Source organism: Pseudomonas sp. ICMP 8385 (genome assembly GCF_002699915.1).
In the GTDB taxonomy this organism is placed as follows: Bacteria; Pseudomonadota; Gammaproteobacteria; order Pseudomonadales; family Pseudomonadaceae; genus Aquipseudomonas; species Aquipseudomonas gessardii.
The window spans coordinates 113,657-344,342 of sequence record NZ_LKBY01000001.1 but is presented as its reverse complement, the minus strand read 5'-3'; the positions used below and the strand labels follow the sequence as shown (position 1 = coordinate 344,342).

General features: G+C 61.7%; 201 protein-coding genes, 1 other RNA gene, 2 pseudogenes and 1 riboswitch (2 of these 205 cut by a window edge). Of the genes and pseudogenes, 92 read left to right on the top strand and 112 right to left on the bottom strand.

Annotated elements, in window-relative coordinates:
* On the top strand, positions 1-5,442 hold the 3' portion of the coding sequence (locus AO268_RS01570) for an NEL-type E3 ubiquitin ligase domain-containing protein (RefSeq protein WP_099167708.1). The gene continues 1,044 nt to the left of window position 1, outside the view; only the last 5,442 of its 6,486 coding nucleotides appear in the window; its start codon lies off the left edge, out of view; it ends in the stop codon at positions 5,440-5,442.
* Between the two features lie 50 nt (positions 5,443-5,492).
* Here the strand turns inward: AO268_RS01570 and AO268_RS01565 are convergent, their stop codons facing one another.
* A complete protein-coding gene (locus AO268_RS01565; protein WP_076962396.1) occupies positions 5,493-6,911 on the bottom strand; it encodes an amino acid permease in 1,419 nt (472 codons plus the stop codon).
* A gap of 489 nt (positions 6,912-7,400) precedes the next feature.
* Here AO268_RS01565 and AO268_RS01560 point away from each other — a divergent pair, with 489 nt between their 5' ends.
* Positions 7,401-10,493, top strand: a complete 3,093-nt coding sequence (locus AO268_RS01560) for a transglycosylase domain-containing protein (RefSeq protein WP_099167707.1) — start codon at positions 7,401-7,403, stop codon at positions 10,491-10,493.
* 39 nt (positions 10,494-10,532) lie between these two features.
* Here AO268_RS01560 and AO268_RS01555 read toward each other — a convergent pair whose 3' ends face one another.
* The 7 genes from AO268_RS01555 to AO268_RS01525 form a co-directional block, all read right to left on the bottom strand.
* Positions 10,533-11,273 (bottom strand): pilus assembly protein, encoded by a 741-nt coding sequence (locus tag AO268_RS01555; protein ID WP_099167706.1) that lies wholly within the window; start codon positions 11,271-11,273, stop codon positions 10,533-10,535.
* 14 nt (positions 11,274-11,287) lie between these two features.
* Positions 11,288-11,815, bottom strand: a complete 528-nt coding sequence (locus tag AO268_RS01550) for a CS1 type fimbrial major subunit (protein ID WP_141562764.1) — start codon at positions 11,813-11,815, stop codon at positions 11,288-11,290.
* The gene (locus AO268_RS01545; RefSeq protein ID WP_099167705.1) at positions 11,815-12,555 is read right to left on the bottom strand and encodes a pilus assembly protein; all 741 of its coding nucleotides are present in this window, start codon (positions 12,553-12,555) and stop codon (positions 11,815-11,817) included. The genes AO268_RS01550 and AO268_RS01545 overlap by 1 nt, the downstream gene beginning before the upstream one ends.
* 15 nt (positions 12,556-12,570) lie before the next feature.
* On the bottom strand, positions 12,571-13,218 hold the full coding sequence (locus AO268_RS32990; RefSeq protein WP_236309383.1) for a hypothetical protein: 648 nt from the start codon (positions 13,216-13,218) through the stop codon (positions 12,571-12,573).
* 637 nt (positions 13,219-13,855) lie between these two features.
* Complete coding sequence (locus tag AO268_RS01535; RefSeq protein ID WP_099167703.1) at positions 13,856-15,094, bottom strand: hypothetical protein; 1,239 nt, start codon at positions 15,092-15,094, stop codon at positions 13,856-13,858.
* Positions 15,095-15,120: 26 nt separating this feature from the next.
* Complete coding sequence (locus AO268_RS01530) at positions 15,121-17,646, bottom strand: CS1-pili formation C-terminal domain-containing protein (RefSeq protein WP_099167702.1); 2,526 nt, start codon at positions 17,644-17,646, stop codon at positions 15,121-15,123.
* Between the two features lie 118 nt (positions 17,647-17,764).
* Positions 17,765-18,256, bottom strand: a complete 492-nt coding sequence (locus AO268_RS01525) for a CS1 type fimbrial major subunit (protein WP_099167701.1) — start codon at positions 18,254-18,256, stop codon at positions 17,765-17,767.
* A gap of 481 nt (positions 18,257-18,737) precedes the next feature.
* Between AO268_RS01525 and AO268_RS01520 the strand changes: the two genes are divergently transcribed.
* Positions 18,738-19,310, top strand: a complete 573-nt coding sequence (locus AO268_RS01520) for a PadR family transcriptional regulator (RefSeq protein ID WP_099167700.1) — start codon at positions 18,738-18,740, stop codon at positions 19,308-19,310.
* A complete protein-coding gene (locus AO268_RS01515) occupies positions 19,307-20,074 on the top strand; it encodes a siderophore-interacting protein (RefSeq protein WP_099167699.1) in 768 nt (255 codons plus the stop codon). The genes AO268_RS01520 and AO268_RS01515 overlap by 4 nt, the downstream gene beginning before the upstream one ends.
* A gap of 106 nt (positions 20,075-20,180) precedes the next feature.
* On the opposite strand, the gene AO268_RS01510 is transcribed toward AO268_RS01515, so the two are convergent.
* Positions 20,181-20,807: a Pr6Pr family membrane protein gene (locus AO268_RS01510; RefSeq protein ID WP_099167698.1), complete on the bottom strand. Its 627-nt coding sequence runs from the start codon at positions 20,805-20,807 to the stop codon at positions 20,181-20,183.
* 4 nt (positions 20,808-20,811) lie between these two features.
* Positions 20,812-21,045, bottom strand: coding sequence for a VF530 family DNA-binding protein (locus AO268_RS01505; RefSeq protein ID WP_057438302.1), 234 nt, complete (start codon positions 21,043-21,045; stop codon positions 20,812-20,814).
* Positions 21,046-21,221: 176 nt separating this feature from the next.
* On the opposite strand from AO268_RS01505, the gene AO268_RS01500 reads away from it, so the two are divergent.
* From AO268_RS01500 to AO268_RS01490, 3 genes are all read left to right on the top strand, one after another.
* Positions 21,222-23,240 carry a TonB-dependent receptor gene (locus AO268_RS01500; RefSeq protein ID WP_099167697.1) on the top strand — a complete coding sequence of 673 codons (2,019 nt, stop codon included), beginning with the start codon at positions 21,222-21,224 and terminating at the stop codon, positions 23,238-23,240.
* A 312-nt stretch (positions 23,241-23,552) separates the two neighbouring features.
* A complete protein-coding gene (locus tag AO268_RS01495) occupies positions 23,553-24,890 on the top strand; it encodes a carbohydrate porin (protein WP_099167696.1) in 1,338 nt (445 codons plus the stop codon).
* A gap of 100 nt (positions 24,891-24,990) precedes the next feature.
* Positions 24,991-27,402: a glucose/quinate/shikimate family membrane-bound PQQ-dependent dehydrogenase gene (locus AO268_RS01490; protein ID WP_099167695.1), complete on the top strand. Its 2,412-nt coding sequence runs from the start codon at positions 24,991-24,993 to the stop codon at positions 27,400-27,402.
* Between the two features lie 186 nt (positions 27,403-27,588).
* On the opposite strand, the gene AO268_RS01485 is transcribed toward AO268_RS01490, so the two are convergent.
* From AO268_RS01485 to AO268_RS01450, 8 genes are all read right to left on the bottom strand, one after another.
* Positions 27,589-29,925: a putative bifunctional diguanylate cyclase/phosphodiesterase gene (locus AO268_RS01485; protein ID WP_099167694.1), complete on the bottom strand. Its 2,337-nt coding sequence runs from the start codon at positions 29,923-29,925 to the stop codon at positions 27,589-27,591.
* 202 nt (positions 29,926-30,127) lie between these two features.
* On the bottom strand, positions 30,128-31,303 hold the full coding sequence (locus AO268_RS01480; RefSeq protein ID WP_099167693.1) for an ABC transporter substrate-binding protein: 1,176 nt from the start codon (positions 31,301-31,303) through the stop codon (positions 30,128-30,130).
* On the bottom strand, positions 31,300-32,280 hold the full coding sequence (locus tag AO268_RS01475) for a CobW family GTP-binding protein (RefSeq protein ID WP_076962380.1): 981 nt from the start codon (positions 32,278-32,280) through the stop codon (positions 31,300-31,302). Before AO268_RS01475 ends, AO268_RS01480 begins: the two co-directional genes overlap by 4 nt.
* Before the next feature lie 150 nt (positions 32,281-32,430).
* Complete coding sequence (locus AO268_RS01470) at positions 32,431-32,739, bottom strand: hypothetical protein (protein ID WP_076962379.1); 309 nt, start codon at positions 32,737-32,739, stop codon at positions 32,431-32,433.
* A gap of 13 nt (positions 32,740-32,752) precedes the next feature.
* Entirely contained in the window at positions 32,753-33,502 is a 750-nt protein-coding gene (locus AO268_RS01465; protein ID WP_076962378.1) for an SDR family NAD(P)-dependent oxidoreductase, read from the bottom strand.
* A gap of 152 nt (positions 33,503-33,654) precedes the next feature.
* Positions 33,655-34,416 carry an SDR family NAD(P)-dependent oxidoreductase gene (locus AO268_RS01460; RefSeq protein ID WP_099167692.1) on the bottom strand — a complete coding sequence of 254 codons (762 nt, stop codon included), beginning with the start codon at positions 34,414-34,416 and terminating at the stop codon, positions 33,655-33,657.
* Between the two features lie 10 nt (positions 34,417-34,426).
* On the bottom strand, positions 34,427-35,767 hold the full coding sequence (locus AO268_RS01455; RefSeq protein WP_099167691.1) for an MFS transporter: 1,341 nt from the start codon (positions 35,765-35,767) through the stop codon (positions 34,427-34,429).
* A gap of 27 nt (positions 35,768-35,794) precedes the next feature.
* Entirely contained in the window at positions 35,795-36,673 is an 879-nt protein-coding gene (locus AO268_RS01450) for a polysaccharide deacetylase family protein (protein ID WP_099167690.1), read from the bottom strand.
* Between the two features lie 407 nt (positions 36,674-37,080).
* Here AO268_RS01450 and AO268_RS01445 point away from each other — a divergent pair, with 407 nt between their 5' ends.
* The 6 genes from AO268_RS01445 to cmoB all read left to right on the top strand — a co-directional run bounded on the left by AO268_RS01445 (position 37,081) and on the right by cmoB (position 43,689).
* On the top strand, positions 37,081-38,070 hold the full coding sequence (locus AO268_RS01445; protein ID WP_076962374.1) for a GntR family transcriptional regulator: 990 nt from the start codon (positions 37,081-37,083) through the stop codon (positions 38,068-38,070).
* Positions 38,071-38,293: 223 nt separating this feature from the next.
* Complete coding sequence (gene lon, locus AO268_RS01440) at positions 38,294-40,714, top strand: endopeptidase La (protein WP_076962373.1); 2,421 nt, start codon at positions 38,294-38,296, stop codon at positions 40,712-40,714.
* Positions 40,715-40,905: 191 nt separating this feature from the next.
* Complete coding sequence (locus AO268_RS01435; RefSeq protein WP_076962372.1) at positions 40,906-41,298, top strand: protease inhibitor I42 family protein; 393 nt, start codon at positions 40,906-40,908, stop codon at positions 41,296-41,298.
* A 1-nt stretch (position 41,299) separates the two neighbouring features.
* On the top strand, positions 41,300-41,956 hold the full coding sequence (locus AO268_RS01430; protein WP_099167689.1) for a lysoplasmalogenase: 657 nt from the start codon (positions 41,300-41,302) through the stop codon (positions 41,954-41,956).
* A 36-nt stretch (positions 41,957-41,992) separates the two neighbouring features.
* Positions 41,993-42,736 (top strand): carboxy-S-adenosyl-L-methionine synthase CmoA, encoded by a 744-nt coding sequence (cmoA, locus tag AO268_RS01425; RefSeq protein ID WP_076962370.1) that lies wholly within the window; start codon positions 41,993-41,995, stop codon positions 42,734-42,736.
* Positions 42,733-43,689, top strand: coding sequence for a tRNA 5-methoxyuridine(34)/uridine 5-oxyacetic acid(34) synthase CmoB (gene cmoB / locus AO268_RS01420; RefSeq protein WP_099167688.1), 957 nt, complete (start codon positions 42,733-42,735; stop codon positions 43,687-43,689). The genes cmoA and cmoB overlap by 4 nt, the downstream gene beginning before the upstream one ends.
* 85 nt (positions 43,690-43,774) lie before the next feature.
* Here cmoB and tadA read toward each other — a convergent pair whose 3' ends face one another.
* From tadA to lptF, 10 genes are all read right to left on the bottom strand, one after another.
* Positions 43,775-44,272, bottom strand: a complete 498-nt coding sequence (gene tadA / locus AO268_RS01415) for a tRNA adenosine(34) deaminase TadA (RefSeq protein WP_099167687.1) — start codon at positions 44,270-44,272, stop codon at positions 43,775-43,777.
* A complete protein-coding gene (locus AO268_RS01410; RefSeq protein WP_099167686.1) occupies positions 44,272-45,654 on the bottom strand; it encodes a multicopper oxidase family protein in 1,383 nt (460 codons plus the stop codon). Before AO268_RS01410 ends, tadA begins: the two co-directional genes overlap by 1 nt.
* A gap of 150 nt (positions 45,655-45,804) precedes the next feature.
* Positions 45,805-46,548, bottom strand: a complete 744-nt coding sequence (pdxJ, locus tag AO268_RS01405; protein ID WP_076962367.1) for a pyridoxine 5'-phosphate synthase — start codon at positions 46,546-46,548, stop codon at positions 45,805-45,807.
* A 51-nt stretch (positions 46,549-46,599) separates the two neighbouring features.
* On the bottom strand, positions 46,600-47,289 hold the full coding sequence (gene recO / locus AO268_RS01400) for a DNA repair protein RecO (RefSeq protein ID WP_099167685.1): 690 nt from the start codon (positions 47,287-47,289) through the stop codon (positions 46,600-46,602).
* Between the two features lie 191 nt (positions 47,290-47,480).
* Entirely contained in the window at positions 47,481-48,383 is a 903-nt protein-coding gene (gene era / locus AO268_RS01395; protein WP_099167684.1) for a GTPase Era, read from the bottom strand.
* Positions 48,376-49,065: a ribonuclease III gene (gene rnc / locus AO268_RS01390; RefSeq protein ID WP_029297476.1), complete on the bottom strand. Its 690-nt coding sequence runs from the start codon at positions 49,063-49,065 to the stop codon at positions 48,376-48,378. Before rnc ends, era begins: the two co-directional genes overlap by 8 nt.
* Before the next feature lie 154 nt (positions 49,066-49,219).
* Positions 49,220-50,074 (bottom strand): signal peptidase I, encoded by an 855-nt coding sequence (gene lepB, locus AO268_RS01385; protein ID WP_076962364.1) that lies wholly within the window; start codon positions 50,072-50,074, stop codon positions 49,220-49,222.
* Positions 50,075-50,079: 5 nt separating this feature from the next.
* Entirely contained in the window at positions 50,080-51,879 is a 1,800-nt protein-coding gene (gene lepA, locus AO268_RS01380; protein ID WP_029297480.1) for a translation elongation factor 4, read from the bottom strand.
* 152 nt (positions 51,880-52,031) lie between these two features.
* Entirely contained in the window at positions 52,032-53,111 is a 1,080-nt protein-coding gene (gene lptG, locus AO268_RS01375) for an LPS export ABC transporter permease LptG (protein WP_076962363.1), read from the bottom strand.
* Entirely contained in the window at positions 53,104-54,222 is a 1,119-nt protein-coding gene (gene lptF / locus AO268_RS01370; protein ID WP_076962362.1) for an LPS export ABC transporter permease LptF, read from the bottom strand. Before lptF ends, lptG begins: the two co-directional genes overlap by 8 nt.
* Before the next feature lie 281 nt (positions 54,223-54,503).
* Here lptF and AO268_RS01365 point away from each other — a divergent pair, with 281 nt between their 5' ends.
* The 5 genes from AO268_RS01365 (at position 54,504) to rlmF (ending at position 61,214) form a co-directional block, all read left to right on the top strand.
* Positions 54,504-55,994, top strand: coding sequence for a leucyl aminopeptidase (locus AO268_RS01365; protein WP_076962361.1), 1,491 nt, complete (start codon positions 54,504-54,506; stop codon positions 55,992-55,994).
* 65 nt (positions 55,995-56,059) lie between these two features.
* Complete coding sequence (locus tag AO268_RS01360) at positions 56,060-56,488, top strand: DNA polymerase III subunit chi (protein ID WP_076962360.1); 429 nt, start codon at positions 56,060-56,062, stop codon at positions 56,486-56,488.
* A gap of 7 nt (positions 56,489-56,495) precedes the next feature.
* Complete coding sequence (locus AO268_RS01355; RefSeq protein ID WP_076962433.1) at positions 56,496-56,882, top strand: DNA polymerase III subunit chi; 387 nt, start codon at positions 56,496-56,498, stop codon at positions 56,880-56,882.
* 229 nt (positions 56,883-57,111) lie between these two features.
* Complete coding sequence (locus AO268_RS01350; RefSeq protein ID WP_076962359.1) at positions 57,112-59,958, top strand: valine--tRNA ligase; 2,847 nt, start codon at positions 57,112-57,114, stop codon at positions 59,956-59,958.
* Positions 59,959-60,197: 239 nt separating this feature from the next.
* Complete coding sequence (gene rlmF / locus AO268_RS01345; RefSeq protein WP_099167683.1) at positions 60,198-61,214, top strand: 23S rRNA (adenine(1618)-N(6))-methyltransferase RlmF; 1,017 nt, start codon at positions 60,198-60,200, stop codon at positions 61,212-61,214.
* A 67-nt stretch (positions 61,215-61,281) separates the two neighbouring features.
* On the opposite strand, the gene AO268_RS01340 is transcribed toward rlmF, so the two are convergent.
* Positions 61,282-61,563 carry an HU family DNA-binding protein gene (locus tag AO268_RS01340; protein WP_038443110.1) on the bottom strand — a complete coding sequence of 94 codons (282 nt, stop codon included), beginning with the start codon at positions 61,561-61,563 and terminating at the stop codon, positions 61,282-61,284.
* Between the two features lie 396 nt (positions 61,564-61,959).
* On the opposite strand from AO268_RS01340, the gene yejK reads away from it, so the two are divergent.
* Positions 61,960-62,964 (top strand): nucleoid-associated protein YejK, encoded by a 1,005-nt coding sequence (yejK, locus tag AO268_RS01335; protein ID WP_038443112.1) that lies wholly within the window; start codon positions 61,960-61,962, stop codon positions 62,962-62,964.
* Positions 62,964-63,317 carry a glutaredoxin family protein gene (locus tag AO268_RS01330; protein WP_099167682.1) on the top strand — a complete coding sequence of 118 codons (354 nt, stop codon included), beginning with the start codon at positions 62,964-62,966 and terminating at the stop codon, positions 63,315-63,317. Before yejK ends, AO268_RS01330 begins: the two co-directional genes overlap by 1 nt.
* Positions 63,318-63,482: 165 nt before the next feature.
* On the opposite strand, the gene AO268_RS01325 is transcribed toward AO268_RS01330, so the two are convergent.
* From AO268_RS01325 to AO268_RS01305, 5 genes are all read right to left on the bottom strand, one after another.
* On the bottom strand, positions 63,483-64,412 hold the full coding sequence (locus tag AO268_RS01325) for a glutathione S-transferase family protein (RefSeq protein WP_099167681.1): 930 nt from the start codon (positions 64,410-64,412) through the stop codon (positions 63,483-63,485).
* 81 nt (positions 64,413-64,493) lie between these two features.
* Entirely contained in the window at positions 64,494-64,778 is a 285-nt protein-coding gene (locus tag AO268_RS01320) for a GIY-YIG nuclease family protein (protein WP_076962354.1), read from the bottom strand.
* Positions 64,779-64,814: 36 nt separating this feature from the next.
* Positions 64,815-65,285: a nuclear transport factor 2 family protein gene (locus AO268_RS01315; RefSeq protein WP_076962353.1), complete on the bottom strand. Its 471-nt coding sequence runs from the start codon at positions 65,283-65,285 to the stop codon at positions 64,815-64,817.
* 87 nt (positions 65,286-65,372) lie between these two features.
* Complete coding sequence (locus AO268_RS01310; RefSeq protein WP_076962352.1) at positions 65,373-66,008, bottom strand: response regulator transcription factor; 636 nt, start codon at positions 66,006-66,008, stop codon at positions 65,373-65,375.
* Positions 66,009-66,201: 193 nt separating this feature from the next.
* Positions 66,202-67,011, bottom strand: coding sequence for a response regulator (locus tag AO268_RS01305; protein WP_099167680.1), 810 nt, complete (start codon positions 67,009-67,011; stop codon positions 66,202-66,204).
* A 397-nt stretch (positions 67,012-67,408) separates the two neighbouring features.
* Between AO268_RS01305 and AO268_RS01300 the strand changes: the two genes are divergently transcribed.
* The 8 genes from AO268_RS01300 to AO268_RS01265 all read left to right on the top strand — a co-directional run bounded on the left by AO268_RS01300 (position 67,409) and on the right by AO268_RS01265 (position 75,133).
* Positions 67,409-68,029, top strand: a complete 621-nt coding sequence (locus AO268_RS01300) for a DUF1120 domain-containing protein (RefSeq protein WP_099167679.1) — start codon at positions 67,409-67,411, stop codon at positions 68,027-68,029.
* 32 nt (positions 68,030-68,061) lie between these two features.
* Positions 68,062-68,682, top strand: coding sequence for a DUF1120 domain-containing protein (locus AO268_RS01295; protein WP_099167678.1), 621 nt, complete (start codon positions 68,062-68,064; stop codon positions 68,680-68,682).
* 38 nt (positions 68,683-68,720) lie between these two features.
* Positions 68,721-69,341 carry a DUF1120 domain-containing protein gene (locus AO268_RS01290; protein WP_099167677.1) on the top strand — a complete coding sequence of 207 codons (621 nt, stop codon included), beginning with the start codon at positions 68,721-68,723 and terminating at the stop codon, positions 69,339-69,341.
* An 89-nt stretch (positions 69,342-69,430) separates the two neighbouring features.
* A complete protein-coding gene (locus AO268_RS01285) occupies positions 69,431-70,057 on the top strand; it encodes a DUF1120 domain-containing protein (protein WP_099167676.1) in 627 nt (208 codons plus the stop codon).
* A gap of 33 nt (positions 70,058-70,090) precedes the next feature.
* A complete protein-coding gene (locus AO268_RS01280; protein WP_099167675.1) occupies positions 70,091-70,792 on the top strand; it encodes a fimbria/pilus chaperone family protein in 702 nt (233 codons plus the stop codon).
* Between the two features lie 101 nt (positions 70,793-70,893).
* On the top strand, positions 70,894-73,314 hold the full coding sequence (locus tag AO268_RS01275; RefSeq protein ID WP_099167674.1) for a fimbria/pilus outer membrane usher protein: 2,421 nt from the start codon (positions 70,894-70,896) through the stop codon (positions 73,312-73,314).
* Positions 73,315-73,325: 11 nt separating this feature from the next.
* Positions 73,326-74,468, top strand: coding sequence for a DUF1120 domain-containing protein (locus AO268_RS01270; RefSeq protein WP_076962345.1), 1,143 nt, complete (start codon positions 73,326-73,328; stop codon positions 74,466-74,468).
* Between the two features lie 17 nt (positions 74,469-74,485).
* Positions 74,486-75,133 (top strand): DUF1120 domain-containing protein, encoded by a 648-nt coding sequence (locus AO268_RS01265; protein ID WP_076962344.1) that lies wholly within the window; start codon positions 74,486-74,488, stop codon positions 75,131-75,133.
* Here the strand turns inward: AO268_RS01265 and AO268_RS01260 are convergent.
* The gene (locus AO268_RS01260) at positions 75,130-76,410 is read right to left on the bottom strand and encodes a CynX/NimT family MFS transporter (RefSeq protein ID WP_099167673.1); all 1,281 of its coding nucleotides are present in this window, start codon (positions 76,408-76,410) and stop codon (positions 75,130-75,132) included. The genes AO268_RS01265 and AO268_RS01260 overlap by 4 nt on opposite strands.
* Complete coding sequence (locus tag AO268_RS01255; RefSeq protein ID WP_076962342.1) at positions 76,400-77,059, bottom strand: FadR/GntR family transcriptional regulator; 660 nt, start codon at positions 77,057-77,059, stop codon at positions 76,400-76,402. Before AO268_RS01255 ends, AO268_RS01260 begins: the two co-directional genes overlap by 11 nt.
* Positions 77,060-77,316: 257 nt before the next feature.
* Here AO268_RS01255 and AO268_RS01250 point away from each other — a divergent pair, with 257 nt between their 5' ends.
* The 3 genes from AO268_RS01250 (at position 77,317) to AO268_RS01240 (ending at position 80,921) form a co-directional block, all read left to right on the top strand.
* Positions 77,317-77,991 carry an alpha/beta hydrolase gene (locus tag AO268_RS01250; protein ID WP_099167672.1) on the top strand — a complete coding sequence of 225 codons (675 nt, stop codon included), beginning with the start codon at positions 77,317-77,319 and terminating at the stop codon, positions 77,989-77,991.
* A 78-nt stretch (positions 77,992-78,069) separates the two neighbouring features.
* Positions 78,070-79,542 carry an ATP-dependent RNA helicase RhlB gene (gene rhlB, locus AO268_RS01245; RefSeq protein WP_099167671.1) on the top strand — a complete coding sequence of 491 codons (1,473 nt, stop codon included), beginning with the start codon at positions 78,070-78,072 and terminating at the stop codon, positions 79,540-79,542.
* A 251-nt stretch (positions 79,543-79,793) separates the two neighbouring features.
* Complete coding sequence (locus tag AO268_RS01240) at positions 79,794-80,921, top strand: NAD(P)/FAD-dependent oxidoreductase (protein WP_099167670.1); 1,128 nt, start codon at positions 79,794-79,796, stop codon at positions 80,919-80,921.
* Positions 80,922-80,938: 17 nt separating this feature from the next.
* Here the strand turns inward: AO268_RS01240 and AO268_RS01235 are convergent, their stop codons facing one another.
* The 7 genes from AO268_RS01235 to AO268_RS01205 all read right to left on the bottom strand — a co-directional run bounded on the left by AO268_RS01235 (position 80,939) and on the right by AO268_RS01205 (position 92,220).
* A complete protein-coding gene (locus AO268_RS01235; protein ID WP_083743050.1) occupies positions 80,939-85,813 on the bottom strand; it encodes an RHS repeat domain-containing protein in 4,875 nt (1,624 codons plus the stop codon).
* A gap of 57 nt (positions 85,814-85,870) precedes the next feature.
* Positions 85,871-87,829 carry a hypothetical protein gene (locus AO268_RS32295; protein ID WP_141562763.1) on the bottom strand — a complete coding sequence of 653 codons (1,959 nt, stop codon included), beginning with the start codon at positions 87,827-87,829 and terminating at the stop codon, positions 85,871-85,873.
* A 223-nt stretch (positions 87,830-88,052) separates the two neighbouring features.
* Positions 88,053-88,499 (bottom strand): molybdopterin synthase catalytic subunit MoaE, encoded by a 447-nt coding sequence (gene moaE / locus AO268_RS01225; RefSeq protein ID WP_076962336.1) that lies wholly within the window; start codon positions 88,497-88,499, stop codon positions 88,053-88,055.
* Between the two features lie 2 nt (positions 88,500-88,501).
* Entirely contained in the window at positions 88,502-88,744 is a 243-nt protein-coding gene (gene moaD, locus AO268_RS01220; RefSeq protein ID WP_076962335.1) for a molybdopterin converting factor subunit 1, read from the bottom strand.
* Positions 88,741-89,214 (bottom strand): cyclic pyranopterin monophosphate synthase MoaC, encoded by a 474-nt coding sequence (gene moaC, locus AO268_RS01215; RefSeq protein WP_076962334.1) that lies wholly within the window; start codon positions 89,212-89,214, stop codon positions 88,741-88,743. The genes moaD and moaC overlap by 4 nt, the downstream gene beginning before the upstream one ends.
* A 163-nt stretch (positions 89,215-89,377) precedes the next feature.
* Positions 89,378-90,772 (bottom strand): PhoH family protein, encoded by a 1,395-nt coding sequence (locus tag AO268_RS01210; protein ID WP_076962333.1) that lies wholly within the window; start codon positions 90,770-90,772, stop codon positions 89,378-89,380.
* Between the two features lie 323 nt (positions 90,773-91,095).
* Positions 91,096-92,220, bottom strand: a complete 1,125-nt coding sequence (locus tag AO268_RS01205; protein WP_099167669.1) for a polysaccharide deacetylase family protein — start codon at positions 92,218-92,220, stop codon at positions 91,096-91,098.
* Between the two features lie 194 nt (positions 92,221-92,414).
* Between AO268_RS01205 and yaaA the strand changes: the two genes are divergently transcribed.
* The 13 genes from yaaA (at position 92,415) to AO268_RS01140 (ending at position 110,509) form a co-directional block, all read left to right on the top strand.
* Positions 92,415-93,194: a peroxide stress protein YaaA gene (gene yaaA / locus AO268_RS01200; protein WP_099167668.1), complete on the top strand. Its 780-nt coding sequence runs from the start codon at positions 92,415-92,417 to the stop codon at positions 93,192-93,194.
* 851 nt (positions 93,195-94,045) lie between these two features.
* Positions 94,046-95,362: a nucleotide sugar dehydrogenase gene (locus tag AO268_RS01195; RefSeq protein ID WP_099167667.1), complete on the top strand. Its 1,317-nt coding sequence runs from the start codon at positions 94,046-94,048 to the stop codon at positions 95,360-95,362.
* Between the two features lie 74 nt (positions 95,363-95,436).
* Positions 95,437-96,927, top strand: coding sequence for a mannuronan synthase (gene alg8 / locus AO268_RS01190; protein ID WP_099167666.1), 1,491 nt, complete (start codon positions 95,437-95,439; stop codon positions 96,925-96,927).
* Between the two features lie 37 nt (positions 96,928-96,964).
* Positions 96,965-98,134: an alginate biosynthesis protein Alg44 gene (locus AO268_RS01185; protein WP_099167665.1), complete on the top strand. Its 1,170-nt coding sequence runs from the start codon at positions 96,965-96,967 to the stop codon at positions 98,132-98,134.
* A 149-nt stretch (positions 98,135-98,283) separates the two neighbouring features.
* On the top strand, positions 98,284-99,660 hold the full coding sequence (algK, locus tag AO268_RS01180; RefSeq protein WP_099167664.1) for an alginate biosynthesis TPR repeat lipoprotein AlgK: 1,377 nt from the start codon (positions 98,284-98,286) through the stop codon (positions 99,658-99,660).
* On the top strand, positions 99,657-101,144 hold the full coding sequence (locus AO268_RS01175; protein ID WP_099167663.1) for an alginate export family protein: 1,488 nt from the start codon (positions 99,657-99,659) through the stop codon (positions 101,142-101,144). The genes algK and AO268_RS01175 overlap by 4 nt, the downstream gene beginning before the upstream one ends.
* Positions 101,144-102,733, top strand: a complete 1,590-nt coding sequence (gene algG / locus AO268_RS01170) for a mannuronan 5-epimerase AlgG (RefSeq protein ID WP_099167662.1) — start codon at positions 101,144-101,146, stop codon at positions 102,731-102,733. Before AO268_RS01175 ends, algG begins: the two co-directional genes overlap by 1 nt.
* Before the next feature lie 11 nt (positions 102,734-102,744).
* A complete protein-coding gene (locus AO268_RS01165) occupies positions 102,745-104,193 on the top strand; it encodes an alginate O-acetyltransferase (RefSeq protein ID WP_099167845.1) in 1,449 nt (482 codons plus the stop codon).
* An 8-nt stretch (positions 104,194-104,201) separates the two neighbouring features.
* On the top strand, positions 104,202-105,296 hold the full coding sequence (locus AO268_RS01160; protein WP_076965132.1) for a mannuronate-specific alginate lyase: 1,095 nt from the start codon (positions 104,202-104,204) through the stop codon (positions 105,294-105,296).
* Positions 105,297-105,477: 181 nt separating this feature from the next.
* Positions 105,478-107,010: an MBOAT family O-acyltransferase gene (locus AO268_RS01155; protein ID WP_099167661.1), complete on the top strand. Its 1,533-nt coding sequence runs from the start codon at positions 105,478-105,480 to the stop codon at positions 107,008-107,010.
* A gap of 11 nt (positions 107,011-107,021) precedes the next feature.
* Entirely contained in the window at positions 107,022-108,200 is a 1,179-nt protein-coding gene (locus AO268_RS01150; RefSeq protein WP_099167660.1) for an alginate O-acetyltransferase, read from the top strand.
* 16 nt (positions 108,201-108,216) lie between these two features.
* Positions 108,217-108,870 carry an alginate O-acetyltransferase AlgF gene (locus tag AO268_RS01145; RefSeq protein ID WP_099167659.1) on the top strand — a complete coding sequence of 218 codons (654 nt, stop codon included), beginning with the start codon at positions 108,217-108,219 and terminating at the stop codon, positions 108,868-108,870.
* 187 nt (positions 108,871-109,057) lie between these two features.
* The gene (locus AO268_RS01140) at positions 109,058-110,509 is read left to right on the top strand and encodes a mannose-1-phosphate guanylyltransferase/mannose-6-phosphate isomerase (protein WP_076965128.1); all 1,452 of its coding nucleotides are present in this window, start codon (positions 109,058-109,060) and stop codon (positions 110,507-110,509) included.
* 125 nt (positions 110,510-110,634) lie between these two features.
* On the opposite strand, the gene AO268_RS01135 is transcribed toward AO268_RS01140, so the two are convergent.
* Positions 110,635-113,418, bottom strand: a complete 2,784-nt coding sequence (locus tag AO268_RS01135) for a dermonecrotic toxin domain-containing protein (RefSeq protein WP_141562762.1) — start codon at positions 113,416-113,418, stop codon at positions 110,635-110,637.
* A 202-nt stretch (positions 113,419-113,620) separates the two neighbouring features.
* Between AO268_RS01135 and AO268_RS01130 the strand changes: the two genes are divergently transcribed.
* Complete coding sequence (locus AO268_RS01130; protein ID WP_076965126.1) at positions 113,621-114,085, top strand: multidrug transporter; 465 nt, start codon at positions 113,621-113,623, stop codon at positions 114,083-114,085.
* Positions 114,086-114,105: 20 nt separating this feature from the next.
* Positions 114,106-114,918: an SDR family oxidoreductase gene (locus AO268_RS01125; RefSeq protein ID WP_076965125.1), complete on the top strand. Its 813-nt coding sequence runs from the start codon at positions 114,106-114,108 to the stop codon at positions 114,916-114,918.
* Positions 114,919-114,957: 39 nt separating this feature from the next.
* On the opposite strand, the gene AO268_RS01120 is transcribed toward AO268_RS01125, so the two are convergent.
* Complete coding sequence (locus tag AO268_RS01120; RefSeq protein WP_099167657.1) at positions 114,958-115,812, bottom strand: LysR family transcriptional regulator; 855 nt, start codon at positions 115,810-115,812, stop codon at positions 114,958-114,960.
* 110 nt (positions 115,813-115,922) lie between these two features.
* Here AO268_RS01120 and AO268_RS01115 point away from each other — a divergent pair, with 110 nt between their 5' ends.
* The 4 genes from AO268_RS01115 to AO268_RS01100 all read left to right on the top strand — a co-directional run bounded on the left by AO268_RS01115 (position 115,923) and on the right by AO268_RS01100 (position 118,997).
* Positions 115,923-117,113 carry an MFS transporter gene (locus AO268_RS01115; protein WP_099167656.1) on the top strand — a complete coding sequence of 397 codons (1,191 nt, stop codon included), beginning with the start codon at positions 115,923-115,925 and terminating at the stop codon, positions 117,111-117,113.
* A complete protein-coding gene (locus AO268_RS01110; RefSeq protein WP_099167655.1) occupies positions 117,110-117,514 on the top strand; it encodes a DUF4440 domain-containing protein in 405 nt (134 codons plus the stop codon). The genes AO268_RS01115 and AO268_RS01110 overlap by 4 nt, the downstream gene beginning before the upstream one ends.
* Positions 117,515-117,622: 108 nt before the next feature.
* Complete coding sequence (locus AO268_RS01105) at positions 117,623-118,546, top strand: NAD synthetase (protein WP_099167654.1); 924 nt, start codon at positions 117,623-117,625, stop codon at positions 118,544-118,546.
* Positions 118,536-118,997 (top strand): hypothetical protein, encoded by a 462-nt coding sequence (locus AO268_RS01100; RefSeq protein ID WP_232243826.1) that lies wholly within the window; start codon positions 118,536-118,538, stop codon positions 118,995-118,997. The genes AO268_RS01105 and AO268_RS01100 overlap by 11 nt, the downstream gene beginning before the upstream one ends.
* On the opposite strand, the gene AO268_RS01095 is transcribed toward AO268_RS01100, so the two are convergent.
* From AO268_RS01095 to AO268_RS01080, 4 genes are read right to left on the bottom strand one after another with little or no spacing between them, the layout of a single operon-like run.
* Positions 118,994-119,854, bottom strand: a complete 861-nt coding sequence (locus tag AO268_RS01095; RefSeq protein ID WP_099167653.1) for an efflux RND transporter periplasmic adaptor subunit — start codon at positions 119,852-119,854, stop codon at positions 118,994-118,996. The genes AO268_RS01100 and AO268_RS01095 overlap by 4 nt on opposite strands.
* A gap of 10 nt (positions 119,855-119,864) precedes the next feature.
* Positions 119,865-120,065 carry a DUF1656 domain-containing protein gene (locus AO268_RS01090; RefSeq protein WP_099167652.1) on the bottom strand — a complete coding sequence of 67 codons (201 nt, stop codon included), beginning with the start codon at positions 120,063-120,065 and terminating at the stop codon, positions 119,865-119,867.
* A complete protein-coding gene (locus tag AO268_RS01085) occupies positions 120,055-122,238 on the bottom strand; it encodes an FUSC family protein (RefSeq protein ID WP_099167651.1) in 2,184 nt (727 codons plus the stop codon). The genes AO268_RS01090 and AO268_RS01085 overlap by 11 nt, the downstream gene beginning before the upstream one ends.
* Positions 122,239-122,249: 11 nt before the next feature.
* Positions 122,250-123,761 (bottom strand): efflux transporter outer membrane subunit, encoded by a 1,512-nt coding sequence (locus tag AO268_RS01080; protein ID WP_099167650.1) that lies wholly within the window; start codon positions 123,759-123,761, stop codon positions 122,250-122,252.
* A gap of 181 nt (positions 123,762-123,942) precedes the next feature.
* Between AO268_RS01080 and AO268_RS01075 the strand changes: the two genes are divergently transcribed.
* The 5 genes from AO268_RS01075 (at position 123,943) to AO268_RS01055 (ending at position 128,341) form a co-directional block, all read left to right on the top strand.
* Entirely contained in the window at positions 123,943-124,911 is a 969-nt protein-coding gene (locus tag AO268_RS01075; protein WP_076963484.1) for a LysR family transcriptional regulator, read from the top strand.
* Between the two features lie 115 nt (positions 124,912-125,026).
* The gene (locus AO268_RS01070) at positions 125,027-126,001 is read left to right on the top strand and encodes a 2-hydroxyacid dehydrogenase (protein WP_076963485.1); all 975 of its coding nucleotides are present in this window, start codon (positions 125,027-125,029) and stop codon (positions 125,999-126,001) included.
* Between the two features lie 96 nt (positions 126,002-126,097).
* On the top strand, positions 126,098-127,000 hold the full coding sequence (locus AO268_RS01065; RefSeq protein WP_076963486.1) for a chemotaxis protein CheV: 903 nt from the start codon (positions 126,098-126,100) through the stop codon (positions 126,998-127,000).
* Positions 127,001-127,006: 6 nt separating this feature from the next.
* Complete coding sequence (locus AO268_RS01060; protein ID WP_076963487.1) at positions 127,007-127,489, top strand: GNAT family N-acetyltransferase; 483 nt, start codon at positions 127,007-127,009, stop codon at positions 127,487-127,489.
* A gap of 108 nt (positions 127,490-127,597) precedes the next feature.
* Positions 127,598-128,341 carry a YkgJ family cysteine cluster protein gene (locus AO268_RS01055; RefSeq protein ID WP_099167649.1) on the top strand — a complete coding sequence of 248 codons (744 nt, stop codon included), beginning with the start codon at positions 127,598-127,600 and terminating at the stop codon, positions 128,339-128,341.
* On the opposite strand, the gene AO268_RS01050 is transcribed toward AO268_RS01055, so the two are convergent.
* The 4 genes and pseudogenes from AO268_RS01050 to AO268_RS01040 all read right to left on the bottom strand — a co-directional run bounded on the left by AO268_RS01050 (position 128,338) and on the right by AO268_RS01040 (position 131,603).
* Positions 128,338-129,477 carry a methyl-accepting chemotaxis protein gene (locus AO268_RS01050; protein WP_373562106.1) on the bottom strand — a complete coding sequence of 380 codons (1,140 nt, stop codon included), beginning with the start codon at positions 129,475-129,477 and terminating at the stop codon, positions 128,338-128,340. The genes AO268_RS01055 and AO268_RS01050 overlap by 4 nt on opposite strands.
* Before the next feature lie 153 nt (positions 129,478-129,630).
* Positions 129,631-129,912: pseudogene (locus AO268_RS33620) on the bottom strand (PAS domain-containing protein); the annotation flags it as partial.
* A gap of 96 nt (positions 129,913-130,008) precedes the next feature.
* The gene (locus AO268_RS01045; RefSeq protein ID WP_076963490.1) at positions 130,009-131,223 is read right to left on the bottom strand and encodes a transporter substrate-binding domain-containing protein; all 1,215 of its coding nucleotides are present in this window, start codon (positions 131,221-131,223) and stop codon (positions 130,009-130,011) included.
* A 146-nt stretch (positions 131,224-131,369) separates the two neighbouring features.
* Entirely contained in the window at positions 131,370-131,603 is a 234-nt protein-coding gene (locus AO268_RS01040) for a hypothetical protein (protein ID WP_076963491.1), read from the bottom strand.
* A gap of 215 nt (positions 131,604-131,818) precedes the next feature.
* On the opposite strand from AO268_RS01040, the gene AO268_RS01035 reads away from it, so the two are divergent.
* The 5 genes from AO268_RS01035 to AO268_RS01015 all read left to right on the top strand — a co-directional run bounded on the left by AO268_RS01035 (position 131,819) and on the right by AO268_RS01015 (position 139,773).
* Positions 131,819-132,982, top strand: a complete 1,164-nt coding sequence (locus AO268_RS01035) for an efflux RND transporter periplasmic adaptor subunit (RefSeq protein WP_099167645.1) — start codon at positions 131,819-131,821, stop codon at positions 132,980-132,982.
* Positions 132,979-136,071: a multidrug efflux RND transporter permease subunit gene (locus AO268_RS01030; RefSeq protein ID WP_099167643.1), complete on the top strand. Its 3,093-nt coding sequence runs from the start codon at positions 132,979-132,981 to the stop codon at positions 136,069-136,071. Before AO268_RS01035 ends, AO268_RS01030 begins: the two co-directional genes overlap by 4 nt.
* A 9-nt stretch (positions 136,072-136,080) precedes the next feature.
* A complete protein-coding gene (locus AO268_RS01025; RefSeq protein WP_099167641.1) occupies positions 136,081-136,758 on the top strand; it encodes a heavy metal response regulator transcription factor in 678 nt (225 codons plus the stop codon).
* Positions 136,748-138,112 carry a heavy metal sensor histidine kinase gene (locus AO268_RS01020; protein WP_076963495.1) on the top strand — a complete coding sequence of 455 codons (1,365 nt, stop codon included), beginning with the start codon at positions 136,748-136,750 and terminating at the stop codon, positions 138,110-138,112. The genes AO268_RS01025 and AO268_RS01020 overlap by 11 nt, the downstream gene beginning before the upstream one ends.
* Positions 138,113-138,450: 338 nt before the next feature.
* Positions 138,451-139,773, top strand: a complete 1,323-nt coding sequence (locus AO268_RS01015) for an OprD family porin (protein WP_099167639.1) — start codon at positions 138,451-138,453, stop codon at positions 139,771-139,773.
* Between the two features lie 216 nt (positions 139,774-139,989).
* Here the strand turns inward: AO268_RS01015 and lpxC are convergent, their stop codons facing one another.
* The 18 genes from lpxC to rsmI all read right to left on the bottom strand — a co-directional run bounded on the left by lpxC (position 139,990) and on the right by rsmI (position 159,463).
* A complete protein-coding gene (gene lpxC / locus AO268_RS01010) occupies positions 139,990-140,901 on the bottom strand; it encodes a UDP-3-O-acyl-N-acetylglucosamine deacetylase (protein WP_029297841.1) in 912 nt (303 codons plus the stop codon).
* Between the two features lie 112 nt (positions 140,902-141,013).
* Positions 141,014-142,204, bottom strand: coding sequence for a cell division protein FtsZ (ftsZ, locus tag AO268_RS01005; protein WP_057444456.1), 1,191 nt, complete (start codon positions 142,202-142,204; stop codon positions 141,014-141,016).
* A gap of 64 nt (positions 142,205-142,268) precedes the next feature.
* Positions 142,269-143,528 carry a cell division protein FtsA gene (gene ftsA, locus AO268_RS01000; protein WP_029297837.1) on the bottom strand — a complete coding sequence of 420 codons (1,260 nt, stop codon included), beginning with the start codon at positions 143,526-143,528 and terminating at the stop codon, positions 142,269-142,271.
* A 15-nt stretch (positions 143,529-143,543) separates the two neighbouring features.
* Positions 143,544-144,410, bottom strand: a complete 867-nt coding sequence (locus AO268_RS00995; protein ID WP_076963497.1) for a cell division protein FtsQ/DivIB — start codon at positions 144,408-144,410, stop codon at positions 143,544-143,546.
* A 4-nt stretch (positions 144,411-144,414) separates the two neighbouring features.
* Positions 144,415-145,374 (bottom strand): D-alanine--D-alanine ligase, encoded by a 960-nt coding sequence (locus AO268_RS00990; protein WP_099167637.1) that lies wholly within the window; start codon positions 145,372-145,374, stop codon positions 144,415-144,417.
* Positions 145,371-146,822 (bottom strand): UDP-N-acetylmuramate--L-alanine ligase, encoded by a 1,452-nt coding sequence (gene murC, locus AO268_RS00985; RefSeq protein ID WP_099167635.1) that lies wholly within the window; start codon positions 146,820-146,822, stop codon positions 145,371-145,373. Before murC ends, AO268_RS00990 begins: the two co-directional genes overlap by 4 nt.
* Complete coding sequence (gene murG / locus AO268_RS00980) at positions 146,815-147,885, bottom strand: undecaprenyldiphospho-muramoylpentapeptide beta-N-acetylglucosaminyltransferase (protein WP_076963500.1); 1,071 nt, start codon at positions 147,883-147,885, stop codon at positions 146,815-146,817. The genes murC and murG overlap by 8 nt, the downstream gene beginning before the upstream one ends.
* The gene (gene ftsW / locus AO268_RS00975) at positions 147,875-149,098 is read right to left on the bottom strand and encodes a putative lipid II flippase FtsW (protein ID WP_057958504.1); all 1,224 of its coding nucleotides are present in this window, start codon (positions 149,096-149,098) and stop codon (positions 147,875-147,877) included. The genes murG and ftsW overlap by 11 nt, the downstream gene beginning before the upstream one ends.
* Positions 149,095-150,441, bottom strand: a complete 1,347-nt coding sequence (gene murD / locus AO268_RS00970; protein WP_099167633.1) for a UDP-N-acetylmuramoyl-L-alanine--D-glutamate ligase — start codon at positions 150,439-150,441, stop codon at positions 149,095-149,097. The genes ftsW and murD overlap by 4 nt, the downstream gene beginning before the upstream one ends.
* Before the next feature lie 6 nt (positions 150,442-150,447).
* Positions 150,448-151,530: a phospho-N-acetylmuramoyl-pentapeptide-transferase gene (gene mraY / locus AO268_RS00965; protein ID WP_029297824.1), complete on the bottom strand. Its 1,083-nt coding sequence runs from the start codon at positions 151,528-151,530 to the stop codon at positions 150,448-150,450.
* On the bottom strand, positions 151,530-152,900 hold the full coding sequence (locus AO268_RS00960) for a UDP-N-acetylmuramoyl-tripeptide--D-alanyl-D-alanine ligase (RefSeq protein WP_099167631.1): 1,371 nt from the start codon (positions 152,898-152,900) through the stop codon (positions 151,530-151,532). Before AO268_RS00960 ends, mraY begins: the two co-directional genes overlap by 1 nt.
* Positions 152,893-154,356, bottom strand: coding sequence for a UDP-N-acetylmuramoyl-L-alanyl-D-glutamate--2,6-diaminopimelate ligase (locus tag AO268_RS00955; protein ID WP_099167629.1), 1,464 nt, complete (start codon positions 154,354-154,356; stop codon positions 152,893-152,895). The genes AO268_RS00960 and AO268_RS00955 overlap by 8 nt, the downstream gene beginning before the upstream one ends.
* Positions 154,356-156,098, bottom strand: a complete 1,743-nt coding sequence (locus AO268_RS00950) for a peptidoglycan D,D-transpeptidase FtsI family protein (RefSeq protein ID WP_162843722.1) — start codon at positions 156,096-156,098, stop codon at positions 154,356-154,358. The genes AO268_RS00955 and AO268_RS00950 overlap by 1 nt, the downstream gene beginning before the upstream one ends.
* The gene (gene ftsL / locus AO268_RS00945; protein WP_076963506.1) at positions 156,098-156,391 is read right to left on the bottom strand and encodes a cell division protein FtsL; all 294 of its coding nucleotides are present in this window, start codon (positions 156,389-156,391) and stop codon (positions 156,098-156,100) included. Before ftsL ends, AO268_RS00950 begins: the two co-directional genes overlap by 1 nt.
* A complete protein-coding gene (rsmH, locus tag AO268_RS00940; RefSeq protein WP_076963507.1) occupies positions 156,388-157,335 on the bottom strand; it encodes a 16S rRNA (cytosine(1402)-N(4))-methyltransferase RsmH in 948 nt (315 codons plus the stop codon). Before rsmH ends, ftsL begins: the two co-directional genes overlap by 4 nt.
* Positions 157,332-157,787, bottom strand: a complete 456-nt coding sequence (gene mraZ / locus AO268_RS00935; RefSeq protein ID WP_003171868.1) for a division/cell wall cluster transcriptional repressor MraZ — start codon at positions 157,785-157,787, stop codon at positions 157,332-157,334. Before mraZ ends, rsmH begins: the two co-directional genes overlap by 4 nt.
* 354 nt (positions 157,788-158,141) lie before the next feature.
* Positions 158,142-158,495, bottom strand: an RNA gene (gene rnpB / locus AO268_RS00930) — RNase P RNA component class A.
* Between the two features lie 95 nt (positions 158,496-158,590).
* A complete protein-coding gene (gene rsmI / locus AO268_RS00925; protein WP_076963508.1) occupies positions 158,591-159,463 on the bottom strand; it encodes a 16S rRNA (cytidine(1402)-2'-O)-methyltransferase in 873 nt (290 codons plus the stop codon).
* A 219-nt stretch (positions 159,464-159,682) separates the two neighbouring features.
* On the opposite strand from rsmI, the gene AO268_RS00920 reads away from it, so the two are divergent.
* The 4 genes from AO268_RS00920 (at position 159,683) to AO268_RS00905 (ending at position 163,141) form a co-directional block, all read left to right on the top strand.
* Positions 159,683-161,494: a penicillin-binding protein activator gene (locus AO268_RS00920; RefSeq protein ID WP_099167627.1), complete on the top strand. Its 1,812-nt coding sequence runs from the start codon at positions 159,683-159,685 to the stop codon at positions 161,492-161,494.
* A complete protein-coding gene (locus AO268_RS00915) occupies positions 161,494-161,865 on the top strand; it encodes a YraN family protein (protein ID WP_099167625.1) in 372 nt (123 codons plus the stop codon). Before AO268_RS00920 ends, AO268_RS00915 begins: the two co-directional genes overlap by 1 nt.
* 104 nt (positions 161,866-161,969) lie before the next feature.
* Positions 161,970-162,563, top strand: a complete 594-nt coding sequence (locus AO268_RS00910; protein WP_003171862.1) for a phosphoheptose isomerase — start codon at positions 161,970-161,972, stop codon at positions 162,561-162,563.
* Positions 162,560-163,141, top strand: coding sequence for a BON domain-containing protein (locus tag AO268_RS00905; RefSeq protein ID WP_099167623.1), 582 nt, complete (start codon positions 162,560-162,562; stop codon positions 163,139-163,141). The genes AO268_RS00910 and AO268_RS00905 overlap by 4 nt, the downstream gene beginning before the upstream one ends.
* A gap of 68 nt (positions 163,142-163,209) precedes the next feature.
* On the opposite strand, the gene AO268_RS00900 is transcribed toward AO268_RS00905, so the two are convergent.
* From AO268_RS00900 to AO268_RS00865, 8 genes are all read right to left on the bottom strand, one after another.
* A complete protein-coding gene (locus AO268_RS00900; protein WP_076963512.1) occupies positions 163,210-163,971 on the bottom strand; it encodes an OmpA family protein in 762 nt (253 codons plus the stop codon).
* Between the two features lie 166 nt (positions 163,972-164,137).
* The gene (locus AO268_RS00895; RefSeq protein ID WP_076963513.1) at positions 164,138-164,782 is read right to left on the bottom strand and encodes an MBL fold metallo-hydrolase; all 645 of its coding nucleotides are present in this window, start codon (positions 164,780-164,782) and stop codon (positions 164,138-164,140) included.
* 12 nt (positions 164,783-164,794) lie between these two features.
* Positions 164,795-166,984, bottom strand: a complete 2,190-nt coding sequence (locus AO268_RS00890; RefSeq protein ID WP_076963514.1) for an OsmC domain/YcaO domain-containing protein — start codon at positions 166,982-166,984, stop codon at positions 164,795-164,797.
* Positions 166,985-167,056: 72 nt separating this feature from the next.
* On the bottom strand, positions 167,057-169,795 hold the full coding sequence (locus AO268_RS00885; RefSeq protein ID WP_099167621.1) for a LuxR C-terminal-related transcriptional regulator: 2,739 nt from the start codon (positions 169,793-169,795) through the stop codon (positions 167,057-167,059).
* A 274-nt stretch (positions 169,796-170,069) separates the two neighbouring features.
* On the bottom strand, positions 170,070-171,434 hold the full coding sequence (locus AO268_RS00880) for a DUF1329 domain-containing protein (RefSeq protein ID WP_099167619.1): 1,365 nt from the start codon (positions 171,432-171,434) through the stop codon (positions 170,070-170,072).
* 42 nt (positions 171,435-171,476) lie between these two features.
* A complete protein-coding gene (locus tag AO268_RS00875) occupies positions 171,477-173,348 on the bottom strand; it encodes a DUF1302 domain-containing protein (protein WP_099167617.1) in 1,872 nt (623 codons plus the stop codon).
* A gap of 335 nt (positions 173,349-173,683) precedes the next feature.
* The gene (locus tag AO268_RS00870) at positions 173,684-175,366 is read right to left on the bottom strand and encodes a fatty acid--CoA ligase (protein ID WP_076963518.1); all 1,683 of its coding nucleotides are present in this window, start codon (positions 175,364-175,366) and stop codon (positions 173,684-173,686) included.
* 146 nt (positions 175,367-175,512) lie between these two features.
* A complete protein-coding gene (locus AO268_RS00865; RefSeq protein ID WP_076963519.1) occupies positions 175,513-176,142 on the bottom strand; it encodes a LysE family translocator in 630 nt (209 codons plus the stop codon).
* Positions 176,143-176,226: 84 nt separating this feature from the next.
* On the opposite strand from AO268_RS00865, the gene AO268_RS00860 reads away from it, so the two are divergent.
* The 3 genes from AO268_RS00860 to AO268_RS00850 all read left to right on the top strand — a co-directional run bounded on the left by AO268_RS00860 (position 176,227) and on the right by AO268_RS00850 (position 179,066).
* The gene (locus tag AO268_RS00860; RefSeq protein WP_099167615.1) at positions 176,227-177,192 is read left to right on the top strand and encodes a 2-hydroxyacid dehydrogenase; all 966 of its coding nucleotides are present in this window, start codon (positions 176,227-176,229) and stop codon (positions 177,190-177,192) included.
* A 30-nt stretch (positions 177,193-177,222) separates the two neighbouring features.
* A complete protein-coding gene (locus AO268_RS00855) occupies positions 177,223-178,221 on the top strand; it encodes a class I SAM-dependent methyltransferase (protein WP_099167613.1) in 999 nt (332 codons plus the stop codon).
* 50 nt (positions 178,222-178,271) lie between these two features.
* Positions 178,272-178,393, top strand: a riboswitch (yybP-ykoY riboswitch).
* Positions 178,394-178,481: 88 nt separating this feature from the next.
* Complete coding sequence (locus tag AO268_RS00850) at positions 178,482-179,066, top strand: TMEM165/GDT1 family protein (RefSeq protein ID WP_038443301.1); 585 nt, start codon at positions 178,482-178,484, stop codon at positions 179,064-179,066.
* A 122-nt stretch (positions 179,067-179,188) separates the two neighbouring features.
* On the opposite strand, the gene AO268_RS00845 is transcribed toward AO268_RS00850, so the two are convergent.
* Entirely contained in the window at positions 179,189-180,007 is an 819-nt protein-coding gene (locus AO268_RS00845; RefSeq protein ID WP_076963522.1) for a M48 family metallopeptidase, read from the bottom strand.
* A 192-nt stretch (positions 180,008-180,199) separates the two neighbouring features.
* On the opposite strand from AO268_RS00845, the pseudogene AO268_RS33615 reads away from it, so the two are divergent.
* A pseudogene (locus AO268_RS33615) lies at positions 180,200-181,507 on the top strand (HAMP domain-containing protein); the annotation flags it as partial.
* A gap of 15 nt (positions 181,508-181,522) precedes the next feature.
* Entirely contained in the window at positions 181,523-182,365 is an 843-nt protein-coding gene (locus tag AO268_RS33610) for a methyl-accepting chemotaxis protein (RefSeq protein ID WP_373562105.1), read from the top strand.
* Positions 182,366-182,491: 126 nt separating this feature from the next.
* On the opposite strand, the gene AO268_RS00835 is transcribed toward AO268_RS33610, so the two are convergent.
* The 3 genes from AO268_RS00835 to AO268_RS00825 are packed head-to-tail and all read right to left on the bottom strand — an operon-like array spanning position 182,492 to position 183,604.
* A complete protein-coding gene (locus tag AO268_RS00835) occupies positions 182,492-183,112 on the bottom strand; it encodes an SOS response-associated peptidase (protein ID WP_099167609.1) in 621 nt (206 codons plus the stop codon).
* A gap of 36 nt (positions 183,113-183,148) precedes the next feature.
* Complete coding sequence (locus AO268_RS00830; protein WP_099167607.1) at positions 183,149-183,409, bottom strand: putative signal transducing protein; 261 nt, start codon at positions 183,407-183,409, stop codon at positions 183,149-183,151.
* 12 nt (positions 183,410-183,421) lie between these two features.
* Entirely contained in the window at positions 183,422-183,604 is a 183-nt protein-coding gene (locus AO268_RS00825) for a CPXCG motif-containing cysteine-rich protein (RefSeq protein WP_076963526.1), read from the bottom strand.
* Between the two features lie 143 nt (positions 183,605-183,747).
* On the opposite strand from AO268_RS00825, the gene AO268_RS00820 reads away from it, so the two are divergent.
* Positions 183,748-184,914 (top strand): 1-acyl-sn-glycerol-3-phosphate acyltransferase, encoded by a 1,167-nt coding sequence (locus tag AO268_RS00820; RefSeq protein ID WP_076963527.1) that lies wholly within the window; start codon positions 183,748-183,750, stop codon positions 184,912-184,914.
* Positions 184,915-185,047: 133 nt separating this feature from the next.
* Here the strand turns inward: AO268_RS00820 and AO268_RS00815 are convergent, their stop codons facing one another.
* Positions 185,048-185,305, bottom strand: a complete 258-nt coding sequence (locus tag AO268_RS00815) for a hypothetical protein (protein WP_076963528.1) — start codon at positions 185,303-185,305, stop codon at positions 185,048-185,050.
* A 183-nt stretch (positions 185,306-185,488) separates the two neighbouring features.
* Between AO268_RS00815 and AO268_RS00810 the strand changes: the two genes are divergently transcribed.
* The gene (locus AO268_RS00810; protein WP_032860067.1) at positions 185,489-185,698 is read left to right on the top strand and encodes a hypothetical protein; all 210 of its coding nucleotides are present in this window, start codon (positions 185,489-185,491) and stop codon (positions 185,696-185,698) included.
* Between the two features lie 57 nt (positions 185,699-185,755).
* On the opposite strand, the gene AO268_RS00805 is transcribed toward AO268_RS00810, so the two are convergent.
* Positions 185,756-186,343, bottom strand: a complete 588-nt coding sequence (locus AO268_RS00805; RefSeq protein WP_029291738.1) for a YajG family lipoprotein — start codon at positions 186,341-186,343, stop codon at positions 185,756-185,758.
* Positions 186,344-186,513: 170 nt separating this feature from the next.
* Here AO268_RS00805 and AO268_RS00800 point away from each other — a divergent pair, with 170 nt between their 5' ends.
* Positions 186,514-186,750 (top strand): hypothetical protein, encoded by a 237-nt coding sequence (locus tag AO268_RS00800; RefSeq protein ID WP_076963530.1) that lies wholly within the window; start codon positions 186,514-186,516, stop codon positions 186,748-186,750.
* Positions 186,751-187,482: 732 nt separating this feature from the next.
* Positions 187,483-188,991: a malate dehydrogenase (quinone) gene (gene mqo, locus AO268_RS00795; RefSeq protein WP_076963531.1), complete on the top strand. Its 1,509-nt coding sequence runs from the start codon at positions 187,483-187,485 to the stop codon at positions 188,989-188,991.
* 108 nt (positions 188,992-189,099) lie between these two features.
* Here mqo and AO268_RS00790 read toward each other — a convergent pair whose 3' ends face one another.
* The 3 genes from AO268_RS00790 to AO268_RS00780 form a co-directional block, all read right to left on the bottom strand.
* Complete coding sequence (locus AO268_RS00790; protein WP_076963532.1) at positions 189,100-189,387, bottom strand: PA4642 family protein; 288 nt, start codon at positions 189,385-189,387, stop codon at positions 189,100-189,102.
* 115 nt (positions 189,388-189,502) lie between these two features.
* Entirely contained in the window at positions 189,503-189,970 is a 468-nt protein-coding gene (locus AO268_RS00785) for a WbuC family cupin fold metalloprotein (RefSeq protein ID WP_076963533.1), read from the bottom strand.
* 3 nt (positions 189,971-189,973) lie between these two features.
* Positions 189,974-190,531 carry a hypoxanthine-guanine phosphoribosyltransferase gene (locus AO268_RS00780; RefSeq protein ID WP_076963534.1) on the bottom strand — a complete coding sequence of 186 codons (558 nt, stop codon included), beginning with the start codon at positions 190,529-190,531 and terminating at the stop codon, positions 189,974-189,976.
* A gap of 163 nt (positions 190,532-190,694) precedes the next feature.
* Between AO268_RS00780 and upp the strand changes: the two genes are divergently transcribed.
* Together upp and AO268_RS00770 are read left to right on the top strand one after the other, a co-directional pair.
* On the top strand, positions 190,695-191,333 hold the full coding sequence (upp, locus tag AO268_RS00775) for a uracil phosphoribosyltransferase (protein WP_029291751.1): 639 nt from the start codon (positions 190,695-190,697) through the stop codon (positions 191,331-191,333).
* Between the two features lie 2 nt (positions 191,334-191,335).
* Complete coding sequence (locus AO268_RS00770; protein ID WP_099167605.1) at positions 191,336-192,610, top strand: uracil-xanthine permease family protein; 1,275 nt, start codon at positions 191,336-191,338, stop codon at positions 192,608-192,610.
* 129 nt (positions 192,611-192,739) lie between these two features.
* On the opposite strand, the gene hisC is transcribed toward AO268_RS00770, so the two are convergent.
* The 10 genes from hisC to AO268_RS00720 form a co-directional block, all read right to left on the bottom strand.
* Complete coding sequence (gene hisC / locus AO268_RS00765) at positions 192,740-193,792, bottom strand: histidinol-phosphate transaminase (RefSeq protein WP_099167603.1); 1,053 nt, start codon at positions 193,790-193,792, stop codon at positions 192,740-192,742.
* A gap of 3 nt (positions 193,793-193,795) precedes the next feature.
* Positions 193,796-195,112 (bottom strand): histidinol dehydrogenase, encoded by a 1,317-nt coding sequence (hisD, locus tag AO268_RS00760; protein WP_099167601.1) that lies wholly within the window; start codon positions 195,110-195,112, stop codon positions 193,796-193,798.
* Between the two features lie 127 nt (positions 195,113-195,239).
* On the bottom strand, positions 195,240-195,875 hold the full coding sequence (gene hisG, locus AO268_RS00755; protein ID WP_003188599.1) for an ATP phosphoribosyltransferase: 636 nt from the start codon (positions 195,873-195,875) through the stop codon (positions 195,240-195,242).
* A gap of 156 nt (positions 195,876-196,031) precedes the next feature.
* Positions 196,032-197,297: a UDP-N-acetylglucosamine 1-carboxyvinyltransferase gene (gene murA, locus AO268_RS00750; protein WP_076963538.1), complete on the bottom strand. Its 1,266-nt coding sequence runs from the start codon at positions 197,295-197,297 to the stop codon at positions 196,032-196,034.
* 23 nt (positions 197,298-197,320) lie between these two features.
* Positions 197,321-197,560 carry a BolA family protein gene (locus AO268_RS00745; protein ID WP_010567702.1) on the bottom strand — a complete coding sequence of 80 codons (240 nt, stop codon included), beginning with the start codon at positions 197,558-197,560 and terminating at the stop codon, positions 197,321-197,323.
* A gap of 114 nt (positions 197,561-197,674) precedes the next feature.
* Positions 197,675-197,980, bottom strand: a complete 306-nt coding sequence (locus AO268_RS00740) for an STAS domain-containing protein (protein WP_076963539.1) — start codon at positions 197,978-197,980, stop codon at positions 197,675-197,677.
* A complete protein-coding gene (locus tag AO268_RS00735) occupies positions 197,977-198,630 on the bottom strand; it encodes an MlaC/ttg2D family ABC transporter substrate-binding protein (protein ID WP_099167599.1) in 654 nt (217 codons plus the stop codon). Before AO268_RS00735 ends, AO268_RS00740 begins: the two co-directional genes overlap by 4 nt.
* An 11-nt stretch (positions 198,631-198,641) precedes the next feature.
* Positions 198,642-199,109, bottom strand: coding sequence for an outer membrane lipid asymmetry maintenance protein MlaD (gene mlaD, locus AO268_RS00730; protein ID WP_076963541.1), 468 nt, complete (start codon positions 199,107-199,109; stop codon positions 198,642-198,644).
* Positions 199,109-199,906 carry a lipid asymmetry maintenance ABC transporter permease subunit MlaE gene (gene mlaE / locus AO268_RS00725; protein ID WP_076963542.1) on the bottom strand — a complete coding sequence of 266 codons (798 nt, stop codon included), beginning with the start codon at positions 199,904-199,906 and terminating at the stop codon, positions 199,109-199,111. The genes mlaD and mlaE overlap by 1 nt, the downstream gene beginning before the upstream one ends.
* Positions 199,906-200,715 (bottom strand): ATP-binding cassette domain-containing protein, encoded by an 810-nt coding sequence (locus AO268_RS00720; protein ID WP_038443322.1) that lies wholly within the window; start codon positions 200,713-200,715, stop codon positions 199,906-199,908. Before AO268_RS00720 ends, mlaE begins: the two co-directional genes overlap by 1 nt.
* 286 nt (positions 200,716-201,001) lie before the next feature.
* Here AO268_RS00720 and AO268_RS00715 point away from each other — a divergent pair, with 286 nt between their 5' ends.
* The 10 genes from AO268_RS00715 to AO268_RS00670 all read left to right on the top strand — a co-directional run bounded on the left by AO268_RS00715 (position 201,002) and on the right by AO268_RS00670 (position 208,012).
* The gene (locus AO268_RS00715; protein WP_099167597.1) at positions 201,002-201,976 is read left to right on the top strand and encodes a KpsF/GutQ family sugar-phosphate isomerase; all 975 of its coding nucleotides are present in this window, start codon (positions 201,002-201,004) and stop codon (positions 201,974-201,976) included.
* Complete coding sequence (locus AO268_RS00710; protein WP_099167595.1) at positions 201,977-202,501, top strand: KdsC family phosphatase; 525 nt, start codon at positions 201,977-201,979, stop codon at positions 202,499-202,501.
* A gap of 8 nt (positions 202,502-202,509) precedes the next feature.
* The gene (gene lptC / locus AO268_RS00705) at positions 202,510-203,082 is read left to right on the top strand and encodes an LPS export ABC transporter periplasmic protein LptC (RefSeq protein WP_099167593.1); all 573 of its coding nucleotides are present in this window, start codon (positions 202,510-202,512) and stop codon (positions 203,080-203,082) included.
* Complete coding sequence (lptA, locus tag AO268_RS00700; protein WP_076963546.1) at positions 203,069-203,602, top strand: lipopolysaccharide transport periplasmic protein LptA; 534 nt, start codon at positions 203,069-203,071, stop codon at positions 203,600-203,602. The genes lptC and lptA overlap by 14 nt, the downstream gene beginning before the upstream one ends.
* A complete protein-coding gene (gene lptB / locus AO268_RS00695) occupies positions 203,602-204,327 on the top strand; it encodes an LPS export ABC transporter ATP-binding protein (protein ID WP_029291791.1) in 726 nt (241 codons plus the stop codon). Before lptA ends, lptB begins: the two co-directional genes overlap by 1 nt.
* A gap of 184 nt (positions 204,328-204,511) precedes the next feature.
* On the top strand, positions 204,512-206,005 hold the full coding sequence (locus tag AO268_RS00690) for an RNA polymerase factor sigma-54 (protein WP_076963547.1): 1,494 nt from the start codon (positions 204,512-204,514) through the stop codon (positions 206,003-206,005).
* A 75-nt stretch (positions 206,006-206,080) separates the two neighbouring features.
* On the top strand, positions 206,081-206,386 hold the full coding sequence (gene hpf, locus AO268_RS00685; protein WP_032860085.1) for a ribosome hibernation-promoting factor, HPF/YfiA family: 306 nt from the start codon (positions 206,081-206,083) through the stop codon (positions 206,384-206,386).
* A 12-nt stretch (positions 206,387-206,398) separates the two neighbouring features.
* Positions 206,399-206,863, top strand: coding sequence for a PTS IIA-like nitrogen regulatory protein PtsN (gene ptsN / locus AO268_RS00680; protein WP_076963548.1), 465 nt, complete (start codon positions 206,399-206,401; stop codon positions 206,861-206,863).
* Between the two features lie 2 nt (positions 206,864-206,865).
* Complete coding sequence (gene rapZ / locus AO268_RS00675) at positions 206,866-207,723, top strand: RNase adapter RapZ (RefSeq protein ID WP_076963549.1); 858 nt, start codon at positions 206,866-206,868, stop codon at positions 207,721-207,723.
* 16 nt (positions 207,724-207,739) lie between these two features.
* Positions 207,740-208,012 (top strand): HPr family phosphocarrier protein, encoded by a 273-nt coding sequence (locus AO268_RS00670; protein WP_099167591.1) that lies wholly within the window; start codon positions 207,740-207,742, stop codon positions 208,010-208,012.
* 152 nt (positions 208,013-208,164) lie between these two features.
* Here the strand turns inward: AO268_RS00670 and AO268_RS00665 are convergent, their stop codons facing one another.
* The 6 genes from AO268_RS00665 to pmbA form a co-directional block, all read right to left on the bottom strand.
* The gene (locus AO268_RS00665; protein ID WP_099167589.1) at positions 208,165-209,058 is read right to left on the bottom strand and encodes a ZIP family metal transporter; all 894 of its coding nucleotides are present in this window, start codon (positions 209,056-209,058) and stop codon (positions 208,165-208,167) included.
* Positions 209,059-209,089: 31 nt separating this feature from the next.
* The gene (locus tag AO268_RS00660; protein ID WP_076963552.1) at positions 209,090-209,701 is read right to left on the bottom strand and encodes a superoxide dismutase; all 612 of its coding nucleotides are present in this window, start codon (positions 209,699-209,701) and stop codon (positions 209,090-209,092) included.
* A gap of 1 nt (position 209,702) precedes the next feature.
* The gene (locus AO268_RS00655) at positions 209,703-210,146 is read right to left on the bottom strand and encodes a hypothetical protein (protein WP_099167587.1); all 444 of its coding nucleotides are present in this window, start codon (positions 210,144-210,146) and stop codon (positions 209,703-209,705) included.
* A gap of 27 nt (positions 210,147-210,173) precedes the next feature.
* Positions 210,174-211,550, bottom strand: coding sequence for a class II fumarate hydratase (locus tag AO268_RS00650; protein WP_099167585.1), 1,377 nt, complete (start codon positions 211,548-211,550; stop codon positions 210,174-210,176).
* Complete coding sequence (locus tag AO268_RS00645; protein ID WP_076963555.1) at positions 211,543-211,938, bottom strand: FagA protein; 396 nt, start codon at positions 211,936-211,938, stop codon at positions 211,543-211,545. The genes AO268_RS00650 and AO268_RS00645 overlap by 8 nt, the downstream gene beginning before the upstream one ends.
* 152 nt (positions 211,939-212,090) lie before the next feature.
* Positions 212,091-213,437 carry a metalloprotease PmbA gene (pmbA, locus tag AO268_RS00640; RefSeq protein WP_099167583.1) on the bottom strand — a complete coding sequence of 449 codons (1,347 nt, stop codon included), beginning with the start codon at positions 213,435-213,437 and terminating at the stop codon, positions 212,091-212,093.
* 108 nt (positions 213,438-213,545) lie between these two features.
* Between pmbA and yjgA the strand changes: the two genes are divergently transcribed.
* Positions 213,546-214,067: a ribosome biogenesis factor YjgA gene (yjgA, locus tag AO268_RS00635; RefSeq protein ID WP_029291815.1), complete on the top strand. Its 522-nt coding sequence runs from the start codon at positions 213,546-213,548 to the stop codon at positions 214,065-214,067.
* Between the two features lie 45 nt (positions 214,068-214,112).
* Here yjgA and tldD read toward each other — a convergent pair whose 3' ends face one another.
* The 8 genes from tldD to mreB all read right to left on the bottom strand — a co-directional run bounded on the left by tldD (position 214,113) and on the right by mreB (position 225,272).
* Positions 214,113-215,555, bottom strand: a complete 1,443-nt coding sequence (tldD, locus tag AO268_RS00630; RefSeq protein WP_076964012.1) for a metalloprotease TldD — start codon at positions 215,553-215,555, stop codon at positions 214,113-214,115.
* 16 nt (positions 215,556-215,571) lie between these two features.
* On the bottom strand, positions 215,572-216,420 hold the full coding sequence (locus AO268_RS00625) for a carbon-nitrogen hydrolase family protein (protein WP_099167581.1): 849 nt from the start codon (positions 216,418-216,420) through the stop codon (positions 215,572-215,574).
* Between the two features lie 48 nt (positions 216,421-216,468).
* Positions 216,469-220,284, bottom strand: a complete 3,816-nt coding sequence (locus AO268_RS00620) for a YhdP family protein (protein WP_099167579.1) — start codon at positions 220,282-220,284, stop codon at positions 216,469-216,471.
* Positions 220,285-220,359: 75 nt separating this feature from the next.
* Positions 220,360-221,817, bottom strand: a complete 1,458-nt coding sequence (gene rng, locus AO268_RS00615; RefSeq protein WP_076964015.1) for a ribonuclease G — start codon at positions 221,815-221,817, stop codon at positions 220,360-220,362.
* Positions 221,818-221,886: 69 nt separating this feature from the next.
* Positions 221,887-222,483, bottom strand: coding sequence for a Maf family protein (locus AO268_RS00610; protein WP_076964016.1), 597 nt, complete (start codon positions 222,481-222,483; stop codon positions 221,887-221,889).
* Between the two features lie 50 nt (positions 222,484-222,533).
* Complete coding sequence (gene mreD / locus AO268_RS00605) at positions 222,534-223,022, bottom strand: rod shape-determining protein MreD (protein WP_029291827.1); 489 nt, start codon at positions 223,020-223,022, stop codon at positions 222,534-222,536.
* Entirely contained in the window at positions 223,022-224,095 is a 1,074-nt protein-coding gene (gene mreC, locus AO268_RS00600) for a rod shape-determining protein MreC (protein WP_099167577.1), read from the bottom strand. Before mreC ends, mreD begins: the two co-directional genes overlap by 1 nt.
* A 139-nt stretch (positions 224,096-224,234) precedes the next feature.
* Positions 224,235-225,272: a rod shape-determining protein MreB gene (gene mreB / locus AO268_RS00595; RefSeq protein WP_002555108.1), complete on the bottom strand. Its 1,038-nt coding sequence runs from the start codon at positions 225,270-225,272 to the stop codon at positions 224,235-224,237.
* A gap of 210 nt (positions 225,273-225,482) precedes the next feature.
* On the opposite strand from mreB, the gene gatC reads away from it, so the two are divergent.
* From gatC to AO268_RS00565, 6 genes are all read left to right on the top strand, one after another.
* Positions 225,483-225,770 (top strand): Asp-tRNA(Asn)/Glu-tRNA(Gln) amidotransferase subunit GatC, encoded by a 288-nt coding sequence (gene gatC / locus AO268_RS00590; RefSeq protein ID WP_003216077.1) that lies wholly within the window; start codon positions 225,483-225,485, stop codon positions 225,768-225,770.
* 16 nt (positions 225,771-225,786) lie between these two features.
* Positions 225,787-227,238 (top strand): Asp-tRNA(Asn)/Glu-tRNA(Gln) amidotransferase subunit GatA, encoded by a 1,452-nt coding sequence (gene gatA, locus AO268_RS00585; RefSeq protein WP_099167575.1) that lies wholly within the window; start codon positions 225,787-225,789, stop codon positions 227,236-227,238.
* A 10-nt stretch (positions 227,239-227,248) separates the two neighbouring features.
* Positions 227,249-228,694, top strand: coding sequence for an Asp-tRNA(Asn)/Glu-tRNA(Gln) amidotransferase subunit GatB (gene gatB, locus AO268_RS00580; RefSeq protein ID WP_076964019.1), 1,446 nt, complete (start codon positions 227,249-227,251; stop codon positions 228,692-228,694).
* Between the two features lie 160 nt (positions 228,695-228,854).
* Entirely contained in the window at positions 228,855-229,226 is a 372-nt protein-coding gene (locus AO268_RS00575) for a septal ring lytic transglycosylase RlpA family protein (RefSeq protein ID WP_076964020.1), read from the top strand.
* A 59-nt stretch (positions 229,227-229,285) separates the two neighbouring features.
* Positions 229,286-230,335 carry a calcium/sodium antiporter gene (locus AO268_RS00570; RefSeq protein WP_169900988.1) on the top strand — a complete coding sequence of 350 codons (1,050 nt, stop codon included), beginning with the start codon at positions 229,286-229,288 and terminating at the stop codon, positions 230,333-230,335.
* Positions 230,332-230,686: the 5' portion of a carboxymuconolactone decarboxylase family protein gene (locus tag AO268_RS00565; protein ID WP_076964022.1), read on the top strand. 29 nt of this gene lie beyond the right edge of the window; 355 of the gene's 384 nt are visible here — the first part of the coding sequence; it begins with the start codon at positions 230,332-230,334; the stop codon falls past the right edge of the window. Before AO268_RS00570 ends, AO268_RS00565 begins: the two co-directional genes overlap by 4 nt.

Below are 230,686 nucleotides of genomic sequence, written 5' to 3'. Positions count from 1 at the left end.
TCCTTACTGACCCAGGAACCACGTCCCGAGGGCATGAGCTGGCTGGGCGGGCTCCTGTATGACGGCTTTCACAAAGCCTTCCCGGAACAGACGCTCAACGATATTCGCTTCGCCACCGACCCACCCTCCGGCCCTGCCAAAACCATCCTGCAAGTCCTGACCTATCGCCAGATCCAACGCTGCCAGGCCGATATGGACACCCTGGCCAACACCCGCTCCGAGGCCGACTGGCAAGCCGTCAAGGACGCCACCGCCGCCATCGCCTCCGAAATCCTGCAACTGCTGCTCACCCCGCTGCCCGGCGGGGTCACGGGGATGAACCGGGGCATGCAACTGGCGGTGCTGGGCAGCATGACCTACAGCGTCAGCGTGGGCCTGAATGAAGCCGTCAAGGGCGACGCCAGCAGCTTCGCCCAGACCCTGACGGATGTCGCCGACCTGGCCATCAGCGGGCGCTTGATCAGCGTCGCCGGCAGCGCCCATCGCCAGCGCATGCTGGAGCACCTGCGGCGGCTGGGCAACCCACGCAAAGTCACGCGCCCCGACGGCGTGGATGAATTGTGGAAACCCGACGCCCGCCCCTACGCCCACGACCAGCAATACCTGCTTGAAGGGCAAAACCCCGATGCCCTGTGCGTGTTCACGGTGCAAGGCAAGCAATACGTCAAGCTGCACCACGAACACCAGACCCTGGTAGCAGAGGTCACCCACGACCAACACCATCAGCGCTACGTGCTCAAGAACAGTCGCAGCCCCTACAAGCCCCCGATTGTGCTGGATCCGGCACTGCAGGCCTGGACCTTCGACCTGCATGACGCCCGGGCCCTGTCAGATACCCAGTTGCTGCAACGGATGCTGCCCAATGGTTCGTCGATCATCCCCGTGCTCGACCTGGAGCGCATGCTGCGCAGCACCGCCACCTCCCGCATCGCCCTGGAAAATGTCTGGCGCGGCGAACCGGCCCCCCTGAACCTGATCGAAGGCGTGCGGCGCCTGCAGGCCGACCAGATGATCCAACAGATCATCGAGCACTTTGATCAAGCCGGCTACTTGCCGCCCTATGGCGACAGTGTGGTGCTCTGCCTGCTCACCCAGTTGCCCGAATGGCCCGCCGCGACCCTGCTGAGCATCAGCGACCCACAACACAGCGTGATCGAAACCTTCGGCAAGACCGTACCGCCGATGCCCGAGACCACGACCCTTACGATCATCCGTAACGAAGACGGCAGCTACCAGGCCGAACAGGATCGCAGCCCACCGCCCTATCGCGCCGACCCCTTGTTGGGCCTGGTCATCAGCCTGCAACCCGATACCTCGCAACTGGGTCTGGCGACCCAAGCCGATGCCACGCCCACACAGCGGATCATGGCGGTACGCCGTGCCATCGTAGACTTGGCGCGGCGTGAACGCCTGGCCCTGTTCGCCGCGCTGGTGAGTTACGCCGGTTATGAAAAAAGCGAGCAACTGCCACCGCCCAGCGTCAGGCGCTTCCTACCGGTCAAGGCATCGGAGTCGCCGGTTGCCGTCACGCCTTTTCTGAAAAAGCTGCGTGACCTCAACAGCCCACTGTCACCGGCCCTGCTGGTGCGGCTGCTGGAACAGCATCCGCTGACCCCGCGCCAACAGCAGGCCTACCTGCAAGAAGGGGTATTGCCGGTGGCCTTTTTTGAACGCTTGGATAACCACCGCACCGCCCTGCGCATCGACGCCGCCATCGACGCGCTGTATCACCCCCGACAGTTCAACAACGATGCCGATCAATGGGGCCGGGAGTTCGCCTCGGCGTTGATCCGCCGCCGCCTCAAGCGCCACTTCGTCATCACCGAAGTGCTCGCGGGGGCCATTGCCAAGCCCTATCGCTCCAGTGGCCCGGATGACCTCACCGTGGAGTTGCGCCACTTCGGCGAGGGCGTCTATGAGGCCTATGACATGCGCAATGCCGGCACGATTGCCGTATCACCAGCAGTGGACAGTTTCTACCTGGCCATCGGTTCGGTCCTGCAACCCCATGAGCGACAACGCTTGGGCATGGCCAGCGCAACCGACGCCATGGGCCTGCGCACCACCCTGGGCGACTACATGAGCCACCAGCGCGGCCCGGAAGGCTTTGTCAGGCTGGCCAGCGGCTCACTGGCACAATACGAGCACACCCTGGCCCTACCACAAAAGCTGCAGCCCGACGCCCTCGGCCTGTTCCCCCTTGAAGGCGACCATTACCTGCCCCTGTTCGGCTCCTGGTACCGGATTGTCTATGACAACCGGGCTTTCAAATGGCGGCTCAAGCACCCGCAAAAAATCGGCGTCGACACCCCGACCCTGGAGCACAACGGTCATGGGGCGTGGCGCCTGTCCAGCGAAAATCCCATGGGGTGGGACGATCACAGCCTGCTCTATCGCCTCGGGGGCGACCACTATGCGCTCCCCAAGAACACCGCCAAAACCATTCTGGCCCTGACCGACACCCCGCCCCATGTGTTGCGCCAGATACACCGAAGCGGCCGGCCGTCGCCGCCACTACTGGCCGATACCTGCAAGCGTTTGCGCCTCGACCAGGAAATCAACCGGTTTATCGAGGCGATGTATGAGCTGTCCACCCATGCCCCCTTCGCCCACCCGAACCTGCTGTTGCTGGTGATCTCCAGCCTGCCCGGTTGGCCCGACAGCCACGTTCTGGAAGTTGCCGGCCGGGACACGCCCCTCAGATACCCCGCCCGGCATCGGCCCGACGCCCAGGTGGTGAGTGCCACCGACCAGGACCTGGAGAGCTCCGGGCTCCTGGACAAACTCGTCAGCGATGACGACCTGGCCCAGGCTCTGCTCGGTGAGCTGCCCAAGACCCAGGAACAGCGCCTGTTCCAGTTGATTACCCGGATCGTTGAATACACCGACCGGGAGCGCACGCAAATCCTGCAATCCTTGTACCTGCGCAGCGAGTCCGACGGCACCGCGCAAGAACGCCGTTTCAAGGCCAAGCACCCGGAGTTGCCCAACAGTACGGTCAAGGCGATTCTCGGCCACGCCACGTCGCGCGAGCTCAAACAGTTGCATGAGAAAGACCAGTTGAGCCTGCGCCTTCATGAACAGGCGCGCCTGAGTGCCCACGACTTGCGCCTCAATCGTGCCTTTGAAGGCCTGTTTGTAGACGCCTGCGCCAATGCCGACAGCGACCGGATTACTCTGTACCTGCTCCGCTCCCTACCCGCATGGCCAAGCAACCTGCGTATCGATATCCGTGAACGGGACAACCAGGGGCGCTTGCTGGAAACGGCGGGGTCGTTGGTCGGTTCATCACGCAAGACCGTGGCCCGGACCAATCGCGGTTATCAAGCCTACGACCAGCAGGGTGCGCGCCTGGGCCAACCCTCGATCAGGTTGCTGCGGGTCATTCTCAGTACCTTGTCTACCGCCGAGCAGGTCAGCCTTGAGGTGGACACTGAAGCCGGCATCATCGATTTACACCACCAGCTCGCCGAACTGGCCTTCGCCCGCCGCGTAGAAATCAAGGGCCTGCTGGATATCCCGCATCTGCAACCCTGGATGCAACCGGCCATGGGCCTGGACCGCTCGTTCCTGGTGTATCCGCTCTGGCAGCGCATCTGGCCGTTTCGTGGGCCCCGGCCACCGGACCTGGTGGCCAAGACCCAGGAGCTCTACCCCCATTTCAATAATGATGACGCCCGGCGTTTCTTGCAGTCATTGAACATGACTGACCCGGAAAAACTGCTCGAGCTGGAACGCCGCCAGGCCGAGTATCAGGCCATGGATGTGGAGCTGTCGCGCTGGAGCGAAACTCTGACCCCGGCCGACAACGAACTCAACGACCCCCTGGGCATCAACCGCGGCAGGCGCCGGCATATCGCCTACCAACTGCGCAGTGCATGGCGCCGCGAAAACGCCACGTTCTACATTGCCGGGCTGTTCAACGTGCCGTCCCTGGAGCTGCAACTGGACGACGAGGGCTTGCCGCCGGCCTCCTTCCTGGCGGGCACCAGCGGCTTCAATCACATTCAATACCTGCGTATTTCCGGTAATGCTTTCCCCGACTCGGGGCCGCAGTTCCTGGCCAAATTCACCCAGCTCAAGGCCCTGCGCCTCGATTGTCGCCTGGCCGAACTGCCCAGTGCGATCACCGAGATGACCAGCCTCACCCACCTTGACCTGAACGACAACGACCTGCGGTTGACCGCAGAGTCCGTGCAACGCCTGGCAGGCATGGTCAACCTGCAGAAACTGGACCTGAACGACAACCCGGACCTGAGCCTCGTGCCGGATGTCAGCCGGATGGTGCACTTGGATACGCTACGTCTGGCCAATACCGGCATCACGCAATGGCCCATCGGCGCCAGCGCACTGCCGCGCCTGGTGGAACTGCACTTGCAGGCCAATGCGATCACCACCATTCCCGACGAGGTCTTCACCAACCCCTGGTTGCAAACGGCCAATCGCAATACCCTGCTGCACGAAAACCCACTGTCCGCCGAGACCCTGGCCAGCATCGACGCCTACCGCCTCAGCACCGGTATTCGCCTGGGCGGGCAGTTGCAGACACCCGCCCACGCCCCGGCAATGGCCAATGATCTCGACACTTGGCTGACAGGCGTTGCGGCTGACGACGTGGCGGCACGTCGACAACTGTGGGAGCAGTTGAAAGCCAATGAAACAGCAAGTGCCGATGATGTGTTCCGGGTGCTGCGTGATTTGAAGAGGACCCATGCCTACCGCAACACCGCCTCCAGAATACGCCTGACCGAGCGGGTCTGGACCCTGCTGATCGCCATGGGCGAGTCAACGCAGTTGCGCAACACGGTCTGCCTCAACACCTACGGTTCCGGCAACTGTGGCGACAGTGTGCTGCTGGCCTTTACCAATATGGAGCTGCATCACCGTATCCATCAGGCCAAGCTACAGCCCAGGAGCTACCTGGCCGACCGCACCTTGCTGGAGCTGGCCAAGAGCTGCTTCTACCTCAATCAGCTGGATCACTTTGCCGACCAGTTCGTGCTTGCACGCGAGCGGGCCGGGCTGGAAGTCGATCCGGCCGAGGTCACCGTGTACCTGCGCAGCAAACTGGCCGGTGAATTCAACTTGCCGTTTTACCCACTGGATCTGCTGTACACCGTTGATGACTATGTCACCGACGAGGTGGTCGGTGACGCACGCAGAACCCTGCAGCGCCTCGGTCGATCAGCGGCCCTACAGGAGGCGATCCTGATGACTGAGTTCTGGATCGAGTATCTGGCCAGCAGCGAGCCGGAGGCCTTTTTCACCGTCAAGGGCACCATCACCTACAAGGTCAATGTGCTGGATCAGGAAGTGTCAGACCACCGTTCGCAGGAGTATCTAGAGCGGCGCCAGTTGCTGGCCGATGAGGAAACGAACGAACACAACCGGCTGGTGCGCCAGTTGACCGAGGGCACGCAACGGACGTTGCTGCATGTCTGAGCCGGTGTTGGCCTGCCTGTCGCAAAACAGGCAGGCCAGGCGTCAAGAGGTTATGCCGAACGCTGGGAACCCTGGCCGGCCTGGGTCGGTTGCAGCTTGAACACGTAGAACAGCACGGTCAGGAACAGCAGGAACACCGGCCCGACATACAGCGCCACGCGGGTATCCGGGAAGTACGCCATCAGGCCCACCACCAGTACCAGGAATGCCAGGGCCAGGTACGAACTGACCGGATACAGCCACATGCGATACTTCAGGGCTTTCTGCTCGGCGGGGCTCAGGCTTTTGCGGAACTTGAGCTGGGCCAGCAGGATCATCACCCAGGTCCAGATCGCGCCGAAGGTGGCGATGGACGTGACCCACACAAAGACTTTGTCCGGCACCAGGTAGTTGAGCAGCACGCCCAACAGCAAGGCGAAGATCGACAACAGCAGCGCATTGCGCGGTACGCCATTGCTGGAGGTGGTGCCGAAGGTCGCCGGGGCCTGGCCGTTCTGCGCCAGGCTGTAGAGCATGCGCCCGGTGCTGAAGATCCCGCCGTTGCACGACGACAACGCAGCGGTGATCACCACGAAGTTGATGATACCGGCGGCGGTCTTGATGCCCAGGCGCTCGAAGGTCATCACAAACGGGCTGCCCTGGGTGCCGATCTCATTCCACGGGTAGATCGACAGGATCACGAACAACGCACCGACGTAGAACAGCAGGATGCGCCAGAACACCGAGCCAATGGCATTGGGGATGGTCTTCTGTGGGTTCTTCGCTTCACCGGCGGTCAGGCCGATCATTTCCACGCCCAGGTAGGCGAACATCACCATTTGCAGGGACATCAACACCCCCTGCACACCATTGGGCATAAAGCCGCCATGGGTCCACAGGTTGGAAATCCCCAGCGCCACGCCGTCGTTGCCAAAGCCAAAGGCAATGATGCCGACGCCGCCAATGACCATGGCAATGATGGTGACGATCTTGATCAGGGCGAACCAGAACTCGAACTCACCAAAGGCCTTCACGGCGATCAGGTTGATGGTGCCCATGCTGAGCAGGGCGGCCAGGGCCCAGATCCAGCGTGGCGTATCGGGGAACCAGACGCCCATGTACACGGCCACCGCCGTGATTTCCGCCACACAGGTCACCAGCCACAGGAACCAGTAGTTCCAGCCGGTCAGAAAGCCCGCCAACGGGCCGAGGTAGTCCTGGGCGTAGCGGCTGAAGGAGCCGGCCACCGGGTTATGCACAGCCATCTCGCCAAGGGCGCGCATGATCACCAGGATCGCCAGGCCGCCGATGATGTACGACAGCATGATTGCCGGGCCGGCCATTTCGATGGCCTTGGCCGAGCCAAGGAACAGGCCGACACCGATACAGGCGCCGAGCGCCATCAAGCGAATATGCCGTTCGCCGAGTTCGCGTTTGAGCGGGCCGCCTGAAGCGGTCTCGCCGTGGGGCAGGTGGTTGCCAGCAGGCATAGGGGTACAACCTCATTTTGTTATTGGATTGAACCACCGAGTATCAGGCGTACCAGCGGGTGGGCTCGTACGCCTCGGTAACCGGACCTGCCTTATGGGCAGATCCGTCTGACAGGAAAAACCGGCCAGATCAGCGGGTATGCAGTATAAAAAGCCCGCTACAGAGCTTTTCACTCAATAAACGGCAATATTCAGCGAGAACTCTCGGCAAAAGCCGATATGACGGCGGCGCAATATCTGCCCGGATCGCCATTCTCCGCGGAAAACGGCGGCGAGTATTGCACAGCCATGGTGCAGCGTCATGCCCCTACCCTAGTCGCATTTACCAATTGCAAGGGCTCTAGAACGGTACTTCGCCGTCAACCCAGGCCGCAGTGGTCGTCGGTTATGGGCTGCGTGGTCCGTGCGCAGACAAATTCCTTGCGGGCGCCAATCAGCGGCTAAGCTTCAGGCAAGTGCGATCAATCTGCGTGAATGGATCAATCGACTATGGGCGCTCTCTGGCAAACCGATTCGACCCAGGCTGCGGTGCCAACCGACAGCACGGATGAACCGCCATTGCCCCAAAACCCCCGCAAGCCGCGCTTTGCCTGGCGCCTGTTGTGGCTGTTGCTGCTGATGGGCGTGCTGGCACTGGCTTATGCCGCCTCTCGAGAAATGCGTACATCCACATGGCAGGCCCGTGAACTCAGCCGGTTCGCGGCCACCTTGACCTATCAGGTGCGGCCCGGCCCCAGCGACGCCATTGTCTACCCCGGCAACGGCCCCTTCGACAAACGCCTGGGCTACAGCGCGCTGGGGGAGTTCCTGCCGCGCTTGCTCAAGCGCAATTACCGGGTCGAGCAGCAGGCGCAGTTCTCTACGGCCCTGCTCGACTACACCGGCCATGGCCTGTTCGTGCCCTATCGCGAGAAGATCCAGGCCGGCCTGTCGATCACCGATTGCCGCGCCCAGGCACTGTACCAATACCGTTACCCGCAACAGTTTTATCCAAGCTTTGCCGCCATCCCACCCGTGGTGGTCGACAGCCTGCTGTTTATCGAAAACCGCGACCTGCTGGACCCGGCCCAGCCCCAGGCCAACCCCGCCGTGGACTGGCCGCGTTTTGCCAAGGCGGCCTGGTCGCAACTGGCGCGCTGGCTGCACCTGCCGGGCCAGACAGCGGGCGGCAGTACCCTGGCCACCCAGCTGGAGAAGTATCGTCACTCCCCCGAGGGGCTGACGCTGTCCGGCGGCGAGAAAATCCGCCAGATGATTTCCGCCAGTGTGCGCACCTACCAGGGCGGCCCGCAGACGCTGGCGGCCCGGCAAGACATCGTGCGCGACTACCTCAATAGCGTGCCGCTGTCCGCCGTGCCCGGCCACGGCGAGGTGCACGGCATGGCCGAGGGCCTGCGCGTGTGGTACGGCGCCGACTTCAACCAGACCAATACCTTGCTCAACGACCACACCGCCAACAACCTCGCGCTCAAAGGCTTGGCCCTGCGTGAGGTGTTGTCCCTGATGATTGCCCAGCGCCGGCCTTCCCACTATCTGTCCAAGGGCCGGGATGAACTGGCGAGCCTGACCGACAGCCATATCCGCCTGCTGGCGCAAAACACGGTAATCGACCCGGCGCTGGCCAAGGCTGCACTGGCCAGCACGGTGAGCTACCGCGATTGGCAGCAGCAACCAACGCTGCAGCCGATCGAGACCAACAAGGGCATCAGCGTTGCCCGCAGCCGCCTGGCCGCCCTGCTCGATCGCCCGCTGTACGACCTCGACCGCCTCGACCTGGCCGCCACCAGCACCCTGCAAAGCGACCTGCAAACCCAGGCCACCGCGTACCTCAAGCACCTGGCCGACCCGGCCTTCGCCGGCCAGCTCGGGCTGCTCGGCCCACGCCTGTTGACCCCCGCCAGCACCGCGCAAGTACGCTACAGCTTCACCCTGTACGAGATGACCGCAGACGGCGCCCGGGTCCGGGTGCAGACCGACAACACTGACCAGCCATTCGACCTCAACGAGAGCAGCAAGCTGGAGCTGGGCTCCACCGCCAAGTTGCGGGTGCTGACCACTTACCTGCAAATCATCAGTGAACTGCACGGCCGCTACGCCGGGCAAACCCCCGCCGCCCTGCAAAAAACCCACATCGACGAGCAGGACCGCCTGTCACGCTGGGCCCTGGATTACCTGGCGCAAAACCGCGACCAGGGCCTGCCCAAAATGCTCGATGCCGCCCTGGACCGGCATTACTCCGCCAGCCCCGGCGAAAGCTTCTTCACCGGCGGCGGCCTGCATCATTTCCATAATTTCCGCAATGAAGACAATGGCCGCAACCCGACCCTGCGCGAAGCCTTGCGCGAGTCGATCAACCTGCCGTTCATTCGCCTGATGCGCGACCTGGTGCGCTACAGCACCTACCAGGGCCCGCACAACAGCGCCGAGTTGCTCAAGGACGACAGCGACCCGCGCCGCCAGGAATACCTGGCCCGGTTCGCCGACCGCGAGGGCACCACGTTTCTCCTGCGTTTCTGGAAAAAATACCGCAACAAGAACACCCAGGCGCGGCTCGACACCTTCCTCGACAGCCTGCACCCCACTGCCATCCGCCTGGCCGCCGTGCACCGTTACCTGCTGCCCCAGGCCAGCCAGCAGAGCTTCAACCGCTTTGTGCGGGCCCACTTAGGTGGCGCCCAGACCCGCGAAAAACTCACTGACGAACGCCTCGCCACGCTGTACCAGGCCTATGGCCCCGGGGCCTATGACTTGCCGGACCAGGGCTATATCGCCAAGGTCCACCCCCTGGATTTATGGCTGCTCGGCTACCTGCTCCAGCACCCCGATGCCACCTTCACCCAGGCGGTCGCGGCCAGCCGGCACGAGCGCCAGGAAGTCTACAGTTGGCTGTTCAAGAGCCGGCACAAGAGCGCCCGGGACAGTCGCATCCGCACCATGCTAGAGGTCGAGGCCTTCCTCGATATCCATCAGCGCTGGCAGCAGGTCGGCTACCCCTTCGACCATCTGGTGCCGTCCCTCGCCACGGCCATCGGCAGCTCGGGCGATCGCCCGGCCGCGCTTGCAGAACTGGTGGGGATTATTCTCAACGACGGCATCCGTCAGCCGACGCTGCGGATCGACAGCCTGCATTTTGCCGCCGGCACGCCGTATGAAACCCGCCTGGTCAACGACCCCGCTCGCGGCAAGCGGGTGATGCCCAGCGCAGTCGCCCAGGCCCTGCGCGAGGCACTGTCCCAGGTGGTGGATGCCGGGACCGCCAAGCGCGTGGCCGGCAGTTTCAAGCTGGCCGACGGCACGCCACTGGCCATGGGCGGCAAGACCGGCACCGGTGATAACCGCCTCGAAGCCATCGGTGCCGGTGGCCGGGTCCTCAGTTCCAAGGCCATCAACCGCACTGCGACCTTTGTGTTCTACATCGGCGAGCGCCACTTTGGCACCCTGACCGCCTTCGTCCCCGGCAGCTCGGCGCAGAACTTCACCTTTACCTCGGCCCTGCCGGTGCAGGTCCTCAAGGGCATGGCGCCGGTACTCACGCCCTTCCTGCAACCGGGCAGCCAGACCTTGTGCCGCGTGCAACGATAACGCGGGAAGCTTCGTGAGCACGCTCGCGCCGACATGGGTTTAGCCGTTGATCTCGATCACTTTCTCGCTAGTGCCTTCCACCAGGAAGAACCGATAGATGCGCCCGGCCTGTTTATCGAAAGAAAACACCCGGCCCGGGAAGATGTGGTTCTTGGTGATCGGCGCACAATCGCTGCGGTCGCCCACGGCACAATCCTGGAACTCATCCACCACCACCACGGTGTTGCCAGCATTGCGCAAGGTGTAGCGCCGGCCGCCGTTTTCGACGCGGGTGTCGAAACGGCTTTCGGTAGGCCGCACGAAGAACACCGTGCCGTAGCCGGACATCACCCGCACGCCCGCCGCCAGGGAGGCTTCATAGGCGGCGCGGTCTTCCTCGTTGATGCCGAAGTCATCGTCCTTCTCCGGCGCCACCGGCAGGTAACGCACGCGGAAGTAGCGTTCACGGTCGCGCTCGCCCATAAACAGGAAGCGCGTGCTCTGCATGGCATTGGCCGGCACGATCAGGCGCGCCGGGCTGGCCATCAGGCCATCGCGCACCACGCCATTGGCCTGGTCCTTGAGCGGCACCTCGTCATAGCTGCCATCGGGTTTGTAGAGCATTTCGGTGATATTGACCTTGACGAAGGCGGTGCTGGTCCCGCCATTGAACACGCGCTTGAGGTAGGTGTTTTTATCGGCGTTCATGTAGTCGTAGAAATCGCCGACATTGATGGCCGGGCCCGCCTGGACATTCAGGGACCACAGGCACAGGCCCAGTGCTGCATACAGGTATTTCATAAGCACCTCGTTGTTTACGGTAGCAACGCGTCGAAGATCAGATGCACGCTGCCAAAATAGTCACCCGGGACATAGCCGTCCGGGGGCTCTACGGCGGCAATTTCCAACAGCACCCGCTTGCCGGCCCGCGCTTCATCGGCGGGCACCACCAGGCTGTCCGCTAGGTCCAGCCATTGGCCGTTGAACGAGACATTCAGCAGGATCTGGCGCCGGCCGTTGGACAAGGTGGGCAGTTGGCCCAGGCGGGCGACAATCCCGCCGGCGCTGTTCTTCACGTCGAAGTGTTCGCGCAGGGGCTTGAGGGTCCTGGTCACCAGGTTCCAGGCCATTTCCTGCTCGCGCTCCAGAAACTGCGAGTTGATCGGCACTACATAAAAGTCGGCGGTCGGGATGGTGACCGACACGTCGAACACCTGCTCTTCACGGATCGCCAGGGCCTGGGCGCTGAGCAAGGCCGCACCGAGCAGCAACAACGTCCCCAGGATGAATTTGGACAACTTGCCCGACCGATAACGGGCAGCATGGGCCTTCTCACGGTTCATCAGCCTTTGACCTCATAGGGTTGTTTCTCGCGGCCCTCGACCAGGGTGAAGCGATAGGTTCGCCCGGCCTGCTTGGAAAAGCTGAAAGCACGCCCCGGCAGGATGTGGTTCTTGGTCACCGGCAGGCAGTCCTGGGCATCGCCGCTGGCGCAGTCCTTGAACTGATCCACCACCACCACGCTGTTACCGTCGTTGCGCAGCCCATATTCACCGGCGCGCTCCTCTACCCGCGTGGCAAAGCGCGTGTCCTTGGGCCGCACGAAGAACACCGTGCCAAACCCCGCCAATACCGTGACCCCGGCCGACAGGCTGTTTTTGTAGGCTTCGCGCTCCTCACTGGAAACCACAAACTCATCCTCGGCCTCGGGCATCACCGGTACGAAACGCAGGCGGAAATAGCGCTCTTTGTCCCGCGCCCCCAGGTACAACAACCGCGTGCCCTGCATGCCATTGGCCGGGACAATCATCCGCGCCGGCGTGGCCATCAGGCCATCGCGGGCGGTGTTCTCGGGGTTGCTCTTGAGCTCGACTTCTTCGGAGCTGCCATCGGCGTTGTAGAGGATTTCCATCACCGAGACCTTGATAAAGGCGGTGCTGTCACCGCCATTGAAGACCCGCTTGAGGTAGGTCGTCTTGTCGCCATCCAGATAGTCATAGAACACCCCCACATTGATATTGGGAGCGGCCGGGGCCGACAGCGGCAACCAGCACAGCGCACACAGCGCCAACAGATGTTTCATTGCCATAAACCTCATTTAGAGTTCCGAATCCCAGACCACCGTGACCTGGCCCGAATAGGTGGTGCCGCCACGACTGAGCATCTGGTCGGCGTAGTCTTTCTTGACCTCGAAATGCAAGGTGCCGGGCCGGCGGTTGATGTAGAAGCCTGGCTGGAACAGTTCAGTACCGGCACCGCTGAGCAGCAGCGGCTGGCGGCTCACGCCGGCGCCATCCGCCCGGGTCAGGCCGTGGGGCAGGCTGACGCTGACATCCAGCGGCACTTCGTGGCCGTCGGTGGTGTTTTTCAAGGCACAGGTGTCACCGATGATCCGCTCGCAGCTCATTTGCATCTTGAAACGCGACGAGGCCGAGACGTTGAAGGTCTGGTCACGGAACAGCCGTGCAGGCTTGCGTCCCTGGTTCAGCCAGGCCTGCCAGCCGCCCTGGGGCACCAGTTCGATACGGTTTGCCCCGGGCGGGACTTCGACTTTGAGCTCATGCTGTACAGACAGGGTGAAGTTCAGGGTCAGCGTCGGGCTGCTGGGCATCATCAGGTTGCCCAAATCAAAATCCTGCCCGGGGCCCACGGTGTATTGATGACTACCGGTGTACTCCCCTGAAGACATGCCTAAAGGGTTAGGCGTGCTGAGTTCGTAGGCAAACTCCAGGTAGTTGTAGCGCATGCTGGGAATATCGAACCTGGCCTGTTTGGCACAGAGCGAGTCAAGCGGGGTTCTCCAGAAAAATGTATACGAAATCGACCCATACGCACTGATCCCGGTGCCCAGGCAAGACCTCGGTGGGTACACCCAGCTGGAACCGGTCCATAACAGCCCATGCGCCTGCAACGGGGTCACGCCCCCGCCGACCAGGCTGACCAGGTTCGGTACCCCATACGTTGATCCAACCCCCATTATCCGGACCCTGACCGTTTCCACTTCTTGGGTCTGTCGATGGATGACGGTCAGGTCCTGCCACTGCGTCGGCACTTTAAACATTGCGCCTTGCCGTGGATCCGTATGAAAAGCGGCAATCGGCCCAGTGGAATTAGCCGAGATGCTGGCCCTGAGACTGAATAGATTCAAGGCGGCACATTGCGCGGGAAACCCCAGGCAGTAACCAACGCTCGGGGTTTTATTCTCGAACTTATTCAAATGCGGGTTTGCAGGGTCCGGCCGAAACTCAGCCTGGATGTTCATTTGTACCGCCATGACGGGCATGGCCAGCAATGCTAATAGCGTATAGGCGGCAACGCACCGTCCTATCCGTGTTAATACGTTCATCTCTCGACCCCAACAGCTTTGCACCACGGACAGCACCTCATACTTGCGAATCCCAGACCACCGTGACCTGGCCCGAGTAGGTACTGCCGCCCCGCTCCAGCATCTGGTCGGCGTAGTCTTTCTTGACCTCGAAATGCAGGGTGCCGGGCCGGCGGTTGACGTAGAACCCCGGTTGAAACAACTCGGTGCCCACACCGCTCAACAGCAATGGCTGGCGACTCACTGCCCCTCCGTCGTCACGACTCAGGCCATGGGGCAGGCTGACGCTGACATCCACCGGCACTTCGTGACCGTCGGTGGTGTTTCTCAAGGCACAGGTGTCGCCGATGACCCGTTCGCAGGCCATCTGCATCTTGAAACGCGACGACGCGGAGATATTGAAGGTCTGGTCACGGAACAACCGCGCCGGCTTGCGGCCCCGGTTCAACCAGGCTTGCCAGCCGCCCTGGGGCACCAGCTCGACACGATTGCCGCCGGGGGGGACTTCCACCTGGAGTTGGTGTTGCACCTCCAGGGCGAAGTTGAAGGTCAGTTGGTTGTCCGACGGAATCAGCACATCGCCGAAGTCATAATCCCCCCCAGGCCCCATGGTGTAGGTGAGGCTGCCAGAGTATTCGCCACTGGACATGCCTAGCGGATTGGGGGTTTTAAGCTCATAGGCATACTCGAGTTGGAACAGGCGCAACCTGGGGATATCCAGCGAGGGCTTGCGACCACAGGCGCCTGCTCCTTCAGGGACCAGCCAGAAATACGTGGCAGAGGAACTAGTAAACCTAAGGTGACCTGTGCTTCGGCACGGGCTCGGGGCGTTTACCCATTGAGCCTGCCAGCCACCTCCAGGTTGCGCCCAAGCCACGCTCCCCGGCGGATTGGCCGCAGTCCAAACGCCACCGAGCCCGGCAATACGCATCTGTACGGTCTCGACTTCCCCGGTTCTGCTATGCGTCACCAGCACATCCCGCCACTCGGACGGCACTTTTACGTAATAGCCCTGGCGGTCATTCTCATGGTTGGCCAGGATCGGCCCGTTGGATAACGCCTCAAAGTTCCACTCCCGCAGGCTGAAGATATTCAACGCCTTGCACTGGTTTGGAATATGAGACTCGCAAATAGAACTGATGGGCGTTGTATTACGAAACTGGTTCACAAACGGGTTGCTGGGGTCCGGCGTGAACACTGCGCTAATGTTCTGTGTCAGGCCAGCCGCAGTCGAACTGAACAACAGCGCAGCACCTATTCCTCCCAACTGGCTGATCACAGTTCTGATACGTTTCATAGTGATCTCAAATCTCGTCATGGCACTCAACCTGCGGTCTGAGTGGTGAAGGTGGAATCGGCCAGGGTGTCCGGCGTACAACGCAGGTCGCCGATCATCAGCACATCGTTTTCATTGCGCGCCTGGGTGGTATCGAGGCGGAACTGGCACAGCAACTGGTTGTTGCGCCGCACTTCCAAGGTCGGCGAGCTGGCGTTCATTTCCAGGGAGAAGAACCCATCGACCTCGCTCACCCCACGGCTGGCGTGGTTGATGATGTGATGGCCCTTGAGCGGTTTACCCTGGGGGTCCACCAGGCGACCGAGCACGGTGACGCTGCGCATCACGCTGATCTTGCGGTAGTCCACACCGCCCTTGTTCAGGTGGTAGGCGGTACGCGGTGGCTGGATATTCGCCGCCGGGGCGTGGTTGCCGTCAAAGTCGAAGCTCACCGAACTGCCCTTGTAGGCGGTGATCGGGATAAAGTTGCGCCCGGCCCGCAGCAGGGTGCTGCCGCCGCTCAAGTCATCGGCGCGCAGGACGATGTCCTCTACATCGCTTTCAACATCGACAATCATCCCCGAGCCGCTGCCGGCGTACTGGCTGGTCAGCACCATCCGTTGCCCGCCGAGGGCGAAGGTGCTGTCCAGGTTCAGGCCACCGGTCAGGTCGTTGTTGAACGAGGAGCGCTGCACAAAGCCGTCGCCATTGACCGCATCGGTCTGGAAGCTGGCCATGCCGGACAGGCCCACGCCATAGGTGTCGGCCAGCACCGTGCCGGAGACGCTTTGCAGCACATGGTCTTGCAGGTCGCGGCGGTAGGTCAGCGAGCCGTTGTTGTCACGCGTGCCTTCGCGGGAGGTGCGGGTGCCGATGCTGGCGGACCACTGCTCACCGGGGCTGCCGAGGGCCAGGCTGACACTCAGGTCGACCCCGCGGTTGCGCTTGTCGCCGGTGCTGGAGCTGGCCGGACGGTCGAACAGCGACAAGCGCCAGTTGGCATCGCTGCCGAACAGGTGGGTGCGTTCGGTCCAGCCCAGGTCCAGGCCAGTGCCTTGGGTATTGCCTTCGCTGTAGGACAGCCGTGCGCTGATGGAGCGCAGGTTGCTCAAGCGGTGGTTGACGGACAGCGCTGAGAGGCTGGTCTGGCCGACAAACACATCGCGCTGGCGAATGCGGGTGCCGTCGGGCAGGACTTCGTAGGTGTTGCGGTTGTCCAGCCAGCTGCGGGTGTGGTTCAGCACCACGCTGCCCAGGCCGTAATTGTAGAGGCTGTTGAAGTCGACGCCGGTGCCGTAGTTATCGGTCTGGTAGACGTTGGCATAGAGGCTGGCATTGTTGGCCAGGGTCCAGTCGATGGACGTGCCGTACTGCATGTTGTCCTTGACCTGGCGCCCGGACAGCCCCAGTACCACCCGTGGGTGGGCCAGGTAGTTGACGGACGCGCCGGCGGTCAGGTCGCCACTGGGCTGTTCATCCCAGTTGCTCAGCAGCTTGCTTTCCTGCCCGGCAAACACGTTGTAGCGCCAACGGTTGTCGAGGTTGCGCCAGTTGTTGGGCTTGTACACCAATTCCTGGGTGGTGCTGGTGGTCTGGCCATCTTCCACCAGGCGCACTTCCACCTCATAAATGCCGCCCGGCAGGGGGCGCGTGTCCAGGCTTTGCAGGCCAGTGGCGACCGCCTGGGTGTTGATCAGCAGGCCATTGCGGTAGATCTCCACCGAACCCTGGCGGTTGGCGGTGACATAAATGGGGTAGATGCTCGGCTTGGGGTTGGCGATCATCAGGCTGTCGGAACTGCCGTACATCACGCCCACGGCGGTGTCCGGGCTGGCGCCGAAGGTGCGCAACTGGCGGGTCAGGCCTTCGGCATTGGGGGTGAAGTAGCCCAGGCGCAGGAACTCGCCGTGCATTTCACGCTGGCCATACAGGGAGTACACCGCATGGTTGAGGGCATCGTCGTCCGGCCCGCCCAGGCGCGAGAACTGCATGTTCAACACCTGGCTCCAGTTGCCCAGGCTGGCGTTGGCATCCAGCCCCAGGCGCCCGCCCAGGTCCTGGCCCTGGCCGCCGCTGATATTGAGTTGGTTACGCACGATCAGGCCGGTGCTGCCGCCGGTGGGCAGGGAGTAATACTGCGGCTCGAACCCTTCGCGCTCGGCGTTCTCGGTCAACAGGGTGACCAGGGACTTTTCCAGGTTGTAGTGGACCGCCAGCAGTTGCTCCGGGCAGCTGCTTTGGCAAGCGCCCAACGGCACGCCCTGCTTGAGGTAGTCACCCCAGCGGTCACGTTCGATATCCTTGATCACACTGCCTTCGTGATCGGTGAAATCCAGCAAGGTCAGGCGGTCGTCACGGGTCAGGACAATCATCGCCTCAGAGACGAACTCCTGGTCCAGTTCAACCCGCACCGCCAGCGGCACATCAAAAAAATGTTCTTCAAAATCCGCCGGTAAACCCTTGGCCTGGGACAGCAAACTTCTGGGGGTTGTGCCAGTTGCCGCGTCAGCTGCAAACGCTCCCGTACAAAACAACAAGGCAAGCGCTGCCGCGATGAAAATCATCGGGAACATGAACGGATACTCTGAATACGCACAGGAAATACTTGAATACCGATCAACCGACAGCGGCTGCCTGTCGATCGGTAGGCGCTAAGCAATAAGCCGATGCTTATTGGTCAACAGGTCATCTTCACGGGGTTACGCGCGGCTCATGGTCGAACACCACGGTGTAGTTGGTGGTGAACAGGCCCGCATCGGTGTCGGCCGGCTTGGCCGCCACCACCACCATGTCGGCCTGGGTGCCAGGGGTGGAGCTGGCGTCATCCACGACTTCCAGCGGCGAACCGGTCAGGGTCACGCCGTTGAAGGTGGTGGTCAGGGGAATGGAAGAAGTGCCGTTGGTCAGGGAAGCCGGACCGCCTTCGATGTAGGCCTTGATCGAACCGTCGGTATTTTTGACCGCGTAGGTCGCACGGATGGGGTTCAACAGGCCGGTAACAGTGTTGTAGGCCATGGTTTCATCCTTACCGAACTCTGGATCCAACGGCTGGGCATGGAACTGTTTGGTAGGAATCGTCGCCTTGATGTTGATGACGCTGGTGGCTTCACCAGCTGCAAACACGCTGGAAGAACCGATGGCCAACATCACCAGAGGCAGGACGAAAGCAGTCTTTTTCAGCATCATTAAATACCTGTTGTCACTAATTAAGTTAAAGGTTCGAGTTGATCGAAACTTCATTCCACGCCAAATACCCAACTATCACTTTATGAGTTGAGTCTTAAGACGCGAGTAAATGATCAACCGAATTTAACTTCAGGTAAGCCAGCCAATTCCTTGTAACTCGTAGCTTCAAGTCCTTATGTTGCATGGAAAAAAACCTGAAACCCGAAAAAACCAATTACTGGCTGTAATACCTGGAGGACAACTATTACCAACTTAACCCACACCCAACGAACAATGTTCCGTAAGAAAAGTAGCACACGGCCATCCACCACTAAGTATCGCTGCAATTAGAGCAAAGACTCCAGAGTTCATTTAAACCGACAATCTATTAATTGCCAGTGGATAAGCGCAGCGGCACCCTACCGTTCGTCGGCAAGCGTTGCTCCGGCATTAAGATATATCTTACGTTATGTCTTAGAAATCCACAGAGAGCATCCCAATGAGAGACCCTCATTCCCACCGTGAACCCGGTGACAGCCGCGACGGCTTCGAGAAACGCCCAGGCCGCGAGCGCGGTGGCCGAGGCCCGCGGGTCTTCGCCCCGGGCGACCTGAAAATCCTCCTGCCGGCGCTGATCGCCCAGCAGCCGTGCCATGGCTACGACCTGATCCGCCAGATCGAGGCCTTGTTCGACGGCGCCTACAGCCCCAGCCCCGGGGTGATCTACCCCACCCTGACCTTTCTGGAAGAGAGCGAATTGATCAGCGGCGACGCCGAGGGCGGGAAAAAACGCTACACAATCACCGACGCCGGACGTCTCTTCTTGAGCGAACAGAGCATTGCCCTGGACGGTGTGCGCATGCGCATCGACGTGAGCAAGCGTTCGCTGCGCGGCCATGACCGGCCACCGGAGATCCACGAGGCGGTGCATAACCTGCGCCATGCCTTGCAGCTGCATCACGGCCGCTGGAGCCCGGAAGAAATCACGCGTGTCGCGGGGCTGCTCAACAGCACCGCCCAAGCCATTGTGGATGGCCCGCCCGTCCAACCTGTACAGGGGAAAAGTGCATGAACAAGCCCGTCATCCACCGTGTTACCCACGAAATTAAACGCCGCTGCCTGGAGGTACTGCGGGTGGTCGATATCACCCCGCGCATGCGCCGCATCACCCTGGGTGGCGAGCAACTGGCCGGGTTTGTCAGCCTGGGCAGCGACGACCATATCAAGCTGCTGTTCCCGCAGAACGCCGCCGAACTGGCCGCGCTGCAAAGCCCGACCTTCGCCATCAAGGGCGAAGGCCCACAACCGGCGATGCGCGACTACACGCCACGGCGCTTCGACCTGGCCATTGGCGAGTTGGATATCGACTTTGTGCTGCATGGCGATGGCCCGGCATCGACCTGGGCCGAGCAGGCGGCCGTCGGCCAACACCTGTACATCGGCGGGCCCCGGGGCTCGATGATCGTGCCGGATATCTTCGACAGCTACCTGCTGGTGGGCGACGAAACCGCGATCCCGGCCATTGCCCGGCGCCTGGAAGAACTGCCGGCCGGGCGCACGGTGCTGGCGGTGATTGAAATTGCCGATGTGCATGAAAAGCAGGCACTTGGCAGTGCGGCGGATGTCGAGGTGATCTGGGTGGTGCGCGGGGTCGATGACCTGCTGGCCACGGTGACGAACCTACAGCTACCGGCTGGGGCGCTGTATGCCTGGGTCGCCACCGAGACCAGGCTGTCGCGCCAGGTGCGGCGGGTGCTGCTGGATAAGCACCGGCTTGACGATGAGTTCGTCAAGGCGGTGGGCTACTGGCGGGCCGAGGGCAGTAGCGAAGAATAGGACTTACTCGGTCAAAATGTGGGAGCGGGCTTGCCCGCGATTGCGCTGTATCAGTCGGCACATTTGCTACTGATCCACTGCAATCGCGAGCAAGCCCGCTCCCACATTAGTTCTTCGTTGCCTTGGGGAGCTTGTCCAGCCCCACTATCGCCAGCGCCACCAGCACAAACCCGAGCAATATCCCCCCGGCATTCATAAACACCTGTGGATAACCCAAGGTCCCCACATCAATAAACGGGTACTGATACTGCCCCAGCACATGCCCGCGCAGCAGCACATAAATGAAATACACCAACGGGTAAATCACCCAATACCCAATGTGCCGCAGGCGCAGCGTGCCCCTGGGGACGCACCACCACCAATAGCCGAGGAACAGCAGCGGCATCACATCGTGGAGTAATTCGTCGGCGATAAACTGCCAGCCCTCGGGGCTCCACAAATGCCGCAGCAGCAGGCTATAGGCCAGCCCTACGACCACGATGCTCACGGCGATCCCGCTGCTGACCGCAGGCTGTAGGAAAAAGCGACGCCCAGCCGAAGGGCGATTCACCAGTGCATAACTCAGCACCACCGCCGCCAGGGTGTTGGTCAGCACCGTGAAAAAGCTGAAAAAATTCACCAACCCACCCAACAGGCTGGCATCGGCCAGCCAGCGTGACGAGAGGATCAGGTATTGCTGGATCGCCAGGCCTGCCCAACCGGCCAGTGCCGCTGCCGCGACAAAGCGCTTCATGGGATCAGTCCAGCGGGCGTTTGGTGCGCATCAGCTTGACGTACAGGCCTTCGACCTTCTCCCGCGCCCACGGGGTCTTGCGCAGGAACGTGAGGCTGGACTTGATGCTCGGGTCGTTCTTGAAGCAGCGGATATCGATGCGCTCGGCCAGGCCTTCCCATTCGTAGTGCGCCACCAGTGCAGTGAGCACCTGTTCCAGGGTAACGCCGTGCAGGGGGTTGTTGTTCGATGCGGTCATGCCGGGCCTTTGCCAAGTAAATAAAGAGGAAGCCGCGCACCTTAGCCGAGAGGCCAGGCAGGCGGAAGCACCGCGTTCACTATAGCCGCTGAAAAAGTTCCGCTTCCCGGAGCAAAAAGAGATGTTATATTGTAACTATTCATATCCAACCTCTCTGCTTTGCCAAGGAACCCCCGATGTCCCTCTCCCCTCTCTGGCGCCTGACCCCGCTGGCCGCTGCCCTGCTGATCGGCACCCAGGCCCACGCCCTGGAACTGCAACCCCAAGTCATCACCGGCAACCCGCTGGGCAGCCAACAACTGGCCTCGCCAAGCACCGTGCTGGAAGGCGATGACCTGACCCTGCAACAAAAAGGCAGCCTGGGCGAAACCCTGAATAAGCAGCCTGGGGTGTCGTCGTCGTACTTCGGCCCTGGCGCCAGCCGCCCGATCATCCGCGGCCAGGATGGCGACCGCATTCGCATCCTGCGCAATGGCGTCGGCGCGCTGGATGCCTCGTCGCTGTCCTATGACCATGCGGTGCCGCTGGACCCGGTCAACGTCGAGCGCATCGAAATCGTCCGGGGCCCGGCCGCCCTGCTCTACGGCGGCAGCGCCATCGGCGGGGTGGTCAATACCTTCGACAACCGCATCCCCACCGAAGCCATCGAAGGCATCCACGGCGCGGGCGAGTTGCGCTACGGCGGCGCCGACACCACCCGCAGCAGCGCCGGCAAACTGGAAGCCGGCAACGGCAGCTTCGCCCTGCACCTGGATGCCAGCGCACGGCAATTCAACGACCTGAAAATCCCAGGTTACGCCCGCAGCCGCCACGCTGCGGAAAGCGAAAACGGCCCCGGCAAAAACGGCCGCCTGGGCAACAGCGACGGGCGTCAGGACAGTGGTGCAGTGGGCGGTTCCTACACGTGGGACGACGGTTACGCCGGGCTGTCCTACAGCAACTCCGACAGCAACTACGGCTCACCCGCCGAACAGGACGTGCGCATCCGCATGCAACAGGAGCACTACGCCTTCGCCTCCGAGATCCGCAACCTGCAAGGCCCGTTTACCTCGGTCAAACTCGACGCCGGCTACACCGATTACGAACACCGGGAAATCGAAGGCGGCGAAACCGGCACCACCTTCAAGAACAAGGGCTATGAGGCGCGTATCGAAGCGCGGCACCAGGCGATGGGGCCTTTTGATGGCATCGTCGGTGCCCAGGTCAGCCGTAGCGAATTTTCCGCCTTGGGCGAGGAAGCCTTTGTACCGCAGACCGATACCAATGCCGGCGCGCTGTTTATCCTCGAAGAAATGCAGGCCACCGAGCGCCTGAAGCTGAGCCTGGGCGGGCGCCTGGAACACACCACCGTCGACCCGGATGGCAAAGGCAACGAGCGGTTTGCCAATGCCAACCGCTCCAGTAGCTTCACCGCTGGCAGCCTGTCGTCGGGCGCGGTCTACACCCTGACCCCCATCTGGTCGCTGGCCGCGACCCTGGGCTACACCGAACGCGCCCCGACCTTCTACGAGCTGTATGCCAACGGCGCCCATGTCGCCACCGGTACTTATGAAGTGGGCGATGCCAAGCTGTCCAAGGAAAAAGCCGTGGCCAGCGACCTGGCGCTGCGTTTTGACAATGGTACGCACAAGGGCAGTGTTGGCGTGTTCTACAGCCACTTCTCCAACTACATCGGCCTGCTGAACAGCGGTCGCACCTTGAATGACGAAGGCGAAGAAGACGCCAGCGGCATCCCGGAATACACCTACTCAGGTGTGCGCGCACGTTTCGTCGGCTTTGAAGCCCAGGATCACTGGAAACTGGGTGAAAGTGCCTACGGCAAATTTGCCCTGGAACTGTCGGGCGACTACACCCGCGCCACCAACCTGGACACCGGCGAAGCCCTGCCCCGTATTGCCCCGCTGCGCCTGAACAGTGGCTTGCTGTGGGAACTGGACCGCTGGCAGGCGCGGATCGACGTCCAGCATGCTGCTGGCCAAGGCCGCGTCCCGGCCAATGAAAGCGGCACCGATGGCTACACCACGTTGGGCGCCAGTGCCGGCTATCGCTTCAACCTGGGTGGTAGCCAGTGGCTGGCGTTTGTTGATGGCGAGAACCTGACCAACCAGACCGTACGCTATGCCAGCTCAATCCTGCGCGATATCGCGCCGGCGCCGGGGCGCAGTGTGCAGGTGGGCTTGCGCACGACCTTCTAACAGACACTGATATTCACCTGTGGGAGCTGGCTTGCCTGCGATAGCGGTGGGTCAGTCACTGAAAATAGTGGCTGACCCACCGCTATCGCAGGCAAGCCAGCTCCCACACTGGTTTTGCGGTGCTTGCACGCACTGTTACCAAATCCGAAAGAATCCATCTTGCGATTAGCCCTTTCTCTCCCCGAGCCGGCGCTTTATCCTTGTCCGTAACAAACTGAAACGTTTCATCTTTCAGCCAGACCTGACGCGCGTCCACCCCCCGGCCGCCGTTTGCGTACCAAAAACCAAAACTATTAAGACCTGCCCTTGCCTATGCCTGCTTTCCCAACACTGCGCCAGTGCGCTGCGCTGCTGCCTTTGTGCCTGATCCCCTGTGCCCAGGCCGCGCCGGCCTTTGACCGTGAGTCGCCGTGGATGCTGGGTGATTTCGGCGGTTCCCGGACAGCGCTGTCTGAACAAGGTTACGACTTCAAGATCGACTACACCGGCGAGATGGGCAGCAACCTGCACGGAGGCTCGGACCATGACCGCACGGCGCGCTACAGCGACCAATGGGCCTTCGGCAGTCACCTGGACCTGCAGAAGATCCTTGGCTGGCACAACGCCGAGTTCCAACTGACGATCACCGAGCGCAGTGGCAATAACATCACTAACGATCGCATCAACGACCCACGGGTCGGCGGTTTTACTTCGTCCCAGGAAGTCTGGGGCCGGGGCCAGACCTGGCGCCTGACGCAGATGTGGTACCAGCAGCAATTCTTCGACCAGACGCTCGACATCAAGGCCGGGCGCTTTGGCGAAGGCGAAGACTTCAACAGCTTCCCCTGCGACTTCCAGAACCTGGCGTTCTGCGGCTCCCAGGTGGGCAACTGGGTCGGTGGCATCTGGTACAACTGGCCGGTGAGCCAATGGGCGCTGCGGGTCAAATACCACCTGACGCCCGAGTTGTACGCGCAAATCGGCGCCTATGAGCAGAACCCGTCCAACCTCGATCGCGGCAATGGCTTCAAGCTCAGCGGCAGCGGCACCCAGGGCGCCCTGCTGCCGGTGGAGCTGGTGTGGACGCCAAAGGTCCACGGCCTGCCGGGCGAATACCGCGCCGGTTACTACTACAGCAGCGCCAAGGCCAGCGACGTGTACAAGGACCGCAATGACCAGCCCGCCGCCGTCAGTGGCGAGGCCTATCGCAGCGCCTCCAGCAAGCACGGCGTGTGGCTGGGCGTGCAGCAGCAGGTCACCAGCCTGGCCAGTGACCACTCCCGTGGCTTGAGTGTGTTCGCCAACGCGACGATGCACGATAAGAAAACCAACGCTGTGGATAACTATGTGCAGGCCGGGGTGGTCTACAAAGGCCCCTTCGATGCCCGCGCCCGCGACGATATCGGCTTTGCCGTGGCCCGCGTGCACGTCAACCCGGCCTATCGCAAGAACGCCCAGGCCAGCAACCAGGCCCGTGCGGTCTACGACTTTGACGACGCCGCCTACCTGCCGGTGCAAGACACCGAATACAGCGCCGAGCTCTATTACGGCGTGCATGTCAGCAACTGGCTGACGGTGCGCCCGAACCTGCAATACATCCGTCATCCGGGGGCCGTCGCCCAGGTGGATGACGCGCTGGTCGGCGGGATCAAGCTGCAAGCGTCCTTCTGAATCTGAATAAACGCAATGAGACCTGAACCAAGCCTGCGCACAAACGTCATCTACAGTGAACAAGCGCGGGACTACCTTAAACGTCACGGAGAATCACACTATGAGCACTGATGGTGCTTCAAGTCCAAGCCGCCTGCTGCCCAGGTTGCTGGGGATCTTGCTGCTGATCATGGGCCTGGCCTTGTTGGCCGGGGGCATCAAGCTGAGCATGCTCGGCGGGTCGCTGTACTACCTGCTGGCGGGTATTGGCCTCACCTTGACCGGCATCCTGCTGCTGGCCACGCGCCGCGCGGCGCTGGGCTTGTACGCTGTGGTGCTGTTCGCCAGCACGGTGTGGGCCCTGTGGGAAGTCGGCCTGGACTGGTGGCAGTTGGTGCCGCGCCTGGCCCTGCTGTTCGGCCTGGGCATTGTCATGCTGCTGCCGTGGTTCCGCCGCCCCCTGCTGCGTGGCCAACCGGCCCCGCTGGGCACCGGCGCACTGAGCGTGGCCGTGGTGCTGGCCGGCGCCACCGCCGTGGCCAGCCAGTTCACCAACCCCGGTGAAATCAAAGGCCAACTGGACCGCGACGCGGTGCCGGGCATGACCAACGCCGCCCCGGCCCAGGCCGATGGCGACTGGAATTCCTATGGCCGCTCGGCCTTCGGTGACCGTTACTCGCCGCTGGCGCAGATCACCCCTGAGAACGCGCACAAGCTGGTGCCGGCCTGGACCTATCGCACCGGCGACCTGCCTGGCCCGGGCGATCCCGGTGAAACCACCGCGGAAAACACCCCGCTGAAAGTCAACGGCATGCTCTACGTGTGTACGCCGCACAGCCAGGTAATCGCCCTTGACCCGGACACCGGCAAGGAAATCTGGCGTTTCGACCCCAAGCTCTCGACGCAAAAAGCCGCGAACTTCAAGGGTTGGGCGCACATGACCTGCCGTGGCGTGACCTATCACGATGACGCCGCCTACGCCGCCACCGCGCAAAGCCCGGCCACCGGTGCCGCTGCGCCAGTGGCCAATGCCTGCCCGCGTCGCATCTTCCTGCCGACCGCCGACACCCGTCTGATCGCCCTGAACGCCGACACCGGCAAGATGTGCGAAGACTTCGGCGACAAAGGCCAGGTCGACCTGGGTGCCAATATCGGCACCTTCGCCCCCGGTGGCTACTACTCCACCTCGCCGCCGGCCGTGACCCAGAACCTGGTGGTGATTGGCGGTCACGTCACCGATAACGTCTCCACCGACGAGCCCAGCGGCGTGATCCGCGCGTTCGACGTGCACACCGGCAAGCTGGTGTGGAACTGGGACAGCGGCAACCCGGACGACACCACGCCGATTGCCGAAGGCAAGACCTATACCCGCAACTCGCCCAACATGTGGTCGATGTTCGCCGTCGATGAAAAACTCGGCATGCTCTACCTGCCCATGGGCAACCAGACCCCGGACCAGTTCGGTGGCTACCGCACACCGGCTTCCGAGCTGCATGCTGCCGGCCTGACGGCCCTGGATATCAACACCGGTAAAGTGCGCTGGCACTACCAGTTCACCCACCATGACCTGTGGGACATGGACGTGGGCGGCCAGCCAAGCCTGATCGACATCAAGACCGCCGCCGGCGTGAAGCAAGCCGTGATGGCCTCGACCAAACAAGGCAGCATCTATGTGCTAGACCGTGCAACGGGCGAGCCGGTGGTGCCGATCAACGAAATCCCGGTGCCGCAAGGCGCTGTGGCCGGTGATCACACCTCGCCCACCCAACCCAAGTCCGACCTCAACTTCATGCCACCGCCCCTCAAGGAGCGTGACATGTGGGGCGTGACCCCGTTCGACCAACTGCTGTGCCGGATCGACTTCAAGTCCCTGCGCTACGACGGCCCGTTCACCCCGCCATCGCTGCAAGGCTCGATCGTCTACCCGGGCAACTTCGGCGTGTTCGACTGGGGCGGCATTTCGGTTGACCCGGTGCGCCAGATCGCCTTCGTCAACCCAAGCTACATGGCGTTCAAGTCGACCATGATCCCGGCGGAAAAAATCGCCGCCATGGGCCCGCGGGTCAGCGAGACCGAAGGCGTGCAGCCGAACAAAGGCACGCCGTATGGCGTGGTCCTGGAAGCGATGCTCTCGCCCATGGGCCTGCCGTGCCAGGCGCCGGCCTGGGGTTATGTGGCCGCTGTGGACTTGACCAACAACAAGACCATCTGGATGCACAAGAACGGCACCGTGCGTGACAGCTCGCCAGTGCCCATCCCTCTGAGCATGGGCGTGCCCAGCCTGGGCGGGACCTTCACCACGGCCGGTGGCGTGTCCTTCCTCAGCGGCACCCTCGACCAGTACCTGCGTGCCTATGACGTGAAAAACGGCAAGCAACTGTGGGAAGGCCGCCTGCCTGCAGGCGCGCAAACCACCCCAATGACCTACACCGGCAAGGACGGCAAGCAGTACGTGCTGGTCGTGGCGGGCGGTCACGGTTCCCTGGGGACCCGGCAGGGTGACTATGTGATGGCGTTCAAGCTGGCGGATTAAGCCAGGTAGACGCAAAAAAGCCCCGGAACCCCGGGGCTTTTTATTTGAAATACAACTCAAATGTGGGAGCTGGCTTGCCTGCGATAGCGGTGGATCCGTTGGCATATGTTGCACTGACCCACCGCTATCGCAGGCAAGCCAGCTCCCACACAAGCCCTCTCCCATATTTTGACCGCGCAGGCCCCGTCACACCGTACTGCGATCCCGGCGCATCCACATCTCGAAGGCCCTGGCATTCAACGGCCGGCTGATCAGGTAGCCCTGGGCGGTGTCGCAATTCCATTGTTTGAGCAGTGCCAGGCTGGGCTCGAACTCCACCCCTTCGGCCACCACCTTGAGCCCCAGGTTGTGGCTCATCTCGATGGTCGAACGCACGATCACCGCGTCGCCGCTGGTGCTGTCGAGGTTGCGCACAAAGGACTGGTCGATCTTCAATTCCTGCACCGGCAGGCGCTGCAACTGGGCCAGGGACGAGTAGCCGGTGCCGAAGTCGTCCACCGACAGGCTGATGCCACAGCCGCGCAGTTGCTCAAGGATGCGCAAGGCCTGTTCCGGGTTGTGCATGATCGCGCTTTCGGTGATCTCGAAAATCAACTGCCCGGCCTGCACCCCATGCCGCTCCAGCAATTCGGTCACCCGTGGCGCCAGCCCTTCGTCGCCCAGGTCGTCCACCGAGATATTCAGCGACAGCTGCACCTCCAGCCCGCGCACGCTCCACTCTGCCAACTGGCGGATCGCCTCTTCGATCACCCAATGGGTCAGGCTGGCCATGCTGCCGGAGCGCTCGGCCAGGGGGATGAATTCGGCGGGCGACACCAGGCCCAGGGTCGGGTGCTGCCAGCGCAACAGCGCCTCGGCCTGGCGCACATAGCCATGGCGCAGGTCGAGCTTGGGCTGATAGCACAGGAACAGTTCGTCTTCGATGGCGGCGCGGCGCAGGTCGCGGATCAGGCTGATCTGGCGTTGATGGGCGAGGTCGCGGTCCTGTTGATAGATCTGCAAGTAGCCAGGCAACGCGGCCGCATCGTGGCGGGCAATGGCGGCGCGGCTGATCAGTTCTTCGACCTGCTGGCCATCTTCGGGGTAGGCGGCAATGCCCATGCTCACTTCGTGGCGCAGCTCGTCGCCACCGACCCGCTGCGGTTCGGTCAACAGGCTGTACAGGCGGTCGGCGCGGGCCACGGCGCTGTCGAGCTTGGTGTTTTCCAGCAACACGAGGAATTCACTGCCGGTAATGCGCGCCGCCGAATCCCCCGCCGCCAGGCTCGACAGCAGGCAGCGGCTGGCCTCACGCAGCATTTCCTCGACGCCCTGGGGGCCGAAGCCTTCGTTGATCACCCGGTAGTTTTCGATCCCCAGGTACAGCAACACCACCGGTCGCCGCGCACTGATCGCACTGCCCAGGCGCTCCATGGCCAGGGCGCGGTTGGGCAGGCCGGTCAATGCATCGTGCAGGGCGTTGTGTGCCAGTTGCCGTTCGCGCACGGCGATGCCGCTCTGCATCGCGTTGAAGGCCCGGGCCAACAGGCCGAACTCATCCTTGCCGCGCACCGCCACCGGCGTGCGGTAGTCACCGGCGCCGATGCGCTCGGCCGCCTGCACCAGGGCATCGAGCGGGCGCGACACCCGGCGCGCCATCAACAGTGCGCCCACCAGCGAGACCAGCAAGGCCGCCAGGGCAATGCCGAGAAATTGCCGGTCCAGCGGCGCGAAGGATTGCAGGGCCTGGTCCAGCGGGCTTTGCAGCAAGGCCATGACGTGCCCGCCATCCCCGGTGTTGGCCAGGGGCAGCACCTGGCTGAGAAAGCGCTGGCCGTGCAGTTGGCTCATCTGCGCCAGTTCGCTGGGGTTGGGGTCATACAGCGCCTGGATAATGGCCGGGCGGTCGGCCAGGGGCTGGGTGCTGAACAAGGTGCCTGGCTGGCCCTGGTCCACGCTCATGAACGACACTTCCAGGTTGCTCAACGAGCGCAACTCGGCGGCAAACGCCTCATCCATGGAAAAACCCATGACCACCCGGGCAATGGGCAGTGGATCCAGCACCTCTTCCTGCACCAGCAGGAACGGCTGGCCGGCCAGGGCCACAATCAGCATTTGCAGGGAGTTGCGCCGGGCGTGGCGCAGCGCCTGGGCATAGGGAAAGACTTGCTGCGCAGGCACGCCGGCCAGGGTGCTGACGATGACCTGCCCATCGAGCCCCAGCACAAACACCTCGCTGGCACGGATCCCGCTGCCATGATGGCGCAGGGCGGCAAGGATCTGTGCCGGCTCGCCCGCAGCGACTGCCCGGCGAAACTGCGCATCCACCGTCAGCCAGTCCAGGCCGTATTGCAGGCGCCGCCCGCGCAAGTCCAGCAACCGCTCGAACACTCGGCTGCCGGTCTCCAGTTGCACCTGGGCCTGGTTCTCCACGGCATGGGTAGTGGCCACTTTCACAGCAAAGTACACCGCGCCTACCACCACCAGCAGCAATAACGCCAACACCCCGGCCAGCCGCGCCTGGAAGGCGTGGCGCCATTTCATCCGCTTGCCTCCTGGTAACGTGCCCGCGCCCCAGCTCAAGCGTCCTTTTGTCATACGCATCCCTCGCGACTGCAGGCCCGGCGTCAAATAAATGCCCGTTCATTCAGAACATTTGGAAAACCCAGATTAGCCGTCGCAGGGCAGAAGTAAACCTAATAAATACGGGCGGTGGGCTGACATTATTTTGACGACAAATCACCGGCTACACGGCGCGAGCCCGCATAAAATCGCCCCAGCGGCGCACCAGGTAGTTGTGCTCGTCCATCACCGAGTTCCACACGGCGATATGTCCCATGCGCTGCTCATAGGAGCCGCCATCGCGCACCTCGCCGACCTCGATCAGCGGCAGGCCATCGCTGCCCGGCAGCTCTTCGCGGGCGGGCAGGCCGGCGTACCAGTAGTCCCACTCGGCACGGCTCAGGTGGTCACGGCTGCGTGCCGGGTTGCCGATGTAGTAACCCTGGCGGGCCATCACCGCGCCGGGCCAACCCGACAGCCACCAGTTGAGGTAGGCGTAGGCGGCGTCCAGCACCGGACCTTTAGCGTGACGCGACAGCGACAGGCCGCCGAACCAGGCGCGGTAGCCTTCGCGGGGCACCGCCAGGCGGTATTTGACCCCGGCCCGATGCAGGCGCATCAAGGTCGGCGACCACAGGCTTTGGATATCGATGCTGGGGCTGAGCATCAAGTGCGCCGCTTCTTCATCGTCGGACCAGAACGCGGCGAAATGCCCTTCCTTCTGCTTGCGCACCAGGATCTCAGCCAGCACATCGATCTCTTCGATGCTCATATTGCCGATGTCGTTGAAGTGGGCCAGCCCCGCCCCCTGCACCGCCAACGCGGCATCCAGGGCGCCGATGGCCGCATCGCTTTGCAACGCGGTGCGTGCACGCCAGGCCGGGTCCAGCAGCCAGCCCCAGCTTTCGTTGCGGCGGCAAAAGCCGTCGGGCAAACGCTCGGGGCGGTAGGCAAAGCTGTCGGCGTTGTGGGTCAGGGGCAGCATGCTGATGCGCTCGGTAACGGCGCTGCCGAGGCTGCCGTCGTGCTGCACGAACAGGCGCTCGCTGGGCACGCTGCCGCTGCCCAGGCGGTCATTGGCACTCAGGCGCCCGCGCTTGGGCAGGTCGTTGATCTCGTGCCACAGGGCAATGCGTCGGGTGTCGATGGGCTGGATCGCCCGCGCCGGCCATACAAAATCGACGTTGTGAAACCACTGGTCGTAGAGGTCGTAGCTGTCGGGCTGCATCACCGCAATGCGCTGCGCCTGTGCTACATCGTGCACCTGGTACACCAGGCGGATGCCCAGCTCCTGTTCGGCGCGCACGCGCAACGCTTCGAGCAGGGTCACTGAAGTACCGAGGACACGTAGGGTAATCATGCTGCCAACCGCCGTGAGAACACCTCAAAGGAACGGCGCAACAACGCCGGGTCCAGGCCGCGCAGGATAAACACCAGGCGCGACTGGCGCTCCGTGCCCGGCCATGCAGGCAAATGAACCGGGGCATGCAGGCAATGCTGCACGCCATGAATGACGATGGGGGCCGAGCTTGCGTTCACGTTGAGCAGTCCTTTGACGCGAAGAATGCGTTCGCCATGGCATCTTAACAGCATCGACAACCAGACCCCGAAGCCCACCCAGTCCAGGGGTTGGTCGAAGGTCAGGCAACACACCTGCGCCGCACCGTGGGTAGAGGGCGTGGAAGACGCCTGATGCAGCCGCCAGCGCCCGACTTCCACGGCCGGCGTCGCGCTGCGCAGGCCCTCGCCCAGCAGCAGTTGATCGCCGCTATGCACCTCGCAGGCATTCAGGATCGGCGTGCCGGCGTTCAGCGCGGCCAGGTGCTGGCGCAGGCCATCGCAGTTATCCACCCGATCGATCTTGCTCAGCAGCAGGCGATCGGCCGCCGCCACCTGGGCCAGCCATTCCGGGTGCAGGCGCTCTTGCAGGGCGGCGTGGCTAGCATCGACCAGGGTCACCACCAGGCCGATATGAAAGCGCCCGCGCAGTTGCACGTCGTTGTTCAAGGTGGCTAGGATCGGCGCCGGGTCGGCGAGGCCGGTGGTTTCCAGGATCACCCGTTTGAACGCCGGGATTTCCCCGCGCTCGCGGCGTTGCAGCAGGCCCAGCAGCGCGTCTTTCAACTCGCCGCGAATGGAACAGCAGATACAGCCGCTGGGCAGCAGCACGGTGTCGGGCGCGACGGCTTCGACCAGCAGGTGATCGATGCCGACATCGCCGAACTCATTGATCAGCAGCGCAGTCTCGCCGAGGCTTTCGCCTTGTAGCAGGCGCTTGAGCAAGGTGGTCTTGCCACTGCCGAGGAAGCCGGTGATGACATTCAGTGCGATGCTCATATTTATACCTCCCGCTCCAAATGTGGGAGCGGGCTTGCCCGCGATGGCATCACTACGGTTTGCCTGATACACCGAGGCGCCAGCATCGCGGGCAAGCCCACTCCCACATTTGATCTTCGCTGCTTTGAGTATTCTGAACGGCACCCAGATTTAAAGGCGTTGCGGGGTAGCTTCCAGGTGATCGAGCAGTTTGGGATCGAGGGGGTCCAGCGGGCGGCCGAGCATGCCTTCTGCCGCGCGCCACAACGCGTCCAGACCACTGGCCAATTCCTGCTTGCCGGTGGCGCCAAGCAGCAGGTAGGACGCGCCCTGGAAGTCTTCGACCTTGAGCCGGAACACCGCCAGCACCTGGTTGATCGCGGCAATCCGGCGCAGGCGTTCGCGGCGCCGGGGCAGTTCGTCGCCCAAAGGATCGCTCCAGTGCAGGTCTTCGCCCAGCAGTCCGCAGAGTCCGCACATGGTCAGGCCCCGGTCATGGCATGACATCGCCAGCGTTCGGCCCCAGCGTCTGGCCGACAAACAGGTTGCCGCCCGGTTCGCTGGCCAGCAGCACCGCCGTGGGCGCCACTTCAGCGGCCAGGCCGAACCGCCCCAGGGGCAGCTCGGCGGCCTTGGCGCGCTTCCAGGTGTCGCTGATGCCGCTCACCAGGGGCGTCTCGATGGGGCCGGGGGCGATGGCGTTGACCAGCACATTGTCCTTGGCCACTTCCAGGGCCAGGGACTTGGTAAAACCCATCACCCCGGCCTTGGCCGCCGCGTAATGGGTGAGTTCGGCGCCGCCCTTGATCCCCAGTTGCGAGGCGATATTGATAATCCGCCCCCAGCGCTGGGCGAGCATATGGGGCAAGGCGCGCTGGCTGGCGATAAACACACTGGTCAGATCCACGCGCAGCATGTCGTTCCACTGCTCGATGGACAGGTCGACACAGCGCGCCTGGGTCAGCATGCCGGCGTTGTTGACCAGGATATCGATGCCGCCCCAATGCGCGACGCAGGCATCGACACTGGCCTGGGCACCGTCGACGCTGCCGACATCGGCCAGGCATTCAAATACCTCGGCGCCGAGGTTGCGGCAGGTGATGGCGGTTTCGGCCAGGCTCGCGGCATCGCGGTCGGCCAGCAGCAGGCGGGCGCCTTCGACGGCATAGGCGCGGGCGATGGCAGCGCCTATGCCGCTGCCGGCGCCGGTGATCACGGCGCGGCGGTTGCTGAGTTGCGGCATGCGGATTCTCCTGTTGCTGAGACGGGTGAGCTTCCCTGTGGGAGCGGGCTTGCCCGCGATAGCGGCGTGTCAGCCAGCAAATCTGTCACTGACATACCGCTATCGCGGGCAAGCCCGCTCCCACATTTGGACTGCTTAGGGTTCAAGGGGGGTCAGTCGGGCCAGCGCACGGTCAGGCCACCATCAATCACGATGCTCTGCCCGGTCAGGTAGCTGGACGCCTCACTGGTCAAGAACTGCACCAGCGACGCCACTTCATCCGCCCGCCCGACCCGGCCCAACGGGATCGCCCGTGCGGCTTTTGCCAGGCCTTCGGGGCCGAGGGAGTTCTTGGCGTCCAGCGACTGCGGTGTCTCGATCAACCCCGGGATCACCGCGTTGCAACGGATCCCCAACGGCGCCAGTTCCACCGCCAGCGAGCGGCACAAACCCGGTACGCCAGCCTTGGCCGCGGCGTAATGGGCGTGCTCCTGCCACCCGTACACGCCACCGGCAATCGACGAGATCGCCACCAGCGCCCCGCCCTCTTTCATCTGCCCGGTTGCCGCGCGGAAGGTGCGCATCACCCCGGTCAGGTCGACGTTGAGCATCTCGTCCCACAGCGCGTCGGTCATCTCCAGCAAGGGCGCGCGGCGCAACAGGCCGGCGTTGGCCACGGCGTAGTCGAGGCGGCCAAAATGCTGGGTGGCCTGCGCCGCCAGGTTATCCACCGAGGCGCTATCCCCCACGTCCAGCGGCAACATCAGGCATTCGCCAGCGGCCGCTTGCACCAGGCCCACGGTGGCTTGCGGGTCATGGGGATCGGCCGGATAGTACCCGCCCACCACCGCCACGCCGGCGCGGGCATAGACCACGGCGAGGGCTTGGCCGATGCCGCTGGCGGCACCGGTAATCAAGGCGACTTTACGGTTCATCAAACACTCCTTACTGGACGGTTTCCGGGCGCACATGGCGGGCGGCAAACATCAGCGCGCCAGAGAGCAAGCACGGCAGCGCGCCGAAATACAGGGCGGCGGTCTGCCAATCGCTGCCTGAGGACAGCACCTGGGTCGCGCCAAAGCCGGCGACTACCGCGCCCAGCGGGCCCATGGCATGGATGATCGCGCCGCCGGTGGCGCGGATGCTGGTGGGGAAACTTTCACTGATAAAAAACAGCGCCGCCGAGTACGGGCCGATCAAAAAGAACAGGCCCAGGCTGTACAGCCCGACCACCATGGGCATCGTGCTCGGGCCGTAGAGCATGCCGGCAAACGCCAGGCCGCCGAGCATCCAGCCCAGGCCGATGACATTGCGCCGGCCGATCTTGTCGCCCATCCAGCCGTGGCACAGGTAGCCGCAGTAGCCCACCAGGTTGGACAGCACCAGGATGATCAGCGAGTTCTCGAACGAGATCTGGTGCACGCTGATGATCACCGAGGTGCCCAGCACGCTGAACACCTGGATCGCCGCCCAGTTGAGCAGGATCGCCGCGCCGATCACCAGGGTCGCCCGGCGTGCCGGACCACGGAAGGCCGCCTTGAGGCCGGCCTTGCTGTGTTCGTCGTAGTCCACGCCGTAGGTCAGCGCGACGTTCTGCGCCTCGCTCACCGCGCCGCGCTTGCGCAATTGGGTGATGCGCTGGTGGATCTGGAACTGCGGGCTCTCCTTGAGCTTGCGCGCCATGACCGCAATGACGATGGCCGGGATTGCAGCGAAGATAAAGCAGCCCTGCCAGCCGATGATCGGCAACAGCAGCGCCGTCAGGCCCGCCGCGATCAGCGCGCCGACCGGCCAGCCGCCCTGTACCAGGCTGTAGATAAAGCCGCGACGCTTGGCCAGTTTCGGGTCGTCGGAGGCCGCATACAGCTCGCTCAGGTAGGTGGCGTTGACCGTTTCCTCGGCATAGCCCAGGCCACCCAGGGAGCGGATCAGAATCAGTGGCGACTTGCCCCACGCGCCGCCGATGGCAGTCAGCGCCGAGCACACGGCAGAGCCGGCGACGGTGAAGATAATCCCGGTGCGCCGCCCCAGCCTGTCCACCAGCGGGCCGATGGCCAGGGCGACGACCGCCGTCCCCACCGCGACCCAGGTCGCGATCTCGGCTTGCTCCACTTCACCCCAGCCAAAGTGCCGGCCGATTTCCGGCAACAGCGTGCCGAACAGGATGAAGTCATACACCGCGAACACCCAGGCAAAAAATGCAATCCAGGTGGCAAAGCGTACCTCCTTGGCCGTCAGTTGCCGGGGTTTCCAGCCAGTCAGGTCGAGCTTGTTGTAGATAGACATGGATCGCGCCTCGATGGGGGCAAAGGGTCAGGTACGGGGTTGGCGGCGGATAAAGTCGTCGGCGATTTCGTCGAAGGTGACAAAGCGCACGCCGGCATGGCCCTGGATGTGTTCGATCAAGCGTTCCAGCATCAACAGCACTTGCGGACGGCCCGACACATCGGGGTGGATAGTCATGGTGAACACGGCGTGTTCGTGTTCGCGGTAGACCCAGTCGAACTGGTCGCGCCACATTTCTTCAAGGTGCCGCGGGTTGACGAAGCCGTGGCTGTTGGGCGCCTTCTTGATAAACATCATGGGCGGCAGGTCGTCGAGGTACCAGTTGGCAGGGATCTCCACCAGGTCGGTTTCTGCGCCGCGCACCAGGGGTTTCATCCAGGTGTCGGGGTGCTGGCTGTAGTCGATCTTGGTCCAGCTGTCGCCCTTGCGTACGTAATAGGGGTGGAAGTCGTTGTGCATCAGGCTGTGGTCATACTTGATGCCCTTTTTCAGCAGCAGCTCGTTGGTCACCTTGCTAAATTCCCACCAGGGCGCGACGTAGCCGGTGGGGCGCTTGCCAGTGACCTGGGTGATCAGTTCGATGGACTTGTCGAGGACGATTTCTTCCTGCTCGGCCGTCATCGCGATGGGGTTTTCATGGCTGTAGCCATGCACGCCGATTTCGTGGCCGGCATCGGCCACAGCCTTCATCTGCTCGGGGAAGGTTTCCATCGAATGCCCGGGGATAAACCAGGTGGTGCGCAGGCCGTAGCGCTCGAACAACTTGAGCAGGCGTGGCGCGCCGATTTCACCGGCGAACAGGCCACGGGAAATGTCATCGGGTGAGTCTTCACCACCGTAGGAACCGAGCCAGCCGGCGACGGCGTCAACGTCGACGCCAAATGCACAGAGAATGTCTTTAGCCATGGTGTGTCTCCTTGAAGCGTGAGTGCTCGTCGCGGCCGCTGGCAAAATCCCCGGCCATTGCAGGGGCCTTTGACATCCAGCTCACCTAAAACGTACATATTAATAAAATGTACATTTTATAAAGGCAGGTTTCGTGCCAGCCGTTCAGCACACGGCAGCCTGGGCTCTGGCGATATCGCCAAAACCTACGGGCTAGGGGGTGTCGAGTCCGGGAAAAAATCGTGCAAGGCTTCAGGGATGGGTCTTCAATGAAATAATGTATCTTTTATAAAGAAATACATTTTAGTGCAGAAAAGTAACAGCCCTAGATTCCAGGCCCCAAAAAAGCGCCGCCGATGTGGCGCAGAGTGACAGGCGCATCTATGAGAGAATCCCCGGCCACCGTCCTACATGCCCCAGAGAAAGCAATGAAAGCAGTGTCCGCCTCGGCCTCCCGTTACGCGATGATTCACCAGTTGTTGCGGGATGCGATCGTCAGCGGCACCGCGCGCCACGGGTTGGTCCTGCTGGAGGCGCCGCTGGCCGAACTGTTCGGCACCAGCCGCGTGCCGGTGCGCAAGGCCCTGGACCTGCTGCATACAGAAGGCCTGATCTGCCGTTTCGATGGCCGGGGCTACCTGATCAACCCCGAAGGCCTGGCGCTGGAGCCGCTGCGCCTGCCCCTGAGCCCTGCACACCTGGGCCTGAACGGCGACGATGAGCTGGTAGACACCCGGCCCCTGGGCGAGCGGATCGTCGAGGAAATCGGCGCGGCGCTGTCCACTTGTGTCGCCTTCGGCCACTACCGCCTCGATGAACAGGCCGCCGCCGATCACTATGGCGTCAGCCGCGCGGTGGTGCGTGAAGCCTTGATGCGCCTGCGCGACCGTGGCCTGGTGGAAAAGGAGCCGTACTCGCAATGGCTGGCCGGGCCGCTGACCGCCCGGGAAGTCACCGAAGACTACGAACTGCGCGCCTGCCTGGAGCCCGAAGCCCTGCGCCAGAGCGCCCCAGGCCTGGCGCGCGAGGTGCTCGAAGCCATGTTGCAACGGGTGATCGACGCGCAAGACCGCGCCCATTGCAGCCTGGAAGATATCGAACAGCTGGAAGCCGACCTGCACCAGCACTGCCTGGCAGGCCTGCAGAACCGCAAGATCGCCGCCCTGATCCGCCAAGGCCAGAGCCCGATGATCATCAGCCGGATTTTCTATCGCCTGCTGGGCATCGGCGCCGATCCTGCGATGCTCGCCGAACACCGGTTGATCCTGGAATTGCTGCTGCATGGGGCGTTCGATGCGGCGGCGCTGAACCTACGCGAGCATTTGCAGCGGGCACGGCAACGCATGTTGCAGCGCTTGAAGGTGTTGTCGGTCTTACCGGAGCAGCCGTTGCCGGGCTACCTCAAGAAGCTCAGCTGACCTGCTCGTTCCCACGCTCCGCGTGGGAATGCCGCCTTGGACGCTCTGCGTCCGCTCTTGGGACGCGGAGCGTCCTGGGGATGCATTCCCACGCAGAGCGTGGGAACGAGCAGGCGAGCAGCTGGGGTTAATATCATGCAATTTGTTGCTAAGCACCCCGCGCCATTGAAACCACCGCCGACCCGCCCCATCTAACCTCCATACTTCCCTATGCAGGTGCCCCATGAGCGACCAGCAAGAATTCCCCGATATCGACCTCAACGACTACGCCGACCCCGAAAACGCCCAAACCCCGTCGTCCAACACCGGCCTGGCCCTGCCTGGGCAAAACCTGCCGGACAAGGTCTATATCATCCCGATCCACAACCGCCCGTTCTTCCCGGCGCAAGTGTTGCCGGTGATCGTCAATGAAGAGCCCTGGGCCGAGACCCTGGAGCTGGTGAGCAAATCCGACCATCACTCCCTGGCGCTGTTCTTCATGGACACCCCACCCGAAGACCCGCGGCATTTCGATACCTCCGCCCTGCCGCTGTACGGCACCCTGGTCAAGGTGCATCACGCCAGCCGCGAAAACGGCAAGCTGCAATTCGTCGCCCAGGGCCTGACCCGCGTGCGCATCAAGACCTGGCTCAAGCACCATCGCCCACCGTACCTGGTGGAAGTCGAATACCCGCACCAGCCCAGCGAGCCGACCGACGAGGTCAAGGCCTACGGCATGGCGCTGATCAATGCGATCAAGGAGCTGCTGCCGCTCAACCCGCTGTACAGCGAAGAGTTGAAGAACTACCTCAACCGCTTCAGCCCCAACGACCCGTCGCCCCTGACCGACTTCGCCGCCGCGCTGACCTCGGCCACCGGTAACGAGTTGCAGGAAGTGCTGGACTGCGTGCCGATGCTCAAGCGCATGGAAAAAGTGTTGCCGATGCTGCGCAAAGAGGTGGAAGTTGCGCGCCTGCAAAAGGAAATCTCCGCCGAGGTGAACCGCAAGATCGGTGAGCACCAACGCGAATTCTTCCTCAAGGAACAGCTCAAGGTGATCCAGCAGGAGCTGGGGCTGACCAAGGACGACCGCAGCGCCGACGTCGAGCAGTTCGAGCAACGCCTGGAAGGCAAGGTGCTGCCGGCCCAGGCGCGCAAGCGCATCGATGAAGAACTCAACAAGCTGTCGATCCTGGAAACCGGCTCGCCGGAATACGCGGTGACACGCAACTACCTGGACTGGGCCACCTCGGTGCCGTGGGGCGTGTATGGCGAGGACAAGCTCGACCTCAAGCACGCGCGCAAAGTCCTGGATAAACACCATGCGGGGCTGGACGACATCAAGAGTCGCATCCTCGAATTCCTCGCCGTGGGCGCCTATAAAGGCGAAGTCGCCGGTTCCATCGTGCTGCTGGTGGGCCCGCCGGGCGTGGGCAAGACCAGTGTCGGCAAATCGATTGCCGAGTCCCTGGGCCGGCCGTTCTACCGCTTCAGCGTCGGCGGCATGCGCGACGAGGCCGAGATCAAGGGCCATCGCCGTACCTACATCGGCGCCCTGCCGGGCAAGCTGGTGCAGGCACTCAAAGATGTGGAAGTGATGAACCCGGTGATCATGCTCGACGAGATCGACAAGATGGGCCAGAGCTTCCAGGGCGACCCGGCGTCGGCCCTGCTGGAAACCCTCGACCCGGAACAGAACGTCGAATTCCTCGACCACTACCTGGACCTGCGCCTGGACCTGTCCAAAGTGCTGTTCGTGTGCACCGCCAACACCCTGGACTCGATCCCCGGCCCGTTGCTGGACCGCATGGAAGTGATTCGCCTGTCGGGCTATATCACCGAAGAAAAAGTCGCCATCGCCAAGCGCCACCTGTGGCCCAAGCAGTTGGAAAAAGCCGGCGTGGCAAAAACCAGCCTGAGCATCACCGACGGCGCCCTGCGCGCCCTGATCGACGGCTATGCCCGCGAAGCCGGGGTGCGCCAGCTGGAGAAGCAACTGGGCAAGCTGGTGCGCAAGGCGGTGGTCAAGTTGCTGGACGAGCCGGACTCGGTGATCAAGATCGGCAACAAGGACCTGGAAAGCTCCCTGGGCATGCCGGTGTTCCGCAACGAGCAAGTGCTGTCGGGCACCGGGGTGATTACCGGCCTGGCCTGGACCAGCATGGGCGGCGCGACCTTGCCGATCGAGGCGACGCGCATCCACACGCTCAATCGCGGCTTCAAGCTCACCGGGCAGTTGGGTGACGTGATGAAGGAATCCGCCGAAATCGCCTACAGCTACATCAGCTCCAACCTGAAGTCGTTTGGCGGTGACCCGAAGTTCTTCGATGAAGCCTTCGTGCACCTGCATGTGCCGGAAGGCGCTACGCCCAAAGACGGCCCGAGTGCCGGGGTGACCATGGCCAGTGCGTTGCTGTCGCTGGCGCGCAACCAGCCGCCGAAAAAAGGCGTGGCCATGACCGGCGAACTGACCCTGACCGGGCATGTACTGCCGATTGGCGGCGTGCGCGAGAAGGTGATTGCGGCGCGGCGCCAGAAGATCCATGAACTGATCCTGCCCGAGCCCAACCGGGGCAGCTTTGAAGAGTTGCCGGAATACCTCAAGGACGGCATGACAGTGCACTTTGCCAAGCGGTTTGCGGATGTGGCCAAGGTGTTGTTCTGATAGATCTGTAGCGTCGGCACTGGCCTCATCGCGGGCAAGCCCGCTCCCACATTTTGATGTGTGAACACATTCAAGTGTGGGAGCGGGCTTGCCCGCGATGAGGCCGGCACAGCCAACATAAATACCACCCTGTAACACCTTGTCTCATCTTCGGTTATGCTCGCCCTTCGTCGCCAATAAACGGAGCCTTCATGACCGCTGCCCGCCTGCTTCTTGCCCTAAGCCTCGCCCTGCTCGCGGCTTGCGCCAGTGCACCGAAGCAAAACGTCACCGTGGAAAAACAAAGCGCCTGCCCGCTCAAGCTCAAGGCCGGGCAAAACCTGACCCTGACCTTGCCGAGCAACCCCACCACCGGTTATCGCTGGGCGATCCAGGATTCGGCCGGCGGCGTGCTGCGCAGCCTCGGCCCCGAGGTCTACAGCAACCCCGAGGACGCCGGCGTGGTCGGTGCTGCCGGGCAATCCACCTGGCGCTTCCAGGCCTTTACCGCCGGTAGCGGCCGCCTGCGCCTGACCTCCCAACAACCCTGGGCCCCGGAAGTGAATCCGGTGGACACCTTTGACTGCGCCATTACGGTGAACTGATATGCCATGGATGATTCTTGCGTTGATGGGTGCGGCTACCTTTATCTACGGTCTGAGCACGCACGCCACCTTGCTGTGCCTGTTGGTCAAGCCGCTGCCGGTCTTGGCGCTGTTGGGTTGGCTGCATGATGCGCCGCCCAGCGACTATCGACGCTGGATCAGCCTGGGGCTGATTTTCTCCCTGGTGGGCGATGTGTTGCTGGCCTGGCCCGGCGACCTGTTTATCTTTGGCCTGGGCGCGTTTTTGTTCGCGCACCTGGCGTACCTCAAGGCCTACTTCAGCGACTGCCGCCGTGCAGCGCTGCCTGCCTTGATACTGGCGCTGGTGGTTGGCGCAATCTTGCTGAGCATCCTGATTTCCCACGGTCTGGGCGACTTGCTGATTCCGGTGGTGGTGTATGCGCTGGTGATCAGCGCCATGCTCTGGCGTGCGTTGGCCCGATTGGGCAGCGATGTGCCCAAGCGCTCGGCACAACTGGCGGCGGCCGGGGCGGCGTCGTTTGTGTTTTCCGACACGCTGATCGGCATCAACCGCTTTGTGGTGACCTTCGATGCCGCGCCGTATCTGTTGATCATTACCTATTGGTTGGGGCAATGGGGCATCACCGCATCGGCTTTCCATCAGACAACCCGCGCATCGCCTCGCCAACCTGGCTAAAATGCCGGCCTTTTCCACTTCGTCGCCGGAACAGCCGTGAGCAAAGAACCCGATCGCCTATTCGCCCAGCCCTTGCCCCAGGTGCCGGACTTCGCCTTTAACGAGGACGTGGTACGGGTGTTCCCGGACATGATCAAGCGTTCGGTGCCCGGTTACCCGACCATTGTCGAGAACCTCGGCGTGCTGGCGGCGCAGTTCGCCCAGCCGGGCAGCGTGCTGTATGACCTGGGTTCGTCCCTGGGCGCGGTGACCCAGGCCCTGCGGCGCCATGTGCGCACCGACGGCTGCCGGGTGATCGCGGTGGATAACTCGGCGGCGATGGTCGAGCGCTGCCGCGAATACCTCAACGGCCAGGACTCGATGTTCCAGGAGCTGTTGCCGGTGCAGGTGATCGAAGGCGATATCCTCGCCCTGCAGTTTCAGCCGGCCTCGGTGGTGGCGCTGAACTTCACCCTGCAATTCATTGCCCCCGAGGAGCGCCTGGCGCTGCTTGGGCGGATTCGCCAGGCGCTGCTGCCCGGTGGCGCGCTGATTCTCTCGGAAAAACTGCGCTTCAATGATGCCGAGGAACACGCGCTGCTCACCGACCTGCATGTGGCGTTCAAGCGCGCCAACGGCTACAGCGAACTGGAAATCGCCCAGAAGCGTAGCGCCATCGAAAACGTCATGAAGCCCGACAGCCTCGAAGAACACCGCGAACGCCTGCTGGCGGCCGGGTTCTCGAAAGTCGTGCCGTGGTTCCAGTGTCTTAACTTTGCCTCGTTGATTGCCTTGCCATGATTGATCTGTCTCCCCTCGCCCGCCATCTGGTCGGCACTCCCCTGGCCGTATGGGCCCAGGGCCTGCAAGCACAACTCGATGCAAAAATGGAAAAGGGCCATGGCGACCTGGCGCGCTGGCAAAGTGCGCTGGACGCATTGCCCAAGATTCTGCCTAGCGAAGTCGACCTGCTGAACGGCCTGACCCTCGACACCGCTTGCGATGACGCCACCCGTGAGCAGATGCATGCCGCGCTGATGGGCCTGAGCCCGTGGCGCAAAGGCCCGTTCAACCTGTTCGGGGTGCATGTGGACACCGAATGGCGCTCGGACTGGAAATGGTCGCGGGTCGCGCCGCACCTGAACCTTGCAGGCAAGCGCATCCTCGATGTGGGCTGTGGCAACGGCTATTACATGTGGCGCATGCTCGGCGCCGGGGCCGACAGCGTGATTGGCGTCGACCCCAACTGGCTGTTCTTTTGCCAGTTCCAGGCGGTGCAGCGCTACCTGTCGGCCCCTAACGCCTGGCACCTGCCGTTCCCCTTCGAGGACCTGCCGCCGAACATGGAAGGTTTCGACACGGTGTTCTCCATGGGCGTGTTCTACCACCGCCGCTCGCCCATCGAGCATTTGCTGGCGCTCAAGGACTGCCTGGTCAAGGGCGGCGAACTGGTGCTGGAAACATTGGTGATCGAGGGTGATCAACAACAGGTACTGGTGCCAGAAGACCGTTACGCACAGATGCGTAATGTGTGGTTCCTGCCTTCGGTGCCGGCGCTGATGCTATGGCTGCGGCGTGCCGGGTTCAGTGAGGTGCGTTGCGTGGATGTGAGCGTGACCACGGTCGAGGAACAGCGTGGCACCGAGTGGATGAAGTATCAGTCCTTGAGTGACTTCCTCGATCCTGAGGACCACAGCAAGACGATTGAAGGGCTGCCGGCGCCGATGCGGGCGGTGATCATCGCCAAGAAGTAACTCCCAATCTCCCTGAGAAAATGCAGATCAAAAATGTGGGAGCAGGCAAGCCAGCTCCCACATTGATTGGGTTTTCACCTTGAGATCAGGTGCTGGGCTTGGCCCTTCTGGCCTTGAAGAACTCACTCAACACCGCCCCGCACTCTTCAGCCAACACCCCACCTTCAAACAACACCCGGTGATTGAGAAAGCCCTGGGTAAAGAACTGCCCCTGGCTCTGCACAATCCCAGCCTTGGGCTCCAGCGCGCCGTACACCACCCGGGCGATGCGCGAGTGGACGATCAGCCCGGCGCACATGCTGCACGGTTCCAGGGTCACATACAGGGTGCTGCCCGGCAGGCGGTAGTTGCTGACGGCCTGGGCCGCCGCGCGGATGGCGACCATCTCGGCATGGGCGCTCGGGTCGCTGCCGCTGATCGGGCAATTGAAGCCGCGGCCGATGATTGCGCCGTCCTGCACCAGCACCGCGCCCACCGGTACTTCGCCGAGGGCCGCGCCCTGGGCGGCGAGGGCCAGGGCTTGGCGCATAAAGTCCTGGTCGCGGCTGCGGTCGATGATGGCCGTGGGGCGAACCTGGCGCATCACGCCACCTCGATGGCGGCCATCAGGCCGGTTTCCATATGGTCGATCACATGGCAATGGAACATCCACACCCCGGGGTTATCCGCCACCAACGCCACGCGGGCGCGCTCGTTCTTGCCCAGCAGGTAGGTGTCGGTGAAGTACGGCGTGACCTTGTGGCGGTTTGACGCGATGACCTTGAAGCTCATGCCATGCAAGTGGATCGGGTGCTGGTACTGGGTCATGTTCTTCAATTCAAAAATATAGCTCTTGCCCAATTGCAGCTTGGCAATCGGGCGGTCGGCGCAGGTCTTGTCGGTGATGTCCCAGGCCTGGCCGTTGATCTGCCACAGGCTCGGCGGTTTACCGTTCTCGACATTGACCGAGACCTGGCCGACCCATTCAAAATTGAAGTTGAGTTTCTCGGCATTGGCCAGGTCCGGCTCGGCAATCGGGTTGGCCGGCAACGCAGGTGGCCACTCGCCGGGCGCCTCGGTGTTGGCCACCGAGCGGAAGGTGCCCAGGCGTACCGGGCCATTGCGGATCGACAGTTCTTCGCCGGCCGGCGGGGCCTTGATCGCCAGGCAGATGCGCATGCCCGGGCCCAGCCAGTATTCCTTGCCCAGGGGCCGGGGCTCGATGGGGTTGCCATCCAGGGCGTAGATCTGCGCCTCGGCGTTGGGGATATTCAGGCGATAGGTCAGGGTGTTGTCGAGGTTGAGCAGGCGCACCCGGGTGATTTGCCCGGCCGGCAGGTCAATGACCGCCTGCGGCACACCGTTGATGGTCGACAGGCGCCCGGCCGTACCGCCACGGGCGGCTTCGCGGGGGATGCTGAATTCGACAAATTCGCCCTGTTCGTCGATATGCCAGTTTTTCAGGCTCAGGGTGCGCTCATGCTGGAAGCCGGTGGGCTCGCGCTCTTCGACAATCAACGGCCCGACCAGGCCACGGCCCAGCTCTTCGCTGCTGCTGACATGGGGGTGATACCAGTAGCTGCCGGCATCCGGCACGCGGAACTGGTAGTCGAAATACTCGCCGGGCAATACCGGCAGTTGCGAGACATAGGGCACGCCGTCCATTTCCAGGGGCAGGCGGATACCGTGCCAGTGGATGGTGGTGGCAACCGGCAGGTGGTTGATAAAGCGCACCCGCAGCCATTCACCCTGGCGTACGCGCAACTCGGTGCCCGGCGCCGAGGGACCGAACGCCCAGGCCTGGGTGGTGTGCCCCGGCACCAGTTCCACGTCCAGGGGCGCGGCGATCAGCTCGTAATCACGCCCGGCGCTGGCGTCCGCGACTTTCCCCAGCCAATAGCGATAGGCGCCACCGGCACCGACGCCCACCACTGCCAGGCCGGCGAGGCCACCAAGGATTTGTCGACGGGAAAAGGATCGGGACACAACAACCTCACGGATCTGCGCGGGCGCAAGGCCTGCAAAGGGCAAATACGATACACCCCTGCCGGCTAAACAGTAAGGCTTCGCATTGCCGCATGTGGGAGCAAGCCCGCTCCCACACAAGCGCGCCCCACCCTGGATTTTCAGCGTTGGTCAGTGTTTGGCGGCAGCCAGGATCAGCGCTTTCATCTCGGCGACCGCGCCCTTGAAACCGACGAACAGCGCGTGCGCCACCAGCGCATGGCCGATGTTCAGTTCGTTGATGCCCTTGATCGCCGCCACGGCTTCGACGTTGTGGTAATGCAGGCCATGGCCGGCGTTGACGATCAGGCCCTCGCGCAGGCCGCAGGCCACGCCGTCGATGATGCGCTGCAGTTCGTCAGCGACTTCGCTCGGGGTGGTGGCATCGGCGTAGCGACCGGTGTGCAACTCGATGGCCGGTGCGCCCACGCGGTGCGAGGCTTCGATCTGCCGTTCGTCGGCGTCGATAAACAGCGAGACTTCACTGCCGATCTGCGACAGACGCTCGACTGCAGCCTTGATCCGCGCTTCCTGGCCGGCCACATCCAGGCCGCCTTCGGTGGTCAGTTCCTGGCGGGTTTCCGGGACCAGGCAGATATGCGCCGGACGGATGCGCTCGGCGAAGGCCATCATTTCTTCGGTGATGCCCATCTCGAAATTCATGCGGGTTTGCAGCACGTCCTTGAGCACCAGCACGTCACGCTCCTGGATGTGCCGGCGGTCTTCGCGCAGGTGCACGGTGATCCCGTCGGCGCCTGCTTCTTCAGCATCCAGCGCGGCCTTGACCGGATCAGGGTAGCGGGTGCCCCGGGCCTGGCGCAGGGTGGCAACGTGGTCGATATTGACGCCAAGAAGAATGCGATTGCTGGTGGTCACGGAAGCGCTCCTGAAAAGGGAAAGAATCGGCGTACAGCATACACGGGGATGTCAGGGCTTCCGAAACAACTCGCGACTGACCAGGGGCCGACCGCCCAGATGCACAGCCAGGGCCTGGCGCATCAGGCGCTTGGCCGCAGACAAGGCACCGGGCGCGCTCCACTCGGCCTCGGCCATGGCCAGCAACTCGGTGCCCTGGAACAGGCCGGGTTGCAGCAGGTAGACACGCTCCAGCCCGGCGTCCACTTGCAGGCGGTACATGCCGTCGCTGGCGATGGGCTCGCCGTGCAGGTCGTTGTGCAGGTCGAAGCCGTAGCCCAGGTCGTCGAGCAGGCGCCACTCGAAAGCGCGCAGCAGCGGCTCCAGGGGACGGCCTTCAGCCAGGGCCAGCAGGGTCGCGGCATAGTGATCGAACACTGCGGGGTGCGGGTCTTCGGCGGGCAGCAGGCGGATCAGCAGCTCATTGAGGTACAGGCCGCTGAACAGCGCCTCGCCATTGAGCCAGGCCGAGGTGCCGATGCTTTCCAGGCGGCCGACGTTTTTCAGCTCGCCCTTGCCACGAAACTCCACGTCCAGGGCCACAAATGGCCGCGCCAGCGTCCCCGCCTTGCCCCGCGCGCTGCGCAATACCGCACGCAGCCGACCCTGGGGCGTGAGGAAGTCCACCAGGGCGCTGGTCTCGCGGTAGGCGCGGCTGTGCAGGACGTAGGCGGGTTGGCTGGGGGGTGGGGATTGGGACATGAATGTCTCTTCGCGGAACTTAAGAACAGCGATAAACCAATGTGGGAGCTGGCTTGTGTGGGAGCTGGCTTGCCTGCGATGCAGACGCCTCGATGTATCAAGTAGACCGAGGCGATGCTATCGCAGGCAAGCCAGCTCCCACATAAGCCAGCTCCCACACAAGCCGGTTCCCACAGAGGTACTACGGTGTTTTACAGGTCGCCGTAGCCCAGGGAACGCAACGCGCGCTCGTCATCGGACCAGCCACCCTTAACCTTCACCCACAGGTTAAGCATGATCTTGGAATCGAACAGCACTTCCATGTCCTTGCGCGCTTCGGTGCCGATGCGCTTGATGCGCTCGCCCTTGTCGCCAATGATGATTTTCTTCTGGCCGTCACGTTCGACGAGGATCAGCGCATGGATATGCAGGGTCTTGCCCTGCTGCTTGAACTCTTCGATTTCCACGGTGATCTGGTACGGCAGCTCGGCGCCCATCTGGCGCATGATTTTCTCGCGTACCAGCTCGGCAGCGAGGAAACGGCTGCTGCGGTCGGTGATCTGGTCTTCCGGGAAGAAGTGCTCGTTCTCCGGCAGGTAGCCGGCGATCACCCGCTCCAGGGCTTCGAGGTTGTGCCCGTGCTGGGCCGAGATCGGCATGATCTGGGCGTTCGGCAGTTGTTCCTGCAACCAGCTCAGGTGCGGCATCAGCTCGGCTTTGTCTTCGATGCGGTCGGTCTTGTTCAGCGCGACGATCAATGGGCCGGTAACGTACTGCACACGTTCCAGGACCATCTGGTCTTCATCGGTCCACTTGGTGCGGTCGACCACGAAGATCACCACGTCGACGTCTTTCAACGCCGCCGAAGCGGTCTTGTTCATATAGCGGTTCAGGGCTTTCTCGCCGCCTTTGTGCATGCCCGGGGTATCGACATAGACCGCTTGCACGTGGCCTTCGGTCTTGATGCCCAGCATGTTGTGGCGGGTGGTCTGCGGCTTGCGCGAGGTGATCGCCAGCTTCTGCCCCAGGATATGGTTGAGCAGCGTGGACTTGCCCACGTTGGGACGGCCGACGATGGCAACATAGCCACAGCGTGTTGCGGTTGAATCAGTCATGGCCATTCTCCACGCCCAGGGCAATCAGTGCTGCAGCGGCCGCTACCTGTTCGGCAATACGACGGCTCACACCCTGACCTCGGCTTTTTTCGTTCAATAAGGTGACTTCGCATTCGACGAAGAACACACGGCAGTGCGGCTCACCCTGGATATCCACCACTTCGTAGCGTGGCAGTTCGCAGCCACGCGACTGCAAGAATTCCTGCAGGCGGGTCTTGGGATCCTTGTTGGTATCCACCAGGGTCAGGCTGTCGATTTCCGACGCCAGCCAGGCCATGACCCGCTCCTTGGCCACTTCCATCCCGGCATCGAGATAGATCGCACCGATCAGGGCTTCCAGGGCATCGGCCAGGATCGACTCGCGACGGAAACCGCCGCTCTTCAACTCGCCGGACCCCAGGCGCAGGTACTCGCCCAGGTCAAAACCACGGGCCAGTACGGCCAGGGTCTCGCCTTTCACCAGGCGTGCGCGCAAGCGCGACAGCTGGCCTTCACGGGCCAGGGGGAAGCGGTTGAACAGGGCTTCGCCCGCGGCGAAGTTAAGGATGGCATCACCGAGGAACTCCAGGCGTTCATTGTTGCGCCCGGCAAAACTGCGGTGTGTAAGGGCAAGGACCATCAATTCCTGGTCCTTGAAGGTGTAGCCGAGCTGACGCTCAAGACGACTCAAAGAAACGCTCACGGTTTACCTACTGTCAGTACGTGGCGGCAAAGGCCATCGACGATTAACGCTGTGTTCAAATTCAAATCCTGGCAATGCTGCGTATTGCTCGAAGCCGGACCAATGTCCAAGCCCCAGAAAAGCATTCGGCGCTGTGTTCACAGCGCCGCATGGATTACTTGATCAGCCCTACCCGCGAGAAGTTCGGCAGGTGGCTGAGCTTGGGTTCCGGCCAGCTCATCCAGACCGCAAAGGCCTTGCCGACGATATTCTGGTCGGGAACCATGCCCAACAGCGCCTTGGGAATGCTTGGGTCATCCCAGTAGCGGCTGTCGTTGGAGTTGTCGCGGTTGTCGCCCATCATGAAATAGTGCCCGGCAGGCACGGTCCACTGGTTGTCGGGCGGCGAACGGTAGCGGCTCATTTCCTTGCGGATCTGGTGCTCTACCGCTCCGAGTTTTTCCTCGTACAGCTCGGCGCTGCCCAGGGTGTTCGGCTCGGAACCGATGAGTTTCTCGGCCACCGACTCGCCATTGACGAACAGGCGCTTGTCGCTGGTGTAGCGGATCACGTCACCCGGCAGGCCGACCACACGCTTGATGTAGTTGACGTTCGGGTCGCTTGGGTAGCGGAACACCATCACATCGCCGCGCTGCGGATCACCCACCTCGATGATTTTCTTGTCGATCACCGGCAAGCGGATCCCGTACGAAAATTTATTCACCAGGATGAAGTCGCCCACATCCAGGGTCGGTTTCATCGAGCCCGAAGGAATCTGGAACGGCTCTACCAGAAACGAGCGCAACACCAGCACGATGAACAACACCGGGAAGAACGACTTGCCGTATTCAACCAGCAAGGGCTCTTTGTTGAGCTTCTCGATCACTACGCCATCGGGCTGGCTGACGCTGCCCTGATAGGACGCGATGGCCGCCCGACGACGCGGGGCGAAGAACAGCAGATCGAGCAGCGCCAGGAGACCACAGACGGCAACGGCGATGACCAGCAACAGCGGGAAATTTAGTGACATAGGACCTAACTATCCAACCTGAGCACCGCAAGGAAGGCTTCTTGTGGAATTTCCACGTTGCCCACTTGCTTCATGCGTTTTTTACCGGCCTTTTGCTTCTCAAGCAGCTTGCGCTTACGGCTGACGTCGCCGCCATAGCATTTGGCCAGTACGTTCTTTCTGAGAGCCTTGACGGAGGTCCGCGCAATGATCTGCCCGCCAATGGCGGCCTGGATCGCGACGTCGAACATCTGGCGCGGAATCAGTTCCTTCATCTTCTCGGTCAACTGACGACCTTTGTAGTGCGCATTATCCTTGTGCACGATCAGCGCCAGGGCATCGACCTTGTCGCCGTTGATCAGCACATCGAGCTTCACCAGATTGGCCGATTGGTAACGGTCGAAATGGTAATCCAGCGAAGCATAGCCGCGACTGGTGGATTTGAGGCGGTCAAAGAAGTCCAGGACCACTTCGTTCATCGGCAAATCATAGGTCACTTGGACCTGGGTGCCGAGGAACAGCATGTCGTGCTGCACGCCACGTTTTTCGATACACAGGGTAATGACGTTACCCAGGTGCTCCTGCGGCACAAGAATATTGGCCCGCACGATCGGTTCGCGCATGTCTTCGATGGACGACAGGTCCGGCAGCTTGGACGGGTTGTCGACGTAAATCGTTTCACCGGTTTTCAGCGCCAGCTCAAAAATAACGGTTGGCGCTGTGGTGATCAGGTCCAGGTCGTACTCGCGCTCCAGGCGCTCCTGGATGATCTCCATGTGCAGCATGCCCAGGAACCCGCAGCGGAAGCCGAAGCCCAGGGCGTCGGAGCTTTCCGGGGTGTACTGCAACGACGAGTCGTTGAGGGTCAGCTTCTGCAGGGCTTCGCGGAAATCCTCGAAGTCGTCGGAGCTGACCGGGAACAGGCCGGCGTAGACCTGTGGCTGGATGCGCTTGAAGCCTGGCAGCACGTCGACATCAGGCGTCGAGCTCAAGGTCAGGGTGTCACCGACCGGTGCACCGTGGATGTCCTTGATACCGGCGATGATGAAGCCTACTTCACCGGCTTTCAGGTCAACGGTGGCGGTGTGTTTCGGGTTGAAGACACCGACGCTGTCCACCAGGTGGATCTTGCCGGTGGACTTGACCAGGATCTTGTCGCCCTTCTTCACCCGGCCGTGGCGCACACGGACCAGGGACACAACGCCCAGGTAGTTGTCGAACCAGGAGTCGATGATCAACGCTTGCAGCGGATCTTCGATATTGCCGGTAGGAGCGGGAATGGTCTTGACCAGGCGTTCGAGCACTTCGTCGACGCCCAGGCCGGTCTTGGCGCTGCACTCGACGGCGTCGGTGGCGTCAATGCCGATGATTTTTTCGATTTCTTCCTTCACGCGGTCCGGGTCGGCCTGCGGCAGGTCGATCTTGTTCAGCACCGGCATGACTTCCAGGCCCTGCTCGATGGCGGTGTAGCAGTTGGCCACGGACTGGGCTTCAACGCCCTGCCCTGCGTCCACCACCAGCAGCGCGCCTTCGCAGGCGGCCAGGGAACGGCTGACTTCGTAGGTGAAGTCGACGTGGCCCGGGGTATCAATGAAGTTCAACTGGTACTTGATACCGTCTTTGGCGGTGTAGTACAGGGTAACGCTGTGGGCCTTGATGGTGATCCCGCGCTCGCGTTCGAGGTCCATGGAGTCCAGAACCTGGGCTTCCATTTCACGCTCGGCAAGGCCGCCGCACATCTGGATGAATCGATCGGCCAGCGTCGACTTACCATGGTCAATGTGGGCGATGATGGAGAAATTGCGGATATGACTCAAATCACTCACGGATCAACACTCAAAAAGGCTGCAGGCAGATTGCCCGCTGAAAAATAGCCGGGAATTGTACCTGATGCTCAGGCCAGGCGTCATCTTTGACGACCAATAACAAAAATGCCCCGTTCTTGCGAATGGGGCATTTTTTGTTCAACACGCGCGGATCAAGCGGCCCGGCGCAACAGCCAGAAGCCGGCCAGGGCACAGATAGTGGTCGGCACCAGCACCGCAAACAGCGGCGAGAAACCGAATACCAGGCTCGACGGCCCCAGCAAGTCCTGGGCAATACGGAAGGTGAACCCCACCAAGACCCCGGTAAACACACGCTGGCCCAGGGTTACCGAGCGCAACGGGCCGAAAATAAACGAGATCGCCATCAATACCAAAGCGGCGGTCACCAGCGGCTGCAACACCTTGACCCAAAATGCCAGCCAGTAGCGGCCGTTGTTCAGGCCCTGCTCCTTGAGGTAGTGGATATAGCTCCACAAACCGGAGATCGGCAGGCTTTCCGGGATCATCACCACGGTATTGAGCAGTTCTGGCTTGAGCGCAATGTCCCAGGCCTGTGTCGGCTCATTGATCACCTCGGTGCTGGCCTCGGTGCCTTTGCCGGGATTGCGGAAATGGGTGGTGGTGACATCGCTCAACACCCACTGGTTGTCACTGAACTGGGCGCGCTTGGCAAAGCTCGACGACAGCATGTGGCGCTCATCGTCAAAGCGATAACGGGTCACACCCACCAGCAGGCCGCCGGGTTGCACCGCGTTGATGTGGATGAATTCATCACCCTGGCGGTGCCACAGGCCGCGCTTGGAACTCTGGGCATCGCCCGAGCCCAGGGCCAGCGCACGGTTGGCCTGGGCGGTGGTTTCCGCCGGTGGCGCCACGTATTCGCCGATCAGCACGCTGGCGGCCATCAGCAGCAGCATGGGTTTCATCACCGCCCAGACGATACGGGAAACAGACACCCCCGCCGCGCGCATGATGGTCAGTTCGCTGTTGCTGGCCAGGCTGCCCAGGCCGATCAGGCAGCCGATCAGCGCGGCCATCGGCATCATGTCGTAGAGGCGGCGCGGCGCGGTCAGTGCCACGTAGCTCAGGACGTCCGTGACCGTATAGGTCTCGGTGACGTTGCCCACTTCATCAATAAAGGCAAACAACGACGCCAGGCCGAGGATGATGCCCAATACCGCCAGGATGGCGACCAGTACGCTGCTACCGATGTAGCGATCCAGCTTACCCACGAGCCATCTCCTTCATGCCGCGACGGCTCTGCATTTTCAAGCGAATCGGTTCCCAATAGAGCAGGCCCAGGCCAATCATCAGGAAGATACCGTGAACCCACCACAACCCCAGGAGCGGCGACAGCTTGCCCTTCTCCAGGGCGCCGCGGGCGGAAATCAGGATGGTCAGGTAGGCCATGTACAGCAGAATCGCCGGCAGCAGCTTGAGGAAGCGGCCCTGGCGCGGGTTGACCCGGGACAGTGGCACCGCCATCAGGGTGACGATAAACACCAGCAGCGGCAGGGAGAGGCGCCATTGCAGCTCGGCGATCGCCCGCAACTCCTTGCTACCGATCAGGGCACTTGTCGGGAGGGCATCGCGGTCGGTGACCTCGTTGCTGACTTCCGGCCGGGCCAGCATGACGCCGTAGGTGTCGTACTTGATGGCGCGGTAGTCGGCCTGGCCGGGGCTGCCGTCGTAGCGATAGCCGTTTTCCAGGATCAGGTAGCGGCTGCCGTCCGGGCGTACTTCCTGGCGCCCGCTATCGGCCACCAGTACGGAAATGCCACGGTCTTTCTTGTCCTGGCCCAGGCGCTTCTCGGAAATGAACACACCGCCGAGGTTGGTCCGATCATCGGTCATGCGCTCGGTGTAGGTCACACGGGTGCCATCGTTGAGTGCCTGGAAGCGGCCCGGCTCAAGGGTGTCGAACTCGGTCATCGCGTCCTGTTTGTTGAGCACCAGCTGGAACTGCATAAGGCCCTGAGGCGCCAGGCTCAGACTCAGCCAGGCCACCACCAGCGCCACGCCGGTGGCCGGGACCATGGTCATGGCCAGCAAGCGCTGCTGGCTCATGCCGGTGGCCGAGAGCACGGTCATTTCGCTTTCGAGGTAGAGCCGGCCATAGGCCAGCAGGATCCCGAGAAACAGGCCCAGGGGCAGGATCAGTTGCAGGAACCCTGGCATGCGAAAGCCCATGATCAGGAACAATGAACCGGGATCCAGGGCCCCCGAGGCAGCCTGGGCCAGGTATTTGACGAAACGACCACTCATGATGATGACCAGCAACACCGCACTCACGGCACTCAGGGTCAGCAGAACTTCGCGGGACAGATAACGGAAGACAATCAAACCAGACACTCCAGGGTTGTCAGGCTAAGGCGGCCAAACAAGCAAGCATATCAAGTCGCCCCGTTGACACGGGCCGGCGAAAAAGATGGCGCATTATCCTGTGATTGTCGGCGCCTGTCACGGAGCTTGCTCACACCCGTGCACAAAGCTGGCCTCAAGGGTTGTCAGGCTGAGGCGGCGCGGTACAAACTGCTGGCTTTGTCGCGCTCGCTCAGGCGAGCCCAGCCTACAGGCCGGAGTACAGACTCCAGGCTCTTTGACCTTATATAAGGGACCCGAACATGGAATTGGTTGTAAAAAGCGTTAGCCCCGAAACGTTGAAGACCGCCACCCTCGTGGTCGCCATCGGCGAAGGCCGCAAGCTCGGCGCGGCCGCCAGGCAAGTCGACGAACTGAGCGGTGGCGCCATCAGCGCCGTGCTCAAGCGTGGCGACCTGGCCGGCAAGGTCGGCCAAAGCCTGCTGCTGCAAAGCCTGCCCAACCTCAAGGCCGACCGCGTATTGCTGGTAGGCGTGGGCAAGGATGCCGAACTGGGCGACCGCCCGTTCCGCAAAATCATCAGCGCCATCTTCGGCACCCTCAAGGGCCTGGGCGGCAGCGATGCGGCACTGGCGCTGGACGAAATCGTGGTCAAGGGCCGCGACAGCTATGGCAAGACCCGCCTGCTGGCCGAAACCCTGCTGGACGGTGGCTACACATTCGATCAGTTCAAGAGCCAGAAAGCCGAACCCCGCGCCCTGAAGAAAATCACCCTGCTGACCATCAAGGCCGCCCAGGCTGAAGTGCAGCGCGCCACCACCCACGCCCAGGCTATCGCGACCGGCATGGCGTTCACCCGCGATCTGGGCAATATGCCACCTAACATCTGCCACCCGACCTACCTCGGCGAGCAGGCCAAGGCCTTGGGCAAAGCGTTCAAGGGCCTGAAAGTCGAAGTCCTGGACGAGAAAAAGATCAAGGAACTGGGCATGGGCTCGTTCTATGCCGTGGGCCAGGGCAGCGACCAGCCGCCACGCCTGATCGTCATGCAATACAACGGTGGCAAGAAAGCCGACAAGCCGTTCGCCCTGGTCGGTAAAGGCATCACCTTCGACACCGGCGGCATCAGCCTCAAGCCGGGCGCCGGCATGGACGAGATGAAGTACGACATGGGCGGCGCCGCCAGTGTCTTTGGCACCCTGCGCGCCGTGCTGGAGCTCAAGCTGCCGATCAACCTGGTGTGCATCCTGGCCTGCGCCGAGAACATGCCGAGCGGCGGTGCTTCCCGCCCTGGCGATATCGTGACGACCCTGAGCGGCCAGACCGTGGAAATCCTCAACACCGACGCCGAAGGCCGCCTGGTGCTGTGCGATGCCCTGACCTACGCCGAGCGCTTCAAGCCGCAAGCGGTAATCGATATCGCCACCCTGACCGGGGCCTGCATCGTCGCCCTGGGCTCCCACACCTCAGGCCTTTTGGGCAACAACGACGAGCTGGTCGAGCAACTGCTCAGCGCCGGCAAGGCCGCCGACGACCGCGCCTGGCAACTGCCGCTGTTCGATGAGTACCAGGAGCAACTGGACAGCCCGTTCGCCGACATCGCCAACATTGGCGGGCCAAAGGCCGGCACCATCACCGCCGCGTGCTTCCTGTCGCGGTTTGCCAAGAACTTCAACTGGGCCCACCTGGACATCGCCGGCACCGCCTGGACCAGCGGTGGCAAGGACAAGGGCGCTACCGGCCGTCCGGTGCCGCTGCTGACCCAGTACCTGCTGGATCGCGCCAAAGCCTAAACGCAACCCTGTAGGAGCCGATTTACAGGCTCCTACAGGGTTTTGCGTGCCTGCCTGGAAATGTAATGACCCAAGTCGACTTCTATATATTACCCAGCGCCGATCCTTCGGCTCGCCTGGACTTTGCCTGCAAACTCACGGAAAAGGCCTGGCGCATGGGCCACCGCATCTATCTGCATTGCAGCGATGCCGCCCAGCGCGAAGACCTCGATGCCCGCCTGTGGCGCTTCAAGGGCGAGAGCTTCGTGCCCCACGGCCCCGCAGAATCGGAGCCAGGGGGGCTGGTGGTGCTGGGTGTAGGCGACAGTTGTGGTGATCACCATGACCTGTTGGTCAACCTGGACCTGAAAGTGCCGGCCTTTGCCAAGGGGTTCGCCCGGGTGGCGGAAGTGGTGGTGGAAGATCCGGCTATTCGTCAGGCCGCGCGGGAGAGTTTCCGTTTCTACCGCGAACAGGGCTATTCTCTGCAAGATCACCGATTACAGCGACTCTGAGCACATGATGGACACTTCAAACCCGCTAAAACCCTCCGACCACCTGCTGGACGACCTTGAGTCGATCCGCCAGTTGCTGGGTGATGACAACCTGCAACCGCCGCTGCTGACCGAGACCGTCGCCACCGGCGAAGTACAGATCCCCCTGCTGTTCGATCTGGTCGGCGCCAAGCCTGCCGCCGCCGAGCCGGTCGAACCGCCCCTCGTGCAAGCAGAACCGGCCGCCGAAAAAGCCCCCGACGCCCTGCTGCTGCACCTGGACAACGAACTGCGCGCCGCGGCGCAATTGATCATGCAGGACGTGATCGACGATTTTGCCCCGCATATCGAAACCGAGATCAAGCGCCGGATGGATGCGCGAATGGAGCGGCTGCTCAGCCAGTACCAGTCCTGACCCACACAGATACCCCCTGTGGGAGCGGGCTTGCCCGCGATGGCAGTAGGTCAGTTGAAAGATACTTGGCTGATACACCGCTATCGCGAGCAAGCCCGCTCCCACACAAGCCCATTGCCACATTTGATCCGCGTAAGCCTTAGCCCCTCTCTTCATCTCGCCCTCTCCCCTATCCCCCGTTATACTTGTCGGCTTTCCTGAATAAATGCCAACTAGGGTCCCGCCGCGCATGGATAAGACCTACCAGCCGCACGCTATTGAAACTTCCTGGTACAACACCTGGGAGTCCGAGAACTATTTCGCCCCGCAAGGCGCGGGTGATTCCTACACCATCATGATCCCGCCGCCGAACGTCACCGGCAGCCTGCACATGGGTCACGGCTTCAACAACGCGATCATGGACGCCCTGATCCGTTTCCGTCGCATGCAGGGGCGCAATACCCTGTGGCAGCCGGGCACCGACCATGCCGGTATCGCCACCCAGATGCTGGTGGAACGCCAACTGGAAGCCAGCGGCCAGAACCGTCACGACCTGGGCCGCGAGAAATTCCTGGAAAAGATCTGGGAATGGAAGGACCAGTCCGGCGGCAATATCAGCCGTCAGATCCGTCGCCTGGGCTCGTCCGTAGACTGGAGCCGCGAACGTTTCACCATGGACGACGGCCTGTCGGAAGCGGTCAAGGAAGCCTTCGTGCGCCTGCATGAAGATGGCCTGATCTACCGCGGCAAGCGCCTGGTCAACTGGGACACCAAGCTACACACGGCGATTTCCGACCTTGAAGTGGAAAACCACGACGAGAAAGGTTTCCTGTGGAACCTCAAGTACCCGCTGGCCGACGGCGCCAAGACTGCCGAAGGCCACGACTACCTGATCGTCGCCACCACCCGCCCGGAAACCATGCTCGGCGACTCCGCCGTGGCCGTTAACCCGAACGATGAGCGCTACCAGGCCCTGATCGGCCAATTCGTCGAGCTGCCATTGGTCGGCCGGCGTATCCCGATCATCGCCGATGATTACTGCGACCCCGAATTCGGCACCGGCTGCGTGAAAATCACCCCGGCCCACGATTTCAACGACTATGAAGTCGGCAAGCGCCACAACCTGCCGCTGCTGAATATCTTCGACAAGAACGCCGCCGTCCTGCCGGCCTGTCAGGTGTTCAACCTCGACGGCACGCTGAACGACAGCATCGACGGCAAGATCCCGGCCGAATACGCCGGTCTCGACCGTTTTGAAGCGCGTAAGCAGATTGTGGCTGCGTTCGATGCCGCCGGCCTGCTGGTCAGCGTGGACGACCACGCCCTGAAAGTGCCCAAAGGCGACCGCTCCGGCACCGTGATCGAGCCGTGGCTGACCGACCAGTGGTACGTCTCCACCAAGCCATTGGCAGAACCGGCGATTGCTGCCGTGGAAGATGGCCGCATCCAGTTCGTGCCCAAACAGTACGAAAACATGTACTTCTCGTGGATGCGCGACATCCAGGATTGGTGCATCAGCCGTCAGTTGTGGTGGGGCCACCGCATTCCGGCCTGGTACGACGAGTCGGGCAAAGTCTATGTCGGCCGCGATGAAGCCGAAGTGCGCGCCAAGCACAACCTCGGCCCGGACGTGGCGCTGCAGCAGGACAACGACGTACTGGACACCTGGTTCAGTTCGGGCCTGTGGACCTTCTCGACCCTGGGCTGGCCACAGCAGACCGAGTTCCTGAAGAAATTCCACTCCACCGACGTGCTGGTCACCGGCTTCGATATCATTTTCTTCTGGGTTGCCCGGATGATCATGCTCACCATGCATTTGGTGAAGAACGAGGACGGCACTCCCCAGGTGCCGTTCAAGACCGTGTACGTCCACGGCCTGGTGCGTGATGGCCAGGGCCAGAAGATGTCCAAGTCCAAGGGCAACGTGCTGGACCCGCTGGACATCATCGACGGCATCGACCTGGAAACCCTGGTGCAAAAACGCACCTCGGGCCTGATGCAGCCGAAACTGGCGAAGAAGATCGAGAAGCAGACCCGCGACGAGTTCGCCGACGGCATCGCCAGCTACGGCACCGACGCCCTGCGCTTTACCTTCTGCTCGCTGGCGTCCACCGGTCGCGACATCAAGTTCGACATGGGCCGCGTCGAAGGCTATCGCAACTTCTGTAACAAGATCTGGAACGCCGCGCGCTATGTGCTGGACAAGGGCGAAGACTGCGGCCAGAACGGCGAAGCCTATGAACTGTCCCTGGCTGATCGCTGGATCATCTCGCAGTTGCAGCGCACCGAAGCCGAAGTGACTCGCCAACTCGACCAGTTCCGTTTCGACCTGGCCGCACAAGCGCTGTACGAGTTTATCTGGAACCAGTATTGCGACTGGTACCTGGAACTGTCCAAGCCGGTGCTGTGGGACGAGAACGCACCGATCGAGCGCCAGCGCGGCACCCGTCGCACCCTGGTGCGCGTGCTGGAAGTGGCGTTGCGCCTGGCGCATCCGTTCATGCCGTTCATCACCGAAGAAATCTGGCAGCGCCTGGCGCCGCTGGCCGGTATCGAAGGCAAGACCATCATGCTGCAACCTTGGCCGGTGGCCAATGAAGCCCGCATCGACGAGGCTGCCGAAAGCGATATCGAATGGCTCAAGGCCCTGATGCTCGGCACGCGCAATATCCGCGCCGAGATGAACATCGGCCCGGGCAAGCCATTGGCGGTGTTCGTGAAGAACGCCAGTGCCGAAGACCAGCGCCGTCTCACCGAGAACGACGCCCTGCTCAAGAAGCTGGCCAAGCTGGAGTCGATCACTGTATTGGCTGATGGCGCCGAAGCACCGCTGTCTGCCACCGCACTGGTTGGCGAGATGGAAGTGCTGGTGCCGATGGCCGGGCTGATCGACAAAGGCGCCGAACTGGCGCGCCTGGACAAGGAAATCCTGCGTTTGCAAGGCGAAGTGCAGCGCGTGGGCGGCAAGCTGTCCAATGCCGCCTTCGTCGACAAGGCCCCGGCCGAAGTCATCGACAAGGAACGCGCCAAGCTGGCCGAAGCCGAACAGGCCTTGGGCAAGCTGGCGGAGCAACATGCGCGGATTTCCAGCCTGTAAGGGCCGGCCTGCGTAAAAAAGAGACCTTCGGGTCTCTTTTTTTTGGCTCTGGAAAACACCCCCACTGCCCATTGAAAACCCGATCAATGTGGGAGCTGGCTTGCCTGCGATAGCCTCACCTCGGTCTACCTGATAGACCGAGTCGCTTGCATCGCAGGCAAGCCAGCTCCCACATTTGCCCGGGTCGGGCTCAGGATGTGTGACAATGGCCGCCACTTTGAGCCAACACCAGAATCATCATGACCGCCCCCAGCACACCCAAACCGCCCCGCAAGAAGCCGAAAACCGCCGCCCCGGCCAAGCCCGTCGCGCCACGTAAAGAGGCCACTCTGCACCCGCGCAACCGCCACCAGGGCCGCTACGACTTCCCGGCGCTGATCAAGACCACGCCGGAACTGGCCCAGTTCGTGATCCTCAACCCCTACGGCAAGGAAAGCATCGACTTCGCCAACCCCGACGCAGTGCGGGTGTTCAACCGGGCGTTGCTCAAGGCGTTCTATGGCGTGCAGCACTGGGATATCCCGACTGACTACCTGTGCCCACCGGTGCCAGGGCGTGCCGATTACGTGCACTTTCTCGCCGACCTGCTGGCCAGCGTCAACGACGGCAAGATTCCCCGGGGCTCAATCGTCAAGGTGCTGGACATCGGCATGGGCGCCAACTGCGTCTACCCGCTGATCGGCTACATGGACTACCGCTGGAATTTCCTCGGCTCCGAGATCGACCCGACCGCCGTGGCGGCCGCCAAGGCCATCGTGCAGTCCAATGACCTGAGCAAGGTCATCCAGTTGCGCCTGCAAAGCAATCCCAAGCATATTCTGCTGGGGCTGCTGGAGCCGGGTGAGCGTTTTGACCTGACCATGTGCAACCCGCCGTTCCATGCCTCCATGGACGAAGCGACCAAAGGCAGCGAGCGTAAATGGCGCGCCCTGGGCAAGGCCGACCCCAAGCGCAAGTTGCCGGTACTGAACTTCGGCGGCCAATCGGCAGAGCTGTGGTGTGAGGGCGGTGAAGCGCGGTTTGTCACGCAATTGATCGCCGAAAGCGCGCACTTTGCCCATAAAGTGCTGTGGTTCAGCACCCTGGTGTCAAAAGCGTCCAACCTGCCCGCCATCCAGACCGCGCTGAAAAAGGCCGGCGCCCTGGAAAGCCAGGTGGTGGAGATGTCCCAGGGCCAGAAACAGAGCCGTTTTGTGGCCTGGACCTTCCAGACCAAGAACGAGCAGCAGATCTGGCGCCAGCGCTGGGTGCGCTAGGGGCAAATCGCAGGCAACAAAAAACCGTGCCCGGATCGCTCCGGTGCACGGTTTTTTTTACTGCGTCTTACTTGTTGATCGAGTCGGTCAGGCCTTTGGCCACAACCAGCTTGATCACTTTCTTCGCAGCGATTTCGATGGCAGCGCCAGTCGAAGGGTTACGGCCGGTACGGGCTGGACGCTCGGTCACTTTCAGTTTGCCAACACCTGGCAGAGTGATTTCGCCACCGTTGTCCAGCTGGTCACCAACGATCTGAGCCAGCTGCTCCAGTACGGCACGTACTTGAACCTTGGTGGTGTCAGTGGATTCGGCGATATCAGCGATCAGTTGGTCTTTAGTCAAAGCCATTATGGTGTTCCTTCCCTATCAAATTCATTTGGATTGCAGAGTGCAGTGTCAGCCATCGAGCCCGACCGTCATGGCCTGGCACCCCTGGCCATAACCGCGAGAGATCGGGGTTATAGATGCCTGAAACGGGGTTTGGTTCGACCTGACAAATGCTGAATGCACGCTTAACGCCGATACATCGCGTAAGACCGGGCAAAACTAGCACAGAGACGGGGAAATATCCGCTTCTACCGACCCATTTGGTCAGCTTTATCGCTCTAAACCGTGAAAAAAAGGCATATGAGCTGTCAGAGGGCTGCCAAAACCGCTGCAAACGACGCTGCGACCAACGGGTGCGGTACACTGGCGACTTTTTCCGGGAGGCCAACCGCTCCCGCCCAACCAGCCGAGAAGCCCATGCCGATCCGTCACTGCATCGTCCACCTGATCGACAAAAAACCCGACGGCACACCCGCAGTTCTCCACGCCCGTGACTCCGAATTGGCCGAGTCCGCCGCCATCGAGAACATGCTCGCCGACCTCAACGAGAGCTATAACGCCAAACAAGGCAAGGCCTGGGGTTTCTTCCATGCCGAGTCCGGCGCGCACCCGTTCAGCGGCTGGTTGAAGGAATATTTCGAGGGTGGCAAGGATTTCACTGCCTTCAGCCGGATTGCCGTGGAGCATCTGCAAAAGCTGATGGAGGAGTCCAACCTCTCCGTCGGCGGCCACGTGCTGTTTGCCCACTATCAACAGGGCATGACCGACTACCTGGCCATCGCCCTGCTGCACCACAGCGAAGGCGTGGCGGTGACCGACGAGCTGGACGTGACGCCCTCGCGCCACCTGGACCTGGGCCAGTTGCACCTGGCGGCACGCATCAACGTGTCCGAATGGCAGAACAACAAGCAGTCCAAACAGTACATCTCGTTTATCAAGGGCAAGAACGGCAAGAAGGTCTCGGAGTACTTCCGCGACTTTATCGGCTGCCAGGAAGGCGTCGACGGCCCGGGCGAGACCCGCACCCTGCTCAAGGCCTTCAGCGACTTCGTCGAAAGCGAAGACCTGCCGGACGAATCCGCCCGCGAAAAAACCAAGACCCTGGTGGACTACGCCAGCAGCCAGGCCAAGCTCGGCGAGCCCATGGGCCTGGAAGAGCTGTCGGGGCTGATCGATGAAGATCGACCAAAAGCGTTCTACGATCATATCCGCAACAAGGATTACGGCCTGTCGCCGGAAATTCCCGCCGATAAGCGCACCCTCAACCAGTTCCGCCGCTTCACCGGGCGCGCCGAAGGCTTGTCCATCAGCTTTGAAGCGCACCTGCTGGGCGACAAGATCGAGTATGACGAGGCCGCCGGCACCCTGATCATCAAGGGGCTGCCGACCCAACTGACCGACCAGCTCAAGCGCCGCAACTGATGCTCGGCGGGGTCCTGAAGAAGGTCCTGCTGGTGTTGCTGGTGGTGGTGGCGATCCAGAACTGGGGCAAGGTCGAGCGGCTGTTCAATCCGTCGCAGGTCGTCCCGGAGCAGGTACGCGCCACTGCCCGGGTGACGTTGTACACCACCGACTGGTGCGGGTACTGCAAGCAGACCCAGCGCTTCCTCGATCAGAAGGGCATTCCCTACACCCGCGTGGATATCGAGAAGGATGCCCAGGGACGCAAGGCCTATGAAGCCCTGGGCGGCGGAGGGATTCCGTTTGTAGACGTCAATGGCACGCAGATCCGCGACTACAACCCGCAGGCCATCCTGTCTGCCCTGAACCTGTAGGCGCGAGCAAACCCTAATACCGATCAGTTAAGCGCAGATCCCCTGTGGGAGCGGGCTTGCCCGCGATAGCGGTGTGTCAGTCAGAGTTGCATTAACTGACCCACCGCCATCGCGGGCAAGCCCGCTCCCACAGTTAAGAGCAAGCCTGCGCCTACAGCTGTTTGATTAACGGATCAAGAAGCCCAGGCGCGGGAAGTGCACATGCACGGTGCCGCCGCGCTCATCCTCGCGGCGCAGGATCAACTCCTCGCGACCGGCAAACAGCAACTCGCCCACCACCGGATCGACGCCATAGTCAGTCGCGGCGACGCTCACTTGCTGGCCCACCTTGAACCCGCTGGGCTCTGCAAACACTTCATCCGGCAACGCCGCAGGCGTGCTATTGCGGGCGATTTCCAGGGCCTGCCCGGCACTCATCTCGCTGGAAGTGCCATGCCCGAAGCCCAGCACCCGCCCAAGCCAGGCGCTGACGGCAGGATAATCATCCACCAGCGGCGAGGTCACCGACGAGCCTTTGATAAACCACAACGTATGGGCCATGGCGAAGTCGGCAATCGACGGTTCGCCAAACAGGAAGTCCCCCGATTGACGCTGCAACTGTTGCTCAAGCCGCGCAATGATTGCCGGCCACTGGTGCCGCGCCACATCCAGTGGCAGCCGGGTGGCGCTACCGTCGCCGAACATCTTGCTGCGGTCGGCAACCAGCACCTGCAGCATCTGCGGCGGCACCTTGGCAAATTTCACCGCCAGGGATTCGGGCTGGAATACCAGGGCCACGGCATGGGAAAACACCACCGAATCGGCCCAGGCGGCAAAGCTCTGGCTGACCAGTTCCTGGCCTTCGGGAAACAGCGGCGGCGCGGCCTTTTCCTGTTCCAGGCGGCGGGCGATCAGCGCGGTATCACAATAAATATCCGCGCCCACCTGCAGCACCGGGGTTTTTCGGTAGCCGCCGGTCAGGGCCGTCAGGTCGGGCTTGGGCATCACCGGGGGAATGGTCACCGAATGCCAGGACAGCCCCTTGAAACCCAGGAGCAGGCGAACCTTTTCGGCGAACGGGGATTGCGGGTAGTGATGCAGAATTAACTCAGACATTCCAGACTCCGCTAAAAGAAGGAGCCGCCAGCTTATCGTGCAAAACCACTGCGGCCTACCCATTGGCCTGACGGGAACTGATCAGTCAGGTTGATAAGCCCGGGCCAGACACTCCTTGGCGCTTTTCTTGAGCTTTTTTATCAGGCGTTCCTGGCGCAGCGCCTCGCTCTTGCTGGCGCAGGCCTCGGTATACACCAGCGCCACCGCCGGGCTGGACAGGAAAAACCGCGCGCCCTTGCCGCTCTGGTGCATCGCAAAGCGGCGCTGCGGGTCGTTGCTGATCCCGCAATAGAGCGCGCCATTGGCCGCCCGCACCAGGTAGACAAACCAGGGCTTGGGCGCGATGGGTTCAGGTGGATTGTTCACAAAAGGTTCTGGCAAACGAAAAGAGCGCCAATCTTATCAACGACTGGCCTGGAACGCCTGCAACCCTTTCAAGGCCTGGGCACGCACCGCGTTGCGCACCAGCGGCGTCCAGCCCAGCAGCAGGCCCTGGGTGCCCAGGGCCTGGCGCGACCAACGCCACAGGTCGAAGTGGTCGTGGTGCTCGCAGATCTTGCCATCGCGAAACACAAAGCGCGCCTGGATATGGTTGACCACGGTGCGGCCGGTCTGGCTGAACAGGTAGGTGGCCACCCAATGGGCGCTGCCAGTGCTTTCGTCACTGTGTACCTGGTCGAAGGTCAGGGAAAAGTCCCTGGCCCGGGTGGTGAGCATGCGCCACATGTCGCCGGCATCGCGCCCGCGCAGTTCGCCGAACGCCGGGTCGCTGAACAGCACATCCTCGGTATAGCAGGCGCTCATGGCCTCGGCATCCAGGCGCTGGAACGCGCTGTAGAACTCGGTGATCAGGGCGTTGTGCATCGGCAGTATCCGGCAACAAGGGGAAGTGCGTCACGATAGTGCGCAAGGGCCTGGAGCGCCATCGGCATCGATGCCGGGAATGCCAGGGGTGAGCCCCTAAGGCACCATGCCGCAGCTGCGAGCATAGGCGAACAGATCCACGTCGGTGGAAATACACAACCGGCTCATGGCCGTGCTTTTCTGCTTGCTGATGGTGGAGATGCTGCGATTGACCCGGGCGGCGATCTGGCTGACCGTCATGCCGCTGGCGAGCATGCGCACCACCTCCCGCTCCTTGCCGGACAACTGCGGCTGTTGCGACTGATCGCCCGTGCCCGCCTCCACCAGTTGCACCCGCAGGCATTCGCTGACAAAGGTCTGGCCGGCGCTCACCGCCCTGATCGCCAGCGGCAACTCCTTGGCCGAGGCACTTTTGGCGACGATGGCCCGGGCGCCATGGGCAAAGGAGGCGCGCAAGGTGGCGACGTTGGCAAACATGGTCACCAGAATCACGGGCAACTCCGGGTACTGACGATGCAGCAGACTGAGCAGGCCATAGCCGTCGGCCTGCTGGCCACCCGGCATGGCGAAGTCAGTCACCAGCACATCGCAGGAAGTGATTTCCAGCAACCGCAACAGGTCATCGGGGCCTTCGGCCTCGCCGACCACTTTGCACTTGCCATTCGCCTCGATCACCACTCTCTGCCCGATTCGTACGATGGGGTGATCGTCAGCAATAATTACGCGAAGCATAAATACCCACAGATGATGGCGACTGAGCCCGCAAAATACCCTCGCCGGCGGACCTCAACAACCGTCCAGGACGTGGGCTTTGCGTCACGTTCAATGTTTTGTAGTGATTTTTTTATGGCCTACAAAATTAAAAGAAACCACCTACATCCATAACCTGCAACACAGACCGATATCGCCCTACATACAACCCATTTCACAACGCACCCAAGTATTTGAGGTAGGCCCGCAAGTCCGCCTGGAAGGCTTCCAGATGGGATTTGTTCAGCAACATGCCCTGGGCGCGGACGCGTTCGATCAGGCTCATGCCACGCAGTTCCAACTCCGCGCCGCCGAGGAAGGCCAGGCTGCCCACCAGGCGATGCAGGCGTTCAGCGGTCAACGGTCCATCCAGGGCCAGGCGCGCGCGCTCCAGGGCGGCGCTGTCTTCCCGGGCTTCGCAGAGCAGGCTGGTGAGCATCTGGTCCACCACGTGGGCGTCGCCAAAGGTCTCGACCAGGCTGGCACGGGTCGGCCAGGGTGCCGAAACCAGGGTGTTCGATGCGGCACTGGCCGGGCCGGGCAGCCACAGCGCCAGCACCCCTTGCAGTTGATCAAGGGTCAGCGGCTTGAGCAGCCAGGCATCCATGCCAGCATCGCGGCAACGTTGGGGGTCGTCGTGCACCAGGTTGCCGGTCAAGGCAATGATCGGCACCCGGCGTTGCGCGTTGGCCTGTTCGCGCAGGCGGATTGCCCGGCTCATGGTGTAGCCATCCATCAGAGGCATCTGGCAATCGCTGATCACCAGGTCGAATGGGCGTTCGGCCAGGGCCGTCAGCCCATGTTGGCCGTCGCCGACCAATTGATGGCCCAGCCCGAGCTTCTCCAGAAACCAGCCCATCAATACGCGATAGGCGGAGTGGTCCTCCACCACCAACACGGTCAGGTGCTGCCAATGCAGCGGGGGAGTAATCGAGGGGGCCAATTCACGGGAAAGCACTGCGCTCAACGATACGCCAGTCTCCATGTTCACCTCATTGCGGCGATCCGTCCTGCAGCGCCCGGCGGCGCTGACGCAACAGCCAAACGCAAATGGCTGCCATCGCCGCCTGAAAATATCCTTATGAGTGACAGCATGACGATGCAACAACTACGAAAAAACCAACTTTCCTACATGAGCGACAACCTATTCCGACACAAGCGAAACTGATTTCCCCCTCCCCCTCATTGTCGTAATAGTTGTATTTCCCCTGCCCCCTCCCGTCGATAAATTGCGCCCACCCCAATCAGAGGGAACGGGCACGCCGCACTGCGGCGCCCGAAACAGACACGCCAGCCGCCTTGCAACCCGCCCGCCCCTTACAAGGGCCTGGCATTGCCGGCTGCACGCGTGAATCGCCGACCTTGCACTGGAACAACCTGAAATGAACAAGTCGTTAAACCTGGTGGGCGTTGCCCTGTTGCTCGCCAGCTCCACGTCCGCCTGGGCTGCCAGCACTGTGGACCTGACGGTCAAGGGCCTGATCACGCCGAATGCCTGCACCCCGGCCGTTTCGGCTGGCGGCATGGTGGATCATGGAAAAATCTCCGCCAAGGATCTGGTCCAGAACAACCCCACGACATTGCCCAAGGCAGTGCTGCGCTTGACCATCGATTGCGATGCCAGCATTCCCTTCGCCCTCTGGCCTATCGACAACCGCAGTGGCACCGCCACCAGTAGCAGCGACTTCGGCCTGGGCCTGGTCAATGGCAACAAAAAACTGGGCCGGTATTACCTGACCCCGCAAAACCTGGTCGCCGACGGCACCCCGGCTCAACCCATCGCTTCCGCTGACGGTGGCCGCACCTGGTACAGCGAGCGCAACTGGGAACTGCAAACCCTGTGGGGCGCAGGCACCCAGGATGACGCAAGTACATTGCTGCCGATCAAGAGCCTGGTGATGGACCTGGAGGTGAGCACCCAAATCGCCCCGGCGAACCAGTTCGACTTCAGTGACGAGGCGCCCATCGACGGTTCCGCGACCCTGGAAGTGGTGTACCTGTAACCCCCACCCCGTCCACACGGAAGGTTCTGACCATGCACATCTGCAACGCAATCCCATTGGCCGTGCTGTTGCTCGCAGCCTCGCCACTGGCACTGGCCGCCAGCACCACCGACCTCAGCGTCAAAGGCACCATTACCCCCAGCGCCTGTGCGCCGCTGATCTCCGGCGGTGGCACGATCGACTTCGGGAAAATGGCCGCCAAGGATCTCCAGGCCGAGCAATACACCTCGTTGCCCGGCCAATCCCTGCAATTGAGCGTGCGTTGTGAAGCGCCGACGTTCTTCACCCTGACCACCGTCGACAACCGAGCCGGCTCGTCTGCCAACCACGCCTTCTGGCACGGCCTGGGCTTGACGGCAGAAGGGGAAAAACTCGGCGGTGCCGCGTTCCATCTTTACGCCCCCGTGGCCGATGGCGTCGCGGTACGCACCATTACGTCAGTGGACGGCGGCATGACGTGGCTGCCCACCAGCCTGCTCACCCACACCATGCTGACCGCCATCGCCAGGGGTAACCAATTGGTGCCGATTGCAGTGCGGGACTTCGACGCACAGATACGCCTGTACACCCACATCGCCCCCGCCGATAGCCTGACCCTGACCGACGAAGTCCCCGTCGACGGGCACGCCACGGTTCAAGTCACCTATCTGTAATGCCACACACAGCCCCCATCGAAAGGAGTTCATCCCCCATGAAGCCCCTGTTTACCACCCTCGCCACCGGCCTGATGCTGCTCGGTTGCACCGCCACTTACGCCGCTTCGACCGTCGACCTCACCGTCAAGGGCCTGATCGTGCCCAGCGCCTGTACCCCCAGCCTGTCTGGCGGCGGGGTGATCGACCACGGCAAGATTTCCGCCAAGGACCTGAATACAAACAACCCGACGCCCATCGGGACCCACACCTTGAGCATGGTCGTAAGCTGCGACAGCGCGATCACTTTTGCACTGCACTCGGTCGACAACCGGGCCGGTTCGTCCATGTTCTCCAGCGACTATGGCCTGGGCCTGATCAACGGTAACCAGAAGCTCGGCTGGTTTCATCTGATGCTAAACAACCTGATCGCCGATGGTGTCGCAGTGCAGTCGATTGCGTCCGTCAACGGCCAAGACAATTGGTACAGCGAAAAATTCTGGGACGCGGGCCTGTACATGTCGGTGGCCAGCATGGCTGACGACACTCAACCGGTGCCGGCCAAGGACTTGTCGCTGGAACTGGTGATTCAAACCTCCATCGCCCGCACCGATGGCCTGGACCTGAGCAACGAGGTCACCCTCGACGGTTCCGCCACCCTTGAAGTCAAGTACCTGTAACCCTTGGACGCCCATGCCTGGCTGACGCTTGCAGGCATGGGTATTTTTCCCGTATCAGCCGTTTTTACCCCGGCCAGTGGCGCCCCTCGATGAACACCTACCCTCGCCTCCTGGCGCTCCTGCTGTTGCTGACGAACATTGGCCCGGCCATTGCTGCTTCTTTTGTCGATATCACGGTGACGGGGCGAGTGACACCCGATGCCTGCCATGTGACGTTATCTGACGAGGGCACGGTCGATCACGGAAAAATCCCCTCACATACCCTCAGTTCCACTGAGTTCACTGTGCTGCCCAGTCGGCTGCTGGAACTGAACGTGCAATGCAGCCGCCCCATGTTATTCGCCCTGGTAGGGCTTGATAACCGAGCGGAGTCCTCGCTGGCGCCCGGATTTTTCTACGGCCTGGGCAGAAATATCCATGTTCCGGCAGAGCGCCTGGGCTCAGTAGCGCTGTCCTATCGCAACCCGATGGGCGACGCACAAACCCTGCAGGTGTTGGCGTCCACCGACAGTGGCGAAACCTGGTCCCCCGAGCCCAACGCCTATCCAAAATCCTACATCGGCTTTGCCCCACCGGGTGATCGCCAGCCCGACTTCATCGGTCAGTTGACGACCCAACTGCGCATCGACACGTCCATCAACTTCACCCAATACCTGACCCTGGACCAGGAGGTGCCGCTGGATGGTTCGATCGTTCTGGATTTGCGCTACCTCTGACCTTTTCACGCGGCCCCAATGGACCCCCCCGGAATGACGACGACACTCTTGAAAAACGCGACCTGCATTCTTGCCCTGACGTTGCTGCTGGGCCCCCAGGCCCAGGCCGACGGCATGGTCCCGGACACCTCCGTGGTCATCGTCTACGAAGCCGAAGGTGAAGCGGCCGTTTCGGTCACCAACACCGACAGCCAACTGGCCCTGCTGCACGTCACCCTAAAAGACATTGCCGAAGACACCGAGCCCTTGCTGGTGGTGACACCGCCGCTGTCGCGGGTGGAGCCGGGCAAATCGCAACTGGTGCGTTTCATCCTGCAACGCCAGCAGCCACTGCTTACCCAGCGCCTCAAGCGGGCGATCTTTGAAGGCATGCCCCAGGGCCGCCCCGCCACCGAAGCCGGGCACGCACGGGTCGGCGTGACGGTGCGCCAGAACTTGCCGGTGATCATTCACCCCAAGGGCCTGGCCCCCAACCGCACGCCCTGGACCGGCCTGACCTGGTCGCAACACGGCAGCACCCTGCAGGTGCGCAACGACAGCCCCTATGTGGTGCGCCTGGCCCAGGAGCTGCGCCTGCTGCCCGGTGACGGCAAGGCCATGCTGCCCCGCACCTACGTATTGCCGGGGGAAACCCTGAGTGTGCCGGCCACCGGCGGTCCCGCCAGCAAGGTCCGGCTGCAACCGGCGACGGTGTATGGCTTTGCCGTGGCCGCCTATGAAGCGCCTATCACCTGACAAACCACACGAAGTCCCCGGCCAGACACTGACCTGTGGTGAGGGGACGAGCCCCCTCACCACAGATGCCCATCATTCGAGTGCCTTGCGTGAAAACAGTATTGAATGACCGTGACGGCGAAGCCGTACCCGATACACCCACCCGCTGCGCCTTGCTCGCGATACTGCTGGCGTGCGCCCTGCTGCCGGCCAAGACCTGGGCCGAAGAGCGGCCCGGCTTCGACGCCACCACCCTGCAGCAGCGTGGCATCGACCCGCAGTTGGCCAGCTTGCTGCTGGACGCCCCGCGCTATGCCGCCGGACGGCACGCGGTGAGCCTGCGGGTCAATGGTCAACGCCGGGGGCGGCTGGAGGTGGGGTTCGACCCACAAGGCCACCTGTGTTTTGACCAGGCATTACTGGACGCCGCCAACCTGGTGAGGCCCGATGACAGCGGCCCCTGCCATGACTTTCTCGCGCAATACCCACAAAGCCTGGTGGAGCCGGACCCGGCCAGCCTCACCGTGTCGCTGGTGGTGCCGACCGAGGCGTTACGCCCGTTGCCACAGGACATCTCGGGCTACGAGACCGGTGGGGTTGCCGGCCTGCTCAATTACGACCTCACCGGTTTCTACAACCGCTTCGGCGACGATAACAGCCGGTTCGGTTCGGCCAACACCGAGGTGGGGTTCAACGCCGGTGACTGGATCGTGCGCAGCCGCCAGGTACAGACCTGGCAGGATGGCCTGTCGCGCAGCACCCATCTGGAAGCCTACGCCCAACGCACCTTTGCCCGGCATCAGGCGGTGCTGCAGGCCGGGCAGATCAACCTCTATAACCCGGTGTTGTCCGGCGCGCAGATCACCGGGGTGCAGGTCCTGACCGAACAGGCCCTTCAAGAACAAGGCCAGGGCGCTACCATCGACGGTATCGCCAACAGCCCGGCCCAGGTCGAGGTGCGGCAGAACGGTGCGTTGATTCATTCCACCGTGGTGCCGGCCGGGCCGTTCTCCCTGACGGATGTGCGGCGCCTGAGCTCACGCTCGGACGTCGAAGTCACGGTCAAGGAAAGCAGCGGCGGCGAGCGCCGTTTCACCGTTCCCGCCGCCATGCTTGGCCTGGGGCTGGCGGCGCCGGGGTACTCGGTGGCGGCGGGCCGCGTGCGCAATATCGGCGATGCCCAGGGCGACGATCCGTGGGTGGTCAGCGCCGGTTGGACCGGTGCCGTGCACCCGCAACTGTCCCTGGGCAGCGGTGTGCTGGCGTCCAGTGAATACCGGGCGGCAGGGGTGAGCCTGGGTTGGCTGCCGTGGCTCGATAGCCAGGTGCAACTGGCCACCCAGGTCGCCGACACCCAGGCACGGGACAAGGTGCGTGGGGTGCAGACCGACCTGTCATGGTCCCAGCGCCTGAATGAGCAATGGTCGTTCAGCGTGGCCAACTCCTGGCGCACCCCAGGCTATCGGGAGCTGGAAGAAGCCACCTACGAACCCGAGACCACCCAGCAACGGCGCTCCCGCTATCGCGAGCAACAAAGCGCTACGGTGGGCTGGTCCCACCCATGGCTGGGGGCGTTCAGCGCCGGGGTGTCGCGCTCCAGCAGCTTTGATGGCGACAGCAGCAGCCGCGGCCTGGCGTCCTGGGGCACCAGCGTCGCAGGCGTGTCGTTGTCGGCCAGCGCCGAGTGGCAAATGGGCGGGCGCCAGCAACAGGACAACGCGGTGTACCTGAATGTCAGCCTGCCCCTGGGTGAGAGCCGGCGCATGCGCGCCTGGGTACGCAACTCGGGCGGGGAACATCGCACGGGGCTGGGGCTGAACGAACAGCTCGACGATCAACTGAGCTATCGCGTGAATGCCGAACATGACACCCGCGACCAACAAGTAGAGACCACCCTCGGCCTATCGGCCCTGCCACGCTACAGCCAACTCGATGTCAGCTATAGCCGCTCCGATGCCGAGCGCTCGAGCTATCAGGGCAGCGCCCGGGGTGGGGTGGTGGTGCATGGCGACGGTGTCACCTTCTCGCCCTACCCGGTGCGCGACACTTTTGCCCTGGTCTCGGTGGGTGATATGGGCGGCATCAAGCTGAGCACCCCCAGCGGCCCGGTGTGGACCGACTGGCAAGGCCAGGCCGTGGTGCCCCAGGTGAGTGCCTATGGCCGCAGCCCGGTGGAAGTGCAGACCCGTTCGCTGCCGCGCAATGCCGATATCAACAACGGCCTGGCGATGATCTCGGCCGGACGCGGGGCGGTGGATCGGGTCGAGTTCGGAGTGACGTTGACGCGCCGGGTCTTGCTCACCGCACGTACCGAACAAGGCGCACTGCTGCCCCGTGGCGCCTCCGTCAGCACCGCCGACGGCGAGTTCGTGACCCTGGTGCAGGACGGCGGCCAGGTGTTTCTGCCCAATGTGCTGGAGCAGTCCGGGTTGTGGGTCAGCGCGCCAGGCCTGACCCGCTGCCGGCTGCAGTTCGAGCTGCCGGCCAAGGGCGATCCCCAGGTGTATTTCGAAACCACGCCCGCGCGCTGCAACCCCTTATGAGGAAAATCACCATGCCCCTTCTGCGCGCCCTGCGGTGCCTGATCGCTGGATTGCTTAGCCTCGGCCTTGCCGGCAACGCCCTGGCCAATGACGAGTGCCAGTTGAATATCAGTGAGTCGTTGCTGGACTTCGGCCTGATGAGCCGCCTTGCACAAAACGACAGCGCCCCCCAGCGCCTGCTTGGCGAGCGCCGCTTGAGCCTGAACCTCAATTGCCCGCACCCGGCGGACATGAGCGTGTTCTACAGTGCCCTGGCGGCGAACGCGCATCGCCTGCAATTTACCGAGCACGGCAGCTATGCCCTGCACGTCAGCGATGGCGTGCTGGATGGCCAGGCCGTGGAGCTGGGGTTGTTGCCCGGCGCCGGCCAGCCACCCGCCAGCATCGGTACGACATTGAGTTGGCGTCCAGGCCATGGCGTCGCGCCGGTGCAAGGTGGCAGCGTGGTACAGGGCCGCCAGCTTTCCCTGCAACTGAGCCTCAGTGCCTGGGCCGACGTGGCCGCCACCCATGTGCGCGAGGCAACCACCTGGGAAGTATCCGGGTTATTCGACGCACGCCAGAGCGGCCGCTACCGGGAACTGACCCTGCGCGCGCACTTCGCCCCCGCCGCCTGCACGCCGCAGTTGTCCAACGGCGGCCTGGTGGACTACGGCACCTTGCTGGCCAAGGACCTGAGCGCCACCCACGAAACGCCACTGCCCACCCGCACCTTGCAGTTCTCCGTGAGCTGCGATGCACCCGCGCACTTTGCCTTGCTGATGCATGACAACCGTTTCGGCTCGGCCACCGGCGGCACCGATGAAACCGCCTACGGCCTGGACCTGGACGCCAGCCGCAACAAGATCGGGCGCTACTACCTGAACCTCGACCCGGCGGACTTCAGCGCCGACAGTTTCGGCACGCTTTATCGCACCGACTCCACCAGCAACGGCCGGGCGTGGAGCAGCTCCAGTGCCCGGCAGATCCCCATCGCCGCCAACAGCCTGATGGGCTTCACCAACAGCCTCGGCAACACCCAGGGCCCGATTGCCATCCAGCACCTGGCCGGCACCGTGCGCATCAAGGCCTACCTGGCCCCCACCCAGTCCCTGGACCTGCGCAATGTAGTGCAGATCAATGGTTCCGGCACCCTCGAAATCATCTACCTCTGACCTCAGGAACCCGTCTTATGAATAAGTACTGCCTGGCTTTTTCTGCCCTGCTGCTGTGCTCGGCCCTGCCGGCACTGGCGGCCTCGACCGTGGACCTGAGCGTCAGGGGCAAGATCACCCCCACGGCCTGCACCCCGCTGCTGTCCAGTGGCGGGCTGATCGACTACGGCAAGATTTCCCAACAGGACCTCAACCTTGACCGTGGCACGCGCCTGCCGGTCAAGCAGCTGCAAGTCAGTATCGACTGCAATGCCCCCAGCCGCTTCGCCCTGCGCATGCGCGACAATCGCGATGGCACGGCCACGGTCAACAGTGAGATCTACTACGGGCTGGGGCTGGACAACAGCGGCAATCGCCTGGGCCTCTACTCCATGACTTTCGACCCCCGCCACACCCTGGTGGACAGCACGGCCACGGTCTATGGCACCGAATCCACCACCGGCGGCACGGCCTGGCGCACGGCCAACCTCAACCCCATTGATATCGGCGCCAACAGTTACCTGGGGTTCACCGACACCCAAGGCAGCGTTGCCGGGCCGTCGGCGATCCAGGAGTTGATCAGCACGGTCAAGGTCGAGGCGGTGATCAATGCCCGGCAGAACCTGGACCTGAGCAGCGACACCCTGCTCGACGGCTCGGCGACCCTGGAGGTGCTGTATCTCTAGAGTTTTTCGCTGGTGACCTGCACATACCGCGCACGCCCCGCGCCCAGCCCGGCGACGATTGCCCCGAGGCCAAGCAGCGCGAAAATCCAGCCGATGGCCGTCCAGCCTCCGGTCCAGTCATGCACCAGGCCGACCGCAAGCGGGCCGAGGGACGCCAGGGTGTAGCCGATGCCCTGGGCCATGCCCGACAGGTTGGCGGCCACGTGGGCGTCGCGCGAGCGCAGCACGATCAGGGTCAGCGCCAGGCTGAACGTACCGCCCTGCCCCAGGCCCAGCAGGATCGCCCAGCCCCACAAACCGTCCAGCGGTGCATACAGGCACCCGAACAGGCCGCCGAGGGTCAACAGCATCACCACCACAATGGCCAGGCGCTGGTCCTTGCCACGGGTGGCCAACCAGGGGGCGGCCAGGGAACTGGCCAACTGCACGATGATCGAGCCGGACAGGACCAGCCCGGCTTGCGTGGCACTCAGGCCACGGCCGATAAGGATCGACGGCAACCAGCCGAACACAATGTAGGCCAGGGACGATTGCAGGCCCATGTACAGGGTCACCTGCCAGGCCAGCGGATCACGCAGCAGCCCCTTGACCCGATAAGCGACCTGGTGCGCACCGTGCCGCTGCCCGACTTGCGGCAACCAGCACAGCGCCGCCACCAGCGCCGGCAACATCCAGAAGCCCAGGCCGATGTTCCAGCTGTGGGCAAAGGAGTGACTCAACGGCACAGTGGCGCCCGCCGCCAACGCCGCCCCCAGGCACAGGGCCATGGTGTAGACGCCGGTCATGGTCCCGGCCTGTTTGGCAAAGTCACGCTTGACGATACCCGGCAACAACACCCCGATAATGCCGATACTGGCCCCGGCCAGCAGGCTGCCGGCGAACAGGCCGACCTCACCCAGCAAGCTGCGCAGCATGATCCCGGCCGCCAGGGTCAGCAGGATGCCCAGCACCACCCGTTCAGCGCCAAAACGCCGGGCCAGGATCGGTGCCATGGGCGCAAACAGGCCCAGGCACAGCACCGGCAAGGTGGTCAGCAGGCCGGCCCGGGCCGCCGACAACCCCAGGCTGGCGGACACGTCGCCGAGCAGCGGCGCCATGCTCGCCAGCGCCGGGCGCAGGTTCAACGCCACCAGGACCAGGCCCAGCAGCAACAACCACGGGCGATGCACCACGGGGGGGCTGTGCTGGACCACCTCGTCATCGGCCTCGGCGTCGATCAGCAATTCTTCAAGGGCGTTTTCAGGGCGGGGCATGCTGTTCTCAGGTTCAAGGTTCATTGATCAACTGCCGGCACAGGGCTTTGGCGCGCTGCGGGTCCTGCTGTTCCACGGCAGCGAGCAGTGCGACATGCAGGTCGAATACCGCCTGGCGGCGTGGCTTGAGATTCAGGGCCAGGCGTAACTGGGCGCCGACGATGCTGGAAAAGTATTGGTACAGCTCGCTCAAGGCCGGATTGTGGGCGGCGTCCACCAGGCGTTTGTGGAACACCAGGTCGCACTGGATGTAGTGCTCCAGGTCGCCATGGTAGTGCTCGCCGCTGGCCTGCAACGCTTGGTGCAGGCGCTGCAGATCCTCAGGGGTGCGGCGCAAGGCCGCCAGGCCAATGGCCTCGACTTCGAGAATCTGCCGCGTCTCCTGCGCCTGCTCCAGGGTGCACTGGGACATAGCGTTCATCACCCCCAGCGGATCGGTCATCGAACGCAGGTAGCTGCCGTCGCCCTGGCGGATCTCGATCAACCCGGAAAACGCCAGCACCCGCATGGCCTCGCGCACGGTATTGCGGCTGATGCCCAGCTCGGCAGACAACTCCGGCTCGGTGGGCAGGCGTTCGCCAATCGCCCATTTGCCCTGGGCGATGCGTTGGCGCAGTTGGTCCAGGGCCTGGTCAACCAGGGAGCGTTTGATCAGTGGGGCGATGTCTGGCATGGGCTTGGTACTTTCGTCCAATCATAGGATGAATTTTCGTACAGCCTATTCGGAGTTGCCTACAGAAGCAACGCACGAGGGTATTCCAGCGGCTATCCCACAGGCGGTGCTCACTGATAGTGTTACCGCCCAGATAGTTCTGACATCGACCGACATAGCAAGACAGTCAGCCTTGCGACATCTTGTCAACTGAGCCACCTTGCACACACCGCCCCCGAAGCCTTCCCTCGGCGTGCACGCACATTTATGGAGCAAACATGAGCGACCCCTTGATTCTTCAGCCCGCCAAGCCCGCAGATGCCTGCGTAATCTGGTTGCATGGCCTGGGTGCCGATCGCTACGACTTCTTGCCCGTGGCCGAAGCCCTGCAGGAAACCTTGCTGTCCACCCGCTTTGTATTACCCCAGGCGCCGACCCGTGCGGTGAGCATCAATGGCGGCTACGAGATGCCAAGCTGGTACGACATATTGGCCATGACCCCGGCACGGGCCATCAGCCGCGAACAGCTGGATGAATCAGCAAAACGGGTCACTGATTTGATCGAGCAACAAAAAGCCAACGGAATAGACGCCTCGCGCATTTTCCTCGCCGGCTTTTCCCAGGGGGGCGCCGTGGTCCTGCACGCCGCGTTTGTGAAATGGCAGGGCGCCCTGGGTGGCGTGCTTGCCCTCTCCACCTATGCGCCAACGTTCAGCGATGAACTGGAACTGTCCGCCAGCCAGCAGCGCATTCCGGCCCTGTGCCTGCATGGCCAGTACGATGAAGTGGTGCAGAACGCCATGGGCCGTAGCGCCTATGAGTATTTAAAGCAGCGCGGTGTCACCGTGGCATGGCAGGAATACCCAATGGGTCACGAAGTGTTGCCCGAAGAGATCCGCGACATCGGCGCTTGGTTGAGCGGCCGCCTGGGCGGAAAACCAGCCATTGTGTAGCCGCATGTCCAACGCACTACGCCGCGCCCGATTCTTGCATTACACTGGCCGGCGTACATTCCTTAACCAATTGATGAGATGACCGTGCTCAAAGCACTCAAGAAGATGTTCGGTAAAAGCGAGGCTGAACCACTCGCCCCTGTTCCCAGCGCCCCTGTCCACGCTTCCGGCAGCCGCAATGACGGTAAACAGCCTGGCCGAACCACGCCTGTTGCCTCGCCAAAACCGTCGCCCGCAACGCCTGCCTCCCCGGCTCCAGCCGCCCAGCCCGCAGAAGAACCACCGCGCGTGGAAAAACCGCGCCGCGAACGCGCGCCAAAACCTGTGGTAAAGCCGTGGAAACTGGAAGACTTCGTGGTCGAGCCCCAAGAGGGCAAGACCCGCTTTCACGACTTCAAGCTGGCCCCGGAACTGATGCACGCCATCCAGGACCTGGGCTTTCCGTACTGCACGCCGATCCAGGCCCAGGTCCTGGGCTTTACCCTGGCCGGCAAAGACGCCATCGGCCGCGCCCAGACCGGCACCGGCAAGACCGCTGCGTTCCTGATCTCGATCATTACCCAACTGTTGCAGACCCCGCCGCCCAAAGAGCGCTACATGGGCGAGCCACGGGCCCTGATCATCGCCCCAACCCGGGAACTGGTGGTGCAGATCGCCAAGGACGCCGCCGACCTGACCAAGTACACCGGCCTCAACGTCATGACGTTTGTGGGCGGCATGGACTTCGACAAACAGCTCAAGCACCTGGAAGCGCGGCACTGCGACATCCTGGTCGCCACGCCGGGCCGTTTGCTGGACTTCAACCAGCGCGGCGACGTGCACCTGGACATGGTTGAAGTGATGGTGCTGGACGAAGCCGACCGGATGCTCGACATGGGTTTTATCCCACAAGTGCGCCAGATCATTCGCCAGACCCCACCGAAAAACGAACGCCAGACCCTGCTGTTCTCCGCGACCTTTACCGAAGACGTGATGAACCTTGCCAAGCAGTGGACCACCGACCCGTCCATCGTCGAGATCGAGGCGCTGAACGTCGCCAGCGAAAACGTCGAACAGCATATCTATGCGGTGGCCGGGGCCGACAAATACAAGCTGCTCTACAACCTGGTCAACGACAATGGCTGGGAGCGGGTCATGGTGTTTGCCAACCGCAAGGACGAAGTGCGGCGCATTGAAGAACGCCTGGTACGCGATGGCGTCAACGCCGCGCAACTGTCGGGCGATGTGCCGCAGCACAAGCGCATCAAGACCCTGGAAGGCTTTCGCGAAGGCAAGATCCGCGTGCTGGTGGCCACCGATGTGGCAGGCCGCGGGATTCATATCGACGGTATCAGCCACGTGATCAACTTCACCCTGCCGGAAGTGCCGGACGATTACGTACACCGCATCGGCCGTACCGGCCGGGCGGGCGCTGCCGGTGTGTCGATCAGCTTTGCCGGGGAAGACGATTCGTACCAGTTGCCGTCGATCGAAACCCTGCTGGGCCGCAAGATCAGCTGTGAAACGCCGCCGACGCACTTGCTGCGCCCCGTAGAGCGTAAACGCCCTTAAGCTGGAATGCGGTAAAACCTGTGGGTGCCCGCTTGTGTGGGGCTTGTGTGGGAGCGAGCTTGCTCGCGAAAGCAGTGGGTCAGTCAACATCAATGTTTGCTGGGCCGACGTCATCGCGAGCAAGCCCGCTCCCACATTTGATCTTCGCTGCTTTGAGCATTGCGTTCGCTTAACTGAACGGCATTAGGGCAAGCCCGCTCCCACACAAGCCCACATTGGCTTTCAGCGCTTGCACATTCAAGGAGGAGCCCATGAACCAGGCCGACTACCTTATCATCGGCGGCGGCATTGCCGGGGCCTCCACCGGTTACTGGCTGTCCCGACACGCCCGCGTCATCGTGCTGGAGCGTGAATCCATGCCCGGTTATCACTCCACCGGCCGCTCCGCCGCCCTGTATATCGCCGCCTATGGCACGCCACAAGTGCGCGCCCTGACCCTGGGCAGCCGCGACTTCTTCGATCACCCGCCCGCAGGCTTTACCGAACACCCCTTGCTCACGCCCCGTGGCGAATTGCTGGTGGACCTGGTGGGCGACCCTGACGAGTTGCAGCGCCAATACCTGAGCGCCAAGGCGCTGGTGCCCGAGACGCAGTTGCTGAGTGCCGAGGAGGCGCTGCACAGGCTGCCAATCCTGCGCCCGGAAAAAGTCCACGGGGCGATCTACGATCCGACCGTCTGCGATATCGATACCGACGCGCTGTACCAGGGCTACTTGCGCGGCATTCGGCGCAATGGCGGGGTAATCCACACCGACCATGAGGTGCAGAAACTGACCCGTGACGATCAGGGCCAATGGCAGGTTCGCACCGCGCAACAACGCTTCAGCGCCCCGGTGCTTATCAACGCCGCCGGAGCCTGGGCCGATGCCGTCGCGCAACTGGCCGGCGCAGAAAAAATCGGCCTGCAACCCAAGCGCCGCAGTGCCTTTATCTTCGCCCCGCCCGCCGATATGAATATCCACGCCTGGCCGGAACTGGCCGCCCTCGACGGCTCGTTCTATATGAAGCCCGACGCCGGTATGTTCCTCGGTTCACCGGCCAATGCCGACCCGGTGGAGCCCCACGATGTACAGCCCGAAGAGCTGGATATTGCCACGGGTATCTATCACATCGAACAGGCCACCACCCTGACCATCCGCCGCCCTACGCGCACCTGGGCCGGGCTGCGCAGCTTTGTCAGCGATGGCGACCTGGTGTGTGGCTTCGATCCCCAGGTAGAGGGCTTGTTCTGGGTTGCGGCCCAGGGTGGCTACGGCATCCAGACCTCACCCGCCATGGGTCAGGCCAGCGCGGCGCTGGTGCGCGGGCTGGCGTTACCCGAGGCGTTGGTGGGTGCGGGCTTGACCGAGGCGATGTTGTCGCCCCGGCGCCTGGGTTGATGCGGCATATGCCAAGGCTACCCTCGATACAATTCCCCCTGGATGGGTTGGCGAATGCGCGAGGCTTCGTCTCTGAATGACTGGTAGTAGCCGACGCTGCTGCTGGGCATATCAACCACTCGGCTGACAGTGGGTTGCAATTGGGGTTGGGCTGGAGCAGAGCGGCCACCGCCTCCTTCAGGTTGGGGTGTGGCTGATGATTTGCTTCTGGCTTCGATTGACCGACCAAAGTTGGTAAACCTCAATATAGTCCGCGTCCCCCCAAAAATTATGCTGAGTGGTGTAACACCCGCTTTGTCGCTGAACTTATAGCTCAAGCCCAACATGCGCTGGCGCGCAGAGAATAGAGCACTACCAAGGGGCGTGTCAGTCAGTTTGCCGATACCGGTAAACTTTGAGGCGGCAGTGTTGTAGGCCATATGCGCCGAGGTATAAGCCCCCCCAATACTCACTACCAACGAGGCAATTGAAAACCCGAGGGATGCCCACCCCAGACGATTGATGATGTGCGAACGGTCCCAGCCCATTGCTTTATCAACCTCGGCAATAGCCAGCCCCGCGACACTCAACGTCCCGCCGACAACACCGAGCCCCGCTCCGACGGTGAGCGCAGTCTTGGAGGCGATGCCCCACGCTGCGCCGGCAGCGGCAGTTACAGCCGCAGTCGCAGCCACAGAGACTGCCGTAGCCGTCAAAGCTCCCGCAGCGGCTGGTGCCGCCACCGCTGTCGCCGTCGCTACTGTCGCGGCTAGCCCCGCAGCAATTGACTTTGTCGTATATGCCCCTACTGCTGCTGAAAGAGCGACGCCCCCAAACCCAACGGCTACCACCGCCAGCACCAATGCTGCCCCGGTCAACACCCACTTCAACCAGTTCGCCCACATCCCACTGGGGTCCGTCAGGTTGACCGGATTACCGGCACAGTAGGCATAGCTGTTGATCCCCCCCTCATCAAATGGGCTCAACGGATCAGCCTGCAAGAACATCCTCAGGTAAGGACTGTAGGCCCGCAGACCGTTACCAAGAAAGTACAGATTGCTCGCCACATCCAAGTGCTGCCCCTTGAACGCCGGCAGTTGCAGGTCGGCCATACTGCGGACCTTGCCATCATCCAGGGGGATATGGGCATCGCCATAGGGTGTGTAGTGCCGGCGGACATGGGGCTGCCCGGGCGCCGATACGCCACGCACACTGCCGCTGGCATCGTTCATATGCAGTTGCGGGCCGTCCACCCCCCCACTGCGGGCCATCACCTCATCCCCGCCGTCGGCGAAGCGGATCTTTTTATTGCCTTCAACCAGTAGCTCAAGACGCTCGCCAGTGTACGCCAGCATCACCGGCGGCTCATTGCCCCGGGCTGCCAGGGCCTGGCGCGCCTCGGCGTCGTACTGGTAGCTGTACTTGAAGGGGCCGGCCTGCACCGCCGTCAGTTGCTCAAAGCCATTGTATGTATAGGCGTGGCCTTCCGGGCTCGCCTGCAGATTGCCCGCCGCATCATAGGTAAGGGTGAAATCCTGCGCCGGGCGGGTGTGGGTCAGGCGAGTCAACCGGGTCGGGTCGGTGCCGGTAAAATAGCGCTTGCAGGTATCCTGGGAGTTATCGGCAAAGGTGGTGATGACCTGGGTAATATTATTGAGGCTGTCAAAGGTGAAATCCTCCCCGACAATGCCCCGGCCCAGATGATCCTTGGGATGTTCAAGCCCGGTACAGCGGTAGGTCTTGAGCCGCAGGTAGGCGTCGTAGGTGAAGGTCTCGCTGATCACCACCCGTGAGCTCGCATCTGTAAGCACCCGTGTCGCCAGCATACTGTTGGCCAGATAGGTACTGGTCATCACCTGCAGCAGTGCCCCGTTTTGCTCAAAGCGACGCTCGGCTTCCCGCCCCAGGGAGTCGTAGGACACCTTGGTAATGACCCGCGTATTGTCATAGGCAGTGGTCAAGTTCTGCGGCCGGCCCAAGGTGTCGTAAGTCTGCTCGATAACCATGGCGCCGGTGGTCATCCTGGAAAACCGCCCGTGGGTGTCGTAGGCAAGCTCACTGCGCAGGCCATCGGCTGAGGTCTGATGCAGCAGGCGCCCTGCTGGGGAGTAGCCATACTGCGTGGTCAACGAAGTACCGCTGGCAGTTTGAACGTCCTTTATGGGGTGGCCGTTGGCATCCCGGAAAAACTCATGAACCAGGCCATTGGTCTCCGAGCGCGTCAATGCGCCGCCCAACGGGTCATGCCGATAGGTGCTCACCGGGAGCCCTGTCATCTCAATTCGGGTCGGTACATCGAGTTGTTTGTCATAGGTCATGACCTGGCGACCACCACTTGGGGAAACCATGGCAACCGGTTCCGCCCATCCTGCCTCGTACTCCCAGGTCGTGGCCGGCCCCGTCCCGCGCGCCTGGCTGGTCATCCGGCCCAGGCTGTCGTAAGTACGTGCCCCCAACAGCTTGCTGTCGACCGTGATAGCACGGACCGACTCACTAGCGGTGCCAGGGGCATAGTCCGTTTTACTCAGCCGTTGTGGGGTACCGTCAACCGGTTTTTGAAGGGTCGTCAGCAGCCGGTCAAACGCGTCGTAGGTAAACTCGGTGACGGTCTTATTGATATCCACTGCCGTCAGGCATCGGCCCAGACCATCGTACGTACGTGATTCCAGCTCAACCTTATTGTTGTTGGCGTCCAGGCGCTCTATCTTGATCGGCTGGTTATGCGCATTGAAATAGGTGATCAGCCGCTCCCCACCTACAACGCCTTCCTCCGTCAGATTGAGCAGCGGGTCGTATTCATTGATCTCGACGCGACCATCGCCGTAGGTGACACGGCTGGGATTGCCCCAGCGGCTGTAGGTATGGGTGCTTTTCAATAAGCGTTGCCCGTCGCTCACGTAGTCCATATTGACCACTTCCACGGTTTGCCCAAGCGCGTCATAACGCCAGGTACAGGTGGCTCGCTCCTGATCGGGGCCCAGACACTGTGCTTCGGACACCTGGCGTCCAGCGCCATCGTAGTAGGTAATGGCCTGGTTACCTTGCGCATCGGTAGTGATCAGATGGGCGCGCTTGCCCTGCTCCGCAAAATGGTAGGCATATTGCCGCGTGGCTTTCTGCGGCGTGCCGGGGGCAGCCGTTTCCATGATCAACCGGCCACTGACGTCAAATGCCAGGTCCAGAGTGCTGCCACCATCTCGCGTCATCGACAACAGGCGCCGATTGACCAGCGAAAGCGTGCGCTTGGCCTCAAGCCATTGCTTTCCTTGCTCTTCGCGCCCTTTCAACCGCCGGGTTTCGATAAGGTTATCGCCCTGAATGACATAGCTGAAATCACTGGTCAACGCCTGCCCACCAACCGTACTGGTGGTGCTCTTCAACCGTCCAGCCAGTTCGATAGGGGTTTCGTAGTAGGTCTGCTGCATGGCCAGCACACCAGCCTGGCTGCTCGATTGCTGTAGCACAAAATAACTGCTGCCCGTTTGCGGCACGCGGGTATGGGTATATTCCGTGAGTCGCGCGGCAGGCGTGCCTCCTGTGGGCACCAGTCGCTCTTGTTTGAGGTAGCGCGGGAACAACCCATGGGGGTCGGCCGGGCATTTGCCGCTTTCGCCGGCAATCGGGTAATAGCTGTATTCGGTACGGATACCGGAAGGCTGGGTGCGGCTGAGTTCGTTGCCGTAGTCGTCAGTTTCTATCTGCTGGATCTCTTCCCTCGGGGTACCACCAGCCACTAGCTCATAGCGTTTGGTGATGGTTTTGGCAAGGTGGAGATTGGCTGGCTGGACGGGAAACAGGCCGGGGACCGTGTTGTACGTGATGTTCATTTGGGTCCGCGTCCCCTCGCGCGTAACCCGTTCTTCGATCAACAGGTGAAACTTGTTATAGGTGGTGCGGCTGACGCTCAGCACCGTATTATTAGCACTGCGGCTGGTCTCTTCGGTCCAGTAGTCATAAGCGCTGCCTACCAAGTACAGGTTGTCTTCGCCTTCGCGAAAACCGCCGGAGAACGGGTAACCGGTAAAATTTTTGCCCTGACTGTAGGCATAGGTCCGGATCATGTCCGGCTGACTGGCCCCTGGTGTCTGCACCCAACGGACGACCCGTGGAATGTATTGGTTGTTGGCATATTGGTGCCCGTTCTCCTCATAACTAATCAGTTCCTCCCCACCCATCGGCGAATAAATTCGCTTAAGAGGGACCAGGCCGTTGCGAAACTCCGGCCAGTATTCAAACGCATAAGCCGCAGCGCCGGGCGGTTCACTACGATCATAGGGGGCCGTCACTCTCGTCAAAAGATTATTGATCTGTGTAAATTGAATGCGGGCATAACGCCCCCCTTCGACCCGAGCATCTACGTACGACAAACGCCCGGTGGAGTAGGTCAGAATAAGTAGATCTTCTTGCTTATGGTTGAGGATCCGCTCCAAAAAACCTGTAGTGCCGTACCGGAAAGTCAAGCGCTCACCATTCTCGAACAATATAGCGTCTATCCGGTACGGCACAGTACTGCTTGTGCGACGTAAAACTTCTACAGATCCATCTTTGTAAATTACATGCAGCGTATTGGTATCCGGCCGTTTGACGACTAGATCTTTTAACTTGTAATCCTTGAATATCATCGTGCCGCCAACCGAAGGCAAACCACTGGTTTGATATCTTCCGCCCTTGAGCAAGGTAAAATTCAGGCTGACCAAATCAAATGAAGTATTACTGAGCTGCCATCCGATACCGTAAGGGCTATTAATGGAATTAAGCATAGAAAACGACAGAATAATATCCCGACTCACCTCTTGTGGGCCTTCAGGATACAAAGTGGCCAAGCGAATTTGCCCACCATACTGCCCCGTGCGCGGATCAACTGAACCGTTGAGATACGAACTAAAATTAAAAGCATTAGAATAGACATTCATTTCTAACTCCTTAACTGTACAGACAACCAGCAAAAATAGTTAAATTCAAACGTACACTCATGCATCTTTCAGTTCTAAACTACGCCCACTGTCCGCCTTCTCTATAAAAAATCTATGCTCACATCCAAAATTATCCCAGACACGCAATGTACTTTTTGTATCACCTTCAACAATTGGATTTGTTGTCCAAATTTTCACTACACGAAAAATAGTAGACACAACATTGTATTCAATATAAGGATTACGAAAGTTTGCATTTCTCTGAACATCATGAGTCCGCAGCTTCAAGCCTGGCACATCTTTTTGCAAGACAACACCGGCCTTACAATACCGATATCCATCTCTGTTGATTTTTTGCGAAAATGACGTTTGAAAGTAATCACCCTCATCATTGACTTGCAAAGGGTTGTCAAGCCCCATCGTGGAGACAATCCTCAGTCCTGCCGGTGGATTATAATAAAAAACATCTGCATCACTAACCGCATCATGCTGCGCATCAAAATCATGATAAACCGTCAAATCGCGCACGCTTAGACGATATGGTCTAATCGGAAGAACATCAATTGAACTACCACCTGGAGTAGATATCGGATTAGTTGTATAAACAACCCCATCTATTATAATTCTGGCCATGAATTTTTGAGTTTCGATCGGAGTGGTCGAGTCGAAACGCATATACCGATCAATTACTTCTGAAAAAGGTACCGAACCATTATCATCCGGGCCTATGTTGCGTTGCTCATCTTCCATGATGCCATCTCTCACCCAGCGTCCCGTGTCAAACATGTTTTTTTCAACATCACAAGACCATCCAGGCGGCAATACTTCGTGTACATTTGTTGAGTAACGTGTAATCGTCACACTAGCACGCTGCTCTGCAGTCAGTGGAACAGGACCTGCACCCTCGCGCTCCAATAGCACCTCGACCTGGACCTTGCACTGATGACGACCGTTGCTATAAAGAGCATCCGTCCAAGTTTGATTATTAGGAAGCTTTATCTTGAAATAGGTCAAATTTAGGTTTGGCCCCTTATCTTTTATACGCAAGCCTTCATAGTTAGAACCGGCCGACTCCAATACAAACTGATGTAAGTTTCCAAAATTATCTATTAAACTCCACGTGCTATTCGAGTCGTGCGTAACATCAACTTTCAAAGCAAGAGATCGTGCCGTTATTGCCCTCATGATTGTCGGCCGCATATCAGTCCGCACATAATGATTGTAAACCGGAACACCGTAAGGCTTGAATATATCCGACCGCATAACGGGAGAGTTCCCCTTATTAACAACTACACCCCCCTTATGGGGAGTGTTATTGCCCTGTTTTGCATAAGCGTAACCAGTCTGAAAATGGTCACCCTCGTAGTCCATATCCAACGGCCGATCAAGACCTTCTTGCGCAACGAACACCACCCCAGCAGGAGGAGTCCAATAATATACCGTCGCATAGAACGCTGTATCCGAAACTGCTGCATGTTTATACTCAACCAAATCTTTCACAGAGAGTCTAAATGGAACCACTGGCTGGAGGGTAACCGACGAATCAAAACCGCTATCTTCCGCCAACGACTTGGTTTTATAAACCTGACCATTCAAAACCATACATGCTACAAGTCTGACTGACTCCATAGAGCCTTGCGAACTGAAACGCAAGTAACGAGAAACCCTCTGAACCAAGGGACCCGGATTATAATCAGTTGGTTTCAGTTCTACTTTTTTATCACCTTCCCAAAGCCCTTCACTGTAAATATTTTTTCTCTCATCACAACTCCAACCACTAGGTAAAAATCCTCCATCTTCTGAAAAAAACGAAACAACTCTGATACTTTCAACTTCTTCATCAGTTAATTCAGTACGCTCCCATACCCCAATTCTATTTGGGCACTCTTTTATCACTTCAACAACAACCTCACATTGATGGCGCCCGTTGGCATAAAGATTATCCGTAAAGTTCGAGCCATCCGGGCATGTAACCCTGAAATGGGAAAGCCTGGACAGTTTATTTTCCTCAGTCATTTTTTTCTCCCTGAAACTTTCATCTTCGATGAAGTACAATTGGAGGCATAACTACTTAATACAGCCTGGTTATCTCTAAAGGAAAACCCAATGCCCATGAGTGTAATTAAGTATTAAAGTAGAATGACGAACAACTGTCAGAATTGACAGTTACGCAGAACCTTTTGGCCTAAACCAAAGGTTTTATAGGTCAAATAGAGCTAGTAGTGTGTGCTGCTCGCCACTACCAGCGACCCGCCGCCGCATGATCACTGTCCCGCCCCTCCACCCACCGCGCCCCTTCACTGGTATTTTCCTTCTTCCAGAACGGCGCCCGGGTCTTGAGGTAGTCCATCACAAACGCACACGCCTCAAACGCCGCCTGACGATGGGCGCTGGCGGCGGCGACGAACACGATGGGTTCGCCGGGCTCCAGGGCGCCGATGCGGTGCAGCACTTCGAGCTTGAGCAGCGGCCAGCGCTGTTCGGCTTCGGTGGCGATCTTGGCCAGGGCCTTTTCGGTCATGCCGGGGTAGTGTTCGAGGAACATTCCCGCCACATCGAGGCCGTCGTTGAAATCGCGTACATAGCCGACAAAGCTCACCACCGCGCCCACGCCCACGTTGGCGGCGTGCATGGCGTTGACTTCGGCGCCGGGGTCAAAGGGTTGGGCTTGCACACGAATGGCCATGGTCAGCCTCCGGTCACGGGCGGGAAGAAGGCCACTTCATCACCGGCTTGCAACGGCTCGTCGAGGGCACACAGTTCCTGGTTGCGCGCGCACATCAGGCTGGCTTCGTTGAGCACCTCGAAGCCTGGATCTGCGGCCAGTGCCTGGCGCACGGCATCGACCGTGGAGAAGTCACCTTCGACCTCCAGGGAATCCAGGCCCACGGCCTCGCTGTAGCGTGCAAAAAACAGTACGTGGATGCTCATGCCTGGTCCGCCTTGAAATGCCCGCTTTTGCCGCCGAGCTTTTCCAGCAGGCGGATGTGCTCGATGGTCATGCCACGATCCACCGCCTTGCACATGTCGTAGATCGTCAGCGCGGCGACGCTGGCGGCCGTCAGCGCTTCCATTTCCACGCCGGTCTGCCCGGACAGTTTGCAACGGGCGATGATGTGTACGGTATTTTCCCCTTCGGCGGCCAGTTCAACCTTGACGCCCGTCAACATCAGCGGATGGCACAGGGGGATCAGGTCGCTGGTCTTCTTCGCCGCCTGGATCCCGGCGATGCGCGCCACGGCGAACACATCGCCCTTGGGGTGGGCACCGTCGACGATCATTTGCAGGGTCTGGGGCAGCATGCGCACCCGCGCTTCGGCCACGGCTTCGCGAAACGTCACGGTTTTGTCGGTGACGTCGACCATATGGGCACGGCCCTGGGAATCGAGATGGGTCAGCACGGGGATACTCCTGATCAGAAGCCCCGATTGTAAACCCAACGCAGATCAAAAGGTGGGAGCGGGCTTGCCCGCGATAGCGGCGCGTCAGTCAACTTATCATCGACTGACCCACCGCTATCGCGGCGATGCGGCGACCCGACAAGCCCGCTCCCACACTGGGCGGTTATAGATGGGATTCGGCGTATTCGGCCAGAATCGAGCGAGGGACGCCCTGCAAGGCGATATGCACGCCGTTCGGGAAATCCTTGAAGCGTTCTGTCAGGTAGGTCAGCCCGGAGCTGGTCGCGGACAGGTAAGGGGTGTCGATCTGCGCCAGGTTGCCCAGGCACACCACTTTGGAACCGGCGCCGGCACGGGTGATGATGGTTTTCATCTGGTGCGGCGTAAGGTTCTGGCATTCATCGATCAGAATCAGGCTCTGCTGGAAGCTGCGCCCCCGGATGTAGTTGAGGGATTTGAACTGCAACGGCACTTTGCTGAGGATGTAGTCGACGCTGCCATGGGTGTTTTCGTCATCCATGTGCAAGGCTTCGAGGTTGTCGGTGATCGCCCCCAGCCATGGCTCCATTTTTTCTGCTTCGGTGCCGGGCAAAAAGCCGATTTCCTGGTCCAGGCCCTGCACGCTGCGGGTGGCGATGATGCGCCGATAACGCTTGGTGACCATGGTCTGCTCGATGGCCGCCGCCAGGGCGAGGATGGTCTTGCCCGAACCCGCCGCGCCGGTCAGGTTGACCAGGTGGATGTCCGGGTCGAGCAGCGCGTACAGCGCCAGGCTCTGGTAGATATCACGCGGTTTCAGGCCCCAGGCTTCCTGGTGCAACAGGGGCTCCTGATGCAGGTCGAGGATCAGCAGCTTGTCGACCTGGATCTCTTTGATCCAGCCCACAAAGCCCTGTTCGTCGACGATGAATTCATTGATATGCACGGCCGGCAGGTTGTCGATCAGTTGCACCTGGTGCCAGGTGCGGCCATGGTCCTGGCGGGTCTCGACCTTGCTCACGCGGTCCCAGAACGAGCCGGTCATCATGTGATAACCACGGGACAGCATCGACACGTCGTCGACCAGTTGGTCGGTGCTGTAGTCCTCGGCAGCGATCCCACACGCTCGTGCCTTGAGGCGCATATTGATGTCTTTGGTCACCAGCACCAGGCGCAGGTCCTTGTCGCGCGCGTGCAGGTCGATCAGTTGGTTGATGATCTTGTTGTCGTTGAGGTTTTCCGGCAGCAGGCTGTTGGGTTCGCTGCGCTTGCTCATCAGGATCGACAGCAAGCCCTTGGGCCCGCTCTTGCCGCGCTGGATCGGTACGCCGACTTCCACATCCTCGGGCGAGGCTTCGCCCAGGGTCTTGTCGATCAGGCGGATCGCCTGGCGGCATTCGGCGGCCACGCTGTGGTGCCCGCTTTTGAGTTTGTCGAGCTCCTCAAGCACGATCATCGGGATGGCGACGTGGTGTTCTTCAAAATTGAGCAACGCGTTTGGATCGTGGATCAATACATTGGTATCAAGCACATAAAGGATTGGCTGGTCGGAAGAAGGGTTACGTCCATGATCATCCATACTCGGTCACCTTTGTGGGAGCCAGTCGACGCAATACCACAACAGTGCTGCGCCTCGATTCGACCACCGAATACACCACAAAGGGAGTCTGGGAAGACGCCACCTGTGTTGCAGGTTTCGGCGATCTGCCTTCGTAATACCGCAAAACCCATGACAGGAAAAAGCACTTTGACGCTTTTTTGAAGTTTATTTTTCAGGATGACGAATAGCACTGGCGGGCCGCCACGCACACCGCTAAAGTCGGAAGTCCGCCTGCATCGAAATGTCGCAGCAAATCACCCCGAAACCCCCTCATCCCCAACAGGGCCGGGCCTTTGCGCTTTTCAGCGAAACGCCTCGCGGCAGTCCTGCCAACCCAGCCCACTTTGTGCCGTTGCCTGAAGCAATAAGGGCAATGCGACCCGCGCCTTATCCTGGGTGTCGTGGAACACAATCACCCCTTTGCGCCACACCAACATCAGCGTCAGCACGCGCTGGGCCGATTCGTCGGCCTTGAGCAGGCCGGGTTCATCCTGGGAGTCGATATCCCACAGCGCCACCTGCAGGCCCTGGCCCTGGAAGAAGCCCTGGCTGTCCGCCCGGCGCTGGCCATAGGGCGGGCGGAACAGCGGCACGTAGTTTTCCGGCAGCAGGTTCTGGGTCAGCGAGGCACTGCGGGTGATGGAGCTTTGCCAGTCGACCCAATGGCTGTGGGAGCGGTATTGCCAACCCTGGATGCCCACGCACTGGCCCTGGTACAACGCCTGTACATCGGCGGCCGAGGTCTTTTCCAGACGGGTTTGCAGGCTGTTGCCCAAGGCAAAGAAGATTGCCGTCATTTTTTGCTTGCGCAGGTAGTCGGCCAGCCAGTCGGTGTTGCCGTTGAGCGGTGCCGGGCCGCCATCGAAGGTCAGTAAAAACAGGCGGTCGTTGAGCTCATCGCCATTGCGCTCGAAATCGCCATAACGCGCCACCTCGCTGCCGATCTGCGGGAACAGCGCGGCCTTGCGCAACAGCTCGTCCAGATAGCGCTGGTGAAACACGCGGCTGGGGCCGGCCCAGCCTATATAGAAGGACTGCTCGCTCACCTCGAACTTGCCGGCCTGCTCGCGCAGGTCGTCCATGTTGTCCACCAGGTAGCAGAATGAGGCGTCCTGTTCGCAGCTTTGCTGGGCGAATGTGTAGTTTTCCAGCAGCCGTTGCCAGAGGTGGCGGCGCAGGTCGTCAATGGCGCCCTGGTTGATGATCTTCAGCCCCAGGCGCTGCTTCAGCGCAGGTTCATCCAGGGCCTCACTGGCCAGCAGGGTATTGGCGAACATAAGGATTTCGGCGCGTGATGCCACATCGAACAGCGCCGGGCTGCTGAGTTGTTCCGGCCAGGTGCCGCGGTCCAGGCTCGCCACATCCACACTGGCCGCCTGGGCGCCCAGGCACACCAGCCAGGCGCATAAAAAAAGCGCAATTCGCACAACGGGTCCCCTCTGTAGGAGCGAGCTTGCTCGCGAAGAACGTCAACGATAACACTGGCATCCTGCAGCACGCGCTGCCCTGGCGTTTTTCGCGAGCACGCTCGCGCCTACACAAAAGCGTGGCTATTAGCTTGATAGGTGGAGTCAAACCGCCCGACCCCCTAGAATCCCCCGACGATTACAGGAGACGACTCATGCTGACGGTGATTTCCCCGGCCAAAACCCTCGATTTCGAGACCCCGCCTGCGACCCAGCGCGTAACCCAGCCGCAATACCTCGACCACTCCCAGGTGTTGATCGAGCAACTGCGCGAGCTGAGCCCGGCGCAGATCAGCGAGCTGATGCATGTTTCCGACAAGATCGGCGGCCTCAACGCCGCACGTTTCGGCAGCTGGACCCCGGCCTTCACCCCGGCCAATGCCAAGCAGGCGCTGCTGGCCTTCAAGGGCGATGTCTACACCGGCCTCAATGCCCAGACCTTCAGCGACGCCGACTTTACCTACGCCCAAAACCACCTGCGCATGCTCTCGGGCCTGTACGGCCTGCTGCGCCCGCTGGACCTGATGATGCCGTACCGCCTGGAGATGGGCACCAAGCTGGCCAATGCCCGTGGCAAGGACCTGTACGCCTTCTGGGGCACGCGCATCAGCGAATGGCTCAACGAGGCCCTGGCCGAGCAAGGCGATGATGTGCTGCTGAACCTGGCGTCCAACGAGTACTTCTCGGCGGTCAAGCGCCCGGCCCTGAACGCACGGATCATCAACACCGAGTTCAAGGACCTGAAGAACGGCCAGTACAAGATCATCAGTTTCTACGCCAAGAAGGCCCGCGGCATGATGAGCCGCTTTGTCATCCAAGAGCGCATCAACGACCCGGCCAAGCTCAAGCAGTTCGATGTGCAGGGTTATCGCTTCAGTGCCGAGCAGTCCAAGCCGGATAAGCTGGTGTTTTTGCGCGATCACGCACCGGAGTAGGTCGACAGCACAGCGCGAGTCCAATGTGGGAGCTGGCTTGCCTGCGATAGCGGTGGGTCAGCAACACATTTGGCAACTGGCAGACCGCTATCGCAGGCAAGCCAGCTCCCACACTTCATCTGCATTTCCCCAATGAAATCGTCATTACTTTGACGCCAATAATATTTCTTCAGAATTACTAACGTTTCTTTCACTCGACATTCGTCAGTTTTTTTCGTAGTGGCACCACTTTTTTCAAACAGTAGTGGCATAAAACTATATCCCCGCGCCAACTCCCTATATCTACTAGCCCAATCCGCAAGTGCTATCAATATAGTACTAGTGCCATCTTTGCCAATATCTCAAGAAATTCCTAGAAACAGGATGAGCGGCCCGGAACTATGTCTCCCAGCGCCGCTCATACCACCGGTAACGATTATCTCTGTTCTTGTGCGATATGACTTACACAGTGACCAACGAAAGTAGCAAAGTTGTCATATATAACTTTGCCTCTTCGGTCTGATTATCAACTGTTTAGTTGAGGGCGGGCGATAAGGTTGCATAACCATCCCCTACAAGGCCAAGGCTGAGCCAGCCCAAGGCATTGATAGATAAGGGCTTAAAGCCCATATCAAGACCTTGCGGCACTGCCGCCACCCCCTTCTTTGCGAAGGCTGGCTGCATTTCAGGGCAAGCCCCAACAACAAGGCCAAGTTGCGCACAACTTGAGTGCATTAGTTAGTCACTCGACTTTTAACATGCCTGTACGTGGCAGTGCTGTGTCTATTCACCGCATTCCCTAGTGCATGAGTGACGCTTGAAAACATGAACTCCGGCCATCTAATGGCGTGATAAAGATAGAGGTAAATGCGATGCGCATCAGCATATTTGGTTTGGGTTACGTGGGCGCAGTCTGTGCCGGTTGCCTGTCTGCACGGGGCCACGAAGTGGTCGGCGTAGACATTTCCAAGGATAAGATCGACCTGATCAACGCGGGCAAATCCCCCATCGTTGAACCCGGCCTGGGCGAACTGTTGAGCCAGGGCATTGCCAGCGGCCGGTTGCGCGGTACCACCGACTTCGCCGACGCCATCCGCGATACCGACCTGTCGATGATCTGTGTCGGCACGCCGAGCAAGAAGAACGGCGACCTGGAACTCAACTACATCGAGGCGGTATGCCGCGAGATCGGTTTTGTCCTGCGTGACAAGACCACCCGCCACACCATCGTGGTGCGCAGCACGGTGTTGCCCGGCACCGTGGCCAACGTAGTGATCCCGATCCTCGAAGACTGCTCCGGCAAAAAAGCCGGGGTCGACTTCGGTGTCGCGGTCAACCCGGAGTTCCTGCGCGAATCCACCGCCATCGCCGACTACGACCAGCCACCGATGACGGTGATCGGCGAGCTGGACAAAGCCTCGGGCGACGTCCTGCAATCGCTGTACGAAGAACTCGACGCACCGATCATCCGCAAGGACATCGCCGTTGCCGAGATGATCAAGTACACCTGCAACGTGTGGCACGCCACCAAAGTGACCTTCGCCAACGAAATCGGCAACATCGCCAAGGCCGTGGGCGTCGATGGTCGCGAAGTGATGGAAGTGGTCTGCCAGGACAAGACCCTCAACCTGTCCCAGTACTACATGCGCCCCGGCTTTGCCTTCGGCGGCTCGTGCCTGCCCAAGGACGTGCGCGCCCTGACCTACCGCGCCAGCTCCCTGGATGTGGAAGCGCCGCTGCTCAACTCGCTGATGCGCAGCAACGAGTCCCAGGTGCAGAACGCCTTCGACATCGTCTCCAGCCACGACAAGCGCAAGGTCGCCCTGTTGGGCCTGAGCTTCAAGGCCGGCACCGATGACCTGCGCGAAAGCCCACTGGTGGAACTGGCGGAAATGCTGATCGGCAAGGGCTTTGACCTGAGCATCTACGACAGCAACGTCGAATACGCCCGTGTCCACGGGGCCAACAAGGACTACATCGAAGGCAAGATCCCCCACGTGTCGTCCCTGCTCAACTCGGACTTCGACGATGTGATCAACAATAGCGACGTGATCATCCTCGGCAACCGCGACGAGAAATTCCGTGCCCTGGCCCAGCAAGCCCCGCACGGCAAGCAAGTGGTCGACCTGGTGGGCTTTATGGCCCAGGCCACCAGCGTCAGTGGCCGTACCGAAGGTATTTGTTGGTAACAGCAACGGCAAGTTTCAAGCTGCAAGTGTCCTGATCCCCAGCGCTTGCAGCTTGAAGCCTTCTTCACCTTCGGATGACGCTTATGTCCACGTTAAAACACGTACTGCTCCAATCCGCCGGCTGGCTGTTCTTTCTGAGCCTGCTGATGGGACTCGCCCTGCTGTTGCCGGCGAGTACGTTCGACTCCGAGTCGAAGAATTTCATTTTCCTGATTGGCGCCGTGGGTATCTGGCGCTACTCGATGGGGGCTACGCATTTCTTTCGCGGCATGCTGTTTTTGTACGTGGTCTACCCGCACCTGCGGCGCAAAGTGCGCAAGCTGGGCAAGGCGGCGGACCCGTCCCACGTGTTCCTGATGGTCACCAGTTTTCGGATCGACGCGTTGACCACCGCCCAGGTTTACAGCTCGGTGATCCGCGAGGCCATCGAGTGTGGTTTCCCCACCACCGTGGTCTGCTCGCTGGTGGAAATGTCCGATGAGCTGTTGGTCAAGAGCCTCTGGGAAAAGATGAACCCACCGGCTCACGTCAAGCTCGACTTCGTGCGGATCGCCGGCACCGGCAAGCGCGACGGCCTGGCCTTCGGTTTCCGCGCGATCTCCCGCCACCTGCCGGACGAGCGCGCCGTGGTGGCCGTGATCGATGGCGACACCGTGCTCGCCGAAGGCGTAGTGCGCAAGACCGTGCCGTGGTTCCAGCTGTTCGGCAATGTCGGCGGCCTGACCACCAACGAGTTCTGCGAAGTGCGCGGCGGCTACATCATGAGCGAGTGGCACAAACTGCGCTTCGCCCAGCGCCACATCAACATGTGTTCCATGGCCCTGTCCAAGCGCGTGCTGACCATGACCGGGCGCATGTCGGTGTTCCGCGCCAGCGTGGTCACCGACCCCGGCTTTATCGCCGATGTGGAAAGCGACTCGCTGCAACACTGGCGCCTGGGCCGCTTCAAGTTCCTCACCGGGGATGACAAGTCCAGCTGGTTCAGCCTGATGCGCCTGGGCTACGACACCTTCTACGTGCCGGATGCGGCGATCAACACCGTCGAGCACCCACCGGAAAAGAGCTTTATCAAGGCCAGTCGCAAGCTGATGTTCCGCTGGTACGGCAATAACCTGCGCCAGAACTCCCGGGCCCTGGGCCTGGGTATGCAGCGGCTGGGCCTGTTCACCAGCGTGGTGCTGTTCGACCAGCGCGTATCGATGTGGACCTCGCTGCTGGGCCTGACCGTGGCGATCATCGCCACCTTCAAGTACGGCGGGGCGTTCATCCTCGTTTACTTGCTGTGGATCGGCATCACCCGCCTGATCCTGACTCTGTTGCTGGCGTGCTCGGGGCACAAGATCGGCCCCGCCTACCCGATGATTCTCTATTACAACCAGATCATGGGCGCGCTGGTGAAGATCTACGTGTTCTTCCGCCTCGATCAACAATCCTGGACCCGCCAGGACACCAAACTGACCCGTGATTTGGAAAGCGCACAGCGTTGGTTCAACACCTGGTCGTCTCGGACCATGACCTTCTCCGCCGGCAGCATTTTCGTCGCCGTGTTGCTGATGATGGTCTGACCCTGCCAAGCCTGAATTAACTTAAGGAAATGCCCTGATGAACAGTCAAGTAAACGCCAATGTTGTCCACGAATCCGAAGCCCAGCGCCAACACGCCCGGGTGAAAATCCCGGCCAAGCTGCGCTTCTTCGGTGCCGACCGCACCCCCATGGAAGTACGGGTCATCGACCTGTCCGCCGGCGGCCTGGCCTTCAATGCCGCCCAGCAACCGCTGAAGGTCGGCGAGGTGCACAAGGGCCGCCTGCAATTTGTCATCGACAACCTCGGCCTGGCGATGGACGTGGAGCTGATGGTGCGCTCCCACGACCGCCAGACCGGCCGCACCGGCTGCCAGTTCCAGAACCTGGATGCCCGGGATATTTCCACACTGCGTCACCTGATCACTTCGCACTTGTCCGGCGATATCGTGACCATGGGCGACGTGCTGGCGACCCTGCAGCGCGACAACTTCACCAAGGCACGCAAGGTCAAGGACAGCGGCAGCGGCATGAGCGCCTTTGGCCGCCTGCGCGCCGTGACCTTCAGCCTGGCGATCTTCCTGGTGGGCCTGGCGGCGTTCGGTTTTGTGTTCAAGTCGGTGTATGGCATGTACTTCGTCAGCCACGCCCAGGCCGGCCTGGTCAGCGTGCCGGGGATGAACGTGACCATGCCCCGCGACGGCACCGTGCAAAGCCTGATCAAGGACAACGGGGTTGCCGCCAAAGGCGCGCCACTGGCGACCTTCAGCACCAGCATGCTGGATGTGCTCAAGGGCCACCTGGACGAAGACCAACTGCAACCGGCCAAGGTCGAAGAGCTGTTCGGCAAGCAAATGACCGGCACCCTGACCTCGCCCTGCGACTGCATCGTCGCCCAGCAACGGGTGGCCGACGGTCAATACGCGAGCAAGGGTGATGTGATCTTCCAACTGGTGCCACGCGGCAGCCAGGCGAATGTCGAGGCGCGGTTCTCCTATCGCCAGTTCGCTGATGTGCGCCCTGGCACCCGCGTGAACTTCCAGGTGGCCGATGAAGAACAAGTGCGCACCGGCACTATCGTCAGCAGCACCAGCCTCAACAGCGCCGACCTGTCCTCGGATATCCGCGTGCAGATCAAGCCCGATACGCCGCTGGACAGCGCCTACGCCGGCCGCCCGGTAGAAGTGACCAGCGACCGTGGCCCATCCCTGAACTGGCTGATTGATAAAGCCATGGCTGCGGGTCTGTAACCATGACGACTCTAAAAGCACTGCAATCGCTGTGGGAGCCCAGTTCTGTGGGAGTCGGGCTTGCCCGCGATGGCATCGACTCGGTGCATCAGATACACCGCGGCGATGCCATCGCAGGCAAGCCAGCTCCCACAAAAGCGCGCCCGCACATGCGTCCTGTGGCGCTGCTGGCATTGGCCGTCACACTGGCCGGTTGCGCCGGCCTGCCCGACCAGCGCCTGGCCAATGAAGCCCTCAAGCGTGGCGACACCGCCACCGCCGCGCAGAACTACCAGCAACTGGCCGAGCTGGGCTACAGCGAAGCCCAGGTCGGCCTGGCGGATATCCAGGTGGGCAGCCGCGACCCGGCGCAGATCAAGCAGGCCGAAGCCACCTACCGCGCAGCGGCTGATACATCGCCCCGCGCCCAGGCCCGTCTCGGTCGCCTGCTGGTGGCCAAGCCCGGCGCCACCGAAGCCGAGCATCGCGAAGCCGAAGGCCTGCTGAAAAAAGCCTTTGCCAATGGCGAAGGCAACACCCTGATCCCGCTGGCCATGCTGTACCTGCAATACCCCCATGATTTCCCCAGCGTCAACGCGCAGCAGCAGATCGATACCTGGCGCACCGCCGGCTACCCGGAAGCGGGCCTGGCGCAGGTGCTGCTGTATCGCACCCAGGGCACCTACGACCAGCACCTCGATGACGTGGAAAAAATCTGCCAGGCCGCGCTCAGCAGCACCGATATCTGCTACGTCGAACTGGCCACCGTCTACCAGAAGCGCGGGCAGCCGGAGCAACAGGCCGAACTGCTCAAGCAGCTGCAAGCCGACTACAGCCGGGGCACTGTCAGTGCCCAGCGGGTCGACAGTGTGGCCCGGGTGCTGGGCGATACCTCACTGGGCAAGACCGACGAAAAGACCGCCCAGGCCCTGCTGGAAAAAATCGCCCCTGGCTACCCCGCGTCCTGGGTCAGCCTCGCGCAGTTGCTCTACGACTTCCCGGAACTGGGCGACGTCGAGCAGATGATGCAGTACCTGGACAACGGCCGCGCCGCCGACCAGCCCCGAGCCGAATTGCTGCTGGGCAAGCTGTACTACGAAGGCAAGTGGGTGCCGGCCGATGCCAAGGCCGCGCAAGCGCACTTCCAGAAAGCCCAGGGCCAGGAAGTGGCCGCCGATTACTACCTCGGGCAGATTTACCGCCGTGGCTACCTGGGCCAGGTCTACCCGCAAAAGGCCCTGGATCACTTGCTGACCGCCGCGCGCAACGGCCAGAACAGCGCCGACTTTGCTATCGCCCAACTGTTTTCCCAAGGCAAGGGCACCCAGCCCAACCCGCTCAACGCCTATGTGTTCAGCCAACTGGCGAAGATCCAAAACACCCCGCAGGCCAATGAACTGGCCGCGCAACTCGAACAACAACTGCCGCCTGCCCAGCGCGCCGAAGGCCAGCGCCTGCTGCAACAAGAGCTGGCCGCCCGTGGCGCCTTGAGCCAAAGCACGCTGCAACTGCACGCCCTGCAAGAAGACGGCGAGGAAGCCCTATGAAACTCAATCCATTCGTCAAGGCCGGCATTGGCCTGTCCTTCGCCCTACTGTGGTCGTGCCCGACCCTGGCCGCGCTGACCGAAGACCAGAACTTCGGCCTGGAAGTGAAAATCACCGGCCAGTCCGAAGATGACCGCGACCTCGGCACCCAGCGCGGCGGCGACGTCAACGGTATCGGCCTGGATGTGCGCCCGTGGATCTACGGTGAACGCGGCGCCTGGAGCGCCTACGCCATGGGCCAGGCGGTGACGTCCAGTGACATCATCGAGACCGACACCCTGCAACAGTCCGATGGCGACACCACCGAGCAATCGAGCAACAACGACCGCAAGAGCAAAAAGAACTACCTGGCCCTGCGCGAGTTCTGGGTCGGCTACAGCGGCTTCACGCCCTACCCTGGCGAGATCCTCAAGCTCGGTCGCCAGCGCCTGCGCAATAACGACGGGCAATGGCGCGATACCAATATCGAAGCGCTGAACTGGACCTTCGACACCACCCTGCTCAAGGCCAATATCGGCGTCGCCGAGCGCTTCAGCGAATACCGCACCGACCTCAAGGAGCTGTCCCCCGAAGACAAGGACCGCCGGCACTTCTACGCCGACGCGGCCTACCAGTGGACCCCGGGGCATTGGGTCGGCGTGCGCGGTCATCACACCCGTGATGACGGCAAGCTCGACTACCCGCAACCGGGCGTGGCCACCGACTCGCTGGACAAGCGCCAGAACGGCGACCTGACCTGGCTCGGCCTGGAAGCCAACAGCGACGCCTATAACTGGCGCAACACCAACACCGTCAACTACTGGGCCAGCGTCACCGGCATGCAGGGCGAGCGCAGCAATGTCAACGCCCTGAACGCCGACGGTAGCCGCCCGGCCAGCGCCAAGCGCAACACCGATGTAGATGGCTGGGCTACCGACCTCGGCGTGCGCCTGCGCCTCGACCCGCAGTGGCAAGTGGGGGCGGCCTATGCCCGCGCCAGCGCCGACTACGAACAGAACGGCCTGCAAAGCAACCGCTCGAACTTCACCGGTACGCAATCGCGGGTGCATCGTTTTGGCGAGGCGTTTCGCGGCGAAATGAACAATATGCAGTCCATGAGCCTGTTCGGTTCCTGGCAATTGCGCGATGACTACGACGCCAGCCTGGTCTACCACAAGTTCTGGCGCGTGGACGGCAACCAGCCGGTGGGCAGCAATGGCATCGATGCGGTGCAGAACAACTACGACGATGTCACCGGCGCCGTGCTGTCCAGCGCCTCCCTGCCTCTGCAAGACGGTCAGAAAGACCTCGGCCAGGAGATGGACCTGGTGGTCACCAAGTACTTCAAGAAAGGCCTGCTGCCCGCCGCCCTCAGCCAGTCGATCGACGAACCGTCGGCCCTGGTGCGCTTTCGTGGCGGCGTGTTCAAGCCGGGCGATGCCTATGGCAAGCAAGTCGACTCGTACATGCACCGCGCCTTTGTCGACGTAGTCTGGCGCTTCTGATGGGAGCCTGCGCAATGAATCCTCACGCCCTCAAAGGCTCGGCCCTGCTCGCGGCGGCAATGCTGCTGGCGTGCGCCCCGGCCTTTGCCAATGTCGAGCCGCAGGTCAAGGCGCCCACCATCGCCAAGGAACTGCAACAGGCCAAGACCTACACCATCACCAGCCCGCCCACTGCGCCGCTGGAGCTGGCCAAGCCGGCGCTGCCGGACCTGTCGGGCTACACCGCACAAGCCGTGGCGAAGAAAATCGTACGCAACAAGGCCGGCAAGGTCAGCGTGCGCCGGATGATGCAGGAAAACGCCCTCAAGGACTTTATCGGCGGCGACAACAAGATGGCCGAATGGGTGGTGCGCCAGCACGGTATCCCCCAGGCGATCTTTATCGACGACGGCTACATGAACCTCAAGGACTTGCTCCAGAAGGTGCCCAAGCAGTACCTGAGCGAAACCTCGCCCGGCGTATTCCTGGCCAGGCTGCCGATTGTGGTCGGCGAAAAAGGCATCCTCGAAATCGACCGGCAGACCCAGGAATTGCGCCTGTCCCAGGAGGCCGGCGCGTTCCTGGTCAACGACGGCCAGCTGTTTGTGCGCGACACCAAGATCACCGGTTGGCGCGAGAAGAGCAACGGCCCGGCGACCTTCCGCTCGCCCACGGAATTCCGCCCGTTCCTGCTGGCCTGGGGCGGCACCCAGACCTATATCGTCAACAGCAAGATGGCCAGCTTCGGCTACGCCAACAGCAAGTCCTACGGCGTGAGTATTTCCCAGTACACGCCGAACATGGCCAAGGTCCTCAAGCGCCCGGAGCCCACCGGCTGGATTGTCGATTCCGAGTTCTCGGACATGTGGTACGGCTTCTACTGCTACGAAACCACCGGCTTTGTGATCAAGGGCAGCACCTACAAAGACAATATCGTCTACGGCATCGACCCCCACGACCGTTCCCACGGCCTGATCATTGCCGACAATACCGTGTACGGCACCAAGAAGAAGCACGGCATCATCATTTCCCGTGAGGTCAACGACAGCTTCATCTTCAACAACCGCAGCTACGACAACAAGCTGTCGGGCCTGGTGATCGACCGTAACAGCGTGAACAACCTGATCGCCGACAACGAGATCTACCGCAACCACACCGACGGCATCACCCTCTATGAGAGCGGCGACAACCTGTTGTGGGGCAACAAGGTGATCAGCAACCGGCGCCACGGGATCCGCGTGCGCAACAGCGTGAATATCCGCCTGTACGAAAACATCGCCATGGCCAACGGCCTGACCGGGGTCTACGGGCACATCAAGGACTTGACCGACACCGACCGCGATATCGCCCTCGACCCGTTCGACGCCCAGGTCTCGCTGATCGTGGTCGGCGGCGAGCTGGCGGCCAATGGCAGCGGGCCTTTGTCCATCGACTCGCCCTTGAGCATCGAGCTGTTTCGCGTGTCGATGCTCGCCCCGACCAAATCCAGTGGCATCAGCTTCTCGGGGATTCTCGGCGAGCGCCAGGATGAAATTCTCGACCTGCTGGTGCGCCAACAGAAAGCCGTGCTGATCGACCCTGTCGAACGCCAGACCCAACTGCAGGACTGAGGATGACCTTTATGCACCCACACATGATCAAGCTGCTCAGCCTCTCGGGTTTGACCCTCGGCATCCTGGCCGCCAGCAGCGGCGCGCGCGCCGATGAAGCCAAGGCGCCGAGCTTTACCGCCGAGCCGTGCTGCAACCTGTGCCCCGCCGCTCACGACGCCAAGAACTACACCACCCGCTACCAGCAGAACTTCACCACCCTGGTACAGGCCCAGGGCGACTGGCTGTTCCGTACCCAGGAAGACCTACGCACCGAATTCGACACCACCCCGGCCGGCTACAAACGCATGCAGCAACTGCACGATGCGTTCAAGAGCAAGGGCGTGGAACTGGTGCTGGTCTACCAGCCGACCCGTGGCCTGGTGAACCGCAACAAACTCAACCCGGCGGAAAAAGCCCGCTTTGACTTCGACAAGGCCCTGGGCAACTACAAGAACATGCTCGGGCGTTTTGCCAAGATGGGCTATGTGGTGCCGGACCTGTCGCCGCTGGCCAATGAGCAATTGCCCGACGAACTGCCGGCCCACGACTTCTATTTCCGTGGCGACCAGCACTGGACCCCGTATGGCGCCCAACGCACCGCGAAAATCGTCGGCGCCAAGGTACGCGCCATGCCCGAGTTCGCCGGGATCCCCCAGCGCGAGTTCGAGACCAAGAAATCCGGGCGCATGGGCAAGACCGGCACCCTGCACAACATGGCCGGGCAGCTGTGTGGCACCAGCTACGCGATCCAGTACATGGACCAGTTCAGCACCGAACCCAAGGGCGAAGCGGCGGATGGCGACCTGTTCGGCGATTCCGGCAACCCGCAGATCACCCTGGTGGGCACCAGCCACAGTGGCAAGAACTACAACTTCGCCGGGTTCCTGGAACAGGAAATCGGTGCCGATATCCTTAACGTCGCCTTCCCCGGCGGCGGCCTGGAAGGCTCGATGATCCAGTACCTGGGCAGCGAAGAGTTCCAGAAAAGCCCGCCGAAGATTCTGATCTGGGAGTTCTCGCCGCTGTATCGCCTCGACCAGGAAACCACCTACCGCCAGATGATGGCCCTGCTCGACAACGGCTGTGAGGGTAAGCCGGCGCAGATGAGCGCCAGCGCCACCCTCAAGCCGGGCAAGAACGAGTTGATGGTCAACAGCAAGAACATGGACCTGCGCAACAGCCGTCATCAGGTCGACATTCGCTTCGCCGATCCCTCGGTGAAAACCCTGCAAGCCACCCTCTGGTACATGAACGGGCGCCACGAGGACATCAAGATCGACAAGCCCGAAACAGCCGAGACCGACGGGCGTTTCGCCTTTGAACTGCGCACCGATGAAGACTGGGCCTCGCAGAACCTGCTGGCCGTGGAAGTGCAGGGCCCCGAAGCGGGCGCTGCGGCGCAGAAAGTCGAAGCGAAAATTTGCACACGCAACGTATTCCCAAGCGGCGGTCAGCAGACCGCGCAACTTGGGCAATGAGGTTACCTATGCAGAAGTTATTGATTCCCACGTTGCTGGGCCTGGCGATGTTTGCAGGTCACGTCAACGCCGCCGCGCCGCTGCGCCCGCCCCAGGGTTATTTCGCACCGATTGAAGCGTTCAAGACCGGCGACTTCAAGAGCGACTGCGACGCCATGCCGGCGCCCTATACCGGCTCGCTGCAGTTTCGCAGCAAGTACGAAGGCTCCGATAAAGCCCGTTCGACCCTGAATGTGCAGTCGGAAAAAGCCTTTCGCGACAGCACTGCCGATATCACCAAGCTGGAAAAAGACACCAGCAAGCGGGTGATGCAGTTCATGCGCGACGGGCGCCCAGAGCAATTGCAATGCACCCTGGACTGGCTGGCGAGCTGGGCCAAGGCCGATGCGTTGCTGTCCAAGGACTTCAACCACACCGGCAAGTCGATGCGCAAATGGGCGCTGGGCAGCATGGCGTCGGCCTATGTGCGCCTGAAGTTTTCCGAGTCGCAACCGCTGGCCAAGTACCCGCAGCAATCGCAGCTGATCGAAGCCTGGTTCAACAAACTGGCCGAGCAAGTGGTCAGCGACTGGGACAACCTGCCCCTGGAAAAAACCAACAACCATTCGTACTGGGCCGCCTGGTCGGTGATGGCTACGTCCGTGGCCACCAACCGGCGCGATCTGTTCGATTGGGCAGTCAAGGAATACAAGGTCGGGGTCAACCAGGTGGATGACCAGGGCTACCTGCCCAACGAACTGAAGCGCCAGCAACGGGCCCTGGCCTATCACAACTACGCCCTGCCGCCACTGGCGATGATCGCCAGTTTCGCCCTGGTCAATGGTGTGGATGTGCGCGGTGAGAATAACGGCGCGCTCAAGCGCCTGGGCGACAAGGTGCTGGCCGGGGCCAAGGATCCAGAGCTCTTCGAGCAAAAGAACGGCCAGGAGCAGGACATGCAGGACCTGGAGCAGGACGCGAAATTCGCCTGGCTCGAACCGTTCTGCACCCTCTACACCTGCGCCCCGGACGTACTGGAGCGCAAGCATGAGATGCAGCCGTTCAAGACCTTCCGCCTGGGTGGCGACCTGACCAAGGTCTACGACCCGGCGTATGGCCGCTGATCGTTCCCACGCTCCGCGTGGGAATGCAGCACGGGACGCTCTGCGTCCCACAGCGTGACGCAGAGCGTCACAAGAGGCATTCCCACGCAGAGCGTGGGAACGATCGCCCTCCCCGTTTGTTCGTGGGGGGTTTGGGGGGGCCGTTGGCCCTTGACTGTTGGTTAAACATGGAGAGATCGGGATGGTTTTCTCGTCCAATGTGTTCCTGTTTCTGTTCTTGCCGATCTTTCTCGGCTTGTACTATTTGAGCGGGCAACGCTATCGCAATCTGCTGCTGCTGATTGCCAGCTATGTGTTCTACGCCTGGTGGCGGGTGGACTTCCTGGCGCTGTTCGCCGCCGTGACCCTGTGGAACTACTGGATCGGCCTCAAGGTCGGTGCCGCGGGCGTACGCACCAAGCCGGCCCAGCGCTGGCTGCTGCTCGGCGTGGCGGTCGACCTGTGCATCCTCGGCTACTTCAAGTACGCCAACTTCGGCGTCGACAGCATCAACCTGATGATGAAATCGGCGGGCCTGGAGCCATTTATCCTGACCCACGTGCTGTTGCCGATCGGGATCTCGTTCTACATCTTCGAGTCCATCAGCTACATCATCGACGTGTACCGCGGCGATACCCCGGCCACCCGCAACCTCATCGATTTTGCGGCGTTCGTGGCGATCTTCCCGCACCTGATTGCCGGCCCCGTGCTGCGCTTTCGCGACCTGGCCGACCAGTTCAACAACCGCACCCACACCCTGGATAAATTCTCCGAGGGCTGCACGCGGTTCATGCAGGGTTTTATCAAGAAGGTGTTTATCGCCGACACCCTGGCGGTGGTGGCCGATCATTGCTTTGCCCTGCAAAACCCCAGCACCGGTGATGCCTGGCTCGGCGCGCTGGCGTATACCGCGCAGCTGTATTTCGACTTCTCCGGCTACAGCGACATGGCCATCGGCCTGGGCTTGATGATGGGTTTCCGCTTTATGGAAAACTTCAAGCAACCCTATATCAGCCAATCGATCACCGAGTTCTGGCGGCGCTGGCATATCAGCTTGTCTACCTGGCTGCGCGACTACCTGTACATCACCCTGGGCGGCAACCGCAAAGGCACGCTGACCACCTACCGCAACCTGTTCCTGACCATGCTGCTCGGTGGCCTGTGGCACGGTGCGAACATCACCTACATCGTCTGGGGCGCCTGGCACGGCATGTGGCTGGCGATTGAAAAAGCCATCGGCCTCAACACCTCGCCCCGCAGCTTCAACCCGGTGCGCTGGGCCTTCACCTTCCTGCTGGTGGTGATGGGCTGGGTGATCTTCCGTGCCGAAAACCTGCACGTCGCCGGGCGCATGTACGGCGCGATGTTCAGCTTTGGCGAGTGGTCGCTGTCGGAACTCAACCGCGCCAACCTCACCGGCCTGCAAGTGGCGACCATGGTGGTGGCCTACGCCACGCTGGCGTTCTTCGGCCTGCGCGACTTCTACAGCAATCGCCCGGCCGACAAGGCCAAGCCGGCTGACCCGAGCCTGATCAAGGCCGTGCCTGGGGATAACCCCGGCAGTATCCAGGAGCCTGGTTTCAGCGTCGGCAGCAACGCCGCCGTGCAACCGGCCTACTGGACCGCCGACTGGCCACGCTATGCCATGCGCGCCCTGATCCTGCTGCTGTTCGTGGCGTCGATCCTGAAACTCTCGGCGCAAAGCTTCTCGCCGTTCCTTTACTTCCAGTTCTGAGGGAGCCGACCATGACCCGTTCATTCCGCATCCTCTACGCCGCGCTGTTCATGGCCCTGCTTGTGGCCCTGGGCGCGTGGTCGCTACGCAGTTTCTTCGGTTTCAGCACCCACGCCGACGCCACCGTGCTCAACGGGCGCTGGGCCAAGGCGGTCGAGACCCATTATGACGATGAGTTCCCGATCAAGCGCCTGGGCACCAACCTGTGGGCCGCCCTGGACTACAAGCTGTTCAACGAAGGCCGTCCCGGCGTGGTGCTGGGCCGCGACCACTGGTTGTACAGCGACGAGGAGTTCAACCCCGCCGTCAACCAGGAGCAGAACCTGCAAGACAACTACGCCCTGGTCGAAGGCGTGCGCCAGGCCCTCAAGGCCAAGGGCGTGCAGTTGGTGATGGCGATTGTCCCGGCCAAGGTGCGTCTGTACCCCGAGCACTTGGGCGACGTGCAGCCGGCGAGCATTCATGCCGGGCTCTACCAGGACTTCCATGCCCGGGTGGCCGCCGACCAGATCATCGCCCCTGACCTGCTGGGCCCATTGCAACAAGCCAAGCTGCATGGCCAGCAAGTGTTCCTGCGCACCGACACCCACTGGACCCCGGAGGGCGCCGAAGTCGCCGCCAAGCAACTGGCCCGTGTGATCAACGCCAAGACCCTGCTCAGTGGCGAGCCCCAGCGTTTTGTCACCGACGCCGAGGGCATCGTCCCCCACAGCGGCGACCTGCGCCTGTTCCTGCCCCTGGACCCACTGTTTGAAAACCTGATGCCGCCCAAGGAGCCCCTGCAAAAACGCGTGACCCACGCCGTGCAAGCCCAGGCCGCGGGCGACGATGCGCTGTTTGCCGACAGCGAGATGCCGGTGGCCCTGGTGGGCACCAGCTACAGCGCCAACCCCAACTGGAACTTCGTCGGCGCCCTGAAGCAAGCCCTGGGCAGCGACGTGGTGAACTACTCCGAAGACGGCCACGGCCCGATCCTGCCGATGCTCAGCTACCTGAAAAGCGCTGACTTCAAGAACAGCCCGCCGCAAGTGCTGATCTGGGAGTTTCCGGAACGCTATCTGCCTGTGAACAACGAAATCGGCGAGGCCGACCCCAAGTGGGTCGCGCAACTCAAACAAGCCGGTACGCGCCAACAAAACATGGCCAGTAACCACCAAACATCCGAGACGCCCGACCGGGCGCAAAACTGAAAGAGAGGTAACTCATATGACTTTCACTACAACTGCGCGTCGTCTCGCCAAGCCCCTGGCCCTGGCCATCGGCATGAGCGTCGTATCAATGTCCGCCTCCGCCGGCGACGCCGCCCTCTACGGCCCTGTCGCGCCGAAAGGCTCCAGCTTCGTGCGCCTGTTCAACGCCAGCAACCAGGAAGTCAGCGCCAGCGTCGGCAACACCGCGCTGAGCGACGTCGCGCCGCTGGCCAGCAGTGACTTCAGCTTCCTGCCAGGCGGCGACTACAGCGCCAAGGTCGGCAGCCAGAACGTCACGGTCAAGCTGGCCGCCGATCACTACTACACCCTGGTCAACAGCGGCACTGGCCAGCCGCAGTTGATCGAAGAACCGCCGTTCAAGAACAAGCAAAAATCCCTGGTGCGCGTGCAGAACCTCAGCGACAAGGCCCTGACCCTGAAGACCGCCGACGGCAAGACCGACGTGGTCAAGGCCGTGGCCGCCAAGGGCCGTGGCGAGCGCGAGATCAACCCGGTGAAGGTCAGCCTGGCGCTGTACGACGGCGACAAGAAGGTCGGCGACGTGAAGCCGGTGGCGCTGGAACGCGGTGAAGCGGCGGTGCTGTATGTCATGGGCTCCGGTGCGAGCCTGTCGCCGGTGTGGGTCAAGCGCCCGGTGTCGACCCGCTGATGATTTCCCTGAGTTGACACATCCCCTTGTGGGAGCTGGCTTGCCAGCGATGGCGGTCTTGAAGGCGCTATCGCTGGCAAGCCAGCTCCCACACTGTCCGCGTTTCGACTCAGGACCGAGACAAAAACAAGAGTGAAACGACAAACCTTCGTAGCTCTGACCCAAATCGATTCAAGGAGAAACACCCATGATCCCAGTAATCCTTTCCGGTGGTAGCGGCTCACGTCTTTGGCCGCTTTCGCGTAAACAGTTCCCTAAGCAGTTCCTGGCCCTGACCGGCGAGCACACGCTGTTCCAGCAGACCCTGGAACGCCTGGTGTTTGAAGGCATGGACAGCCCGATCGTGGTCTGCAACAAGGACCATCGCTTTATCGTCAACGAGCAGTTGAGCGCCCGTAAGCTGGAAAGCCAGCGCATCCTGATGGAGCCGTTCGGGCGCAACACCGCGCCGGCCGTGGCCCTGACCGCGATGATGCTGGTCAACGAAGGCCGTGACGAGTTGATGCTGGTGCTGCCGGCCGACCATGTACTGGACGATCAGAAAGCCCTGCAACGCGCCCTGGCCCTGGCCACCGTGGCCGCCGAGCGTGGTGAGATGGTGCTGTTCGGCGTGCCGGCCACCCGCCCGGAAACCGGTTACGGCTACATCAAGTCCACCAACGATTCACTGCTGCCCGAAGGCGTCAGCCGGGTGCAGCAGTTCGTGGAAAAACCCGATGAAAAACGCGCTGTCGAGTTCGTCAAGAGCGGCGGTTACTTCTGGAACAGCGGCATGTTCCTGTTCCGCGCCAGCCGCTTCCTCGAAGAGCTGAAAAAGCACGACCCGGACATCTACGACACCTGCGTGCTGACCCTGGAGCGCAGCGAGCAGACCGCCGATACCGTGACCTTCGACGAAGCCACCTTCGCTTGCTGCCCGGACAATTCCATCGACTACGCGGTCATGGAAAAAACCCAGCGCGCCTGCGTGGTGCCGCTGAGCGCCGGCTGGAGCGACGTGGGTTGCTGGGCCTCGCTGTGGGCGGTCAACGACAAGGACGCCAACGGCAACGTGACCAAGGGCGACGTGGTGATCCAGGACAGCAAGAACTGCATGATCCACGGCAACGGCAAGCTGGTATCGGTGATCGGCCTGGAAAACATCGTGGTGGTGGAAACCAAGGACGCGATGATGATTGCCCACAAGGACAAGGTCCAGGGCGTCAAGCAGATGGTCAACACCCTCAACGAACAGGGGCGCAGCGAGACCCAGAACCACTGCGAGGTCTACCGCCCGTGGGGCTCCTACGACTCGGTGGACATGGGCGGGCGTTTCCAGGTCAAGCACATCTCGGTCAAGCCGGGCGCGTGCCTGTCACTGCAGATGCACCACCACCGCGCCGAACACTGGATCGTGGTCAGCGGCACCGCCGAAGTGACCTGCGACGAGAACGTGTTCCTGCTCTGCGAGAACCAGTCCACCTACATCCCGATTGCCTCGGTGCACCGCCTGCGCAACCCGGGCAAGATCCCGTTGGAAATCATCGAAGTGCAATCGGGCAGCTACCTGGGCGAGGACGATATCGAGCGCTTTGAAGATATCTACGGGCGCTCGACCCCGGTTGAGCGTGGTGTGTCGGTGAAAACCATCGCGCAGTAACACCGCAGAACAAAAAGCCCTCGCCCAGCCCATTGCGTCCCCTATCCGCAGTGGGTTGGGTGGGGGCTTTTTCTATGGGTGCCACGGCACGCAACGGCAGCGATCACCCACATAGCGTTGCCCCTTTACTCGAAATAGTTCTTGAAGGTGTTCGGCCCCAAATACAAAAAATTCGATGGCGTCAGCTTGATTGCCTTGGCCATCTTGAGCTCACGGAACTGACTGCCCTGCGTGACCGCGCCTATATCCACGGGCGCCTGGTCAGAGCTGAAGATCACCATATAGTCGCCACTGCCCACATAGCGTTCATTCCCTAAAAACAACAGGGTCTCAACGTTTTCACTGTTGAATTGCTGGCCTGGAGGGTTAACGTACACGCCGCCCTTTGAACCCGCGCGCCTTTCACCACGCGCCAAATCATTAATGCTGCGCTCGCGGGCAATCGCTTCGGCGCCTTCCTTGCTGGTGTAGTGAATGTAAACCGGCTTGCCGTTGTAAGTGCCCGAATCCACTATCGATTGCCAATCCTGATGATTGGCCAAGGGTTGATTCGCTGTTGAGCTTGATGCCAGCGCGCCTTGCCCGGCTGGGCGTTCTTGGCCCGCGCTCATGTTCTTACCGGTTTTTTTGTTGCCCCCCACTGTCCTGCTCGGGATCCATTCGTTATTGGCATCCGCCTCGACGGTCAAGACGGTTTTACGGGTCTGGGGATCTATAATCTCGACATAGTTGTCACTGAGTTTGAAATCGCTTCTGACCTCATACGTCTTGGCAACACCTGACTGATCGGTATACCGGATAAACCAACGATCGGTTCCCGTCTCGTCCTTGTATTGATAAATCCCTTTGGTATTGACCGTACTCTTGGCCAGCAATGACTCGCCATCCTCAACGGCGTAGGCGCTGATATTGCCCGCTTGTGACGGTTGCAGACGATTGGACGCCTCGGAACCAATGTCGCCAGGGCCAGATGCGGGTTCGGGTGCAGATTCGAGGGGTGGGTCAATACCTAATGGCTCTTCTTTGGGCAGGGCAAAGGGATCTTCGGCTGCTGAGCCGACACCGATAGAAGAGAACAAGGTATTGAGCATCCCGTCGAATGTCTTCGATGCCCCGTCATGACGTTCAGCCTGGGTGTCGCCCGACGCCTCTTTTTCGCTGCCCAGCACGACTTCCGTGAGGCCTGTGAGGACAGCGGCAGCGGCGACCGGCGCCCCCAGCGGCGCCAGTTTAAGCAGCAATTGGGCACCGACCGAGATATCGTTGAGCCAGGTGTCACGCGTGACCTCGCTGTTGGATTTGATCGCGGTGTCTGCATCGTCTTTCATGCGCTGCTGGCCTAGATCCGCCATGTGACTGAACACATCGCCCTTGATCGCGAAGTTGCCGCGATCAATGACGTTGCCCTCCTGATTGCTGACGCTTCCCGTACCGAGATACTCCAACGTTGCATCAAGGCCTTTTTTAGGACGGATATCAGGGGCCAGGGATATCAGCGGCACGATTGCCGTAAATAAGGCACCGCCAAACCCCCCGGTCTCTCTGTTCTGCCGATCCGCCAGCGAGAAGTGCGACTCCAGGGCTGTGAGCGACTGCGGTGTCTTGGCTTGATCGCTGACCCATTGATCCATTTTTTCCAGCGAGGCGAATTTGAGGAAGGCCGGCTGGGCGTCAGGTATATAGAGAATCTGCACGCCATCCGGGCGACCGTTGACATATTTTGCGGGCCCCTCGCCGGGCAGGGTAAAACGCACAATGTCACTGGACTGGAACCCATTGATATCGAATGCATGGGCCTGGACATCACCGGTTACCGGGGATTTTGCCTGCAATTTTTCGACCGTCAGGGGCTGCTCTTCAGTGATTTCCTCACCGGTAACCGCCTTCATCAGCCGTCTATAGTCGCTTCTGGTGAACTCATGCTCGGGTGGCTGCAACGCTCGTTCGGCAGGTAACTTGGCTTCCTGGGACTTGAGTTGCGCGCTTGCCTTATAGAGGAATATGCCTTTCTGGACGGTGCGGTAATCCTCGGCGTGGCCTTTCCAGAAACGGTCGATTTTGCCCGACATGGTCGTCTGGAAATCGGACTCCCAGAGGGCCTTCATAAAGCTCGACGGCGCCAGGGGGATTTGGTTATGGGCGCCGTAGCCGCCTTTTGTACTTTGCCCGGGGCCGTCTTTATACAAACCCGCTTGCGAGTCCAGGCTGCCGGGAACTCCGTCGGACTCGGAAAAGTTCTTCAATACCGCATCGGTCAAACTGATTGAAGAAGAGGGTTCCTCATTCATGTGTTCCCAACCGGTAACGGTTGCCGCAGATTGCGAGCCGTTGAAACGATTCAAATAAGTCTTATCGGCGTCCACATGGGTTCCGGTCAACTGGAACACAATCTCTTCCGCCCGCTTTTTGGCTTCTTTGCGCACATCGGGAAATGCCGCAGCCGTACCCAACGCCACCGTTTTGAATTTGGCTTTCTCGGCATTGGCCTTGGCGACTCGCTCGGTAATGACGGCGTAAGCATTCGAGGGGCTGGTAGGCGCCAGGGACGAGAGGGTTTGCCTGAGTTGGATAAGCTCCTCGCGGTTTTGCGGAAGGCTCCAACCATTGGCCGTGATGTATTGCGCAAGGCTGACTTGCAGTGTCGGGCCCGAGTGTTGCGCATCGGGCGCCAGTTGTACCTTGGCGGCCTGCAGGGCCGGGAGGATATGCTCATTGGAGACACGCCCCGTGGTAATGCCTTCCTCCAGCCCTGCCAGTGTCAGGGTCAGCGCATTACGGTGGTCCAGGTCACTGCTGCCTGCACGGGGGGTTGATTGCCCAGTGGAGGTAGACGTTACTGGGCGGCTCTCGTCGGCAGGAGCGAAGGTCTGATAAGCAGGAAGAGAAAAGTTTTGTATGGATAAGCTCATGAGGTTTGCTCTCGGTATGTATAAAAAAACCGCAGAACAACGGAGGTCAGTCTGTGGCTGTATATACATCTGTGAGGCGAACAACAGCATTGATTCCCGCACCAAGGTAACGTGGAATGTCCATTTGCGGGCAATCGCAACCCGATAGGCAACCGCATGCCGTCAACGGTACGATGGCTCATCTCTCCACGAGGCTGCCCCCATGTTTTTCGGCGTTTTGCTGATCGTCACCTGGCTGATCCTGTTGCTGCGCTACCCGGCCAGGGCGTTGCCAGTCTCCCTCGCCGCCGCAGTGGGCCTGGGCTGCGTGGCGCTGTGGGTGGTCTGGCTGGACAACCGCGAAGCCGCGCAACTGGCGCGCCTGGAACTGCGCATCACCTACGCCCCCGAACAGTGCCCCGCCGACCGCCCCCTGCAGCTCACGCTCAACAACGGCAATGACGTGCCCCTGACCGAACTGCGCTGGCGCGTCGCCGCCTACGCGCCGGGTGACACGGTGAACCTGGCCGATAACGTCTACGCCGCCCCACGCTATCGCGGCCCCGGCGAGTTGCAGGCCGGCGCCACCTGGGAAGACTGCCTGCCAGTGCCGCCATTGCGCCCCGGCTACCGCCCGCAAACCCTGGAGTTTCGCGCCGAGCACCTGCAAGGCAGCTTCTGCGACTAACAACCACAAAGGATTGATCCATGCCCAACGTACTTATCACCGGTTGCTCCAGCGGCATCGGCCGTGCCCTGGCCGATGCCTTCAAGGCCGCAGGCTACGACGTCTGGACCAGCGCCCGCCGCCCTGAAGATGTCGCGGCACTCCAGGCTGCCGGCTTCCAGGCCGTGCAACTGGATGTCAATGACGGGCCGGCCCTGGCACAACTGGCCGGGCACGTCGGCGAGCTGGATGTGCTGATCAACAACGCCGGCTACGGCGCCATGGGCCCACTGCTCGATGGCGGCACCGAGGCCCTGCAGCGCCAGTTCGAGACCAACGTGTTCGCCATTGTCGGCGTGACCCAGGCCCTGTTCCCCGCCCTGCGCGCGCGCAAGGGGCTGGTGGTGAATATCGGCAGCGTGTCCGGGGTGCTGGTCACGCCGTTTGCCGGTGCCTACTGCGCCTCCAAGGCCGCCGTGCATGCCTTGAGCGACGCATTGCGCATGGAGCTGGCGCCGTTTGGCGTGCGGGTGATGGAAGTGCAGCCGGGGGCTATCGATACAAGCTTTGCAAAAAACGCCGGCGCCCAAGCCGAGCTGTTGATCAACGAGAAGTCGCCATGGTGGCCATTGCGTGATGGCATTCGTGCCCGCTCCCAGGCCTCCCAGGACAAACCAACCCCGGCCAGCCTGTTTGCAGCGGATGTGTTCAAGGCCGTGCAACAGAGCCAACCACCGCGCCTGCTGCGTTCGGGCAATGGCAGCCGGGCGTTGCCGTTGATGGCCGCACTGCTGCCCAAGGGGGTGTTGGAGACGGTGTTGAAGAAGCGGTTTGGGCTGGGTGGGACACTTTGATCACGGTGGCGAGCTTGCCCCCTTTCCACAGGGTTTGCGCTATTTCATAAAATCAATAAACGCCCGCACCTTAAGCGGCAAATGCCGCGTGTCCGGATACAACGCATACACCCCTTGGGGCGCGAAGCGATGATCCGGCAACAAGCGCACCAACCGCCCTGCGTCCAGGTCCGCCTGCACCAACCACTGCGGCAGAATCGCCACGCCATGGCCGCGCACGGCAAATGCTTGAAGCACGGCGGCACTGTCAACCACCAGCGCACTGGGAGCCGAGCGATATTGATGCTCACAACCTGCCGGATCGGTCACGCTCAGTTCGGTCAAGCGGCCATGCCCCAGCCTGGGCAGTTGCTCAAGTTCATCCAGCGTATGAGCAGTACCCGTGCCGGGCGCCGCAACGGCAAATACCTGATAGGTGGATAACTGCACCGCCCGATGATTGGAGTCCAGCAGGCGCCCCAGCCGAATCGCCACGTCGAAACGCTCGGAAATCAGGTCGGCATGGGTGGAGGATGTGGATAAGTGAATATTGAGGTCCGGGTGCAGGCGGCGAAAGCCTTCCACTGCCGGGGCGACCACCGCCAGCGCATATTCGACGGTGGTGGTGATGCGCAGTGTGCCCTTGAGCTGGGCATGTTCAGAACGGGCCTCTTCCACCGCCAGCCGCGCCTCTTCGAGCATGCGTGTGCAGCGCAGGTAGAAACGCTCGCCGGCATCGGTGAGCGCCAGTTGGCGGGTCGTGCGGGTCAGCAGGGTAACGCCCAGTTCGGCTTCCAGGCGCTTGAGATTGAAACTGACCACTGCACGGGTCTGGCCCAGCAGATCCGCAGCCGCGGTCAGCGAGCCGGCCTCGACCACGGCCTTGAAAGTATCGAATCGGTCCAGGCTGACCATGGCGTAGGGCCCCCTTTGTCAAAATTATTTTGACAAACTAACAGGCAAAGCCGTGTATCCCAAGCCCTGCAACCGGCCTACCCTGCCCGCCTCAACTGCCGGATCGCCCTATGACCTATCCCTCGAAAGTCGCCTGGATCTTTTTACTGGGCTTGGCCCTGGACCTGGTGAACATGTTTGTCGCCACCGTTGCCTACCCGGATATCGCCAGGCAGCTGCACGCCTCTGTCACGCAATTGGCCTGGATCAGCAATGCGTACCTGCTCGGCCTCACCGTGATTATCCCGCTGAGCGTATGGCTCGCCGCAGCAGTGGGCGAACGGCGGTTGATCGCCGCGAGCCTGGGGCTGTTTGGCATGGCGTCGGTGCTGGTGGGCCAGGCCGAGTCGATCCAGGCGCTGATCGGCTGGCGGCTGTTGCAGGGCTTGGGCGGCGGGTTGCTGATACCGGTGGGCCAGGCCCTGGCGTATCGACACGTTGCCCCCGGGCAGCGCCACCAACTGACAGCCCGAGTGATGTCGGTGGCGCTGCTGGTGCCGGCGCTCTCCCCGGCGCTGGGCGGCTTGCTCGTCGACAGCGTGTCGTGGCGCTGGATCTTCTATGCCAACCTGCCATTGGCCCTCCTGACCCTGCTGCTGGCCTTGCTGTGGATAACACCCGATGTGCCCGCCACCGTGCGGCCGGCCCTGGCACTGGGGAGCCTGTTCAAACAACTCGGTAGCCCGATGCTGCGGGTAGCGATGTTGGTGTATCTATTCATCCCCGGTGTGTTTATCGGCACCAGCCTGGTCGCCATCCTCTACCTGCGAGGCCTTGGATACGACGCGACACGCACCGGGGCCTTGATGCTGCCGTGGGCACTGGCCTCAGCCCTGGCGATCTACCTGGGCAAGCAACTGTTCAGCCGTTGCGGGCCCAAGCCATTGCTGCTGGCCGGCATGGCCTTGCAAGGTGGCGGCATCCTGCTGCTCACGGCTGCCCAGCCCGCCCTGATTATCTGCGCCTATGCCCTGATGGGCCTGGGTGGCAGCCTGTGCAGCAGCACCGCGCAGACCCTGGCGTTCCTGGATATCCCCACCGAACGCATGGGCCACGCCAGCGCGTTGTGGAATATCAATCGACAATTGAGCTTTTGCCTCGGTGCGGCGGCACTCAGCGCCGTGCTCTCGGCCTCGGATTCCTTCACCATGACCTTCACGATCGCGGCAGCCCTGACACTGCTGCCGCTCTTGGCAGTGCTACGCCTGGATGCCTCCAGGGTACGGGCGCTGCTTCACCCAGCCAGCGAGCCTGCGCAATGATTGACTACAGCGATTTTTTTGCAGAAGTGATCCAGACCCACATCGAGATCGAGCAATGGTTTGCAGGCACAGCCCCTGAAGGCACGTTGCACACTCTACTGGCGCGCTTCTCCCCCGAGTTCAGCATGATCGCCCCCGCTACCGGCGCGCGGGTCAATGCCGCCGGGGTCCATGCCCTGTTCACTCGCCTGGGCGGCATGCGGCCCGGGTTGAAAATCACCTTGAGTGAACTGGCAGGCATCGACCGCCATGCGCGCGGTGCCACGCTGACTTACCGTGAGCATCAGGTTGATCACAGCGGCACCCAGACAGACCGCCGGGCCACCGTGGTGTTCGAGCAACAGGCCAGTGGCGCGCTGCTGTGGCGGCATCTGCATGAGACCTATATCCAGGGCCAATAACCCTCCCCTGTAGAAGCCGGCTCCTACAGCAATCCGCGAACTAGCTGACATCATTCGCCGGGCTCAGTCTTCAGGCTCTTTCCCCTCTGCCCAGGGGAAGGTGAATGGATGCTCACGAATGTTCTCAACAGCGGCGTGCCCGGCGCCCACACCGCAACCCGCCAGCGACTGACCAGCCTGCTGGACTTGCCAAAACTCTATCGAACCATTGACGCCAACCCCGCCATCGTCGGGGCTGGGGTGGTGCATATCGGCAGTGATTATCAGGTGACGGTACTGCGCGAGTTTGTGCCGTTGTGCAGTATCACGCCCAAGCGGGTGATTTTGCGGGAAGTGTCAGGTGGAATGACGGCCAACCAATATGCGGAGTTGGCAGCCCGTTCGTCTCGTGAGTCAAAGCTACTTATAGAAGCAGCGGGAATGAGCGTTTCTTGCGCAGGAGCAATTATCGGAATAACCGTTGCGACTATAGGTGTGGCATCTGCGCCATTAAGTGGGGGAGCCAGCCTGGCCGTTACCCATATCGCCTATACGGCCGCAGCCGCCAGCGGCTTACAGTGCATCAACGGTGTATGGAGGACATATAGGGAATTAACTAACCCCACCAAGAACGACTATTACGACTCGCTGAGTTGGTATCAAGCGATGAGTACTGCATTGGATGGCCTTTCATTGGTCGGTGCAGGTAGTACAACGGTTGTCACGGTCAAAACAGTGATGACGATCCAAAAAACAACGGGCCGCAACCTGACAGATATCCTCAGAGGCATGAGTCGCCAAGAGCGTGCAAAGCTCACAGATGAAGTCCTACGCTTGAAAAACCCTCGACATCCTCGCGAAATAATCCGGTTAAAGCAGTTAGCCGGAACACTTCCCAAACGCTACAGCAACACCCAATTACGCCAGGACATTCTCACTCAGATAGCCGATCAGATAGGTGCCGCTCTAGCAGTCGCAGGCAGTAGTGTCTCTGGAAATCTTAACCACATCGTCATAGCCATTTATGAGGAGTTCGGTAGCCATGAGCAATAACCCTAATCCGGTGCGAGAGCCACGAACAGTGCTTGGTTACACCCAACGGTTTGCTTTCAGTGTGGGCACTGCGGTATCGATGAACTTAGTCAGCATCTCAGGCAACCTGTCACACAGCCTGTCTTATTACGCCCGAATGAACCATCTCTCTAGCGAATACGCTGTGATGGCGAGCCTGGTGCTGGTATTGGTCATGTGTATCGGGTTGGCCCTGATGGTGGCGGGATTTCGTTCAGGCCCTGCGTTACTGGCATGCGTCGCTGCTCTGAATGCTCTGCTTTCGGCAGGCTACTTGGGTAGCCACCCAGTGACTCTGTTTGCGCTATTTCCCCTGCTTCAGTCGCTGTTCTGCCTGATTATCCTCAATACAAGAAACCACCGCCGCTACACCAGCATGCTAAGGGTCAAACGTCGGCGTAAAACCACGGCAAAAATGCCAACCGCTCTTTAGTCTTGCGCCGGGTTGACGATCACGGTGCACGTAATCCCCGCCGCCAACAACACCCCCTGCGGCACTTCATCAATATGAATGCGCACCGGCACCCGCTGGGCCAGGCGTACCCAGTTGAACGTCGGGTTCACGTCGGCGATCAGTTCGCGGCTCTCGGGGTTGTCGCGGTCGTAGATGCCGCGGGAGATGCTTTCCACATGGCCCTTGAGGGTCTCGCCGCTCATCAGTTGCATGTCGGCTTTATCACCGACTTTCACATGGGGCAGCTTGGTTTCTTCAAAGAAGCCGTAGACCCAGAACGAGTGCCTATCGACTACCGCCATCTTCGCCTCGCCAATACGCGCATAGTCACCGCGATGCACGTTGAGGTTGGTGACATAGCCGTCGACGGCAGACACGACTTGCGTGCGTTTCAAGTTCAGTTCGGCGGCCTCCAGTTGCGCCAGGGCATGTTGGTAGTCGGCCAGGGCCGAGTCGGCGATGTTGCTGGCGTCGTCGCGGTTCTCTTTGGAAATCACCAGGGCATCAAGGTCGGCGCGGCGGTGGGCGTTGACCTTGCGCATTTCCCAGGTGGCCTTGCGTGAGGCGACCACAGACTGCGCCTGCTTGACCGCAATGCGGTAGTGCTCGGGGTCGATCTGCATCAGCAGGTCGCCCTTTTTCACCAACTGGTTGTCACGCACCGGCACGTCCACCACTTCGCCGGTGACGTCGGCGGCCACGTTGATGATGTCGGCGCGCACCCGGCCATCGCGGGTCCATGGGGTCTGCATGTAATGGACCCACAAGGTACGGCCAATCCAGATCGCCAGGGCCAGAACCAGTAGGGTTGCGAGCAGGCTGAAAAACTTTTTCATCGGGGCATTCTCAACGGTAGACGGTCAGCGCCATGGCGCCGAAAAGACAGGTGAACAGGCTCAGGCGCAGCAGCGCCGGGTGCCAGAAAAAACGGTACAGGTCAAAGCCCGCCAGGCAGCGATCCAGGGCCCAGGCCAGTGCGGCGGCGATAAAAAACATCAGGGTCATGGTTGGCATGTAGATGCCGTGGAACGCGATTTCACGAGGCATGGGCGACTCCGGAAGGCTTGAAGGCAGCCAGGGGCGATTGCGGGTCCAGCAGGGAGGTGCGGATAAAGTGCAGGTAGCTTTTCACCCGGCGCAGGGCCGAAGTGTCGAAGTGCGGGGCGAAGGGTTCGTCGGTGGCCTGCACGCGGCTGATGGCGTGATCGACCGCCACCAGCGCGCGCTCCAGGTTGCTCTGGCTCGGCTGCAAGAACAGCCGCACCAGCGAGCGCCCCATCACCCGGATCGCCTGGCGCCAGGGCTGGGATTGGGCATAGGCCGGGTGCACCGGCAGGATCGCCTGTTCCTTGCGCAATTCGATGATCGCGTGGCCGACCTCCAGCACCACGAACATCCAGCGCAGCAGGTTGCGTTGCACCTGCGGCTGGCCGGCGGCCAGGCCATAGGCCTGGTGCAGCAGGTCGCGGGTGCGGCTTTCAAACCCCGAGGCCAGGCCCTTGAGCTTGCCACTGATGGCATACACCACTTGCTCGCGCAGGTCGCGCTCCAGGCGACGCCATAGCCAGGGGCTGTTGGGCGGCAGGATGATCGCCCCCGCCGCGGCACACACCAGCATGCCGATGATCATGGCGATGTAGTCGTTGATAAAGGTGTAGGGGTTGTAGATCGTCAGGTTATCCGGCACCGAACCGGTGCTGAAAAAAATCAACAGGCCCAGGCCGACCCCGGCGTATTGCGGGCGCGACGAGAGGAACGCGCCAAGCACGATCACCGGGGCGAGCATCACGCAGAGCAAGGGGAAGCCGTCGATCCAGGGAAACACGAAGAACATTTCCACAAACCCCACCAGCGCGCCGATCAAGGTCCCGCAGGCCATCTGGAAGGCCATGCGCTTAGGGTTTGGCGTGGCGGCCGACAAGCCGACAGTGGCCGCCGCGATCAGGGTCATGGTCGCGCCGCTGGGCCAGGCCGTGGCCACCCAGTAACTGCCCAGTACCAGCAGAATGAATGAGGCGCGAATCCCCGACGCGGCGCAGGCCAGCCAGTTGGTTTTCGGCGTGTAGGACTCGTCCCAGTGCTCCCGTGCGTGGCTGTGCTCGGCCAGGGAGGCGTGGGTCTGCGCGTAGTTGTGCAGGTCATCGACAAAGCGGTACAGCAGCTCATAAGCGGTGTGGAAATCCAACTGCTCGGCATCGTTGGGGCTGCTCTCCTGGAACATCGCCCGCAGGCTGCGGACCTTGGCCGGCAGGCTCTCCTTGTAGGTCGTCAGTTGGCTCACCAGGCGCGCAGCATCGGGGCTGGTCAAGGCGCGCCCGCTGAAGCCATCGAGCAACTCGGCCAGGTCCTGCAGGCCGGGCTTGATCGCGGCCACCACATGGTCGGCGGCATCGCTGCGCAGGCGTTCAAGCAACTGGTGCAGGGCGTTGAACCGGGTGGTGATGCCCATGAATTCGCTGTTCAAGCGACTGAGCCGGCCATTGCGCCGACGCATATGCGGGTCTTCGAATACGGTGACGCTACGCAGCCCTTCCAGGCCCACGGCTTCGGCGATAAAGCGCACATTGCTGCTTTCAAACCCTTCACGCTGGCTACGACCACGCAGGCCATCGGTCACGAACAGCGCGAAGGTGCCGAAGCGCTGGTACAAGGCGTTGCGCATGGCCGCACTGCTGGTTTGCGGCAGGATCGCGGCGCTGACCAGGGTCGCACACAGAATCCCCAGGGAGATTTCCAGCACCCGCCACACCGCCGCCATAAACGCGCCGTCCGGGTGGGCCAGCGCCGGCAGGCCGACCATCGCCGCCGTATAACCGGCCAGCACAAAACCATAGGCGCGAAAGTTACGGTTGCGGGTCGCACCAGCCGTACACACGCCAACCCAGATCGCCAGCGCGCCCAGGAACAGCTCGGTGTTTTGCGCAAATAGGGCGATCAACAACACCATCACCGCCGACCCCGCCAAGGTGCCGAGGAAGCGGTAGAAACTCTTGGCGAACACCTGGCCGCTTTGCGGTTGCATCACGATAAACACGGTGATCATCGCGGTACGCGGTTGTGGCAATTCCAGGCGCATGGCCAGCCACAGGGTGAGAAAGGCGGCGATCAGTACTTTGAAGATATACACCCAGGTCACGCCGTCACTGCGTGCCCAGTCGAAAAAGCCACGGCGCCATTCCAGGGAATGCAGCCAACGCAGCGGTGCAGGCAAGGGAGTCATGGGCAACCTGATCAGTGATCGAACACGGCCAAGGCCGCCGGGGTCTTGCTGGGGAGTGTCTGGCCTGCAGCCGGCGCATCGTTGCCCGCGCCCAGGCCGCCGCCCAGGGCGGTGACCAGTTCGGCATGGGCGCTCAGGCGCGCAGCCTGGACCTGTTGCTCGACCTGCTGCTGGCGAAACAGCAGGGTTTGGGCATTAAGCACGTTGAGGTAATCGGTCAGGCCGCGCTGGTAGGCGATCATTGCGATGTCATAGGTTTTCTGCGCCGAGGCCACCGACTCGGCGGCGAAGGTTTGCTGCTTGGCCATGGATTCACGGCGGATCAGTTGGTCGCTGATGCCTTTGAGCGCATTGACCAGGGTCTGGTTGTAGCGGGCCACGGCAATGTCGTAGCCGGCGCTGGCCTCGCCCAATTGCGCGCGCAGGCGGCCACCGTCGAAGATCGGCAAGGTGATCGCCGGGCCGACGCTGTAGTTGAGCTTCTTGCCGGTGAGAAACTCCAGCATGCCGCCGCCGGTGGCGACGTAGCCGAGGCTGCCCACCAGGTCGACGTTGGGGTAGAAACCGGCGTGGGCCACGTCAATCCCCCGGGCCTGGGCCGCGATCTGCCAACGGCTGGCGACCACGTCCGGGCGCTGGCCGAGCAATTGCGCGGGCAGTGCCGAGGGCAATTTCAGCGGTGCACCAAGGGCCAGGGTCGGCCGCTGCAAGCTTGCGCCCGCCCCCGGGCCCTTGCCGGCCAGGGCGGCCAGTTGGTTGCGGGTCAGGGCGATTGCTTCGTCGAGGGCGTCCAGTTGCCGGTGGGTTTCCGGTAACGGGGTCTGGGCCTGGCTGACTTCAAAGTGCGTGCCGATGCCACCGTCCAGGCGTTTTTGCGCCAGGTCGAGGATCTGCTGTTGCTGGGCCAGGGTGGCGGCGACGATATCGCGCTGGGCGTAATGCAACGACAGCTGGATATAGGCGCGCACCACGTTGTTCTGCAGTTCCAGCTGGGCCTGGCGCGCCTGGGCGACACTCATATGCGCCAGGTCCACGGCGCGCTCGCTGGCATTGCGCTCGCGGCCCCACAGGTCGAGGGCGTAGCTCAGGCCCAGGGCGGCGTTGTTGTCCCAGGTGGTGGAATTGTCCAATTTACCAGGGCCGTAGAACTGATCGCTGGGCCAGTTGTGGCGCTTGAGGCTGGCGTCGCCGTTGATCTGCACGGCCTCGGCGGACTCGGCCAACCCGGCCATGGCCCGCGCTTCACGCACCCGGGCGGCGGCTTCGGCCATGCTTGGGCTGCCGTGTACGGCGAGGTCGATCCAACGATTGAGCTGCGGGTCGCCATAGGCCTGCCACCACTGGCTGGTCGGCCAGTGGGCATCCCGGACGGCGCTCTGGATCGCGTCGTCGGTAGCCAGGGTATTGGCGGCGAGGCGCTTGCCTTGGGGGGCAATCCCTCCGGTTCCGATGCAGCCGCTGATTGCTAACGATAAAGCCCAAACACTGAGAGTCTTCAGCTCTCTGCTGATGCGACGCGGCACTGCTGCGAATTCCTGAGGTGGTGTGGCGGGGACGGTACGGCAATTCTAGGGGGCGCGGGGAATGGCGATAAGGTGGGATTCCTGTGAATCTTTGTTACCGTTCAGGCGATAATCCATTGGTAGGGATCACTGGTAGTCGTAACTTTCTGTCACAATTTGTCATCTCCCTTGAGAGCACCCCATGGACACTTTGCAAAATATGCGCGCCTTCAGTTGTGTCGCCGAAGCCGGCAGCTTCACCGCCGCCGCGGGACAACTGGACACCACCACGGCCAACGTCTCGCGCGCGGTCTCCAATCTGGAGGCCCATCTGCAAACCCGCTTGCTCAACCGCACCACCCGCCGCATCGCCCTGACCGAGGCCGGCAAGCGCTATTTATTGCGCTGCGAGCAGATCCTCGCCTATGTCGAGGAGGCCGAGGCCGAAGCCAGCGACGCCCATGCGCGCCCCGCCGGGCAGCTCAAAGTGCACACCATGACCGGCATCGGCCAGCATTTCGTGATCGATGCGATTGCCCGCTACCGCCGCACCCACCCCGACGTGACCTTCGACCTGACCCTGGCCAACCGCGTACCCGACCTGCTGGACGAGGGCTACGACGTGTCCATCGTGCTCGCCAGCGAGTTGCCGGACTCGGGGTTTGTCTCCCAGCGCCTGGGGATCACCTACAGCATCGTCTGTGCCTCGCCGGCCTACGTTAAAGCCAATGGTTGCGCGCAGCGGCCCAGCGATCTGCTCAACCATGCCTGCCTGCGCCTGGTCAGCCCGGTGATCCAGCTGGACAAATGGGCCTTCAACGGCCCGGACGGCCAGGAAAGCGTGAGCATCAACAGCTCGCCGTTCCTGGTGAACTCCGCCGACGCGATGAAGACCGCGATCATCAGCGGCATGGGCGTCGGCCTGCTGCCGGTGTACGCGGCCATCGAAGGCCTGCGCAACGGCACCCTGGTGCGCATGATGCCGACGTACCGCTCCCAGGAGCTGAACCTGTATGCCATCTACCCATCGCGCCAGTACCTGGATGCGAAGATCAAGACTTGGGTGGAGTACCTGCGCGGCTCGCTGCCGGAGATCCTCGCGGCGCATCAGGCGGAGCTGGTGGCGTATGAGTTAAGTGGCAGTTTGGGTGCGGTGCGCCTTACAACCTGATTTGGAACACGGCCCCCAAATATAGAAAGTCCCCTGTGGGAGCGGTGTCCTGACAAGTGTGGGCAGGAATGTTAGCGTGCTTGGCATTCTTCCCCGTCGATGAGCCTCACTTGCGATGAAAAAGACTGTCCTCGCCTTCAGCCGTATCACTCCCGAAATGATCGAACGCCTGCAACAGGACTTCGAGGTCATCGTGCCCAACCCCAGGCAGGGCGATATCAACGCGCAATTCAATGAAGCCCTGCCCCACGCCCACGGCCTGATCGGCGTTGGCCGCAAGCTCGGGCGGGCGCAGCTCGACGGTGCGGGCAAGCTTGAGGTCGTGTCCAGTGTCTCGGTGGGTTATGACAACTACGACGTGGACTACTTCAACGAACGCGGGATCATGCTCACCAACACCCCCGACGTGCTGACCGAAAGCACTGCCGACCTGGCCTTTGCCCTGCTGATGAGCAGCGCCCGCCGCGTGGCCGAGCTGGACGCCTGGACCAAGGCCGGGCAGTGGAAAGCCAGCGTCGGCGCGCCGTTGTTTGGCTGTGATGTACATGGCAAGACCCTGGGCATCGTCGGCCTGGGCAATATCGGCGCGGCCATCGCCCGCCGTGGGCGCCTGGGCTTCAATATGCCGATTATCTACAGCGGCAACAGCCGCAAGACCGCACTGGAACAGGAGCTGGGCGCGCAGTTGCGCAGCCTGGACCAACTACTGGCCGAGGCGGATTTTGTGTGCCTGGTGGTGCCCTTGAGCGAAAAGACCAGGCACCTGATCAGCCATCGTGAGCTAGGCTTGATGAAATCCAGCGCGATCCTGGTGAATATTTCCCGGGGCCCGGTGGTGGACGAGCCGGCACTGATCGAGGCCCTGCAAACCCAGCGTATTCGCGGTGCCGGGCTGGATGTGTATGAGCGCGAGCCCCTGGCCGAGTCGCCGCTGTTCCAACTGAGCAATGCGGTGACCTTGCCCCATATCGGCTCGGCCACCCATGAAACCCGTGAAGCCATGGCCAACCGCGCCCTGGACAACCTGCGCAGCGCCCTGTTGGGCCAGCGCCCGCAGGATCTGGTGAACCCGCAGGTGTGGAAGGGTTGACCTGTTAGTGTGTGTGGCTTGCCAGCCCCTACAGTTTTTGGCGTGAACGTCGATAACCCGCTATAGATTGTTATCCCTGATCCACAGAAGGTTTTTATGTCCACCACCAAAGCCCGCGCAGATTCACTCTCGCTTCTGCTCTTTACCTTGCGCAGCGGCAAGCTGATGGCCATCAACCTGCTGAAAGTCAGCGAAATCATTCCCTGCCCGCCACTGACCAAGCTGCCGGAGTCCCACCCGCACGTCAAAGGCATCGCCACCCTGCGCGGCACGGCCTTGTCGGTGATCGACCTCAGCCGGGCGCTGGGCGAGATGCCCCTGCAAGACCCCGACGGCGGCTGCCTGATCGTCACCGATGTCAGCCGCTCCAAACAGGGCCTGCATGTGCAAGCGGTGAGCCGGATCGTGCATTGCCTGACCACCGATATCCGCCCGCCGCCCTTTGGCTCCGGCGGCAATCGCTCGTTTATCACCGGCGTGACCCAGGTAGACGGGGTGCTGGTGCAAGTGCTGGACATCGAAAAAGTCATCCACGCCATCGCCCCCGCGCAGATCGAAGTGGCACCGACCGACTTGACCATGGCAGAAGCCGAAGTGCTCGGCCATGCGCGCATCCTGGTGGTGGACGACAGCCAGGTGGCCCTGCAGCAATCGGTACACACCCTGCGCAACCTTGGCCTGACCTGCCACACCGCACGCAGCGCCAAGGAAGCCATCGATGTGCTGCTGGAGCTGCAAGGCACCGCCGGGCAGATCAATGTGGTGGTGTCTGACATCGAAATGTCGGAAATGGACGGTTACGCTCTCACCCGTACCCTGCGCGAAACCCCGGATTTCCAGGACCTCTACGTGCTGTTGCACACCTCCCTGGACAGCGCGATGAACAGCGAAAAAGCCCGCCTGGCCGGTGCCAACTCGGTCTTGACCAAGTTCTCGTCGCCCGAGCTGACCAAATGCCTGGTGATCGCGGCCCAGACCGTGGCGCAACAAGGCCGGTAGTAAATAGTGACCGCGTATTACCAACTGCTACGCCGCGACCTCACCCGCAGCCTGCCCGCGCCGCAGTGGCCGGCTGACACCCGCCTGGACCATTACCGCGACGAACTGGCCCCGGCGATTCATGCCGTGTTGCGCATGACCCAGGAACAGGGCGGTGGCCGGGTGGCCAACCTGGACACCTGGCGACAACAGTTCATCAGCGATGCCGAATTCGACCCCAGGCTGTGCCTGGTGGCCAGTAACGGCGATGGCATTCTCGGCGTGGCCCAGTGCTGGACCAGCGCCTTTATCAAGCACCTCAGTGTCCACCCCTGCGCCCAGGGCCAGGGGCTGGGGCGCGCCTTGTTGCTGCACAGCTTCCAGGTGTTCAAGCAGCGCGGCGAGCCCTATGTGGACCTCAAGGTGTTGGAGGGCAATCTGCGCGCACGCCAGCTGTATGAGAGTGCCGGCATGGTGTTTGTGCTACGCGACGCGGTCAGCGAAGACTGAGCGGTGCTGGCGCATAATTTGCTTCCAGAGTTCCTGAACGGCAGATAGAGGTCAAAACCCGTCACCGTTCAAGAGAGCCCTCTGACCTGGCCTGGTAGCAGATCCTCCATGAATACTCAGTTTTCCTGCGTTGGTTGCGGCAAATGCTGCACCGACCATCATGTCCCCCTGACCCTCGACGAGGCCCGCCAGTGGGCCGCGGACGGCGGTAATGTCATCGTGCTGGTGGAGGGGTTCCTGGGCAACGGCCTGGGCCTGCCACTGCAACAGCGCGAGCATGCCGAACGACGTTCGGTGGTGGTGCCCAGCGGCACGACCCAGGCATTTGTGGCAATCACCTTTGCCGCCTACAACGCCGGGCCCTGCCGGAATCTTGACGAAGACAACCGCTGCGGCATCTACGAGCGGCGGCCGCTGGTCTGTCGCATCTACCCGATGGAGATCAACCCGCATATCCCGCTGAACCCGGCCGCCAAGGACTGCCCGCCGCAATCCTGGGAACAGGGCCCGGCGCTGATCGTCGGCGGCGAGCTGGTGGACCGGGAACTGGCCGAGTTGATCCGCCGCTCGCGCCAGGCCGACCGTGACGATGTGCAGACCAAAGAGGCGGTGTGCGCCCTGCTGGGGATTCGCACCACGGCGCTCAAGGGCGATGGCTTTACCGCGTACCTGCCGGACATGGGCGCCTTTGCCCGGGCCATTGCGCTGGCGGTGGAGCAACCGGCCGTGGCCAATGAGTGGGTGTTTCATGTGTCCGGGATGGATATCGCCGAACAGTTGCTCGAGGCCGGGGCGCAGATAGCCACCGAGGTGCCGGTCAACTATGCGTTTATCTCCCTGCGCGCCGCCTAACGGCGCTTGCCCCAGAACTCTTCCGCCAGCCGCCGCAGGTCTTCTGCCAGTGCCGCCACGTCGCCCGAACTGAGCTGGCTCTGCCGGCCGGCGCTGACGGTGGCCTCGCCGGCATCGCGAATGCCGACGATATTGCGATTGATGTCCTCGCTCACCGCGCTCTGCTCCTCCACCGCCGTGGCGATCTGCACACTCATGGCGGTGATCTGGTTGACCCGCTGGCTGATGCCATCCAGGGCCGACGCGGCGCGCTGGGCATGCTCAACACTGGCTTCGACATGCTGGCTGCTTTGCTCCATGACCATCACCGCATCGCGGGCGCCGCCCTGCAGGGTGCTGATCATGCGCTGGATTTCATTGGTCGATTGCTGGGTACGTTGCGCCAGGCCGCGCACTTCGTCAGCCACCACCGCAAAACCACGCCCCTGCTCGCCCGCCCGCGCCGCCTCGATGGCCGCGTTGAGGGCCAGCAGGTTAGTCTGCTCGGCAATCGCCCGGATCACCTCCAGCACGCTGGAAATATCCCCGCTGTGGCTTTCCAATTGATGGATCACGCTGGTGGCCCTGTCCAGTTCCTGGGACAGGCGCAGCACCGCATCACGGCTTTCGTCCACCCGTTGATGGCCTTCGCGGGTCTCGCTGCCGGCCTGGTCCGCCGCCTTCGAGGCTTGTTGGGCATGGCTGGCGACTTGCGCCACACTGGCCGCCATCTCCTGGATGGCGGTGGCCACTTGGTCGGTCTGACTCTGCTGGCCCAGGGTGCTGGCGTGGCTGCTGTCCAGTTGCTGAACCAGGGCCGCCGCGTGCCCGGATAAACGCTGCGACGCATCGCCAATCCGGCCGACCACCGCGCCCACCTGGGCTTCGAGCATCTGCATGGCGAATTCGATTTGCCCCAGTTCATCCGCACGCCCGGTATAGATCGCCTGGCTGACGGGGTTGTCGGCAATCTGCCGCGCCCGCTCGCTCAATTGCCTCAGGGGGCGCAACAGCAGATTGATGCCCAATACGCCCACCGCACCCACCGCCGCCAGGCCCAGCACTTGCAACGCCCACGAATAACTGGCCAACCCGGCCCCCACGCCCCAGGTCAGGGCGCCTGTGGCGCCGGTGACCAGCGACAGCTTCAAGGGCATCTCCAGCACTGGCCGCACGCGCCGAGTCCCCGCGCGCAGGCGGGCATAAGCGCGCTCTGCCGCCAACACCCGCCGTGCATCGGGCTTGGTGCGCACCGACTGGTATTCCACCGCCACGCCATCACGGGTAACCGGCGAGGCATAGGCGCTGACCCAATAGTGATCGCCGTTTTTGCAGCGGTTCTTCACCATGCCCATCCACGAGTGGCCGCTTTTGAGGGTCTGCCACATATGGGCAAAGGCCGCCGACGGCATGTCTGGATGGCGTAGCAGATTATGTGGCGCGCCCAGCAGTTCCTCGCGGCTGTAGCCGCTGACGTCGATAAAATCCTGGTTGGCGTAGGTAATCGAACTGCCTAAATCAGTGGTCGAGAGGATGTTGGCGTCTTGGGCAATGTCCACACTTCGACCCGTGACCGGGAGATTGATCTTCATGAAAAGCGCGCTCGGGGTTGTTGAGGGAGTCGGCAGGGGCACCGACTCTAAGCGCACCGGTTGAGCAAATACTGATCCAGCTCATGTTCCACGCATTTAGTTGCCCACGCCCCGCCGCATCGCAGGCCCAAGGGGCTCCTCGGTCAGGGCCACGCACTCCATCGCCACCCGCGCCCCGTGTGGCAGCCTACGGATGGCCAGTACGCTGCGGGCCGGCAACCGGCTACGGGCGAAGTAGCCCAGGTACACCTGGTTGACCAGGGCCAGGTCATCCAGGTCGACCAGCATCAAGGTGCACTTGACCACCCGGTCCAGCGACGACTGATGGCGTTCCAACAGGTCGTGCAGGGTGGTCATCACCTGTGTCATCTGCGCGCCCGTGCCCCCTTTCACCAGGTTGCGGTTCACGTCCACGCCCAAAATAGTCGAGATATACAGCATGCTCCCCACCCGCACGGCCTCGGAAAAGGGCAGCTCCAGCTCACTGGGATAAAATTGCGGCCCGTGCGTGTCTTGCACAGTGGCGGCCTCGGGTTCTTCCTGCTGATAGCTCTGGAGAATGCGCTGGTGCTCGCCACTCTGCTTGAGCTGCTCCAGTGCCCGGTTAAGGTCACGGCGCAACTCGGGGTCGGACTTGCGCACGCCAATGGCCACGGCGGTGCCCAGTTGTTGGCCGGTGACCGGCGGGCCGACGAAATCGAAAGATTGCCCCTGCTCGGTGTCGAGCAGTTCCTGGCGGATTTCTGCGGTGCCTTGCAGCGTTGCATCGATATCACCGGCCACCAGGCTGCGGATCAACTGGTCGTTGAGCCAGAAACTCTTGATGATCACACCGGCCGGCGCCCATTGCGCCAGGGCGAAGGCTTCGCGATTGCTGCCGGTCAACACCCCCACGCGCTTGCCCTTGAGGGCACGTACCGTGGGCATCAGCCCGGAATACCGGCGTGCCACCAAGTGAGTGGTCAGGGGGTACAGATCATCGCTGAAGTCGATCAACTGCCGGCGTTGTGGGGTAGACGCCATACCCATGATTGCATCGAAACGCCGGCTTTCAAGGGCGCCGATGCTATGGGTGAACACTTGATCGACCCAGGTGCAGCGAACATCGAGTTGCGCACACAAGGCATTGCCCAGCTCGATGTTCAAGCCAACCAATTGCCCTTGGGCATTGCGGCTTTCATAGGGCGGAAACAACGGGGAGATCGCAAAGCGGATCTCGCTGCGCGGCGCAGCACCTGCCGCCGCCCCTACCAGAAGGCTGCCCGACAGCAGCGACCCAATGGATAAAACGAAGATCTTTGCCCAAGCCATGAAGACATCCCTTTCTTGAAAGACCCACTCCTTCACCCCATGCGGCTGCCAACCAGGCGCGGCGCAGGGGGTATCGAGCAGCTTTCAAGAAAAGGTCATGGGCCGACAAGGCGAAAAGTCAGCAATGGCTGTAGGCACAACTGCCGTCAGCGTTTACCCATCGAACGGCGGGTGCCGGGCGGCGCCATGCCGGGGGTCTTGGTGTGGCCGTTCTTGGCGCCGTTTTTGTACCACGGCTGATTGCTGTCCTTTGCCCCGGCCAATTCACCCGGCTTGAAGGGGAACTTGAAGGCCGGGATCGCCGGCTTGGCTTCACTGTCGAGGCAGTCTGGATCAGCGAGTTCGGCGCTTTCAACAGGCGGTTGGGTCGGGCAATTCATGGAAGCTCCGGGGCGTGCAAAAAATGACGCGGGCCCGACTTGCGGGCCACACTGGCGCGCAGTATACCTGCGCGCCCTGGTTCTTTAACCACTGCCGGTACGAATGGTCGACCTTTGCTGACCGCGCTGTCAGTTAACGGTCACTTTGCTGACCGGGTTTGCAGGCTATAAAGAGCCTCCACTCTTCCCATTCCCTGTCTGGACGCCGCAAGCCCATGCCCATGCACCGCAAAACCACCTGGATTGTGCTCGCTATCGTGGCCCTGGCGGTCGTGGCCTGGGTAGCGACCCGACCGGCCAAGACCAAGCTGGCGGCCTCCAGCGCAATCCCGGTGCGGGTGGTCAGTGTCGCGCAGCAGGATATCCCGCGGTTTGTCAGCGGCATCGGCTCGGTGCTGTCGCTGCACAGTGTGGTGATTCGCCCACAGGTCGACGGCATCCTCACCAAACTGCTGGTCAAGGAAGGGCAATTGGTAAAAACCGGCGACCTGCTGGCGAGCATCGATGACCGGGCGATCCGCGCCAGCCTCGACCAGGCCAGGGCCCAGTTGGGCGAAAGCCAGGCGCAGTTGCAGGTGGCGCTGGTCAATCTCAAGCGCTACAAGGAACTGAGCATCGACGACGGCGTGTCGAAGCAGACTTACGACCAGCAGCAAGCCCTGGTCAACCAGCTCAAGGCCACGGCCCTGGGCAACCAGGCGGCGATTGATGCGGCACAGGTACAGCTTTCCTACACACAGATTCGCTCCCCCGTCAGCGGCCGGGTGGGGATTCGTAATGTGGATGAGGGCAACTTCCTGCGCACCACGGATGCCCAGGGCCTGTTCTCGGTGACGCAGATCGATCCCATCGCCGTGGAATTCTCCCTGCCGCAACAGATGCTGCCGACCCTGCAGGGCCTGATCGCCGCGCCACACCCGGCCAGTGTCGATGCGTTTCTCGGCGCCGACACCGATAGCCCGGCGGCGCTCTTGCTCGGCGAAGGCCGCCTGAGCCTGATCGATAACCAGATCAGCGCCAGCACCGGCACCATCCGCGCCAAGGCGGTGTTCAGCAATGCCGCGCAAACGCTGTGGCCGGGGCAACTGGTCACGGTGAAGATCCAGACCGCCCTCGACAAGGCCGCCTTGGTGGTGCCACCCACCGTGGTCCAGCGCGGTATGGACTCGCACTTCGTGTACCGCCTCAGTGGCGACAAGGTGGACGTGGTGCCCGTGCACGTGGCTTACCAGAACAGCGACCTGACGATTGTCACCGGCGTGCAGCCCGGTGATGTGCTGGTCAGCGACGGCCAGTCACGCCTCAAGGCTGGCGCCCGGGTGGAGGTGCTCAAGGAGCCGCCCCGGATCCAGACGGCCCAAGCGCAGGCCCAGCCATGAAGGGCGGCGCGGTATCGGCCTGGTGCGTCGACCACCCGGTCGCCACCCTGCTGCTGACTTTTGCCCTGGTGCTGCTAGGGTTGATCGCCTTCCCGCGCCTGCCCGTCGCGCCCTTGCCGGAGGCCGAGTTCCCGACGATCCAGGTCACCGCCCAACTGCCCGGCGCCAGCCCCGACACCATGGCGTCCTCGGTGGCCACGCCCCTGGAAGTGCAATTCAGCGCCATCCCCGGCATGACCCAGATGACGTCCAGCAGTGCCTTGGGCTCCACCCTGCTGACCCTGCAATTTACCCTCGAAAAAAGCATCGACACCGCCGCCCAGGAAGTACAGGCGGCGATCAACACGGCCGCCGGCAAGTTGCCCAGCGATATGCCCAACCTGCCGACCTGGCGCAAGGTCAACCCGGCGGACAGCCCGGTGCTGATCCTCAGTCTCAGCTCCAACAATATGCCCGGCACCGAACTGAGCGACTACGTGGAAACCCTGCTGGCCCGGCAGATCAGCCAGATCGACGGCGTCGGCCAGATCAGCATCACCGGCCAGCAGCGCCCGGCGATTCGCGTGCAGGCCTCGCCGGACAAACTCGCCGCCATCGGCCTGACCCTGGCCGATATCCGCCTGGTGTTGCAGCAATCGAGCCTGAACCTGGCCAAGGGCGCGCTGTATGGGCGCGACAGCGTGTCGACGCTGTCGACCAACGACCAACTGTTCCACCCCGAGCAATACGGTGAGTTGATCGTCTCCTACAAGGACGGCGCGCCGGTGCAACTGCGCGATGTGGCGCGAGTGGTCAATGGCTCGGAGAACGCCTACGTGCAGGCCTGGTCCGGTGATAGGCCGGGGGTCAACCTGGTGATCTTCCGCCAGCCGGGGGCCAATATCGTCGACACCGTGGACCGCATCCTGGCCGAGCTGCCGCGCTTGCAGGCGATGCTGCCGGCGTCGGTGGAGGTCAGCCCGCTGTCGGACCGTACCAAGACCATTCGCGCCTCGCTGCATGAAGTGGAAATCACCCTGTTGATCGCCGTGCTACTGGTGGTGGCGGTGATGGCGCTGTTCCTGCGCCAGTGGTCGGCAACCCTGATTGTCTCCAGTGTGCTGGGGGTGTCGCTGGTGGCCACTTTTGCCTTGATGTACGTGATGGGTTTCAGCTTGAACAACCTGACCCTGGTGGCCATCGTGATCGCCGTGGGGTTTGTGGTGGACGATGCGATTGTGGTGGTGGAGAACATCCATCGTCACCTTGAGGCGGGCCTGGACAAGCGCGAAGCGGCGATCAAGGGCGCCGGCGAGATTGGGTTTACCGTGGTCTCCATCAGCTTCTCGCTGGTGGCCGCGTTTATCCCGCTGCTGTTTATGGGCGGCGTGGTCGGGCGCCTGTTCAAGGAATTTGCCCTGACCGCGACCTCGACCATCCTGATCTCGGTGGTGGTGTCCCTGACCCTGGCGCCGATGCTGGCCGGGCAGTTTATGCGCGCCCCCAGCCACCGTCCCCATGACAAGCCGGGCTTTGGCGAACGCCTGCTGGCCGGTTACGCGAAGCACCTGCGCCGGGCCCTGGCCCATCCGCGCACGATGCTTGCTCTCTTCACCGTGACCCTGGGCCTGGCCGTGGCCGGCTACGTGTTTATCCCCAAGGGGTTTTTCCCGGTGCAGGACACCGGTTTTATCCTCGGCACCAGCGAGGCGGCGGCCGATGTGTCCTACCCGGACATGGTGGCCAAGCACCAGGCCCTGGCCGAGATCATCAAGGCCGACCCTGCAGTGGAAAACTTCTCCCACGCCGTGGGCGTGACCGGCAGCAACCAGACCATTGCCAACGGCCGCGTCTGGATTGCCTTGAAGGATCGGGGCGATCGCGATGTGTCCGCCAGCCAGTTTATCGACCGGATCCGCGCCAAACTGGCCCAGGTGCCGGGGATCGTGCTGTACCTGCGCGCCGGCCAGGACATCAACCTCAGCTCCGGGCCCAGCCGCAGCCAGTACCAATACGTGCTCAAGAGCAACGACGGCGCGACCCTGAATACCTGGACCCAACGCCTCACCGAAAAACTGCGCACCAACCCGGCCTTCCGCGATCTGTCCAATGACCTGCAACTGGGCGGCAGCATTACCCACATCAGTATCGACCGCCAGGCCGCCGCGCGTTTTGGCCTGACCGCCACCGATGTCGACCAGGCGCTGTACGATGCGTTCGGCCAACGCCAGGTCAATGAATTCCAGACCGAGACCAACCAATACCAGGTGGTGCTGGAACTGGACAGCCAGCAACGGGGCAAGGCCGAGAGCCTGAACTACTTCTACCTGCGCTCACCCCTGAGCGGCGAGATGGTGCCGTTGTCGGCGCTGGCCAAGGTCGATCCGCCAACCGTCGGGCCGTTGTCGATCAGCCATGACGGCATGTTCCCGGCGGCCAACCTGTCGTTCAACCTGGCGCCGGGCGTGGCCCTGGGGGACGCGGTGATCATGCTCGACCAGGCCAAGAACGAGATCGGCATGCCGAGCACCCTTATCGGCAACTTCCAGGGTGCGGCCCAGGCGTTCCAGAGCTCATTGGCCAGCCAGCCGTGGCTGATCCTCGCGGCGCTGGTGGCGGTCTATATCATCCTCGGCGTGCTGTATGAGAGTTTCGTGCACCCGCTGACCATCATCTCGACCCTGCCCTCCGCCGGCCTGGGTGCGTTGATCATGCTGTGGCTGCTGGGCCAGGACTTTTCCATCATGGCCTTGATCGGCCTGGTGTTGTTGATCGGCATCGTCAAGAAAAACGGCATCCTGATGATCGACTTTGCCCTGGAGGCCCAGCGCGTGCGCGGGCTGGCGCCTAGCGATGCGATTTACGAAGCCTGTATCACGCGTTTTCGGCCGATCATCATGACCACCCTCGCCGCGCTGCTGGGCGCGGTGCCGCTGATGCTCGGCGCAGGCCCCGGCGCGGAGCTGCGCCAGCCCCTGGGGATCGCGGTGGTCGGCGGGTTGCTGGTGAGCCAGGCACTGACGCTGTTCACCACGCCGGTCATATACTTGTACCTTGAGAAACTTTTCCACAGACCCACACCGGCCCTTGGGCTTACGACCACACAGTGAGGCGGGGTCATGCGCGTCCTGATTATTGAAGACGAAGAAAAAACCGCCGACTACCTGCATCGCGGGCTGACGGAGCAAGGCTACACCGTGGACGTGGCCCGCGACGGCATCGAGGGCCTGCACCTGGGCCTGGAAAGCGACTACGCGGTGATCGTGCTCGATGTGATGCTGCCCAGCCTCGACGGTTTTGGCGTGCTGCGCGCGCTGCGGGCGCGCAAGCAGACCCCGGTGATCATGCTCACCGCCCGCGAGCGCGTGGAAGACCGCATCCGCGGCCTGCGCGAAGGCGCCGACGATTACCTGGGCAAGCCGTTCTCCTTCCTCGAACTGGTGGCCCGCCTACAAGCCCTGACCCGCCGCAGTGGCGGGCATGAGCCGGGGCAGGTGACCATCGCCGCCCTGTGGATCGCCCTGATCAGCCGCAAGGCCAGCCGCGCCGGCCTGCGCCTGGACCTGACCGCCAAGGAGTTCTCGCTGCTCAGCGTCCTGGCACGGCGCCAGGGCGAGATCCTGTCCAAGACGGCGATTGCGGAAATGGTCTGGGACATCAATTTCGACAGCGACGCCAATGTGGTCGAAGTGGCGATCAAGCGCCTGCGGGCCAAGCTCGACGGGCCCTTCGAGCATAAGCTGCTGCACACCATCCGTGGCATGGGCTATGTGCTGGAGAACCGCAGTGTCGAGTAACTCGATTGCCCTGCGCCTGAGCGGCATGTTCACCCTGGTGGCGCTGGTGATTTTCCTGCTGATCGGCGGCGCGTTGTACCAGCAAGTGGACCGTGGCCTGGGCTTGTTGCCGGGGGCCGAGCTGGATGCGCGCTACAGTGTGCTGGAGTCGTCGATCAAGCGTTTCGGCACGCCGGATCACTGGGTGAAGATGACCAGCAAACTCAAGCTGCTGGGGGAAGAGGACACGCGGATTCGTTTCTGGGTGGTGAGCAGTGACCCGACCTACGAGTACGGCAACCCGGACGCCCGCCTGCGCAAATTCGCCGCCGGGCCCACGGGCATGCGCGACTTGTACCTGCCAGGGCATGCCTACCCGTTCAAGGTGCTGGTCAGCCAGTTTCCGGCCAAGGACCAGCGCCCGCCGCTGCGCTTTATGATCGCCATCGACACCGCCAACTTCCGCACCACCCAGCACCATCTGCTGATGGCCTTGATCAGCCTGGCGTTTGTCGGCGTGGTGCTGGCTTCGCTGCTGGGCTTCTGGGTCGCGCGTATCGGCCTCAAGCCGCTGATCAAACTCTCGGATGAAGCGCAAAAACTGGCACCGCCGAAACTGTCCGGGCGCTTGCAACTGTCGCCACTGCCGCCGGAACTCAAGCAGTTCGTCAATGCCTTCAACTCGACCCTGGAGCGCGTGGAAACCGCCTACTCACGCCTGGAATCCTTCAATGCCGACGTGGCCCACGAACTGCGCTCGCCGCTGACCAACCTGATCGGCCAGACCCAGGTCGCCCTGACCCGTGGCCGCTCGGCCGAGCATTACTTCGAGGTGCTGCAATCGAACCTGGAAGACTTGGAGCGCCTGCGCTCGATCATCAATGACATGCTGTTCCTGGCCAGCGCCGACCAGGGCAGCAAGGCCACCAAGCTGATCGAAAGCTCCCTGGCCGATGAGGTGGCGACCACCCTCGACTACCTGGACTTTATCCTCGAAGACGCCCAAGTGCAGGTGACGGTGAGCGGCGATGCCCAGGTACGGATCGAAAAGGCCCATTTGCGCCGGGCCCTGATCAACCTGCTGAACAATGCCGTGCAGCACACCTCGCCGGGGCAGGTGATCGCGGTGCGGATTGAAGCGCAGGCGCAGCAGGTGCTGATTGGCGTGACCAACCCAGGGGAGATGATCGCCAGCGAGCACCTGCCCCGCTTGTTCGAGCGCTTCTACCGCGTGGACGCCTCACGCAGTAACAGCGGGGCCAATCATGGGCTGGGCCTGGCCATCGTCAAGGCGATCGCGCTGATGCATGGCGGGGATGTGTTTGTGCGCAGTGAGCACGGAGGCAATACCTTTGGCATCACCCTGCCGATCTAAATGTTAAAACCGCCATACCATCAAAATGTGGGCTTGCTCCCACACAAGCCCATCCCCATAGGTGGATCCTCGTTGTCTTAACTGTTGCGATTTGGGCAATAGTTATTATCTTGTTACACTCTGTACCGTACCGCTCGCCTGCGCCACTATGTCGCATCGACGAGCGAGACGGCAAAGACAGCCGACCCGCCCTGCCATTTCCCTCGACTTATTGCCAGGGCTCTATACTGGGAATCTGTCTTAAAGCCGCTGACTTCAGCGGCTTTTTTTTGCCGTAAAAAAGGCCAGGAACGCCCCACAACATTGGCCATTTAGACTGACCCAAAGGAGCTCCCCCGGTGAAAACCGCGCTGACACTCACCCCGTTATTCCTCGCAATTGCAGCAACTATCCCCCCGCTCGCCCATGCAGCAGACGCCCCAGCCGCTGACGGTTTTGTCGAAGGCTCCAGCCTCACGATCAACACCCGCAACTACTACATGAACCGCGACCGTCGTGACACCCACACCGACGACAGCAAAGAGTGGGGCCAGGGTTTGCTCGGGATCTTCGAGTCCGGCTACACCCAGGGCACTGTGGGTTTTGGCCTGGACGCCCATGCCATGCTCGGCCTGAAACTGGACGGCGGCGGCGGCACCGACGGCTCCAGCATCCTGCCGTACGGCAGCGGCAACGGCAAAGCGCCGGGCTCGTTTTCCACCGGTGGCGGCACCCTGAAAATGCGCGCCCTGGATACCGAACTCAAAGCCGGCGACCTGTTCCTCAACAACCCGGTGATTGCCGGTGGCATGACCCGCATGCTGCCCGAGACCTTCCGTGGTGTCAGCCTGACCAACCACAGCCTTGACGGCTGGATGCTCGAAGGCGGCCAGGCCAGTTTTGCCAAGCTCTACAACCAGAGTGGCCACGGGCGCATCGGCACCAGTTATGGCGTGCTGCCCAAGGGCCAGGACAGCCAGCATATGACCTGGGCCGGCGTAGCCTGGAGCGGCTTGCCAGGGCTGACCAGCAACCTGTACGCCGCCGAACTCAAGGACGTGTGGAACCAGTACTACTACGACCTGGACTACACCTACACACTCAACGACCTGGTCAGCCTCAACCCCGGCCTGCACTTCTACCATACCCAGGACACCGGCCATGCCCTGTTGGGGGATATCGACAACAACACCTACAGCCTGCATTTCACCGTGGGCGTGGGCAATCACAGCGTCACCGCCGCATACCAGCGGGTCAACGGCAACACGCCGTTCGACTACATCGTCCAGGGCGACAGCGTGTACCTGGACAACTCCCAGCAATACTCGGACTTCAACGGCCCCAACGAGCGCTCGTGGAAGCTCAAGTACGCCTATGACTTCGCTGGCCTTGGCGTGCCCGGCCTGACCTCGGCAGTGTCCTATATCAGCGGCAAGACCGACCTGACCAAGGTCGATCCCAATAGCCGGGGCTACTCGGCCTGGTACAGCGCCGATGGCAAGAACGCCAAGCACTGGGAACGGGATATCGACCTCAAGTACGTGGTACAGGGCGGCAAGGCCAAGGACCTGGCCGTACGCCTGCAATGGGCGACCAACCGTGGCAGCAATGGCTACTCGGCAGTGGACCGCGATGTGGATGAGTACCGGGTGATTGTCGATTACCCGATCAATGTGTTCTGACGGCCCATTATCTTTTTTGCCAATGCGGGCCGCTTACCCCTGAAATGGGAGCGCGCCCGCCGCTCGACCGAGCCCTGGGCCCTGTTGATGATTGACGTCAATCACTGCAAGGCCTTCAACGACCACCAGGTCGGCGGCGAAGCATGGCCATAACGCAGAAATAAAAAAAGGCCACCCGAAGGCAGCCTTTAAAAACTAAAGAAAGAGAGTGGTTACTTACACCGCCGCAACGGGACGCATGTAAGAGATCGGTGCAGTGCTGGCATCTTCAAAGGTCACGACTTCCCAGGCATCTTTCTGCTCAATCAACTTGCGCAGGAGCTGGTTGTTCAGTGCATGGCCCGACTTGAAGCCTTTGAACTCACCTATCAGGCTATTGCCCAGCAGGTAGAGGTCACCAATTGCATCGAGGATCTTGTGCTTCACGAATTCGTCTTCATAGCGAAGGCCGTCTTCGTTCAGTACACCATCCGCGTCGACCACGATGGCGTTTTCCACGCTGCCGCCGAGTGCGAGGTTGTGCTTGCGCAGGTACTCGATGTCACTCATGAAACCAAAGGTACGGGCGCGGCTGACTTCTTTTACAAACGAAGTGCTGGAAAAATCCACGCTTGCACTTTGGGTGCGGTCACGGAATACCGGGTGATCGAAATCGATCTCAAAGCTCACTTTAAAGCCTTCAAACGGAACGAAGGTGGCGCGCTTGTCACCGTCTTCTACTGTCACTTCCCGCAGAATGCGAATGAACTTCTTGGCTGCGTCCTGTTCTTCCAGGCCGGCAGATTGAATCAGGAATACGAAAGGTCCAGCGCTACCATCCATGATCGGGACTTCAGACGCGGAGAGCTCGACGTAGGCGTTATCGATGCCCAGGCCAGCCATGGCCGAGAGCAAGTGCTCCACCGTGTCCACTTTGACGTCACCGTTGACCAATGTGGTCGACATGGTGGTTTCGCCAACGTTTTCCGCGCGAGCAGGAATCTGCACCACAGGGTCCAGGTCGGCACGAACAAACACGATGCCGGTGTCGACAGGTGCGGGCTTGAGGGTCAGGTATACCTTCTCCCCGGAGTGCAGACCTACACCTGTGGCACGGATAATATTCTTCAGGGTGCGTTGTTTAATCATGGCTTGGACCGCTTCAGCGCAAATTGCGAACTGGTATCAACAAAGGCTGGCGATAATAACAGACCAGACCTTTGCTGAACACCAATCACCTTCATAGCCCTGATACATTCCATTAATCGGCCTGACGACGCAGGAAAGCCGGGATGTCCAGGTAGTCCAGATCATCTTGCGGATTCGGGCTACGGGACGCCGCAGCACCGGCCTGGGCCTGGTTGCGCATCACGGTCGGACGATCCAGGTCACGGTAGTTCACCGACGGCAGTTCCTGGCGAGCAGGTGCTGGAGCGGCGGCCGAGGCCTGGCTGGTGTGCACGGTATTGTCGATGACCTTCACAGGCTTCTCGATTTTTGCGCCCAGACCCGTGGCAACCACGGTCACATGCAGTTCGTCGCGCATGTCCGGGTCGATAACGGTACCGACCTTGACCATCGCGTGCTCGGAAGCGAAGGCTTCGATGATGCTACCCACGTCGGAGTACTCACCCAGGGACAGGTCGGGACCGGCGGTGATGTTCACCAGGATGCCGCGGGCACCTTGCAGGTTCACGTCTTCGAGCAACGGGTTGCGGATGGCCGCTTCGGTCGCTTCGCGTGCACGGTTAGGACCGCTGGCGCAGCCAGTGCCCATCATCGCCATGCCCATTTCGCTCATGACCGTACGCACGTCGGCAAAGTCGACGTTGATCATGCCCGGACGCTTGATGATGTCGGAGATACCGCGAACGGCACCGGCCAGTACGTCATCGGCCTTGGCGAAAGCCGACAGCAGGCTGGCGTCTTTACCGAGGATGGTCAGCAGTTTCTCGTTGGGGATGGTGATCAACGAGTCCACGCTTTCAGACAGCAGACGGATGCCTTCGTCGGCGATCTGCATGCGCTTGCGGCCCTCGAACGGGAACGGACGGGTCACGACCGCGACCGTCAGGATCCCCATTTCCTTGGCCACTTCGGCAATGATTGGCGCCGCACCGGTACCGGTACCGCCGCCCATGCCGGTGGTGATAAACACCATGTTGGTGCCTTGCAGCACTTCGGCAATACGCTCGCGGTCTTCCAGGGCGGCTTGACGGCCGACTTCTGGATTGGCGCCAGCGCCCAGGCCCTTGGTCACGGCTGTGCCCAATTGCAGGATGGTCCGCGCGCCGATGCTTTTGAGCGCCTGGGCATCAGTGTTGGCGCAGATGAATTCAACGCCTTCAATGTTGCTCTTGACCATATGATTGACAGCGTTGCCGCCGCCACCGCCAACACCGATTACTTTAATAACCGGGCTTGCGGGGATGTTGTCTACGAGTTCGAACATTTTCCCTCTCCTTCATTTCTCTAGTTTTTTCGCCTACTACTTGAAACGGTGTTGCGGTAAATCGTTAGAAATTGCCTTTCACCCAGGCTTGCAGGCGCTCCAGCAACGGCGCTTTGGGCTCGTCACTGCTATAGCTTTCGCGGCTGCCAATGCCCGACAGGGAAATGCCGTCGGTCTGCTTTTGCAGGCCATACAACAGCAAGCCCACACCGGTGGAATAAATCGGGTTGCGCACCACGTCGCCCAGGCCCTTGACGCCATGGGGCACGCCCAGGCGGACCGGCATGTGGAAGATTTCCTCGGCCAGTTCAACCGCGCCTTCCATCTTCGAGGTGCCACCGGTCAGCACGATGCCGGCCGGGATCAAATCTTCGTAGCCGCTGCGGCGTAGTTCAGCCTGGATCAGGGTGAACAGTTCGTCGTAGCGCGGCTCGACCACTTCGGCCAGGGCCTGGCGCGACAGTTCGCGCGGTGGGCGGTCGCCCACGCTCGGCACCTTGATGGTTTCACCGGCACCGGCCAGCTTGGCCAGGGCGCAGGCGTAGCGGATCTTGATTTCTTCGGCGTACTGGGTCGGTGTGCGCAGCGCCATGGCGATGTCGTTGGTCACCTGGTCGCCGGCAATCGGGATCACCGCAGTGTGACGGATCGCACCTTCGGTAAAAATCGCGATATCGGTGGTGCCGCCGCCGATGTCCACCAGGCACACGCCCAGCTCTTTTTCGTCGTCGGTCAGGACCGAATACGCGGAAGCAAGCTGCTCAAGAATGATGTCGTCGATTTCCAGGCCGCAGCGGCGCACGCATTTTTCAATGTTCTGTGCGGCATTCACGGCGCAGGTCACCACGTGAACCTTGGCTTCCAGACGTACGCCCGACATGCCCAGGGGCTCACGCACGCCTTCCTGGTTATCGATCACGTAGTCCTGCGGCAGGGTGTGCAACACACGCTGGTCAGCCGGGATCGCCACGGCCTGGGCGGCGTCGAGGACGCGCTCCAGGTCGGCCGAGCTGACTTCACGGTCGCGGATCGCCACGATGCCGTGGGAGTTCAGGCTGCGGATGTGATTGCCCGCCACACCGACGAACGCCGAGTGAATCCGGCAGCCGGCCATCAGTTGCGCCTCTTCGATGGCGCGCTGGATCGATTGCACGGTGGACTCGATATTGACCACCACGCCCTTCTTCAGGCCCCGGGACGGATGCGTGCCGATTCCGACGATTTCCAGCGTGCCGTCGTCCGCGACCTCGCCTACCAGCGCCACCACTTTGGAGGTGCCGATATCGAGACCGACGATCATTTTGCCGCTTTGCACGTTTGCCATGGGTCCTGCCTCTTCTTAATTCTTCGCGACAGCGGGCTGCGCTGTCGTGGGCGCAGCCGGTTCGCGCCAGCTAACGGCCAGGCCGTTGGCGTAACGCAGGTCGATGCTCGCAATGTTCGTAATCTGTTCTTTCAGGGTTTTGTCGTAGATGGCGATAAAGCGGCGCATCTTTTCCACCAGGTGGTCGCGTCCCAGCAACAACTCGATGCCCGGGCCGGAACTGCCTGCCCCGGTGGTCAAAAACCAGCTGCCCCGCTCGCGCAATTCCAGGCGCGCAATGGAGAAGCCCAGTGGCCGCAGCATCTGGCTCAACGCCTGGTACTGCTGCATCACTTGTTGCTGTGCCCGTTGCGGCCCGAACAACTGCGGCAAATGCTCGTAATTGGCCAGCTCACGCGGGTTGAACGCCTGGCCCTGGTTATTCAACAGCGCTTCGTCGCCCCAGCGGGCCACGGGCAGTTGCTCTTCCAGGCGGATCGTCACTTGATCCGGCCACACGCGCCGTACTTCGGCGTGGGCAATCCACGGCATCTGCTCCAGCTCGGCACGCATGCCTGCCAGGTCGATGGTGAAGAAGCTCGCCGCGACAAAAGGCGCGATCCGCTGCTGCACCGCTTGCTGGCTGATGTAGCTCAAGTCGCCCTGCACGCTGATCTTGCTGATCGGGCGGTCGGCATACGGCAACAGGCGCTGCGCACCTTCATAGGTGCCAAAGCCCAACGCCACCAACAACACCGGCCAGAACAGGGCCTTGAGAAAACCAAAGTTGGCTTTCGGCAGGCGCGCCGACATCGGCTCTTTAGCCACCATTCGACTGGCACCCCGCGGCACCGGCTTGCGGCCGGGAGCGGGTGGCTGATGACGAAGCGATGCGCCTTGCATGGTCTTAACCTCGTGCCTCTATATAGCTAGCCGCCAGAATCGCCAGCACCAACTGCTGGAAGTCCAGGCCGGCTGCGCGTGCAGCCATGGGCACCAGGCTGTGGTCGGTCATGCCCGGTGCGGTGTTGACTTCCAGGAACCAGAAGTTCCCCTGGTCATCCTGCATCACGTCTGCCCGCGCCCAACCGGCGATACCCAACGCCTCACAGGCTTGCGCCGTGAGGTCCATCAATTCCTGCTCTTTGGTTGCATCGAGGCCGCATGGGATCCGGTACTGGGTATCGGAAGCCAGGTACTTGGCGTCGTAGTCATAAAAGGTGTGAGGCGTGCCCAATGCGATGGGCGGCAATACCTGGCCACGCAGGGTGGCGATGGTGTACTCGGGACCCTGGATCCACTGTTCCACCAACACTTGCGAATCGTAGGTACTGGCCGCTTTCCATGCGTCGATCAATTCGGCGGCCGAGTTCACTTTGGCCATGCCGATACTGGAGCCTTCATGGGCTGGTTTGACGATCAAAGGCAGGCCCAGTTCCTTGGCCGCCGAAATACAATCGTCTTCGCTGCACAACACGCGGTGACGCGGCGTCGGAATGCCCAGGCTGTGCCACACCTGCTTGGTGCGCAACTTGTCCATGGCCAGGGCCGAGGCGAGGATGCCACTGCCGGTGTAGGGAATGCCGGCGCACTCCAGCAGGCCCTGCATGCTGCCGTCTTCACCGCCACGGCCATGAAGAATGATAAAGGCGCGGTCGATCTTCTCGGCCTGCAGGCGGGCGAGGAAGTCATCGCCCACGTCGATGCCAAAAGCGTTCACCCCGGCGCTTTGCAGCGCCTGGAGCACGGCATTGCCGGACTTGAGCGACACTTCGCGCTCAGCGCTCTTGCCGCCGAACAGCACGGCTACGCGGCCGAAGTCGGCAGGCGCGATGGTGGAGAACAGGGAGCCGTAGTTCGTAGTCATTTCGACTTCCCCTGTACAGCGGCGGCAGCAAACAGCGGGCTCGCCAGCAATTTAGGGGCAAGGCCGCCGATATCACCGGCACCCTGGCACAGCAGGATGTCGCCGGCACGCAGCAGCGGCTTGACGATCGGCGCCAGGTCCACACCCCGCTCGATATAGATCGGGTCCAGTTGCCCGCGCTGGCGGATGCTGTTGCACAGCTTGCGGCTGTCGGCACCGGGGATCGGTTCTTCACCGGCCGGGTAGACTTCCATCAGCAGCAATACGTTGGCATCAGCCAATACATTTACGAAGTCGTCGTACAGATCGCGGGTACGGCTGTAGCGGTGCGGCTGGTAGACCATCACCAGGCGACGCTCCGGCCAACCACCGCGCACGGCCTTGATCACGGCCGCGACTTCGGTCGGGTGGTGACCGTAGTCATCCACCAGCATCACGTCGCCGCCGTCTACCGGCAGGTGGCCGTAGACCTGGAAGCGCCGGCCCACGCCGGCAAAGCCCGACAGGCCTTCGACGATGGCTTCATCGCTGACGCCCTCATCGGTGGCGATGCAGATGGTCGCCAGGGAATTGAGCACATTGTGGTTGCCCGGCATGTTCACCGACACATCCAAGGGTTCACGATCCGGGCGCAGCACGGTAAAGAAGGTCTGCATGCCTTGCTGACGGACATTGATCGCACGTACGTCGGCGTCTTCGCTGAAGCCGTAGGTCACGGTAGGACGCTTGACCAGCGGCAGGATTTCCCGCACCACCGGATCGTCCAGGCACACCACGGCCAAACCGTAGAACGGCAGGTTATGCAGGAACTCGACGAAGGTTTTCTTCAACTTGTTGAAGTCACCGTCGTAGGTCGCCATATGGTCGGCGTCGATGTTGGTGACCACGGCCACGAGCGGCTGCAGGTGCAGGAAGCTGGCATCGCTCTCATCGGCTTCGGCGATCAGATAGCGGCTGGTCCCCAGTTGTGCATTGGTACCTGCTGCATTCAGGCGGCCACCGATCACGAAGGTCGGGTCCAGGCCGCCGGCGGCGAACACCGAGGCGATCAGGCTGGTGGTGGTGGTCTTGCCGTGGGTGCCGGCGACCGCGATACCGTGGCGGTAGCGCATCAGCTCGGCCAGCATCTCGGCGCGGGGCACCACGGGAATGCGCCGCTCAAGGGCAGTGGCCACTTCCGGGTTGGTGGTGTTCACGGCACTGGAAACCACCAGTACATCGGCCTGCGCGGCGTTCTCGGCACGGTGGCCGATAAAGATCTGCGCGCCAAACGATTCCAGGCGCTCGGTGACCGGCGAGGTCTTGAGGTCGGAACCGGAGACCTGGTAACCCAGGTTCAGCAACACCTCGGCGATCCCGCACATGCCCACGCCGCCGATACCGACGAAGTGGATGCGCCGGATGCGGCGCATTTCCGGTTGTGGCATGGCTTTTTGATTCTCAACCATGGGCCACCTCCAGGCAGATATCGACCACGCTGCGGGTGGCGTCGGGTTTGGCCAGGCGGCTTGCGGTACTCGCCATGCTGTTCAGTCGTTCGGGTTGCATCAAAACCTCAGTCAGGCGTGCGGCCAGGTCGGCGGCGCCAGTCGTTCTTTGCGGCAGCAGGAAGGCAGCGCCCTCCCCGGCCAAATATTCGGCGTTGCGGGTCTGGTGATCGTCGATGGCATGGGGCAAGGGCACCAGCAAGGACGGCAGACCGGCGGCAGCCAGTTCACTGACGGTCAACGCACCTGCGCGACAGACCACCAGGTCGGCCCAGCCATAGGCATGGGCCATGTCTTTGATAAAGGGCTCGACCGTCGCCTCGACCCCGGCCTCGCGGTAGCGGGCGGCAGTCACTTCATCGTGGTTCTTACCAGCCTGGTGGAAGATCTCGGGACGCAGGTCCACAGGCAGTTGCGCCAGCGCTTCTGGCAGCAATTTGTTCAACGGCTCGGCGCCCAGGCTTCCACCCAGGATCAGCAGGTGCGCCTTGCGCCCGGTCAGGGCCTGGCGGGCAATGTCCATAAACAGTTCGGTACGCACCGGGTTACCGGTGGTGCGGCGCTTGTCCATGGCTGCAAACGTATTCGGGAATGCCTCGCAGACCCGCGCCGCCAATGGCGCCAACAGGCGGTTGGCAGTACCGGCCACAGCGTTTTGCTCGTGGACGATCACCGGCACACCGGCCAACCGCGCGGCCACACCGCCGGGACCGGTGACATAGCCACCAAAGCCCAGCACACACACCGGCTTCAACTCACGGATCACCTTGCGTGCCTGCCATACCGCCTTGAGCAACACCAACGGTGCCTTGAGCAGCGACAATTTGCTCTTGCCGCGCAGGCCGCTGACGTTGATCAGGTGCAGGGGCAAACCGGCCGCCGGGACCAATTCATTTTCGATGCCACGGGGCGTCCCCAGCCAATGCACGGTGTAGCCGCGGGCCTGGAACTCACGGGCACAGGCCAGCGCCGGGAACACGTGGCCGCCGGTGCCACCGGCCATGATCAGCACGTTAGCGCCCATGGGTCGGCTCCTCGGCAAAATCGCTCTCGCTAAATTCCATCTCTTCGCTGCCCAAATGGGTTCGACTCTCCCACTCGATACGCAGCAACAAGCCCAGACAGGCACAGCAGATCACCAACGAGCTGCCGCCATAGCTGAGGAACGGCAGGGTCAAGCCCTTGGTCGGCAGCAGGCCGACGTTCACGCCGATGTTGATCAGGAACTGGCCGATCCACAGGAAGGCCAGGCCGTACGCCACATAGGCGGCAAAAAACTGTTTGGCTTTCTCGGCCCACAGGCCGATGTACATGGCCCGCACGCAGACGAACACGAACAACCCGACGGTGGCCAGGGAGCCAACCACGCCCAGTTCTTCGGCGAGTACCGAGAACACGAAGTCGGTATGGGCTTCCGGCAGGTAGAACTGCTTCTGCACGCTGTTGCCCAGGCCCACGCCCAGCCACTCGCCGCGACCGAAGGCGATCAGCGCCTGGGTCAACTGGTAGCCGGAGCCGAACTGGTCGGACCACGGGTCGGTAAAGGTGATCAGGCGTGCCATCCGGTAGGGTTGCGCCTGCACCAGGATGGTCACGGCCGCCACCGCCAGGCCAACCATCAGGGCAAAGCGGAACAAGCCAACGCCCCCCAAGAACAGCATCGCGGCCGCAGCGCCCATCATCACCACGGTGGCGCCGAAGTCCGGCTCCATCAGCAACAGGCCAGCCATGGGCAGCAGCACGATGAACGGCTTGAAGAAGCCCATCCAGCTTTCCCGCACTTCTTTCTGGCGACGCACCAGGTAACCGGCCAGGTAAATCACCACGAACACCTTGGCGATTTCCGAAGGTTGTACGTTGAACGCGCCGAAGCCGATCCAGCGCATCGAACCGTTCACCTCGCGGCCAATGCCGGGGACGATCACCATCACCAACAGGCCGAAGGCACCGAGCAGCATCAGCCAACCCAGGCGCTGCCAGGTGGCGATAGGGATCATCATGGTGACGATGCACGCACCGAGGCCAATCACCAGGTAAATCAGGTGGCGGATCATGTGGTACAGGGTGTTGCCCGACTGCACGGCGGCCACTTCCGAGGACGCCGAGGTGATCATCACCAGGCCCAGGCCCAGTAGCGCCAGGCAACCGGCAAGCATCGGGAAGTCGAGGTCGATCCCGCGCCCGGTAATGATCGGCGATGGGTACGGCTTGATGATGTTCTTCAGGTCCAGACTCATGCCAAGCCCTCCACGGCACGGGCGAACAACTGGCCGCGTTCTTCGTAGTTCTTGAACATGTCGAAACTGGCGCACGCCGGCGACAGCAGCACCGCATCACCGGGCTGGGCCAGGGCACGGCACTGGGCAATGACCTCGTCCAGGGAGGTGGCGCGCACTTGCGGCACTGCGTCGCCCAGGGCGGCGGCGATCAAGTCGCTGTCACGGCCCATCAGCACCACGGCGCGGCAATGGGCAGCCACCGGGCCCTTGAGGTCCTTGAAGTCGGCGCCCTTGCCATCGCCACCGGCGATCAGCACCAGCTTGCCGTCGATATCGGCACCCAGGCCTTCGATGGCGGCCAGCGCGGCGCCGACATTGGTGGCCTTGGAATCGTTGTAGTAGCTCACGCCCTCCAGGTCGCGCACCCACTGGCAGCGGTGTTCGAGGCCGGCAAAGGTGCGCAGGCTCGACAGCATCGCGTCGAACGGCAAGCCAACCGCGTGCCCCAACGCCAGGGCCGCCAGGGCATTGGACTGGTTGTGGGCACCACGGATCTTCAGTTCACGCACCGGCATCAGGTTCTGGAATTCAAAGGCCAGGTATTTCTCGCCATGCTCTTCACGGATACCAAAGGCCTTGAAATCGGGTTTGCTCAGGCCAAACGTCCAGCATGGCAGGCCCTCGCCCATCAACGGACGGCTCAGGGCATCCTGGCGATTGACCACCACTTGCCGCGCACCACGGAAGATCCGGTGCTTGGCCAGGTGATAAGCCGGCAGGCCGCTGTAGCGGTCCATATGATCTTCGCTGACATTCAACACGGTGGCCACTTCGGCGCCGAGCTGATCGGTGGTCTCCAGCTGGAAGCTCGACAGTTCCATGACGTACAGCTCGATATCGTCGCTGAGCAAATCCAGGGCCGGCGTACCGAGGTTACCGCCCACTGCCACGCGCTTGCCGGCCGCAGCCGCCATTTCGCCGACCAGGGTGGTGACGGTGCTCTTGGCGTTGGAACCGCTGATTGCCACGATGGGCGCCTTGGCGTTACGCGCAAACAGCTCGATATCGCCGGACAATTTCACGCCACGCGCCGCTGCCGCTTGCAGGGCCGGGGTTGCCAGGGCCAGGCCGGGGCTCACGTAGAGTTCGTCGGCACGGCACAGAAATTCCACATCCAACTCGCCACAACGCACTTCCACGTGCGGGTAGTCACGGCGCAGCGTGACCAGCTCCGGTGGATTTTCCCGCGTATCGGCCACGGCAAACGACGTGCCCCGGTTCGCCAGGAAGCGAACCAGGGACATGCCGCTCTTGCCGAGGCCGACAACGATGCGGAAGTGGTCTGAAGCGATCAGGGACACTCGTTTCTACCTCAGTTTCAGGGTGGCAAGGCCAACCAGCACAAGAATCACGGTGATGATCCAGAAACGGACGATCACCCGTGGCTCCGGCCAGCCCTTGAGTTCAAAGTGGTGATGAATCGGCGCCATGCGAAACACGCGGCGGCCGGTCAACTTGAAGGACGCCACCTGGATCACCACCGACAGGGTTTCCATCACGAACACGCCGCCCATGATGAACAGGACGATTTCCTGGCGCACGATCACGGCAATGGTGCCCAGGGCCGCACCCAGCGCCAGGGCGCCGACGTCGCCCATGAACACCTGGGCCGGATAGGTGTTGAACCACAAAAAGCCCAGCCCGGCACCGATCAGCGCGCCGCAGAACACAATCAATTCACCCGCGCCCGGGACATAAGGGATCAGCAGGTATTCGGCGAATTTCACGTTACCCGACAGGTAGCAGAAGATGCCCAGGGCGCCGCCCACCATGACGGTCGGCATGATCGCCAGGCCATCAAGGCCATCGGTCAGGTTGACCGCGTTGCTGGAGCCGACGATCACGAAATAGGTCAGCACCACGAAGCCAATGCCCAACGGGATGCTGGCATCCTTGAGCATCGGGAAAATCAGGGTGGTTTCCACCGCGCTTGGCGCCGTCATATAAAGGAAGATCGCCGCGCCCAGGCCGAACACCGATTGCCAGAAGTACTTCCAGCGGCTTGGCAGGCCCTTGGAGTTCTTCTCGATCACCTTGCGGTAGTCATCGACCCAGCCGATGGCACCGAACAGCAGGGTCACCAGCAACACCACCCACACATAGCGGTTGGCCAGGTCGGCCCAGAGCAAGGTGCTGATGCCGATGGACGACAGGATCAACGCGCCGCCCATGGTCGGTGTGCCGGACTTGGACAAGTGCGACTGCGGGCCGTCATTGCGCACGGACTGGCCGATCTGCAGGTTTTGCAGAGTACGGATCATCCATGGCCCGAGGAACAGCGACAAACACAGCGCGGTCAGCACACCCAGGATCCCGCGCAGGGTCAGGTACTGAAAGACCGCGAAGCCTTTGTGGAACTGTTGCAGATACTCAGCCAGCAGCAGCAGCATTAATGTTTCTCCGTACTTGAGCCACACAAGGCCGCGACGACGTTTTCCATCACCGCGCTGCGCGATCCCTTGATCAAAATGGTTGTGTGTTTGTCTTGTTCGGCCGCGCCCAGCGCCTGGATCAATTCGGCCTGGCTCGCGAAATGCCGCGCGCCTGCACCGAACGCAGCGACGGCATGGGCCATGTTCGGGCCGACGGCGTAGAGGGCGTCGACCTTGCCACTGGCGTAGGCACCCACTTCACGGTGGGACTGTTCGGCCCAGTCGCCCAGTTCGGCGATATCGCCCAGTACCAGGACCTTGCGCCCGGCGAAGCCTTTGAGCAGGTCAATGGCCGCGCAGACCGAGGACTGGTTGGCGTTGTAAGTGTCATCAATCACGCGCATGCCGTTGCTCGCCAGTTGTGCCACGGTGCGGCCCTTGACCGGCTGCACGGCGCCAAGGCCGGTGGCAATGCCGAACAGCGACACGCCCAGAGCGTAGGCGGCAGCCGCAGCAGCCAGGGCGTTGGCAACGTTATGGTTGCCCAGCAGGTTCAGTTGCACGTGCTCGTCACCCTGCGGGCTGTGCAGGGTGAAGGCCGGGCAGCCACGGGCGTCGAGCGTGATGTTCGAGGCATGGAAGTCGGCTGCGGCGTTGTGCACGGCAAAGCTCAAGACCTTGCGCCCGGCGGCACGTCCACGCCAGGTTTCAAAGGCCTTGTCATCGAGGTTCAGGACTGCGGTCCCGGAAGCGTCCAGGCCTTCAAGGATTTCACCCTTGGCCTGGACGATCTTCTCGGGGCCGCCAAACTCGCCAACGTGGGCGGTCCCGGCGTTGTTGATAATGGCGACGTGCGGCCGGGTCATGGCCACGGTGTAGGCAATCTCGCCAATGCGCGACGCGCCCAGCTCGATCACGGCGGCGGTATGTTCCGGGGCCAGTTCCAGCAGGGTCAGCGGTGCGCCAAAATCATTGTTCAGGTTGCCACGGGTGGCCAGCACCGGCCCGCGCGTACGCAGAATACCGGCGAGCAGTTCCTTGACCGTGGTCTTGCCGCTGGAACCGGTGATCGCCGCCACCGGATTGGTGAACGCGGCGCGGTTCAGCGCGCCCAATTGGCCAAGGGCCAGGCGGGTGTCGACCACCAGCAACTGCGGCAGGGTCGAGTCAGTGACTTCACGCTGCACCAGGGCGCCGACCGCGCCTTTGGCCGCCACCTCATTCAAGTAGTCATGCCCGTCGAAACGCGGGCCGGCCAGGGCGACAAACAGTTGCCCCGACTTGATGTTGCGACTGTCGATACTGACACCGTCGAAGCTGCAATCGCTCGACAACACACGGGCCGACAAAGCCTGGGTCAGTGCGCTGAACTGCATGGCCTTAAGCATGGGCCACCTCCCACGCGGTCAAGGCGCGATCGGCCTCGACCAGATCGGAGAAGGCATGACGCTCGCCGTTGATTTCCTGGTAGTCCTCATGGCCTTTACCAGCCAGGACCACCACATCGTCAGCGCTGGCGCTGGCAATCAATTGGGCAATGGCCGCGCCACGACCGGCCACAAACGTCACGTGGGCGGCGTCTTTGAAGCCGGCGCGGATATCCTCGAAAATCTGGCTCGGCGTTTCGCTGCGCGGGTTGTCATCGGTGACCAGCACGCCGTCGGCCAGGCGCTCGACGATCTCGGCCATCAGCGGGCGTTTGCCGCGATCGCGGTCGCCGCCACAGCCGAACAGGCACAGCAACTTGCCCTTGGCATGAGGGCGCAGGGCTTCGAGGACTTTTTCCAGGGCATCCGGGGTGTGGGCGTAGTCGACCACCACCAGTGGCTGCGTCCCGCCCCCCAGGCGCTGCATGCGCCCGGCCGGGCCTTCGAGCTTGGGCAATACACGCAGGATCTCATCCAGGGCGTAATCCAGGCCCAGCAAGGCGCCGATGGCCGCGAGGACGTTGCTCAGGTTGAAGCGACCGAGCAAGGTGCTGCGCAAATGGTGCTCGCCCTGGGGCGTGACCAGCGTAGCGAGTACGCCTTCGTCATTGAACTGGGCTTCGCGGCAATACAGGTAGGCGCTGGCGTCTTCCAGGCTGTAGCTGATCAGGCGCGCTTCGCTTTTTTCGGCGGCCAGTTGGCGACCGAATGCGTCATCGAGGTTCACCACGCGGCACTTCAGGTCAGTCCAGCCGAACAGCTTGGCCTTGGCGGCGGCGTACGCCTGCATGCTGCCGTGGTAATCCAGGTGGTCGCGGGACAGGTTGGTCATCACCGCCACGTCGAACGCCAGGGCACTCACCCGGCCCTGGTCCAGGCCGTGGGACGACACTTCCATGGCCACCGCCTTGGCCCCGGCCTTTTTCAGGTCGGCCAGGGTCGCCTGTACGGCAATCGGGTTCGGCGTGGTGTGCAGGCCGCTTTGCAGCGCGCCATAGAAACCGGTGCCCAGGGTGCCAACGATGCCGCAGTGCTGCCCCAAAAGGTCCAGCGCCTGGGCCACCAGCTGGGTAACGCTGGTCTTGCCGTTGGTGCCGGTGACGCCAATCAGGTTGAGCTGGCGGCTCGGGTCGCCATAAAAACGCCCGGCGATATCCGACAGCTGCGCTGCCAGGCCCTTGACCGGAATCAACGGCACATCGGTCATCGGTAATACAGTGGCGCCTTCGACTTCATAGGCCACGGCCGCCGCACCGCGTTGCAAGGCGTCGGCAATATGGGCCCGGCCATCGAGCTTACCGCCCGGCACGGCCAGGAACAGGTCGCCGGCGCGTACGCTACGGCTGTCCAGGCTCAGTTCGCGAATCAACAGATCGCGGCCAGCGTGGGCGAAAATCTTGTTCAGGCTAAGAGACATCAGCCGCGCCCTCCATTGGCTTTTACAGCAGCAGCCGGTGGTCCGGCGTTGGCTTGTTGGGTCGGCGGCAGGTTATCCGGCGTAATGTTCATCAAACGCAGGGTGCCGGACATGACTTTGCTGAAGACCGGCGCCGAGACCAGGCCACCGAAGTAGCCGGCCTTGCTCGGTTCGTCGATGACCACCACGATGGCGTAGCGCGGGTCGCTCATGGGACCGAAGCCGGCGAACAGCGAGCGGTAGGAGTTTTCCGCGTAGCCCTTGGTGCCCACCGAGGTCTTGCGCGCGGTACCAGACTTGCCGGCCACGTGATAGGCCGGCACCTGGGCACGGAACACGCCGCGTGGCGCCTCGATCACTTGTTGCAGCATGGTCTGCATGGTCTTGGCGACGTTTTCCGGGATGACCTGTTCGGATTTCGGCGCTTCGTCCACGTGGATCAGGCTCAAAGGCGTCATACGGCCATTGTTGGCCAGCACGGAAAAGGCGTGGGCCAGCTGGATCGCGGTCACCGACAGGCCATAGCCGTAGGACAGGGTCGCGGTCTCGGCCTTGCGCCATTCACGGTAGTTGGGCAGGTTGCCGACGCGCTCGCCCGGGAAGTCCAGGCCCGTGGGTTGGCCCAGGCCGATCTTCTGCGCCAGGTGGTAGATGGTCTCGCCGCCGATATCAAAGGCGACTTTACTCATGCCCACGTTACTGGAGTTGATCAGGATGCCGGTCAGGTCCAGCACCGGGCCTTCGCTACGGGAGACGTCGCGAATGGTGTATTTGCCCAGTTGCAGGGTGCCGGGATAGACCTCGACCTTGTCGGTGGGCTTCCAGCGCCCGGATTCCAGGGCCGCACTCATGGAGATGGCTTTCATGGTCGAACCCGGCTCGAACACGTCGATCATCGCGCGGTTGCGCATCATCGCCGGTTGCAGGTTGCGACGGTTGTTCGGGTTGTAGGTCGGCTGGTTGACCATGGCGAGGATCTCGCCGGTCTTCACGTCCATGATCACCAGGCTGCCGGCCTTGGCGCCGTTCTCGATAATGGCGTTGCGCAGCTCGCGGTTGGCCAGGTATTGCAGGCGCAGGTCAATCGACAACGCCAAGGGCTTACCGGCCTTGGCGTTTTTGGTGACCTGGACATCCTTGATCAGTCTGCCGCGCCGATCCTTGATGACCTGCCGCTTGCCGGGAACCCCGGCCAGCCACTCGTCGTAGGCCAGTTCCACCCCTTCGCGGCCGTGATCGTCAATGTCGGTGAAGCCCACCATATGGGCAGTGGTCTCGCCGGCCGGGTAGAAACGCCGAAACTCCTCAATGCCGTAGACACCGGGGATTTTCAGGTCGAGCACGCCCTGGCCCTGTTCAGGGGTGAGGCCGCGAACCAGATAGATGAATTCTTTATTGGCCTGGGCTTCAAGACGGTCCTTGAGGGCCTTGGGGTCCTGGCCGAGGGCGTGGGCCAGCTCGGTCCATTTGTCCTTGGCCACTTGCAGTTCCTTGGCATTGGCCCACAGGGTGGTCACCGGAGTACTGACAGCCAGGGGCTCGCCGTTACGGTCGGTGATCAGCCCGCGGTGCGCAGGAATCGGGATATGCCGCAGGCTGCGGGCATCGCCCTGGCCGATCAGGAAGTCGCGATCCACCACTTGCAGGTCGATGATGCGCCAGGCAATCGCGCCCACCATCAACGCGAGCAAGCCCAGCACGACGCGGAAGCGCCACGGGTAGAGTGCGCCTTCGAGTTTCATCATGGCGCCACCATGCGGACTTCCGCGGCGCCAGGAATGTGCATCTTCAGCTGTTCGGCGGCCAGCACTTCGATGCGGCTGTGGGCCGTCCAGGTGCTTTGTTCCAGGATCAAGCGACCCCATTCCGCCTGGGCCTTGTCGCGCACGCTCAATTCGCCGTACAGGCTATTGAGCAACTGGCGATTCCAGTGGGCGCTGTAGGACACCGCAATTGCGGACACCAGCACGCCGACGTACAGCAGCATCATAAAGAAGCTGCCGCCCGGCAGGGGCTTGGCGAAAAGCCTGCTCACCGCAGCTTCTCCGCAACGCGCATGACGGCGCTGCGCGCACGTGGGTTGGCCTTGAGTTCGGCTTCGGATGCGAACTGCGCTTTGCCATGGACTTTGATTTTCGGCACAAAGGCTTCAAACCGTACCGGCAGGTTGCGCGGCAGGTTATCGGTTTCGCCCTTGACCAGACGCCGCATAAACAGTTTGACGATACGGTCTTCCAGGGAGTGGAAGCTGATCACCACCAGGCGACCACCCACCTCCAGGGACTCCAGGGCCGCCTCAAGGCCAGCCTCCAGGTCACCCAATTCGTTGTTGACGTGAATACGCAAGCCCTGGAATGCGCGGGTTGCCGGGTTCTTGCCCTTCTCCCACGCCGGGTTGGCGACTTTCAGCACTTCAGCCAGGTCGGCGGTGCGCTCGAACGGCTGGATCTCCCGGCGTTCGACCACGGCACGCGCCATGCGGCCGGCGAAGCGCTCTTCGCCGTATTCCTTGAACACACGGGTGATTTCTTCGTGGGGCGCGGTGGCGATGAACTGCGCGGCGCTGATGCCACGGCTCGGGTCCATGCGCATGTCCAGCGGGCCATCGTTCATGAAACTGAAGCCACGCTCCGGGTCGTCCAGCTGCGGCGAGGACACGCCCAGGTCCAGCAGGACCCCGGCCACCTTGCCCGCCATGCCCCGCTCGGCGACTTCCGCGCCCAACTCGGCGAAGCTGCGCTGCACAACGACAAAGCGGCCGTCTTCGGCCGCTAGCGCTTGCCCGGTGGCAATCGCCTGGGGATCCTTATCGAACCCGAGGAGTTTGCCCTGCGGGCCGAGCCGGCTGAGGATCAACCGGCTGTGCCCGCCGCGCCCGAATGTGCCATCCAGATAGCAGCCATCAGGGCGCACGGCGAGAGCCTCGACGGCTTCGTCAAGCAGCACGGTGATGTGGTTAAAGCCGCTATCAATAGTCACAGGATCAAATCACGCAGTTCATCAGGCATGGCGCCCGGTTGTTGAATAGCAGCCAGGTCAGCTGCAGACACAGCATCCCAGGCATCTTCGTCCCACAATTGGAACTTGTTCAGTTGGCCTACCAGCATCGCGCGCTTATCGAGCTTGGCGTATTCGCGCAGACGCGGTGGAACCAGGAAACGACCACTGCCATCGAGTTCGAGATCGACGGCATTACCAATCAGCAAACGTTGCAGGCGACGGTTTTCTTCACGCAACGAAGGCAGAGCGCGCAACTTGGTTTCAATCAACTCCCACTCATCGAGGGGGTAAACACACAAACAAGGGTCAACGGCATCAATCGTGATGATTAATTGCCCGGAACTTCGCGAAATGAGCTCGTCACGATACCGGCTCGGCATGGCGAGACGGCCTTTTGCATCGAGACTGATAGCGTTAGCTCCGCGAAACACAGGTGCGTTTCTCCAAATTTTAGCGTTTTACGTTCAAAAAACCCACTTTGTGCCACTTTCCGCCACTTGCGCACACTATAGGAATGCGCCCACCACACCGTCAAGGCGCGGATTAAAGGAAAAGCCTTACAGAACGGAGATTTAGGAGCGTAAAAGGAGGAGAAACGGGAGTTCGGCGATGTTTTTGACTCAACAACCCCAAACAGCTCAAAGAGCTAGAGCTGGAACTTAAAGTAATTTATTAAGAGTAAGATTTTTTCGGTATTACGAAGACGCATCTGCCAATGATTTGGCAGGGAGGGATTCTTGCGTTACTACCTGGTTTCTGCCCGAGACTCGTGCAAAAGGAAAAAGGTGGAGAGTCGATCTATAAGCCGGGTTCTGTCTTGAACAGTCATTCGTCTACGATGGCCATCACTGGACATCTTTAGCAACCTACCCGGTTCCAGCGCGGGCCACGCCTTGGAACCCTATTTGGTCTTGCTCCAAGTGGGGTTTACCTAGCCACGAACTGTTGCCAGTCGCGCGGTGCGCTCTTACCGCACCTTTTCACCCTTACCGGCACCGAAGTGCTTAGGCGGTTATTTTCTGTGGCACTTTCCGTAGGCTCACGCCCCCCAGGCATTACCTGGCACTTCGCCCTATGGAGCCCGGACTTTCCTCCCCCCCCTAATTTTCATAGAGGGCAGCGACTGTCCAATCGACTCTCCGCCGCGAAGGTTAACGGCACGGCGGCCTTAGAACAAGTATTAAAAGACAGCATTGCCATCATGTTCCGACGCCGTGCGCGTTAAACCCTGGAACTATTCGCTCTTTTGCTTATCAAGCGCGGCCTGATACAACACGTTCTTGCGCACCCCGGTGATTTCTGCGGCCAGGGCCGCGGCGCGCTTGAGTGGCATTTCCTTGAGCAGCAGGTCCAGCACACGCATCGCTTCGCTGCCCACGGCATCTTCACTTTCCGGCGCCGTCCAGCCCGCAACCAGCACCACGCACTCACCGCGCTGCTGATTGCTGTCACCCTCGACAAACGCCCGCAGCTCTTGCAGCGGCAGGCCCTTGAGGGTTTCAAAGGTCTTGGTCAGCTCCCGCGCCAGCAGGGCCAGGCGTTCACCACCAAAGACCAGCTCCATGTCCTGCAGGCATTCGAGGATACGGTGCGGCGCTTCATAGAAGATCAGGGTGCGCGGCTCTTCCTTCAACAGTTCCAGGCGCGCCCGGCGCCCCACGGCCTTGGCCGGCAGGAAACCCTCGAAGATAAAGCGGTCGGACGGCAAGCCCGCCGCCGACAAGGCCGCAATCAACGCGCACGCCCCGGGAACCGGGACTACATTGATACCCGCGGCACGTGCCTGACGGACCAGGTGGTAGCCCGGATCGGAGATCAACGGCGTACCGGCATCGGAAATCAACGCCACGTCATCGCCTGCGAGCAGGCGGGTAATAAAGCGGCTACCCTCGTCACGCTCATTGTGTTCATGGCAGGCAGCCAAGGGCGTGGCGATACCGAAGTGCTGCATCAGGCGCAGCGAGTGCCGGGTGTCTTCCGCCGCAATCAACTTGGCTTCGCGCAACACTTTCAGCGCCCGCGCGCTGATGTCGTCCAGGTTGCCAATGGGCGTCGCCACCACAAAAAGCGAGCCAGCAGTGGAATTCAAAGGACCTGGAGCAGTCAAAGCGCACACCTCGATGATTGGCAAAAGCCATATTGTAGCGCGTAGACGTCAAGAAAATGCGCCAACGGGGTCGCGTCCAGACGGTCTGTTTGCGGTGGTTACTGACACCCTGCAACATTTAAACGATCTAAATAGACGGTTTCACGCCAGTAACATCGCGCCCCGGCCAGTGCTTGGGTACAATTCCACGCTAATTTGATCGGTATCAGGAACACTTACATGATCGCTTGCCTGCGGCTGTTCTCTGCCCTCTGCCTTGCTGCCCTGTTGGCGGCTTGCGCCAGCTCGCCCTCCTCCAGCCTTGGCGAACTCCCACGGACCCCGGATGCCACCATCGAACAGTTGCTCGAACAGGCGACTTCGGCCAAGACCCCGGAACACGCTGCACTGCTGCGCCTGAGCGCGGCAGACATGGCTTTCCAGCAGAACAATCCAGCACGCTCCGCGCAGATCCTCGCGCAAGTGCCACTGGACAGCCTCAAGCCAGCCGCCCAGATCTTTGCCAGCACCCTCACGGCAGAACTGGCCATGGGCCGCAACCAGCCCAAGGCAGCGTTGGCGGCGCTGAGCCACCCAAGCCTGCAAAACCTCAAGGAATTGCCGCCGGAGCAGCAGATCCGCACCGCCACCGTGCATGCTCGCGCCTATGAAGCCGACGGCCAGACCCTGGCCGCCGCCCGCGAACGCGTGGCCATGGCCCCGTTGCTCACCGGCGATGCCGCCGCGAGCAACCACGAAGCCATCTGGAGCCTGATTGCCGCCGTGCCTGGCGAGCAGCTGCAGGCCAGCGGCAACCCGGTGCTCGACGGCTGGATCACCCTGGCCCAGGCCATCAAGAACGCCGGCACCCTGGAGCAGCAGCAAGCTGCCATTGATACCTGGCGTGCGCAGAACCCTGCACACCCGGCGGCGGTGCAACTGCCGACGCCGCTGACCAGGCTCAAGGAGCTGGCCAGCCAGCCCCTGAATAAAATCGCCCTGCTGTTGCCGCAACAAGGCCCGCTGGCCAGCGTGGCCAAGGCCCTGCGCGAAGGCTTCATGGCCGCGCACTACCAGGCGCAACAGGCCGGGCAGAAGCCTCCGGTCATCGAGGTCTATGACAGCTCACGCGTCAGCTCCCTCGATGAGTTCTACAAGAAGGCCCAGGCTGACGGCGTGCAACTGGTGATCGGCCCGCTGGAAAAGCCGCTGGTCAAGCAACTCAGCGCCCGCCCGCAATTGCCCATCACCACCCTGGCGCTGAACTACAGCGAGGGCGACCAAGCCCCGGCGCAACTGTTCCAGTTTGGCCTGGCGGCCGAAGACGAAGCCCGCGAAGTATCGCGTCGCGCCCGCGCTGACGGCCTGCACCGCGCCGCTGCCATGGTGCCCAAAGGCGAATGGGGCGAGCGCGTGCTCAAGGCCTTCCGCCAGGACTGGGAAGCCAACGGCGGCACCCTGATCGGCGTCGAATATGTCGACCAGCCTGTGGCCCTGGCCCAGCAGATCGCCGATCTGTTCAAGCTGCGCCAGAGCGAAGGTCGCGCCAAGAGCCTGCAAAGCACAGTTGGCGCGGATGTCGCGGCACAGCCCTCGCGTCGCCAGGATATCGAGTTCATCTTCCTCGCCGTGACGCCGCAACAGGCCCAGCAGATCAAGCCGACGCTGAATTTCCAGTACGCAGGCGATGTGCCGGTGTATGCCACTTCCCACGTGTTCAGTGCCAGTGGCGACAAAAACCAGTACAACGACATGAACAGCATTATGTTCTGTGAAACGCCGTGGCTGCTCAACACCACCGACCCGCTGCGTAACCAGGTCACCGCACAATGGCCACAAGCCAATGGCAGCCTGGGCCGCCTCTATGCGATGGGCGTAGACGCCTACCGCCTGGCACCACGCCTGGGTCAACTCAAGGCGCTGCCCGATACCCGTATCGATGGCCTTTCCGGCAACCTGGGCATGAGCCCAAGCCAGCGGATCGAACGCCAGATGCCGTGGGCCAAGTTTGTCAGCGGCCAGATCGAACGCCTGCCCGATACCCCGCGCTGATGCCCCCACGCTCCAGCGCACAAAGCGGCAAGGATGCCGAACAACAAGCACTTGAACACTTGCAGCAACAGGGTCTGCGCCTGCTGGCGCAGAACTGGTTATGTAAACGCGGCGAGCTTGATCTGGTCATGCTTGACGGCGATACAGTAGTATTTGTCGAAGTCCGCTACAGAAAATACGCACAATGGGGTGGTGCGCTCGCCAGTATCGACGAGCGTAAACGCCAAAAGCTGATACTCGCCGCGCAGTTTTTCCTGCTCAGTGAACAGCGCTGGGCTGACGCCCCCTGCCGTTTCGATGTGGTTGCCATACAAAGCACGCCCCACGGAACCGCTGATCTGCACTGGCTGCGCAATGCCTTCGACGGCTGAGCACCACCTGGGCAGGTCGGACATCTTCACCGCACACTTTTGCTCTTTGCTTTGCGGGCTGCACATTCGTGTGCCATACAGCCGCGCTACTTAAGGTCACACAGATGGACATGCAATCCCGAATTCGCCAGCTTTTCCAGGCCAGTATCGATACCAAGCAACAGGCGATGGACGTACTTGCACCGCACATCGAGCAAGCCAGCCAGGTCATGGTCAACGCCCTGCTCAACGAAGGCAAAATGCTTTCGTGCGGCAACGGCGGCTCGGCCGGCGATGCCCAGCACTTTTCCTCCGAGCTGCTCAACCGCTTTGAGCGCGAGCGGCCGAGCCTGCCGGCTATCGCCTTGACCACCGATTCGTCGACGATCACCTCGATCGCCAACGACTACAGCTACAACGAAATCTTTTCCAAACAAATCCGTGCCCTGGGCCAACCGGGTGATGTGCTGCTGGCGATTTCCACCAGCGGCAACTCGGCGAACATTATTCAAGCGATCCAGGCCGCACATGATCGCGAAATGATTGTCGTAGCCTTGACCGGGCGCGACGGTGGCGGCATGGCCTCGCTGCTGCTGCCCGAAGACGTGGAGATCCGCGTCCCGGCCAATGTCACCGCACGTATTCAGGAAGTCCATCTGCTGACGATCCACTGCCTGTGCGATCTGATCGACAGCCAACTGTTCGGGAGTGAAGAATGACCGTTAACCGCCTCAGCCTTTTGGCCATCACGCTGTGCCTCGCTATCAGCGGCTGCACCTCGGCCATCACTGCGACCCGCGACACACCGATCCAGGACGACCGCGGCACACGTACCTTTGGTAGCAAGATCGATGACTCGCTGATCGAGACCAAGGTCGGCGTCAACGTGGCCAAGGCCGCCCCCGACCTGGGCAACGGCGCATCGCGTATCGTCGTGACCAGTTTCAACGGCATCGTGCTGCTTGCCGGGCAAACCCCGCGCGCTGACCTCAAGACCCAGGCCGAACAAGCCGCTTCGACTGTGCAACGGGTCAAGAAAGTCCACAACGAATTGCAGGTCGCGCAGCCCATCACCCTGCTGGCAATCAGCAATGACGCCGTGCTGACCACCAAGATCAAGGCACAGATGCTCACCGACAGCGCAATTCCCGGCTCGCGGATCAAGGTCGTGACTGATAACGGCATCGTCTACCTGATGGGCCTGTTGACCCAACAGGAAGCCACCCGTGCGACCAACCTGGTACAGGGTGTGTCCGGAGTACAGAAAATCGTGAAGCTGTTCGAGTACATCGACTGATGTAATCACCAGCCACAAAAAAGGGCGCCGTGCATTGACTGCACGGCGCCCTTTTTTGTAGCTGCCGGTTACTGGTACTGCTGGTACGGATTGCCCTGGAACTGGTTGTTCTGCTGCTGTTGCTGCGCAGGCTGGCCATACTGTTGGCCCGGGATCGGACCGAGGTTGACCTCCACGCGGCGGTTCTGCGCACGACCGTTGACGTCGGCGTTGCTGGCAATCGGGTTATCCGGGCCGGCTCCACGGGTGGTCAGGTTGGTCGGGCTCACACCTTGGGACGTCAGGTAGTTGGCCACGCTTTGCGCACGCCGCTGGGACAGGTCCATGTTGAGCTGGCGGCTGCCGGTGCTGTCGGTATAACCCACAATCTGGATGGTGTTCTGGTTGAACTGCTTGAGCGACCCCGCCAGGTTGTTCAAGGGGGTGTAGAAGCTGCTGGCGATCGCATCGGAGTTGGTCGCAAACGTGATGTTACCTGGCATGATCAGCTTGATCTGGTCACCCTGGCGCTGCACCTCGACGCCGGTATTGGCCATGCTTTCACGCAGTTTCTTTTCCTGCTGGTCAGCGTAATAGCCATAACCCGCAGCACCGATACCGGCCACGGCGGCACCGATCAGCGCCCCCTTGCCACGGTTATCGTGGTCAATGGCGGCCCCCGCCAACGCGCCAGCCAGCGCGCCGAGGCCGCCGTACTTGGCGGTTTTGCTCATACCTTGTGAACCGCTGCCTGCCTGTCCCTGGCTGCCATCGTAAGGGTTAGGGGAAGCACAGCCCGACAACAGGGCTACCGCAGTGGCAACAACAAGCAGACGACGCGAAGTGAACATGAAGGAAGCTCCTACTTTTGCATTCTGTGATGCAGAGGACATTGGCAATGGACCTGTGCCGAGTTTGGAACACGACAAACGGCAAAAATTCCGTGACCGGCCCCTGCCCTGTAACAAAAGATGGAGGCCGGTACACTTACCTAAACCCTAGCAGAGCCTCGCCAGATCAGGCCCTGACAAACGGATTTTCGCGCATTTCATCCCCCAGGCGCGTATCCGGGCCGTGCCCTGTCACCACGGTCGCGTCTTCGTCCAGGGTATACAGGCGCTGCTGGATCGAGCGCACGATGGTCGCCTGGTCGCCGCCCCACAAATCCGTACGCCCTACCCCGCGCCGGAACAAGGTATCCCCGGCGATCAGCAGCTTGGCATCGGCAAACCAGAAACTCATCGAGCCCGGTGTATGCCCGGGCGTGTGCAAAGCCACGCCGCAGCCACAGGCCAACTCTTCATCATCGGCCAACCAGCGATCCGGCGACGGCACCGGAGTGTAGGGCACGCCGAACATCTGGCACTGCATTTCCAGGTTATCCCACAGAAATTGATCGTCCTTGTGCAGGTGCAGTGTGGCGCCGGTCTTCTCTTTTAATTGGCCAGAGGCCAGGAAATGATCGAGGTGCGCATGGGTGTGGATGATGCTCACCACCTTCAGGCCCAGCGCGTCGAGCCGCGCCAGGATCAGCTCATGGTTGCCACCTGGATCGACCACGATAGCCTTTTTGCTGATCGGATCGCCGATGATCGTGCAGTTGCACTGCAACGGGCCGACGGGAAAAGTTTCGCGGATCAGTCCAGGGGTTGCGATTTGCATAAGGAATCCCTTCTAGCTGTTGGCGCGTGCGGCGTGCAGTTTTTTGTAGCTGTCGATCAACCGCAGGTGCCGGTCCAGGCCTTCGAGTTTCATGCTGGTTGGGGTCAGGCCATAAAAGCGCACGCTGCCCTCCACCGAACCAATGGCGGCATCCATGCGCTCGTTGCCAAACATCCGACGGAAATTGGCCTCGTAGTCTTCCAGTTCCAGGTCCTCGTCCAACTGCATCTCCAGCACCGCATTCACCGCCTGGTAGAACAGCCCGCGTTCGACGGTGTTGTCGTTGTATTGCAGGAACATCTCCACCGCCTCTTTCGCCTCTTCAAACTGCTGCAAGGCCAGATAGATCAGCAGCTTCAGCTCCAGGATCGTCAACTGGCCCCAGGCGGTGTTGTCGTCGAACTCGATGCCGATCAGGGTGGTGATATCGGTGTAGTCATCCAGCTCGCTTTCCACCAGGCGCTCGACCAGCGCTTGCAGGCCGTCTTCATCCAGGCTGTGCAGGTTCAGGATATCGGCGCGGAAGAACAACGCCTTGTTGGTGTTATCCCAGATCAGGTCGTCCACCGGATAGATTTCCGAATAGTCCGGCACCAGGATGCGGCAGGCCTTGGCGCCGATATGCTCGTACACCGCCATGTAGACCTGCTTGCCCATGCCTTCGAGAATGCCGAACAGGGTCGCGGCCTCTTCGGCGTTGGAGTCTTCGCCCTGGCCGGAGAAATCCCACTCCACGAACGCGTAATCGGACTTGGCACTGAAGAAGCGCCACGACACCACGCCGCTGGAGTCGATGAAATGTTCGACAAAGTTATTCGGCTCGGTCACCGCATGACCTTCAAAGGTCGGCTGCGGCAAGTCATTCAGGCCTTCAAAACTGCGGCCCTGGAGCAACTCGGTCAAGCTGCGCTCCAACGCCACTTCCAGGCTTGGGTGGGCACCGAACGAGGCAAACACGCCCCCGGTACGTGGGTTCATCAGGGTCACGCACATCACCGGGAACTCGCCACCCAGGGACGCATCCTTGACCAACACCGGGAAGCCCTGCTCTTCCAAGGCCTGGATACCGGCAAGGATGCCTGGGTATTTGGCCAGTACGTCAGCCGGTACATCCGGCAAGGCGAATTCGCCTTCGATGATTTCGCGCTTTACCGCGCGCTCGAAGATCTCTGACAGGCACTGCACCTGGGCTTCAGCCAGGGTATTGCCGGCACTCATGCCGTTACTCAGGTACAGGTTTTCGATGAGGTTGGAGGGGAAATACACCACCTCGCCGTCCGACTGGCGCACAAACGGCAGCGAGACGATGCCACGCTCTTCATTGCCGGAGTTGGTGTCGATCAGGTGCGAGCCACGCAATTCGCCATCGCGGTTGTAGATTTTCAGGCAGTACTCGTCGAGGATTTCCACTGGCAGCGCATCTTTGCGGCCCGGCTTGAACCAGCGTTCGTCCGGGTAATGCACAAACGCTGCGTTGGCGATGTCTTCGCCCCAGAACTGGTCGTTGTAGAAGAAGTTGCAGTTCAGGCGCTCGATAAACTCGCCCAGGGCCGACGCCAGCGCGCCTTCCTTGGTCGCGCCCTTGCCGTTGGTAAAGCACATCGGCGAATGGGCATCGCGGATATGCAGCGACCAGACATTGGGCACGATATTGCGCCACGAGGCGATTTCAATCTTCATGCCCAGGCCCGCGAGAATGGCCGACATGTTGGCGATGGTCTGCTCCAGCGGCAGGTCCTTGCCCGCGATATAGGTGCCCGCGTCTGAAGCCGCAGCCGGCATCAGCAACGCCTGGGCGTCGGCGTCGAGGTTTTCCACCTCTTCGATGACAAACTCAGGCCCGGCCTGTACCACTTTCTTTACCGTACAACGGTCGATGGAACGCAGGATGCCCTGGCGATCCTTGTCGCAAATATCCGCAGGCAACTCGACCTGGATCTTGAAGATCTGGTTGTAGCGGTTTTCCGGGTCGACAATATTGTTCTGCGACAGGCGGATATTGTCCGTGGGGATATTGCGCGTGCTGCAATACAACTTCACAAAGTAAGCCGCACACAACGCCGACGAAGCCAGGAAGTAGTCGAACGGACCGGGGGCCGAGCCATCGCCCTTGTAGCGAATCGGCTGGTCGGCCACCACGGTGAAGTCATCGAACTTGGCTTCAAGCCGGAGGTTGTCGAGAAAATTGACCTTGATTTCCATGCGGGATTACCAGAATAGCGGAGCAAACGAATTGGCCGCCATTATCCGGCTTTTGCGGCGCAAGTCTCCCCCTTACCCCAACAACCCCATCTCCTGCGCCCGCGCGACCGCCTGGGTACGGCGCTCGACCCCCAGTTTGCTGTTGATATGACTGGCGTGGGTCTTGACGGTGTGCAACGAGATAAACAGTTGGTTGCTGATCTCCTGGTTGGAACATCCCTGGGCGATCAACTGCAATACCGCCAGTTCCCGGGCGCTCAGGGTTTCGCCAGTATGGGTGGTTTCGGCCGGTTCACGCGGGGCAACCGCCGGCAGCAGGGCCCACAGACTTTGTCGCAACCTGTCATTCGGCGCCTGGCCCAGTTGCTCGCGCAGCCAGTCGGGATAACGTTCCAACAGGCGCTGGAAGGGTTGCAAGGCGCCGCCGCTGGCCATTTGCAGGGCGCGGGCAAAAACCGGCCGGGCGGACGCTGCCTGGCCGTCGTCCAGTAACAACAGCACGTGCTGGTTCAGGGCCATCACCGCGATCATCTGCTGGCCTTTGCCTTCGGCTTGCCGCGCCAGCCTATCGAGACGCCCCATGGCGCTGTCGGATTGGCCGCGAATGGCATCCAGGGCCGCCTGTTGCAGCTCGATATGTTGCGGCAGGTGTGGATGGAACTCCGGGGCGGCGGCGGCCTGCTCGCCGTTATAGGTCTGCCCCAGGCGCGCCAGCCAGGCATCGGCCAGGTCGGTACGGCCCTGGGCCAACCACAGCTCGCATTTGATCAGGGTGATCATGGCCAGGTAGTAGATCGGCGGCACGTCCCAGATATGCATCAACCGCTCGGCTTCGGCCAGCTCGGCAAAGGCCTTGGGGAAATCGCCACGGCGCCCCTCAAGGTTGGCGATGACACAGTGGCCGATCAACACACTGATATCCCGGCAGGCGCGGGCTTCGGCCAACCCTGTGCGCAGGCGCAGCAGGCCGGTCTCCGGCTGGCAACGCATCAGCAGCAGGAAGCCTTCATACAACGACAGGCGGGCACGCACCGCATACAGGCGCTGGGACGCCAGGCCCTGCAAGCGTTGCAGGCCCTCGCGCACCTCGTCCAGGGAGCGCAGGATTTCCCCGCGGGCCTGCAGCACCCGCGCCCGGTCGTAATGGGCCAGGGCCTCGAACAACGGGTTGCCGACGCGTTGCGCCAGTTCCAGGGATTCGCGGTTCAAGCCCCGCGCACGCCACAGGTCGGCGTCGACGATGGCCAGGTTCGACAGGGTCGACAGGCACATCAAGCGCTGGCCGTAACGCTTGTGCGGCAGGCTTTCCAGGGCTTCTGTGCAATACAGCTGGGTCAGCTCGCGATTGCCGCGCCCCCGGGCGATGATGCCGCTGAGGGCCAGCCACTGGGCCAGCATCGACTTCTGCGCCGTGGCCGACGGTGCCGGCAGGAAGCGGCTGAGATGGCTGGACAACTCTTGCGCCGCATCCAGTTGGCAGGCCAGCCCCAGCGCCCAGCTATAGAGCACGATCAAGCGCGGCGTGCTGATCAACAGGCTGTCGGGCAAGTCCATCTTCCAGCGCAGGAGCATGCCGACGTTCTGCTCGGCCAGCAGCTGTTCTTCGGACAAGTTCTGCACCAGGTTCGCCGCCACATCCAGGTGCCCCGCGCGCAGGGCCTGCTCCACGGCTTCATCGAGCAAGCCCTGGGCATTGAACCAGCGACAGGCGCGCAAATGCAGGCTGGCGGCCGGCAATATCGCATTCGGTGAGCGGCGGGTGCGCAGCAAGTCGGAAAACAGGTGGTGATAGCGATACCAATGGCCCTGCTCGTCCAACGGCACCAGGAATACCTGGTGGGCTTGCAGGTAACGCAGGATTTCCGCGCTGTCATGGGCCTCGCGCACCGCATCGCACAGCTCGCTGCAAAAGCGCTCCTGGGAGGCGGTGTCGTAGAGGAACCCCTGGACTTCCGGCGGCAGGCAGTCGATCACCTCTTCCAGCAGATAGTCACGGATCAACCCTTCCCCGCCATGCAGGCCCTGGGGCAGGTCGGCCTCGCTGCCGGCTTCAGAGGCAGCCAGCAACCAGAAGCGCAAGCCGGCCACCCAACCTTCGCTACGGCGAATCAGGTTATCCAAGGCCTCACCGCGCAGCGAGCTGCTATGGCGGTCGAGCAAGGCCAGGGATTCGTCGTTGGTCAGGCGCAGGTCCTGTTCATGCAGCTCCAGCAAATGCCGGGACAAGCGCAAGCGCGCCAAATGCCAGTCGGGGCGCTGGCGGCTGGTGACCAGCACCAACAGGCCATCGGGTAAATGGTTGAGGAAAAACTGCAGGCAACGATCCAGCACCGGGCCCTGGGCCAGGTGGTAGTCATCCAGTACCAACAATAACGGGGTGCGTGTGGACAGGTGGACGGTCAATTCGTCGAGCAAGCCATCGAGCCATTCTTCAAAGGCAAACGGCTGATGGCGCTGGCGCATTTTCAACAAACCCAGGGCTTGGGCGCCGACCTGCGGGAAATACTGCTGTAAACCTTCCAGCAGGCGCTCAAGGAAGCGCCCCGGATCACTGTCCCGCGAACTGAGGCCCAGCCACAGGCTTTGCCAGTGAGCCGGCAAGCTTTGGCAGAACTCCACCGCCAACGAGCTCTTGCCAAACCCGGCCGGGGCGCTGACCAGCAATAGACGCCCGTCCAGGCCCGCGCTCAAGCGCTCACACAAACGCGGGCGCAGCACATAGCCATCGGGCAGCGGGGGTCGGTAGAAGCGCCCTTCCAGCGTGGGGATTACCGCACTGGCAGGCCCTTGGATTGGGGACAGATCAGTCATCGCCGGGCTCTTGTAATAGGCTGTGGTCGGCATTGCAGATGTCCGCAGACTAGCGTTAAAAGCTGCCGCTTTGTAGATCTTTGCAACATTTGTCTGAAAAAGACTACAACAAGAAATAACCAACTATTTTCCGACTGCCCCAAAACAAATGTGGGAGCGGGCTTGCTCGCGATGGCGGTGTTTCAGTCTGAGTTGCATTAACTGACCCACAGCCATCGCGGGCAAGCCCGCTCCCACACAAGCCCTCTCCAAGCCCGGACTTGCTTACCGCCAGTTAGCGAACACCATCCTGACGCAGGGCCGCCGGGGTGAAGTCGTTGGTGGTGGCGGTGAAGCCGAAGTCATAGGCTTGCTTCTCTTCGTTCTTCATGCCCAGGGCCAGGTAGCGGCCGGACTGCAGGTCGTAGAGGGTTTCGAGGGCGTACCACGGCACTTGCTTGTCGTAGTAGTTCTCGCCATGGGCTTCGGCCACGCGCCACAGCTGGCCACGACCGTCGTAATGGTCGATCACGGCGGCTTGCCAGGTATCTTCGTCGATGTAGAAGTCACGCTTGGCGTAGATATGGCGCTGGCCTTCCTTCAAGGTCGCGACCACGTGCCACACGCGGCGCAGTTCATAGCGCGCCAGGTCCTGGTTGATGTGGCCGGCCTTGATGATATCGGCGTACTTGAGCTTCGGATCGTCGAGCTTGTAGCTGTTGGAGGCGATGTAGATTTCCTTCTTGCCTTCCAGCTTCCAGTCGTAGCGATCCGGGGCGCCGTTGTACATGTCGAGGTTGTCGGAAGTGCGCAGGCCATCGGCGGCAGTCCCCGGCCCGTCATAGGACACTTGCGGCGCACGGCGCACACGGCGCTGGCCGGCGTTATAGACCCACGCGGCGCGTGGTTCCTTCACCTGGTCGAGGGTTTCGTGTACCAGCAACACACCACCGGCCAGGCGCGCCGGGGCCGTCACTTTCTGCTTGAAGTAGAACAGGATGTTACCCGGGTTTTTCGGGTCGAAGTCCTTCATCTTGTCGCGGAACACGAACTGGTCCTGGAAGTACACCAGGCTGTACGAACCGTTGGCCTGCGGCGTGGCCTGGGTCACCAGGCGCGTCACGCTGCCGCCGCGATAGCGGGTGATGTGGTTCCAGATCACCTCGACCCCGCTTTTCGGGATCGGGAACGGAATCGCGGTCTCGAAGTTTTCCAAGCCGTTACCACCGCCTACCAGGTTGGTGCTGGTGGCGTTCTTTTTGATGGAGGCGAACACTTCTGCCGGCACGGTGGCACCGCGATGGGTGGCGTACACCGGCATCTTGAAGGTTTCGGGGTAGCGCTTGAACATCGCGTACTGCCCCGGTGCCAGCTTGTCTTTGTACTGCTCGACGTTCTGCGCGGTGATGGTGAACTGCGGTTGCTCGCTGGCATACGGGTTGGCCAGGAAGCCCTTGGCATCCACGGCGCCGGCATTGGTGGGCATCGCCTTCCAGGCCGGGATGGTGCCGGCGGCGTTGCCGGCCATTTCCGCGCCCATCGGGGTCAACGTGGTGCCCAGCTTGGCGGCTTCATCCGCCGAGACGGCCGCCATGACGCTGCTGGCCATGATCGACAGTCCCAGCACACCCACGTGCAACAGACTTTTGGTTATTTTCATGTTCTGGTCTTCCTGAAAATACTGACTGCTTAAAGAGTGTGCTTAGAAGTTCACGCCGGCGCTCAAGGCGACGAAATCGCGGTCATCCACCGTGCTGAAGTCGCCACCAAAGAAGTTGGTGTAGTTCAGGCTGACGGTGTAAGTGTTCTGGTATTCCGCATCCACACCCAGGCTGACGGCCTTGCGGCCCTCTTCAAAGTTGCCGCCAGGGCCTGGCGAGTAACCTTTGACGTCATGGGACCAGGCCACGCTTGGCTTGAGGTTGACGCCGGCGAAGACGTCCGGGTATTCCCAGATGGCACGGGCGCGGTAACCCCAGGAAGTGGCGGTGGTATAGCCGTCCTGGTTGCAGTTGGTGTTCAAGCCGGCAGTGCTGCCGCCCAGCCCGGCACCCGCGGATGTCGAAGCATTCAGACGGTTACAGAAACCGCCGGGCAAGCTGCCTGGACCAAACACCGGGTCACGCCCATAACGCGCCTCGGACTTACTCTCAAGCCCACCGACATGCGTCACACCGATCTCACCCACGGTCGTCAGGCGGCTTGCCCCCATGACCTGGTCGAAGAAGTGCGTAAAGGTCGTTTGGAACTGGCTGACTTCCTTGCGGCGATAGCCATGCAAGTCCTGGCCAGGCTGCCCCTTGAGTACTGAAGCGTTGTTATACCCATTAACTCCAGTCACCCCGGCAAACAGGATATCCGTGGTGTTGAGTTGTACCGGCGCATTCGGACGGTAGCTCAACTCACCACTCCACGCCGTACCCGTAGGCAAGGTGGTGGAGAAACTCAAACCGTAGAGGCGGATGTCTTCCGGGTATTCAACAAAATAGTTGGAGTTACCCGCGACAATAACCGGCGCCAGGCCGGCCAACGGAGCTGGCAGGTTATTGGCAATGTTGAACACACGCTGGGAGGCGCCCTGGCCACTGAAAATCGGCGCACGGCTGTGATAGTTCATGAAGTACGCGCCGAACTCGGTATCCAGCGGCTCAAAGTTGTAGTGGAACGCAAAACCGAACTGCCCACTGTCACGTGCATCGCGGTCAGGTCCACGGGCGACTTTCACACCCTCTTCGTTCATGTTGACCCCTTGGGACGTCAGGAACGGGATGGCTGCTGCCGGGAATTGCGAACGCTTGTTCAGCACCCGCAGGTTGTCGCTGCAACCATCGGAAATAACATCCGGCTGCGAGAAGAAAGTCCCACAGTTATCGGTAACCGTCTGGTCCCACTCCAACTGATAGAAGGCTTCTGCCGACAGGTTGTCAGTCAACGATTGGGACACGTAGAACATATTGACCGGGATCAGGCCTTCCTTGATCTCGGCCCCCGGACGACGGAACGCCGACACGTCGATCGGGTTGACCGAGTTGATGCCGCCACCGATGAAGGTACTTTCACCCCAGCTCACGACCTGCTTACCAAAGCGCACCGAACCCGGCGCATCGGCAATGGAGTAGTTGTGGTAGACGAACGCATCGAGAATCTGCCCGCCCGAGGACTTGGCGCCTTCTTTGCGGTTGTTGTCGCTGATGTCCTTGAACTCGCGGCTTTCGTCCTTGAGTTCAAAGTCGTACCAGTATTTGCCACGTACGAATACGCCGGTATCGCCGTACTTCAGTTCCAGGTCATGGATGCCCTTGAAGATCTTCGAGAACGTCTCCCCACGCTTGAAGTTCAAGTGGCCGTCATCGGAGGTCTGCGACAGCCCCCTGCCGCCGTTGTTGGCGCCGATCAGGTCCTTGTTGGGCTTGGACGTGCCCCAACTGGCCCCCACCGACAGGGACGAGTCGAAGCTGCCTTCGATTTCACCGATGTTGAAACTGACGCCGAATGCGGGCCCGGCGAGGGTCGAGGCAAGACTGACCGCCAGGGGTAATCTCGCCCGGCGCCAGAACTGGTTTACTGAGGTCATCGACGCTACTCCATGTGCATTTTATTGTTATGGCAGTGAGCCTTTTCAAACACGCTTGTAACAGCCGGAATACAACGATTCCAATGCCAGACAGCTGCCGGACCACCCAGGCCCGCAGCGCCGCATCCTTGAAAAACGCTGGGAGGGACTATAGCCAGCGGGGGGTATCGCTTGATCCCTCTAAAGTGTGATTTGCATCACCAACCCGTCTGCAACAGCCCTTTCGCCATGTCAGCGAGGGCTGACGCGAAAGAGGATGGCTGAAATTCACCAAATGACAAGGCGAAGGCTTGTAATAGAGCATTGCCGTGCCCGGACGGGCACGGCACGAGGGGTCAGAGCGTGGAGAGGAAGGTGCTGTTATTGGCCTGCCATTCGATGATGTCGATACGGATACGTTTCTTGTCCAGCTTGCCGACGCTGGTCTTGGGAATTTCCGTAACAATGGCAATCTGACTTGGAATCGCCCACTTGCTCAAGTGGCCCTGCTCGACATACGGCTTGAGGTGTTCCTTGAGTTCGCGGGCGCCAATCCCGTGGCCTTCACGGACCACCAACAGCGCAAACGGGCGCTCGCCCCACTGCGGGTCGGCAATCCCGACCACCGCTACTTCGCGTACCGCCGGGTGACGGCTGACCAGGTCCTCGAGGGCCAGGGACGAAACCCACTCACCGCCGGTCTTGATCACGTCCTTGATACGGTCGCGAATATCGATCACGCCGAAGGCATCCAGGGTGGCCACGTCGCCGGTGTGCATCCAGCCGCCTTCCCAGAGCTCGGCGCCCTTTTGCGGCTCCTTGAAATAACCTTCGCTGAGCCACGGCGCACGCAGCACCAGCTCGCCCTGGGACTCGCCATCGGCCGGGAGGAAGTTGCCTTCACCGTCGACGATCGCAGCCTCCACCAACGGCCCGGGCACCCCGGCCTTGATCCGATAGGTGGTGCGCTCGTCTTCGCTGCCGGCCATCAGTTCGTCATTGAGGTGGGCACAGGACACCAGCGGGCCGGTCTCGGACATGCCGTAGGCCGCCGTCAGCTGGATACCACGGGCCTTGGCCGCCTCATACAGCGAGCGGTTGAGGGCGCTGCCGCCGATGACGATCTTCCAGCCGGCAAAATCCACGCCCTGGGCGGCCTTGGCATTGAGCAGCATCTGCAGGATGGTCGGCACGCAGTGGGAGAACGTGACCTTCTCCTTGCGCCATAGCTCCACCAGGTATTCCGGGTCGTAGCGCCCGGGGTAGACCTGCTTCAGGCCCAGCATGGTCGCCACATACGGCAGGCCCCAGGCGTGCACGTGGAACATCGGTGTGATGGGCATGTACACATCGTTGGTGCCCAGCAGGCGCACGCTGTCGACGCTGCCCATGATGGTCGCCACGCCGATGGTGTGCAGCACCAGTTGGCGGTGGGTGAAATACACCCCCTTGGGGTTACCGGTGGTGCCGGTGGTGTAGAAGGTGGTGGCCACCGAATGCTCGTCGAAATCCTCGAAGGTGTACTGCGTACTGGCGGCCGCCAGCAGGGTTTCGTACTCGCCTACCAGGTTGGGCAGGTCGGCGGTTTTTTCTGCGCCATCGGTCAACAGCAGGGTCTTGTCGACGGTGGTCAACTGCCCGGCAATCGCCTGGTACAGGCCGACGAACTCGCTGTTGACCAGCACAAAGCGGTCCTCGGCGTGGTTCATCGTGTAGAGGATCTGCTCTGGCGACAGGCGCACGTTGATGGTGTGGATCACCGCGCCAATCATCGGGATGGCGAACATGCATTCCAGGTAACGGTGGCTGTCCCAGTCCATCACGGCGACGGTATCACCGGCCTTGACCCCGGCGGCGGTCAACACATTGGCCAGGCGGGCGACGCGCTCGATCAGGGTGGGGTAGGTGTAGCGCAGTTGGTCGCGGTAGATGATTTCCCGGGTTTTTTCATAGCGCACGCCCGACATCAACAGGCGTTTGATCAACAGTGGGTATTGGTAGGCGCCTTCGGCGGGCGGGATAACACGAGTCTGCAACATACGAATCCCTTTTTATGACTGCACGGTCTTGGCTAAAGGATTTGCACTGTAGAGACCTTGCACGCCGGCCAAATCAGCCGAAGGAATGATTTGCAGGGCTGAATGAATGCTAGCTTTGCGCCAGCATTCATTCACGGATAACGCGATCAGCGCTCGGTAAACGCTACTTTCACACCGATGGCAATCAGCACCACCCCCATGCTCCGATCAAACCAGTGGCCCATGCGCGCAAAACCTGCGCGCACGCGCTGTTGGCTGAACAACATGGCCACCATGCAGAACCACAGGGCGGTGGCCACGGCCAGGTACAGGCCATAACCGGCCTGGATCGCCAGCGGCGTGTGGGGGTTGATCACCACGGTGAACAGCGACAGGAAAAACAGCGTGGCCTTGGGGTTCAGGCCATTGGTCACAAAGCCCGAGGTAAAGGCGCCGCGGGCACTGCGCTCGCCCACTTCGCGGTGCAGCTCTTCTTCGCCGGCAGGCTTGGCCGGCTGCGCGCGCAGGGCCTTGAAGCCGATGTACAACAGGTAGGCCGCCGCCGCCCATTTCAAGGCGTTGAACAGCACGATGGACTGGGACACGATCAAGCCGATACCGAGCAACGAGTAGCCAACATGAAGGAAAATCGCCGAACCGACGCCCAACGCCGTCCAGGTGCCGGCACGCCGGCCATGGGTCACGCTCTCGCGCACCACCACGGCAAAGTCCGGCCCGGGGCTGGCCACGGCCAACAGGTGAATCAACGCCACGGTCAAAAACTCGGTGATGTACATGCACACTCCAAGAAGTAACTGATTATTTCATCTGGTAGGCTCGGCAGATTACGCTTTTGAACCCTGTCACAAAAGGTACAGTTGATGACGAACAATCGCCGCGCGGTCTTCCTCGATCACCCTTCCCTCGATCTAGGGGACCTGGACCTGAGCGGGTTGCGGGAAACCTTCAGTGACTTGCAGTTGTGCGCACAGACCCGCGCGGATCAGGTGATCGAGCGCTTGCAAGGCGCTCAAGTGGCGATCAGTAACAAGATCCTGCTCAACGCCCAGACACTGGCCGCCTGCCCCGAGCTGAAGCTGATCCTGATCGCTGCCACCGGCACCAATAACGTCGACCTGGCCGCCGCCCGCGCCCAGGGCATTACCGTGAGCAACTGCCAGGGCTACGGCACGCCGTCGGTGGCGCAACACACGATCATGCTGCTGCTCAACCTCGCCACACGCCTGAAGGACTATCAAAAAGACGTCGACGCCGGCCTGTGGCAGCAAGCCAGGCAGTTCTGCCTGCTGGATTACCCGATTGTCGAACTGCAAGGCAAGACCCTGGGTTTGCTGGGCCATGGCGAGCTGGGCGGCGCCGTTGCGCGCCTGGCCGAAGCCTTTGGCATGCGCGTGATGCTGGGCGCCATCCCCGGCCGCCCGGCCCGTGCGGATCGGGTGCCACTGGACGAGCTGCTGCCGCAGATCGACGCCCTGACCTTGCACTGCCCCCTCAACGAACACACGCGGCACTTTATCGGGGCCCGCGAGCTGGCGTTGCTCAAGCCGGGCGCGTTCGTGGTCAATACCGCACGCGGTGGCCTGATTGATGAACAGGCCTTGGCAGACGCCTTGCGCAGCGGTCATCTGGGCGGCGCGGCCAGCGATGTGCTGAGCGTCGAACCACCGACCACCGGCAACCCGCTGCTGGCCGGTGACATCCCCCGGCTGATCATCACCCCCCACAATGCCTGGGGCAGCCGCGAAGCGCGGCAGCGGATCGTCGGCCAATTGACCGAAAACGCCCGGGGCTTTTTCAGCGGCGCCCCGCAGCGCGTCGTCAGTTGATAAACTGCGCTCCTTTTTCAGGAGCAGACCATGGATCCGCGCAGTGAAGTACTGCTTCGCCAGGCCGAACTTTTTCAAGGCAACGTGTTGCTGGCCGGCCTGCCCGCCGACGACCTGCTGGGCCGCCTGCCCAATGCCCATGGCTGGTGCTGGCATGCCGGTGACCAGGCGGCGCTGGATGCGCGGTTTGCCGAGCGCAGCCATTTCGGGGTGAATGTGCCGCAGCGTGCATTCGACACGGCCGTGGTGTTCCTGCCCAAGTCCAAGGATCTGGCCGACTACATCCTCAAGGCCGTGGCGGCACGGCTGCCGGGGGCCGAGCTGTACCTGGTGGGCGAAAAACGCGGCGGCATCGAAAGCGCCGCCAAGCAACTGAACGCCTTTGGCAAGCCGCGCAAGCTCGACAATGCGCGGCACTGCCAGCTGTGGCTGGCCACCGTGGCCAACGCTCCGGCGGCACCCGAGCTGGAAAGCCTGGCCGAGGTGTTTGAGGTGCCGCTGGCCGACGGACCGCTCAAGGTCATCAGCCTGCCGGGCGTATTCAGCCATGGCCGCCTGGATCGCGGCACGGCGCTGCTACTGGAACACCTGGACAAACTGCCCAGCGGTCATCTGCTGGACTTCGGCTGTGGCGCCGGCGTGCTCGGCGCGGCGGTCAAGCGACGCTACCCGCACAACACCGTGACCCTGCTCGATGTGGACGCCTTCGCCACGGCCAGCAGTCGCCTGACCCTGGCCGCCAATGGCCTGCAAGGCGACGTGTTGACCGGCGATGGCATCGACGCGGCCCCCATGGGCCTGGATGCGATCTTGAGCAACCCACCGTTCCATGTCGGGGTGCACACGGATTATTTCGCTACAGAAAACCTGCTGCGAAAAGCCCGTCAACATCTGAAAAACGGCGGCGAACTTCGGTTAGTCGCCAATAGCTTCCTGAAGTACCAACCACTGATCGAAGAGCATCTGGGCGTGTGCGCAGTCAAGGCCGAGGGCCAGGGCTTTCGCATCTACCGTGCCAAACGCGGCTGACGGGCGTTTGAAAAAGAAGGCTTGCCGAATGGATTTTGCCAAGGCAGAATCCGCTCCGTCCTAGGGGAGTAGTCTCCCACGAGCAATATGCTCGTCCGGCATACGTCAACATACTTGGTCAGCAGACCATGGCGTATGCGACCCAGGAGTCCGCACAGACGGACCGGGGTTTGACAAGACCTATGACACGCACACCTTACCCGGGGCGGGAAGGCTGTACGTGTCATAGCCGTGTCGACCCGCCCCTGGAAACCTACCTGATGCTGGATTCACTGCTCGTTCCTACCGCAATCGTTGCCTTGGCCGAAATCGGCGACAAGACGCAATTACTCGCGCTCATTCTCGCCGCACGCTTTCGCAAACCCTGGCCGATCATCGCCGGCATCATCGCCGCGACCCTGGCCAACCACGCCGCCGCCGGTGCCGTGGGCGCCTGGTTTGGCAGTTTCTTCTCGGATGCGGTGCTGCACTGGATCCTCGCCGCGAGCTTCTGCGCCACGGCCCTGTGGACCCTGGTGCCAGACAAACTCGACGATGACGAAACCAGCACCTCACGTAAGTTCGGGCCGTTCCTGACCACCCTGATTGCATTCTTTATCGCAGAAATCGGTGACAAGACGCAGATCGCCACGGTGATGCTGGCGGCACAGTACCCGGAGTTGTGGCTGGTGATTATCGGCACCACCTTAGGCATGTTGATTGCCAACGTACCGGTGGTTCTGGCGGGGAATTTCGCGGCGGAAAAACTGCCACTGACCCTGATTCGGCGCCTGGCGGCCTCGGCGTTCTTCATCCTGGCGCTGGTGGCGGTGTACAAGGCCATGCAAAGCAGTGGCTGGATCTAATTGCAAATGTGGGAGCGGGCTTGCCCGCGATAGCGGTGGGTCAGTTAAATATATCTAACCTGGCACTCCGCCATCGCAGGCAAGCCAGCTCCCACATCTGGAGCTTCACAAGGCCTGGATTATCAGGATTTCTTGGCCTGCTGGTACAACGGCATCACCTTGGGAATCGCCGCCTGCAACGAGGCGATCCGGCTGCTGGAGGCCGGGTGGGTACTCATGAACTCAGGCGGCGCGCCTTCGGAAGCCTTGGCCATTTTGTTCCACAGCGTGATGGCGGCGTTCGGGTTGTAACCGGCACGGGCCGAGAGCTCCAGGCCGATCAGGTCGGCTTCGTTCTCATTGCTGCGGCTGTTGGGCAAGGTCATGCCGTAGTTGGCCACGGTGTCGGCCAGCGCCATACTGTCCTGGCCCAGACCCAGCAATGCACCGGCGCCCTGCTTGGCCATCTCGATGCCGTAGGCCTTGGACATGGCTTCGCGGCCGTGTTCGCGCAGGGCGTGGGCAATTTCATGGCCCATGACGGCCGCCAACTCGTCGTCGGTCAACTTGAGGTTTTCGATCAACCCGCTGTAGACAAAGATCTTGCCGCCAGGCCCGCAGTTGGCGTTCATCTCGTCGCTCTTGATCAGGTTCACTTCCCACTTCCACTGCGCTGCATCCGGGCGGAAGGTGGGCGCCTGGGCGATCAGCCGCTTGGCGATGGCCTGCACGCGCTTGGCGTTGGTGCTGGTCTTGTCCACCAGGCCCTTGCCGCTGGCTTCGCCCAGGGTCTGCTGGTACGACTGCGCGTACATCTGGTCGACTTCCTGGCTCGACAACATGCTGAACATGTATTGCTTGCGTTCCACACCCACGGCACCGCCGCTGGTGGTATTGACCGACTGGCAACCGGCGAGCAGCAAGGCTGCGCTCAATGCCGTGACCACCAATGATTTTTTCATGCACATTCTCCCTGAAAACATGGCGCGTATCGTAGGCGCTCCCTTGTATCCGCGCCAGATACTCCTGACGTTTAACCGCTAATTTTCAGACACTGCCCACGCCCACGACCATTCTGTTTACGACATTCCTGACGCTTTTACGGGGCACCCCCTCATGCCCGCCCGGTCTGTGGCCGATATAAAAAGCAGATCATGCCCCTTGCGTCTGGAGCGTCCATGAAATTCAAGTCGATTCAGTTTTCTGTCGCCGCACTGGCCGGGGCCATCGTCCTGAGTGTCGTCGCAGCCCTGGTGCTCTACGCGCTGTTCGCCGGCGCACGGACCCAGGACATGGTGCAAGCGCGCACCCAGACACAATTTGAGCAGATCATCGAGCAACGCCTCAGCGCACTGGCGCAAACCCAAGCCACGCTGATCCAGCGCGAACTGGAGGCGCCACTGCTGATCGCCAAAGGCCTGGCCACCACCAACGCGTTGATGGGCATGAAGGACGCAAACGGTGCCGCGCCGTTGCAGGTCAGCCGTGAACAACTGATCAACCTGCTGCACGAAACCGTGGTGCGCAACCCGAAAATCCTCGGCTCCTATATCGCCTGGGAGCCCAATGCCATCGACCACAATGATGTCAACTACCTGAACACCGCCGTGGTCGGCGTGGAACCCACAAACGGGCGCTTCATGCCCTGGTGGTTTCGCAACCAGGACGGCAGCCTGGGCCTGGAAAAACTCGCCGACCTGACCGACCAGAAAATCCTCGCCACCGGCATTCGCGCCAGCGAGTACTACCTCTGCTCCAAGGAAACCCAGAAACCCTGCGCCATCGACCCGGCGCCCTATCGTGTGGGCAATACCACGGTGATGCTGGCGTCGTTTATCGAGCCGATCATGATCGACGGGGTGTTCCAGGGCATCGTCGGCGCCGACCTGTCAGTCAATTTCATCCAGGACATGCTGACCGCTGCCAACCAGAAGCTCTACAACGGCGCCGGTGAAATGGCACTGATTTCCAGCAACGGGCGCCTGGTGGCCTATACCAAGGACTCGAGCAAACTGGGGGAAAAGACCAGCGACCTGCTCGACCAGAATGAACTGGAGAACCTCGGCCAGCTGAAAGCCGGCGCCATGCGCTACGACATCGACCAGGCCAACGGGCATATCGAGTTGTTCCTGCCGTTCAATATCGGCCAGACCGATGCGCGCTGGACCCTGATGCTGCAACTGCCCCTGGACGCCGTGATGGCCGACCTGCACACCCTGCAAGGCGACCTGGACGCCCAGCGCAAGGCCGATATCTTCGGCATGACCCTGGTCGGCCTGCTGATTGCCGGTGTCGGCCTGCTGGTGATCTGGCTGGTGGGCCATGGCATTGCCCGGCCGCTCAAGCAAATGGTGGCGATGCTCAATGACATCGCCCAGGGCGAAGGCGACCTGACGCGCCGCCTGACCAGCGACCGCGCCGATGAACTGGGGGCAATTGCCGCGGGCTTCAATACCTTCCTGATCAAGCTGCAGGGCATGATTACCCAGGTGGTCAGCTCGGTGCAGAAGGTCAGCGACTCGTCGGAGCACACCGCCGATATCGCCATCCGCACCAACCAGGGCGTGCACAAGCAAATGGTCGAGATCGACCAGGTCGCCACCGCCGTGCACGAGATGACCGCCACCGCCCAGGACGTCGCGCGCAATGCCACCCAGGCGGCACAGGCCGCCACCCACGCCGACCAAGCCGCGAGCCAGGGCATGCAGATTGTGCGCGACACGTCCACATCCATTGGCGCCCTGGCCCTGGAGATCGGCAAGGCAGTGGGCGTGGTCCAGGCCCTGGCCAAGGACAGCGAGAACATCAGCGCGATCCTGATTGCCATTCGCGGCATTGCCGAGCAGACCAACCTGCTGGCCCTTAACGCCGCCATCGAAGCCGCCCGGGCTGGCGAACAGGGCCGAGGATTCGCGGTAGTGGCCGATGAAGTGCGCAACCTGGCGCAGAAAACCCAGAAGGCCACCGAAGAAATCCAGGCCATGATCCAGCAATTGCAGCAAGGCACGCGGGATGTGGTGCAGGTGATGGAAGACAGCCAGCAGCGCACCGATGAAAGCGTGCAACACGCGGCCAAGGCGGCCCAGGCCCTGGAGACCATCACCCAGGCCGTGTCGGTGATCAACGATATGAACACGCAGATTGCCAGTGCGGCGGAAGAGCAGAGCGCGGTGGCCGAGGATATCAACCGCAATGTGATCAATATCGGCCAGGTGGCCAATGAAGTGGCGGGCGGTGCGGATGAGTCCAGTGCCGCCAGCGCGGGGCTGACCCAACTGGCGGAGCAGCAGCGGCGGTTGATCAATCAGTTCAAGGTCTGAAGGTTTCAGTGGCCTTTAGGGCCTCATCGCAGGCAAGCCAGCTCCCACATTTGAAGGTATTCACACATCAAAATGTGGGGGCTTGCCGGCGATGGCACCAGCGAATCCCCCGCACACCCCCCTGCCTCAACCCGGGGTCAAACACTCCGGCCCATTGAGCTTCGGATCATTGACCATATTGGCCAGCACCCGCTCACGCAACGCCGTCGGCTCACTGGCCAACACCCCCTGCAACACATGCAGCGGCGTCTCGGGATCCAGCCAGGCGGCCTGCCCCGCCGCATCGAGAATCAACGGCCGACGCTGGCTTTGCGCCGCCTGGGTCACCACCGCCGTGCTCAACCACACCTGCTCCTGCACCGGGTAAGCCTCCCAGATCGCCGCAAAAAACAGGGTCGACCCCTCTCCCGGCGTCAGCCAATACGGCCGCTTGCGCTGGGTGCCGCGCCATTCATAAAAGCCATTGGCCGGCAGCAGGCAACGGCGCAGGCGAAAGGCCTCGCGAAACATCGGTTGCTCGGCCAGGGTTTCGGCACGGGCGTGGGCCGGGGTGCGGGACAGGTCGGTCAGCCACGGCGGCGTCAGCCCCCAACGGGCCCGCGCCAGGGTGCGCTGGCCGTCGGTGGCGCGCTGGATCAGCACCGAATCATTGGGGGAAATATTCCACTGGGCCTGTTGATCCGCCGGGAAGCCCGGCAAGGCGGCAAACGTGGGATTCCAGCGAAACAGGGCATAACGTCCACACATGGGGCAACACGACTCTTGGGTAAACCGGTCGACAGCCTAACAGACCAGCACGTCGGGGAAGCTGTCGGGTTCATCGCCGGGCAGGGGCTGGGCACCGATATAGGCGGTAATCAGCTCGCGGGCCTCAGCCGCCTGGTCGTTCTCCACTTCCAGGCCCAGCAGGCCGAAGATCGGCAGGTCACCCGTGCCCCCCAGCAGATGGCGCCCCACCAGATGGGCATCGATGCCTTCGCTGGCGAGCATTTGTTGCAGCAGCTCGCCCTCCATCAGGTTCTCCGGCTCGTAGATTCGTTGCATGGTCGCCCCCCACTACTCATTCTCGCTGCGAACTTCGAGCATCCACTCATCGCCGTGGACCTGAAGATGGAAGTTGATCGGCCGACAGCACACCTGGCAGTCCTCTATATAGTTCTGGTCACCGCCAGACAAATCCACAGAGGTCTCGACCGCTTCACCACAATAAGGACAATCGTACAGCGCAGGTTCTAGCATCGCGGTCTCTCCCGGGTGACTTGTGCGTATAATCGCCGGCCTATTTGCAGGGTTTTTCGTTTGATGCCATTTGTTCAGACCTCACTCTGTCACTTATCGATCCAAACCTTTTTACTTACCCTAGCCATTTCTAACAAGAGAGCATGATGGGCCAATTCGATACCATCCGACCTTACAACGACAGCGAAGTCCCGGCAGTGTTGGCCCGGCTGTTCAGTGACAAGGCCTTTCTGGACATCCTGACCCACTTTCGCTTCCCGCGCTTTGCCGGCGCCTTTGGCTGGCTGCTCAAGCCGCTGATCGCGCAGAAGCTGCGCCGTGAGTTCGCCGGTGTCACCACCGTCGCCACCTTGCAGGACAAAGTCGAGCTGTACGTCGACCACACCATCGACCGGGCGACCGACGGCGTCACCTACACCGGGGTCGAACAGCTCAAGTCCGGCATGGCCTATGTGTTCCTGGCCAATCACCGCGATATCGTGATGGACCCGGCCTTCGTCAACTATGCGGTGTACCACGCCGGCCTGCCCACCCCACGCATTGCCATCGGCGACAATCTGCTGCAGAAGCCGTTCGTCAGCGACCTGATGCGCCTGAACAAGAGTTTTATCGTGCACCGCTCCATCAGCGGGCGGCGCGAGAAGATGGCGGCTTATCAACTGCTGTCGGCCTATATCAACCATTCGATCCGCAACGACTGCCAGTCGATCTGGATCGCCCAGGCCGAAGGCCGCGCCAAGGATGGGGATGATCGCACCGAGTCGGCGATCCTCAAGATGTTCCATATGAGCCGCAAGGACGAGCCATTCGCCGAGGTCATCCTGTCGCTGAACCTGACTCCGGTGTCCATCAGCTACGAGTACGACCCGTGCGACGTGGCCAAGGCCCGCGAACTGTATATCCGCGCCACCACCGGCACCTACACCAAGGCGCCCGGTGAAGACGACGCAAGCATTGCCCTGGGCATCACCGGCTACAAGGGCCGGGTCCACGTCAACTTCGCACTGCCCATTACCGAGCATTTTGAAGATACCAAGCAATTGGCCATCGAGCTGGACCGGCAGATCCTGGGAGGCTATCGACTGTTTCCCGTGCATTACCTGGCGTATGCACAGTGGAGCGGCGCCGACCCGCAATTGCAGGTGCCAACGGCTGCCGAGGTGTTCCCGGCGGACGAACTGGCCAAGGCAAAGGCGGAGTGGGAGCGACGGTTGAATGCCTGCCCGGCGGAACACCGACCGTATCTGGTGCTGCAATATGCAACGCCGGTGCGTAATCAGTATCGGGTCAAAGCCGGGATCGCCCTGTAACCCAATAGCGTGAACAACACACAACACAATGTGGAGCGGGCTTGCCCGCGATGCGGTGGGTCAGTTGATAACTACTTGACTGACCCACCGCTATCGCGAGCAAGCCCGCTCCCACATTGGTTTTGGGGTATTTTTACAATTGGGTGCTGAGCCAGGTAATCAGCAACGCCAGCCCGAGACAGGCAAACCCGATGCGGTAGCCGAGGCGATGACTGCGCTCGGTACGCACATCCAGAAACAGCATCGGCTGATCAATCGCCCGCTCTTCACTTTGCGCGGCGAGTCGGGCCATCGCCCGCTGCTCCCGCAGGCGGGTCACAAACAGCAGCCCGGCGCCAGGGCAGGCAATCAGCAATGCCGTGGTGTTTAGCAGTAATGCCGGCAGCGACATCAAAAACCTCGGTACAACAGTGACCAGGTATCCATCCAGATACAAACCTGAACGGACTGCGCCCTCCTGCGCATCAAAACTCCCTCCCCCATTGACGACTAATGTATCGAGTAATTTACAGCGTCACCTGAACGTCACCTTAACAAGCCACTCTGTTGCCCTTCGCACACCCGGGAGCTTGTCATGTTGCACGCGCAGAACCAGGATCGGCTGTACCTGATCGCCCCTACCGATGAGCAAGAGGCGCTGGTCGGCGGCCTGGCGTTTAATGTCCAGGACCGGCACTGGCTGGTGTATTGCGCCCTCGGCGGGCATCAACATGCCGACCTGCCGGAGCTGGATCTGTTGACGGGGGTGAGTGTGCTGGACTTTTATGTCGAAACGGCGGCATGACCGCAGCAGACACAAAAAAGCCGGGCCCGTGACGGGGCCCGGCTTTTTTACAACTGATTATTGCGAGCTGAGGATCTGGCCGATGCTGGGATCCTTGAACAGACGCGTCAGGGCATCACTCAACACATCGCTGACCAGCTTGGTGTTGGTTTCCTGGTTGGGCGCCATGCCGAAACGCTGGTCCAGGGACGCCCCGTAACGGCCGCTGTAGCGGCGGTTGCCGGCCGACACATCAGAGCGGAAAGTCGCGCCGATGGTGGCTTCGGTCACGTACAGGCCTTCCTTGGGCGACTGGTACTTCAACTCGGCCAGGGTCACCGTCAGTTGCGGTGCGCCTGGCGAGTTGCTGGTTGGGGTGAAGCCCAGCAGGCGCACCGCCGCTTCGGCCTGGGCTTGCAGCTTGGGCAGCACGTCGGCACCGGTCACCGTGATGGCACTGGTTTCCGGGTACAGGCCACCGCGGGTGCCCAGGGTCGGCGATGGACGGCCATCAACCACACGCACCGAGACCGGCTGGCCATGGCCCACAGGCGCCAACTGGGTGGTGAGCTTGGGTTGCGGGCTGAGTTGCTGCGGGCTGTGGGCGCAGCCAACCAGGGTCAAGCTGGTCACAGTGATCAAACCGAACAACAGGCGTTGCAACATGCTTTTCTCTCCAGAAATCAGGTACCGACAGCCCGGCAGTATAGCGGTGCGTCACCGCCTGGAACTAGCGCCAGTTACAACCTCGGGTCCTGGCCTGCGTGCAGCGGCCCAGTGTCACCCAGATGTCATTCTTGACAGATATGCTTGGCGTCATTCTCAGGAGGCCCGCCATGCTCAATCTTCTCTGGCGCTTTTTCGCGCGCACGCCCGCCCATCGCAACTTTGCCCTGCTCGACTCGCAAGGTCGCTGCCAGGCCTTCAAGCAATGCTGCCAGCCGCCCGTGGGTGAGGGCTGGGTCGAAGTCCAGGAGATCCGCCTGAGCTGGATGCACCATCCGTTGCCCGCCCGCGCCCGTGTCAACCCGCGCCGCGCACGGTCATCACACCGCCTGCCGTTGACCGCCTGACCGAAGCGCTAATAAAAGTCATAAAACACGTCCATTTCCCGGCAGTTCTTCGCTACAATCTCCCCCCGATTATAAGGACGTCTCCTGATCGGGCCTCGCAGCATCGCTAATGCCCTGGTATTAGCTCCCCCGCACCGCCCACAGAGAGCCGCCCACACAGATCGTGTGAAGCTGGCGAGCTGGCTGTTTTGTCTGCAAACCTGCGCCTTTACCGAATCTGCCAGAGCTGCCATTGCGCTCGGCCACTTGAGTTGTTTGCCCGTTATGCCGCGTGTCGGCAGTGATTACGGGCCAGGTGCCAGGCTGGGGCAGCCCTTTTTTGAGGTTCACGTCTTCAAAAGAGCGTGAAAAAACGGGTTTTCACAACTTCACAAGAGTGTGGCGAGCAAATGAATAGTTTTGCGTTTGTACAAGCACCATCAGCGTCTGGCACTGCCCAACCACACAGGACCGAGTACTCCTCAAGAACCGGAGTTTGAAGCCTGTCCGCTACGGATTTGGTTGCACGATCGGACGCACTTGACCATAAGTCGAATTGCCACAGGGGCCCTGAAATGCGTTCATATGCAGATAAGGCCTGGTCGGCAGCGTCCGCTGAAGTTGCAAAAAAATTGCGAAGAATCGGACATGGCGATCCTGGCCATGGGTAACCTGGGGCATCACGTGAACCGCCCCGTCACTCCTGGCAGCCATGCCGTCAATTTGGTGCTGCAGATTTTGGAGACGCGTTAAATGGCGCATAACGAAGCAGTCGACGTAGTACTGGTAGGTGCGGGCATCATGAGTGCCACCCTTGCCGTGCTGCTCAAGGAGCTCGACCCCGGCCTCAAGCTGGAAGTCGTTGAGCTGATGGATTCGGGTGCCGCGGAGAGTTCCAACCCGTGGAACAACGCCGGTACCGGTCACGCCGGGCTGTGCGAGCTGAACTACACCCCGCAGGCGGCTGATGGCTCCATCGACATCAAAAAAGCCGTGCACATCAACACCCAGTTCGAGGTGTCGAAACAGTTCTGGGCGTACCTGACCCAAAAAGGCACCTTTGGCTCGTCCAAGTCCTTTATCAGCCCCGTGCCGCACCTGAGCTTCGTGCAGGGCGAAAAAGGCGTGTCCTTCCTCAAGAAGCGCTTTGAAACCCTCAGCCAGCACCACGCGTTCTCGGACATGCACTACACCGAAGACCGTGCCGAAATGGCCGAGTGGATGCCGCTGATGATGCCGGGCCGCCCGGCCGACGAAAAAATCGCCGCGACCCGCGTAATGAACGGGACCGACGTCAATTTCGGCGCCCTGACCAACCAATTGCTGGCGCACCTGAGCAGCTCGGCCGATGCCCAGGTCAAGTACAGCAAGCGCGTGACCGGCCTCAAGCGCAATGGCGCCGGCTGGACCGTGAGCATCAAGGACGTCAACAGCGGCAATACGCGCCATGTCGACGCCAAGTTCGTGTTCCTCGGCGCCGGTGGCGCGGCCCTGCCGCTGCTGCAAGCCTCGGGGATCGAAGAAAGCAAAGGCTTTGGTGGCTTCCCGGTCAGCGGCCAGTGGCTGCGTTGCGACAACCCGCAAGTGGTCAAGCAGCACCAGGCCAAGGTCTACAGCCAGGCCGCCGTGGGTTCGCCGCCGATGTCGGTGCCGCACCTGGACACCCGCGTGGTGGATGGCAAGAAATCCCTGCTGTTCGGGCCATACGCAGGCTTCACCACCAAGTTCCTCAAGTTCGGTTCGTTCCTTGACCTGCCCATGTCGATTCGCCTCGGCAACATCGGCCCGATGCTGGCCGTGGCCCGCGACAACATGGACCTGACCAAGTACCTGGTCAGCGAAGTGATGCAGTCCATGGAGCAACGCCTGGAATCACTGCGTCGCTTCTACCCTGAGGCGAAAGCCGAGGACTGGCGCCTGGAAGTGGCCGGCCAACGGGTGCAGATCATCAAGAAGGACCCGAAGAAAGGCGGCGTGCTGCAATTCGGTACCGAGCTGGTGGCGGCCAAGGACGGTTCGCTGGCCGCGCTGCTGGGTGCGTCCCCAGGGGCTTCGGTGACGGTTTCGATCATGCTGGATCTGATCGAACGCTGCTTCCCGACCCAGGCGGCCGGCGAGTGGGCGGCCAAGCTGCAGGAAATCTTCCCGGCCCGGGAAAAAGTCCTGGAGACCGATGCCGAGCTGTATCGCAAGATCAGCATGCAGAACAACATCAGCCTGGAGCTGGTGGAGCAAGGTAGCGAGGCCGAAAGCTACGCTTGAGGTCGTGACGCATAGCGTCACCGGATGCATTCCCACGCAGAGCGTGGGAACGATCGCAAGCGTGGGAACGATCGCCCTGCTCTCGTGCTGAGAGCGGGGCGTTTTTTTTCAGCCGCGAGCGATGTTGATCAGCTCGATGTACTCGTCCGCGTTGCGCTGGTCCTTGATCAGGTCCACGAAGGTCTGGCCATGCTCATCCTTGCCGTCGAGGTCCAGTCCCGCTTCCTTGAAAAAGCCCAGGAACCGCTCGAAATCGTCGATGCGCAGGCCGCGATAGGCTTTGATCAGCTTGTGCAGGGAAGGTGAAGTGGCGTCGACCGGTTCAAAATCCAGGAACAGCTTGATCTGATCGTCGCCGATCTCGTCACCAATCACTTGTTTCTTATCTTTACGCATTGCCGACTCCAGCCTGCAGACATTTACACGGGAGTGGAAGTCTACCTGCGGGACACAAGGTTCGGAAGCCACGAAGCTCTAATGTGGGAGCGGGCTTGCCCGCGATGGCGGTGGGTCAGTCGAACTGGGCCAGCATCCAGCGGTGATACTCAACCATACCAGCCTCGCCTTCCCGGGGTGCCCAACTCGCCAGCTCACCCTCGCCCACCGGGCGATAGGGGCCGGCCTTGCACTCGAACATCACCGTGTCGGGCTCAAGCACCACCAGGCCGTGGAAAACGCCGGGCGACAGGTCAACCCCCAGGCAATCTCCACCCGCCTGCAAGACACGCCGCTCCAGGACCTCGCCTGACTCGCTGAAGATCAGAATCCCCAGGCGCCCCTTGAGTACCAGCAGGGTCTCGGCCTTGTCGGCGGTGAGATGACGATGGGGCTGCACATAGGTGTGTGGCTGCAAACCGACAGCCATGCGATGGCACGGCTCCTCCATCTGGTGGAAGTTGACGTTCTGCCGGCCACGGGGGTTGATGGCGGCTTTCTCGGCCAATTCGGCAAACAGCGACTGATCAAGAAAACGCGCCACGACTTACATCCCCTTCACAGCAAAGATGCCGTTGGCATTGCGCCAGTAGCCCTTGTAGTCCATGCCGTAACCGAAAATGTAGCGGTCGATGCACGGCAGGCCAACATAATCAGCCTTCAGGTCTGGGCGGGCCTTGCGGTCGTGGTCTTTGTCGATCAGCACGGCGGTGTGCACTTTGCGCGCGCCGGCGTGTTTGCAGAAGTCGATAATCGCGCCCAGGGTGTGACCTTCGTCGAGGATGTCGTCGATGATCAGCACGTCACGGTCGATAAACGACACTTCCGGCTTGGCTTTCCAGAACAGGTCGCCGCCGCTGGTTTCATTACGGTAGCGCGTGGCGTGCAGGTAGGACGCTTCCAGCGGGAATTGCAGATGAGTCAGCAATTTGCCGGCGAAAATCAGACCGCCGTTCATCACACAGAACACCACCGGGTTGGTCTCGGCCATTTCACGGGTGATGTGCGCGCCGACCTTGGCGATAGCCTCTTCGACTTGCGCTTCGGTGTACAGGCAGTCAGCCTCGTGCATGATTTGACGGATATGCTCGAGATCAGCGGACATGGCGCTCTCCAGGGGTACTGTGGCAAGAAAAGCGGGCGAAGGTACGCCTCTGGGACGCAACGTTCAAGCCTTTATGGACTAACGTACTGGTTGTCTATAGGACAACACCCTCGGATAGATTAATCTAGGCCGGTTTTTTTGCCCGCCGCCGGAGCCTTTCCCCATGCCCATCCGTGAGATCCGCCACCCGCTGATCCGACACAAGCTCGGCCTTATGCGCCGCGCCGACATTAGCACGAAGAACTTCCGTGAGCTTGCTCAGGAAGTCGGAGCGTTGCTCACCTACGAAGCCACCAAGGATTTACCCCTGGAAAACTACGAGATCCCCGGTTGGTGCGGTCCCGTCCAGGTCGAGAAAATCGCCGGCAAGAAAATTACCGTGGTGCCGATCCTGCGCGCCGGTATCGGCATGCTTGAAGGCGTGCTGAGCCTGATCCCGGGTGCCAAGGTCAGCGCTGTGGGCGTGGCCCGCAACGAAGAAACCCTGCAGGCCCACACCTACCTGGAAAAACTCGTCCCGGAAATCGACGAGCGCCTGGCGATGATCATCGACCCGATGCTGGCCACCGGCAGCTCCATGGTCGCGACCATCGACCTGCTGAAAAAAGCCGGCTGCAAGGACATCCGCGCCATGGTGCTGGTCGCGGCTCCCGAAGGTATCGCCGCCGTAGAAAAAGCCCACCCGGATGTAGTGATCTACACCGCGTCCATCGATGAACGCCTGAACGAGCACGGTTACATCATTCCGGGCCTGGGCGATGCTGGCGACAAGATCTTCGGCACCAAGCAGAAGGACGCGTGAGCATGCAGGATGAATTCAACGACCCGCTTTGGCGCCAGATCCTGTCTGGCGCACAAATGCTCTTCGTAGCATTTGGCGCGCTGGTGTTGATGCCACTGATCACAGGTCTTGATCCAAACGTTGCACTGTTTACTGCGGGCCTGGGCACGTTGTTGTTCCAGATGGTCACCGGGCGCCAAGTGCCGGTGTTCCTGGCGTCGAGCTTTGCCTTTATCACCCCGATCATTCTCGCCAAGGGCCAGTTCGGCCTCGCGGCGACCATGGGCGGGGTGATGGCGGCAGGTTTCGTCTACACCTTCCTCGGCCTGGCCGTGAAGATCAAGGGCACCGGTTTTATCGACCGGCTGCTGCCGCCCGTGGTGATCGGGCCGGTGATCATCTCCATCGGCCTGGCCATGGCGCCGATTGCCGCGAACATGGCCATGGGCAAGTCGGGCGACGGTGCCGAGCTGATCCATTACCAGACGGCAATGCTGATCTCGATGCCGGCGCTGCTGACCACGCTGATCGTGGCGGTGTTCGGCAAGGGCATTTTCCGCCTGGTGCCGATCATTGCCGGGGTGCTGGTGGGGTTTGGCATGTCGTTCTACTTTGGCGTGGTCGATACCGCGAAGATCGCCGCCGCCCCGTGGTTCGCCCTGCCCCACTTCACCGCGCCGGAATTTAACTGGCAGGCGATTCTGTTCATCGTGCCGGTGGCCCTGGCGCCAGCGATTGAACACATCGGCGGTGTGATTGCGGTCGGCAGCGTGACCGGTCGCGACTACCTGAAAAAACCCGGCCTGCATCGCACGCTGCTGGGCGACGGGATTGCCACCACCACGGCGGGCCTGTTCGGTGGCCCGCCCAACACCACTTACGCCGAAGTGACCGGCGCGGTGATGCTGACCAAGAACTACAACCCGAAGATCATGACCTGGGCGGCGGTATTTGCCATCACCCTGGCCTTTGTCGGTAAGTTCGGTGCGCTGTTGCAGAGCATTCCGGTGCCGGTGATGGGCGGGATTCTATGCCTGCTGTTCGGCTCGATTGCCGCAGTGGGGATGAATACCCTGATCCGTCACAAGATCGACCTGGGGGAGGCGCGCAATCTGGTGATTGTGTCGGTGACCCTGGTGTTCGGGATTGGCGGTGTGCTGATCGGTACCGGCACCGGTCCCGACGATTTCGGCCTCAAGGGCATCGCCCTGTGCGCGGTGGTAGCGATTGGCTTGAACCTGCTGCTGCCGGGCAATGATGGCTGGAAGCACAAGAAGCCGGACGAGCCGTTGCTCTAAGGCTACGGATTGTCGGTGCTGCTGATGGCCCCATCGCGGGCAAGCCCGGCTCCCACATGGGAATGCATTCCTCTGTGGGAGCCGGGCTTGCCCGCGATGAGGCCAATCCAGCCACTATGGATTTAAGCCTTAAAGATCGCCCAAGCCATCGATCAACGCCTGGTTCTGCTCTGGCGTACCGATGCTGATCCGCAGGAACTGGGCAATCCGCTCCTGCTTGAAGTGCCGCACAATCACCCCTTGCTCCCGCAGCTTGGCCGCCAGGCCCGCCGCGTCGTGCCGTGGGTGGCGAGCAAAGATGAAGTTGGCCGCTGACGGCAACACCTCAAAACCCTTCCCTCGCAACTGCACCACAACCTTCTCGCGGCTGTCGATCACCAACTGGCAGGTCTTCTCGAAGTATTCTCGGTCGTCGAAGGCCGCCGCCGCGCCAACAATTGCCAGGCGATCCAGCGGATACGAGTTGAAGCTGTTCTTGACCCGCTCCAGCGCCTCGATCAGGTCCGGGTGGCCCACCGCCAGGCCTACCCGCAAACCGGCCAGTGAGCGCGATTTGGAGAGGGTCTGGGTCACCAGCAGGTTGGAGTAGCGGTCCACCAGGCTGATGGCGGTTGCGCCGCCGAAGTCGATATAGGCTTCATCGACCACCACCACCGAATCCGGGCTGGCCTTGAGCAGCTGCTCCACCGCGTCCAGCGCCAGCACGCAGCCGGTCGGCGCGTTCGGGTTGGGGAAGATGATCCCGCCATTGGGCCTGGCGTAATCCGCCACGCGAATCTGGAACTGCTCGTCCAGCGGCACCGGGGCCGAAGTGATGCCATACAGGCCACAGTACACCGGGTAAAAGCTGTAGCTGATATCCGGGAACAGCAGCGGCAGGTCGTGCTGGAACAGGCCGTGGAAGATATGTGCCAGGACTTCGTCAGAACCGTTACCGAGGAAGACCTGACTCCCCTCCACCCCGTAATACCTGGCCACGGCCTGCTTGAGCAGGTCGCTGTTGGGGTCGGGGTACAAGCGCAGGTTGTCGTTCAACTCGGCCTGCATCGCCGCCAGGGCCTTGGGCGACGGGCCGTAGGGGTTTTCATTGGTGTTGAGCTTGACCAGCCTGGTCAGCTTCGGCTGCTCGCCGGGCACGTAAGGCACGAGGTCCTTGACGAAAGGGCTCCAGAATTTGCTCATGTCTTACTCTCCCTTGACGATGCGGTATTCGGCGCTGCGGGCGTGCGCGCTCAACGATTCACCACGGGCCAGCACCGAGGCGGTCTTGCCCAGCTCGGAAGCACCTTGCGGCGAGCAGAAAATGATCGACGAGCGCTTCTGGAAGTCGTACACCCCCAGCGGCGACGAGAAGCGCGCGGTGCCGGAGGTAGGCAACACGTGGTTGGGGCCGGCGCAGTAGTCGCCCAGGGCTTCGCTGGTGTGGCGGCCCATGAAGATCGCACCGGCGTGGCGAATCGATGGCAGCCAGGCCTGTGGGTCGGCCACGGACAGTTCCAGGTGCTCGGGGGCGATGCGGTTGGCCACTTCGATGGCCTGTTCCATGTCCCGCACCAGGATCAGCGCACCACGGCCATTGATCGACTTTGCGATAATCTCGGCGCGATCCATGGTCGGCAACAACTTGTTGATGCTGGCCGCCACCTTGTCAAGAAACGCGGCGTCGGGGCTGACCAGGATCGCCTGGGCATCTTCATCGTGCTCGGCCTGGGAGAACAGGTCCATGGCGATCCAGTCGGGATCGGTCTGGCCGTCGCAGACCACGAGGATTTCCGAAGGGCCGGCGATCATGTCGATACCGACCTGGCCAAACACATGGCGCTTGGCGGTGGCGACGTAGATGTTGCCGGGACCGACCACCTTGTCCACCTTCGGTACGCTTTCGGTGCCATAGGCCAACGCCGCGACGGCCTGGGCGCCACCGATGGTGAACACGCGGTCAACGCCCGCAATGCAGGCAGCGGCCAGCACCAGTTCGTTGATTTCACCGCGCGGGGTCGGGACCACCATGACCACTTCGGTCACACCTGCCACTTTGGCGGGAATGGCATTCATCAGCACCGACGACGGGTACGAGGCCTTGCCGCCCGGCACATACAGGCCGGCGCGGTCCAGGGGCGTGACTTTCTGGCCGAGCACCGTACCGTCGGCTTCGGTGTAGCTCCAGGAGTCCTGTTTCTGTTTTTCGTGATAGCTGCGCACCCGCGCGGCCGCGACTTCCAGGGCTTCGCGCTGCGGCGCGGTGATGCGCGTCAGGGCCAGTTCCAGGCGTTCGCGAGGCAGGATCAGGTCGGACATGGACTTGACGTCCAGGCCGTCGAACTGGCGGGTAAAGTCCACCAGCGCCGCGTCGCCGCGCTCGCGCACGGCCTTGATGATGTCGAGCACCCGCTGGTTGACCGAGTCGTCGGACACGCTTTCCCAGCTCAGCAGATGATCCAGATGATGGGCGAAATCCGGGTCGGCAGCGTTGAGTCGGGCAATTGCAGTGGACGTAGTCATAGCGAGGGCCTCAATAGTATTGGCAAAAACTCAGGCGCCCTAAACTAGCAGTCGTTTCCGCTTGGGCACCTGAGAATTCTGGCTATGAGGCGGATAGACGGGCGCGACCTAGGGCCGCGCAGATGGGTCAACCGCGGTGTCGAGACTCCACTGCCTTGCGCAGGGTGTCGATCAACGCCTGGATACGGGCGTGCTGCATCTTCATCGAAGCTTTGTTGACGATCAGGCGCGAGCTGATGTCGGCAATAAAGTCCTGGGGTTCCAGGCCGTTGGCGCGCAGGGTGTTGCCGGTGTCGACCACGTCAATGATCTTGTCGGCCAGGCCGATCAGCGGCGCCAGCTCCATCGAGCCGTAGAGCTTGATGATATCGACCTGACGGCCTTGTTCGGCGTAGTAACGCTTGGCAACGTTGACGAACTTGGTGGCCACCCGCAGGCGGCCTTTTGGCTCGACATCACCGACACGGCCGGCGGTCATCAGCTTGCACAGCGCGATACGCAGGTCCAGCGGCTCGTACAGGCCCTGGCCGCCGTATTCCATCAGCACGTCTTTACCGGCGACACCCAGGTCGGCGGCGCCATGTTCAACGTAGGTCGGCACGTCGGTAGCCCGCACGATCAACAGGCGAACGTCGTCCTGGGTCGTGGGGATGATCAGCTTGCGGCTCTTGTCCGGATTCTCGGTCGGCACGATGCCCGCTTCAGCCAGAAGCGGCAAAGTATCGTCAAGGATGCGGCCCTTGGACAGTGCGATGGTCAACATGGGAAACGTCAATCCTTCATCAGGCTATTGCGGTCCGGTCGCAAATGGCGCCAGACACAGATCGAGGCCATTACAGCCTCGATTTGAAACCAATTCAGCCGAGGCATGCCTATGCACACCTCGGGCGGGCGCTTCCCTGCGCCCGAGCAGTGGGGACTAACCCGGTACGCGGCGGATTTTTGCGCCGAGCATCTGCAGTTTTTCTTCGATGCACTCGTAGCCACGGTCTATGTGGTAGATGCGATCGATCAGCGTGTCGCCTTCGGCGATCAGTGCCGAAATCACCAGGCTGGCCGAGGCCCGCAGGTCGGTCGCCATCACTGGCGCGCCCTTGAGGGTTTCGGTGCCGGTAACGATGGCCGTGTTGCCTTCGACCTGGATCTTGGCGCCCATGCGGTGCAGTTCATACACGTGCATGAAGCGGTTTTCAAAGATGGTCTCGATCACCGCGCCGGTGCCTTCGGCAATCGCGTTCAGGGAGATGAATTGCGCCTGCATGTCGGTCGGGAACGCCGGGTACGGAGCAGTACGCACGTTGACGGCTTTTGGCCGCTTGCCGTGCATGTTCAGCTCGATCCAGTCTTCGCCGGTGGTGATTTCGGCACCCGCTTCGCGCAGTTTTTCCAGGACCGCTTCAAGGATGGTCGGATCGGTGTCCTTGACCTTGACGCGACCACCGGTGACGGCAGCGGCAACCAGGTAGGTGCCGGTCTCGATACGGTCCGGCATCACTTTGTAGGTCGCCGAGTGCAGGCGCTTCACACCGTCGATGGTGATGGTGTCGGTGCCGGCGCCTGTGATCTTGGCACCCATGGCGATCAGGAAGTTGGCCAGGTCGACCACTTCCGGCTCGCGCGCGGCGTTTTGCAGGACGCTGCGGCCATTGGCCAGGGCCGCGGCCATCATGATGTTCTCGGTACCGGTCACACTGACGGTATCAAAGAAGAAGTTCGCGCCACGCAGGCCGCCTTCCGGTGCCTTGGCCTTGATGTAGCCACCTTCGACATCGATGGTTGCGCCCATGGCTTCAAGGCCACGGATGTGCAGGTCCACCGGACGCGAACCGATGGCGCAACCGCCAGGCAGTGCCACTTCGGCCTCGCCGAAACGGGCGACCATCGGGCCCAGCACCAGGATCGAGGCCCGCATGGTTTTCACCAGCTCGTACGGTGCGATCAGGGTCTTGATGGTGCGCGGGTCGATTTCGACCGAGAGTTTCTCGTCGATCACCGGCTCAATGCCCATGCGACCGAACAGCTCGATCATGGTGGTAATGTCGTGCAGGTGCGGCAGGTTGGCTACAGTAACCGGGCCATCGCACAGCAAGGTGGCCGCCAGGATCGGCAAGGCCGAGTTTTTAGCCCCGGAGATACGGATTTCGCCATCAAGACGGGCACCGCCGGTAATAATCAATTTATCCATAAGAATCTCGACGCCTTGGGGGCTCAGGTACGCTCGGCCCAGGCCGCGCGGCTGAAAAATTTCATAGTGACCGCATGGATGCTGCCATCGGTGATCCACGGGTTCAAATGGGCATAGATCTGCTGCTGACGCTTGACCGGGCTCAATGCCGCCAGTTCATCGCTAATCACGTTCAGCTGGAAATTGCAGCCTTCGCCTTCAACTGCAACCTCAGTATTCGGCAGCTTTCCTTCAAGGAAGCTTTTAACTTCTAGGGCCTGCATGCTCAACCTCTATCGGCGCCCAGTGCGCACGGGTCGCACATCATACAAAAAAGCCCCGCGCCTGCGAACCCCGCATAGCAGGACTCTGACGGGGGGCTTCTTCAATAAGGTGTATTAAGGATGCGTCAACAGCTCAGTCAAACCACAAACCTGGGCGATTTCACGCATATCCTCGGGTAATGCGCGAATACTGACAGGTTTCTTGACCGCTGCGGCGTCACGCAGGAAACACAGGAGCAATGACAGGCCAACACTGCTGGACTTCACCACCGCCGAGCAATCGAGGACCAATGCCTGCGCGGTGCTGGCATTGATCAGCGCCTGGCCCTGCTTGCGCAGGGCCGGCCCGGTGCTGTAGTCGAGCACGCCACTTAAGAGCAGCTCGCCGGCCTGGCCTTGACGAACAGCCGACTCGGTCATGGCGCCTGCTTCTCTGCAGCTTCTTCGGTCACTTCCTTGGCCTTGGCCACTTCACCGGCCCACCCATCGATGGTCTTGTCCAGGTCGTTGCCATTGCGCTGCATGGCATCGGCGAACTGGTCACGGAACAGCTTACCGATGTTGATGCCGTTGATGATCACGTTGCGCACTTTCCATTCACCGTTGATTTTCTCAAGGGTGTAGGAAACCGGATAGATCGCGCCATTGTTGCCCTTGACCTGCATATCCACGCTGGTACGGGTGCCGGACTCATCCTTGGCCGGGGACACGACGATCCCCTGGTTGTTGTACTCCAGCAGGGCATTGCCGTAGAACTGCATCAGGCTGCGCTTGAAGTTGTCCTGGAAACGCTGCATTTGCGCAGGCGTGGCCTTGCGCGAGTACTTGACCGTCATGATGCTGCGGGAGATGCCATCAGCGTCGACCACAGGGCCCACGATACCGTTGAGGGCATCGTAGAACGCGCTTGGGCTCTGCTTGTACTGTTCCTTGTTTGCGGCAAGGTCAGCCAGCAACTCTTTGGTGGTTCTCTCAATTATGTCGTGCGCCGAGGGCGCCGCCACGGCGTTAGCCATCAATGGCAAGGCTGCCAACAGCACCAACAGGCCACGTCGCAAGGTAGAGATCATGAACAAACTCCTCATTTGGCGTCTTTACTAACCGTATTAAGCAGGAATTTACCGATCAGGTCCTCCAATACCAACGACGACTGTGTGTCATGAATGGTCGAACCATCCTTGAGCAAGGCTTCTTCCCCGCCCACGCTGATACCGATGTACTTCTCGCCCAGCAGACCCGCCGTGAGGATAGACGCCGTGGAGTCAGTCGGCAGGTTATCTACCTTCTTGTCCAGTTGCAGGGTCACTCGGCCGGTGAAGCTGTCGCGGTCCAGATCGATTGCCGTGACCTTGCCGATGGTCACACCGGCCATGGTCACTTTGGATCTGACCGTCAAACCGGCGATATTGTCGAAGTAGGCGTAAAGTTTATAGGTATCGGCGCTCGAGCTGGCCGACAAGCCGCTGACTCGCAGGGCGAGCAACAGTAAAGCCAGGATGCCAGCCAGCAAGAAAAGGCCGACACCGATCTCCACAGTGCGGTTTTGCATCAGAAATCTCCAAACATCAAGGCGGTCAAAATGAAGTCAAGGCCCAGTACCGCCAGCGAGGCGTACACAACGGTCTTGGTGGTGGCACGACTGATCCCCTCTGAAGTGGGCTCACAGTCATAGCCTTGGAATACGGCGATCCAGGTCACGACGAAGGCAAAGACGATGCTCTTGATAATGCCATTGAGCACGTCACCGCTGAACGTCACGCTGTTTTGCATGTTGGCCCAGTAGGAGCCGTCATAGACCCCCAGCCAGTCCACCGCCACCCACGACCCGCCCCAGATCCCGACCACGCTGAAAATCATCGCCAGCAGTGGCAGTGAGATGAAGCCGGCCCACAGGCGTGGGGCAACAATGTACTTGAGCGGGTCCACGCCGATCATTTCCAGGCTGGACAACTGCTCGGTGGCCTTCATGTTGCCGATCTCGGCGGTCAACGCGGAGCCCGCGCGGCCGGCAAACAGCAAGGCCGTGACCACCGGCCCCAGTTCACGCAGCAGCGTCAGCGCAACCATCTGCCCCACCGCCTGCTCGGAACCGTAGCTGGACAGGATATTGAAGCCCTGCAACGCCAGCACCATGCCGATGAACACCCCGGAGACCACGATGATCACCAGGGACATCACGCCCACCGAGTGCAACTGCTTGAGCAGCAAGCCAAAACCGCCGCCGATAGCGCCGCGGCCCAGCAAGGCGTGAAACAGGAAAATCGTCGAACGCCCGAGCACTTCGACGATGTCGATGCCGGAACGACCGAAAAGGCGAACCTTCTCGATTAAAGATGTCTTGCGCATCAGCGCTTCCCCAGAAGATCTGCGCGGTAGTCCGCTGCCGGAAAATGAAAAGGCACCGGGCCATCAGGATCGCCGGTCATGAACTGGCGAATCCGCGGGTTATCGGCGTTCATCAGTTCTTCAGGCGTACCCTGCCCCAATACCTGGCCATCGCCGACCACATACAGGTAGTCGGCAATGCTCGCGGTTTCGGCCAGGTCGTGGGAAACCACGATACTGGTGATGCCCAGCGCATCGTTGAGCAGGCGGATCAGGCGCACCAGGACGCCCATGGCGATAGGGTCCTGGCCGACGAACGGTTCGTCATACATCAGGATCTGCGGGTCGAGGGCAATCGCCCGTGCCAGGGCCACACGCCGCTTCATACCGCCGGAGAGCTCATCTGGCATCAGATCGATGGCACCGCGAAGGCCGACGGCCTGCAGCTTCAACAATACAATGTCACGAATCATCTCTTCGGACAGCTGGGTGTGTACCCGCAGCGGGAACGCGACGTTTTCAAAAACATCGAGATCGGTGAACAGGGCACCGCTCTGGAACAGCACCCCCATGTGCTTGCGCGCATCGAACAGGTCGCTGCGCGACAGGGTCGGCAGGTTCTGGCCATTGACCCAGACTTCCCCGGCGGTGGGACGCAACTGCATGCCCATCAGGCGCAGCAGGGTCGTCTTGCCGCAACCGGACGGCCCCATGATGCCCGTCACCTTGCCGCGGGGAATGCGAATATCGACATTATTGAAGATGCTGCGCGTACCGCGCTTGAAGGAAAGGCCCTTCAGCTCGACCGCGTAGGCGTTATCGGCACTCATCTAAACTCCTTGGGATGCAGCTTCTCACTCAGACACCACGTTTGGGACAACTGCTTGCGACAGTTAGACACATGTGAGCTGTGCGGACCGAACTGGCGGCGAACTATATCACTGCTGAGATAAAGCGCCCAAGGCCGGAGCAGCGGTTGTTCAGAAACAGGACAGCTAAAGTGCATTTGAGAAGGTTCTCACATTCATGGTGAACAAACCCTGACGAACTTGCGTGAGGGAATTGATCATTACCGCTATAATCGCCGACTTTTCGTCAGGCTATACGATTTCAGACATGAGCCAATCCAACGACCTTATTCAATCCGCACAACGCACCATCCGCCTCGAACTTGAAGCCGTAGAAGGCTTGCTGGCCCATATCGACGCAGATTTCGTACGCGCCTGCGAGATGATCCTGGCCAGTAAAGGCCGGGTTGTCGTGGTCGGCATGGGCAAGTCAGGCCATGTCGGCAACAAGATTGCCGCCACCCTGGCCAGTACCGGCACCACCGCGTTTTTCGTGCACCCGGCCGAAGCCAGCCATGGCGACATGGGCATGATTACCCGCGACGACGTGATCCTGGCCCTGTCCAACTCCGGCACCACCAACGAAATCGTGACCCTGCTGCCCCTGATCAAGCGCCTGGGCATCAAGCTGATCAGCGTGACCGGCAACCCGGACTCGACGCTGGCCAAGGCCGCCGAAGTGAACCTGAACGTGCATGTGGCCCACGAGGCCTGCCCGCTGAACCTGGCGCCGACCTCCTCCACCACTGCCGCCCTGGTCATGGGCGACGCCCTGGCCGTGGCCTTGCTGGAAGCCCGTGGTTTTACCGCCGAAGACTTCGCCTTTTCCCACCCCGGTGGCGCCCTCGGCCGTCGCCTGTTGCTGAAAGTGGAAAATGTGATGCACACCGGCGATGAACTGCCCCAGGTACAGCGTGGCACCCTGCTCAAGGACGCGCTGATGGAAATGACCCGCAAAGGCCTGGGCATGACCGTGATCCTTGAAGCCGACGGGCGCCTGGCCGGGGTGTTTACCGACGGCGACCTGCGTCGCACCCTGGACCGCACCATCGATATCCATACCGCGACCATCGACCAGGTCATGACCCCCCACGGCAAGACCGCCCGCGCCGAAATGCTCGCGGCCGAAGCCCTGAAGATCATGGAAGACCACAAAATCGGCGCCCTGGTGGTGGTCGATGAGGCCGATCATCCGATTGGCGCCTTGAACATGCACGATTTGCTGCGCGCAGGAGTGATGTAAATGACCACCGACCTGTTGCAACGGGGCAAGGCCATCAAACTGGCGATTTTCGACGTGGACGGCGTGCTGACCGATGGCCGCCTGTACTTCCTCGAAGACGGCAGCGAATTCAAGACGTTCAATACCCTGGACGGCCAGGGCATCAAAATGCTGATGGCCTCTGGCGTGCAAACGGCGATTATCAGTGGTCGAAAGACTCCGGTCGTGGAGCGTCGCGCACAAAACCTGGGGATTCCTTACCTCTACCAGGGCCGTGAGGATAAACTGGTGGTTCTGGACGAGCTTCTTGGCCAACTCAACCTAAGCTATGAGCAGGTCGCCTATCTGGGCGATGACCTGCCCGACCTGCCGGTGATCCGCCGCGTCGGCCTGGGCATGGCAGTGGCCAATGCCGCGTCATTTGTGCGCGAACATGCCCATGGCATTACCCAGGCCCGTGGCGGCGAAGGTGCCGCGCGCGAGTTCTGCGAGTTGATCCTGCGTGCCCAGGGCAGCCTTGAAGCGGCCCACGCCGCCTACCTATAGAGCCTTCTATGCTGAGCAAAAAGATTCGCAACTTCCTGATATTCGGAGCCATCGCCGCGCTGTTCCTCGCGGTGGGCTACTGGAACATCAGCCCGGAGCGCTTCCTCGACCACCCGGTTGTGCAGGCCGACCAGGGCGCCATCGACTATTACGCCACCAACGCCTACAGCGTGCAGTTCCTGCCGGACGGCAAGGTGCAGTACGAAATGACGTCGGACAAGGTCGAACACCTGAAGGCTTCCGAGGTCACATTGCTGACCAACCCGGACCTGAACCTGTATCGCGGCACCGAATTCCCGTGGCATGTCACCAGCAAGCGTGGCGAGGTCAACCCGGACGGCACCGAAGTGGAGCTGATCGACTCGGTGCGCGTTGCGCGCACCGACGCCCAGAAGCGCGAGACCATCATTACCAGCAGTCGCATGACCGTATTCCCACAGAAGCAATATGCGCAGACCGAGCAAGACGTTAGAATCGACGGCGCTGGCGGTGTATCGACTGGCAAGGGAATGAAAGCGTATTTGAAAGAAAGCAGGATACACCTGCTATCGAACGTAAGAGGACAGTATGAGGCTCGTTAAAACCCTCCCTATTTTGCTCGGTCTGGGCGCAGCACTGGGAAGCGTGAGCGCCTGGGCTCTGCCGAACGATAGCCAGCAACCGATCCACATTCAGGCTGACGATGCGCAGCTGGATGACAAGCAAGGTATCGCGACCTACAAGGGCGACGTCATCATCACCCAGGGCTCGATGAAGATTACCGGCAATACCGTGACCCTGACCCGCACCCCGGCAGGTGAGATTGACGTCGTGACCTCGGTGGGCAACCTGGCCTACTTTGAACAGAAGCAAAATGCTGCCGACCCAGGCCCGATCAAAGGCTACGGCGTGACCATCCAGTACCACGCGCCGCAAAACCGCATCGTACTGACTGACCGCGCCAAAGTGATCAGCAGCGACGGCAACTCGACCGAAGGCGAGAAAATCGTCTATGACACCGTCAAGCAGGTCGCCACTGCCGGCCGCGCCAATGGCACCAAGGTCACTGCACCACGTCCGCGCATCGACATGGTTATCCAGCCGAAGAAGAAGGCCCAGTAATGGCAACCCTGAAAGCCCAGCATCTGGCCAAGGCCTATAAAAGCCGTCAGGTCGTGCGCGACGTCAGCCTGTCGATCGACAGCGGCCAGATCGTCGGCCTGCTTGGCCCCAACGGTGCCGGCAAGACCACCTGCTTCTACATGATCGTCGGCCTGGTCCAAGCGGACCAGGGCCGCGTCTTGATCGACGACCTGGACGTCAGCCACCAGCCCATGCACGGTCGTGCACGGGCGGGTATCGGCTATCTCCCCCAGGAGGCATCGATCTTCCGCAAACTGTCAGTGTCCGACAACATCATGGCGATCCTTGAAACCCGCAAGGAACTGGATCGCGATGGACGCCGCCAGGAACTGGAAAGCCTGCTGCAGGAGTTCCACATCAACCACATCCGCGACAACCTCGGCATGAGCCTGTCCGGCGGCGAGCGTCGTCGTGTGGAAATCGCCCGCGCCCTGGCCACGGCACCGAAGTTCATCCTGCTGGACGAACCCTTCGCCGGTGTCGACCCGATTTCGGTAGGCGACATCAAGCAGATCATCCATCACCTCAAGGCCAAGGGGATCGGCGTGTTGATCACCGACCACAACGTGCGTGAGACCCTGGATATCTGCGAAACCGCGTATATCGTCAACGACGGCCAACTGATTGCCGAAGGCGACTCCGCCACCATCCTGGCCAACGAACTGGTCAAGGAAGTGTACCTGGGGCACGAGTTCCGCCTGTAAACACTGGGATGTCAGGACATTCGCCATCAGGCGCGGGAGTCAATAAAAACCTTATTATTTTTATTGTTACCGCGCTCTAGGCAAAGCCCCCGATATCAGGCATATAATTTGCTTATGTTTGGCGCTCACGCGCCCTGTCGTGGATGGCGCATTGCGCCGGCGAATAAGGTGTTAAGCCCCTGCCATGAAACCATCGCTAGTCCTGAGAATGGGCCAGCAGCTGACGATGACACCGCAGCTGCAACAGGCCATCCGCCTGCTCCAATTGTCGACCCTGGACCTGCAACAGGAAATCCAGGAGGCCCTGGAGTCCAACCCGATGCTCGAACGCCAGGAAGAAGGCGACGACTTCGACAATGCCGATCCACTGGCCGACAACATCGAGCAAAAACCCAACGCCGACGTCCAGGAACCGTCCTACCAGGAAACCGCACCCACGGTGGATAACCTGGAAGAAGGCGAGTGGAACGAGCGCATTCCCAATGAACTGCCGGTGGATACGGCCTGGGAAGATGTCTACCAGACCAGCGCCAGCAGCCTGCCCAGCAACGACGATGACGAGTGGGACTTCACCACCCGCACCTCCGTCGGTGAAAGCCTGCAGAGCCACTTGCTGTGGCAACTGAACCTTGCCCCGATGTCCGACACCGATCGCCTGATCGCCGTGACCCTGATCGACTGCATCAATAATCAGGGCTACCTGGACGAGACCCTTGAGGAAATCCTCGAGGCCTTTGACCCGGAACTGGATATCGAGCTGGACGAAATCGAAGCGGTCCTGCACCGCATCCAGCAGTTCGAGCCCGCCGGCATTGGTGCGCGCAACCTCAGCGAGTGCCTGTTGCTGCAACTGCGCCAGCTGCCCGCCAAGACCCCCTGGCTGGCCGAGGCCCAACGCCTGGTCACCGACTACATCGACCTGCTGGGCAGCCGCGACTACAGCCAGTTGATGCGCCGGATGAAGCTCAAGGAAGATGACCTGCGCCAGATCATCGAACTGGTCCAGAGCCTCAACCCGCGTCCCGGTTCGCAAATCGAGTCCAGCGAAGCCGAATACGTCGTCCCCGACGTAATCGTGCGCAAGGACAACGAGCGCTGGCTGGTGGAACTGAACCAGGAATCGGTGCCGCGCCTGCGGGTCAACCCGCAATACGCAGGTTTCGTGCGCCGGGCCGATACCAGTGCCGACAACACCTTCATGCGCAACCAGTTGCAGGAAGCGCGCTGGTTCATCAAGAGCCTGCAAAGCCGCAACGAGACCCTGATGAAAGTAGCCACCCAGATCGTCGAGCATCAGCGCGGCTTCCTGGAGTACGGCGACGAGGCAATGAAGCCGCTGGTGCTGCATGACATTGCCGAAGCCGTCGGCATGCATGAATCGACCATTTCCCGGGTCACCACCCAGAAATTCATGCATACCCCGCGCGGTATCTATGAGCTGAAATACTTTTTCTCCAGCCACGTCAGCACCTCCGAAGGCGGCGAATGCTCGTCCACGGCGATCCGCGCGATCATCAAAAAACTGGTTGCCGCGGAAAATCAGAAAAAGCCGTTGAGTGACAGCAAGATCGCTGGTTTACTGGAGGCACAAGGCATTCAGGTCGCCCGTCGAACCGTCGCCAAGTACCGCGAGTCCCTTGGGATCGCGCCTTCCAGCGAGCGTAAGCGGTTGATGTGACGGGCAGGCCACAGCGTTCCAGTGGCGGGTATTCCTACCCGCCGCTTTATGCACTGGCAACGAAGGAGAAGCTGTATGCAAGTCAATATCAGTGGACACCAACTGGAAGTGACCGAACCGCTGCGCGCCTACATCAGCGAAAAACTCAAACGGATTGAGGGGCATTTCGACAAGATCACCAATGTGCAAGTCATCATGTCTGTCGAAAAGCTAAAGCAGAAAATCGAAGCCACCTTGCGTATACCCGGCGGGGAAGTAGTCGCCAATGCAGAGCATTCAGACATGTATGCCGCCATTGACGACCTGACCGACAAGCTGGATCGCCAAATCAAAAAGCATAAGGAAAAGCAGCAGAGCCTTCTTCAAGGCACAGGCCGCTAACACTCCCCACCCATGATTCGACTTGAAACCATCCTGACCCCCGGCCGTTCCCTTGTGAACGTGCCGGGCGGCAGTAAAAAGAAAGCCCTCGAACAAATTGCCAACCTGATCAGCCGCCAAGTGCCTGACCTGGAAATGCAAGATGTCTTCGATGCCCTGATAGCCCGTGAAAAACTCGGTTCGACCGGTTTTGGCAACGGCATCGCGATTCCTCACTGCCGCCTCAAAGGCTGCGACGCACCGATAAGCGCCCTGTTGCACCTGGAGGCGCCCATAGATTTCGACGCCATCGATGGCGCCCCGGTTGACCTGCTGTTTGTCCTGCTGGTCCCGGAAGCCGCCACCGATGCGCACCTGGAGCTGCTCCGGCAGATCGCCAGCATGCTCGACCGTGAAGAAGTACGTAAGAAACTGCGCAGCGCCAGCAGTAATGAAGCGCTGTATCAGGTGGTTCTGGATGAGCAAAGCGGGCAGTAATCATGCGTCTGATCATCGTCAGCGGGCGTTCCGGCTCGGGTAAAAGTACGGCCCTCAATGTGCTTGAGGACAGTGGCTTCTATTGCATCGACAACTTGCCGGCCGGCCTGCTGCCCGAGCTGGCCGAACGTGCGTTGATCCATACCGAACTGGCCCAACCGCTGGTGGCGGTGTCGATCGACGCGCGCAACCTGCCCAGCCACCTCACGCGATTCCCGGAACTGCTGGAAGAGGTACGCGCCAAGCACATCCATTGCGACGTGCTGTACCTGGATGCCGACGAAGAAACGCTGCTCAAGCGCTTCTCGGAAACCCGTCGCCGCCACCCGCTGAGCAGCCCGCACCGCTCGCTGGCCGAAGCCATCGAAGACGAGACCAAGCTGCTGGGGCCGATCATTGACTTGGCCGACCTCAAGATCAACACCACCAGCCTGAACCTTTACCAACTGCGCGACGCCATCAAGCTGCGCCTGCTGAACCAGCCGGAACCGGGCACGGCCTTCCTGGTCGAATCCTTTGGTTTCAAGCGGGGCATGCCGATAGACGCCGACTTGGTATTTGACGTGCGTTGCCTGCCCAATCCTTACTGGAAGCCGGAACTGCGCGATCAGTCTGGGCTGGACCAGCCCGTTGCCGAGTACCTGGCGGCACAACCGGATGTGGAGGAGATGTTCCAGGACATCTCCAGCTACCTGCTCAAGTGGCTACCGCGCTTTGCCGCCAGCAACCGGGCCTATGTCACCATCGCCATTGGCTGTACCGGCGGGCATCACCGCTCCGTCTACCTGACCGAGCGCCTGGGCCAGGTCTTGCAGCAAACCCTCAAGAATGTCCAGGTTCGCCACCGCGACCTCAGCTGAAAGGAACACCTTCGCGATGCCTGCTCTGGAAATTGAAATCATCAACAAACTGGGCTTGCACGCCCGCGCCTCGGCCAAATTTGTCGGGGTCGCGGGCCAGTTTCCTTGCCAGGTGCGCGCCGGGCGTACGCCAGAGTCCATGGTCGATGGCAAAAGCATCATGGCGATGATGATGCTGGCAGCCGGCAAGGGCACCACGATCCACCTGAAGACCGAAGGCGAGCAGGAGCAGGAAGCGTTGGACGCGCTGGCGCAGTTGATCAATAACTACTTCGACGAAGGCGAATAGCCCCTGCCCAACATAAATTCCATGTGTATGGGCTTGTGTGGGAGCTGGCTTGCCTGCGATAGCATCACCTCGGTCTAGACGAAAAGCCGAGGTGCCTGCATCGCAGGCAAGCCCGCTCCCACATTGGTTTTGTGCACCCCCTGAATAAAGGATCAGCCCAGCGCTGTATCCATCGCCATCATCAGGCAAAACCCGATGCACAACCCCAGGCTCGCCAGCTTGTCATGCCCATTGCGGCGCGATTCGGGGATCACTTCGTGAGTCACCACCAATAGCATCGCCCCGGCCGCCAGCGCCAGGCCCAAAGGCAGCAGCATCTCGGCCAGGCTCACCAGCCAGGCACAGAGTACGGCAAACACCGGCTCTACCAGCCCGGAGGCCGCCCCAATCATGAAAGCCTTGGCTCGCGACATCCCTGCCCCTGCCAACACCAACGCAATCACCAGCCCTTCCGGCACATCCTGCAAGGCAATGCCCATGGCCAAGCTGTCGGCATCCGGCATGCCACCGCCGGCCGAAACGCCCACCGCCATGCCTTCGGGAATGTTATGGGCAATGATCGCGAACACGAACAGCCAGATGCGCGGCGGGATCACCGGTTTGTCGGGCGTACCGACCAACATGTCCGGGCTGGCCCCGGAGACCTTGCGGTCGACCAGAAACAAGCCGAAAGCGCCCAGCATGATGCCGAAGCTGATCAAGCCACTGGAGGCCCAGGGCGTCAGCCCCAGGTTTTCGGCGGCGGCAATCCCCGGCACGACCAGCGAAAACGCAGTCGCCGCCAGCATCACGCCGGCGCCAAACCCCAGCAATGTATCGCTGACCGCCAACGGCATCCGCCGGATCACCAGGACCGGCACCGCGCCCAACGCCGTGCCCAGGGCGCAGATTGCTCCCCCTTGCAGTGCGCGCAGGATCCGCGGCTCCAGGTTCAGCCAGGCCAGCCCGTGGGCCACCAGCAATGCCGTTCCCGCCAATAGCAGCAGCGAGCCAAATGCATAGCGGAACATTCGTACGCTGCTGATCGCCAGTGTTTCAGTGCCCATAGTCGGCCTTAGGTCTGGTTATAAGAGGTCATTAAGCGAGGGCAGCCTGGTAGCGTTCAGCGACTTCCGGCCAGTTGATAACACTGTAGAAGGCGTTGATGTATTCAGGACGGCGGTTTTGATAAAGCAGGTAGTAGGCGTGCTCCCACACGTCCAGACCGAGGATCGGCGTATTGCCGCTCATCAACGGGCTGTCCTGGTTGCCACTGCTTTCGACCACCAGGGTCTTGTGCGGGGTCACGCTCAGCCAGGCCCAACCGCTGCCGAAACGGGTCAACGCGGCCTTGGTGAAGGCCTCCTTGAAGGCATCAAAACCACCCAACTGCGTATCAATCGCCTGGCCCAGGGCCCCTTCGGGCTTGCCGCCGCCCTTGGGCGACATGACCGCCCAGAACAACGAGTGGTTGGCATGCCCGCCCCCCTGGTTGATCACCGCGGCGCGCAGTTTTTCCGGCAATTGCTGGACGCTGGAGACCAGTTTCTCGATGGGCCAGCCAGCGAACTCGGTGCCTTCGACGGCGGCATTGAGGTTATTGATGTAGGTCTGGTGGTGCTTGGTGTAGTGGATTTCCATGGTTTGCGCATCGATATGCGGTTCCAGGGCATCGTAGGCGTACGGCAAGGCAGGCAAGGTGTAGGACATATCAATGTGCTCCATAAAAAGGGCTGTTGCGGGTCGGCGCACCTGTCTGCGACGTATGGTTGCCCAGCAAGCGATGGGTACGGGGGTACTCGCCGTGGTCGCTGATGAAATTCAACAGTTCGACGTAGGTCTTGCTGCTCTGGCGCAAGGCTGCCTCGCGCAAGGCCTGAGGCAGCCGAGTGTCCTGCAGGGTCTGCAGCAAACGCTGGTGAATGGCGCAGAGGTATTCGGCGCTTTCTTCAGGCTGGTTCAGGCGCAGGTGCAGGTCCGCCAGGTTGTGATGGGAAATGACGCAGGCCGCCACCGCCTCGTCGGCATCCCCCCAGCGCTCGAACAACACTTGGGCCAGGGCCAGGGCTTGCAGGTAATGCTCGCGGGCATCCACCAGTTCGCCCTGCATAAAGCAGCGATTGGCCCGTTCGATCGTGCGTTTCCAGTGCTCCATGGTGAGCCTCCAAAGCAGGGTCGGTTATTACACGCCACCCGCCGTGAGCTTTTCCGGGTCCAGGAGGATTTCCAGTTGGCTGCGCGGCAGGTCGGTGTGTTCGAGCGCCACATCAATCACCGGCCGGCCTTGTTGATAGGCTTTCTTGGCGATTTCAGCGGCCTTTTGGTAACCAATGATCGGGTTGAGGGCAGTGACCAGGATCGGGTTGCGCGCCAAGGCTTCCTTGAGCTTGGGCTCGTTGACCTTGAAGCTGGCGATGGCCTTGTCCGCCAGCAGGCGGCTGGAGTTGGCCAACAGCTCCAGGCTGCTGAGCAGGTTCTGGGCGATGATCGGCAGCATCACGTTGAGCTCGAAATTGCCGGATTGACCGGCGACCGTGATCACACTGTCATTGCCGATCACCTGGGCCGCGACCATGGCCGTGGCCTCTGGAATCACCGGGTTGACCTTGCCTGGCATGATCGACGACCCCGGTTGCAGGCCTTCAAGCTCGATTTCACCGAGGCCGGCGAGTGGGCCGGAGTTCATCCAGCGCAGGTCGTTGGCGATTTTCATCAGCGATACGGCAATCGCTTTCAACTGGCCGGAAACGGCGACCGCGGTGTCCTGGGAGCCAATCAGGGCGAACAGGTTCTTGCCCGGAGTGAACCGCACCTGGGTCAGGCTGCTCAACTGCTGGCTGAAACGTGTAGCAAACTCAGGGTGCGCATTGACCCCGGTCCCCACCGCAGTACCGCCCTGGGCCAGGGCCTGCAGACTTGGCAGCAGGCCCTGCAAGTGAGCGATATTGGCCTTGAGCTGCTGCGCCCACCCCTCAAGCACCTGGCTCATGCGCACCGGCATGGCGTCCATCAGGTGGGTGCGCCCGGTCTTGATGAACGGATGGACCTCTACCGCCTTGCGCTCGATCACCTCAACCAGGTGCAGCAACGCTGGCAACGTCTGCTCATGCAGCACCAGTGCGGCGCTGACGTGAATGGTGGTCGGGATGATGTCGTTGCTGCTTTGCCCGCAATTGACGTGGTCGTTGGGGTTGACCGGCTCGCCCAGCAGGCGGCTGGCCAGGGTTGCAATCACTTCATTGGCGTTCATGTTGGAGCTGGTGCCGGAACCGGTCTGGAAGATATCCACCGGGAAATGCTGCATGAAATCGCCTTCCAGCAAGCCTTGGGCGGCGTCGACAATGGCTTTGCCCTGGCTTTCGCTGATCTGCTTGAGATCGACGTTGGCCTTGGCGGCGGCGGCCTTGGCCAGGATCAGGGCGCGGATGAACGGGGCCGGCATGCGCTGGTGGCTGATCGGGAAGTTGTTCACCGCACGCTGGGTTTGCGCGCCATACAACGCGTCGGCCGGTACCAGTAGTTCGCCCATGCTGTCGCGTTCGATACGGGTGTTACTCATCGGAAGATCCTTGCACCAAGTCGGAGTGAGAAATCGAAGGTTGCAGTTCACAAGTCGCCAATTGCCAGGCAAAGGTCTGCCAGCGCTTGAGGCGGCAGGCGCAGTGCGAAAGGTTTTCCAGGTCGCGCAGCGGGCGCCAGGCCTGGTCCAGGCATGTGGAGCGCCAATGCCAGGGCAAGGCGATATCGGTGGCGGTGTCGATCAGCAGGCAAAACGAGGTCTCGGCGATGGTCCACGGGTGCGTGGCCGTGCAGCAGGCCAGGTAGCGACCTTCGTTCAGGTAATGCTCGATCAGCCGTGGCTCGTCAGGGTTGAGCCCGCAGCGAATCTGACGGCTCATCCAGCGCCAGCTTTCCAGGTAGGGATCCTCGTGCAGGACAGAACTCATGATCCACACTCGCTCGATAATGATATTTATTATTAAATGATATTGAGAATCAAAACAAGCTATCAACCCTATAGCTTTGTCTGCACGGCAATATTCCAGGCAAAAAAAACGCCACCCCAAGGGGTGGCGCTGTTGTGCAGGCGGCGGGGGGCTTAGCTGCCGGCGATGGTCATACGCTCGATCAGCACCGAGCCGGTGCGGATATTGCTGCGCAGTTCCAGATCGTTACCCACGGCGACGATCTGCTTGAACATATCGCGCATATTGCCGGCGATGGTCACTTCCTGGACAGCGAACTGGATTTCGCCATGCTCCACCCAGAAACCTGCGGCACCACGGGAATAGTCGCCGGTGACCATGTTCAAGCCATGGCCCATCAACTCGGTCACCAGCAAGCCACGGCCCATACGGCGCAACAGCGCCGCCTGGTCTTCATCGCCATGGGTCACGAACAGGTTGTGGACGCCACCGGAGTTGGCGGTACTCGGCAAACCGAGCTTGCGCCCGGCGTAGGTGCCCAGTACGTAGGACACCAACTCGCCCTTCTCGACAAACGGCTTGGCGTAGGTCGCCAGGCCATCGCCATCAAAGGCCGAACTGCCCATGGCGCGCATCAGGTGCGGGCGCTCATCCAGGGTCAACCACTCGGGAAACAACTTCTGGCCCAGTGCACCTTCAAGGAACGACGATTTGCGGTACAGGTTGCCCCCGGAAATCGCCCCCAGGAAGCTGCCGAACAGACCACCTGCCAACTCCGCCGAAAACAGCACCGGCACTTCGCACGTCGGCACCGGGCGCGCGCCCAGGCGGCTCGCGGCCCGCTGCGCGGCGCGTTGGCCGATGCTGGCCGGATCCGCCAACAACTCGCCCTGGCGACTGACGTCATACCAGTAGTCACGCTGCATCTGGCCATCACCCTCGGCGATCATCACGCAGCTCAAGCTATGGCGCGTTGATGCATAGCCGCCGATAAACCCGTGGCTGTTGCCATACACACGGCAACCCTGGTGGGTACTCAAGGTGGTGCCATCGGCATTCTTGATCCGGCTGTCGGTATCAAACGCCGCAGCTTCGCAGGCCAGGGCTTTTTCGATGGCCTGCTCGGGGCTGATATCCCAGGCGTGAAACAGGTCGAAATCTTTCAGATCCCGCGCCATCAAGGCCGCATCCGCCAAACCCGAGGCCTCGTCTTCGGAGGTGTGCCTGGCAATCGCCAGGGCGGCGGCGACGGTTTCGCGAATGGCTTCCGGGCCGCTGGCCGAGGTACTGGCCGAGCCTTTGCGCTGCCCCACATATAAGGTGATGCCAAACCCCTGGTCGCGGTTGAACTCAACGGTTTCCACTTCCCGCTGGCGTACCGAAGTCGACAGCCCCTGCTCCAGCGACACCGCCACTTCACAGGCACTGGCGCCCTGGCGCTTGGCTTCATTGATGATCTGTTCAACTTGTTCCTGCAGTGCCGGTAACGCTTGTGGACCGACGCTTTGGGCTGCACTCATGGTGTTCTCCACTCAAATTCTGCTTTCGGTTAAGGCCATCGAGCGACCGGGCCGGACAAGCGGCCCCCGACTGGTTATCATGGCGGCGTTTCTTTGCGGACTGCCACCATGGTTGATTCTTACGACGACTCCCTCGATGGGGAGAAAAGCAAAACCCAGGTCAAACGCGAGCTGCATGCTCTGGTTGATCTCGGCGAGCGCCTTACAACACTCAAGCCGGACTTGATTGCCAAACTGCCACTGACCGACGAAATGCGCCGGGCCCTGGCAGATGCACCCAAGCACACCGCGAATATCGCGCGTAAACGGCACATCATGTTTATCGGCAAGCTGATGCGCGACCAGGACACTGACGCCATTCTGACCTTGCTCGACCAACTCGATGCTTCCACCCGCCAATACAACGAACGTTTCCATAACCTGGAACGTTGGCGCGACCGCCTGATCGGCGGTGACGACGCTGTATTGGAGAAGTTCGTCCTGGACTATCCAGATGCCGACCGCCAGCAACTGCGCTCCCTGATCCGTCAGGCCCAGCACGAACTGGCACAGAACAAGGCGCCGGCCACCAGCCGTAAAATCTTCAAGTACATCCGTGAGCTGGACGAGACTCAACGCGGCCTGCGTTGATCCTCTTCCCCGGGTGGCGGTCTTCGCCACCCGAAGCTCCACGCCTTACGACCCCGTGCCACCCACGGTGATCGCATCAATTTTCAGGGTTGGCTGGCCGACACCGACCGGCACCGACTGCCCATCCTTGCCACACATACCCACACCGCTGTCCAGCGCCAGGTCGTTACCGACCATCGACACCTTGCTCATGGCTTCCGGGCCGTTGCCAATCAGGGTGGCGCCCTTGACCGGCGCAGTGATCTTGCCGTCTTCGATCAAATAGGCTTCGCTGGTGGAGAACACGAACTTGCCGCTGGTGATATCCACCTGGCCGCCCCCCAGGTTGGCGCAATAGATCCCACGTTTGACCGAGGCAATGATCTCTGCCGGATCGCTTTCGCCCGCGAGCATGTAGGTATTGGTCATGCGCGGCATCGGCAAATGCGCGTAGGACTCGCGACGACCGTTGCCGGTACGCGCCACACCCATCAGGCGCGCGTTGAGCTTGTCTTGCATATAGCCCTTGAGCACGCCGTTTTCGATCAGCGTGGTGCACTCGGTGGGCGTGCCTTCGTCGTCGACGCTCAGGGAGCCACGGCGACCGGCCAAGGTGCCGTCATCGACGATGGTGCAGAGTTTGGAGGCGACCATTTCGCCCATACGCCCGCTGTAGGCGGAGCTGCCCTTGCGGTTGAAGTCGCCTTCCAGGCCATGCCCCACCGCTTCATGCAGCAAGACCCCGGACCAGCCCGAACCGAGCACCACCGGCAGCGTACCGGCCGGCGCCGGAATGGCTTCCAGATTGACCAACGCCTGGCGCAACGCCTCGCGGGCATAGCCCATGGCGCGGTCTTCGGTGAGGAAATAGCGATAATCCGTACGCCCGCCGCCGCCATGGCCGCCGCGCTCGCGACGGCCGTTCTGCTCGACAATCACACTGACATTGAAGCGCACCAGCGGTCGCACATCCGCCGCCAGGCTGCCATCGGTGGAGGCCACCAGGATGCGCTCCCAGACACCGGCCATGCTCACGCTCACCTGCTGGATACGCGGGTCGAGGGCACGGGTTGCGGCATCCACGCGCTTGAGCAGCTCGACCTTTTCGGCACGGCTCATGACTTCCAGCGGGTTGTCCGGGCCGTACAACTGGGTCACGTCCTGGGTACTGAACGCCTGCACGGTGCCGTTCTGCCCGGCACGGGAAATCGAACGCGCCGCGCGGGCGGCCAGGCCCAGGGCTTCCAGGGTGATGGCATTGCTGTAGGCAAAGCCGGTCTTCTCACCGGACTGCGCACGCACGCCAACCCCTTGGTCAAGGTTGAAGCTGCCGTCCTTGACGATCCCGTCTTCCAGGGACCAGGACTCGGAAATCTGCCCCTGGAAATACAGGTCGGCGGCATCAATACCCGGCCCGGCCAGGTCGCCCAGCACGGTTTGCAGACTTTCGATGGTCACGCCACCGGGCGCCAGGAGGTGTTCACTGACTGAGGACAACAACTCGCTCATAGGTTCGGCCTTAAATTCATCGTTCTGAAGCAGGTCGCTGTGCGCCCTGCGAGAAAAAGCGCCGGTGGCCTGCCACCGGCATGCGCGCCCGTATCGACGCTTGTTCACTGCTATCGCGTTCGGCCAACAACACCGCTTCGCCTTGATCCTGTTGCGCCAGTACGCGCCCCCATGGGTCGACAATCGCCCCATGACCATAGGTTTCCCGTGGCCCCGGGTGCACGCCACCCTGGGCGGCCGCCAGCAGGTAACACTGGGTTTCGATGGCCCGGGCCCGGATCAGCACATCCCAATGCGCCGCGCCGGTTACCGCCGTAAAGGCCGAGGGTGCGGTAATCAATTCAGCGCCCGCCGCACGTAACTCGCTGTACAGCTCCGGGAAGCGCAGGTCATAACAGACCGTCAGCCCCAGGCGCCCCACCGGCGTATCGGCCACCACCACTTGGTTGCCATAAGCATAGTCGTCGGATTCGCGATAACGACCGCGTGCGTCCGCCACGTCCACATCGAACAAATGCAGCTTGTCGTAGCGGGCCACGATTTGCCCCTGCGCGTCGATCAACAACGAGCAGGCGTTGGACTTGGCGTCGGGTTGTTCCAACGCAGGCAACGGCAATGTGCCGGCCACTATCCATAAGTTGAGGTCACGGGCGGCCAGTTTCAACCAGGGCAGGATCGGCCCCTCGCCCACCGCTTCGGCGCGGCCAATAGCGGCCACGTCGCGGCGCCCCATGGCAGCGAAATTTTCCGGCAGGACCGCCAGTTGCGCGCCCCCTGCCGCCGCCTGTTCCAGCAAACGCCGGGCCTGGGCCAGGTTGGCCAGGATATCGCTCTGGCTGACCATCTGGATTACCGCAAAGGACATGGGCCCACACTCCATAAAAAGCATGGGGCCATGCTACTCCACAGGGGCTTATTGTGGTTTTTCAAATGGCTTGTCGAAGGTGATTTTTGGATCTTTCCATGGCCCTTGCACCTTGTACTGGACGCTGGCAAAACGCGAGACCCGATCGCCGATCAGCTTGTCGATCAGGAACAAGGCGCCACCAATGGCCGGCGCGCCTACGATCAACGCGGCAATCGGCAGGTTGTTGGTCACCGGCAGGGTCACCAGCAACTTGGCATCGACCCGGTCGGCCACCAGGTCCAGGGTGCCGTTAAGCTCCAGGTTGCTCGACGGCCCCGTGAGAACAATCGGCTCACGGGTCACAAACACACCATTGCTGGCGGCCAGCAGGCCCTTGACCCGGTCGTAGCTCAGGCCCTTGCCCAGCAGGTCCGAGAAATCCAGGCGCAAACGCCGGCCAATCGAGTTGAAGTTCAGCAGGCCAAACACCCGCAACGCCTGGGCACCGCCCTCCACCTCGACAAACTGCCCCTTGCGGAACGACGCATCCAGGCTGCCGGAAAAACGCTTGGGCCCAACCCACGCAGGCGAACCGGGCCAGCGCCCGTCAACATCCAGATGGAAATCCTGGCTGGTGACCGTGGGCGCAAACCCCCAGCCCTTGAGCACATCGGCGATGTTCTTGCCATCCAGGCGCCCCTTGTACCAACTGCTGCTGGCACCCGGCCCCCCTTCCCAGCCGCCGGCGCCCTTGAGCTGCATACCCTTGAGGCCCAGGTCGAGGTTGTTGAAGGCCATGCCCTTGGCGGTCGGGCGCACCTTCAGGGACCAGGCGCCAATCAAATCAGGCCCCTGAAACAACTGGTCAATGGCGATATCCAGCGCCGGAATGTCCTTGGGGTTGATATCTGCCAGGGGATCAGGCGCGTTCTCGTCGGCCTGGACCGTGGGATCGACCGCCGGCAGCTTCACGTACTGCAGGTTGATGGCAATGGGCGCGCCCTTGGCATCTGGCAGGCCGACCGTGCCCTTGGCCTGCTGGCTGTCGAACTGCAAGCCCCAGGCATCGGGCTTGCGCTCCAGTTGCAGGGTGACCTGGTCGAACTCGGTACCAAAGCCTGTCAGCTTGCCGATCCTGAAATCGGCACTGCTCAACAGTTGCTTGGCGTTGCCACTGGGATCATTGCCGGCATAGCGCTCCACCAGTTTCTTCCAGGGATCGATATCCAGCTCCGACAGCACCCCGCGAATCCGCAGGCCCTTGCCTGCGGGCAGCAAGGCATCGCCATCGCCGAGGAACAACTCGCCTCGGCCCTGGGCAAAGTTGTTCGCCGGGGCGGCGAAGGTAAAGTTCGCCAGCTCACCGTAATCAAACCAGTAGCGCCGCTCCGCTCCCTGCAAGGTCATGCGCAATACACTGTCGCGGCCCTGGCTGGCGGGCATGCCAAACGGCGCCGGCAAATCCACCGCCACGCCCTTGAGGTTGGAGCTGACCCGCAACTGGCTGTCGGCACCGTCCAGGTCAAGCTGCAGTTGATACGGGATATCCCCGGACACCGGCAGCGGCTGGCCGACTTTCAGCCAGTCGGTAAGGCGCTTGACCGTCACCTGGCCCTTGGCCGTAACCCGCGTACTGAGATTGCCCGGTTTGCCACCGGCGGCAATCTGCGCCGTGATCGGCCGGTCGAAGGCCTGGGCGCTGATGTTCTGGCCACTCAGGCCCTTGGCGCTGTCGAAGCGGAACTCGCCCTTGAGCTGGCTCAGGTCCAGGGTCGGCTCGGCCAGTTGCAGGCGGGCCTTGTCGGTCTTGAAGTCCACCACGATTTTCGGCTCGGCGCCCTTGGCCAGGGGAATGTCCAGGTCCAGGGAGCCTTGCAGGTCGCCCTCGCCTTTCCAGCCGGCAAACGTCGACGCCGTGCCGATGGGCGCTTCCTGGAGGATCTTCAGGCCATCCCCCAGGCCGCCGGCAAACCCGCCCGTGAGCAACAGATGGCTGTCCTGGCCGGGTGGCGCATGGGGAATATTGACGTAAATGTCCTTGACCCGGGTGTCGAGCAATTGCCCCTTGCTGGCCAGGATGCGCACGCCGGTCTCTTCGACAAACACTTCACCGGCCACCTTGCTCACATGGGGCCAGCCCGGCTGAAACGCCAACTCGGCGTCGTGCACCTTGAAGAACAGGCTGATATTGCGCGCCGCCGTCACGGCGTCGTGGTTCAGCGAACCCTGGTACTGGAAGAACCCTTCATCGACCGCGCCCTTGAGAATCGCCGTGCGCAGCCATTCATCCAGGGCCGGGCTCAACACCGCCGGCAGGTATTTGGCGGTAAAGCGTCCATCGCCGTCGACCATGCCGACCCGCAGATCCATGTAGTCTTCCTGGCTATGATCGAAATGCAGGCGAATCAGGAAGTCCGCCGCGACCTTGCCCTCTTCCCCCAGCACCTTGATATAGGGCGCAATCAGTGTGAAGCCTTGCTTATCCAGCTTCCACGTCAGGCGCGCCTTGGCCTGGATGTACTGCCAGGGCTTGGCGAAAATCGGGTCCAGGTGCAAGGCGAAGTCCTTGCTGTCCATGCGCAGCTCACCCTGGCCCAGGTCGCCGCTGATGCTGCCGGAGACATTGCGGGCCGCCGGCGCGCCGAAATAGGCATCAAAGCCCACGCGGTCGAGGTTGGCGGCAAAGCTGACGCGCTGGTCGCCCGTCTCCTGGGGACGATAATCCACCCGCACATTGCGCAGCACGCCCGTGGCCTTCAAGGCTTCGACAGCCTTGGCAAAACCTTCCGGCAATGGCGCCAGGGCATTGAGCAAGGGGGTGATCGGCGTCAGGTCCAGGCGGTCGGCCTGCAGGTTCCAGGTTTCCTGGCCCTTGTCGCTGGCCAGGGTCTGCTGCAACTGCAGGTGCGACTCCCAGCGGGTGTCGCCCAGGTTCATGGCCAGCGAGTCGAAGACCACCTTCAGGCCGCTGTCATTGCGCTGCAGGTAGGCCGTCAGGCCCAGGTTCTGGATGCTCACGGATTTGCGCTGGGCATAACGGACCTTGGCTTGCGGTGCGTTGAGCCGCGCGGCGGCGCTTTGCAGCGTGCCATTGGCCCAGGTCAGCCAGAACTCGCCACCGGCTTTCAACTCGCTGAGTTTCCAGCCCTGGGTCAACTTCGCCGGAATCCATTGCGCCCAATTGCTCTGGGGCAGGCTCAGGTAAGCCTGGACTTCACCGTCGCGCCACTGGCTGGCACGGATCCGCGTGCGCAGGCTGAGGGCCAGCGGTTGCCCATCGGGCAGGGTCAGGCGCGCATCCAGGCGCTGGCGAGTGGCACCGGTTTGCAGGCTCAGGCCCACGTAGGTCAAGGTCAACGGCGCTTGTTCAAACGGCTGCAAGGTGACCTGGCTGTCCAGCAGCGAGACCTTCGCCACCGCCTGCATGCGCTGGAGCAGTTGCTCCGGGTCCAGGGGCTGGTCGTCCTGCACCGGCAGGCCTTGCAGTGCCCAACGACCGTCCTGGTCTTCCTTGACGCTGAGCTGCAACCCGCTGACTTCCAGGTGGGCGATGCGCACATCCCACGCCAACAGGCTGGCCCAGACGTCGGGCACCACTTGTACCTGGTCCAGGCGCAAGGCACTGCTGCCCTCGCCGACCATCACATCGTGGGCGAGCAATACCGGGGCAAAACCGCTCCAGCGCCCTTCCAGGCTGCCAATGCTCAGGGGCATATCGACCGCCGTCTGCGCCTTGGCCTCGACTTCGGCACGGTACTCCGCCACCAAGGGTGTCAATTCACGGCCCAGGCTGACGTAGACCGCCGCCAGCACCAGCAGCAATGCACACAGGCCAAGGCCCCAACGGGTCAGTGCGGCAAAAAAGCGTTGCAGACGCTCCATGTCAGGCGACCCTCAAGGTAATAGTCGGACGGCAGATCAAGGTCTGGCGGTCTCGTTGAACAGGACGGATGCGAATCAGAGCAGCACCACGTCGTATTGTTCCTGGGAATACATGGTTTCGACCTGGAAACGGATGGTGCGGCCAATAAAGCCTTCCAATTCCGCAACGTTGCCCGACTCTTCGTCGAGCAACCGGTCCACCACCTTCTGGTTGGCCAGGACTCTATAACCCTCGGCCTGGTAAGCGCGTGCCTCTCGTAGGATTTCCCGGAAAATCTCGTAGCAAACCGTTTCCGGGGTCTTCAACTTGCCGCGCCCCTGGCAACTGCTGCACGGTTCGCACAGCACTTGCTCAAGGCTCTCGCGGGTACGCTTGCGGGTCATCTGCACCAGGCCCAACTCGGTGATCCCGATAATGTTGGTCTTGGCGTGATCGCGCTCCAGTTGCTTTTCAAGGGTGCGCAACACCTGGCGCTGGTGCTCTTCATCTTCCATGTCGATAAAGTCGATGATGATGATCCCGCCCAGGTTGCGCAGGCGCAGCTGGCGGGCAATGGCAGTGGCAGCTTCGAGGTTGGTCTTGAAGATGGTTTCTTCAAGGTTGCGATGGCCGACGAAGGCGCCGGTGTTGACGTCAATGGTGCTCATGGCTTCCGCCGGGTCCACCACCAGGTAGCCACCGGACTTGAGCGGCACCTTGCGCTCCAGAGCCTTCTGGATTTCGTCCTCGACGCCGTACAAGTCGAAAATCGGCCGCTCGCCGGGGTAGTGTTCCAGGCGGTCGGCGATTTCCGGCATCAGTTCGGCGACAAATTGCGTGGTGCGCTGGAAGGTTTCCCGCGAATCGATGCGAATTTTCTCGATCTTCGGGCTGACCAGGTCGCGCAGGGTGCGCAGGGCCAGGCCCAGGTCTTCGTAGATGACGCTCGGCGCGCCGACGGTCTTGATCTGGGCACCGATCTGGTCCCACAGGCGCCGCAGGTAGCGGATGTCCATAAGGATCTCATCGGCTCCGGCGCCCTCGGCGGCGGTACGCAGGATGAAGCCGCCCGCTTCCTTGATGCCCTCGGCCGCCACGCAATCGCTGACGACTTTTTTCAGGCGCTCACGCTCACCTTCGTCTTCGATCTTCAGGGAAATGCCAACGTGGGCGGTGCGCGGCATATACACCAGGTAACGCGAAGGAATCGACAACTGCGTGGTCAGGCGCGCGCCCTTGGAACCGATCGGGTCCTTGGTGACTTGCACCACCAGGCCCTGCCCTTCATGCACCAGGGCGCTGATGCTCTCGACCGCCGGGCCTTCGCGCAGGGAGATTTCCGAGGCGTGGATAAATGCGGCACGGTCCAGGCCGATATCGACAAAGGCCGCCTGCATGCCCGGTAGCACCCGCACGACCTTGCCTTTGTAGATATTGCCGACAATCCCGCGCTTCTGGGTGCGCTCGACGTGCACTTCCTGCAAAACACCGTTTTCTACCACCGCCACGCGCGATTCCATCGGCGTGATGTTGATCAGAATCTCTTCACTCATGGCTGGGTCTCGTTCAGGCGTTTTCACAATAGTGGCCGATCGCTTAAAGGTGGCGCTGGAATAAAGCGTTCAGCGCACGCAAAGGTGTTGCCAACAGGGTATGCCGAAATGGCCCAGCAGTTCTGCTGTTTCGCAGACTGGCAGGCCGACGACTGCGGAGTAGCTACCATTGAGCCCGGCGACAAATACCGCCGCCAACCCTTGGATAGCATAGCCGCCCGCCTTGTCCCGGGGTTCCCCGCTGTGCCAGTAAGTCGTTGCTTCGTGTGTGGAAACCTGGCGAAAACGCACGCGACTGCTGACCAGGCGCGTTTCGCAGCGCTGTCCATCGAGCAGGGCAATGGCGGTGAGGACTTCGTGTTCACGATCAGAAAGGGCCAACAGCATGGCCAGGGCATCGGCCTGGTCCACGGGTTTGCCCAGGATCCGGCCATCGAGGATAACGGCGGTATCGGCGCCCAACACGCAGGCATTGCGGGTATCGACCAATGTCGCCAGGCCTGCGGCGGCTTTGCCACGGGCCAGGCGCTCGACGTAGGACGCCGGCGACTCGTCGTCCAGGGGTGTTTCATCGATAGCCGCGTTGACCACGGTGAACGGCACGCCGATCTGGGTCAGCAGTTCACGCCGCCGAGGAGAGCCAGAGGCCAGATAAAGCGCATGCATTGCAGACTCTCCCTGTGGGTTCGATAACCAGGTAGAGCCTCGCGCCCCACTCAATTGATTTTATAGCGGCGACGTAACCCACGCAGGCCAAAGCTGATCCATGGCCACAGCAGCGCGCTGACCAGGGCCGGCAAGACCAGCGCCAGGGTGGGTTGGCGGTTACCGGTCAAGGCACTGAGCCACAGTTGCACCAACTGGGCCAGGCCGAAGATCACCAGGATCACCAGGCACTGCTGCCACATCGGGAACATGCGCAGGCGTTGCTGCAACGACAGCACCAGGAAGGTAATCAGCGTGAGAATCAAGGCGTTCTGGCCAAGCAGCGTGCCATACATCACGTCTTCAGCCAGCCCCAGGCACATGGCCGTGACCATCCCGACCTTGTGCGGCAAGGCCAGGGCCCAGAAGGCCAGCAGCAGGGCCAGCCACAGCGGGCGCAGGATTTCCATGAACTGCGGCATCGGCGAAACGCTGAGCAGCATGCCGATGGCGAAGGTCAACCAGACCATCCAGCCATTGCGCGAATGAGTACCGGCCATTATTGCGCCCCCTGTCGAGTGGTTGCCGGCGCCGGAGCCGTCGCCGCTGGCTTGACTGGCCGAGCAGGCTGGGCCACCGGTCTGGCAGGTGTTGCCGTAGTGGGCGCGGCGGGTGCACCGGGGCCCGCCACTGGCGCTGCCGGGGCCGCCGGTTTGGGTACGGTTGCCGGGATAATCGGCGTGGTGGCGCCGTCTTGTTTTTCCTGCGCTTCCTGGGCCTGGGCGGCTTCGTTGGCACGTTCTTCCGGCGTGCGTGTGTCACTGAACACCAGCAACAGGTAGCGGCTACGGTTCAGCGCGGCCGTGGGCACGGCGCGGACAATCGCGAACGGCTGGCCGGAATCGTGGATCACTTCCTTGACCGTCGCCACCGGATAGCCCGCCGGGAACCGCTGGCCGAGGCCGGAGCTGACCAGCAGGTCGCCTTCCTTGATGTCGGCGGTGTCCGCCACATGCCGCAGCTCCAGGCGCTCCGGGTTGCCCGTGCCACTGGCAATCGCCCGCAGGCCATTGCGGTTGACCTGCACCGGAATGCTGTGGGTGGTGTCGGTCAGTAGCAGCACACGGGAGGTATAGGGCATCAACTCCACCACCTGGCCCATCAGGCCACGGGCATCGAGCACCGGCTGGCCCAGGACCACACCATCGCGCTCGCCCTTGTTGATGATGATGCGATGGGTGAAGGGGTTGGGGTCCATGCCGATCAACTCGGCCACTTCGACCTTTTCGTTGACCAACGCGGACGAGTTGAGCAACTCGCGCAGCCGCACGTTCTGCTCGGTCAGGGCCGCCAGCTTTTGCATGCGCCCCTGCAACAGCAGGTTTTCGGTCTTGAGTTTTTCGTTCTCGGCCACCAGTTCGGTACGGCTGCCAAACTGGCTGGCCACACCTTGCCATAGCCGTTGCGGCAGGTCGGTGATCCAGTAGGACTGCATCAAGACCAGCGACATCTGGCTACGCACTGGCTTGAGCAGTGTGAAACGGGCATCGACCACCATCAGCGCGACCGATAGCACGACCAGCACCAACAAGCGCACGCCCAATGAGGGGCCTTTAGTGAAGAGCGGTTTAATAGGCCGCTCCTCCCGGGCAGATATTCTCTTTATTCATACGGCATCAAACCGGCCTGGATGCAGATTGAAGAAGATAAACGCCAACAGGCAGCACTGCAAAGTGCTGCCTGCCTGGCGAAACATGGTGCAACCAACGAGCTTATTCGCTGGAGAGCAGGTCCATGGTGTGTTTATCCATCATTTCCAGTGCACGACCACCACCGCGGGCAACGCAGGTCAGCGGGTCTTCGGCAACGATCACCGGCAGACCGGTTTCCTGGGCCAGCAACTTGTCGAGGTCGCGCAGCAAGGCGCCACCACCGGTCAGCACCAGGCCACGCTCGGCGATATCGGAAGCCAGTTCCGGCGGCGACTGCTCCAGCGCGCTTTTGACCGCCTGAACGATGGTGGCCAGGGACTCTTGCAGAGCTTCCAGCACTTCATTGGAGTTCAGGGTAAAGGCACGTGGCACGCCTTCGGCCAGGTTGCGACCGCGAACATCGACTTCGCGCACTTCGCCGCCCGGGTAAGCGGTGCCGATTTCCTGCTTGATGCGCTCGGCGGTGGATTCGCCGATCAGGCTGCCGTAGTTACGACGCACATACGTGATGATCGCTTCGTCGAAGCGGTCGCCGCCCACACGCACGGACTCGGCATACACCACGCCATTGAGGGAAATCAGGGCGATCTCGGTAGTACCACCACCGATATCCACCACCATCGAACCGCGCGCCTCTTCAACCGGCAGGCCGGCGCCGATGGCAGCCGCCATTGGCTCTTCGATCAGGAACACTTCGCGGGCACCGGCGCCAAGGGCCGATTCACGGATGGCGCGACGCTCCACCTGGGTGGATTTGCACGGTACGCAGATCAGCACACGAGGGCTGGGCTGCAGGAAACTGTTTTCGTGAACTTTGTTGATGAAGTACTGCAGCATCTTCTCGCAGACGCTGAAATCGGCGATCACGCCGTCTTTCATCGGACGAATGGCGGCAATGTTGCCAGGTGTGCGGCCGAGCATGCGCTTGGCCTCGGTGCCCACGGCAACGACACTTTTCTGATTACCATGGGTCCGAATGGCCACAACCGATGGCTCATTCAGGACGATACCGCGCTCGCGCACGTAAATAAGGGTGTTGGCAGTGCCCAGGTCGATGGAAAGATCGCTGGAAAACATGCCACGCAGTTTCTTGAACATGGGAAAGGGACCCTAGGCAACGCGTGGGTAAAAAAGTGCGGCAAACTCTAACAACGACAGGGATTTTGGGCAAGGCGCCAATGTGCTAAATTGACCGACTTTCTGTGCACCTAACCCCACAATCGCGGCCTTATGACCGTAGAAATGCGGTAGTGTTCCGACAATCTAACACACGGATAGCTTCCGTTCTGTTTTCCACTGGAGAATCCCATGGCGCTTGAACGCTCCGACGTGGAAAAAATCGCTCATCTGGCCTGCCTGGGCCTCAATGAAGCCGATCTTCCACAGACCACCGCAGCCCTGAACAGCATTCTCGGGCTGGTCGACCAGATGCAAGCGGTGAATACCGATGGCATCGAACCCCTGGCCCACCCACTGGAAGCCAGCCAGCGCCTGCGCGCAGACGTCGTGACCGAACGCAATAACCGCGAGGCCTACCAGTCCATCGCACCTGCGGTCGAGAACGGCCTGTACCTGGTTCCGAAAGTCATCGACTAAAGGGAAAGAGCCTGCAATGCATCAATTGACTCTGGCCGAGATCGCCCGCGGTCTCGCCGACAAAAAGTTTTCTTCCGAAGAGCTGACCACGACCCTGCTGGCGCGTATCGCCGCGCTGGACCCGAAGGTCAACAGCTTCATCAGCCTCACCGAAGAGCTGGCCCTTAGCCAGGCCAAGGCCGCCGACGCCCGTCGCGCCAACGGTGAAAGCGGCGCGCTGCTGGGTGCGCCAATCGGTCACAAGGACCTGTTCTGCACCCAGGGCATCCGCACCAGCTGTGGCTCGAAGATGCTCGACAACTTCAAGGCGCCCTACGACGCCACCGTGGTCGCCAAGCTGGCCGAAGCCGGGGCCGTGACCCTGGGCAAGACCAACATGGACGAATTCGCCATGGGCTCGGCCAACGAATCGAGCTACTACGGCGCGGTGAAAAACCCGTGGAACCTGGAGCATGTGCCCGGCGGTTCGTCCGGTGGCTCGGCTGCCGCCGTGCCCCCCCGCCTGCTGCCGGCCGCTACAGCCACCGATACCGGCGGCTCGATCCGCCAGCCCGCCGCCTTCACCAACCTCACCGGCCTGAAACCGACCTACGGGCGTGTTTCCCGCTGGGGCATGATTGCCTACGCGTCCAGCCTCGACCAAGGCGGCCCCCTGGCCCGCACCGCCGAAGACTGCGCAATATTGTTACAAGGCATGGCCGGCTTCGACGCCAAGGACTCCACCAGCATCGACGAACCGGTGCCGGACTACAGCGCCAGCCTCAATACCTCGCTCAAAGGCCTGCGCATCGGCGTGCCGAAAGAGTATTTCAGCGCCGGCCTCGACCCGCGTATCGCCGAGCTGGTGCATAACAGCGTCAAGGAACTGGAAAAGCTCGGCGCGGTGATCAAGGAAATCAGCCTGCCGAACAACCAGCACGCGATCCCTGCGTACTACGTGATCGCCCCGGCCGAAGCCTCGTCGAACCTGTCGCGCTTCGACGGCGTGCGTTTCGGCTATCGCTGCGAAGACCCGAAAGACCTCACCGACCTGTACAAACGCTCCCGTGGCGAAGGTTTCGGCGTGGAAGTGCAGCGCCGCATCATGGTCGGCGCCTACGCCCTGTCGGCTGGTTACTACGACGCGTACTACCTCAAGGCGCAAAAGATCCGACGCCTGATCAAGAACGACTTCATGGCCGCCTTTAATGAAGTCGACGTGATCCTCGGCCCGACCACGCCGAACCCGGCCTGGAAGATTGGTGCCAAGACCGGCGACCCGATCGCCGAGTACCTGGAAGACCTCTACACCATCACCGCCAACCTCGCGGGCTTGCCGGGCTTGTCCATGCCTGCCGGTTTCGTCGACGGGCTGCCGGTGGGCGTGCAGTTGCTCGCCCCGTATTTCCAGGAAGGCCGCCTGCTCAATGTGGCGCACCAGTACCAGTTGAACACTGACTGGCACACTCGCACCCCTACCGGCTTCTGAGGAGAACACTATGCAATGGGAAGTTGTGATCGGGCTGGAGATTCACACCCAGCTCGCCACCCAATCGAAGATTTTCTCCGGTAGCGCCACCACGTTCGGCGCAGAACCCAACACCCAGGCCAGCCTGGTAGACCTGGGCATGCCTGGCGTATTGCCAGTGCTGAACCAGGAAGCGGTGCGCATGGCGGTGATGTTCGGCCTGGCGATTGACGCCCAGATCGGCCAGCACAACGTGTTTGCGCGCAAGAACTACTTCTACCCGGACCTGCCCAAGGGCTACCAGATCAGCCAGATGGAGTTGCCGATTGTCGGCAAGGGCTACCTGGATATCCCCTTGGAAGACGGCACGATCAAACGTGTCGGCGTGACCCGCGCGCACCTGGAAGAAGATGCCGGCAAGAGCCTGCATGAAGAATTCAACGGCGCCAGCGGCATCGACCTGAACCGCGCCGGCACGCCGCTGCTGGAGATCGTGTCCGAGCCGGATATGCGCAGCGCCAAGGAAGCCGTGGCCTACGTCAAGACCATCCACGCGCTGGTGCGCTACCTGGGCATCTGCGACGGCAACATGGCCGAAGGTTCCCTGCGTTGCGACTGCAACGTGTCGGTACGGCCAAAAGGCCAGGTCGAGTACGGCACCCGCTGCGAGATCAAGAACGTCAACTCGTTCCGCTTCATCGAAAAGGCGATCAACACCGAAGTCCGGCGCCAGATCGAATTGATCGAAGACGGCGGCAAGGTGATCCAGCAGACCCGCCTGTACGATCCGAACAAGGACGAAACCCGCGCCATGCGCAGCAAGGAGGAAGCCAACGACTACCGTTACTTCCCCGACCCGGACCTGCTGCCGGTGGTCATCGAGGATTCGTTCCTCAATGACGTGCGCGCGACCCTGCCGGAATTGCCACCGCAAAAACGCGAGCGCTTCCAGGCGCAGTTCGGTCTGTCGGTATATGACGCCAGCGTCCTGGCGTCGAGCCGTGAGCAAGCCGACTACTTTGAGAAAGTCGTGAGCATCGCCGGTGACGCCAAGCTGGCGGCCAACTGGGTCATGGTTGAACTGGGCAGCCTGTTGAACAAACAGGGCCTGGAAATCGACGAAGCCCCGGTCTCGGCCGAACAACTGGGCGGCATGTTGCTGCGCATCAAGGACAACACCATCTCCGGCAAAATCGCCAAGACCGTGTTTGAGGCCATGGCCAGCGGTGAAGGCAACGCCGACGAGATCATCGAGAAGCGCGGCCTCAAGCAAGTCACCGACAGCGGCGCGATCTCGGCCGTGCTCGATGAAATGCTGGCGGCCAACGCCGAGCAGGTCGAACAATACCGTGCGGCGGATGAAGCCAAGCGCGGCAAGATGTTCGGCTTCTTTGTGGGCCAGGCAATGAAGGCCTCCAAAGGCAAGGCCAACCCGCAACAGGTCAACGAATTGCTCAAGAGCAAGCTCGAAGGCTGATAGCAATGAATGGTCCGAGCTGGATTTTACTTGCGACTCGGACCCCATGTGGGAGCGGGCTTGCTCGCGATGGCGGAGTGTCAGTCAATGTATTTGGCGACTGATTCACCGCTATCGCGAGCAAGCCCGCTCCCACATTTGTAATGGGGACACCTTGAAAATGAAGCGTCTACTCGGCCTCTGCGCCCTGTTCTCCCTGCTCACCGGCTGCGCCAGTGGCCTGGTCGACCCCAACGGCTACGACGAAACCGGCACCGCGTCCTACTACGGCGCCAAGCACCACGGCAAGAAAACCGCCAGCGGTGAACCCTTCAACCAACACGCCCTGACCGCCGCCCACCGGCGCCTGCCATTCGGCACGCGGGTGCAGGTCACCAACCTGGCCAATGACAAATCCGTGGTGGTGCGCATCAATGATCGCGGCCCGCATACCCGTGGCCGGCTGATCGATCTTTCACGCAAGGCTGCCGAGCAGTTGGGTATGCTGCGCAGCGGAACCGCGCGCGTGCGCGTGCAAGCCCTGAGCAACTGACTGACGGAGCCCTGACCATTTTCGGATTAAGCGCCCTTTCGCCCATCAGCCTGATTGAACTGATCGGCGGCCTGTTGCTGCTGATTGCCGGCGCCCAAGTGCTGGTACGCGCCGCCGTGCGCCTGGCCGCCAGCCTCAAGGTCAGGCCGCTGATCATTGGCTTGAGTATCGTGGCCTTTGGCAGCAGCGCGCCGCAAATCGCCGTCAGCCTGCAGGCCACCCTGGCGGGCAATACCGATATTGCCGTGGGCAGCGTGATCGGCAGCAGCATCTTCAATATCCTCGTGACCCTGGGCCTGTCGGCGCTGATCATTCCCCTGCGCGTGTCGCGGCAACTGGTGCGCCTGGATATCCCGGTGATGATCGGCGCCAGCCTGCTGCTGTTTATTCTCGCCAGCGATGAACAACTGACCCCCATTGACGGCCTGACCTTACTCGCGGCCCTGCTCGCCTACCTCGGCCTGTTGCTGTACCAGACCCGCCATTCACGCCGCCCACGCACCCGGGCCACGGTCGTGCAGGCGCCCTGGTTAAGCAGTTTGCTATGGATGCTCGGCGGGCTCGTGCTGCTGGTGCTCGCCGGGCATCTGGTGCTGGGAGCCGCAGTGGATGTGGCCAGCGACCTGGGCCTGTCCGAGCGGGTGATCGGCCTGACCATCGTCGCCGTCAGCACCTCCCTGCCGTGCCTCGCCACCTCGCTGATTGCCGCCCTGCGCGGCGAGCGGGAAATTGCGGTGGGCAACGTGATCGGCAGCAACCTGTTCAACCTGTTGGGGGTGCTGGGTTTTACCGCGCTGGTGGCGCCGTCGCCCTTGTCGGTGTCGCCCAACGCCCTGGATTTCGACCTGCCGGTAATGCTCGGTGTTGTCGCGTTGTGCCTGCCGGTGTTCTACACCGGCTACCGCATCACCCGCGCCGAAGGCTTGCTGCTGCTGGGGCTGTACCTGGCGTACGGGCTGCATGTGGTGTCCTTCACCACCGGCATGCCGCTGGCCAACAAGCTGGAACAACTGATGTTGTATTACGTCCTGCCAGCGCTGGTGGCTTTCCTGCTGCTCACCTCGCTGCGAGCCTGGCGCCGCCAACACCACAAGAGGGAATCGCAATGACCGATCAACCGAAATCCGGCGTGCAAATGCGTCGCCAGGTCATGGGTGATGTATTTGTCGACCGCGCGTTGGGCAATGCCACCGAATTCACCCAGCCGTTGCAGGACTTCGTCAACGAACATGCCTGGGGCGGGGTGTGGAACCGTGAAGGCCTACCGCTGAAGACCCGCAGCCTGATCACCCTCGCGGCATTGACCGCCTTGAAGTGCCCGCAGGAGCTCAAGGGCCATGTGCGCGGCGCGCTGAACAATGGCTGTACGGTCGAAGAAATTCGCGAGGCGCTGCTGCACTGCGCGGTGTATGCCGGCGTGCCGGCGGCGATTGATGCGTTTCGGGCGGCGCAGGAAGTGA

Excerpts from the sequence above, each read along its gene's own strand:
- gatC (WP_003216077.1), top strand. The coding sequence starts at position 225,483 with ATGGCGCTTGAACGCTCCGACGTGGAAAAAATCGCTCATCTGGCCTGC.
- AO268_RS01185 (WP_099167665.1), top strand. The coding sequence starts at position 96,965 with ATGAACAGTCAAGTAAACGCCAATGTTGTCCACGAATCCGAAGCCCAG.
- hisG (WP_003188599.1), bottom strand. The coding sequence starts at position 195,875 with ATGTTGACCATCGCACTGTCCAAGGGCCGCATCCTTGACGATACTTTG.
- murG (WP_076963500.1), bottom strand. The coding sequence starts at position 147,885 with ATGGGCGCTAACGTGCTGATCATGGCCGGTGGCACCGGCGGCCACGTG.
- AO268_RS01450 (WP_099167690.1), bottom strand. The coding sequence starts at position 36,673 with ATGGCTAAAGACATTCTCTGTGCATTTGGCGTCGACGTTGACGCCGTC.
- AO268_RS00780 (WP_076963534.1), bottom strand. The coding sequence starts at position 190,531 with ATGTCCGCTGATCTCGAGCATATCCGTCAAATCATGCACGAGGCTGAC.
- ptsN (WP_076963548.1), top strand. The coding sequence starts at position 206,399 with ATGATTCGACTTGAAACCATCCTGACCCCCGGCCGTTCCCTTGTGAAC.
- AO268_RS01340 (WP_038443110.1), bottom strand. The coding sequence starts at position 61,563 with ATGGCTTTGACTAAAGACCAACTGATCGCTGATATCGCCGAATCCACT.
- AO268_RS01270 (WP_076962345.1), top strand. The coding sequence starts at position 73,326 with ATGCCCCTTCTGCGCGCCCTGCGGTGCCTGATCGCTGGATTGCTTAGC.
- AO268_RS00835 (WP_099167609.1), bottom strand. The coding sequence starts at position 183,112 with ATGTGTGGACGTTATGCCCTGTTTCGCTGGAATCCCACGTTTGCCGCC.
- pmbA (WP_099167583.1), bottom strand. The coding sequence starts at position 213,437 with ATGAGTGCAGCCCAAAGCGTCGGTCCACAAGCGTTACCGGCACTGCAG.
- AO268_RS00790 (WP_076963532.1), bottom strand. The coding sequence starts at position 189,387 with ATGCGTAAAGATAAGAAACAAGTGATTGGTGACGAGATCGGCGACGAT.
- AO268_RS01480 (WP_099167693.1), bottom strand. The coding sequence starts at position 31,303 with ATGATTACCCTACGTGTCCTCGGTACTTCAGTGACCCTGCTCGAAGCG.
- AO268_RS01135 (WP_141562762.1), bottom strand. The coding sequence starts at position 113,418 with ATGAGCTTATCCATACAAAACTTTTCTCTTCCTGCTTATCAGACCTTC.
- AO268_RS00690 (WP_076963547.1), top strand. The coding sequence starts at position 204,512 with ATGAAACCATCGCTAGTCCTGAGAATGGGCCAGCAGCTGACGATGACA.
- hpf (WP_032860085.1), top strand. The coding sequence starts at position 206,081 with ATGCAAGTCAATATCAGTGGACACCAACTGGAAGTGACCGAACCGCTG.
- AO268_RS01545 (WP_099167705.1), bottom strand. The coding sequence starts at position 12,555 with ATGAAACATCTGTTGGCGCTGTGTGCGCTGTGCTGGTTGCCGCTGTCG.
- AO268_RS00850 (WP_038443301.1), top strand. The coding sequence starts at position 178,482 with ATGCTGGATTCACTGCTCGTTCCTACCGCAATCGTTGCCTTGGCCGAA.
- AO268_RS00720 (WP_038443322.1), bottom strand. The coding sequence starts at position 200,715 with ATGAGTGCCGATAACGCCTACGCGGTCGAGCTGAAGGGCCTTTCCTTC.
- AO268_RS01555 (WP_099167706.1), bottom strand. The coding sequence starts at position 11,273 with ATGAAATACCTGTATGCAGCACTGGGCCTGTGCCTGTGGTCCCTGAAT.
- AO268_RS32990 (WP_236309383.1), bottom strand. The coding sequence starts at position 13,218 with ATGCGCTACAACTACCTGGAGTTTGCCTACGAACTCAGCACGCCTAAC.
- AO268_RS01160 (WP_076965132.1), top strand. The coding sequence starts at position 104,202 with ATGCAGAAGTTATTGATTCCCACGTTGCTGGGCCTGGCGATGTTTGCA.
- AO268_RS01435 (WP_076962372.1), top strand. The coding sequence starts at position 40,906 with ATGACCGCTGCCCGCCTGCTTCTTGCCCTAAGCCTCGCCCTGCTCGCG.
- AO268_RS01145 (WP_099167659.1), top strand. The coding sequence starts at position 108,217 with ATGACTTTCACTACAACTGCGCGTCGTCTCGCCAAGCCCCTGGCCCTG.
- AO268_RS00990 (WP_099167637.1), bottom strand. The coding sequence starts at position 145,374 with ATGACTACGAACTACGGCTCCCTGTTCTCCACCATCGCGCCTGCCGAC.
- moaE (WP_076962336.1), bottom strand. The coding sequence starts at position 88,499 with ATGGCCATTCGTGTGCAAGCCCAACCCTTTGACCCCGGCGCCGAAGTC.
- AO268_RS01560 (WP_099167707.1), top strand. The coding sequence starts at position 7,401 with ATGGGCGCTCTCTGGCAAACCGATTCGACCCAGGCTGCGGTGCCAACC.
- lptB (WP_029291791.1), top strand. The coding sequence starts at position 203,602 with ATGGCAACCCTGAAAGCCCAGCATCTGGCCAAGGCCTATAAAAGCCGT.
- AO268_RS01240 (WP_099167670.1), top strand. The coding sequence starts at position 79,794 with ATGAACCAGGCCGACTACCTTATCATCGGCGGCGGCATTGCCGGGGCC.
- AO268_RS00735 (WP_099167599.1), bottom strand. The coding sequence starts at position 198,630 with ATGATCTCTACCTTGCGACGTGGCCTGTTGGTGCTGTTGGCAGCCTTG.
- AO268_RS01195 (WP_099167667.1), top strand. The coding sequence starts at position 94,046 with ATGCGCATCAGCATATTTGGTTTGGGTTACGTGGGCGCAGTCTGTGCC.
- mlaD (WP_076963541.1), bottom strand. The coding sequence starts at position 199,109 with ATGCAAAACCGCACTGTGGAGATCGGTGTCGGCCTTTTCTTGCTGGCT.
- recO (WP_099167685.1), bottom strand. The coding sequence starts at position 47,289 with ATGTCCCAATCCCCACCCCCCAGCCAACCCGCCTACGTCCTGCACAGC.
- AO268_RS01120 (WP_099167657.1), bottom strand. The coding sequence starts at position 115,812 with ATGGTCAGCCTGGACCGATTCGATACTTTCAAGGCCGTGGTCGAGGCC.
- mreD (WP_029291827.1), bottom strand. The coding sequence starts at position 223,022 with ATGGCCGGTACTCATTCGCGCAATGGCTGGATGGTCTGGTTGACCTTC.
- AO268_RS01150 (WP_099167660.1), top strand. The coding sequence starts at position 107,022 with ATGACCCGTTCATTCCGCATCCTCTACGCCGCGCTGTTCATGGCCCTG.
- AO268_RS00810 (WP_032860067.1), top strand. The coding sequence starts at position 185,489 with ATGTTGCACGCGCAGAACCAGGATCGGCTGTACCTGATCGCCCCTACC.
- lepB (WP_076962364.1), bottom strand. The coding sequence starts at position 50,074 with ATGTCACTAAATTTCCCGCTGTTGCTGGTCATCGCCGTTGCCGTCTGT.
- AO268_RS01465 (WP_076962378.1), bottom strand. The coding sequence starts at position 33,502 with ATGCCGCAACTCAGCAACCGCCGCGCCGTGATCACCGGCGCCGGCAGC.
- ftsZ (WP_057444456.1), bottom strand. The coding sequence starts at position 142,204 with ATGTTCGAACTCGTAGACAACATCCCCGCAAGCCCGGTTATTAAAGTA.
- AO268_RS01025 (WP_099167641.1), top strand. The coding sequence starts at position 136,081 with ATGCGCGTCCTGATTATTGAAGACGAAGAAAAAACCGCCGACTACCTG.
- AO268_RS00610 (WP_076964016.1), bottom strand. The coding sequence starts at position 222,483 with ATGCATGCGCTTTATCTGGCCTCTGGCTCTCCTCGGCGGCGTGAACTG.
- lpxC (WP_029297841.1), bottom strand. The coding sequence starts at position 140,901 with ATGATTAAACAACGCACCCTGAAGAATATTATCCGTGCCACAGGTGTA.
- AO268_RS01055 (WP_099167649.1), top strand. The coding sequence starts at position 127,598 with ATGAATACTCAGTTTTCCTGCGTTGGTTGCGGCAAATGCTGCACCGAC.
- AO268_RS00650 (WP_099167585.1), bottom strand. The coding sequence starts at position 211,550 with ATGAGTAACACCCGTATCGAACGCGACAGCATGGGCGAACTACTGGTA.
- cmoB (WP_099167688.1), top strand. The coding sequence starts at position 42,733 with ATGATTGATCTGTCTCCCCTCGCCCGCCATCTGGTCGGCACTCCCCTG.
- AO268_RS00905 (WP_099167623.1), top strand. The coding sequence starts at position 162,560 with ATGACCGTTAACCGCCTCAGCCTTTTGGCCATCACGCTGTGCCTCGCT.
- AO268_RS00895 (WP_076963513.1), bottom strand. The coding sequence starts at position 164,782 with ATGCAAATCGCAACCCCTGGACTGATCCGCGAAACTTTTCCCGTCGGC.
- AO268_RS01040 (WP_076963491.1), bottom strand. The coding sequence starts at position 131,603 with ATGAATTGCCCGACCCAACCGCCTGTTGAAAGCGCCGAACTCGCTGAT.
- hisD (WP_099167601.1), bottom strand. The coding sequence starts at position 195,112 with ATGACTACGTCCACTGCAATTGCCCGACTCAACGCTGCCGACCCGGAT.
- AO268_RS01110 (WP_099167655.1), top strand. The coding sequence starts at position 117,110 with ATGATTGACTACAGCGATTTTTTTGCAGAAGTGATCCAGACCCACATC.
- mraY (WP_029297824.1), bottom strand. The coding sequence starts at position 151,530 with ATGCTGCTGCTGCTGGCTGAGTATCTGCAACAGTTCCACAAAGGCTTC.
- AO268_RS00645 (WP_076963555.1), bottom strand. The coding sequence starts at position 211,938 with ATGAGTTCTGTCCTGCACGAGGATCCCTACCTGGAAAGCTGGCGCTGG.
- AO268_RS01235 (WP_083743050.1), bottom strand. The coding sequence starts at position 85,813 with ATGAATGTCTATTCTAATGCTTTTAATTTTAGTTCGTATCTCAACGGT.
- rhlB (WP_099167671.1), top strand. The coding sequence starts at position 78,070 with ATGACCGTGCTCAAAGCACTCAAGAAGATGTTCGGTAAAAGCGAGGCT.
- moaD (WP_076962335.1), bottom strand. The coding sequence starts at position 88,744 with ATGAGCATCCACGTACTGTTTTTTGCACGCTACAGCGAGGCCGTGGGC.
- AO268_RS00815 (WP_076963528.1), bottom strand. The coding sequence starts at position 185,305 with ATGTCGCTGCCGGCATTACTGCTAAACACCACGGCATTGCTGATTGCC.
- AO268_RS01175 (WP_099167663.1), top strand. The coding sequence starts at position 99,657 with ATGAAACTCAATCCATTCGTCAAGGCCGGCATTGGCCTGTCCTTCGCC.
- AO268_RS00740 (WP_076963539.1), bottom strand. The coding sequence starts at position 197,980 with ATGACCGAGTCGGCTGTTCGTCAAGGCCAGGCCGGCGAGCTGCTCTTA.
- AO268_RS33610 (WP_373562105.1), top strand. The coding sequence starts at position 181,523 with ATGATTACCCAGGTGGTCAGCTCGGTGCAGAAGGTCAGCGACTCGTCG.
- AO268_RS01475 (WP_076962380.1), bottom strand. The coding sequence starts at position 32,280 with ATGAGCATCGCACTGAATGTCATCACCGGCTTCCTCGGCAGTGGCAAG.
- rng (WP_076964015.1), bottom strand. The coding sequence starts at position 221,817 with ATGAGTGAAGAGATTCTGATCAACATCACGCCGATGGAATCGCGCGTG.
- yaaA (WP_099167668.1), top strand. The coding sequence starts at position 92,415 with ATGCTGACGGTGATTTCCCCGGCCAAAACCCTCGATTTCGAGACCCCG.
- AO268_RS00865 (WP_076963519.1), bottom strand. The coding sequence starts at position 176,142 with ATGTACATCACCGAGTTTTTGACCGTGGCGTTGATTCACCTGTTGGCC.
- tldD (WP_076964012.1), bottom strand. The coding sequence starts at position 215,555 with ATGAGCGAGTTGTTGTCCTCAGTCAGTGAACACCTCCTGGCGCCCGGT.
- AO268_RS01305 (WP_099167680.1), bottom strand. The coding sequence starts at position 67,011 with ATGGAGACTGGCGTATCGTTGAGCGCAGTGCTTTCCCGTGAATTGGCC.
- AO268_RS01325 (WP_099167681.1), bottom strand. The coding sequence starts at position 64,412 with ATGTCTGAGTTAATTCTGCATCACTACCCGCAATCCCCGTTCGCCGAA.
- AO268_RS00875 (WP_099167617.1), bottom strand. The coding sequence starts at position 173,348 with ATGACCTCAGTAAACCAGTTCTGGCGCCGGGCGAGATTACCCCTGGCG.
- AO268_RS01050 (WP_373562106.1), bottom strand. The coding sequence starts at position 129,477 with ATGCCCTTGAAGCTGTCGCTGGTCACCGGCGCCACAGGCGCCCTGACC.
- AO268_RS01130 (WP_076965126.1), top strand. The coding sequence starts at position 113,621 with ATGTTTTTCGGCGTTTTGCTGATCGTCACCTGGCTGATCCTGTTGCTG.
- AO268_RS01485 (WP_099167694.1), bottom strand. The coding sequence starts at position 29,925 with ATGAAATGGCGCCACGCCTTCCAGGCGCGGCTGGCCGGGGTGTTGGCG.
- AO268_RS01030 (WP_099167643.1), top strand. The coding sequence starts at position 132,979 with ATGAAGGGCGGCGCGGTATCGGCCTGGTGCGTCGACCACCCGGTCGCC.
- AO268_RS00745 (WP_010567702.1), bottom strand. The coding sequence starts at position 197,560 with ATGCAGGCCCTAGAAGTTAAAAGCTTCCTTGAAGGAAAGCTGCCGAAT.
- AO268_RS01520 (WP_099167700.1), top strand. The coding sequence starts at position 18,738 with ATGAGAGACCCTCATTCCCACCGTGAACCCGGTGACAGCCGCGACGGC.
- AO268_RS00625 (WP_099167581.1), bottom strand. The coding sequence starts at position 216,420 with ATGTCCTTTGCGGTAATCCAGATGGTCAGCCAGAGCGATATCCTGGCC.
- AO268_RS01070 (WP_076963485.1), top strand. The coding sequence starts at position 125,027 with ATGAAAAAGACTGTCCTCGCCTTCAGCCGTATCACTCCCGAAATGATC.
- lptC (WP_099167593.1), top strand. The coding sequence starts at position 202,510 with ATGCTGAGCAAAAAGATTCGCAACTTCCTGATATTCGGAGCCATCGCC.
- AO268_RS01490 (WP_099167695.1), top strand. The coding sequence starts at position 24,991 with ATGAGCACTGATGGTGCTTCAAGTCCAAGCCGCCTGCTGCCCAGGTTG.
- AO268_RS01155 (WP_099167661.1), top strand. The coding sequence starts at position 105,478 with ATGGTTTTCTCGTCCAATGTGTTCCTGTTTCTGTTCTTGCCGATCTTT.
- AO268_RS01515 (WP_099167699.1), top strand. The coding sequence starts at position 19,307 with ATGAACAAGCCCGTCATCCACCGTGTTACCCACGAAATTAAACGCCGC.
- AO268_RS01090 (WP_099167652.1), bottom strand. The coding sequence starts at position 120,065 with ATGCCTCGTGAAATCGCGTTCCACGGCATCTACATGCCAACCATGACC.
- AO268_RS01260 (WP_099167673.1), bottom strand. The coding sequence starts at position 76,410 with ATGAACCTTGAACCTGAGAACAGCATGCCCCGCCCTGAAAACGCCCTT.
- AO268_RS01470 (WP_076962379.1), bottom strand. The coding sequence starts at position 32,739 with ATGTGCGGACTCTGCGGACTGCTGGGCGAAGACCTGCACTGGAGCGAT.
- AO268_RS01510 (WP_099167698.1), bottom strand. The coding sequence starts at position 20,807 with ATGAAGCGCTTTGTCGCGGCAGCGGCACTGGCCGGTTGGGCAGGCCTG.
- AO268_RS00890 (WP_076963514.1), bottom strand. The coding sequence starts at position 166,984 with ATGGAAATCAAGGTCAATTTTCTCGACAACCTCCGGCTTGAAGCCAAG.
- AO268_RS01250 (WP_099167672.1), top strand. The coding sequence starts at position 77,317 with ATGAGCGACCCCTTGATTCTTCAGCCCGCCAAGCCCGCAGATGCCTGC.
- AO268_RS01525 (WP_099167701.1), bottom strand. The coding sequence starts at position 18,256 with ATGCTGAAAAAGACTGCTTTCGTCCTGCCTCTGGTGATGTTGGCCATC.
- AO268_RS01255 (WP_076962342.1), bottom strand. The coding sequence starts at position 77,059 with ATGCCAGACATCGCCCCACTGATCAAACGCTCCCTGGTTGACCAGGCC.
- AO268_RS01140 (WP_076965128.1), top strand. The coding sequence starts at position 109,058 with ATGATCCCAGTAATCCTTTCCGGTGGTAGCGGCTCACGTCTTTGGCCG.
- AO268_RS01365 (WP_076962361.1), top strand. The coding sequence starts at position 54,504 with ATGGAATTGGTTGTAAAAAGCGTTAGCCCCGAAACGTTGAAGACCGCC.
- yejK (WP_038443112.1), top strand. The coding sequence starts at position 61,960 with ATGCCGATCCGTCACTGCATCGTCCACCTGATCGACAAAAAACCCGAC.
- AO268_RS01285 (WP_099167676.1), top strand. The coding sequence starts at position 69,431 with ATGAACACCTACCCTCGCCTCCTGGCGCTCCTGCTGTTGCTGACGAAC.
- AO268_RS01455 (WP_099167691.1), bottom strand. The coding sequence starts at position 35,767 with ATGTCTATCTACAACAAGCTCGACCTGACTGGCTGGAAACCCCGGCAA.
- AO268_RS00710 (WP_099167595.1), top strand. The coding sequence starts at position 201,977 with ATGACCACCGACCTGTTGCAACGGGGCAAGGCCATCAAACTGGCGATT.
- mreB (WP_002555108.1), bottom strand. The coding sequence starts at position 225,272 with ATGTTCAAGAAACTGCGTGGCATGTTTTCCAGCGATCTTTCCATCGAC.
- AO268_RS00655 (WP_099167587.1), bottom strand. The coding sequence starts at position 210,146 with ATGGAGCACTGGAAACGCACGATCGAACGGGCCAATCGCTGCTTTATG.
- rlmF (WP_099167683.1), top strand. The coding sequence starts at position 60,198 with ATGACCGCCCCCAGCACACCCAAACCGCCCCGCAAGAAGCCGAAAACC.
- AO268_RS00960 (WP_099167631.1), bottom strand. The coding sequence starts at position 152,900 with ATGCTTAAGGCCATGCAGTTCAGCGCACTGACCCAGGCTTTGTCGGCC.
- AO268_RS01085 (WP_099167651.1), bottom strand. The coding sequence starts at position 122,238 with ATGACTCCCTTGCCTGCACCGCTGCGTTGGCTGCATTCCCTGGAATGG.
- AO268_RS00825 (WP_076963526.1), bottom strand. The coding sequence starts at position 183,604 with ATGCTAGAACCTGCGCTGTACGATTGTCCTTATTGTGGTGAAGCGGTC.
- hisC (WP_099167603.1), bottom strand. The coding sequence starts at position 193,792 with ATGAGCAAATTCTGGAGCCCTTTCGTCAAGGACCTCGTGCCTTACGTG.
- AO268_RS01310 (WP_076962352.1), bottom strand. The coding sequence starts at position 66,008 with ATGCTTCGCGTAATTATTGCTGACGATCACCCCATCGTACGAATCGGG.
- AO268_RS01045 (WP_076963490.1), bottom strand. The coding sequence starts at position 131,223 with ATGGCTTGGGCAAAGATCTTCGTTTTATCCATTGGGTCGCTGCTGTCG.
- AO268_RS01495 (WP_099167696.1), top strand. The coding sequence starts at position 23,553 with ATGCCTGCTTTCCCAACACTGCGCCAGTGCGCTGCGCTGCTGCCTTTG.
- AO268_RS00900 (WP_076963512.1), bottom strand. The coding sequence starts at position 163,971 with ATGTTCACTTCGCGTCGTCTGCTTGTTGTTGCCACTGCGGTAGCCCTG.
- AO268_RS01500 (WP_099167697.1), top strand. The coding sequence starts at position 21,222 with ATGTCCCTCTCCCCTCTCTGGCGCCTGACCCCGCTGGCCGCTGCCCTG.
- AO268_RS32295 (WP_141562763.1), bottom strand. The coding sequence starts at position 87,829 with ATGACTGAGGAAAATAAACTGTCCAGGCTTTCCCATTTCAGGGTTACA.
- AO268_RS01115 (WP_099167656.1), top strand. The coding sequence starts at position 115,923 with ATGACCTATCCCTCGAAAGTCGCCTGGATCTTTTTACTGGGCTTGGCC.
- gatA (WP_099167575.1), top strand. The coding sequence starts at position 225,787 with ATGCATCAATTGACTCTGGCCGAGATCGCCCGCGGTCTCGCCGACAAA.
- AO268_RS00665 (WP_099167589.1), bottom strand. The coding sequence starts at position 209,058 with ATGGGCACTGAAACACTGGCGATCAGCAGCGTACGAATGTTCCGCTAT.
- AO268_RS01350 (WP_076962359.1), top strand. The coding sequence starts at position 57,112 with ATGGATAAGACCTACCAGCCGCACGCTATTGAAACTTCCTGGTACAAC.
- AO268_RS01165 (WP_099167845.1), top strand. The coding sequence starts at position 102,745 with ATGCACCCACACATGATCAAGCTGCTCAGCCTCTCGGGTTTGACCCTC.
- AO268_RS00880 (WP_099167619.1), bottom strand. The coding sequence starts at position 171,434 with ATGAAAATAACCAAAAGTCTGTTGCACGTGGGTGTGCTGGGACTGTCG.
- AO268_RS01125 (WP_076965125.1), top strand. The coding sequence starts at position 114,106 with ATGCCCAACGTACTTATCACCGGTTGCTCCAGCGGCATCGGCCGTGCC.
- AO268_RS01210 (WP_076962333.1), bottom strand. The coding sequence starts at position 90,772 with ATGGATGATCATGGACGTAACCCTTCTTCCGACCAGCCAATCCTTTAT.
- AO268_RS01505 (WP_057438302.1), bottom strand. The coding sequence starts at position 21,045 with ATGACCGCATCGAACAACAACCCCCTGCACGGCGTTACCCTGGAACAG.
- mqo (WP_076963531.1), top strand. The coding sequence starts at position 187,483 with ATGGCGCATAACGAAGCAGTCGACGTAGTACTGGTAGGTGCGGGCATC.
- AO268_RS01355 (WP_076962433.1), top strand. The coding sequence starts at position 56,496 with ATGGACACTTCAAACCCGCTAAAACCCTCCGACCACCTGCTGGACGAC.
- AO268_RS01300 (WP_099167679.1), top strand. The coding sequence starts at position 67,409 with ATGAACAAGTCGTTAAACCTGGTGGGCGTTGCCCTGTTGCTCGCCAGC.
- gatB (WP_076964019.1), top strand. The coding sequence starts at position 227,249 with ATGCAATGGGAAGTTGTGATCGGGCTGGAGATTCACACCCAGCTCGCC.
- AO268_RS01100 (WP_232243826.1), top strand. The coding sequence starts at position 118,536 with ATGAGCAATAACCCTAATCCGGTGCGAGAGCCACGAACAGTGCTTGGT.
- AO268_RS01550 (WP_141562764.1), bottom strand. The coding sequence starts at position 11,815 with ATGAACCGTGAGAAGGCCCATGCTGCCCGTTATCGGTCGGGCAAGTTG.
- AO268_RS00575 (WP_076964020.1), top strand. The coding sequence starts at position 228,855 with ATGAAGCGTCTACTCGGCCTCTGCGCCCTGTTCTCCCTGCTCACCGGC.
- AO268_RS00955 (WP_099167629.1), bottom strand. The coding sequence starts at position 154,356 with ATGTCTCTTAGCCTGAACAAGATTTTCGCCCACGCTGGCCGCGATCTG.
- AO268_RS00660 (WP_076963552.1), bottom strand. The coding sequence starts at position 209,701 with ATGTCCTACACCTTGCCTGCCTTGCCGTACGCCTACGATGCCCTGGAA.
- murA (WP_076963538.1), bottom strand. The coding sequence starts at position 197,297 with ATGGATAAATTGATTATTACCGGCGGTGCCCGTCTTGATGGCGAAATC.
- AO268_RS01075 (WP_076963484.1), top strand. The coding sequence starts at position 123,943 with ATGGACACTTTGCAAAATATGCGCGCCTTCAGTTGTGTCGCCGAAGCC.
- AO268_RS00860 (WP_099167615.1), top strand. The coding sequence starts at position 176,227 with ATGACGAACAATCGCCGCGCGGTCTTCCTCGATCACCCTTCCCTCGAT.
- AO268_RS01535 (WP_099167703.1), bottom strand. The coding sequence starts at position 15,094 with ATGAAACGTATCAGAACTGTGATCAGCCAGTTGGGAGGAATAGGTGCT.
- upp (WP_029291751.1), top strand. The coding sequence starts at position 190,695 with ATGCCCATCCGTGAGATCCGCCACCCGCTGATCCGACACAAGCTCGGC.
- AO268_RS00920 (WP_099167627.1), top strand. The coding sequence starts at position 159,683 with ATGATCGCTTGCCTGCGGCTGTTCTCTGCCCTCTGCCTTGCTGCCCTG.
- AO268_RS01035 (WP_099167645.1), top strand. The coding sequence starts at position 131,819 with ATGCCCATGCACCGCAAAACCACCTGGATTGTGCTCGCTATCGTGGCC.
- AO268_RS00845 (WP_076963522.1), bottom strand. The coding sequence starts at position 180,007 with ATGAAAAAATCATTGGTGGTCACGGCATTGAGCGCAGCCTTGCTGCTC.
- ftsA (WP_029297837.1), bottom strand. The coding sequence starts at position 143,528 with ATGGCAAACGTGCAAAGCGGCAAAATGATCGTCGGTCTCGATATCGGC.
- AO268_RS01565 (WP_076962396.1), bottom strand. The coding sequence starts at position 6,911 with ATGCCTGCTGGCAACCACCTGCCCCACGGCGAGACCGCTTCAGGCGGC.
- AO268_RS01460 (WP_099167692.1), bottom strand. The coding sequence starts at position 34,416 with ATGAACCGTAAAGTCGCCTTGATTACCGGTGCCGCCAGCGGCATCGGC.
- AO268_RS00830 (WP_099167607.1), bottom strand. The coding sequence starts at position 183,409 with ATGCAACGAATCTACGAGCCGGAGAACCTGATGGAGGGCGAGCTGCTG.
- AO268_RS01065 (WP_076963486.1), top strand. The coding sequence starts at position 126,098 with ATGTCCACCACCAAAGCCCGCGCAGATTCACTCTCGCTTCTGCTCTTT.
- AO268_RS01530 (WP_099167702.1), bottom strand. The coding sequence starts at position 17,646 with ATGTTCCCGATGATTTTCATCGCGGCAGCGCTTGCCTTGTTGTTTTGT.
- murC (WP_099167635.1), bottom strand. The coding sequence starts at position 146,822 with ATGGTTGAGAATCAAAAAGCCATGCCACAACCGGAAATGCGCCGCATC.
- AO268_RS01430 (WP_099167689.1), top strand. The coding sequence starts at position 41,300 with ATGCCATGGATGATTCTTGCGTTGATGGGTGCGGCTACCTTTATCTAC.
- AO268_RS00770 (WP_099167605.1), top strand. The coding sequence starts at position 191,336 with ATGCAGGATGAATTCAACGACCCGCTTTGGCGCCAGATCCTGTCTGGC.
- algG (WP_099167662.1), top strand. The coding sequence starts at position 101,144 with ATGGGAGCCTGCGCAATGAATCCTCACGCCCTCAAAGGCTCGGCCCTG.
- AO268_RS01445 (WP_076962374.1), top strand. The coding sequence starts at position 37,081 with ATGAAAGCAGTGTCCGCCTCGGCCTCCCGTTACGCGATGATTCACCAG.
- rapZ (WP_076963549.1), top strand. The coding sequence starts at position 206,866 with ATGCGTCTGATCATCGTCAGCGGGCGTTCCGGCTCGGGTAAAAGTACG.
- AO268_RS00870 (WP_076963518.1), bottom strand. The coding sequence starts at position 175,366 with ATGTTGCAGACTCGTGTTATCCCGCCCGCCGAAGGCGCCTACCAATAC.
- AO268_RS00805 (WP_029291738.1), bottom strand. The coding sequence starts at position 186,343 with ATGTTGCAACGCCTGTTGTTCGGTTTGATCACTGTGACCAGCTTGACC.
- AO268_RS01290 (WP_099167677.1), top strand. The coding sequence starts at position 68,721 with ATGAAGCCCCTGTTTACCACCCTCGCCACCGGCCTGATGCTGCTCGGT.
- AO268_RS00800 (WP_076963530.1), top strand. The coding sequence starts at position 186,514 with ATGCTCAATCTTCTCTGGCGCTTTTTCGCGCGCACGCCCGCCCATCGC.
- AO268_RS00995 (WP_076963497.1), bottom strand. The coding sequence starts at position 144,410 with ATGCAAGGCGCATCGCTTCGTCATCAGCCACCCGCTCCCGGCCGCAAG.
- AO268_RS00855 (WP_099167613.1), top strand. The coding sequence starts at position 177,223 with ATGGATCCGCGCAGTGAAGTACTGCTTCGCCAGGCCGAACTTTTTCAA.
- AO268_RS00620 (WP_099167579.1), bottom strand. The coding sequence starts at position 220,284 with ATGGAGCGTCTGCAACGCTTTTTTGCCGCACTGACCCGTTGGGGCCTT.
- AO268_RS01280 (WP_099167675.1), top strand. The coding sequence starts at position 70,091 with ATGACGACGACACTCTTGAAAAACGCGACCTGCATTCTTGCCCTGACG.
- ftsW (WP_057958504.1), bottom strand. The coding sequence starts at position 149,098 with ATGAGTCTGGACCTGAAGAACATCATCAAGCCGTACCCATCGCCGATC.
- AO268_RS01330 (WP_099167682.1), top strand. The coding sequence starts at position 62,964 with ATGCTCGGCGGGGTCCTGAAGAAGGTCCTGCTGGTGTTGCTGGTGGTG.
- mlaE (WP_076963542.1), bottom strand. The coding sequence starts at position 199,906 with ATGCGCAAGACATCTTTAATCGAGAAGGTTCGCCTTTTCGGTCGTTCC.
- AO268_RS00670 (WP_099167591.1), top strand. The coding sequence starts at position 207,740 with ATGCCTGCTCTGGAAATTGAAATCATCAACAAACTGGGCTTGCACGCC.
- AO268_RS00950 (WP_162843722.1), bottom strand. The coding sequence starts at position 156,098 with ATGAAACTCGAAGGCGCACTCTACCCGTGGCGCTTCCGCGTCGTGCTG.
- tadA (WP_099167687.1), bottom strand. The coding sequence starts at position 44,272 with ATGCGCCAGGTTCGCCCCACGGCCATCATCGACCGCAGCCGCGACCAG.
- AO268_RS00885 (WP_099167621.1), bottom strand. The coding sequence starts at position 169,795 with ATGACTGATCTGTCCCCAATCCAAGGGCCTGCCAGTGCGGTAATCCCC.
- AO268_RS01095 (WP_099167653.1), bottom strand. The coding sequence starts at position 119,854 with ATGAAAAAGTTTTTCAGCCTGCTCGCAACCCTACTGGTTCTGGCCCTG.
- AO268_RS00910 (WP_003171862.1), top strand. The coding sequence starts at position 161,970 with ATGGACATGCAATCCCGAATTCGCCAGCTTTTCCAGGCCAGTATCGAT.
- AO268_RS01265 (WP_076962344.1), top strand. The coding sequence starts at position 74,486 with ATGAATAAGTACTGCCTGGCTTTTTCTGCCCTGCTGCTGTGCTCGGCC.
- yjgA (WP_029291815.1), top strand. The coding sequence starts at position 213,546 with ATGGTTGATTCTTACGACGACTCCCTCGATGGGGAGAAAAGCAAAACC.
- era (WP_099167684.1), bottom strand. The coding sequence starts at position 48,383 with ATGACTGATTCAACCGCAACACGCTGTGGCTATGTTGCCATCGTCGGC.
- AO268_RS00915 (WP_099167625.1), top strand. The coding sequence starts at position 161,494 with ATGCCCCCACGCTCCAGCGCACAAAGCGGCAAGGATGCCGAACAACAA.
- alg8 (WP_099167666.1), top strand. The coding sequence starts at position 95,437 with ATGACGCTTATGTCCACGTTAAAACACGTACTGCTCCAATCCGCCGGC.
- AO268_RS00715 (WP_099167597.1), top strand. The coding sequence starts at position 201,002 with ATGAGCCAATCCAACGACCTTATTCAATCCGCACAACGCACCATCCGC.
- lptA (WP_076963546.1), top strand. The coding sequence starts at position 203,069 with ATGAGGCTCGTTAAAACCCTCCCTATTTTGCTCGGTCTGGGCGCAGCA.
- algK (WP_099167664.1), top strand. The coding sequence starts at position 98,284 with ATGCGTCCTGTGGCGCTGCTGGCATTGGCCGTCACACTGGCCGGTTGC.
- AO268_RS00820 (WP_076963527.1), top strand. The coding sequence starts at position 183,748 with ATGATGGGCCAATTCGATACCATCCGACCTTACAACGACAGCGAAGTC.
- AO268_RS01360 (WP_076962360.1), top strand. The coding sequence starts at position 56,060 with ATGACCCAAGTCGACTTCTATATATTACCCAGCGCCGATCCTTCGGCT.
- lon (WP_076962373.1), top strand. The coding sequence starts at position 38,294 with ATGAGCGACCAGCAAGAATTCCCCGATATCGACCTCAACGACTACGCC.
- AO268_RS01295 (WP_099167678.1), top strand. The coding sequence starts at position 68,062 with ATGCACATCTGCAACGCAATCCCATTGGCCGTGCTGTTGCTCGCAGCC.
- AO268_RS01105 (WP_099167654.1), top strand. The coding sequence starts at position 117,623 with ATGCTCACGAATGTTCTCAACAGCGGCGTGCCCGGCGCCCACACCGCA.